Origin of the sequence: Listeria aquatica (assembly GCF_014223975.1) — a bacterium.
GTDB lineage: Bacteria > Bacillota > Bacilli > Lactobacillales > Listeriaceae > Listeria > Listeria aquatica.
In genome coordinates this window covers 1-230,686 of sequence record NZ_JAARRM010000002.1, presented here as the reverse complement: position 1 = coordinate 230,686, position 230,686 = coordinate 1, and the positions used below count along the sequence as shown (strand labels likewise).

General features: G+C 38.6%; 209 protein-coding genes, 1 tRNA gene, 1 riboswitch and 1 other annotated feature (1 of these 212 cut by a window edge). Of the genes, 159 read left to right on the top strand and 51 right to left on the bottom strand.

What is annotated here, in order from left to right; genetic code table 11:
- Both HB912_RS06925 and HB912_RS06920 read right to left on the bottom strand, forming a co-directional pair.
- Positions 1-161 carry the 5' portion of a hypothetical protein gene (locus tag HB912_RS06925; RefSeq protein WP_036071239.1) on the bottom strand. 106 nt of this gene lie to the left of the window's left edge, so 161 of the gene's 267 nt are visible here — the first part of the coding sequence; it begins with the start codon at positions 159-161; its stop codon lies off the left edge, out of view.
- Between the two features lie 98 nt (positions 162-259).
- Complete coding sequence (locus HB912_RS06920) at positions 260-1,552, bottom strand: NCS2 family permease (protein ID WP_036071236.1); 1,293 nt, start codon at positions 1,550-1,552, stop codon at positions 260-262.
- 175 nt (positions 1,553-1,727) lie between these two features.
- On the opposite strand from HB912_RS06920, the gene HB912_RS06915 reads away from it, so the two are divergent.
- From HB912_RS06915 to HB912_RS06885, 7 genes are all read left to right on the top strand, one after another.
- Positions 1,728-2,366: an HAD family hydrolase gene (locus HB912_RS06915; protein WP_185373252.1), complete on the top strand. Its 639-nt coding sequence runs from the start codon at positions 1,728-1,730 to the stop codon at positions 2,364-2,366.
- A gap of 246 nt (positions 2,367-2,612) precedes the next feature.
- A complete protein-coding gene (locus tag HB912_RS06910) occupies positions 2,613-3,026 on the top strand; it encodes a hypothetical protein (RefSeq protein WP_185373250.1) in 414 nt (137 codons plus the stop codon).
- Positions 3,027-3,202: 176 nt separating this feature from the next.
- Positions 3,203-3,904, top strand: coding sequence for a hypothetical protein (locus tag HB912_RS06905; protein WP_185373248.1), 702 nt, complete (start codon positions 3,203-3,205; stop codon positions 3,902-3,904).
- Positions 3,891-4,595 carry a hypothetical protein gene (locus HB912_RS06900; protein ID WP_185373246.1) on the top strand — a complete coding sequence of 235 codons (705 nt, stop codon included), beginning with the start codon at positions 3,891-3,893 and terminating at the stop codon, positions 4,593-4,595. The genes HB912_RS06905 and HB912_RS06900 overlap by 14 nt, the downstream gene beginning before the upstream one ends.
- The gene (locus HB912_RS06895; protein ID WP_185373244.1) at positions 4,592-5,314 is read left to right on the top strand and encodes a hypothetical protein; all 723 of its coding nucleotides are present in this window, start codon (positions 4,592-4,594) and stop codon (positions 5,312-5,314) included. Before HB912_RS06900 ends, HB912_RS06895 begins: the two co-directional genes overlap by 4 nt.
- Before the next feature lie 7 nt (positions 5,315-5,321).
- Complete coding sequence (locus HB912_RS06890; RefSeq protein ID WP_185373242.1) at positions 5,322-5,972, top strand: ABC transporter ATP-binding protein; 651 nt, start codon at positions 5,322-5,324, stop codon at positions 5,970-5,972.
- 2 nt (positions 5,973-5,974) lie between these two features.
- Entirely contained in the window at positions 5,975-6,475 is a 501-nt protein-coding gene (locus HB912_RS06885; RefSeq protein ID WP_185373240.1) for a hypothetical protein, read from the top strand.
- Positions 6,476-6,613: 138 nt separating this feature from the next.
- Here HB912_RS06885 and HB912_RS06880 read toward each other — a convergent pair whose 3' ends face one another.
- The 6 genes from HB912_RS06880 to HB912_RS06855 all read right to left on the bottom strand — a co-directional run bounded on the left by HB912_RS06880 (position 6,614) and on the right by HB912_RS06855 (position 12,398).
- Positions 6,614-7,765 (bottom strand): pyridoxal phosphate-dependent aminotransferase, encoded by a 1,152-nt coding sequence (locus HB912_RS06880; protein WP_185373238.1) that lies wholly within the window; start codon positions 7,763-7,765, stop codon positions 6,614-6,616.
- A gap of 68 nt (positions 7,766-7,833) precedes the next feature.
- On the bottom strand, positions 7,834-8,559 hold the full coding sequence (locus HB912_RS06875; RefSeq protein WP_185373236.1) for an ATP-binding cassette domain-containing protein: 726 nt from the start codon (positions 8,557-8,559) through the stop codon (positions 7,834-7,836).
- A complete protein-coding gene (locus HB912_RS06870; protein ID WP_185373234.1) occupies positions 8,552-10,018 on the bottom strand; it encodes an ABC transporter substrate-binding protein/permease in 1,467 nt (488 codons plus the stop codon). The genes HB912_RS06875 and HB912_RS06870 overlap by 8 nt, the downstream gene beginning before the upstream one ends.
- 136 nt (positions 10,019-10,154) lie before the next feature.
- Positions 10,155-10,658: a hypothetical protein gene (locus HB912_RS06865; RefSeq protein WP_185373232.1), complete on the bottom strand. Its 504-nt coding sequence runs from the start codon at positions 10,656-10,658 to the stop codon at positions 10,155-10,157.
- A 110-nt stretch (positions 10,659-10,768) separates the two neighbouring features.
- Positions 10,769-11,767 carry an inorganic phosphate transporter gene (locus tag HB912_RS06860; protein ID WP_185373230.1) on the bottom strand — a complete coding sequence of 333 codons (999 nt, stop codon included), beginning with the start codon at positions 11,765-11,767 and terminating at the stop codon, positions 10,769-10,771.
- 10 nt (positions 11,768-11,777) lie between these two features.
- Positions 11,778-12,398: a DUF47 domain-containing protein gene (locus HB912_RS06855; protein WP_036071203.1), complete on the bottom strand. Its 621-nt coding sequence runs from the start codon at positions 12,396-12,398 to the stop codon at positions 11,778-11,780.
- A gap of 341 nt (positions 12,399-12,739) precedes the next feature.
- Between HB912_RS06855 and HB912_RS06850 the strand changes: the two genes are divergently transcribed.
- Positions 12,740-13,627 (top strand): aldo/keto reductase, encoded by an 888-nt coding sequence (locus tag HB912_RS06850; protein ID WP_185373228.1) that lies wholly within the window; start codon positions 12,740-12,742, stop codon positions 13,625-13,627.
- Positions 13,628-13,671: 44 nt separating this feature from the next.
- On the opposite strand, the gene HB912_RS06845 is transcribed toward HB912_RS06850, so the two are convergent.
- From HB912_RS06845 to HB912_RS06830, 4 genes are all read right to left on the bottom strand, one after another.
- Positions 13,672-14,529, bottom strand: coding sequence for an RluA family pseudouridine synthase (locus tag HB912_RS06845; RefSeq protein ID WP_221635661.1), 858 nt, complete (start codon positions 14,527-14,529; stop codon positions 13,672-13,674).
- A 63-nt stretch (positions 14,530-14,592) separates the two neighbouring features.
- Positions 14,593-15,930 (bottom strand): hemolysin family protein, encoded by a 1,338-nt coding sequence (locus HB912_RS06840; protein ID WP_185373226.1) that lies wholly within the window; start codon positions 15,928-15,930, stop codon positions 14,593-14,595.
- Positions 15,931-16,171: 241 nt separating this feature from the next.
- Entirely contained in the window at positions 16,172-17,044 is an 873-nt protein-coding gene (locus tag HB912_RS06835; RefSeq protein ID WP_185373224.1) for a cation diffusion facilitator family transporter, read from the bottom strand.
- A 53-nt stretch (positions 17,045-17,097) separates the two neighbouring features.
- Positions 17,098-17,523, bottom strand: coding sequence for a low molecular weight phosphatase family protein (locus HB912_RS06830; RefSeq protein WP_185373222.1), 426 nt, complete (start codon positions 17,521-17,523; stop codon positions 17,098-17,100).
- 255 nt (positions 17,524-17,778) lie between these two features.
- Between HB912_RS06830 and HB912_RS06825 the strand changes: the two genes are divergently transcribed.
- The 8 genes from HB912_RS06825 to HB912_RS06790 all read left to right on the top strand — a co-directional run bounded on the left by HB912_RS06825 (position 17,779) and on the right by HB912_RS06790 (position 25,964).
- Positions 17,779-19,920, top strand: coding sequence for a transglycosylase domain-containing protein (locus HB912_RS06825; protein WP_185373220.1), 2,142 nt, complete (start codon positions 17,779-17,781; stop codon positions 19,918-19,920).
- Between the two features lie 107 nt (positions 19,921-20,027).
- The gene (locus HB912_RS06820; protein WP_036071187.1) at positions 20,028-20,225 is read left to right on the top strand and encodes a PLDc N-terminal domain-containing protein; all 198 of its coding nucleotides are present in this window, start codon (positions 20,028-20,030) and stop codon (positions 20,223-20,225) included.
- A complete protein-coding gene (locus HB912_RS06815) occupies positions 20,222-21,127 on the top strand; it encodes an ABC transporter ATP-binding protein (RefSeq protein ID WP_185373217.1) in 906 nt (301 codons plus the stop codon). Before HB912_RS06820 ends, HB912_RS06815 begins: the two co-directional genes overlap by 4 nt.
- Positions 21,124-21,912 carry an ABC transporter permease gene (locus HB912_RS06810; RefSeq protein ID WP_185373215.1) on the top strand — a complete coding sequence of 263 codons (789 nt, stop codon included), beginning with the start codon at positions 21,124-21,126 and terminating at the stop codon, positions 21,910-21,912. The genes HB912_RS06815 and HB912_RS06810 overlap by 4 nt, the downstream gene beginning before the upstream one ends.
- 37 nt (positions 21,913-21,949) lie before the next feature.
- Entirely contained in the window at positions 21,950-23,314 is a 1,365-nt protein-coding gene (gene fumC, locus HB912_RS06805; RefSeq protein ID WP_185373213.1) for a class II fumarate hydratase, read from the top strand.
- A gap of 119 nt (positions 23,315-23,433) precedes the next feature.
- Complete coding sequence (locus tag HB912_RS06800; protein ID WP_185373211.1) at positions 23,434-24,567, top strand: DUF445 domain-containing protein; 1,134 nt, start codon at positions 23,434-23,436, stop codon at positions 24,565-24,567.
- A 71-nt stretch (positions 24,568-24,638) separates the two neighbouring features.
- Entirely contained in the window at positions 24,639-24,989 is a 351-nt protein-coding gene (locus HB912_RS06795) for a YlbF/YmcA family competence regulator (RefSeq protein ID WP_036071178.1), read from the top strand.
- Between the two features lie 222 nt (positions 24,990-25,211).
- Entirely contained in the window at positions 25,212-25,964 is a 753-nt protein-coding gene (locus HB912_RS06790; RefSeq protein ID WP_185373209.1) for a hypothetical protein, read from the top strand.
- 156 nt (positions 25,965-26,120) lie between these two features.
- On the opposite strand, the gene HB912_RS06785 is transcribed toward HB912_RS06790, so the two are convergent.
- Both HB912_RS06785 and HB912_RS06780 read right to left on the bottom strand, forming a co-directional pair.
- A complete protein-coding gene (locus HB912_RS06785; protein ID WP_185373207.1) occupies positions 26,121-27,017 on the bottom strand; it encodes a GHKL domain-containing protein in 897 nt (298 codons plus the stop codon).
- 364 nt (positions 27,018-27,381) lie between these two features.
- On the bottom strand, positions 27,382-28,143 hold the full coding sequence (locus HB912_RS06780) for a LytR/AlgR family response regulator transcription factor (RefSeq protein WP_185373205.1): 762 nt from the start codon (positions 28,141-28,143) through the stop codon (positions 27,382-27,384).
- 191 nt (positions 28,144-28,334) lie between these two features.
- On the opposite strand from HB912_RS06780, the gene HB912_RS06775 reads away from it, so the two are divergent.
- The 17 genes from HB912_RS06775 (at position 28,335) to HB912_RS06695 (ending at position 48,740) form a co-directional block, all read left to right on the top strand.
- On the top strand, positions 28,335-29,000 hold the full coding sequence (locus HB912_RS06775) for a hypothetical protein (RefSeq protein WP_185373203.1): 666 nt from the start codon (positions 28,335-28,337) through the stop codon (positions 28,998-29,000).
- Positions 28,997-31,672 carry an immunoglobulin-like domain-containing protein gene (locus tag HB912_RS06770; protein ID WP_185373201.1) on the top strand — a complete coding sequence of 892 codons (2,676 nt, stop codon included), beginning with the start codon at positions 28,997-28,999 and terminating at the stop codon, positions 31,670-31,672. Before HB912_RS06775 ends, HB912_RS06770 begins: the two co-directional genes overlap by 4 nt.
- Positions 31,673-31,852: 180 nt before the next feature.
- Complete coding sequence (locus HB912_RS06765; RefSeq protein WP_185373199.1) at positions 31,853-32,326, top strand: DUF4354 domain-containing protein; 474 nt, start codon at positions 31,853-31,855, stop codon at positions 32,324-32,326.
- Positions 32,323-33,588, top strand: a complete 1,266-nt coding sequence (locus HB912_RS06760; protein ID WP_185373197.1) for a nucleotide sugar dehydrogenase — start codon at positions 32,323-32,325, stop codon at positions 33,586-33,588. The genes HB912_RS06765 and HB912_RS06760 overlap by 4 nt, the downstream gene beginning before the upstream one ends.
- A 27-nt stretch (positions 33,589-33,615) precedes the next feature.
- Positions 33,616-34,332, top strand: coding sequence for a YveK family protein (locus HB912_RS06755; RefSeq protein WP_185373195.1), 717 nt, complete (start codon positions 33,616-33,618; stop codon positions 34,330-34,332).
- A gap of 4 nt (positions 34,333-34,336) precedes the next feature.
- Positions 34,337-35,005: a CpsD/CapB family tyrosine-protein kinase gene (locus HB912_RS06750; protein WP_342354367.1), complete on the top strand. Its 669-nt coding sequence runs from the start codon at positions 34,337-34,339 to the stop codon at positions 35,003-35,005.
- Between the two features lie 18 nt (positions 35,006-35,023).
- A complete protein-coding gene (locus HB912_RS06745) occupies positions 35,024-35,653 on the top strand; it encodes a sugar transferase (protein WP_185373796.1) in 630 nt (209 codons plus the stop codon).
- A gap of 1 nt (position 35,654) precedes the next feature.
- Positions 35,655-36,404: a WecB/TagA/CpsF family glycosyltransferase gene (locus tag HB912_RS06740; protein WP_342354366.1), complete on the top strand. Its 750-nt coding sequence runs from the start codon at positions 35,655-35,657 to the stop codon at positions 36,402-36,404.
- Entirely contained in the window at positions 36,395-37,660 is a 1,266-nt protein-coding gene (locus HB912_RS06735; protein WP_185373192.1) for an O-antigen ligase family protein, read from the top strand. Before HB912_RS06740 ends, HB912_RS06735 begins: the two co-directional genes overlap by 10 nt.
- Positions 37,661-37,667: 7 nt before the next feature.
- Entirely contained in the window at positions 37,668-39,083 is a 1,416-nt protein-coding gene (locus HB912_RS06730; RefSeq protein WP_185373190.1) for a lipopolysaccharide biosynthesis protein, read from the top strand.
- Positions 39,080-40,117: a glycosyltransferase family 4 protein gene (locus HB912_RS06725; protein ID WP_185373188.1), complete on the top strand. Its 1,038-nt coding sequence runs from the start codon at positions 39,080-39,082 to the stop codon at positions 40,115-40,117. The genes HB912_RS06730 and HB912_RS06725 overlap by 4 nt, the downstream gene beginning before the upstream one ends.
- A 140-nt stretch (positions 40,118-40,257) precedes the next feature.
- Positions 40,258-41,487, top strand: coding sequence for a metallophosphoesterase family protein (locus HB912_RS06720; protein WP_185373186.1), 1,230 nt, complete (start codon positions 40,258-40,260; stop codon positions 41,485-41,487).
- Positions 41,484-44,186 (top strand): ATP-binding protein, encoded by a 2,703-nt coding sequence (locus tag HB912_RS06715; protein WP_185373184.1) that lies wholly within the window; start codon positions 41,484-41,486, stop codon positions 44,184-44,186. Before HB912_RS06720 ends, HB912_RS06715 begins: the two co-directional genes overlap by 4 nt.
- A 38-nt stretch (positions 44,187-44,224) precedes the next feature.
- Positions 44,225-45,172: a 3'-5' exoribonuclease YhaM gene (gene yhaM / locus HB912_RS06710; RefSeq protein ID WP_185373182.1), complete on the top strand. Its 948-nt coding sequence runs from the start codon at positions 44,225-44,227 to the stop codon at positions 45,170-45,172.
- A gap of 163 nt (positions 45,173-45,335) precedes the next feature.
- On the top strand, positions 45,336-46,649 hold the full coding sequence (gene xylA / locus HB912_RS06705) for a xylose isomerase (protein ID WP_185373180.1): 1,314 nt from the start codon (positions 45,336-45,338) through the stop codon (positions 46,647-46,649).
- 31 nt (positions 46,650-46,680) lie between these two features.
- Positions 46,681-48,177 carry a xylulokinase gene (gene xylB, locus HB912_RS06700; RefSeq protein WP_185373178.1) on the top strand — a complete coding sequence of 499 codons (1,497 nt, stop codon included), beginning with the start codon at positions 46,681-46,683 and terminating at the stop codon, positions 48,175-48,177.
- 113 nt (positions 48,178-48,290) lie between these two features.
- Positions 48,291-48,740, top strand: a complete 450-nt coding sequence (locus HB912_RS06695; RefSeq protein WP_185373176.1) for a VOC family protein — start codon at positions 48,291-48,293, stop codon at positions 48,738-48,740.
- Between the two features lie 508 nt (positions 48,741-49,248).
- Here the strand turns inward: HB912_RS06695 and HB912_RS06690 are convergent.
- From HB912_RS06690 to HB912_RS06675, 4 genes are all read right to left on the bottom strand, one after another.
- Positions 49,249-50,124 carry a peptidylprolyl isomerase gene (locus HB912_RS06690; RefSeq protein ID WP_185373794.1) on the bottom strand — a complete coding sequence of 292 codons (876 nt, stop codon included), beginning with the start codon at positions 50,122-50,124 and terminating at the stop codon, positions 49,249-49,251.
- 136 nt (positions 50,125-50,260) lie between these two features.
- Positions 50,261-50,800, bottom strand: a complete 540-nt coding sequence (locus HB912_RS06685; RefSeq protein WP_185373175.1) for a DUF3267 domain-containing protein — start codon at positions 50,798-50,800, stop codon at positions 50,261-50,263.
- A gap of 177 nt (positions 50,801-50,977) precedes the next feature.
- Positions 50,978-51,337 (bottom strand): YtxH domain-containing protein, encoded by a 360-nt coding sequence (locus HB912_RS06680; protein WP_185373793.1) that lies wholly within the window; start codon positions 51,335-51,337, stop codon positions 50,978-50,980.
- Between the two features lie 60 nt (positions 51,338-51,397).
- The gene (locus HB912_RS06675) at positions 51,398-51,826 is read right to left on the bottom strand and encodes an HIT domain-containing protein (protein WP_185373173.1); all 429 of its coding nucleotides are present in this window, start codon (positions 51,824-51,826) and stop codon (positions 51,398-51,400) included.
- Positions 51,827-51,988: 162 nt separating this feature from the next.
- Between HB912_RS06675 and HB912_RS06670 the strand changes: the two genes are divergently transcribed.
- Complete coding sequence (locus tag HB912_RS06670; protein ID WP_036071163.1) at positions 51,989-52,738, top strand: ABC transporter ATP-binding protein; 750 nt, start codon at positions 51,989-51,991, stop codon at positions 52,736-52,738.
- On the top strand, positions 52,725-53,945 hold the full coding sequence (locus HB912_RS06665; protein WP_185373171.1) for an ABC transporter permease: 1,221 nt from the start codon (positions 52,725-52,727) through the stop codon (positions 53,943-53,945). The genes HB912_RS06670 and HB912_RS06665 overlap by 14 nt, the downstream gene beginning before the upstream one ends.
- Before the next feature lie 88 nt (positions 53,946-54,033).
- Here HB912_RS06665 and HB912_RS06660 read toward each other — a convergent pair whose 3' ends face one another.
- Entirely contained in the window at positions 54,034-54,411 is a 378-nt protein-coding gene (locus tag HB912_RS06660; protein WP_185373169.1) for a hypothetical protein, read from the bottom strand.
- The gene (locus tag HB912_RS06655) at positions 54,408-55,862 is read right to left on the bottom strand and encodes a helix-turn-helix domain-containing protein (RefSeq protein ID WP_185373167.1); all 1,455 of its coding nucleotides are present in this window, start codon (positions 55,860-55,862) and stop codon (positions 54,408-54,410) included. The genes HB912_RS06660 and HB912_RS06655 overlap by 4 nt, the downstream gene beginning before the upstream one ends.
- A 201-nt stretch (positions 55,863-56,063) precedes the next feature.
- On the opposite strand from HB912_RS06655, the gene HB912_RS06650 reads away from it, so the two are divergent.
- From HB912_RS06650 to HB912_RS06575, 16 genes are all read left to right on the top strand, one after another.
- Positions 56,064-56,774: a Crp/Fnr family transcriptional regulator gene (locus tag HB912_RS06650; protein WP_185373165.1), complete on the top strand. Its 711-nt coding sequence runs from the start codon at positions 56,064-56,066 to the stop codon at positions 56,772-56,774.
- 152 nt (positions 56,775-56,926) lie between these two features.
- Positions 56,927-60,352 carry a SpaA isopeptide-forming pilin-related protein gene (locus HB912_RS06645; RefSeq protein ID WP_185373164.1) on the top strand — a complete coding sequence of 1,142 codons (3,426 nt, stop codon included), beginning with the start codon at positions 56,927-56,929 and terminating at the stop codon, positions 60,350-60,352.
- A 383-nt stretch (positions 60,353-60,735) separates the two neighbouring features.
- Positions 60,736-63,462 carry an immunoglobulin-like domain-containing protein gene (locus HB912_RS06640; RefSeq protein ID WP_185373162.1) on the top strand — a complete coding sequence of 909 codons (2,727 nt, stop codon included), beginning with the start codon at positions 60,736-60,738 and terminating at the stop codon, positions 63,460-63,462.
- A 71-nt stretch (positions 63,463-63,533) separates the two neighbouring features.
- Positions 63,534-64,025 carry a DUF4352 domain-containing protein gene (locus HB912_RS06635; protein ID WP_185373160.1) on the top strand — a complete coding sequence of 164 codons (492 nt, stop codon included), beginning with the start codon at positions 63,534-63,536 and terminating at the stop codon, positions 64,023-64,025.
- Positions 64,026-64,047: 22 nt separating this feature from the next.
- The gene (locus HB912_RS06630) at positions 64,048-65,328 is read left to right on the top strand and encodes a nucleotide sugar dehydrogenase (protein ID WP_185373159.1); all 1,281 of its coding nucleotides are present in this window, start codon (positions 64,048-64,050) and stop codon (positions 65,326-65,328) included.
- A 40-nt stretch (positions 65,329-65,368) separates the two neighbouring features.
- Complete coding sequence (locus HB912_RS06625; RefSeq protein WP_185373157.1) at positions 65,369-66,613, top strand: glycosyltransferase family 4 protein; 1,245 nt, start codon at positions 65,369-65,371, stop codon at positions 66,611-66,613.
- Positions 66,564-67,808, top strand: coding sequence for a glycosyltransferase (locus tag HB912_RS06620; RefSeq protein WP_185373155.1), 1,245 nt, complete (start codon positions 66,564-66,566; stop codon positions 67,806-67,808). Before HB912_RS06625 ends, HB912_RS06620 begins: the two co-directional genes overlap by 50 nt.
- A 5-nt stretch (positions 67,809-67,813) precedes the next feature.
- Positions 67,814-68,347: a hypothetical protein gene (locus HB912_RS06615; RefSeq protein ID WP_185373154.1), complete on the top strand. Its 534-nt coding sequence runs from the start codon at positions 67,814-67,816 to the stop codon at positions 68,345-68,347.
- On the top strand, positions 68,308-70,497 hold the full coding sequence (locus HB912_RS06610; protein ID WP_185373152.1) for a CgeB family protein: 2,190 nt from the start codon (positions 68,308-68,310) through the stop codon (positions 70,495-70,497). The genes HB912_RS06615 and HB912_RS06610 overlap by 40 nt, the downstream gene beginning before the upstream one ends.
- 16 nt (positions 70,498-70,513) lie before the next feature.
- Positions 70,514-72,664 (top strand): glycosyltransferase, encoded by a 2,151-nt coding sequence (locus tag HB912_RS06605; RefSeq protein WP_185373150.1) that lies wholly within the window; start codon positions 70,514-70,516, stop codon positions 72,662-72,664.
- Between the two features lie 12 nt (positions 72,665-72,676).
- On the top strand, positions 72,677-73,006 hold the full coding sequence (locus tag HB912_RS06600; protein WP_185373148.1) for a hypothetical protein: 330 nt from the start codon (positions 72,677-72,679) through the stop codon (positions 73,004-73,006).
- A gap of 13 nt (positions 73,007-73,019) precedes the next feature.
- On the top strand, positions 73,020-73,823 hold the full coding sequence (locus HB912_RS06595) for a hypothetical protein (RefSeq protein ID WP_185373146.1): 804 nt from the start codon (positions 73,020-73,022) through the stop codon (positions 73,821-73,823).
- Positions 73,824-73,839: 16 nt separating this feature from the next.
- Positions 73,840-74,904, top strand: a complete 1,065-nt coding sequence (locus tag HB912_RS06590; protein WP_185373144.1) for a hypothetical protein — start codon at positions 73,840-73,842, stop codon at positions 74,902-74,904.
- Positions 74,901-75,710 carry an ABC transporter permease gene (locus HB912_RS06585; RefSeq protein WP_185373142.1) on the top strand — a complete coding sequence of 270 codons (810 nt, stop codon included), beginning with the start codon at positions 74,901-74,903 and terminating at the stop codon, positions 75,708-75,710. The genes HB912_RS06590 and HB912_RS06585 overlap by 4 nt, the downstream gene beginning before the upstream one ends.
- 13 nt (positions 75,711-75,723) lie before the next feature.
- Positions 75,724-76,674 carry an ABC transporter ATP-binding protein gene (locus tag HB912_RS06580; RefSeq protein WP_185373140.1) on the top strand — a complete coding sequence of 317 codons (951 nt, stop codon included), beginning with the start codon at positions 75,724-75,726 and terminating at the stop codon, positions 76,672-76,674.
- 42 nt (positions 76,675-76,716) lie between these two features.
- On the top strand, positions 76,717-78,546 hold the full coding sequence (locus HB912_RS06575; RefSeq protein WP_185373138.1) for a MucBP domain-containing protein: 1,830 nt from the start codon (positions 76,717-76,719) through the stop codon (positions 78,544-78,546).
- Between the two features lie 36 nt (positions 78,547-78,582).
- Here the strand turns inward: HB912_RS06575 and HB912_RS06570 are convergent, their stop codons facing one another.
- Positions 78,583-79,089 (bottom strand): antibiotic biosynthesis monooxygenase, encoded by a 507-nt coding sequence (locus tag HB912_RS06570; RefSeq protein WP_185373136.1) that lies wholly within the window; start codon positions 79,087-79,089, stop codon positions 78,583-78,585.
- Positions 79,090-79,254: 165 nt separating this feature from the next.
- Between HB912_RS06570 and hemE the strand changes: the two genes are divergently transcribed.
- From hemE to gpmA, 7 genes are all read left to right on the top strand, one after another.
- Positions 79,255-80,310, top strand: a complete 1,056-nt coding sequence (gene hemE / locus HB912_RS06565; RefSeq protein WP_185373134.1) for a uroporphyrinogen decarboxylase — start codon at positions 79,255-79,257, stop codon at positions 80,308-80,310.
- A 1-nt stretch (position 80,311) separates the two neighbouring features.
- Positions 80,312-81,247 carry a ferrochelatase gene (hemH, locus tag HB912_RS06560; RefSeq protein ID WP_185373792.1) on the top strand — a complete coding sequence of 312 codons (936 nt, stop codon included), beginning with the start codon at positions 80,312-80,314 and terminating at the stop codon, positions 81,245-81,247.
- A 145-nt stretch (positions 81,248-81,392) separates the two neighbouring features.
- Positions 81,393-81,740 carry a hypothetical protein gene (locus HB912_RS06555; RefSeq protein WP_185373133.1) on the top strand — a complete coding sequence of 116 codons (348 nt, stop codon included), beginning with the start codon at positions 81,393-81,395 and terminating at the stop codon, positions 81,738-81,740.
- Between the two features lie 119 nt (positions 81,741-81,859).
- Positions 81,860-82,645, top strand: coding sequence for a GNAT family N-acetyltransferase (locus HB912_RS06550; RefSeq protein ID WP_185373131.1), 786 nt, complete (start codon positions 81,860-81,862; stop codon positions 82,643-82,645).
- Positions 82,646-82,777: 132 nt separating this feature from the next.
- Positions 82,778-83,449, top strand: a complete 672-nt coding sequence (locus HB912_RS06545; protein WP_185373129.1) for a Bax inhibitor-1/YccA family protein — start codon at positions 82,778-82,780, stop codon at positions 83,447-83,449.
- Between the two features lie 141 nt (positions 83,450-83,590).
- Positions 83,591-86,188 carry an ATP-dependent chaperone ClpB gene (gene clpB, locus HB912_RS06540; protein WP_185373127.1) on the top strand — a complete coding sequence of 866 codons (2,598 nt, stop codon included), beginning with the start codon at positions 83,591-83,593 and terminating at the stop codon, positions 86,186-86,188.
- 112 nt (positions 86,189-86,300) lie between these two features.
- Positions 86,301-86,990, top strand: coding sequence for a 2,3-diphosphoglycerate-dependent phosphoglycerate mutase (gene gpmA, locus HB912_RS06535; RefSeq protein WP_036071106.1), 690 nt, complete (start codon positions 86,301-86,303; stop codon positions 86,988-86,990).
- A 30-nt stretch (positions 86,991-87,020) separates the two neighbouring features.
- On the opposite strand, the gene HB912_RS06530 is transcribed toward gpmA, so the two are convergent.
- Complete coding sequence (locus HB912_RS06530) at positions 87,021-87,209, bottom strand: YjzD family protein (protein WP_036071105.1); 189 nt, start codon at positions 87,207-87,209, stop codon at positions 87,021-87,023.
- A gap of 259 nt (positions 87,210-87,468) precedes the next feature.
- Here HB912_RS06530 and HB912_RS06525 point away from each other — a divergent pair, with 259 nt between their 5' ends.
- The 3 genes from HB912_RS06525 to fabF all read left to right on the top strand — a co-directional run bounded on the left by HB912_RS06525 (position 87,469) and on the right by fabF (position 91,151).
- A complete protein-coding gene (locus HB912_RS06525) occupies positions 87,469-88,572 on the top strand; it encodes a glucosaminidase domain-containing protein (RefSeq protein WP_185373125.1) in 1,104 nt (367 codons plus the stop codon).
- 167 nt (positions 88,573-88,739) lie between these two features.
- On the top strand, positions 88,740-89,681 hold the full coding sequence (locus HB912_RS06520; RefSeq protein ID WP_036071339.1) for a beta-ketoacyl-ACP synthase III: 942 nt from the start codon (positions 88,740-88,742) through the stop codon (positions 89,679-89,681).
- Positions 89,682-89,909: 228 nt separating this feature from the next.
- The gene (gene fabF / locus HB912_RS06515) at positions 89,910-91,151 is read left to right on the top strand and encodes a beta-ketoacyl-ACP synthase II (protein WP_036071103.1); all 1,242 of its coding nucleotides are present in this window, start codon (positions 89,910-89,912) and stop codon (positions 91,149-91,151) included.
- A 63-nt stretch (positions 91,152-91,214) separates the two neighbouring features.
- Here the strand turns inward: fabF and trpS are convergent, their stop codons facing one another.
- Together trpS and HB912_RS06505 are read right to left on the bottom strand one after the other, a co-directional pair.
- Positions 91,215-92,207, bottom strand: coding sequence for a tryptophan--tRNA ligase (trpS, locus tag HB912_RS06510; protein ID WP_185373123.1), 993 nt, complete (start codon positions 92,205-92,207; stop codon positions 91,215-91,217).
- 74 nt (positions 92,208-92,281) lie between these two features.
- Positions 92,282-92,506, bottom strand: a binding site (T-box leader).
- 42 nt (positions 92,507-92,548) lie between these two features.
- Complete coding sequence (locus tag HB912_RS06505; RefSeq protein WP_036071099.1) at positions 92,549-92,896, bottom strand: DUF3899 domain-containing protein; 348 nt, start codon at positions 92,894-92,896, stop codon at positions 92,549-92,551.
- Between the two features lie 585 nt (positions 92,897-93,481).
- Here HB912_RS06505 and HB912_RS06500 point away from each other — a divergent pair.
- The 11 genes from HB912_RS06500 (at position 93,482) to HB912_RS06450 (ending at position 105,860) form a co-directional block, all read left to right on the top strand.
- Positions 93,482-95,158 (top strand): ABC transporter substrate-binding protein, encoded by a 1,677-nt coding sequence (locus tag HB912_RS06500; protein ID WP_185373121.1) that lies wholly within the window; start codon positions 93,482-93,484, stop codon positions 95,156-95,158.
- Between the two features lie 206 nt (positions 95,159-95,364).
- Positions 95,365-96,294, top strand: coding sequence for an oligopeptide ABC transporter permease (opp3b, locus tag HB912_RS06495; RefSeq protein WP_036071097.1), 930 nt, complete (start codon positions 95,365-95,367; stop codon positions 96,292-96,294).
- Complete coding sequence (gene opp3C, locus HB912_RS06490; protein WP_036071095.1) at positions 96,294-97,325, top strand: oligopeptide ABC transporter permease; 1,032 nt, start codon at positions 96,294-96,296, stop codon at positions 97,323-97,325. Before opp3b ends, opp3C begins: the two co-directional genes overlap by 1 nt.
- Positions 97,326-97,342: 17 nt before the next feature.
- A complete protein-coding gene (locus HB912_RS06485) occupies positions 97,343-98,419 on the top strand; it encodes an ABC transporter ATP-binding protein (RefSeq protein WP_185373119.1) in 1,077 nt (358 codons plus the stop codon).
- Positions 98,416-99,378, top strand: a complete 963-nt coding sequence (locus tag HB912_RS06480; RefSeq protein ID WP_185373117.1) for an ABC transporter ATP-binding protein — start codon at positions 98,416-98,418, stop codon at positions 99,376-99,378. Before HB912_RS06485 ends, HB912_RS06480 begins: the two co-directional genes overlap by 4 nt.
- Positions 99,379-99,704: 326 nt before the next feature.
- Positions 99,705-100,100 (top strand): transcriptional regulator SpxA, encoded by a 396-nt coding sequence (gene spxA / locus HB912_RS06475; protein WP_036071091.1) that lies wholly within the window; start codon positions 99,705-99,707, stop codon positions 100,098-100,100.
- Positions 100,101-100,297: 197 nt separating this feature from the next.
- A complete protein-coding gene (gene mecA, locus HB912_RS06470; RefSeq protein WP_185373115.1) occupies positions 100,298-100,960 on the top strand; it encodes an adaptor protein MecA in 663 nt (220 codons plus the stop codon).
- Between the two features lie 125 nt (positions 100,961-101,085).
- Positions 101,086-102,198: a competence protein CoiA family protein gene (locus HB912_RS06465; RefSeq protein WP_185373113.1), complete on the top strand. Its 1,113-nt coding sequence runs from the start codon at positions 101,086-101,088 to the stop codon at positions 102,196-102,198.
- Between the two features lie 71 nt (positions 102,199-102,269).
- On the top strand, positions 102,270-104,081 hold the full coding sequence (pepF, locus tag HB912_RS06460; RefSeq protein ID WP_185373111.1) for an oligoendopeptidase F: 1,812 nt from the start codon (positions 102,270-102,272) through the stop codon (positions 104,079-104,081).
- A 580-nt stretch (positions 104,082-104,661) separates the two neighbouring features.
- A complete protein-coding gene (locus tag HB912_RS06455; RefSeq protein ID WP_185373109.1) occupies positions 104,662-104,916 on the top strand; it encodes a GlsB/YeaQ/YmgE family stress response membrane protein in 255 nt (84 codons plus the stop codon).
- A 152-nt stretch (positions 104,917-105,068) separates the two neighbouring features.
- Positions 105,069-105,860: a Cof-type HAD-IIB family hydrolase gene (locus HB912_RS06450; protein WP_185373107.1), complete on the top strand. Its 792-nt coding sequence runs from the start codon at positions 105,069-105,071 to the stop codon at positions 105,858-105,860.
- A gap of 2 nt (positions 105,861-105,862) precedes the next feature.
- Here HB912_RS06450 and HB912_RS06445 read toward each other — a convergent pair whose 3' ends face one another.
- On the bottom strand, positions 105,863-106,162 hold the full coding sequence (locus HB912_RS06445; protein WP_185373105.1) for an MGMT family protein: 300 nt from the start codon (positions 106,160-106,162) through the stop codon (positions 105,863-105,865).
- 56 nt (positions 106,163-106,218) lie between these two features.
- Here HB912_RS06445 and HB912_RS06440 point away from each other — a divergent pair, with 56 nt between their 5' ends.
- Positions 106,219-107,265, top strand: coding sequence for a nucleoid-associated protein (locus HB912_RS06440; RefSeq protein ID WP_185373103.1), 1,047 nt, complete (start codon positions 106,219-106,221; stop codon positions 107,263-107,265).
- Positions 107,266-107,293: 28 nt separating this feature from the next.
- Here the strand turns inward: HB912_RS06440 and gloA are convergent, their stop codons facing one another.
- Entirely contained in the window at positions 107,294-107,680 is a 387-nt protein-coding gene (gloA, locus tag HB912_RS06435; protein ID WP_036071079.1) for a lactoylglutathione lyase, read from the bottom strand.
- A 144-nt stretch (positions 107,681-107,824) separates the two neighbouring features.
- Here gloA and HB912_RS06430 point away from each other — a divergent pair, with 144 nt between their 5' ends.
- The 14 genes from HB912_RS06430 (at position 107,825) to lepB (ending at position 123,285) form a co-directional block, all read left to right on the top strand.
- Complete coding sequence (locus tag HB912_RS06430; protein ID WP_185373102.1) at positions 107,825-108,451, top strand: MBL fold metallo-hydrolase; 627 nt, start codon at positions 107,825-107,827, stop codon at positions 108,449-108,451.
- 19 nt (positions 108,452-108,470) lie between these two features.
- The gene (locus HB912_RS06425) at positions 108,471-108,719 is read left to right on the top strand and encodes a (4Fe-4S)-binding protein (protein ID WP_185373100.1); all 249 of its coding nucleotides are present in this window, start codon (positions 108,471-108,473) and stop codon (positions 108,717-108,719) included.
- Complete coding sequence (locus HB912_RS06420; protein WP_036071337.1) at positions 108,719-108,997, top strand: GNAT family N-acetyltransferase; 279 nt, start codon at positions 108,719-108,721, stop codon at positions 108,995-108,997. Before HB912_RS06425 ends, HB912_RS06420 begins: the two co-directional genes overlap by 1 nt.
- Positions 108,997-110,136, top strand: coding sequence for a low temperature requirement protein A (locus tag HB912_RS06415; protein ID WP_185373098.1), 1,140 nt, complete (start codon positions 108,997-108,999; stop codon positions 110,134-110,136). Before HB912_RS06420 ends, HB912_RS06415 begins: the two co-directional genes overlap by 1 nt.
- Positions 110,137-110,264: 128 nt before the next feature.
- Entirely contained in the window at positions 110,265-111,632 is a 1,368-nt protein-coding gene (locus HB912_RS06410) for an Nramp family divalent metal transporter (protein ID WP_185373096.1), read from the top strand.
- A 329-nt stretch (positions 111,633-111,961) separates the two neighbouring features.
- Positions 111,962-112,693, top strand: coding sequence for an MIP/aquaporin family protein (locus HB912_RS06405; protein ID WP_036071070.1), 732 nt, complete (start codon positions 111,962-111,964; stop codon positions 112,691-112,693).
- A gap of 168 nt (positions 112,694-112,861) precedes the next feature.
- Entirely contained in the window at positions 112,862-113,611 is a 750-nt protein-coding gene (locus HB912_RS06400) for an SDR family NAD(P)-dependent oxidoreductase (protein WP_036071068.1), read from the top strand.
- A gap of 216 nt (positions 113,612-113,827) precedes the next feature.
- Positions 113,828-114,520: a cyclic nucleotide-binding domain-containing protein gene (locus HB912_RS06395; RefSeq protein WP_185373094.1), complete on the top strand. Its 693-nt coding sequence runs from the start codon at positions 113,828-113,830 to the stop codon at positions 114,518-114,520.
- 97 nt (positions 114,521-114,617) lie between these two features.
- Entirely contained in the window at positions 114,618-116,588 is a 1,971-nt protein-coding gene (locus HB912_RS06390; RefSeq protein ID WP_185373092.1) for a MucBP domain-containing protein, read from the top strand.
- A gap of 25 nt (positions 116,589-116,613) precedes the next feature.
- A complete protein-coding gene (locus tag HB912_RS06385; protein WP_185373090.1) occupies positions 116,614-119,031 on the top strand; it encodes an Ig-like domain-containing protein in 2,418 nt (805 codons plus the stop codon).
- Positions 119,032-119,103: 72 nt separating this feature from the next.
- Positions 119,104-120,972 (top strand): Ig-like domain-containing protein, encoded by a 1,869-nt coding sequence (locus tag HB912_RS06380; protein ID WP_185373088.1) that lies wholly within the window; start codon positions 119,104-119,106, stop codon positions 120,970-120,972.
- Positions 120,973-121,549: 577 nt separating this feature from the next.
- Positions 121,550-122,077, top strand: a complete 528-nt coding sequence (locus tag HB912_RS06375; RefSeq protein ID WP_185373086.1) for a hypothetical protein — start codon at positions 121,550-121,552, stop codon at positions 122,075-122,077.
- A gap of 16 nt (positions 122,078-122,093) precedes the next feature.
- Positions 122,094-122,798 (top strand): hypothetical protein, encoded by a 705-nt coding sequence (locus HB912_RS06370; protein WP_185373084.1) that lies wholly within the window; start codon positions 122,094-122,096, stop codon positions 122,796-122,798.
- Positions 122,767-123,285 carry a signal peptidase I gene (gene lepB / locus HB912_RS06365; protein ID WP_185373082.1) on the top strand — a complete coding sequence of 173 codons (519 nt, stop codon included), beginning with the start codon at positions 122,767-122,769 and terminating at the stop codon, positions 123,283-123,285. The genes HB912_RS06370 and lepB overlap by 32 nt, the downstream gene beginning before the upstream one ends.
- Before the next feature lie 406 nt (positions 123,286-123,691).
- Here lepB and HB912_RS06360 read toward each other — a convergent pair whose 3' ends face one another.
- Positions 123,692-124,366, bottom strand: coding sequence for a hypothetical protein (locus HB912_RS06360; RefSeq protein WP_185373080.1), 675 nt, complete (start codon positions 124,364-124,366; stop codon positions 123,692-123,694).
- 184 nt (positions 124,367-124,550) lie between these two features.
- Between HB912_RS06360 and HB912_RS06355 the strand changes: the two genes are divergently transcribed.
- The 10 genes from HB912_RS06355 to HB912_RS06310 all read left to right on the top strand — a co-directional run bounded on the left by HB912_RS06355 (position 124,551) and on the right by HB912_RS06310 (position 133,458).
- Positions 124,551-125,306: an SDR family NAD(P)-dependent oxidoreductase gene (locus HB912_RS06355; RefSeq protein WP_185373078.1), complete on the top strand. Its 756-nt coding sequence runs from the start codon at positions 124,551-124,553 to the stop codon at positions 125,304-125,306.
- A gap of 268 nt (positions 125,307-125,574) precedes the next feature.
- The gene (locus HB912_RS06350; protein WP_185373076.1) at positions 125,575-125,907 is read left to right on the top strand and encodes an LPXTG cell wall anchor domain-containing protein; all 333 of its coding nucleotides are present in this window, start codon (positions 125,575-125,577) and stop codon (positions 125,905-125,907) included.
- A 4-nt stretch (positions 125,908-125,911) separates the two neighbouring features.
- Complete coding sequence (locus HB912_RS06345; protein WP_185373074.1) at positions 125,912-126,667, top strand: WxL domain-containing protein; 756 nt, start codon at positions 125,912-125,914, stop codon at positions 126,665-126,667.
- A gap of 38 nt (positions 126,668-126,705) precedes the next feature.
- Complete coding sequence (locus tag HB912_RS06340; protein WP_185373072.1) at positions 126,706-127,449, top strand: WxL domain-containing protein; 744 nt, start codon at positions 126,706-126,708, stop codon at positions 127,447-127,449.
- A 21-nt stretch (positions 127,450-127,470) separates the two neighbouring features.
- Entirely contained in the window at positions 127,471-128,502 is a 1,032-nt protein-coding gene (locus HB912_RS06335; RefSeq protein WP_185373070.1) for a WxLIP family cell surface protein, read from the top strand.
- Positions 128,503-128,586: 84 nt separating this feature from the next.
- The gene (locus HB912_RS06330) at positions 128,587-129,189 is read left to right on the top strand and encodes a hypothetical protein (protein ID WP_185373068.1); all 603 of its coding nucleotides are present in this window, start codon (positions 128,587-128,589) and stop codon (positions 129,187-129,189) included.
- A 167-nt stretch (positions 129,190-129,356) separates the two neighbouring features.
- A complete protein-coding gene (locus HB912_RS06325) occupies positions 129,357-130,436 on the top strand; it encodes a PTS sugar transporter subunit IIC (protein ID WP_185373066.1) in 1,080 nt (359 codons plus the stop codon).
- Positions 130,437-130,590: 154 nt separating this feature from the next.
- Positions 130,591-130,998, top strand: coding sequence for a hypothetical protein (locus HB912_RS06320; protein ID WP_185373064.1), 408 nt, complete (start codon positions 130,591-130,593; stop codon positions 130,996-130,998).
- Between the two features lie 349 nt (positions 130,999-131,347).
- Positions 131,348-132,862 (top strand): ABC-F family ATP-binding cassette domain-containing protein, encoded by a 1,515-nt coding sequence (locus HB912_RS06315; RefSeq protein ID WP_185373062.1) that lies wholly within the window; start codon positions 131,348-131,350, stop codon positions 132,860-132,862.
- 14 nt (positions 132,863-132,876) lie between these two features.
- Positions 132,877-133,458, top strand: a complete 582-nt coding sequence (locus tag HB912_RS06310; RefSeq protein ID WP_185373060.1) for a class I SAM-dependent methyltransferase — start codon at positions 132,877-132,879, stop codon at positions 133,456-133,458.
- Positions 133,459-133,497: 39 nt separating this feature from the next.
- On the opposite strand, the gene HB912_RS06305 is transcribed toward HB912_RS06310, so the two are convergent.
- A tRNA-Ser gene (locus tag HB912_RS06305) sits at positions 133,498-133,588 on the bottom strand.
- A gap of 146 nt (positions 133,589-133,734) precedes the next feature.
- Here HB912_RS06305 and HB912_RS06300 point away from each other — a divergent pair.
- From HB912_RS06300 to HB912_RS06235, 14 genes are all read left to right on the top strand, one after another.
- Positions 133,735-134,649: an aldo/keto reductase gene (locus tag HB912_RS06300; RefSeq protein WP_342354365.1), complete on the top strand. Its 915-nt coding sequence runs from the start codon at positions 133,735-133,737 to the stop codon at positions 134,647-134,649.
- A 251-nt stretch (positions 134,650-134,900) separates the two neighbouring features.
- A complete protein-coding gene (locus tag HB912_RS06295; protein WP_185373058.1) occupies positions 134,901-136,853 on the top strand; it encodes a heavy metal translocating P-type ATPase in 1,953 nt (650 codons plus the stop codon).
- Between the two features lie 145 nt (positions 136,854-136,998).
- Positions 136,999-137,739 carry an FAD synthetase family protein gene (locus HB912_RS06290; RefSeq protein ID WP_185373056.1) on the top strand — a complete coding sequence of 247 codons (741 nt, stop codon included), beginning with the start codon at positions 136,999-137,001 and terminating at the stop codon, positions 137,737-137,739.
- Between the two features lie 91 nt (positions 137,740-137,830).
- Positions 137,831-138,271 carry a GNAT family N-acetyltransferase gene (locus HB912_RS06285; protein WP_185373054.1) on the top strand — a complete coding sequence of 147 codons (441 nt, stop codon included), beginning with the start codon at positions 137,831-137,833 and terminating at the stop codon, positions 138,269-138,271.
- 143 nt (positions 138,272-138,414) lie between these two features.
- Entirely contained in the window at positions 138,415-139,425 is a 1,011-nt protein-coding gene (gene gap / locus HB912_RS06280; RefSeq protein WP_185373052.1) for a type I glyceraldehyde-3-phosphate dehydrogenase, read from the top strand.
- Between the two features lie 56 nt (positions 139,426-139,481).
- Complete coding sequence (locus HB912_RS06275) at positions 139,482-139,847, top strand: iron-sulfur cluster biosynthesis family protein (RefSeq protein ID WP_185373050.1); 366 nt, start codon at positions 139,482-139,484, stop codon at positions 139,845-139,847.
- A gap of 140 nt (positions 139,848-139,987) precedes the next feature.
- Entirely contained in the window at positions 139,988-140,875 is an 888-nt protein-coding gene (locus tag HB912_RS06270; protein ID WP_185373048.1) for a VOC family protein, read from the top strand.
- Positions 140,876-141,835, top strand: coding sequence for a ring-cleaving dioxygenase (locus HB912_RS06265; protein ID WP_185373046.1), 960 nt, complete (start codon positions 140,876-140,878; stop codon positions 141,833-141,835).
- A gap of 8 nt (positions 141,836-141,843) precedes the next feature.
- A complete protein-coding gene (locus HB912_RS06260) occupies positions 141,844-142,464 on the top strand; it encodes an alpha/beta hydrolase (protein ID WP_185373044.1) in 621 nt (206 codons plus the stop codon).
- Positions 142,454-143,071, top strand: coding sequence for a flavin reductase family protein (locus HB912_RS06255; protein ID WP_185373042.1), 618 nt, complete (start codon positions 142,454-142,456; stop codon positions 143,069-143,071). The genes HB912_RS06260 and HB912_RS06255 overlap by 11 nt, the downstream gene beginning before the upstream one ends.
- A gap of 320 nt (positions 143,072-143,391) precedes the next feature.
- Positions 143,392-144,651, top strand: a complete 1,260-nt coding sequence (gene hflX, locus HB912_RS06250) for a GTPase HflX (RefSeq protein WP_185373040.1) — start codon at positions 143,392-143,394, stop codon at positions 144,649-144,651.
- A gap of 128 nt (positions 144,652-144,779) precedes the next feature.
- Positions 144,780-145,388 carry a PepSY domain-containing protein gene (locus tag HB912_RS06245; RefSeq protein WP_185373038.1) on the top strand — a complete coding sequence of 203 codons (609 nt, stop codon included), beginning with the start codon at positions 144,780-144,782 and terminating at the stop codon, positions 145,386-145,388.
- Between the two features lie 132 nt (positions 145,389-145,520).
- Entirely contained in the window at positions 145,521-146,279 is a 759-nt protein-coding gene (locus HB912_RS06240; protein WP_185373036.1) for an ABC transporter ATP-binding protein, read from the top strand.
- 38 nt (positions 146,280-146,317) lie between these two features.
- Entirely contained in the window at positions 146,318-146,968 is a 651-nt protein-coding gene (locus HB912_RS06235) for a GntR family transcriptional regulator (protein WP_185373034.1), read from the top strand.
- Between the two features lie 38 nt (positions 146,969-147,006).
- Here the strand turns inward: HB912_RS06235 and HB912_RS06230 are convergent, their stop codons facing one another.
- On the bottom strand, positions 147,007-148,002 hold the full coding sequence (locus HB912_RS06230; protein ID WP_185373032.1) for an acrylyl-CoA reductase family protein: 996 nt from the start codon (positions 148,000-148,002) through the stop codon (positions 147,007-147,009).
- 142 nt (positions 148,003-148,144) lie between these two features.
- Here HB912_RS06230 and HB912_RS06225 point away from each other — a divergent pair, with 142 nt between their 5' ends.
- The 4 genes from HB912_RS06225 to HB912_RS06210 all read left to right on the top strand — a co-directional run bounded on the left by HB912_RS06225 (position 148,145) and on the right by HB912_RS06210 (position 151,180).
- Positions 148,145-149,071 (top strand): diacylglycerol/lipid kinase family protein, encoded by a 927-nt coding sequence (locus HB912_RS06225; protein WP_185373030.1) that lies wholly within the window; start codon positions 148,145-148,147, stop codon positions 149,069-149,071.
- Positions 149,072-149,136: 65 nt separating this feature from the next.
- Positions 149,137-149,451 carry a hypothetical protein gene (locus HB912_RS06220; RefSeq protein ID WP_185373028.1) on the top strand — a complete coding sequence of 105 codons (315 nt, stop codon included), beginning with the start codon at positions 149,137-149,139 and terminating at the stop codon, positions 149,449-149,451.
- A gap of 108 nt (positions 149,452-149,559) precedes the next feature.
- Positions 149,560-150,732, top strand: a complete 1,173-nt coding sequence (locus HB912_RS06215; protein ID WP_185373026.1) for a serine hydrolase — start codon at positions 149,560-149,562, stop codon at positions 150,730-150,732.
- 61 nt (positions 150,733-150,793) lie between these two features.
- Positions 150,794-151,180, top strand: a complete 387-nt coding sequence (locus HB912_RS06210) for a hypothetical protein (RefSeq protein ID WP_036070890.1) — start codon at positions 150,794-150,796, stop codon at positions 151,178-151,180.
- Between the two features lie 44 nt (positions 151,181-151,224).
- Here HB912_RS06210 and HB912_RS06205 read toward each other — a convergent pair whose 3' ends face one another.
- The 3 genes from HB912_RS06205 to HB912_RS06195 all read right to left on the bottom strand — a co-directional run bounded on the left by HB912_RS06205 (position 151,225) and on the right by HB912_RS06195 (position 155,266).
- A complete protein-coding gene (locus tag HB912_RS06205) occupies positions 151,225-151,689 on the bottom strand; it encodes a DUF986 family protein (protein WP_185373024.1) in 465 nt (154 codons plus the stop codon).
- A 112-nt stretch (positions 151,690-151,801) separates the two neighbouring features.
- Entirely contained in the window at positions 151,802-152,281 is a 480-nt protein-coding gene (locus tag HB912_RS06200) for a mannose/fructose/sorbose PTS transporter subunit IIB (protein WP_036070886.1), read from the bottom strand.
- A gap of 168 nt (positions 152,282-152,449) precedes the next feature.
- Positions 152,450-155,266 (bottom strand): sigma-54-dependent transcriptional regulator, encoded by a 2,817-nt coding sequence (locus tag HB912_RS06195; protein WP_185373022.1) that lies wholly within the window; start codon positions 155,264-155,266, stop codon positions 152,450-152,452.
- A 300-nt stretch (positions 155,267-155,566) separates the two neighbouring features.
- On the opposite strand from HB912_RS06195, the gene HB912_RS06190 reads away from it, so the two are divergent.
- Positions 155,567-159,976, top strand: coding sequence for a 2-hydroxyacyl-CoA dehydratase (locus HB912_RS06190; RefSeq protein WP_185373020.1), 4,410 nt, complete (start codon positions 155,567-155,569; stop codon positions 159,974-159,976).
- 47 nt (positions 159,977-160,023) lie between these two features.
- Here HB912_RS06190 and HB912_RS06185 read toward each other — a convergent pair whose 3' ends face one another.
- The 6 genes from HB912_RS06185 to HB912_RS06160 are packed head-to-tail and all read right to left on the bottom strand — an operon-like array spanning position 160,024 to position 166,104.
- Positions 160,024-161,358 (bottom strand): GntT/GntP/DsdX family permease, encoded by a 1,335-nt coding sequence (locus HB912_RS06185; RefSeq protein ID WP_185373018.1) that lies wholly within the window; start codon positions 161,356-161,358, stop codon positions 160,024-160,026.
- A 16-nt stretch (positions 161,359-161,374) separates the two neighbouring features.
- Positions 161,375-162,382 carry a sugar kinase gene (locus HB912_RS06180; protein ID WP_036070883.1) on the bottom strand — a complete coding sequence of 336 codons (1,008 nt, stop codon included), beginning with the start codon at positions 162,380-162,382 and terminating at the stop codon, positions 161,375-161,377.
- 15 nt (positions 162,383-162,397) lie between these two features.
- Positions 162,398-163,138: a 2-dehydro-3-deoxy-phosphogluconate aldolase gene (gene dagF / locus HB912_RS06175; protein WP_185373016.1), complete on the bottom strand. Its 741-nt coding sequence runs from the start codon at positions 163,136-163,138 to the stop codon at positions 162,398-162,400.
- A gap of 2 nt (positions 163,139-163,140) precedes the next feature.
- Positions 163,141-164,244: a DgaE family pyridoxal phosphate-dependent ammonia lyase gene (locus HB912_RS06170; protein WP_185373014.1), complete on the bottom strand. Its 1,104-nt coding sequence runs from the start codon at positions 164,242-164,244 to the stop codon at positions 163,141-163,143.
- On the bottom strand, positions 164,225-165,340 hold the full coding sequence (locus HB912_RS06165; RefSeq protein ID WP_185373012.1) for an amidohydrolase/deacetylase family metallohydrolase: 1,116 nt from the start codon (positions 165,338-165,340) through the stop codon (positions 164,225-164,227). The genes HB912_RS06170 and HB912_RS06165 overlap by 20 nt, the downstream gene beginning before the upstream one ends.
- Positions 165,341-165,399: 59 nt before the next feature.
- Positions 165,400-166,104, bottom strand: a complete 705-nt coding sequence (locus HB912_RS06160; RefSeq protein ID WP_185373010.1) for a GntR family transcriptional regulator — start codon at positions 166,102-166,104, stop codon at positions 165,400-165,402.
- A gap of 127 nt (positions 166,105-166,231) precedes the next feature.
- Here HB912_RS06160 and HB912_RS06155 point away from each other — a divergent pair, with 127 nt between their 5' ends.
- The gene (locus tag HB912_RS06155; protein WP_185373009.1) at positions 166,232-167,014 is read left to right on the top strand and encodes a GNAT family N-acetyltransferase; all 783 of its coding nucleotides are present in this window, start codon (positions 166,232-166,234) and stop codon (positions 167,012-167,014) included.
- A gap of 37 nt (positions 167,015-167,051) precedes the next feature.
- Here the strand turns inward: HB912_RS06155 and ybaK are convergent, their stop codons facing one another.
- Complete coding sequence (gene ybaK / locus HB912_RS06150) at positions 167,052-167,528, bottom strand: Cys-tRNA(Pro) deacylase (protein WP_185373007.1); 477 nt, start codon at positions 167,526-167,528, stop codon at positions 167,052-167,054.
- A gap of 317 nt (positions 167,529-167,845) precedes the next feature.
- Positions 167,846-168,772 (bottom strand): EamA family transporter RarD, encoded by a 927-nt coding sequence (gene rarD / locus HB912_RS06145; protein ID WP_185373005.1) that lies wholly within the window; start codon positions 168,770-168,772, stop codon positions 167,846-167,848.
- A gap of 152 nt (positions 168,773-168,924) precedes the next feature.
- Between rarD and HB912_RS06140 the strand changes: the two genes are divergently transcribed.
- Complete coding sequence (locus HB912_RS06140; RefSeq protein ID WP_185373003.1) at positions 168,925-169,128, top strand: CsbD family protein; 204 nt, start codon at positions 168,925-168,927, stop codon at positions 169,126-169,128.
- Between the two features lie 82 nt (positions 169,129-169,210).
- On the opposite strand, the gene HB912_RS06135 is transcribed toward HB912_RS06140, so the two are convergent.
- Positions 169,211-169,741: a YceI family protein gene (locus tag HB912_RS06135; protein WP_185373001.1), complete on the bottom strand. Its 531-nt coding sequence runs from the start codon at positions 169,739-169,741 to the stop codon at positions 169,211-169,213.
- 471 nt (positions 169,742-170,212) lie between these two features.
- On the opposite strand from HB912_RS06135, the gene brnQ reads away from it, so the two are divergent.
- Positions 170,213-171,562 carry a branched-chain amino acid transport system II carrier protein gene (gene brnQ / locus HB912_RS06130; RefSeq protein ID WP_185372999.1) on the top strand — a complete coding sequence of 450 codons (1,350 nt, stop codon included), beginning with the start codon at positions 170,213-170,215 and terminating at the stop codon, positions 171,560-171,562.
- Positions 171,563-171,715: 153 nt separating this feature from the next.
- Here brnQ and HB912_RS06125 read toward each other — a convergent pair whose 3' ends face one another.
- Entirely contained in the window at positions 171,716-174,046 is a 2,331-nt protein-coding gene (locus HB912_RS06125) for an AraC family transcriptional regulator (RefSeq protein WP_185372997.1), read from the bottom strand.
- A 172-nt stretch (positions 174,047-174,218) separates the two neighbouring features.
- Between HB912_RS06125 and HB912_RS06120 the strand changes: the two genes are divergently transcribed.
- Positions 174,219-175,244, top strand: coding sequence for a glyceraldehyde-3-phosphate dehydrogenase (locus HB912_RS06120; protein WP_185372995.1), 1,026 nt, complete (start codon positions 174,219-174,221; stop codon positions 175,242-175,244).
- Between the two features lie 60 nt (positions 175,245-175,304).
- Here the strand turns inward: HB912_RS06120 and HB912_RS06115 are convergent, their stop codons facing one another.
- Together HB912_RS06115 and HB912_RS06110 are read right to left on the bottom strand one after the other, a co-directional pair.
- The gene (locus HB912_RS06115; protein ID WP_036070856.1) at positions 175,305-175,523 is read right to left on the bottom strand and encodes a helix-turn-helix domain-containing protein; all 219 of its coding nucleotides are present in this window, start codon (positions 175,521-175,523) and stop codon (positions 175,305-175,307) included.
- 8 nt (positions 175,524-175,531) lie between these two features.
- Positions 175,532-176,080 (bottom strand): DUF2975 domain-containing protein, encoded by a 549-nt coding sequence (locus tag HB912_RS06110; RefSeq protein ID WP_185372993.1) that lies wholly within the window; start codon positions 176,078-176,080, stop codon positions 175,532-175,534.
- Positions 176,081-176,311: 231 nt separating this feature from the next.
- Here HB912_RS06110 and HB912_RS06105 point away from each other — a divergent pair, with 231 nt between their 5' ends.
- Positions 176,312-177,142, top strand: a complete 831-nt coding sequence (locus HB912_RS06105) for an alpha/beta hydrolase-fold protein (RefSeq protein ID WP_185372991.1) — start codon at positions 176,312-176,314, stop codon at positions 177,140-177,142.
- Positions 177,143-177,370: 228 nt separating this feature from the next.
- Here HB912_RS06105 and HB912_RS06100 read toward each other — a convergent pair whose 3' ends face one another.
- Together HB912_RS06100 and HB912_RS06095 are read right to left on the bottom strand one after the other, a co-directional pair.
- On the bottom strand, positions 177,371-177,685 hold the full coding sequence (locus HB912_RS06100; protein WP_185372989.1) for an SdpI family protein: 315 nt from the start codon (positions 177,683-177,685) through the stop codon (positions 177,371-177,373).
- Entirely contained in the window at positions 177,685-178,440 is a 756-nt protein-coding gene (locus HB912_RS06095; protein ID WP_185372987.1) for an alpha/beta hydrolase, read from the bottom strand. The genes HB912_RS06100 and HB912_RS06095 overlap by 1 nt, the downstream gene beginning before the upstream one ends.
- A 102-nt stretch (positions 178,441-178,542) precedes the next feature.
- On the opposite strand from HB912_RS06095, the gene HB912_RS06090 reads away from it, so the two are divergent.
- From HB912_RS06090 to HB912_RS05970, 25 genes are all read left to right on the top strand, one after another.
- A complete protein-coding gene (locus HB912_RS06090) occupies positions 178,543-179,511 on the top strand; it encodes an ABC transporter substrate-binding protein (RefSeq protein WP_185372985.1) in 969 nt (322 codons plus the stop codon).
- Positions 179,508-180,512 carry a FecCD family ABC transporter permease gene (locus HB912_RS06085; protein WP_185372983.1) on the top strand — a complete coding sequence of 335 codons (1,005 nt, stop codon included), beginning with the start codon at positions 179,508-179,510 and terminating at the stop codon, positions 180,510-180,512. The genes HB912_RS06090 and HB912_RS06085 overlap by 4 nt, the downstream gene beginning before the upstream one ends.
- A complete protein-coding gene (locus HB912_RS06080) occupies positions 180,509-181,291 on the top strand; it encodes an ABC transporter ATP-binding protein (RefSeq protein ID WP_036070850.1) in 783 nt (260 codons plus the stop codon). Before HB912_RS06085 ends, HB912_RS06080 begins: the two co-directional genes overlap by 4 nt.
- 188 nt (positions 181,292-181,479) lie before the next feature.
- Entirely contained in the window at positions 181,480-182,652 is a 1,173-nt protein-coding gene (gene rodA, locus HB912_RS06075; protein ID WP_036070847.1) for a rod shape-determining protein RodA, read from the top strand.
- Positions 182,653-182,999: 347 nt separating this feature from the next.
- Positions 183,000-189,644, top strand: a complete 6,645-nt coding sequence (locus tag HB912_RS06070; RefSeq protein WP_185372981.1) for a DNRLRE domain-containing protein — start codon at positions 183,000-183,002, stop codon at positions 189,642-189,644.
- Positions 189,645-189,646: 2 nt separating this feature from the next.
- Entirely contained in the window at positions 189,647-190,132 is a 486-nt protein-coding gene (locus tag HB912_RS06065) for a DUF2716 domain-containing protein (protein ID WP_185372979.1), read from the top strand.
- Between the two features lie 152 nt (positions 190,133-190,284).
- Entirely contained in the window at positions 190,285-190,623 is a 339-nt protein-coding gene (locus HB912_RS06060) for a hypothetical protein (protein WP_185372977.1), read from the top strand.
- Between the two features lie 1,079 nt (positions 190,624-191,702).
- Positions 191,703-191,855, top strand: a complete 153-nt coding sequence (locus HB912_RS06055; protein WP_185372975.1) for a hypothetical protein — start codon at positions 191,703-191,705, stop codon at positions 191,853-191,855.
- A complete protein-coding gene (locus tag HB912_RS06050; RefSeq protein ID WP_185372973.1) occupies positions 191,848-192,204 on the top strand; it encodes a hypothetical protein in 357 nt (118 codons plus the stop codon). Before HB912_RS06055 ends, HB912_RS06050 begins: the two co-directional genes overlap by 8 nt.
- Before the next feature lie 104 nt (positions 192,205-192,308).
- Positions 192,309-192,902, top strand: a complete 594-nt coding sequence (locus tag HB912_RS06045) for a hypothetical protein (protein WP_185372971.1) — start codon at positions 192,309-192,311, stop codon at positions 192,900-192,902.
- Between the two features lie 129 nt (positions 192,903-193,031).
- A complete protein-coding gene (locus HB912_RS06040) occupies positions 193,032-193,577 on the top strand; it encodes a DUF3267 domain-containing protein (RefSeq protein ID WP_185372969.1) in 546 nt (181 codons plus the stop codon).
- Positions 193,578-193,664: 87 nt separating this feature from the next.
- A complete protein-coding gene (locus tag HB912_RS06035; protein WP_185373818.1) occupies positions 193,665-194,231 on the top strand; it encodes a hypothetical protein in 567 nt (188 codons plus the stop codon).
- Between the two features lie 215 nt (positions 194,232-194,446).
- Entirely contained in the window at positions 194,447-194,779 is a 333-nt protein-coding gene (locus HB912_RS06030; RefSeq protein ID WP_185372967.1) for a YxiG family protein, read from the top strand.
- 454 nt (positions 194,780-195,233) lie between these two features.
- Positions 195,234-195,428 (top strand): hypothetical protein, encoded by a 195-nt coding sequence (locus HB912_RS06025; RefSeq protein WP_185372965.1) that lies wholly within the window; start codon positions 195,234-195,236, stop codon positions 195,426-195,428.
- Between the two features lie 114 nt (positions 195,429-195,542).
- Positions 195,543-199,544 carry a type II CRISPR RNA-guided endonuclease Cas9 gene (gene cas9, locus HB912_RS06020; RefSeq protein WP_185372963.1) on the top strand — a complete coding sequence of 1,334 codons (4,002 nt, stop codon included), beginning with the start codon at positions 195,543-195,545 and terminating at the stop codon, positions 199,542-199,544.
- A gap of 626 nt (positions 199,545-200,170) precedes the next feature.
- Positions 200,171-200,542: an arsenate reductase family protein gene (locus tag HB912_RS06015; RefSeq protein ID WP_221635656.1), complete on the top strand. Its 372-nt coding sequence runs from the start codon at positions 200,171-200,173 to the stop codon at positions 200,540-200,542.
- 48 nt (positions 200,543-200,590) lie between these two features.
- Positions 200,591-200,974, top strand: a complete 384-nt coding sequence (gene gcvH, locus HB912_RS06010; RefSeq protein WP_036071028.1) for a glycine cleavage system protein GcvH — start codon at positions 200,591-200,593, stop codon at positions 200,972-200,974.
- A 67-nt stretch (positions 200,975-201,041) separates the two neighbouring features.
- Positions 201,042-201,350, top strand: coding sequence for a thioredoxin family protein (locus HB912_RS06005; protein ID WP_185372961.1), 309 nt, complete (start codon positions 201,042-201,044; stop codon positions 201,348-201,350).
- Positions 201,351-201,465: 115 nt separating this feature from the next.
- Complete coding sequence (locus tag HB912_RS06000; protein ID WP_185372959.1) at positions 201,466-202,353, top strand: cation diffusion facilitator family transporter; 888 nt, start codon at positions 201,466-201,468, stop codon at positions 202,351-202,353.
- A 100-nt stretch (positions 202,354-202,453) separates the two neighbouring features.
- A complete protein-coding gene (locus tag HB912_RS05995) occupies positions 202,454-203,146 on the top strand; it encodes a response regulator transcription factor (protein ID WP_185372957.1) in 693 nt (230 codons plus the stop codon).
- Positions 203,130-204,278, top strand: a complete 1,149-nt coding sequence (locus HB912_RS05990; protein ID WP_425324768.1) for a sensor histidine kinase — start codon at positions 203,130-203,132, stop codon at positions 204,276-204,278. Before HB912_RS05995 ends, HB912_RS05990 begins: the two co-directional genes overlap by 17 nt.
- 73 nt (positions 204,279-204,351) lie before the next feature.
- On the top strand, positions 204,352-204,546 hold the full coding sequence (locus tag HB912_RS05985) for a hypothetical protein (RefSeq protein ID WP_185372955.1): 195 nt from the start codon (positions 204,352-204,354) through the stop codon (positions 204,544-204,546).
- Positions 204,547-204,626: 80 nt separating this feature from the next.
- Positions 204,627-204,735, top strand: a riboswitch (SAM riboswitch).
- Between the two features lie 81 nt (positions 204,736-204,816).
- Positions 204,817-205,839: a methionine ABC transporter ATP-binding protein gene (locus HB912_RS05980; RefSeq protein WP_185372953.1), complete on the top strand. Its 1,023-nt coding sequence runs from the start codon at positions 204,817-204,819 to the stop codon at positions 205,837-205,839.
- Positions 205,836-206,501 carry a methionine ABC transporter permease gene (locus HB912_RS05975; RefSeq protein WP_185372951.1) on the top strand — a complete coding sequence of 222 codons (666 nt, stop codon included), beginning with the start codon at positions 205,836-205,838 and terminating at the stop codon, positions 206,499-206,501. Before HB912_RS05980 ends, HB912_RS05975 begins: the two co-directional genes overlap by 4 nt.
- A gap of 17 nt (positions 206,502-206,518) precedes the next feature.
- The gene (locus tag HB912_RS05970) at positions 206,519-207,346 is read left to right on the top strand and encodes a MetQ/NlpA family ABC transporter substrate-binding protein (protein WP_185372949.1); all 828 of its coding nucleotides are present in this window, start codon (positions 206,519-206,521) and stop codon (positions 207,344-207,346) included.
- 133 nt (positions 207,347-207,479) lie between these two features.
- On the opposite strand, the gene HB912_RS05965 is transcribed toward HB912_RS05970, so the two are convergent.
- On the bottom strand, positions 207,480-208,535 hold the full coding sequence (locus tag HB912_RS05965; protein WP_185372947.1) for an Lmo2079 family surface lipoprotein: 1,056 nt from the start codon (positions 208,533-208,535) through the stop codon (positions 207,480-207,482).
- A 207-nt stretch (positions 208,536-208,742) separates the two neighbouring features.
- Positions 208,743-209,705, bottom strand: a complete 963-nt coding sequence (locus HB912_RS05960; RefSeq protein ID WP_185372945.1) for a helix-turn-helix transcriptional regulator — start codon at positions 209,703-209,705, stop codon at positions 208,743-208,745.
- Between the two features lie 109 nt (positions 209,706-209,814).
- Here HB912_RS05960 and HB912_RS05955 point away from each other — a divergent pair, with 109 nt between their 5' ends.
- A complete protein-coding gene (locus HB912_RS05955) occupies positions 209,815-210,294 on the top strand; it encodes a GyrI-like domain-containing protein (RefSeq protein ID WP_185372943.1) in 480 nt (159 codons plus the stop codon).
- 80 nt (positions 210,295-210,374) lie between these two features.
- Here the strand turns inward: HB912_RS05955 and HB912_RS05950 are convergent, their stop codons facing one another.
- On the bottom strand, positions 210,375-213,158 hold the full coding sequence (locus tag HB912_RS05950; RefSeq protein WP_185372941.1) for a family 20 glycosylhydrolase: 2,784 nt from the start codon (positions 213,156-213,158) through the stop codon (positions 210,375-210,377).
- 350 nt (positions 213,159-213,508) lie between these two features.
- On the opposite strand from HB912_RS05950, the gene sufC reads away from it, so the two are divergent.
- The 6 genes from sufC to HB912_RS05920 all read left to right on the top strand — a co-directional run bounded on the left by sufC (position 213,509) and on the right by HB912_RS05920 (position 219,070).
- Positions 213,509-214,297 carry a Fe-S cluster assembly ATPase SufC gene (sufC, locus tag HB912_RS05945; protein ID WP_036070794.1) on the top strand — a complete coding sequence of 263 codons (789 nt, stop codon included), beginning with the start codon at positions 213,509-213,511 and terminating at the stop codon, positions 214,295-214,297.
- 19 nt (positions 214,298-214,316) lie between these two features.
- Positions 214,317-215,618, top strand: a complete 1,302-nt coding sequence (sufD, locus tag HB912_RS05940) for a Fe-S cluster assembly protein SufD (protein ID WP_185372939.1) — start codon at positions 214,317-214,319, stop codon at positions 215,616-215,618.
- A gap of 1 nt (position 215,619) precedes the next feature.
- Positions 215,620-216,846 carry a cysteine desulfurase gene (locus HB912_RS05935; RefSeq protein ID WP_185372937.1) on the top strand — a complete coding sequence of 409 codons (1,227 nt, stop codon included), beginning with the start codon at positions 215,620-215,622 and terminating at the stop codon, positions 216,844-216,846.
- A complete protein-coding gene (gene sufU, locus HB912_RS05930) occupies positions 216,843-217,283 on the top strand; it encodes a Fe-S cluster assembly sulfur transfer protein SufU (protein WP_185372935.1) in 441 nt (146 codons plus the stop codon). Before HB912_RS05935 ends, sufU begins: the two co-directional genes overlap by 4 nt.
- Positions 217,284-217,296: 13 nt before the next feature.
- Positions 217,297-218,691: a Fe-S cluster assembly protein SufB gene (gene sufB / locus HB912_RS05925; RefSeq protein WP_185372933.1), complete on the top strand. Its 1,395-nt coding sequence runs from the start codon at positions 217,297-217,299 to the stop codon at positions 218,689-218,691.
- Positions 218,692-218,854: 163 nt separating this feature from the next.
- On the top strand, positions 218,855-219,070 hold the full coding sequence (locus HB912_RS05920) for a hypothetical protein (protein WP_185372931.1): 216 nt from the start codon (positions 218,855-218,857) through the stop codon (positions 219,068-219,070).
- 306 nt (positions 219,071-219,376) lie between these two features.
- On the opposite strand, the gene HB912_RS05915 is transcribed toward HB912_RS05920, so the two are convergent.
- Both HB912_RS05915 and HB912_RS05910 read right to left on the bottom strand, forming a co-directional pair.
- Positions 219,377-221,023, bottom strand: coding sequence for an alpha-keto acid decarboxylase family protein (locus HB912_RS05915; protein ID WP_185372929.1), 1,647 nt, complete (start codon positions 221,021-221,023; stop codon positions 219,377-219,379).
- Positions 221,024-221,218: 195 nt separating this feature from the next.
- Entirely contained in the window at positions 221,219-221,998 is a 780-nt protein-coding gene (locus tag HB912_RS05910) for a MurR/RpiR family transcriptional regulator (RefSeq protein WP_244964448.1), read from the bottom strand.
- A gap of 121 nt (positions 221,999-222,119) precedes the next feature.
- Between HB912_RS05910 and pfkB the strand changes: the two genes are divergently transcribed.
- The 6 genes from pfkB (at position 222,120) to HB912_RS05880 (ending at position 230,670) form a co-directional block, all read left to right on the top strand.
- On the top strand, positions 222,120-223,049 hold the full coding sequence (gene pfkB, locus HB912_RS05905; protein ID WP_185372927.1) for a 1-phosphofructokinase: 930 nt from the start codon (positions 222,120-222,122) through the stop codon (positions 223,047-223,049).
- Between the two features lie 2 nt (positions 223,050-223,051).
- On the top strand, positions 223,052-224,965 hold the full coding sequence (locus HB912_RS05900; RefSeq protein WP_185372925.1) for a fructose-specific PTS transporter subunit EIIC: 1,914 nt from the start codon (positions 223,052-223,054) through the stop codon (positions 224,963-224,965).
- Entirely contained in the window at positions 224,958-225,899 is a 942-nt protein-coding gene (gene lacD, locus HB912_RS05895; RefSeq protein WP_185372923.1) for a tagatose-bisphosphate aldolase, read from the top strand. Before HB912_RS05900 ends, lacD begins: the two co-directional genes overlap by 8 nt.
- A gap of 237 nt (positions 225,900-226,136) precedes the next feature.
- A complete protein-coding gene (locus HB912_RS05890) occupies positions 226,137-227,705 on the top strand; it encodes a pectate lyase-like adhesive domain-containing protein (protein WP_185372921.1) in 1,569 nt (522 codons plus the stop codon).
- Positions 227,706-227,737: 32 nt separating this feature from the next.
- Positions 227,738-229,552, top strand: a complete 1,815-nt coding sequence (locus HB912_RS05885) for an Ig-like domain-containing protein (protein WP_185372919.1) — start codon at positions 227,738-227,740, stop codon at positions 229,550-229,552.
- Between the two features lie 14 nt (positions 229,553-229,566).
- Positions 229,567-230,670: an EF2685/EF0750 family sortase-dependent surface protein gene (locus HB912_RS05880; protein ID WP_185372917.1), complete on the top strand. Its 1,104-nt coding sequence runs from the start codon at positions 229,567-229,569 to the stop codon at positions 230,668-230,670.
- The last annotated feature ends 16 nt before the right edge of the window (positions 230,671-230,686 follow it).

The following is a 230,686-nucleotide window of genomic DNA, read 5'->3' as shown; positions in this document are numbered from 1 at the left end:
CCGCCAAGTGAGACGAAGGCAGAACAAGCAATTGAAATAAAGATTAGCAGCATAGCTACAAAGGAAAACATCGTAGCGAGCGTATAATTAGGAAGTAAGAAGCTTGCAAGGAAAGTAAGCACAGCTATACCGATTCCTGCAAGAAATGATTTTAAGTACAAAGCGATGACATCCTTTTCTAGAGATTACTTTCTTTATAGCAAATGTGCCTAGCTTTGTCCAGCTAAAAGCGCCTGCAACTTTTACAGGCGCTTCAGGGTTAATGGGGCAAGAAAGCCACAAGAATAAAGAATAAAATAGCGATCAAAATGAGGAACCAGTTCAGTTCACGCCATTTACCAGTGAAGACTTTAAGAACCGGGTACGAGATAAAGCCGAAAGCAAGGCCAATCGCGATACTTGACGTAAGTGGCATTGCAAGGATGACAAGGAAAGCTGGGAAAGCTTCATCTAATGTGTCCCAGTCAATTTCTTTTACAGCGCCAATCATCATGCTTCCAACAATGATAAGTGCTGGGGCAGTAATAGCGGAAATACCAGAAACAGCGCCAACAAGCGGTGCAAAAAAAGCGGAGACAACAAACAAAATGGAAACTGTAAGTGTCGTAAGTCCTGTACGCCCACCAGTAGCTACACCAGCTGAGGATTCAACGTATGCACTTGTTGGTGTTGTACCAAAAACTGAACCGACAGTTGTTGCGATTGCATCCCCTAACAATGCTTGTTTGGCATTAGGTAGCGATTCGCCTTTCATCAAGCCTGCTTTTTTAGCAACCCCGATCATTGTTCCTGTGGTATCAAAAATTGTGATTAACAGGAACGAGAGAATGACGGCGTACAAACTATGTGAGATGACATCTGAAAAAGCATGAATCGGATTAGTGAAAACAAATTCTGGCATTGGTGGTAATTTGACAAAGCCATCTGTAAATTTAAGTTCGCCTGTGAAGAAAGAAATAATTCCTGTAGCGATCATTCCGATAAATAAAGCGCCTTTGACATTCAACGCAAGAAATATCAGTGTGATTAAAAGTCCTACTATAGCTAGTAAAGCTTCAGGCGAATGGAGGTTGCCTAGTCCAACTAAGTTGGAATCGTTTTTGACGATGATTCCTGTCATACGAAAACCTAAAAATGCAATAAAAAGACCGATTCCGGCTGTAATACCAGCTTTTAAATTATGTGGAATCGCCGTAATAATTTTTTCACGGAAAGGTGTTAACGATAAGATAAGAAAAATGATACCAGCCACAAAAACTGCAGCAAAAGCAACAGAATAATCCATTTTTTGGGTGGTGACGACTGTCACGAAGTAAGCATTCATGCCAAGACCTGGTGCGATGGCAATTGGATAGTTGGCAAAAAGGGCCATCCATAGCGTACCTACAACGGCAGAGATAATAGTTGCCATGAAGACAGTATTAAATGGAACACCTGCGGCAGAAAGGATAGCAGGGTTTACAACAATAATGTAAACCATCGTTAAGAACGTAGTAAAGCCTGAAACAATTTCTGTTTTTACATCCGTTCCGTTTTCTTTTAATCGAAACATAAGACTTGGACACTCCCTTTAATATCATTTACGAACAATTAATGATTACTATATTATAATATTCGTTTTTTGAGGAAATTGCAACCCTGATTTTTGGGTTTTTATAATGAAAGAAAAGTAATTAGGTCTATGTTATAATAAAAATGATTTCACCTGAAAAAGGAGGAAGTGCGATTTGAAGGCAATTATTTTTGATTTTGACGGAACGATGATTGACACGGAGAATTTATGGCATGACGCGACAATGAAATATGTGAAAGAAACGTATGGAATTGAAGTTCCAGCTGCGATATATGAGCAGATCATCGGAACGACAGAAGAGCCACTGCATCATTATTTAACGGAAGCTACGAATGGTCAGTTTGATGTGGAAGCTTTTACGTCACATGTTTCGGAGGAGCTTTCAAATGGGATTCTGCAGTTAGAGCTTCGACCAGGTTTTGAGCGAGTTTTTGATTATGCGGTTTCAGATGGCTTTAAGATTGGCCTTGCCACGAGTTCTGGGCGAGAATGGGTAGAACCAATTTTGAAGAAATTTCATTTGTTTTCACATTTTACAACCATCCAAACAGCTGATGATGTGAAGCAAATAAAGCCAGACCCAGCGCTTTACCTTCAAGCAGCGGCAAAATTAGGCAGTAAACGTATTTATGCCGTAGAAGATTCGCTAAATGGCGTCATCGCAGCGCAAAAAGCCGGATTGAAAGTCTTGGCTGTTCCAAATGCCGCGACGGCGAACATTCAGTTTCCAGAAGGAGTACCAGTTTTTCCAGATTTTGATTCCATTCCTTTGGAAGAAGTTTTTGCCAATTAAATAAAAATTTTGCTCTAAAAATTAAACACTAATTTTTAGAGCTTTTTTTATGCCTTTGGATGAGAAATACGCAAAAAAAGATAAAAAAATCTAATTTTATGTGCTTTTAAATGGTGTTATAAAGCCATTTTTGGTCAAAGGAAGGTATTGCTTTATTGAATGAGGGCATGTATAATTCAAAACAATTGTGAGAGCTTAATCTAGATAATACATAACAATAATACCATCAGGAGGAGATGAAGCAACATGAAAAAAATTAGATTATTAGTTATGCTAGGTCTTTTATTATTAGTTATTAGTGGCTCGATAACTGCTTTTGCTAAAGGAAATACAGCAGATACAAGATGGCATAATGAGTACAGATTTTGGAGTCCTTATGACCATTCTCCAGCAAGAATGAAGTTTAACACCAGTGCCTATTACAATAAAGTCACAGGGAGTAGTTTGAATACCTATGCTAAATTTTGGGCTGCACTTGGCGATGGGAAAGACGTATCAGATGGACATGTTTATAAACAACGATTGGGAAATAAACCACTACATTTATACAATAAGGCGCTTGAATGGAATAACTATTATCCAATAAAAGTAAGATTTGAATCTGCGAGATTTGAATCTTTTGCTATGTGGGGGGTATGGAGTCCAGATTCAAGACGATGATAAGCTACTAAGCGCTCGTCATTTGATTTAATAATGTCCATTTAACACACCAAGAAACGAGGAAAACAATATCGATGACCCATTTTTTAAAGCTGAGATTACAGACAAATCAGCGACTGTTCGCCCTTTTGATAGGTTTAGCAATTGTTAGTGCTCACCTTTTAAAAGTTTACGGATTGTCTGTTAAAAAACATGTCACTTTTACTCCATATACTGCCTGGCTTTCAATGGACTTTTCAGGTACAAGCGCTTTAATGCTCCTTTTTTATCTACTTTTGCCGATTATCGCTTCGCTTTCTGCCTCGACTATTTTTTTAGAAGATAAAAGAAACCATTTAATTTGCTATGTATTACTGAATTCTTCGCGAAAAAAATACTTTTCGATGCTGTTCTTGAAAACTTTTTTAACGGGTGCAGTTGTTGTTGCACTCCCACTGATTATAGATTTGATTGGTTGTTTTTTATTACTTCCAAACTTAAAACCAGACCCGCTTATCAATGTGAACCTTGGAATTTATGAAGGAAGTGGTGATTTATTTCCCCATTTATTTTATGCACATCCTCTTGTATATGCTCTTTTCAATATTGCCATTAGCTTTGTATTTGCAGGACTATTTGTAACTTTTGCGCTTGCAGCTTCCTTTTATATAAAAAATAAAATGGTGATTTTACTGCTTCCTTTTTGCTTACAACTTTTAAGTATTGCGGTGAACTCATTTGTCATGAAAAATATGGCTCTATCTCCTTTTGGCTTTTTGCCAGAAGCGATCACAACGTATGATAAAAGTTTTTTAGCGATCGTTCTTTATGGGGGAATCCTTTTTTTGGTCACACTATTTCTATACGTTCGTGGAGTTAAAAATAATGAAGCATTTTGAGAGTTTGAAATTTGCAAGAATCCGCTTGTCTCACTTTTACGGAATTTATTTGCTTTTTGGTGGTCTCACCACTCTTTATTTCATTTTCACCTTTTTGCAGGCAAAGTCTAGTGCTGCTCTTCCGGATGTGCAAGTTTTAATAACCTTAAATCCTTTAGCCAGCATCCTATTTGTTTTTATCCCTTGTTTGCTCATCTTTCTAGCCATTTTGCCTGATGTGAGTGTTCTAGAAATGGCTATTTACAGGAAAAGGCAACTTTATTTAACTTTTCATTTTATCAAATTTGTCATAGCATTCGTAGTCATTTTACTACCGTGCATTTTGCAATATGTGCTTTATCTATATATACTTCTTCATTTGCAAGGGCTTGATTTACTGGTAGTGGGCGGTTTTTATGCTTTAATTTGGCTTGAAGCCTTTTTACTGTTAGCACTTCTTTATTTATTTTTCCTTATCCTAATTAAAAACAAGGGAATGGCCTTGATACTCACTTATTCAATACTCGTTTGTGATGCTCTTTTTATATCAGGGAAACTTGTTTTAAGCTTTTTTTGGAAAATAACATTTGCGAAAATCACGAATTTTGATCTCACCATTCAATTAACGGAACAACTTGAAATCATTGGGAAAGTGTGTCTGCTTCTTGCTTGTATTTTGGTGATTTTTTATAAGAAAGATGTGAGAAAATGATTTTCAAACTTTATAAGCAAGAAATAAGTGTTTATTTTTTACGGGAGAAATGGAAAATTGTATGCTCATCCATTTTGTTGCTTTTGCTTATGTTTCTGCAGGCTAGTGAAGCAGGTGAGAATGAAAATCTACTGGACAAATGGTTAAGCGGTCCTTCAAAAGTAGATTTAGAAAATAACTTTTATCAATTTCCCATCCTCTGGTTTGCTTTTTATTTTATCCAGTTTTTCCATCTTTATAATTATCTTGGTCGAGAAGAACAGCAAGATAAAGCCGTGTTTATTGCAAACGGGATGAATCGCCGAATAATCATCATCAGTAGGTTACTTACTGTTATGAGTTTTGCGGGGATATATTGGTTTGTATTTGCTAGTTTAAATGTCGTGTTTTCACTTTTTAAAACTAGGCAGTATAGCTTAAATCAATTGGAAGAACTTGCTTTCTTATTGCTTGCACTCTTACTATTTAACGTTTTAGGAGTTGTGGTCCAGCTTGTTTTTAACACAATTTCAGCGCTTTTACTCACATGTATCATTCTGATTTTGTCCACAAGATTTTATCTGTTTTACTCTATTGTTAATGCTACGTTCAGTAGTCGATGGATAGATTATACGGAACTAACACGTATTAAAATGCTGTTTATGGCACTCTTTGTATTTTTATTACTTACTTATCTTGCTATTTTTATCTATAGGCAAAAAGACATCTTGAGAAAGTAGGGAAAACATGGATTATATTAAGTTGTTCAATGTGACAAAAAAAATAAGAGGCCAAACGGTACTCGAAGGGATCACATTAACCTTGCAAAAAGGAGCGATATACGGATTAAGAGGGACAAATGGTTCGGGGAAAACAATGCTTTTACGGGCCATTCTTGGATTGATTCGATTAAGCGATGGGAAAGTAGAAGTTTGCGGTGAGCCAATTTTAGCTGAAAAACGGTTTCCTGTTTCTACAGGATTATTACTAGAAAACCCTTCACTTGTTTTTGAATTCAACGCCTATAAAAATCTTCAATTGATTGCGGCATTAAAAGAGGAACAGATAACGGATAAGGAGCTTATCGCACTGCTAATAAAAGTCGGGCTTGACCCGAAAGATAAAAGGCGTGTGAAGCGGTTTTCACTTGGGATGAAGCAAAAAGTGGGACTTGCTCAAGCTTTGATAGGAAATCCAGAATTACTTATTCTAGACGAGCCTTCAAATGGATTAGATGAAGAGAGTGTTGAAAATCTAAAACACTTACTACTGGAAGCAAGGGGAAGTGGGGCGACATTAATTTTAACAAGTCATGATCGGTTCTTTTTGGAGGGGATTTGTGATGAAGTGATTGAAATAAAAAATGGAAAACTGGCAAACAAACAAGACGAGGTATAAAAATGAGCAAAATCAAATTATTGGTAGCGATACCTGTAGTTCTAGTGCTAGGAGTTTTACTTATTTTGGGATATCAACATGCAAACCAACCATTTCGTGATTTTACGATGAGTGAGAAGAAGCTTGTGAAAGATAGGTGGGTAGAAACGGCTGATTACAAGCTAAAAGTGGTTGGTGTGAAAGAGGAGAAGCAAAAGAAAGCTGGAGAACTGGCTTGGTCGAATCTGATTGTTTCTGTTTTGATCGAAAACAAAAAGCATCAAAATGTAAGAAGTCAATTGCTGGGAGAAATTTTTCTTTCGTCAGAAAAAGCAAGTTCGGGGCAAGCGCTAGATATTTTGAATGAAGATGGGCATTTTGCGGTTTTTAAATTCGGAAAAGCGATCCCTTGCCAAATTATTTTTGAGACACCATCACGAGATGTTACGGATCTTACGAAGGTATGGATGACAGTGATGCAAAACAAGGGACATCAATATACAAAATATGTTTATCATTTTTAAAGAGGCTTAGACAAAATGAAAAAATGAGGCTAACTAGCTAAAAGGAAAAGAACAGAAATCGTTCAATGAAGCCATTTGTAAAATGGTATGTTTGACGATTCTGTTCTTTTTTGTTTTATGTCCCAAACACTTTTTTTGTTAATTGAATGTCAAGCGTTCCATGCGGTCAAACGCTTCTTTTAAGACGTTAAGATCCTGGGTGGCGGCGAGGCGAACATAATTGTCACCGCTATCTCCAAAAGCGCGTCCAGGGATTATGAGGACTTGTGTTTCTTGCAAAAGATATTCGCTAAAAGCAACTGAATCCATCCCAGTTCGGCTGATGTTTAAAAAAGCATAAATCGAACCTTTTACTGGATGAAGCGACAGATAAGGAATTTTTGCTACACGTTTTTGGACGTATTCGAGTCGCTCTTTAAAAGTATTAGCTACTTTCGGAATAAGCGTTTCTGCGTGATTAAGGGCGTAAATTGCGGCCCGCTGTGAAGGCGTTGGCGCAGAATAGGTGATGCCTTCATTAAGAAGCTTAGCGGCTTCATTGATATAGGACGGGGAAATCATGTATCCGAGTCGCCATCCGGTCATCGCGAAATTTTTAGACATGCTGCCGAAAGTAATCGTGTGTTCCGGCGCAAGGGAAGCCATCGGTATGAAATCTTCATAGAAACAAAAACCATCATAAACTTCATCGGAAAGAATGTAGAAATTATGCTTTTTCGCAAGTTCTGCAATCTTTTCAAGTGTTTCTTTTGAAAATACAGCTCCAGTTGGGTTGTTTGGTGAATTTAAAATGAGCGCCTTTGTCCGGTCTGTAATGGCAGCTTCTAAAATGCCCGTATTAATCATGAAATTATCTTTTTCATAGGTTGGGATAAATACGGGACTACCACCAGAATTTAAAACTTGGTCTTTATAAGGCGAAAAATAAGGCTCGTGAATAATGACCTCATCGCCTGGATCAAGAAGAACCTGGAGGGCTAAATACATGCCGTGAAGCGCGCCTACAGTTGCCCGGATTTGATTTTCAGCAAACTCAAGCTTGTATGTTCTTTTGAAAAACGCTTGGATGGCCTGGATCAATTCGATGTCACCGCCGGACTCTGTATACTTTGTCGCGCCGCGTGAAACGTCCGCAAAAGCTGCATTAATGATGGCTTCATCCGTGATTAAATCGGGATCGCCGATTGATAAATCTAGAATGTTAGATGTCTTTTTGGCCAGAGTACCGATATCCGCTAAAATGTTCACAGGCGTTTCTTGAAATTTCTTTGCCATGTTGTTTTTGTCCATCCGAGTTCCTCCTCATAAAGAAAAAAGAACGCAAGCTGCATTCCTTTTTCTTTTTATTTTAACTTAAATTAAGAGAGTACTTTCCCTAAAAAATCTTTCGTACGTTCGTTTTTCGGATTGCCAAACACTTCATCAGGCGTTCCTTGCTCTTGGATGATGCCTGCATCCATGAAAACAACACGATCTGCTACTTCACGAGCAAAGCCCATTTCATGTGTGACAACAACCATTGTCATGCCTTCTTTTGCAAGTTCTTTCATAACATTTAACACTTCACCAACCATTTCTGGGTCAAGTGCCGATGTGGGTTCATCAAACAGCATAACATCAGGGTTCATAGCGAGCGCACGTGCAATGGCGACACGCTGCTGTTGGCCGCCCGACAAATTGGCAGGGTAACTTGTGGCCTTTTCAGCAAGACCTACTTTTTTAAGCAACTCCATTGCTTTCTTGTTTGCATCTTTTTCGCTTTCGCCTTTTACTTTTGTTGGTGCAAGCGTCAAATTTTGGAGCACAGTTTTATGCGGGAAAAGGTTAAAAGCTTGAAAAACCATGCCCATACGTTGACGGAGTTGGTTGATATTTGTGCCTTTAGCAAGTAAATCATTGTCTTCAAAAACCACGTGTCCCTCTGAAGGCTTCTCGAGTAAATTGAGGCAACGAAGCAAGGTGCTTTTCCCGCTACCAGAAGGACCGATTACAACAACAACTTCTCCAGCATCGATCTCTAAATCAATTCCTTTTAAAACCTCGTTTTTTCCATAGTGTTTGTGTAGGTTCAGAACATTAATCACTAGTTTTGAATCTCCTTTCTGCAATGCCCAAAAGTCTGGAGAGACTGAATGTAAGGACAAAGTAAATGAGTGAAGTGATGATTAGTGGAACAAATGGTTTGAAACTTGCGCCTTGTACAACGCCAGTCATAAACATAAGTTCGCCAACACCGATAACTGAAACGATGGAAGATTCTTTGATGACTGTGACAAATTCGTTACCTAAAGCAGGCAAAATATTTTTAATCGCTTGCGGCAAAATGATGAAACGCATAGCTTGATTTTGCGTCATGCCGAGTGAACGTGCCGCTTCTGTTTGGCCTTTGTTAACAGCGGTGATTCCTGCACGGATAATTTCAGCAACATAAGCAGCACTGTTAAGCGAGAGGGCAATACAGCCTGAGATGAAGGCTGAAAGGTTTAACCCAAAAACTTGTGTTCCAAAAAAGACGATGAAAATTTGAACAAGAAGCGGCGTGCCGCGAACGAATTCGATATACCACGTCGCAGGCCAGCGGAGCCATCTGGTTTTGGCAAGTTTCATAAGCGCTAGAAGAGCTCCAAAAATGGCGCCGCAGAAAACGCCGATGGCTGCTAAAACGATCGTATATAGTGTCCCTTTTAAGAAATAGCTTCCATACTGACTGAAGAAATTACTTTTTTGGAACATCAATTCGTTAGCTTCTTTTTGGTAATCTTTCAGCAGTTTTTTATCTTTGATTTCTTTGATGGAATGGTTCACTTGATCTTTTAAAGTCGTTGCTCCTTTTTCCATAGCAACGGAAGTTTCTTTTCCACCATTGATGAACTTTGCATCAGAAATGGTGAGTGTGTCATCTTGGCTAGCATATGCTTCGGCAACGGGCCCTTCAAGAACGACAGCATCAATCTTATTGTTTTTTAAGTTTAAAATTAAGTCAGGTACTTTTTGAAGTGAAGTGACGGTTGACCCGGTCAATTCTTTTTGAGCTAGTTCTTCTTGCGTTGTTTGTTTTTGTGCGCCGACTTTTGTCCCGCTGAAGTCGTTGGTGGATTTTAGTTTATCTTTATCCGTTTTTCGGATGACTATTTCTTGTTCGACTGCCATATAGGGGTCAGAAAAGTCAACTTCTTTTAGTCGTTCGGGTGTGGGGGACATACCTGAGATGATTAAATCGATTTTACCGGTTTTTAAAGCACCAAGCAGGCTGTCGAAACCCATTTCTTTGATGCTCAGTTTGACACCCATATCATCTGCGATTTTTTGAGCGATACTGATATCAAAGCCGACAATTTCATCTTTTCCTTTTACGGTTTGATGAAATTCGTAAGGCGGATAATCCGCCGACAAACCAACCACCAATTGTTTTTTATCTTTAATTTGTTGCAGTGAGTCGTCGCTTGCCGCTTTGGCAGAAAGAAACGGCATACAAAGCGAAAAGATAAATATGACGATAAAACTGATGATGGCTAGTTTTTTTGGGTGTTTAACAGTAAGCATATCTGCAACTCCTTCTCTTTTTGGTAAGTTTAATATGTAATAATAATACATTAAATTGATTAAATATTCAATAGTAAATTTGGAAAAGTTTTATTTAAAGGAAGGAGTTGGTGCTTTTTGTGCATAAATGATGTATTTATAAACCGATTTTGCTTAAAATAACAATGAAATAACTCAGAAAGAAAAAGCTGTCAGGAACATTTGTATTTTCGTCAATAAGCTGTAAGAGAACTTGCTGATCTTGGAGAATGATAAAAGCACTTTCTTGTCCGTGGAAAAGTATAGTTATGCGATCGATTGTATTTTTTTGGATAATTTCAATGGGGAATTCTGATTCAGTTGTGAATAGATGGAGAAAGTTCCTAGAGGTTTCATCTTCATAGAAGGCAAGTTGTTTGTCGTTTTCTAGGTCATGAAAGACAACGGCTGCATCATCGCCTTCGCGCCAAGCAATTTCAAATGTTAAAGCCGCAAGCTCTTGTTTTTCACGAGGTTCAGTTGAAAAAAGACTAGCATCACGAAAAAAAGAAATTTTGGCTGGTGATTTCATGATTATACCGATAGTTTCCCCGTTTTCTTTGTTTACTTTAACGGGCTGTTTATTTACGAGTGCTGCTGGTTTTTTAAAATAATAGCGCATGTTTTTTACTCCTTTTTTGCTTTTATTCCCGCTTTTTAGTGGGTGAAACGGCGCAAATCGAATAAAAAAGTCACAACCGCATTGGTCATGACTTGAGAGTCTGATTTATTTTATAAGAACAGATTTAAGATGAAGAACATGAGAGCGGCAACTGCAGCTGAAATTGGCAGTGTAATGATCCATGTAATAATCATTCGTTGTGCTGTATCCCATTTGACCCCTTTGACACGGTGAGCCGTTCCAACTCCGAGAATAGAAGAACTAATCACGTGTGTCGTACTAACAGGTAGATGAATAAAAGTAGCACCGAAAATGACAATAACAGAACCAAGGTCTGCTGCAACCCCGTTAACCGGTTTGATTTTCATAATTTTGCCACCGACTGTCTTAATGATTTTCCAACCACCGATACTCGTTCCAATTGCCATTGCGAGCGCACAGGAAACTTGTACCCAAAGCTGAACATCATCACCAGACTGGAAGCCGTTTGCAATTAAAGCCATCGTAATGATCCCCATCGATTTTTGCGCATCATTTGTACCGTGTGTATAAGATTGAAGCGCGGCTGTTGCAACTTGAAGGAACCGGAAATTACGGTTTGTTGTCGATAAGTTCAAGTTCTTTAAGAAGACTTTAAACAGCGTATAGATGGTATAACCCGCAGCGAATGCAAGAAACGGAGAAGCGATTAAACCGATAATGATGGTTACAAATCCTCCGTATTCAATTGATGCAAACCCAGCAGAAGCAATGGCAGCTCCGGCGATTGAACCAATTAACGCATGCGAAGAACTACTTGGAATTCCGAAATACCAAGTAAGTAGGTTCCAAAATATAGCAGCAAGAAGTGCAGCTAAAATAACAATTTCACCATGTGGGATGCTGAACGGATCGACAATATCTTTTGTTATGGTTTTTGCTACACCAGTAAAAGAAATCGCACCAATAAAGTTCATAACTGCTGCTAGTAAAATAGCGTGCCTAGGCTTAAGGGCTTTTGTGGAAACACTTGTAGCGATCGCATTTGCTGTATCGTGAAATCCGTTGATCAAATCAAACGTGAGTGCAGCAAGTACAATGACTACTGTAATAAGAAATAATCCTTCCATGATCGGCTCCTTATGCGTTCTTCATGACAATTGACTCAAGTGTATTAGCAACACTTTGACAGTTGTCTGCAACTTCTTCTAGATCTTCATAAACTTGTTTTTTGCGAATAATTTTAATCGCATCTGTTTCTTCTTGGAATAATTTAATAAGTGATTCGCGGTAAACTTCATCGCATTGCGATTCATAATCTTTAATTTTTATGGCTAACTTACGCACATCTTTCAGTTTCTTATTGAAAACAAGATCAACTGCTTTTTCGATCTCAACAGTGCTTTCTTGGATCGCTTTAATAAATTTCAACATGTATTCGTCATAATGAGTAATCTGACAGATTTCAAGTGAAAAAGCAGTTTGTTCAAGACCGTCCATTACATCATCTAAACGGTTTGTAAGCTCAAGCATATCTTCACGCTCGATAGGTGTAATGAAGGCATCGTTTAACTCCATGATCATTTTGTGAACCATTGTATCACCGGTCGTTTCATATTCTTTCATTTTATCTGAAAAAGTATGTAAGTCCCCAAGTGAATCAATGTTGTAGGTAGCAAAAAAGTCAGCTCCCTCGTGAAGATTCACAGCAATGTCATGTAGTAAAGATGCAAAGCGGTCTTTCTTATTTTTAAAAGCCATTTTCTTAAATTCCCCCGATCCTTTAAGTAAGTAATTTTTGCAAATGAATTCCCTGTGTTTAAAAGGTTTTTCTTAACAATATGCTTACAAAAAATTAAAACGTATCAACTTGAAATTTACCACATGATAATACTAACATATCGAGCACTGAAATAGGAAACTTTTTTTGGGTTAAAATAAGGCGGAGAAAGACTGCAATCGTTTACAAATGGGATTGTTAGTACAACATGCGTTTTTTTTGTCATAAAAAATTAACTTATTATTAGGAAGGAAAGCGGAAATTCGGTATACTGAGAATAGAACTTTCTAAACAAGGAAGCGGGTTTGAAGGAGGCTTTCAGATGGTGAAAACCGTGCAAGATAAATACCAGCTACAAAATGGAAGTAAAATTCCTTACATTGGGCTTGGAATTTTTCAAATGAGTGAAGAAAAATATATCACACAAGCGGTTGTAGAGGCGATTAATGCAGGATATCGCTTATTTGATACGGCAGCTGTTTATAATAATGAACGTGAAGTTGGCGAAGCGATTCGCGCGGGAGGGGTTTTGCGAGAGGAACTTTTCATCAGTTCAAAAATTTGGAACGGTGACCAGGGCTACGATGAAACACTATTTGCCTTTGAGCGGACGCTTAAGAATTTAAACTTAAACGAACTCGATTTGTACTTAATTCACTGGCCACTCGCAGGAAAGTATCGAGACACTTGGCGTGCGATGGAGCGACTTTACGCTGAGGGAGCAGTGAAAGCAATTGGTGTCGCGAACTTTAAGGAACATCATCTAGAAGATTTGCTTGCCGTTGCGAATGAATTACCTGTACTTAACCAAGTAGAAACACATCCACTTCTCCCGCAAAATGAACTACGAACGTTCCTGAAAAAACATGGGATTGCTCATGCGGCTTGGTCGCCTCTTGCGAAGGGGACGCTTATGCAGAATCCAGTGATTCAAGATATTGCGAAAAAGCACGGGGCGCAAGTTGACCAAGTTATTTTGCAATGGCATTTATTACGAGACACAATTATTATTCCAAAATCGATTGCTTCTTCGCGGATCAAAGAAAATGCGAAATTATCCTATTTTGAGCTAGATAGGGAAGATTTTTATAAGATTAGCAAACTAGAAACCGGAAAATATGTGGGGCCTGATCCAGATGATTTAGCTTACTTTCTTGAAAGCATGAAGCGCGAAGAAGAGCAGCTTCAAAATGCACGCGACAATCGTTAAATAAACACCTCAAAACTTTGACTTACTTAGTTTTGAGGTGTTTTTTAATCAATGATAAAGTCCTTAGGTGGACGAGTTTTGACCGATAAGGTTTGATTTAAAAACGGATGGAAAAATTCAAGTTGTTCTGCGTGTAATAAGGTTCGTTTTGCAAGTTTTGCACCACCATACAGCTTGTCACCGATGATTGGGTGATGAATACTTGCCAGATGGACACGGATTTGGTGAGTACGCCCGGTTTCAAGCTTTAACCTGACAAGGCTTGTAGCATTCGGATAAGTTTCGAGCCGCTCCATATGCGTGATTGCATTTTTCCCGGTAGGGCTGATGCACATTTTGTTTGGATGATGCCGGTCAGTCCCAATTCGTTCTTTGATGGTAAGGGTTTCTGGTGTTTTGCCGCTAACTAGTGCTAGATAAATTCTATGGATGTTGCGATTTTCAAGTTGCCAAGAAAAAGCAGCGAGGCTCAAGGGATTCTTAGCGAATAGAACCAAACCCGAAGTTTCTTGGTCAAGTCTATGAACAGCAAACGGGGAAGAAATGGGATCGTGCTTTAAATACGCCGCGGCAAAGTTCGCGAGTGTCCCGGTTTCATCAGGGCTGTTTGGGTGTGTCTTAACGCCTGCAGGTTTATTTAAAACGAGAATAAAATCGTCTTCGTATGAAATATCGAGTGGGCCTGACTCAATTTTTGCGGCATTTTCTTTTTGAAGAGGAACTGTTAAAATTTGTCCGGCGGAAAGCTCGCTTTCCCAGTTGGGTTTATTCGATCCGTCCAGTGTGAATTCTTGCGACATCCGGAGTTCGTGCCGCGACCTTTTTCCTAAATGGAATGTATCCCGAAAGAGCTCCGTCAAAGTTTGGCTTTCCCATTCAGGGAGAATTTCAATTTTTAGCATAATTATAAGCCTCCTTGGCAGCAAAAAGCTGGAACTTTCTGCAAAGCTCCAGCTTTTTATTTTTTAATCGTCATCTTCATCATCATTTTGTTCGGGTTCAGGTTTTGCTATTTTGATGATTTCAAGGTATTCAATGTGATGCGGTTCTGCTTCTTTAACGCGGAAGATATAGCCGCCATATTCAATTTCATCGCCGACTTCGACTTCGTAGTTTTGAGTCAGGAACCAGCCGCCAATCGTATCAACTTCTTCTTCCTCAATATCTGTCCCAAGAATATTATTCACTTCATCAATTAAGAGTTTGGCATCTACAATATAATGCCCATCTTTGATTCGGCGAATTTCAGGAATCTCATCTGCATCAAATTCGTCTCGAATGTCCCCAACGATTTCCTCGATGATATCTTCGACTGTGACAAGTCCAGATGTGCCACCATATTCATCAAGCAAGATCGCGATGTGCGAACGCTCTTTTTGCATTCGGAATAAAAGTTCTTTGATCGGAATGGTTTCAATAACCCGGATAATGGGTTTGACATAAGGATCAATATTGAATTTTTTATCAGAACCATGTTCTACGTAGGCAGATAAAATTTCTTTTAAGTTTAATACCCCGATGATGTGGTCTTTATCGCCATCAATAACGGGATAACGTGTATAACGCTCGGTTTTCATAATATCGGATAGATCAGAAATATTCGACCCAGCATCGATTGTGACGATTTCCGTTCGTGGAATCATCACTTCTTTTGCCATTCGTTCGTCAAAATCAAAAATTTTATTAACATAGCGAAATTCAGATTGGTTAATCTCACCGCTTTTGTAGCTTTCTCCAACGATAATGCGCAATTCTTCTTCTGTGTGCGCCACTTCATGTTCATTCGCGGGTTCTAGTCCAAATGCCTTCGAAATAAGGACGGAAGACTCATTCAACAACCAAATGAATGGAAACATGATTTTATAGAAATAATGAAGCGGTCTTGCAACGGTTAGCGCGACAGCTTCTGTTTTATCAATTGCAAGTGTCTTTGGAACCAGTTCTCCAACGACCACATGCAAGAATGTGATGAGAATGAAAGCAATCACAAAAGAAAGCAAGGTTACAATCGAATTTGGTACATGTAAGAGTTCAAAAAGCGGATGTAGCGCGGCTTCAACGGTTGATTCCCCGAGCCAACCTAATCCTAGTGAACTGATCGTAATCCCAAGCTGACAAGCTGATAAGTAAGCATTCAGATGGTTATAGATATAACGAGCCAGTTTTGCTCGCTTACTTCCTTCTGATATCAACTGATCGAGTCGACTTGGTCGCATTTTGACAATCGCGAATTCGGTCGCAACAAAAAAGGCCGAAACACCGATCAAAAGTGCGATGATTAAAAATTTAATGGTAAGTATCAATCGTAGGTCATTTACAGAATAACTCTATAAATGACTGCCACCTCCTAGGTAATCTTGATTTTTAGAAAGGAGTAGGCTGTCTGGCTTAGAGGAGAAAATTCTCAAAGCGAAGCGCCTACTGGATGGATAATGAATTAAATTTGAAATTAGTTGCACTGCCCCATTCGAAAATCCCCTCCTTCTCCGAATTGGTAAAGTTATCTAAATTATAATGGAGAATGAAAAAGAACACAATAATATTCTACTTTTCAAAAAAAGGTTCAATGTGAACGAGTGTATAAGCGGTTGGGAATTTTGAACGAATTGCTTGTTCGATTTGTTCAGTGATTTCATGACTACGTATGACATTTAAATTTGGATCAACGGCTACTGTCAAGTCAATCCAGATCCGATTTCCGTTAAAGCGAGCTTTGATATCCTTTATTTCTTTCACTTCTGTCACGTCGTGAACAAGATTGTGGATGATTTCAAGTTTAGAGACATCAAACCCATCTGTTAAGCTATGTGCGGCATCAAAGAAAATTTTTACGGCGGTATAACCGATCAAAATACCAACAAGTAGCGCAGTTACAGCATCCACCCAAGGGAAACCAAGCACGGCAAAAATAATGCCGATAAATGCACCAAAGCTCACTAATGCATCGGAGCGATTATCGAGTGCGGCAGCTTTTACTGCTTGGCTATCGATTTTTTTCGCAAGACGGTTATTATAAAGATAAATCCCAAGCATGAAAATGCCGGAGAAGAAAGCGACAATGGCTGTTAAGGTATTTGGTGCGGCAAAGTTTCCTTTAAATAAGTTGGATATCGAGCTAAAGATAACTTCGAGACCAACGAGTAGCATGATAAAAGATGCAACGAGTGAACTGATCGTTTCAGTTCTACGGTGCCCATAAGCGTGATCGGCATCAGGTGGGATGCGTGATATCCGGAGCCCGATTAGTAAAGCGACAGAAGCGATGACATCGGTTGTGTTATTCAAACCGTCGGCAAACAGTGCGTCAGAATGTCCAAGTAAACCGACAATAACTTTGACGACAGCAAGAAAAAGATAAGCTAAAATACTCAGTAAGGCTGCTTTTTCTCCTTTTTTTATATCTTGATAGCCATCCAATTTAAACGCCCTCCATTACAAAAATCTCTCCGAAGTATTTCGGAGAGACAAAGTTAAACTTCAATAAACTGTTTCTTTAAACTCATGACAAGAACGGCGATTTGCTCGCAAATTTCCTGATATATGGCCCACTTTGATTGTGTGCTTTTGGCATGCTCTGGATCTTTGATATCCCAGTAGACGATTTTTTTCTGGAGTGTTTCTGGATAGTGCGGCGCGATTTCATAAGTCGAATCATAAATCGTGACAATTAAGTCGGCCTTATCTAGAAGTTTTTGACTAGGGACATAAGACAAACTACTCGGAGTATCGATTGCAAACTCTTGAAGCGCCTCAGACACGAAATGTGTTTTGCGAGCCTTAAGCCAAGAACCGCTGATGAAGGTCACATCAGAAAGTTTGAGTTTCTTCGCCCACGCTTCCGCGATCAAGCTGCGAATATGCGATTGTGACAAGAAATAAATCAATTTTTTTGGCATTTTTAATTCCTTTCCGTGTTGTCTTTCTGTAGATCTTTCTAAAAAGTCCTTCTGTCCATACTTGTTGTCTACCCAGTTTCGTTTTTTTGGAAACATCTTTTTTATTTTCAGCTATTTTGGCATAGGCAAATGGGAAGAGAAAAAAATAAGGCTTAGGGCGGTAGAAAAAATTCCCCATTTAGCGTAAAATAGTCGTAGTTCAGTGTGCAATTTATCAACGGTGAACTAAATTTAAAGGAAAGTTAGGAGATAAGTTTGGAAAATTTTAAACAGCTGATTTTAAAATCAATCAAACAATTTTTCAGCTTTATCTGGAAATGGCTTGGAATTTTTTGGAATAAATTGCGCCGTTTTATGAAGAATAAACATATTATTAAATGGATTATTTTATTTGTACTACTTGCGATACTTGGGTTTATTATTTATTTAACGGTTGTGGCCAAATCTGCAGATATTGATGCGCTCAAAAAAGGATTAGAAACGGCTACGATTGTCTATGACAAAGATGGCGATAAAGCAGGCGAGCTTTCGTCAACGGATGCGACTTTTGTTAAAATTGATAAGATATCTAAAAACGCGCAAAATGCGGTTGTCTCAGTCGAGGACCGAAAATTTTATCAGCATAATGGGTTTGACTTAAAGGGGATTTTCCGGTCAGCGTTTGGTTTGGTTAAAACCGGTGGGATTACTGGTGGTGGTAGTACGATCACGCAGCAACTTGCGAAAAATGCCCTGCTTAGTCAGGAGCAAACATTCACGCGGAAAGCTAAAGAATTGTTTATGGCGCGTGAAATTGAACGGACGTATTCAAAAGATGAAATTTTAGAGATGTACTTAAATCGTTCTTATTTTGGAAATGGTGAATGGGGCATTGAAAATGCTTCGAAAAAATATTTCGGAAAAAGTGCTTCTGAGCTTACTGTTCCTGAAGCGGCGATGATTGCGGGGTTGTTACAGGCGCCTAGTGCCTATGACCCGTATAAACATTTGGAACGAGCAACGGAGCGACGTAACGTCGTTTTAAAAACGATGCTCGAAAATAAAAAAATCAGCAAGAGCGAATATAATACCTATCGAAATACGAAGGTAGCGCTAAATAATAAAGCATCCGATCCACTAGCTAATAAGTATCCGTGGTATGTGGATGCGGTTATCAATGAAGCCGTAAATAAAGCAGACGTTTCACAAGACGAAATCATGCGTAAAGGATATAAGATTTATACACAGCTTGATCAAAATTATCAAACTTCATTAGAGAGCATTTATGATAATAACTATTATTTCCCCCAAGGTACCAGTGATGGAACGCTGGTTCAGTCTGGGGCGGTCTTAATGGATCCAGCAACCGGGGGGATTAGAGCCTTGATTGGCGGCCGGGGGGAGCATACTTTCCGTGGCTTTAACCGGGCAACGCAAATGCGTGCACAACCAGGTTCAACGATGAAACCTCTCGCAGCTTACGTGCCGGCGCTTGAAAAAGGCTGGGATGTCGACACCATGCTAAAAGATGAAAAGAAAACTTACAAAGGCAATTATACGCCAACAAACGTAAGTGGAACGTATCAAGGTGAGGTCCCAATGTACGAAGCGGTAGCGCAATCAATTAATGCGCCAGCTGTTTGGACCTTGAATGAAATTGGCATCAAGCGTGGCATGAAGTCTGTTGAGCGATTTGGAATTCCGCTTGAAGAAAGTGATGATACGCTTGGACTTGCACTTGGTGGGTTGAGTAAGGGAGCGACGCCAGTTGAAATGGCCGCAGCTTATGCAACCTTTGCAAATAAAGGCGTAAAACCAACTGAAGGCTACGTTATTAGCAAGATAGTTGATCCATCTGGGAACACAATTTATGAACACGAACCAGAGACGAAACGAATTATTTCGGAAGATGTTTCTGATGAAATGACTTCGATGTTGCTTGATGTTGTGAATACTGGAACGGGACAAAATGCAGCTGTAGCTGGTTATGAAATGGCCGGAAAAACTGGTTCAACGCAAGTTCCGTTTGATGATAAGAGCGGCACTAAAGATCAGTGGTTTGTGGGCTATACGCCAAACCTTGTTGGGGCTGTTTGGATGGGATATGATAAAACGGATGAAAGTCATTATCTAAAAACGAATAGCTCGAGCGGTGTAGCAAACTTGGCGCATTATGTCATGAAGAGTGGTCTCAGATACTTGAAACCTGAAGACTTCGCAACGAAGAGTGCCGCTCAAATTACGCAGAAGAAAAAAGCGGATGAAGCGAAAAAAGAAGAAGAAAATAATGATTTCTGGAACTCGGTGAAAGAAAAAGCGGGTGAAGCGGGCGACGCGATCAAAAAAGGTGCTGGCAAAGTCAAAGAATTTGGCGGTAAAGTAACAGACGAGATTGGCGGCTGGCTCGGTGGAAATTAAAGAAAAGCGTGCGACACTATGTCGCGCGCTTTTTTTAATCGGTAGTTGACCACTAGATGGCTTCTGTTATACAATATATATAACAGAGTGTTAAGGAGGAGACGTGGATGGAAATTGCAGGCATTGATTTAACGTTATTATTACCTATTTTTATTTTATATTTGATTTTGCTCGTTACGGCGCTTGTTGATCTTATTCGACACTGGCAGGTGAGGAAAAATCCAGTTGTTTGGCTTGTTGTGATTCTTGTAATAAGTTCATTTGGTGCGATTGCTTACTTTATTTTTGGAAGGAAAGAACAATGACGACACTTAAAATTAATCAATTATCAAAACAATTTGAAAGTAAAAAAGCTGTCAAGGAAGTGTCTTTTTCGGTTCAAGATGGGGAATGTCTGGCGTTAATTGGTCCGAATGGTGCTGGGAAAACAACGCTTATTAATATGCTAGTGCAAATTTTAAAGCCGGATCAAGGGACGATTTTACTGGATGGGGAGCAAATTAGCGGAGCTCGTGAAAAAATAGGATTTTTACCGCAATATCCTGCTTTTTATGGTTTTATGACGGCGGTCGAGACACTTCGATTTATGGGAAGATTATCTAAAATGAGCGGAAAGGCGCTTGAAGCGCGCATTGATGAGGTGCTCCGACAAGTTGGATTAGCCGAGGAAGGCAAGAAAAAGGTAAGTGGTTTTTCAGGGGGGATGCGGCAACGTCTAGGTATCGCCCAAGCAATTTTGCATAAGCCTAAACTGCTGGTTCTTGATGAGCCGGTTTCTGCACTTGATCCGATTGGCAGGCGGGAAGTGATTACGCTGATTGAAGCGCTGAAAAAGGAAACGACGATTTTGTTTTCAACGCATATTTTGCAAGATACCGAGGAAATTTGTGATCATATTGCGATGATGCGCCGAGGTGAAATTGTGCTCGATAAGCCGCTTTCTGAAATTAAAAGGGAGGCAAGCACGTCTGTTTTTGAAGTGGAGTTTGCTCACGATCCGGAGTGGTGGTTTGAAGCGATTAGAAAAAGTGATCGCTGGATTCGGGCGGAACGCATTGGAACAGTTTGTCGCTTTGAAGTGAAAAATCGGCACGAGGACGGAGAATGGCTGTTTATAGAGGCAGGAAAAGCAGGGCTCGATATTCAACGTTTTGAAAATATCCACGAAAGTCTAGAACAAATTTTCATGAAGAAGGTGAGCGAATGAAAGCCTTGTTGGCAAAAGAGTGGCTTGAGAAAAAGCGCAATTTGAAATGGATTTGGCTCCCAGTCGTCTTTGCGATTCTAGGTCTAACGCAACCTCTCATGGTGAAATTTTTACCAGAAATCTTAAAAGCTGTAGGTGGCATTGAAAATCCTGATGCACTGTTACAAATGATGGGGGAACAAACGTCTGGAACCATTCTAGGGCAGACTTTAGCTTCACAATTTGATCAAATCGGTGTTATTATTTTTGCTGTTGCTGCGATGGGATGTGTTTCATCGGACCGCACAAGCGGTATGCTTGCTTTCATGATGACAAAACCGCTACGAATTTCAAGCTATTTAAATGTGAAATGGATCAGTGAAGGAATAACGGCTTTTTGTGTGCTCCTAATTGGCTATCTTTTTTCCGTTTATTATACGGTTGCGCTGTTTGGGGAAATGGAATGGGAACGTGTTGTTGTAGCCTTTTTGATTTATATCATTTGGTTTGTGTTTTTAGTTGGTCTACTTATTTTATGTAGCGCAAGTTTTAACAGTGGGGCCGCTTCGGCAAGTATTACTGTAGTCGTTGCTATTTTGCTAATGAGCGTAACGGCTGTGGGTACAAAATGGCAAATGTTTAATCCGGCTTATCTAAGCCAAAATGCGGTCGCTTTTCTTGCAAATGGAAAAGGTCTTGAGCATTTTGTGGTTTGCTTGTTTTGGACATTTGGGCTGATTGTGTTGCTTTATTTTGCGACTTTTTGGGTGATGAAGAAAAAACCACTTCAAACTGAAAATCACTGAAAAAACATGCTATACTGGACAAAAAGGAGTGTGGCGTGTGGAAAGAATCGAAAAAGATACGTTTGGTGAGATTTCTGTTGACGCTTCTAAGTTTTGGGGCGCACAAACGGAGCGGAGTTTACGGAACTTTAAAATTGGCACGGATAAGATGCCGCTTGAAGTTATCGATGCTTTTGCGTTTTTAAAGAAGGCTTGTGCGACGGTGAATGTTTCGATGGGAAAACTTTCTGAAGCGAAAGGTGTAGCGATTAAACGGGCGTGTGATGAGATTTTAAGCGGCAAGTTAGATGAACATTTTCCGCTAGTTGTCTATCAAACAGGTAGTGGAACGCAAACGAATATGAATGTGAATGAAGTTGTGGCCCATGTTGCAAGCGAAAGAAGCGGTGAAGGGATTCATCCAAATGATGATGTGAATATGTCGCAAAGCTCGAATGATACGTTTCCGGCAGCGATGCATATTGCGGCTTACCAAAAGTTACAGCAAGAGCTTCTTCCTGAGCTGGACAAATTTGAACGGGTGTTGAAAGAGAAAAAGGAAGCGTTTATGGAGATTGTTAAAATTGGCCGAACGCACCTTCAAGATGCGACGCCGCTCACACTTGGACAGGAAATTAGTGGTTATGAGGCAATGGTGCACCGGGCGAAGCGCTTCATTGAGGAGAGCAGTAAGGAACTTCTTCCACTTGCAATTGGAGGAACAGCAGTTGGTACGGGCGTGAACGCACCAGATGGTTTTGGTGATGAAGTGGCACGCGAGCTTGTGAAGCTAACAGGATCGTCTTTTGTTTCGGATAAAAACAAATTTTTTGCGCTTTCTAGTCATAGTCCGCTTAATTTTGTTCACGGGGCACTGAGAAGTTTGGCAGCTGATTTGATGAAAATTGCTAATGATATTCGTTTTCTTGCGAGTGGGCCGCGAAGTGGAATTGGGGAGATTTCAATTCCGGCGAATGAGCCGGGGAGCTCAATTATGCCAGGGAAAGTTAATCCAACGCAATGTGAGGCGTTAACGATGGTTGCTGCGCAAGTAATGGGAAATGATACGACGATTGAAGTGGCAAGCAGTCAGGGGCATCTTGAGCTAAATGTATATAAACCAGTTATTATTTTCAATTTCTTGCAGTCGGTGAAGCTGCTTAGTGAGGGGATGCGTTCGTTCCGGATGCATACTTTGGATGGGCTTCAGGCGAATGAGCAAGCGATTCAAGAAAAACTTGAAAATTCGTTGATGCTTGTTACGGCACTTAATCCACACATTGGTTATGAGAAGGCGGCGCAAATTGCAAAGGCTGCCCACGAAAAGGGTACGACACTACGAGCGGAAGCTGTGAATTCTGGATTTTTAACTGCAGATGAATTTGATGAATGGGTCGATCCGCTTAAAATGACAAATTTGTGAACCAAGAATTTTTTCTTGGTTTTTTTTGTGTCATACTTTAGAATGAATTTTTGATGTAAAAGTTGTCGTATGCCTGCTTGTAGCTTATAATGGTAACACTTGAAAAAGGCGGTGCAGGAATGAACATTTGGATTTCGATACTAGTTATGATGATAATTGGTGGCTTTATTGGGATGATGACGAATTTTATTGCAATTCGGATGCTTTTTAGGCCCTATAAAGCTATTTTTATTGGGAAATGGCGGTTACCTTTTACGCCGGGATTAATTCCTAAACGACGTGATGAACTGGCTCAGAAAATTGGGCAGGTTGTAACGGAACATTTGCTTACAGGTGATATGATTCAAAAAAAGTTGCAAGATGAAGGACTGCAAGCAGGTCTCGTGCAGACGGCACAGGAATTTTTTAAGGAGAAGATGGCGCTAGAAATAACCCCTACTGAGCTTGCGGAACTTGCTGGGTTTCAAAATGGTAAGGAACGCTTGGTAGAATGGGTTTCAAATAAAGCGGTAAGCGAAACAGAACGATTTTTAAATGAAAAAGAAGCAACAAAACTTGAAAGTCTAATCCCTGATGCGGCAGATGCTTTTTTAACGAAGAATCTTGCTGGTTTTTCCGAGCTGGGAATAACGCGTGCATCAGATTATTTGCAAAGTGATGCGGGGAAAAAGCAACTTCATTTGATGCTTGAAACTTTTTTTGAAGAGCATGGGAAAATGGGAAGTTTTGCGAAAATGTTTTTAAATGTGGACTCCCTTACGGAAAAGGCACAGCGAGAGCTAGAAAAGTTATTAAAACGTCCTGAAATGAAAGAAGCGCTGGAAAATTTACTTATCACAGAGTGGCGTCAATTGCTTGAAAAAAATTTAGGCGAGCTTGTCTCTTCCGAGAAGAAAGAAGCATTTTTACAACAAGTTGGGCATGAAGCGCGGGGGTTTCTAGAAAATGAGAAATGGTTAAATCGGCCGCTTCAAGAGAATTTAGCGAAATATGAGCAGCAAATTGTGGAGTATTTTATTCCTTACGGGGTAGAAAGGTTGCTCGCGTTTGCCTCAGATCATAGTGGGGACTTGCTGAACCGGCTAGAAATTGCAGCGCTGATCGAGTCACAGATTGCAACTTTTTCGCTACACGAGATGGAACAGATTGTAATCAGTATTTCTGGGAAAGAACTTAAAATGATTACTTACCTTGGAGGGATTCTTGGGGGCGTGATCGGAATCGTGCAGGGAATTCTGGCGTTATGGATCTAAAGGTGGCATCTCTGCCTCAGTTTTGTTATAGTTAGGAAAGAATAAATTTTAACTTGTGGAGGATTTTATTAATGAGCGAAAATATTTATGATTTAGCACACGGCTTAGAACGTGGGATTCGTGAAACAGATGAATTCAAGAGCTTAGAAGAAGCTTATAAAAAAGTAACAGAAGATGCAGAAGCAAAGGAAAAATTCGATCGTTTTCGTGAAATTCAAATTACGATTCAAGAAAAACAAATGACAGGTCAAGATATTGATGATGAAACGGTTGATCGTGCGCAAAAAGTAGCAGAAGAAGTTCAACAAAATGAACTAATTCTTGGCTTGATGGAAAAAGAGCAAGCGATGAGCACAATTATTAATGATTTGAATCGCATCATCATGATGCCGCTTCAATCGTTGTATGAAGTGAAAGAATAAAGGAAAAAGATACTCGCTTACAAGCGGGTATCTTTTTTTGTGCCAAATTATATCTTGGAATTCGAGTGGGAAAGGTGGAGACCTAAAGGAATAAAATGTATAAAGTCACAAATTAGACACAGACAAATTTTTTTGTTTGTGCTATTGTATACATATTGTACATGTTAAGCGTGAGCCCGTGAGAACATGATTTAACCGCTTTGGGAGGATACTTGAAAATAAATGGGAAATGTTAATCGAATATTACGTATAGCACAGATTGTTTTGATGGTTTTCACAATTTTTATGGTATTTGGGGGGATTTATCTTTTATTAAAATTTATCCCAGTAACTTTGATGGGGATTTTATACTGGGGCGTTATAGCGTTGTTTTATTTGAGCTTAGTCATTGGGCGATTGACAGGAATGGGAAATGGAATTGGTGGCATTCTAGTTATTTGCGGAGCACTTTGGAATGCGATGGCAAGTTTAAATGGGTATGAATTCATGATGATGCCAGAGTGGTTTTTTAAAGTTCCATGGGTGCTTGTTTTGGGTGGTTTGATTATTCTTAGTATGGATATGTATTTGAAACGTGAAGTTGTAAATTCTAACAAGTTGTTGACCAAAAGAAATTTTGGGATGCTCCTTATGAATGTCCTCGTGATGATTGGCGTATATTTTCTCATCCATGCACCACGCGTTACTTTAGCAAATGTGGATCAAGGTATTTCTATTACCTACTTTACTGGAATTTATTTATATCTTTCGCTAGCTGCTATTTGGCTGACAGTTCTTGCTTTAGGGTTAGTAATTGTAAATATTAAGCGAACTTTTAAAATAGGAACTAGCGTTGTCAGTTTCCTGAGCATACTAATTTTGGATAGTATCTATTTTATGATTCCAGCGAGTTTTTGGTTTGGGCTTAACCCGATCTTGTTAAGTTTGTATATGGTGACTTTTATAGCCGTGCTACCAGTAGCAAAAAGAAGCTAGGATAAAATAAAAAAATGAGGATAACTTGTTAAAAGTAAAAGAACAGAAATCGCTCAATGAAGCCATTTTCAAAATGGGATGCTTGACGATTCTGTTCTTTTTTGTTTTATGTTCCAAACTTTTTTTATCTATTGAAAAAAGTTATTCCTCAGTGTTTTAGATACCCAATTGAATTCGAATAATAAATTTTTGCGAATGAGACTCAATTTGGAAATCGGCTCGGATATAACTACGAAGAATTTTTGAAAGAATGTATAGCCCTAGACCGGAATGACCATCTTTCGTAGAAACATTTTTTTTAGTAAAGTCCTGTATGGTTAGCGGTTGATTTTGAGGGGAAGTAGAATTCTCAATTTTAATAGTGTTTTCTGTTAAATGGATAGATATGAATGGCTTTTCTGCGTCTTTAGCCGCTTCACTGGCGTTATCAATAAGGATCGATAAAATTCGAATATAATCAATTTCGTCAATGTAAATATTATTAATAGGATTAGGGATATGAAGGTCGATGGTTATCCCATTTTCTTGAATAAAAACTAACTTTTGAAATAAAATACTCTGAATTGACGGGAGAAATATTCGGCTTATTTGCGATTCGAAATCGCTTTTTACAATTTTATTCGTATAAGCAGTCAGTGATTTTAAAAGATTTAGAGCTTCTTCATTTTTATTTTCTTTAATATATAGGACAAGAGAAAATAAGGTTGCTCGGTAGTCATGCATAAATTCACTTGTAACATGAGAAATCTCATTTTCTTCTCTTAGTTTTTGTATCAAACTTTTGAAATCTCGCTTTTGCATTTCTTCTTTTATGATGATGAACGCAATGATGACTATGCTAAAGCTAAAAAGAAAGTGCAAGATTCCCCAAAAATGATATACATGTGTTGCAGGTAATGTGAAATAAAAACGTAAAATATTGGATAGTAAGAATATAGATAAAAGAATTAAAGTGAAGAGGGTATGCTTTTTATTATAGCGTATAAGTAATTGATACCAATGGAATTTTTTAGCTAGTAATCGAACAGTTGAACAAATTGCAATGGTCAGCAAAAAATGTACGATCGCGAATATGTGTAAAAACGATTCTTTACTGAAAATCCAGTACCAATCTAGGGAAAGCATGAAGGAAGCAGTAGATAACGAGAAAAAAAGCAGAAAAACAATAGTTGAAATAAAAAAATTGTTTATTCGATTAATGAGAAAAATAAAAAGTAAAATATATACACTAAAGCTAAAGAATATTGTATAAACCCCAAAAATAAGATAAATAATAGTAATGGAAATTAAAACAGTCGTGATAAGGGATATTTCTTTTAAATTGATAAACATGGGGAAAAGTAATAAAAATGTAGTAACTATGAAATTAATAGCGAGTACTGTGATCCAAAACATATACATAAAAAGGCACCTACTCTTAATTTAAAGATTGGATATATTTTTTGACTTTATTTATAATTCTAATCCCTACTTCAATTTTTAACCCATTTGCAAATTGAATTAAATGCTCTATTTTGCTGATATAGGTAATTTCATTGATATTGAGAATGATCGAATTTAATCCAGTATATAGAAAAGGAGTATCAATTTGTTTTTTTAATTCGGAAATTTTTTGATTAAAGACAAATCTACCAGACTTCGTGATAAGATCAACAGTACCACGGCTGCTTTTAATTGTTTGGATAAGGATAATATCGCTATAAGGGATATTAACAACAGTCGAATCTATTTTTAAATGCAAAAAACCTTTTGAGGAGACTCTTATTTTAATAAAGTTGTTAATGGAATTAACTGTTTTTTCTAGTTCATGGAAGGTCTCAGCTAAGAGGTCTTCTTTTTTTAAAATATAACTAAAAGGTAGAATGTGTTCGGATAGAATATCTAGCGTGTATTGTGGATGACTCGTGAAGAAAAGAATAAAGCAGTTAGAGTTGAGTGTACGAATGGCTTTTGCAATATCTACCCCGTTGAATTGAATTTTTAAATCTATGTCTAATATAAAAACGTCATTATCGTGGATAGCAATTTTAGGAAGAGTTTGGAAAAAATCAAAGATGTTTGTAGGCGCTTGTATCTCACTAAAATTAAGAAAGTATGCATCTTTAATCAATCGAGTTACAGAAGTTCTTAGTTGCTCACGATAAAGAAAGTTATCTTCAATAATAAAAATCTTTGGCAAGCTATCACTCCTCGCGTCAATGTATCAAAATTTATACATGGATGTAAACTAAGAAGTTTATTTTTCATTTATTATATAAAAAAGAACAAAATGTGAACAAAAATTTAAAAAGTGCTAGTTTGTCTCACAAAATTTAAAAAAAAGATTGATTTCAAGTTGCTAAAATAAAATTAACAGAAAGGAGGGTAGTGATGGATTTTATCAGTTTACATGAGAAAGTGACAGAAGGTAACAATTTGTTTTACTTTCTGCTTGACATGTTTCCGTTTGAAAAAAAGCGGATGCGGCGCACCGAAGAATACCATGTGGAGACTACTAGTTTAATCTTAGTTACTAAAGGCATTGTTGCAAAAAAAACGAAGCACTTTAATACAGAAAACGGTATCTACAGTTTATTAGTGCAAGGTTCAATATTGTGGCTCATGAATCATGAAGAAGATATAGTCTTAGAAAATGAACATGACGCTGAAATAGCAATATTAAACAAATCAGTGGTTTTTGAAAAACTTGATCGCGATGGTCTATTATCACATTTATTGCTTGAACAATTAATTCAAAAACAAAAAGAATATCAATTTCAGTCTTATATTCTCCACGATGGCAAAGCTAGAATCGCAGCCATTCTTCTTTATTTAGCAGCATTGAATAAAGAAATGTATAGCTTTGATAATTTTATTATACCGTACAATACGAGATTTACAAAATTAGCTTCTTATGGTTACTGTAGTCGATCACTTGTGGCCAAAACCGTCAAGGAACTTGAATCTATGCATGTAATAAAAAAAGTTGATAAAAAAATCGAAATATTCGATCTTAGGAAAATGAACCAATGGATTCAATTAGGGGGTAAATTATGAGAGAAAAATTTAAAAAAGGTATAGCGGTTTTTGTTGTGAGTAATGTTTTAGTATCAAGTGTTCTTCTGGAGATCCCTAAAATTGGTAGCGCATCTGAAACAAGGCATTCAGAAACTAGAGCTGTTACTGTAACACCAGAAAATCAGTTAAAGGATCCACAAGTAACGAAAGGCATCAATAAATTTAATTCTTGGGATACTTACTATCATGGAGCCTTAAATCCAAATATGAGCACAGATGGAAAAGGAGCATTTATCGTTGGCGATGGGATCACAGTTTCTTCTCTTGCAGATGGCGTTCATTTTTGGATAAAAAACTCCAAGAAAGCATGGATCACACAAAAAGTACACGTGCTTAAAGGAGAAACCTATACTCTATCATTTGACAGTTTGAACAAAGACTCTGAATGGAATATTTTAGGAAGTGGTGTTCCAGCAGCAATCTATCAAGTAGGGACTAGTTTTGCACCGAGCGATTTCATTACAGAGTCAGGAACTGGAAAGAGGCACGTAATTAAATATAAGGCAATTAAAACGGAAGATGTTAATGTTTCAGTTGGATCAGAACGCGCTGCAGGTATTGGAGCATCAGGACTGGACATCAGAAATATTTCATTTATAAATGCAGACACAACGGCACCAGAAGTGCCAGCAGTAAACCCAGTTTATACAGATGAAAATATTGTATCTGGTACGGGTGAAGCGAATACAAAGATTATTGTTACGACAGAAAAAGGGGAAAATTTTGAAGGGAATACAGATGATTATGGGAAATTTTCGCTTATATTAACTTCAAAACAAATCGCGGGACGTAAGTTGACGGTTGTTAATAAAGATATTGCAGGTAACGTAAGTGATCCAGTTTCAGTAGAGGTTCGTCAAGGTGAACTTGTAGCACCGATCATTGGAAGAGTAACTAATAATACGACAAAAATAGTAGGGTTGGCAGATCTGGCTGTTTCTGTAAATATTAAAGTTATTAAAGCAAACTCAACGGAAATTCCGTATAGTGGAGCAACAGACGAGTCGGGAAACTTTTCTATTAACATTCCAAAACCCGATTATGGAGATAAGGTTCAAGTCTATACAACCGCAATCGGGAAAGTAAGTCCGATTACTGAACTTAAGGTGGAGGACGTATTGCTGCCAGAAACCCCTGTTGTAGATGAGGTTGATACAGAAACAACACAAATTACAGGTAAAGGAACACCTGGAAACAAAGTTAAAGTAACTCTTCCTAACTTGACAGAATTGACAACTGATGTAAAGAGTAATGGCGAATTTGCTATTGAAGTTCCTAAGCAACTAAAAGACGCTAATATTATTGTTCAACAAGTTAAACCATCAGGACTTCACAGCGAGAAAGTAAATATTAAAGTAACTCCAGCAGTTCCAGTTATTGGGACCATTACTGCGAACACATATACTTCTGGAGGAACGACGATTACGGGTACTTATACTGGAGATGTTACGAAAGCTAGACTAACTGTTAATGGCAAAGTTGTTTCTTGGGGAGGATCGTTTGCAAACAACAGATTCTCATATTTTGTCGGCGCAGGTAAAATTAAAGCAGGCGACGTAGTGAAAATTGCTGGTTTTTCGAATAAAGATAAGTTATTAGATGAAAAAACAGTAACAGTTATCACGAATATAAGAGGTACTATCACACCTAAAAGTTATACATTAGGTAATGTGCTAGTCGAAGGAGATTACACAGGAGAAGTTGCAAAAGCTCGACTTTCTGTGAACAATCAAGTCATTTCTTGGGGTGGAAGTTTTAATGCTAACAAATTTTCTTACTATGTTGGATCAGGGAAAATAAAAGCTGGTGACGTAGTAAAAATTGCTGCCTATAGTAAAGACGATGAATTGTTAGATGAAAAGCAAGTTGTAGTTGATAGCGGTTTGGAAGGGAGTATTACTCCAGATCCATATCAAATTGGAAGTTCATCTATTACTGGGAAATATACTGGGACACCTTATACAGCAAAACTTTCAATCAATGGAAGATTAGTTTCTAGTGGTGGAACTTTCGCTAATGGTTCTTTCAGTTATTATGTATCTCCTACAAAAATTAAAGCTGGGGATACAGTGAAATTGTCACTATATAATCAGGTAAATGGAGTCATTGACGAGCAGATTGTTGCTATTGCAGGTGATACGAATGGGACAATTACTCCCGCTGACTATACACTTGGTGAACTTTCTATTAAAGGAACTTATAGTGGGGACGTTGCATTAGCTCGAGTTTATATAAATGATGTAGCACAATCATTTGGCGGAGATTTCAGAAATGGAACTTTCACTTACTATGTTGGAAATAAAATCAAATATGGGGATCAAGTAAAAATTGTAGGTTACGATAAAAACGGAAAAGTACTAGATTCCGGTAAAGCTATTGTTGTTAATAACCCAGATATGGAAAGAAATGTAACATTAAATGCATATAAATTGGGACAAAAAACTATTACAGGAACGTATACAGGAGATATTGCAAAGGCTCGGGTCTATATCAATGGCGTTGCTCAGGCCTGGGGTGGAACTTTTAGTAGTGGAGCATTTTCTTATTATATTGGAAATAAAATTAAAGCAGGAGATGTAGTTAAATTATCCTTTTTCAATAAATTTGATTCACCAGTAGTTGAAAATCAATCATTGACTGTCACTCCATAAATTTTCAAATAGCTAACTCTAACTATACAAACTTAAAAGTTCGTATGAAACTAAAGGTATAGTAGCAAAATAGTGAAGCCAATTATGCTAAATTTAAGCTCTGTATAGAGTTGTTGAAATGGTTCACTAGTTATAACTTATAACTAGTGAACCATTTATTAAGAGAAATGGAGGGGGAATATGCGAAACGGATTACTAAGTGTAGGGTTAGGAATTATATTATTTCTTATTGCTTGTTCAAATGATACAGGTAAATCTAAACAAACAAGCGCAAATGGGGAAGATGTTCAACAAGTGGGAGCAAAAGCAAGAGATAAAGTTATAGATGGAATTAGAATTAAAGTGGAACAGCGACATATTGATGAGAAAGTAAAGAATCAAAAAACACAATTATTATATACGTTCGTTATTTCGGGCGAAAACGTAAGTTCTGTTAATAAGGGTCTAGGCTCAATTGATTTTATCTTAAAAACAAAAAGTGGAAAAGAAGTACGAGTAGATTCATCAATGGCAATGTTTGGTGATGAAATCGAACCTGGAAAGAGAATAAAAGGAAAAGTTTCTTTTGCACTAGATAAAAAACAAATCGGAACAAAGCTTGTTTATAAACCAGTTAATAAAGAACTTGCGGAATGGGATGTGTTGCCAAAATGAAAGTTGTAACTATTGGTCTTGGATATATTGGACTTCCAACTTCATTAATGTTTGCAAGGCACGGGGCAGAAGTCGTAGGAGTAGATATTTCTAAGCGGGTTGTTGGTTTTTTAAATGCAGGGCACGTATTGATTGAGGAGCCAGGTCTTGAGGCGTATTTGACAGAGGCGCTTTTACAACAAAAATTCAAAGCAAGCCTAATACCTGAGGAAGGGGATGTTTTTATTATTGCTGTCCCTACTCCAAACTTATCGGATAAATACGGAAGTTGTGATCTTACCTATGTCAAGAAAGCTATAGAATCAATTCTTCCTTATTTGAAAAAAGGCAATACGGTTATTATTGAGTCTACGATTGCACCTTGTACTACAGAAGATATTATTCAACCTCTAATTGAAAAGGTAGGCTTTCAAATAGGAGAGGACATTTTTTTAGTTCATTGCCCAGAACGGGTTTTACCTGGAAAAATTTTGCACGAACTAGTAAACAATAACCGTATTATTGGTGGTGTAACTGAAAAATGTACTCAAAAGGGAATAGAAATATATGGACTTTTTGTTAAGGGAAAATCACTTGGGGCTAGTGCAAGTGCTGCTGAGCTAGCTAAACTCATGGAAAATACGTATCGGGATGTTAATATCGCGCTTGCTAATGAACTAGTGCTAATTAGTGAGAAGCTAGGTATTGATGCATTAAGTGTTATTCAGTTGGCTAATGAGCATCCTCGTGTAGATATTCATCAACCTGGTCCTGGGGTAGGAGGTCATTGTCTTGCAGTTGATCCCTATTTTATTATTGCTAAAGCACCAGAGCGAGCACAGCTTATCCATCAAGCTAGAAAAATTAATAGTCAAATGCCTGGATTTATTGTGAATCAAGTACAAGAAATCATGGAAGAAAATAAAGGCACGAAAGTAACTGTCTTAGGTTTAACTTATAAAGGGAACGTGGATGACATTCGTGAAAGTCCTTCTCTTCAAATCATTAATGAATTGGAGCGATCCACTAGCTATCAAATAGTTATTTTCGATCCTTATGTAGCAGAGGTTGGGACGTCAAGTATTGAAGAAGCTTTAGTAAATAGTGATTTAGCACTTGTATTAACCGATCATGATGAATTTAAAGAAATATCAGAAAAACAAATCCGTAATATGAAGACTCCAATTTTGTTTGACACTAAAAACTGTGTAAAAACATTGAACCAATTTGAAAAGGAGTACTCATTGGGAAGGCTACCATCAGTTAAACAACTGGAAATGTAGGTAGTTATGAATAATTAGGAGAAAACCATGAATGAACGAATTGATATGAAAAAAATTATACTTACGATAAGGGAAAATACTTGGATCTTAATATCGATTGTTAGTTTAATGATTCTGAGTATGTTTATATATATGAATTGTTTTTCTATTCCTGTTTATCAAAAAAATACTCAAATATTGGTTAATCAATCAGAAAAGTCTCAAGCAAATGGTGTAGATTCGCAAACAGTACAGGCGGATTTACAACTTGTGAGCACTTATAGCACAATCATTTCAAGTCCCCGAATTTTAGAGAAGGTGCAATATAACTTAGAAAAAAAATACAGCATTCAAGAACTAGTAGAAATGATAAAAGTTAAAAATACAGCTAATTCGCAGATCATTGACATAAGTGTGGAAGATACTAGTCCTCAAATTGCATCGCAAATTGCCAATTTGACTGCGCGCATATTCATAGAAGAAGTTCCGAAAATTATGAAAATAGATAACGTGACAACACTTTCTAAAGCACAGTATCTTGGTAACGAGATACCTGTGAAGCCCAAAAAAGCACTCCTAATGCTGCTCGCTTTTTTTGTAGGAATTTTATTCGCTTTTAGTTTCATATTTATCAAATTATTGTTTGAGCGAACTTTCACTTCAATAAATGAGCTGGAAGAATATTTAGGAATTTATGTTCTTGGAGAAGTCAGTGTTTTTCAAAGGAAAGAATTATTTCGATCAGAAAAAAAGAGAAGGAGGTAGCTGCGTGGCACGAGCGAAAAAGCAAAACCAACGAAATCAAAAAGAAGAGTATTATTCTTCTGTTAGTGAACAATTTAAGTTGATTCGTACAAACATTGATTTTTCAAGCATTGATGAAGATATACAAGTTATTCTTATTACTTCGCCGGAAAGTGGCACAGGGAAATCAACAATAACTTCTCATTTGGCAGTGGCCTATGCACAGAAAGGAGCACGTACTCTTTTAATTGATGCAGATTTGCGTAAACCAACATTGCACAAATATTTCTCTAAAAATTTATATCTTGGACTTTCAAACGTAATAAAAAGCGATGTATGTCTTGAAGATTGTTTACAAAAGATTTCACTAGCTGACTGCTCACTTTCTATTTTAACTAGTGGTCCAATAATTCAAAATCCGAATGATTTACTTTCTTCAAAGCGAATGAATGAACTTATTGAAACTTTGCGAGGATCATTTGACAAAATTATTATTGATACACCACCAGTAACAGTTGTGTCTGATGCCTTAGTACTCGCTGATTCTGTTGATGGCACGGTTCTTGTTTGTAGATACCGTAAAACACTGAAGGAAAAAGCTAGACATGCTGTTAATCAACTTCGGCTGTCAAAATCAAAGTTACTGGGTGTTATTTTTAATGGAACAAAAAATGCTGAAAATTATTATTACTAAGGGGATATTACCGTGAATATGGTATTTCAAACAAAAGAAAAAGCAGAGTATGTAAAATGGAAAATGCGAGGAGACCGTGTTATGAGTCTAGTCGCGCTTCTCCTATTTTTTCCGTTGTTTTTACTTATTGGTTTTTGCATTAAAATCACAGATTGGAAATCACCAATTTTATTTAAGCAAAAAAGAGTGGGAAAAGAAGGACGAACATTTTATATGTATAAATTTAGAACGATGTGTCCAGATGCTGAAGCTCAATTTGAGCAGTATTTAAAACAAAATGAAATTGAAGGAGCAATGTTTAAGATAAGGGAGGATCCTCGTGTGACAAAAATGGGGCGTATTCTTCGGAAAACAAGTTTAGATGAGTTGCCACAAATTTGGAACGTGCTTAAAGGGGAAATGAGTCTTGTTGGCCCAAGACCTCCCTTGCCACGCGAAGTGGCAGAATATTCACTTTACGATAAGCAACGCCTATTAATTACACCCGGATGCACTGGGCTGTGGCAAGTTAGTGGACGAAATCAACTTAGTTTTAAAGAGATGGTAGAACTGGATCTTCATTATATTCATCATCTGTCATGGAAACAAGATTTTAAAATTATTTGTAAGACAATCCTTGTTGTGATTTTGCTGAAAGGAGCTTATTAAAGTGCGAGGAAAACGAATTCAATTACTAGGTAGCAACTTGGATGCTCTTACAATGCAAGAAAGCATAGCCAGAATTGAAAAGTTGATTTTAAGTAAAAAGCCAATTCAACATGTAGTAATTAACGCAAGTAAAGTTAATTTATTAGCACGTGATGAAAAATTAAGAGCTATTATCAATGAAAGTCCAATCGTGAATGCAGATGGGCAATCGATTATTTGGGCAGCTCGCTTTTTAGGCCATGACATTCCAGAGCGCGTGACGGGGATTGATCTATTCCAAGCACTTATTCAACACGCAGAAAAAAAGGGGTTGCGTCCTTACTATTTTGGTGCCACAGAGGAAGTGGTCCAACAAGTTGTTAAAAAGCACCGGGAAATGTATCCCATGTTGGATATTGCAGGCTACAGAAATGGTTATTTTAAAGATTGGGAATCGTTTCAAATTGCGGAAGAAATTAAAGCAAGTCAGGCAGATTTACTATTTGTAGCATTTTCTTCGCCTAAAAAGGAATTTTGGATAGATGCACATAAAGATATAATGCAAGTGCCATTTGTGATGGGAGTTGGAGGTAGTTTTGACATTGTTGCAGGAAAAACAAAACGTGCTCCTAAATGGATTCAAAAAATTGGAATGGAATGGTTCTATCGTTTTCTGCAAGAGCCAGTTAGAATGTTTGAACGCTATGTAGTTGGGAATTTTCACTTTGTCAAACTTGTATTACGAGAAAAGAGAAAACAAAAATGGAGCTAACTAGGATAGAAAAACAGCCACTTAACATTACAACTTTTATGATACTCATCATTATTTTTCCGTTGATTGATTTTTTAAATGGTTTTTTTCTTTCATCATATATTCCCATCCCCATTGGAGTTATATTTCGTTTTGTTTTTTTTACTTTTCTTTTCATCATGATTCTAGTTGAAACAATACCCAAAACAAACCTATCGTTATTTACATTTTTATTTCTTTCAGGAAATGTTTGTATTTTTCTTTTTCAAAGTCTTCTTTTGCAAAATTCATTTTCATGGATATTATCAGATCTGGCGATTTTTATTAAATATTTTTTATGGGTTCTAATTCCTTACTACATTTATCAAAGAAAAAAGTTTTTTCAAACACTTGATTATGAAAAGATGTTCATTGTGATTAGTGTTCTCTTTACCACACTATTAATCATCCCTTACCTGTTAGGAGTGGGTTATCAAACTTATGAAAATTCGGATGCTGGCTATAAAGGATTCTTTTTTGCAAATAATGATACAAGCTTTGCGTTCATTGTATCTATCACATTTACAGCAAAAGCACTAGTTCAACAAATTCAAAGAAAGTGGGGCGCTCATCTGTTCTTTTTATTGCTTCTTTATACGGGAAATGTTTTATGCTTTTTACTAGTGAGTACCAAGACAGGGATTATATATGGAGCATGTATAACTAGCATTATACTTTTTCAGCTTTTATTTATTGTAAAATATCGTTCTACTTGTCATAAAGTTTTTGTTTGGCTAACAAGTCTATCTTTTATGGGTTGGATTATTTTACGGGGCGTTTTTTATGTGAAACGAATGATTGCTGGTACTTATGAGCGGATTGTTTATTTTTATTATCTTTATGATGGAGACCTTGTGCGTTTGTTATCCAGTTCTAGGAGCGATTTTTTGGAAGGAGGATTTATCCGGTTTTTAGAGAGCCCCTATCCAACTTTTACGATGCTTTTCGGACAAGGATTTGAATATAGATTGCAGCATTTTGGAAGGCTCGGACTCATCGAAATGGATTTTTTTGATGCTTTTTTTGGATTAGGTTTATTAGGGATTTTACTACTTGTTCTCTTAGTTGGCTATTACGCCTCTTTAGCAATGAAAAAGAAAAGTCTCTCTATTTACAGCTATTTACTTATTGTTAGTCTTCTTTATAGTTTTTTTGCTGGTCATGTTTTATTCTCCGCGCTATCATCTACTCTTTTAGGATTAATTTGTGGTGGCATTATTTTATTAAAGAAAGAATGAGGTAGATTTGAAAAAGCTATTAGTACGATTCGGACAATTTTCAATTGGTTCGATTGGAGCAGCACTCTTAAATTTAATATTAATTCCAGTAACAACTTATTTTTTATCGCCAACAGAATATGGGAAAACTAGTATGTTTTTACTTGCGCAAACCCTTCTTATTTATGTGATCTATTTGGGGTTCGATCAGGCGTTTACGCGAGAGTTCTACAGTCACAAAAATAAAAAGCAACTTCTTACTCAGTCAATTTTCACGCCTCTTTTATCAACAGTTGTCTTAGGGATTGTCATGTGCATTTTTGCTTCTATGATCTCTAAATGGCTTTTTGCGAGCTCACAATATCAGGTAGTCGTTTATATACTTGCCATTTCTAACATCCTTCTTATTTTTGAACGTTTTATTTTATTGTTTGTGCGAATGGAAAATCGTGCAATAACTTTTTCACTCTATAGTATTGGAATCAAATTTGCCATCTTAATGAGCACAACTATGGCATTGTTTTCTTTTGAAGCTAATTTTATAACGGTTGTTTATGGGATGCTGATTGGACAAATGGTAGGCGACACCCTTCTTCTTTTACTAAATGTTCGGCTTTTTCGACATGCTGAAAAACACATTGACAAATGGCTTATTAAAAGCTTAGCTAAGTTTGGCTTACCAGTTGCAATCGGAACATTCCTCTACAGTCTTTTTATCGTTATGGATAAAGTCTTTTTACGCTATTTTGCTAATTTTGAGGAACTGGGAATTTACGCAGCTGCATTTAAAATAGCAAGTGCTCTTATGATAGTACAAGTTAGTTTTGCCAATTTTTGGATTCCTACTGCGTATCAGTGGTATGAACAACAAAAGCCAGTTAGATACTATAAAAATGTAAGTGATGCGGTAATGTTTACCATTGCTTTTTTTTATCTTGCCGTGCTTTTTTTCAAAGATTGGATTGTTATAATTCTTTCTCCGGCATACAGTGAGGCACAATATATCTTTCCTTTTCTTTGCTTTTACCCACTTATGATGACAGTCAGTGAAACAACAAATTTGGGAATTGTTTTTTTGAAAAAGAGCAGGTTGAATATTTATGTTTCTATTATAGCTCTTTTTGGCGCCTTGCTACTTAATTCGATACTGGTACCTACGTATGGAGCCGTCGGAGCAGCTATTGCAACAGGGACTGCGTATATTCTCTTTTTCCTTGCGAGAACGTACTTTTCAATGCGCATTTGGGAAGGCTTTTCCGTTAAGCGTCATATGATGCTTACGGGTCTTCTTTACTTGCTACCAATTTATAGTCTTACTGTTAAAAATATATGGCTAGAAAGGGGAATGATCCTGGTAGGATTTGTTTTGCTCTTTCATTTTTACCGGAATGAACTTAAACAAATTTTGGGAGTACTTAAAAAGAAAGGATTTAATGAAGTATGAATATTTTAATGATTGGTCCTGATTCCAAGGAAAAGGGGGGCATTGCAACCGTGGTTGCTAATTTTAAAACCTATTATTCAAGTGCTGACCATCAATTATTCTTTTTGAGTTCGTGGTCGAGAGAAGATAGATGGTTGACTGAATGGCGGGCACTGTTTTCTATCCGAAAAATTATTTTTGAAAAGAAAATTGATATTGTACATTTTCATGTTGCTCAAAAGGGGAGTTTCTTTCGTAAAATGCTTTTAAGAAAGCTTATTCCACATTACTGTAAAATTGTTTTTCATATGCATGCATCTCAATTTGATGTGTTTTATCAAAAGAGCAGTTCTTTGACAAGAAAATGGATAAGGCAAGCCCTTAATAAAATTGACCATATTGTAGTTTTAGGTGGGGAGTGGGAGAAATTTTACCGAAGATTAACTCGAACACCCATTTCAGTTATTCAAAATGCGGTTTGTATTCCAGAAACTGTTTTTTTTAATAAAAGGGCCCGTTCCGTAGTAACTTTTGGACAAATTGGTAAACGGAAAGGAAGCTATGACTTGCTAGAAGTGGCAAAGAATATCGAGCCGATATTTCCGGATATATGTTTTACGTTATATGGAGATGGTGAAGTTGAAAAGGTGCAGAAACAAATAGAAAAAATGAGACTAACAAATGTGAAACTTGGTGGTTGGGTGAGAAAATCAGAGCAAGAAAAGATATTGAAAAATACTTTATTACACTATCTTCCTTCTTATCACGAAGGACTTCCGATGGCCGTCCTAGAAACGATGGCTGCTGGAATCCCCAATATGTCGACTGATGTTGGCAGCATTTCTGATGCTGTAAAAAATGGAAAAAATGGAATTTTAACTAAGTCAGGAGATATTGCAGAAATGACAAAACAAATGCTCCAATTTCTTGAGCACCCCACTCTTCAGATGCAATATTCGAGAAATGCACGAGAAAAAATTGAGAAGGAATTTTCCATTAAACACTATAATAGTAGGTGGACACAATTTTATAATTCTATCTATCTAAAAGAATAAAGGAAATAACCAGTAAAATAGAAAATGTAATTTGGTGATAGCAAGAAATGCTTTTTATTGCTAGGAATAGACCAAGCTTGCGAATTTGAAGACTCCTCGTTATAATAAGAACGTATATTCGTTTTTTGGAGGGCTTCAAAATGACTAAGGTACGTTTTTTACATATCGCTGATTTACATTTGGATAGTCCCTTCACTGGGCTAAGCGCACTTTCAGATGTGGTTTACAAGGAACTGAAAGATGCCGCTTATAAGTCGCTAACACGAATCGTTACGCGAGCGATTGCAGAACAAGTGGACTTTGTTTTGATTGCTGGAGATATTTATGATAAAGAAGACCGCAGTATTAAAGCGCAAGTTCAATTTTATAAAGAAATGAAACGGCTGCAAGAAGCTGAAATTGACGTTTTTTTAATTCACGGGAATCACGATTTTCTTGAAAAAGATCGAGATGTTTTAGAGCTTCCAGAAAATGTCTTTACATTCGGAGAAACTGTCCAGTGTGTGACTTGGAAAGGAAAGTTTGGAGAAACAGTTCGCCTTTACGGGTTTAGTTATACGGAACGCCATGTGCGCGAAAAACGCCTAAATGAATTTCAAAAACAGGGAGAAGCAGACTTTCATATAGCGCTTTTGCACGGGTCTGAGGAAACGAAGTCAAGTGAGCATGATGTTTATGCACCATTTAATTTGAGTGAATTGAAACAAAAAGGATTTGATTACTGGGCACTTGGCCATATTCATAAGCGTGAAATTCTCTCGGAACAGCCTGGTGTTTATTATCCAGGGAATATTCAAGGACGAAATCGCAAAGAAGTTGGCGCAAAAGGGGGGACGATTGTTGAACTCTCTCCAAAAGGTGCTGCTTTTGAATTTTTTGAAACGGCTCCTGTCGTTTGGGATAAACTACGAATCGAGCTTGAGGGGAAAGTGGATCAAACGACGCTTTTCCGGAAATTAGAGAAGTCTTTACAAAGTTACCGTGAGAAGAGCCGGTCCTATATTTTAGATTTAGAAGTTTTGACGGAGAATCCAGATGGAGTTAGTTCAGCAGACTGGTTGCAAATGTTTGAAGATGAAGTTTCTGCTGCACCGTTTGTATGGGTGAATGCGCTTAAATTTACCTCTAAACAGTCGAAATCAAATGATAGCTGGCAACAAGATCTTTTGCTAGCTGATGAGCTGAAAGCCGCTATTCAGGAATTGCGGGAAGAAGAAACTTTTTTCGAGACGATCGAATCGCTTTACCTGCATCCCGGAGTGCGCCAGTATCTGACTGAGCTTGATGAAGAAAAACAAGAGCAGCTTCTTTCAGCGGCGCTTATGAAACTAAATGAAACTTATGCAGAAATCGAGGATGGTAAAAAATGAAGATCACCTCAATGGAAATCGTTGGTTTTGGAAAATGGGAGAATACGACATTTGATAATTTTGGAGATTTCCAGATGGTTTATGGTGAAAATGAAGCTGGAAAATCTACGATCATGGCGTTTATTCATAGCATCTTATTTGGCTTTCCTGGAAAGCAAAGTTCGCATTTGCGAATGGAACCGAAAAATAAAGGGGCTTATGGCGGTAAACTTACGCTTAGTGGAACTAAATTTGGTACGGTTGTAGTGGAGCGGTTGCGCGGGAAAGCGGCTGGTGATGTTACGGTCCATATGGAAGATGGTTCACAGCAAGGTGAAGCTATTTTGAACGAAATTTTAAATGGCATGGACCGGCACACGTATGAAGCTATTTTTTCTTTTAATATTCATGGTTTACAACAAATTGGACAAATGAAACAAGAAGAGTTTGAAAAGTACTTGCTTGCAACGGGAACGGCTGGCTCAGATCGCTTGCTTTTGATGAATGATTCGCTTAAAAAGCAGCTAAACGCGTTATTTAAACCAAGTGGCAAAAATCCAGAAATCAATCAGGCAGTGGAGTCGGCTCGAAAAAGTCGCGATGCTTATCTTGATTCGAAGGAACAAAATGAAAAATATGCTGGTCTTGTTGCAGAGCTCGAACGCTTAGAACAAAAGGAAGCCGCACGGATGGAAAATAAACGTGCGCTTCAAATTGAGTTAGCGGATTTGGAACGATTAAAAGAAAAGTGGCCGATTTATTCGGAAAAGGAAGTTTTGGCGGAGCAGATTTCGAGACAAATCGACTTTCCACCAGATGGATTGGCTCGGTTTGATCAACTGGAAACGCGTTTTAATGAGCAGAATCATGAAAAGATGCAACTCGAAGAACGGAAAAAAGCTCTTGCTGAGCGGAATTTAGCGGAAAATGAGCTGGATGCCCATACGGCGGGGGCGATTCAAGATCTCTTGGAAAGTTTTCGAGTGTACCAGGAGCGCTCGCAGCAGTTGAGTGAACAAGAAACAGAATGTGATTTGTTACTAAGGCAAATAGGAATGGATTTTTCTTTAAAGGAGTTAGATGCAGACTTCGATGAGGAAATAGGACAAATTAGTTTGGCTGAGCGAGCATTAGTTCCGAGTGAACAGGAAAATAAATTTATGCTTGAAGCAGAACGTAAGGAAGAAAATCGCATCCAGCAAGAAGTGGATGAGCTAGAAAGCCTTTTATGGTCGAGTGAAAAGTTTCAAGAGAAAGAAGTGCAATTAAAGCATGTGAAGAAACAATCGCCATACCTATTTGGCGGCGCTATTATTTTATTATTACTTGGCATTTCTTTGGCTCTTTTCGTTCCTGGTTTTCTCGGATATACATTGCTTGCGATGGCGCTAGTGCTATTTTTGTCTGGCTTTTTTAGAAAAGCAGGAAGTACGGATGAAGTGGCTCGGCTTGAACTTGAAGAACAACAGCGCTACCGGACAAAATGGAAAGAGTTGCTCGGGAAGCTGGATGATGTTTTGATGCGGATGGCTTCGCTTGAGGAAACGAAAGCGAAGCTCGCTCAGGAAAGAGAGCGGATTGAAGCGGAGAAAGCAAAGCTTTATGAGCAACTAAATTTGAAGCAAGGCGCTTCGTTTGAGGCGGATATGGCGTTTGTGAAGGAAAACTATATCAAATGGTTGCGCCTTAAGGATTTGGAGGAAAGAAGGGACGCAGGGCGAGCTTTCTTGAAAGAGTGGGAAATGAAGTTGCAACAATTTCCAGCTGAAGGAGATACGCCTGAGGAGAAGGTTGCGAGTTTGCGGCATAAATTGCGAATTTATCGTGAAAATATGGCGAGTACGGCGAAAAATGAAGAAAAAATGGAGCAACTAGACGGGCAACTGGATCTGGCGCAACGGGATTTGAGGAAGTTGCGTGAGGAAATGGATGCCTTATTAGTAGCGGCACAGGCGAAGTCGGAGCTAGAGTTTCGCGAACTTGGGCTGCGTGATAAGGAGCTAAGCGCGGCGCGAGAACGTTTCACTTTGTTAGCGGCTCAGTTGCCGGAAGCGCTCGATTTTTCGGCTTATCCCGACTTTGCAGCGCTCAAGGAAGCGGAACTAATGCGAAAGGAAGAGCTCGCGGAACTGGAAGCGGCACAAGCAGAATTTGAGCGGTTGCGTGCGGAAAAACGACACGAAATTGCTTTGCTTGAAGAAGGCGGTACTTTTTCGTACCTAACACAGGAATATTATTTGAAACGCGACCGAGTTCGAGAATTGGCAGATGAGTGGATGACCTTAAAGCTTGCACAGGAGCTCACAAACCGGACAGTCGCTCATTTGCAGGAAACAAAATTCCCGAAAGCACTTGAACTTGCAACATTTTACTTTGAAAAATTAACGGGTAGCCGCTATACGAAGGTTTCGTTTAATGAAGCGAAACGAATTGAAGTAAAACGATCTGACCTTGTTGTTTTTAAACCAGAGGAATTGAGTCAGGCGACAAAGGAACAATTATATCTTGCAATTCGACTAGCTTTGATTGAAATGATTGCAGAAGATTTTCCGCTCCCCATTTTGATTGATGATGGCTTTGTGAATTTTGATGCGGAACGGCTAGATCTATTGATGCAACTTTTGAAGTATCGCAAATACGAGAATCAAGTCATTTTTTTCTCGTGTCATAAGGAAACTAGCAAATATTTTTCCGATAATCGAGTACTCGTGCTATACTAGGGGTAAAGTATTTTCAAGCAGAGAAGGCAGGCGATAAAATGGATAAAAAATTGTTGCTCCACGATGTTGGTGAGAGTGTAGACTTATTCTTATTGATTAAATCAAGTACAAAAGGAATAGCTAGTAATGGAAAGCCATTCTTAACTCTCATGTTGCAAGATAAGTCTGGCGAAATTGAAGCAAAATTGTGGGATGTCTCTGAAGAAGACGAATCAGCCTATGCGGCTGAACAAATTGTGCATATTGCAGGCGACATTCAAAACTACCGCGGGAGAAAACAACTTAAAATTCGACAAATTCGACTTGCAACCCCACTTGATAATGTGAGTGCCGCTGATTTGATGGAGACGGCGCCGCTTGATAAGGAAAAAATCGCAGATGAAATTACGCAATACATTTTTGAAATGAAAAACGCGAACTTGCAACGGATTACGCGTTCGCTGATAAAAAAATATCAAGATGATTTTTATGAATATCCAGCGGCGATGCGCCATCATCACGAATTTGTGTCTGGATTAAGTTTCCATGTGGTTTCGATGCTAAGACTGGCCAAAGCTATTGCGGATCAGTATCCAAGTGTGAATCGAGATCTGCTTTATGCCGGTGTGATTTTGCATGATCTTGGTAAAGTGATTGAACTTTCAGGTCCAGTTTCGACTTCTTATACGCTTGAAGGTAATTTGATCGGACATATTTCGATTGTCGTAGAAGAAGTTAGCAAGATGGCTGAAGAGCTGAAAATTGAAGGAGAAGAAGTCGTGGTATTGAAGCATGTGCTTCTTGCCCATCATGGTAAAGGGGAATGGGGGAGTCCTAAACCACCACTTGTTCGCGAAGCTGAGATTTTACATCAAATCGATTTGATGGATGCGACGATGAATATGATGGATAAGGCATTACGCCATACTAAACCAGGCGAGTTTTCAGAGCGTATTTTCGGTCTTGAAAATAGATCGTTCTATCGTCCAAGTTTTGATACAGAATGAAGAAATTTAAATGCGTGGGTACTTTGGTATCCACGTATTTTTTTACGCCAAATTGGAAGCGCTTTACAAATTTATCGGGAACGTGTATGATAGAAAAGTAAATAAGTTAGTTTGTTAAACCAACCAACTAAAAAGAATTGATTTTAAAGGAGGAAGTGGGCACATGAGTTATTTTCCACAAGTAGAAAAAATCCAATTTGAAGGGAAAGAGACACGTAATCCATTTGCATTTCGTCATTATAATGCGGAGGAAGTCGTTTTAGGAAAAACCATGAAGGAACATCTACGGTTTGCGGTGGCATACTGGCATACGATGACACAAGACGGAAGTGATCCATTCGGAATGGCAATAAACGAACGTTCTTGGTTCGGTAAGTCAGAAATGGAAACAGCCAAAAATCGCGTTGAAGCTTTCTTTGAGATTCTTGAAAAATTAGGGGTTGAGTATTTCTGTTTTCATGATGTGGACATTGCACCAGCTGGGAATTCCATTGAAGAGTTCATGGCGAATCTAGATGAAATCACGGATTTAATAAAGGTGAAAATGGATGAAACGGGAATTAAATTGTTGTGGAACACGGCAAACATGTTTTCTCATCCTCGTTTTAATAACGGTGCTGGATCAACGAATGACCCAGAAGTCTATGCTTATGCGGCTGCACAAGTGAAAAAGGGCTTGGATATTTCTAAGAAGCTAGACGGACAGAACTATGTCTTTTGGGGCGGTCGTGAAGGCTATGAGACGCTTCTGAATACAGATATGAAATTTGAACAAGACAATATCGCACGGCTTTTCAAAATGGTGATTCGGTATGCTGAAAAAATCGGTCATAAACCACAGTTTTTGATTGAGCCAAAACCAAAAGAACCTTCGAAACATCAATATGACTTTGATGCGGCGACAACGATGGCGTTCATTAAGACTTACGGTCTTGAAGGTGATTTTAAACTGAATTTGGAAGCGAATCACGCGACACTTGCAGGGCATACGTTTGAACATGAATTACGCGTTGCTCGTGAATATGGGGCTCTTGGGTCGATTGATGCTAACCAGGGAGATATGCTTCTTGGATGGGACACGGATGAGTTTCCGACGAATGTGTTAGATGTGACGCTTGCGATGTATGAAATTTTAGAAAATGGCGGGATTGCTCCTGGCGGAATCAATTTTGACGCGAAGGTACGCCGTTCTTCGTTTGAAATGGAAGATTTGTTGCTAGCTCATATTGCGGGAATGGATACTTTTGCACGCGGGCTTCAGGCAGCAGCAAAATTAAAAGAGGATGGTTTCTTTGATGAATTGATTTCGGATCGGTACGCGAAATGGAACGGGACGGAGATTGGAAAATCTATTCTTTCAGACCAGGAAGACTTGGAGTCGCTTACGCGTTATGCTTATACTCACGGGGATGGGGTTAAGTTGAAGTCAAGCCACATTGAGCATGTGAAATCGCGCTTGAACGATTACTTGGTTTGATGGATACAGAGGTTTGAAAGGAGTTTGACAGATGGGATACGTACTGGGGATTGATCTTGGCACGAGTTCACTTAAAGGGATTGTTATGAATCAGCAAGGAGGCGTTGTTGCGGAAGCATCTAGCGCATATGAGATCGATTCGCGAGCGCCGGGTTTTTCGGAACAACATCCGGAATACTGGAAGGATGCTTGTGAGGAAGTGCTAACAAGGCTTAGTCGAGAAGTGCCGAGCTTTGGAGCAGAACTTGAAGCGATTAGTTTTTCTGGGCAGATGCATTCGCTTGTCGTGCTAGATGAGGCATTTCGCCCAGTTTATCCGGCTATTTTATGGAACGACGTACGAACAACTAGGCAGTGCCAAGAGATTACGGAGCGATTTGGTAAACAAATTCTTGAAATTACCAAAAATCGTGTTCTTGAAGGGTTTACACTTCCTAAAATCTTGTGGTTGCAGGAAAATGAGGCAGAGATTTGGAACAAAGTTCGCCATATTATGCTACCGAAAGATTATTTGGCTTTTGTTTTGACGGGCGAACGGCACACGGACTTTTCTGATGCTGCTGGAACGTTGTTATTTGATGTTAGGAAAGCGGACTGGTCTGATGAGATTTGCGATGAATTCGGAATTGATCGGACTTTACTACCACCTGCTTGTTCGTCACTTGAGCAGGTAGGTGTTTTGAAGGAAAGCTACCGGGAGCGTTTTGGGTTGAAGCAGGCTGTAAAGGTTTTTGCTGGTGGGGCGGATAACGCTTGCGCAGCATTTGGAGCAGGACTTGTCAATGATGAAGAGGCGCTTGTTTCTTTGGGGACAAGTGGTGTTTTTAGCTCTTTTGAGCAAGGGCTATCAAATTATCAAGGAAAACTCCACTTTTTCAACCATGTACTTCCTGGAGTAAACTACTCAATGGGTGTGACGCTTGCGGCGGGCAATTCGCTAAACTGGTTTAAAAAAGCATTTGGGAAAGGCGCGACGTTTGAGGAGCTGCTCCGTGATGTTGGGGAAGTAGCGCCAGGGAGCGATGGATTACTTTTCACGCCTTATATTGTGGGCGAACGAACGCCTTATTTTGATTCGGAAATTCGGGGGAGTTTTATTGGAATTGACACACACCACGAGTTAAAGCACTTTGCCCGAGCTGTTCTTGAAGGAATAACGTTTAGTTTGAAAGATTCTCAAGTTTTGATGGAACAAGCCAAAAATAAGCGATTTGAACGGATTATTAGTGTTGGCGGTGGGGCAAAAAATGCGGATTGGATGCAGATTCAAGCGGATGTCTTTAATGCAGAGATGGTACAGCTTGAAGTGGAACAGGGTCCGGGAGTCGGTGCATGTATGATTGCTGCTGTCGGCTGCGGCTGGTTCGATTCTGCAGAAGCTTGTCGTGAGATTTTTGTTCATTACAAAGAAGTAAAATTTACGCCTAGTCCTAAAAATGTAGAACGCTATGCACGTTTTTATAAACTTTATCGTGAGGTTTATCCGGCTACAAAAGAGCTGTCTAAGGATCTGCTTAGCTCTTTATAAGATTTTTTTGAAGCAATCAGTTGTGTCTCTACAATTGATTGCTTTTTTGATAAAAGGGTAAAATAACTTTATGCTAGGATAGGAATTCATTAATGAAGAAATGAGGGGCTAAGATGGCAAAACTTTATCCGTATTTGAGCTATGCGAACGCGAAGGAGGCTTTGGCTTATTATGAAGAGGTTTTTGGAGCAACGAAGATTATGCGCTTACCTGTCGGAGAAGAGCAGGCAGAGTCATTTGGGATAAAGAAAGAACACCTTGAGGATACAACGATCCATGCAAGCTTTACTATTCTTGGAGCAGACTTGTTTTGTTCCGATAATTTTAAAGGTGATCCGATTAGTGGGAACCAAATTTGGCTGATGCTCGATGTGAACAGTGAAGATGAACAAGCCGCTCGTGAAGCTGACGCGTTTTTTAAGCGGGTTCAAGAGTCTGGAACGGTAGATGTAAGAATGCCTTATGCAGAACAATTCTGGGGTGGTAAAATGGGGCAGTTTGTTGATAAGTATGGGATCGGTTGGATGCTTCATTCGCAACCTTATTCGAAATTAGAAGGTTGAAGATATCAAGCAGAAATAAGCAAACAGTGATGGTGAGAGTTAATCTCTTTTAGACTGTTGACAAAGTTAATACTACTTTGTTAACAGTCTTTTTTAGAGATACTTATGACAGAACATAGATATAACTTGGGGGAGATAAACACGTTATTAAATGAATTCAATAACGCGTTTGTTCTTGAAAAAATCATAACTTCTTTCAATAGGCAGGGTAATCAAATTTTAATCACTTTTATAGAAATATCAAATGGCAACATTGTTTCTTTATCCATGTCTATGAAAAAATTTTTTCGCGAAATGAAGGTTTATGTATAACGAATGGTTCTACGACTTTCGCCGTCCAAATAATCAGCTGTTCATCCTAATCATGAAGTATTAGCTGTATAGTTCGGACGTTATTTTGATATTTTTTTGTGGTCAAAAAGTTTAATCCTACTCCAGTGGTTAGGAATTGGCATTTTCGACAGTCTAAAGCCCCAGCTCACTTGAGCTGGGGCTTTTTAAACGTCTATTATTTGCTTGAAGATGAGCTATTACTTGAAGAATATTGACTGAAAGCGTCTTTCAAGTCTTTATCTTCTACTTTAATGCCTGCATCTTTATAAACTTTTTTCAATGCTTTTTGCATGTTTTCTTGTGTAACTTGCGATGCGATATAAGCTTTTTTCACAGCTTTTTTATCTTTTTCAAATGACGTTTTGTCGGCAGGTTTTACCATTTCAATCACATGGTAGCCATATTGTGATTTAACTGGGGCACTGATGTCACCTTTTTTCTTGAGTGCATAAGCAGCTTTTTCAAATGCAGCATCCATTTTTCCTGGACCGAAGGCAGGAAGTAGACCGCCATTATTTTTTGTGCTTGTGTCAGTTGAATATTCTTTAGCTAGATCTTCAAACTTCGCACCATCTTTAAGTTTTTTCTCAACTTCTTTAGCTGTGTCTTCTTTTTCAACTAAGATATGGCGAACGGTGATATCAGGTTTCCATGTTTTGTAATAAGCTTTAAGTTTTTTGTCTGTTACTTTAACATTGTCTTCTGTCGCTTTTTCAACTAGTAAATTATACTTGATGTTTTCTTTAAAGCTGTCTTCTGTTAATCCGCTTTGAGCAAGAACACTAGCGAATTGATCGCCGTATTGATCTTTATAGGTTTTAACCTTCGCATTTACAGCTTTATCAGTAACCTTGTATTTCTTTTCAAGGACTTTTTCAAAAGTAAGCTGTTGAACCGTTTGGCTACCGTACTTATCTTTCATTGCATCATATAATTCGTCTTTTGTAACATCGCCGTCATCCGTTTTAACGACAGCTCCGCCACCTCCACATGCTGTAAGTCCAACAACTGCAAGCGCAGAAACGATTCCAAGCGCTGCTTTCTTTTTAATATTCATTTTAAAACATACACACTCCTTAAGTTGATCGAATAAATTCTCTATATCCAAGTAATATCATACCACAAAATATTGGAAAAATAAGCAGAAAACAAAAATCTAATAGTTTTTTAATTTTATTCCCATCTACTTAATCAGAAATTAAAACGGAATAACCACGTTTCGCTTCTTCAATAAAACAGCTTTTAGGCAAGTTTCTAATATTGTTTGCAAGAACAAAGGCGGGATAGCTAATCCCAAAATGAACCGCCATTAAAATTAAAAAAACAGGAGAATTCCAAATTGGAACCATCATCATCCAAACAATCAGTAGAAATAAAATCGCAAAAAATGGAAAAAGTAATGAAAACAGGTAATCTCTTTTTGGCATCATATGCTTCACTTTGATTTGAATACAAGGTGAAATGTAAAATCGACGAACGAATTGAACGCTGATGTTAGACCTATATTTGAATGAAGCCAAGATATAAAGAGCTTTATGAAGCGGATAGATGAAGATAAGTGCTAAAAAAGCCACTCCATTATATTCCAGAGAAAAATTACCCGGAACGAGAAAATTGTGAACAAGAAATAAAAGGCAAAGAATAACAAACCAACTTAATACACCTTTTAGAATAGTGCGATGATAGTTATCACGGCGCACAGTGTTCACAGATTTTAAACAGCGCATTACTTCGTTCCTCCCATAACGTTCAAGATTGTATAAGTATTGTAGTCCCTATAGCTAGTGAATTCAACCCCTTTTTTAAAAATATTTTTCACGAGCTAAGAATAGTTTACAAATCATGAATGAAGGCAATAAAAAAACCTAGTTTCTATTGGAACAAGAAACTAGGTAATGAATTACTTACTTATCTTTTTTTAAAGTTTTTTCAAGATCAGCGATGGTTCGTTGCATATCCTTGATTTCATCCTTTAAGCGTTTTTTTTCGGGTTCCATTTCTTCGTTCCATTTAGAAACAGAGTCGATGATATCACTTGAGACATCCTTGATTAAAGTAGAACCTTCAGTCCCAAGAACTTGAACGGACTGTAGTAATTCATTAGCATTATAAGCTAATTCTTTCAAGACAACAGAAGCCTCACCAGATTTTTCAACAATATCAGATCGAAGTTCTCGACCAGATTTTGGTGCGAATAAGATAGAAGTTACAGCTCCAGCAGCCGCACCAATAACAGCACCTAAAAATAGCGATTTTTTATTCATCATGACCAGCTCCTTCAATTGATAACAAACTTTTATTTAAGTAAGGAAACAAACGACAGCTTATGCGTATTTAAGCTGCTCGCGTATTGCCTCTGCTCGCTTTTTAAATTCCTCTTCATCATAAGTGCCTGAATTATCTTTCCAAATCAATCCAAAATCATCTTTTTTTGAGTAGCGAGGGATAAGATGGATGTGGCAATGAAAAACCGTTTGAGAAGCGATTTCTTCATTGTTATTTAAGATATTCATTCCCTCAAGTGGAAAGGCAGTTTTTAACGCATTAGCAATTTTCGGAATGCGTCGGAACAGTTCTGCAGCGGTTTCAGGCGGCAAATCAAAAACATTACGCGTGTGTTTTTTTGGAATAACCAGTGTATGCCCTTTTGTAACTTGACTTAAATCAAGAAAAGCTAATACTTGGTCATCTTCATAAACTTTCTCAGAAGGAATTTCTCCTCGAACAATCTTACAGAAAATACAATCATCCACTAGGAACGCCACCTTTCATTAATTCAGAATCCTCTATTCTTAATTTACCATAAAAAAATGGGAAAAGCATGTAATAGCGATAAATAATTATGAGAAGTTTATGCGTAAATATGCTATTATTAAACTAATCTAATTATAAATAAAAAAGGAGGCTGTAACAGAATGCCTTTATTGGAAGTAGAACATTTGACAGGTGGCTACACCAAGCGACCAGTCTTAAAAGATATTTCTTTCGATATCGATGAAAAACAAATTATCGGTCTTATTGGCTTAAACGGTGCAGGAAAAAGTACAACGATTAAACATATTACGGGACTTATGCAGCCAAAGGAAGGACATATTCGAATTAATGGGCATGAACTAACTGATGACGTTGAAGAGTACCGGTCGCAGTTTTCTTACATTCCCGAAACACCCATCCTTTATGAAGAGTTGACACTATACGAGCATTTAGAACTCACTGCAATGGCTTATGGCCTTTCGAGTGACGAATTTGAAACAAGAATGCTGCCACTTTTAAAAGAATTTCGTCTTGAGAAAAAACTAAATTGGTTCCCAGCACACTTTTCAAAAGGAATGAAGCAAAAAGTGATGATCATGTCAGCCTTTTTGGTGGAGCCAAAGCTTTATATCATTGATGAACCTTTTGTAGGACTTGATCCGCTAGGAATTCAGTCGCTTCTTGGCTGGATTCGTGAAATGCGAGATAAAGGTTCAAGTATTTTAATGTCGACTCACATTTTAGCGACAGCAGAAAAATATTGCGATGCTTTCATCATTCTTCATCAAGGTGAAATCAGAGCGCGAGGAACACTCGAAGAACTTCAAGCTCAATTCGGGATGGACGGAGCATCTCTTGATGAGATTTATATCCAGTTGACGAAAGAAGAAGCTGAAGATGAAGAAATTTGATAGTGTTGAACTTTTTAAAAAGAGATTCAGTTCGTATACCGATGAACTAAATAAATATCTCCGTTATATGTTCAATGATCATTTACTTTTTGTATTGATTATCGGTATAGGAGCCGGCATATTTTACTATGCAGACTGGGTAAAACACATCAAGCCTAGTTTTCCAGCCATTCCACTGATGGTAGTCTTATTAACCGCGTCGCTTTGCTTTGCTTCAATGGTGTCGCTTTTGAAGCGTCCCGATACGGTCTATTTAACAGTGAAAGAAACTGAGATGTTGCGCTATTTTGAACGTGCAAAGCGTGTCACTACACTTTTGCAAAGCTATGTATTTGCCATTGTCTTGCTTGTCGCAATGCCGATGTATACAGCCGTTACTGGATACTCTTATGGTCGCTTTATCGGACTTATCATTATGCTTTTTCTCCTCAAAGCTTGGAATGTATATGTTGGCTTTGAGACTGCAAAATTAGATAACAATGATAGCACGTGGCTATTTTTCCGAGTTCTTGCAACAGCTGTAATGGTATATTTGTTGCTCGCATTTTCATTTTTGTGGACAATTCCAGTTGTTCTGCTTGCTTTATTCGCTTCATACTATTTACTTCACGAGCAAGCTAAAGGAAAAGTGCTACGATTTGAATATCTAGTTGATAAAGAAGAGGCAAGAATGAACCGGTTTTACCGGCTAGTAAATTTGTTTACAGACGTCCCCCATCTAAAAGGGACTGTTCGGAGAAGGAGCTATCTTGATTTTCTTTATAAACCGATTCCTTATGCAAAAAGAAAAACTTTTGCTTATTTGTTTAGTCGGACTTTTGTACGAACGAATGAATATATTGGGTTGTACGTAAGGCTCACTATCATTGCACTCATTTTGCTAATTTTTGTTCAAGGTTTTTATTTAAATATTATTTTTTCACTCTTGTTTATCTATTTAACAGGATTTCAATTTATCCCGATGTTACGGCATTTTGATGGACAAATGATGTTACAGCTTTATCCGATTCAAGATGCGATTAGAAACCGAAGCTTTATCCATTTTATTCGAATTCTACTCGTCTTTCAGGCGCTACTGTTTGGTATCGTTGGCATTGCACAAAACGGTTCAATCGGTGGGCTTGCGATTCTCGGAATAAACCTAGTTTTTGTTATTGCTTTTTCATTTTTATATATTCCATTTCGCGTAAAAAGAATTTATCAATAAAAATCTTGATTTTTTCTTACAACAAAAGATGCTGGCAGATTTGAAAAATCAATCTACCAGCGTCTTTTGTTTGGTTAAAAACCATATATTAAGCATCTCCGTAAGAAGCCCCAAATAAAATGGTCCCACTAATACTTTTAAGGAAAAGACCTAGTTCTGTAGCACCCTTTAGAGGTGCTGGCTCTATTCGAGCTTCTTTAATTGCATACAGCTCATATTCAAGCTGAGAAAGATTTTTCTTTTCCGAGCTTTCCGTTTTCTTTTTTTCAGGAACATAAACATTCTGCTTTTCCGAAAATTTGTCAGTATCCGATCCGTATTCAAGTGTTGCAGAATTGGAATTGATAACAATTGGATCCTCTCGATGGGTTATTTTTTTATACTGATCATGAACTTGATCAGCTAAAAGAAAGGAAGAACCACCGCCGATCAAAATAAACCCAAGCAATAAATAGGTCTTCTTCATTTAACTTCACTACTCCTTCGGATTTTAACAAGCAAGTCACCTAGAAGCTGCCAATCTGCATGAGATGGCGGCTCTTTCCATACAACTGTCTCACACTGTAAATTAGGCATTAAGAAGTCAGAAATAAATAATTGAGTATCTTCAGTAAGAGTGGTTTGAATGATGATATTCATTGATTTGAAACGTAGAACATTGTTCTTGATATACTCTGAATAGTTTGCTCCCCTAGAAAAGTCAACGCAGATATAAATTTTTGAGCTGATTTCCCCAATTGGAAAGGAGATGATAAATGCAAACAGATAATCATACATTAATGCAATTTTATTGATCAAGTCTATGGTTTTGATGTTTTTTTCAAAGTAATTGGTCAGGAATTGATAGTACTCAGGGTAAACCTCTGAAAAGTAGGAAAGTTGATTTTCAGAGATAAAAGAATTAACAGGAGTAGGGAAGATTTCCCATTTCAGGTTAATTCGGTAAATTTCTGTCTCTGTTTTTGCAAAGTAATGCTTTTCAAGTTGGACTTGATATTTATCGTTAAAAAAGGAATTAAAGTGCTTCATTAGTTGAGTAGTATTTTTTTTTACTTTTTTTAAGTTTGCATGTGGAAGTTCTGCTGGCAGCTGATCCGTCATTTTTTCAGCGTAAAAGAACAGGTTTGCATAATTAACTTCTTGAAAAGAACTTTCATCAGACAAATCAAACAGAGTGAAGAAATTATTAATGGTTTCTTCGGGAACCGTTTCAGAAACAAGAACTGTTTCCGATGAAATAAAGTCAACTAAGGGTTCTTCTGCTTGGATTCGGAAAAAATTCACAAATAGGAAGAAAAAAATTTTCAAGCGTTGTGTGACGGGTAAATTGGAAGATAATTCGGTTTTTAATTTTGAAAAATATTGCTTTGCCCTATCATCCATATGCTCAATAAGAGGCTCTTTTATACCGTGATAAAAATTATAGTAGATATTGTATAAAAGATTACGAATGATAATTTCATCACCAACTAATTTCCCACCTTTTATTGTCAAATTAAATGCAGCCAAAATTTGAATCAATTCTTGCTGTACATTGTAAGCCTTCGTTTTACTGATATAAAAGTTATCGGAAAAGCTATAAATGCTTGTTGGCTGAATCATAAGCTCCTGTAGTAAAAGGAAAAGATAGGATTTCTCTAAATAAGCAAGTTTGAGATAAGAAATATCTTTTTCAGTTAAATTAGGACAGTAAATGAAATGTTTATTTTCTATCTTTATTTGCAACTTTTTCGTCTCAGGATGTTCTTGAAAGTCTTCGTTGATTTCATCAATTAATCGCTGTAGTTTGAAGTTCGAAATGGATAAAAAATCCATAATCTTCTGTGAAGGAAGGTACTCCGCATGATGGCTTTCTAGAAACCTTAACAGATACGTCTTTTGTTGTTCTGAATGATCCAAGAATTGGTAGATATTCACAAAATATTCCTCCTGCATCACTAGTCAAAAATATTTCGACTGTTTATTGTTCACATGTCCATTTTTTTCGAGATTTTTTGAAAAAAAATGAACTGCTTTTTCCGATTCTGTCTTGTATGATTTGCATTAGAGATAATTAATTTTTTATGTTTTTAGTTTTTATCATCAAATGTAAAAAATTAAAATAAAGGATGGATAGGCATGGATTTTTTAGAGTTTCAAAGCTTTGTCGAAACAGATGATCTGCTAGTGTCGCACATAAGGAGGCATTTTTCGTCACCGATACAAAGAGAAAGGAAAGGAGGTAGGATCTGCAGTAATCAAGGAAAAGTACTTCTCATCAAAAAAGGTACCTTAGCACTTCGATATAATAATAGGCATCGAGATGTCATTTGTCAATTATACAGTAAAGATGCTTTTGTCTATTCGACTATTTTAAATGATGAACGATTTTATCTTGAAGCACTAGAAAATATCGAGTATGTGGAATTTTCCCTTGATGAGTTCTCGCTTCAACTTGAAGAAGACCAACTATTTTCTCACTTTCTTGCAACCATTTTATCCAGTGAAGAACAAGCGATGAAAAATAGGCTTATATTAGAAACGGAAAAACTTGAAAATCGACTATTTTATGCCATCGAAATGATATTCGAAAATTTATATGGACACAAAATGGAAGAAGCAGAAGAAACTATTTATGTTCTTCCTGCATGGTTAAAAATAAAGACATTGGCCAGTTTTGCTAATGCAAGTGTTGTCGCAGTATCACGAAATTTACAAGGATTTTCGAAAAAAGGGCTTATCGAAACAAAAACAACTATCTGGAAGGTTAACATAAAAAAGTGGATGGAGGAAAGTCCTTTTAGTAATTCGACACAAAATCGTCAAAAAGTGCAAAAAAACACAAACTAGTTATATTTTTTGGTTCTTTTATGTGGCATTTTATTTTGTCATACTTGAAATTGAGCGTTGATAAGTTAGTTTTTCATGATGATGTCAATGTGTTAAAAGCTTTCTTAGAGATTTCATAAAGGTGTTGGTTTTATTTGGAGAGGAGATTGGAAATGAAAGTTTTGAAGAAAGAAATAAGAAGAATTTCAACAGGGGGATTAGCTCTTTTAATAGTATTAGCAAACCTGTTTTCTAACTTAGGATTGGGTCCAGAAAAAGTTCAAGCAGCGGACCCTAGCGATGGTAATATTCATGTAACGGCGGACAACTTTTTAGATTATTTTGAACTGAATGGATCGGCAACTTATGAACAAAGCTCAGGAATTATAACTCTAACGGAAAATGTGAGAAATCAAAGTGGGAATTTTGCACTACAGAAAAAAATTGATACTACAAAAGATTTCACGTTAACAGGTAAAATTAACTTGGGAGATAAATCGAACATTCAAGGTGGGGCCGATGGTATTGGTTTTGCTTTTCATTCAGGTAATACATCGGATATTGGAACAAACGGAGGAGCGCTTGGTGTAGGAGGATTAACTGGTGGATTTGGTTGGAAAGCTGATTCGCATTATAATTTTGAAGGTGGATCAAATTACGTTAAAGATCCTGACAAATTTGCCACACCAATTCCACCTGATACAAGTACTCCTTCATTTGGTGGTTTTGTTTACAATGACAATAGTGGTATTGCACATACTTATGAAGGAGCAGATGCCCCTGCTTCTGTAATTGAACAACCGACAAGCAATCAATTCAAAGACATTCAGTTTTCTTATGATGGCGATACAAGAACAATGACTGTCACTTATGAAGGAAAGACTTGGTCGAAAAACATTACTGAATGGAACAGTGAAAATTCACTAGCCTTTATCGTTTCAGCCTCAACAGGGAATAAATACAACTTACAACAATTTCAAATCGTTTCCTTTGATTATGTGACAACAGGTTCGGTTGTGCTTACGAAAACTGATGCAAAGGATAGTTCACAAAAGCTTTCAGGTGCTGAGTTTAGCATTCAAGACAATTCTGGAACTGTTATAAAATCAGGACTGACAACGGATGCAAATGGACAAATTTCTGTAGATGGGTTGCCTTTTGGAGATTATCAATTTGTTGAAACGAAAGCACCAATTGGCTATGTATTAGATGCTACGCCTATTCCATTTACCATTACTTCAGATAACACAGCTGTACCACTTGAAGTAAGTGCAACTAATACGCAACAACCGGGAGATGTTACTTTAACAAAAGTAGATTCTGCTGACAATAGCAAAACGCTTTCAGGCGTGGAATTTAGCTTGCAAAATGCCGCGGGGGTTGACCTGCAAACTGGCCTTGTTACGAATGAAAGCGGACAAATCACAGTCCAAGACTTGGAACCAGGAAATTATCAATTTGTTGAAACTAAAACATTACCAGGTTATGTGTTAGATGCTACCCCGCACAAATTTACGATTACAAATACGCAAACAAGTGCCACTCAAATAATGATTGAGAATACGCAACAACCAGGAGATGTAGTTTTAACAAAAGTAGATAAAGATGATGCGACCAAAACATTGTCAGGTGCAGAATTTAGTTTGCAGGATAGTACAGGAGCAGTTGTTCAAACAGGTTTAACGACAGATGCAAATGGACAACTTACAGTAAAAGATCTGGCACCTGGAAATTATCAATTTGTAGAAACAAAAGCGCCAACAGGTTATGTATTAGATGCCACTCCTCATGAGTTTACGATTACAAATACTCAAACGGAAGCTGTCAAAGTAACAGCTAAAAACACACAGCAACCAGGAGATGTAGTTCTAACAAAAGTGGATAAAGCAGACACTTCGAAAACTTTAGCAGGTGCAGAGTTCAGTTTGAAAAATAGTATGGGAATCACTATTCAATCAGATCTGAAAACAAATGAAATAGGTCAGCTTACAGTAAAAGATTTAGCTCCAGGAGACTATCAATTTGTAGAAACAAAAGCACCGACAGGTTATGTGTTAGATACTACCCCAATTGATTTCACCATTACAAATACGCAAACGAGTGCAGTTCAAGTGACGGCTGAAAACACTGAACGTACTGGGGATGTTGTTTTGAAAAAAGTGGACTCAAAGGATTCGAGTAAGAGTTTAGAAAGTGCAGAATTTAGTTTGCAAGATGCTACTGGAAAAACTATTGAAAAAGGCCTTGTAACAAATGCTGCTGGTGAAATTTCGGTGAAAGATTTAAAAGCTGGTGATTATCAATTTGTGGAAACAAAAGCACCAACAGGTTATGTGCTGGATACTACCCCACACAAATTTACTATTGTTAATACGCAAACAGAGCCAGTGCAAGTGGTAGCGAAAAACACACAACAACCCGGCGATGTCGTTTTGACAAAAGTAGATAAAGATGATGTAACAAAAGCGTTAGCAGGTGCAGAATTCAGTCTGCAAGACCGTGCAGGAACAACCTTGCAAACTGGTTTGGTGACGAATGAAACGGGTCAAATTGCGGTAGAAGATTTAGAGCCAGGCGACTATCAATTTGTAGAAACGAAAGCGCCAGTTGGCTATGTCCTTGACAGTACACCGCATAAATTTACAATTACAAATACGCAAACTGAGGCTGTTAGTGTAGTGATCGAAAATACGCAACAACCTGGTGATGTGGAACTTACGAAAGTAGATTCTGCTGATAGTAGTAAAACGTTAGCAGATGCAGAGTTTGAATTACAAGATAATAGTGGGAAAACGATACAAGCAAAACTTAAAACAGATGATAATGGAAAACTTCTAGTAAAAGATTTAGCTCCAGGAGACTATCAATTTGTAGAAACAAAAGCACCTAAAGGTTATGTACTGGATAATACCCCACACAAATTTACGATTACGAATACACAAGCAGAACCAGTACAAATAGTAGCTAAGAATGAGGTCAAAGTAGCCCCATCGATTCATAAAGATGTTGAAGGTGAACAGCAATATACCTTGAAAAATAAAGATGAATCATTTGATTGGCACATTGCTACTTCGTTTGGAAATGATACGGCAAACTGGAAACGGGCCGCGATCAAAGACGATGTTAATCCAATTCTTGACATCGAAGCGATTAAAGTAGTGGATGAAAATGGCAAAGATGTAACAAATGAAGGTGTATTGACAAAAGACGGCAATCATATAGTCTTTAAAATAGCTAAAAAAGATGGCAGCTACGCTTTTCTTGCTGGTCATACCTACACGATGACGATTACTACAAAAATCAAGCCAGATGCGACAGATAAACAAATCATTGCTTTTATTAAACAAGGGGGAATTCCGAACCGAGGAAATTTCGATTTTGGAACAGATGACACCATTCAGACACATGAGATCCCAACTGTGATCCCACCTGATCCGAAAGATCCCAAAGACCCTAATGATCCCAAAGATACTAAAAGTAACAAAGGAGCGCTTCCGCATACAGGCGATACAAATGACCCGATGTTCTTATTTGCTGGGCTTCTACTAGTAGCAGGACTTTGCGTAAGTACTTTGAAAAGAAGACGTCAAAGCAAATAATAAGCGCTCTAAAAGAAAAAAATAGATTTAATTAAGTGAAAGATAGCTTGAAAACGAGTGGAAACGCTCAGTTGATCAAGCTATCTTTTTTATTTAAAAAATAGATGAACTTCGGAAATGACTTTTAAATAGCCAGTACTTGAGGTACTTGTTTTTAAAAATTTTAACAAAAAAAATGAACTGCTTTTAAGAGGTTACCGACTTATAATTAATCTTACCAAATAGTTTTTTGAAGGAGGTGATCCAAACTTCAGATCGTGTAGTAAAGATAGATGATGAAGACAAACCTATATATCATTTGCATAAAAATAGAGAATATATGGAACTATGGTGGAGGACCGATGTCTTTCCCAATATAAGAAGTTAAAGGAGTACTGATAGAAATGAAATTGTTGAAAAAGGGTATTATTTCTTTATTTATTGCTTTTCTGACGGTTGCGCCTGTCTTAAATGTTGCTGGACCGTGGGAGCAAAAAGCAAAAGCAGCAGATACATCAACCTCTGATGTACCAGCTCCACCAGAAGAAATTGAAGATTTAACAAAGACTTTTGAACCAGGTAATGGAAATGCATCAATTAGTAGCGATGGGAAAGCGGTTAGCCTCGCTACAGGGTATTATCAAGCAGGATCCATATTTGCAAACTATAAACTGAATTTATCTAAAGACTTTACACTTGGAGCTTACTTGTATTTTGGTAAAACGGATCCAAATTCGAAGTTTGCAGATGGAATTACCTTCACAATGCACAACGACAGCAGAGGGATAACTGCACTTGGAGATGATGGACAAGCGCTCGGAGCTTATTCTTGGGATGGTTCATATATTCAAAACGCTTTATCTTTTGAATATGATTCATTCTTTAATAATTCGAACCTTGATGCGTATGATCAGAATTTAATTGAAAACACATATGGTCATACCGCTTTTGTGACTCCGCAAAATCTTGGAAAACTTGAAGCTCAGCCACATAATGCAGTCAGTTATATGACAGAGCAAATCGCAGATGGCTCGTGGAAGAAACTTAGCATTCACTGGGATGCAACAAATCATAAGTTTACTTATACATTTAATGGTGTAAGTAATTCTTACGTAATTGACCCAAATAAAACTTTTGGATCGAATGAAGTTTACTGGGGATTCACAGGCTCAACTGGACATTACACGGGAGCACATGATTTTCTAATTGGAATCAATGAATTGCCTCAGCAACACAAGGTAACTGCTCATTATGTCGATAAAAAGACAGGTCAAAAATTAAAAGATGATTATTCTGTTAATGTGACTGAAGGAAGTACGTATTCTATTCCTAATGATGAAATTGCGGATTATACGTATGACTCTTCTTCAGATCCGTTGACTGGAACAATGGGTATGCAAGATCGTGAAGTAACGCTTTATTATAATAAAAAAGAAAATCATAAATTGACAGTTCATTATGTGGATAAAGACACTGGTGAAACAGTTCATACAGATTATGTAGCTAATGTTAAAGAAGGAGATGCTTATACTGCGCCTAAAGAAACTATTGCAGATTATACGTATGATTCTTCTTCAGATAGCTTAGCTGGAACAATGGGAAGCGTCGACAAAGAAATTACACTTTACTATACAAAAACTATTGCTGAGCATAAGTTAACCGCACACTATGTCGATAAAGAAACGGGCAAGCAAATTCATGCTGATTATACAGCTACTGTAAAAGAAGGAGATAGCTACAGCGTTCCTAAGGAAACCATTACAGATTATACGTATAACTCATCTTCAGAGAGTTTGACTGGAACGATGGGAACAGGCGATAAAGACATTACAGTTTATTACGATCGGGTTCTTAAAGGAACAGTTACAGCAGATGATTTCATCATTGGTGAAGACTGGACTGTGACAGGAACTTATACGGGAGATGTTTATAAACTTGTCATCATGATCGATGGTAAAATGTCTGGTCAAAAATTCCCAACTTCAAGCCCATACAGTCTTTATGTAGGGTCAACGAAGATTTTAGATACGAATCAAAATGTAGAAGTCGTTGCTTATGACATTAATGGAAAAGAGCTCGATCGCGCTAAAGTTAATTTGATTAAAAGCGGTGGCGTTCTGAGTCCAAATACTTTCAAAGTAGGAACGGATTCCTACATTACAGGAACTTATACAGGTACCATTACGAAAGTTCAGTTATATGTTGATGGTGTTTATACAGGAAAAACCATTCCTGTGAAAGATGGAAAAATTAATTATTATGCACGCGATGTGGTGACAAGTATCGATCAAAATGTTGAACTTGTCGGGTTAAGTAAAAATGGCGTGGAATTAGATCGTAAACCTGTCCAACTTGTTGCTGGTTCGGGAACCATTACAGCAGATGAATATAAAGTTGGAAGTAGCTATATCACGGGAACAAGTACGGGAGATGTAGCGAAGGTACGTATTTCCGTTGATGGAGTAGAAAAAACGTCGATTGTCATGGTAAATCCGGATGGAACTTTTAAATACTATGTGGGCGGTTTAAATTTAACTGCAGATAGTAAAGTAGAAGTGATTGGTTATAGTTCTAATTATGAAGAATTAGATCGCGATGCAGTTCCGATTACTAGTGCATCTGGTACAATTTCAGCTGACACGTTTAACGTAGGAGACTACTATGTGACGGGTACAGCCACTGGAGATGTAACCAAAGTGACCATATCAGTTGATGGTAAAGCTTATCCGAATGCACTAACTCTTGTTAAAAGTGATGGCACATACAGCTACTTTGTTAATGACAAAAATATTAAAGCAGGGAGTCAGGTAGAGGTTATTGGTCTAAGTGCAAGAGGCGAAGAGTTGAGTCGGGCAACGGTAAAAGTTGTCGATTTGACAGGAACCATTACGCCAGATAGCTATAAAGTGGGAACTAGCTATATTACAGGTAAAGTAACTGGCAACGTGAAACGTGTTGGACTTAAAGTGGATGGCACAACACTTGCTTCATTTACAGTAGTAAATGCGGATGGCACTTTCCGTTACTACGCAAAGGACAAAGGGATTACGGAAGCTAGTAAAGTAGAAGTTATCGGTATGGATGATTCTAACACGGTGTTTGCACAAGCAAATGTCGTTCTTACCAAATAAAAATTGATATAAAGGACTGTCAAGTCAAGCAGTCCTTTATATTACTATGAAGAATAAGGTGAATTTGAAAAATGAAAACAAGAAAAGTTTTTTTAAGTATGCTAGTTGCTGTTATTGTGATGATTGTAGCAACGGGATGTAGTTCTACTTCAAATAGTCAGCCAGATAGTAAAAGTGACAAAACAGAAACGGCAAAAACATCTAAAGAAGAAATGTATGTTACAAAAACGGTAAATAAGATTGATATGAAAATAGTAAATGTTAAGACGACCGAAAATGGTAAAGGTGATAAGAATCTTGTCACACTAGAAATGAAATTTACAAATAATGATGTTGCAGAAGTTGGGGTAGGGGCTTATGACTTTACTATGAAGGCAAAGGATAAAACTTATAAGGTATCGGCTAATGGAAGTACCTTCGGAGATGCTTTTCAACCAGGAAAAACATTAGAGGGGAAAGTTTCATTTGAAATACCTAAGAGTATAAAAAATGCTAAATTATCCTATACGCCAGAGAAAAAAGAATTGGCAGAATGGGATATTGTGATTCCAGAAGCTAAATAAATGCGGGAAAGAAGGATATACATTGAAAATTACAGTTGTCGGGTTAGGCTATATTGGCTTACCCACTGCACTTATGTTTGCGAATCATGGACAGCAAGTATGCGGCGTGGATGTCAATGATTCGGTTATAAATAAATTGACCAGTGGACAAATTCACATTGAAGAACCAGGGCTACAAGAAGAATTAGATAAGGCGCTTAGGAGTGGAAAGTTTCATGCTGGAAAAGAAATAGAACCCGCTGATGCATTTATTATCTCTGTTCCAACTCCTAATCATGAGGATGCTTATAAATCTTGCAATTTAGATTATGTGAAGAGTGCAGTGACATCGGTGCTTCCGGCTCTTGAAAAAGGAAACACGATCATTATTGAGTCAACCATTGCCCCGCGTTCCATGATGGATCATATCTGTCCGATGGTAGAAGCAAGTGGATTTACAGTAGGGAAAGATGTTTTTCTCGTACATTGCCCAGAACGGGTTTTGCCAGGACAAGTGATGCATGAATTGATTTATAATAATCGAATTATCGGGGGAATTACAGAAGCTTGTACAGAGGCAGGGAAAAAAGTATACAAAACATTTGTGCAAGGTGAACTCTTAGAAACGACAGCTTCTGTTGCAGAAATGTCGAAGTTGATGGAAAATACGTATCGCGATGTTAATATTGCGCTAGCTAATGAACTCGTTAAGGTTTGTGATGAACTTGATATTGATGCACTGGAAGTTATTGAATTAGCCAATAAGCATCCACGTGTAAATCTACATTCGCCAGGTCCAGGTGTTGGGGGGCATTGTTTAGCAGTGGATCCCTATTTCATTATTGAAAAAGCACCAGAAAAAACCCCTTTGATACAAGCGGCTCGTGCAATTAACTCGCAAATGCCAAGTTTTATCGTTCAAAAAGTGGAAGAAACTGTCCAAGACATCACTAATCCTAAAATTGCTGTTCTAGGGCTAACATACAAAGGAAATATTGATGATATACGAGAAAGTCCGGCAGTGGAGATTTTCGACCAACTTGCTTTTCATACAAATTATCAAGTTGTTGCCTTCGATCCTCATGTCCAGGTTGATTTTGCAAGTAAAGATTTCCAACAAACGATTGACCAAGCTAATTTTGTATTAATTTTAGCAGATCACAATGAATTTAAAAATTTAACAGTAGAAGACTTCGATACGGTAGCTTCTGAAGCAATAATTCTTGATACAAAAAATATTGCAACACAACTTGCCGAGAATCCTAATTATTACAACTTGGGAAACATATCGGAATTAAATAAAAAAGGGGCCCATGCTTTGTAGCATTTCTTGAGGCAAAATTGTGAAGGAGCAGAGAAACGAGATGAAAAAGAAAGTTTTGGTGATAACGCAGAATTTTGCTCCGGAAATTGGAAGTGCGGCCAATCGGATGGAACGGATTTGTGAAATTTTAAATGAAGCTGAAGCTGTAACTGTGTTTACGACAGAACCGCAATATCCGCAAAGGGCCATTTATTCCAAAGATAAATTTAGAACTTCTTCTTCATCGACTGGATTTATAATTAAGCGGGTAAAAACACGTAGATATGCAACGGAAAAGAATTTATTTTTTCGTTTTTTACTTTATTTAGAAGTATTTATTAAATTGTTACTTGCTATTCGAAGGGAAAAGCAAAATTTTGACATTGTTCTTGCTACAACACCACCTCTTTCGATCCCGTTAGTTGCGCTTTTTGCCAAAAGAAAATTTAAAGCGGAATTGGTCCTAGATGTTCGTGACTTATGGCCAGAGTCAATGCAAATATTTAATCACTTTATTGCTACAATTGCTCGACGATCAAGTTACTGGATAGAAAGAGTTATTTATCAAAAGGCAGATAGAATTATTGTCAATAGCGAAGGATTTATTCCCTTTATACGAGAAAAGGTGGGCGAGAGTAAAGAAATCCTTTTTTCACCTAATGCACTGATGCCAAAAGAATTTTATTCCAAAAGAATATTTAACACTAAGGAGTTTTTCAAAATCGTTTATGTAGGAAACATGGGAGCTGCACAGGATTTGGATAGTTTTATTTTACTTGCTAAGAGTTTGCAGGATCATCCCCATATTCGATTTCAAATGATTGGATACGGTGCAGATTATGCTCGAATCCGAAAACGAATTAATGATGAGAGACTTTGGAACATTGAAATACGTTCCCCTGAGCCGAGGCAAAAAATCATTGAACATTTGAAAAGTGCTGATATCGCATATGTGGGTTTAGAAAACATCCCCATTTTGCATACGGTAATCCCAGGTAAAATTATTGACTACATGGGCTCAGCGCTTCCTATTATTGGCATTGCTTCTGGATATTCTAAAAAAATCATTGAACAGGCTCGTGCTGGTATTGTGTTTGAAGAAAAACAAATTATGGCGATTAAAAAGGTGTTGCTTGAGTGGGCAAGTCATCCAGAAATACGTTTTTACCATGGAGAAAATGGCAGGGCGTATGCTGAAAAACATTTCAGTTGGGAATTGAATCAGTCATTATTGAATAAATTTGTAGTTGGAGACGATGATGAAGAAAAAAGTCACGATGTTTGTTTGGAACGAGTTTACAAATGATGCACGTGTTTTACGAGAATGTACAGCCCTCCATAATGCTGGATATCAGGTAGTTTTGATTGCTTTAAGAGGCAATCAAAACAAGTTAGAGAAGCCACTTGATTATTTTTATGTACGTCGAATCCGTTTTGACTGGCCAGCACCAAGAAATTTTTGGACGAAGTTACTCATTCTTTTTGGCTGGGGAATTGTAGCCCTTTTCTGGCCTATCATAGGAATAATTCTTGTCATGGCTTGGTTTCTTATCTATCAAACAAAATGTGGGAGTTTGTTGAAGAAGCTTATTCAGATTTTAGAAATGACTTATTGGGGAGCCATCACTCAGACGGATATTTATCATGCGAATGACTTAAATACGCTTTTTCAAGCAGTTATTTGTGCAAAATGGCTGAAAAGAAAGCCACTTATTTTTGACTCACATGAAGTGAATTTGAGGCGAACAGGTTATAACGCGGCTTATTATGGAATAGCTGAAAAATGGTTGTTACGATTCGTGGATGAGTGTATTCATGAAAATCATACAAGAGCTAAATTTATTCGACGGGTTTACGGATTTTATCCTTCTGTTATATATAACTATCCTTTTTTATCCGATGAATCCACAGTTCCTTATGATCTACATGAAAAATTAAATATTGATAAAAGTGAGCCGATTTTACTTTATCAAGGTGGTCTGCAGAGCGGACGGGGATTAGAAAAGTTAATTGATGCTGTTCCATTGATTAAACGCGGTGTCGTTGTTTTTCTTGGAGATGGTAGGCTTAAAAATGAGTTAAAGGAACAAACGAAGAAACTTGAATTGCAAAAGCGAATTAAATTTTTGCCCAAGGTACCTGTAACAGAGCTTCCACGTTATACGAAAAGTGCGTATCTTGGGATTCAATTGCTAAATAACACTTGTTTTAATCATTTTTCTGCCGCTTCAAATAAGCTATTTGAATACATGATGGCAGGGGTGCCTGTCGTGGCTTGTTCTTTTCCAGAGATTAGAAAAGTTGTTATGAAAGAAAAAATTGGAATCGTTGTCCAATCGGATAATGTTACTTCCATCGCGGAAGGAATTAACGAAATGCTGGATCACCCTGAACTTCGCGATGAAATGAGCCAAAATGCCTTAAGAGTCCGAAATCATTATTCTTGGGAGAAAGAGCAAGAGCGGTTTCTGCAAATTTACCAAGGATTAGTGAAGGAGTGAGAAAAATGAAGTTAGAGACAGTAACTACGGGAAAACAGTTTTTTGAGAGGCAACTTAAAGAGAAGGAGCTTCAGTTGGAACAATCCATTCATAAAGAAATTTCATTGAAAGCTGAAAATGAGCATTTAAAGCAAAAAATGAAGGAATTACAAGAGCAATTTGAAGAAAGTAATATAGAAAAACAAGCTTTTACTCAAAAAATGGAAGAACTAGAAATAACGAAAAGAACAGCAGAGAAAGCAACTAGGATGGAAGAAAAATTAATAAAAGAATTGAAAGAATCGAAGGCGGAATTAAGTGAGTATAAACAAAAGACCTTTAGTTTATTAGAAGAATTACGTCACGTTTTACAAGAACTAGTGAAAAAAAGCGAAGAGCTGGAAAGCACGAATTTTAAATTGGACAGACAATTTAAGCAAAAGGAACAGGCATATAAAACATTAAATGAGCGCTATCAAAAGATGCTAAATACAAAAATAATGAAATGGACTGGAACGTATTGGAAACTAAGAAGGAAAATTCTTTTAAAGAGCAAGTAAATCAAATTTATAAATCCATAAATTATTTTCAGACAAAAATTATTTCTGAGATCCAACCTAAGTTAGTTAAAGAAGAAATTCTCTTAGATAGTAAAAATTGGTGGCATATTGAAGAAGAAGGACTGCATATTTATTCTGTAGAAAACGACCTTTTCTTCGCTAACAGCATGGAAAGATCCAATTATGCTTCCTTTATGGAAAAAAATGTCGCATTTACAAGACTCCCTGAGTACATGATCCGCGTCTTACCAGAAGAAGAACTACGAATTCATTTTGAAGTTGAGCAGTCAGAAGGCATTCAAGCTAAATTAGCGATTGCTGAATATGATGGATACGAAAAGGAACAAACGACATTGATTTCTGTGGAAGAGGAGCAATTTATAACGTTGGGTAAAAATACGGAATTTCTCCGACTTGCTTTGAAAGTATCAGGAAAAGGTATAGTTCGGATTAAAAATATTATTTTAGAGCGAATCTTTCAACCTAGTGTTAAAGAATCGGCAAGTCTAACAACTCTTAAGAACCCGATCGAAGCCATTAAAGAGTTTCGAGATTTAAAAGTAGCTTGTATTTTCGATGAATTTACAATGACAAATTATTCATCAGAAGTGGACTTGATTACTTTTACGCCAGAAAATTGGCAAACTGTCTTGACTGAAAATAAACCGCATATTTTGTTCGTTGAGTCTGCTTGGCATGGAAATTTCGATTCTTGGCAATATAAAATTGGGAAATACGCCAATGTTCACCGCGATGAACTATTTGCGCTGTTAAAATGGTGTAAGGAACATGGAATTCCAACGCTTTTTTGGAATAAAGAAGACCCGATTCACTTTGAAAAATTTATTGATTCAGCGAAAAGATTTGATTACATTTTCACTTCGGATGCTAACAAAATAGAGGATTATAAAAAGCAGGCAAAGCATGAGCATGTATATGCACTCCCCTTCGCTGCTAATCCTACTTTGCATAATCCTATTCAATTGAGTGAGCCTAGAAAAGATGCTATTTGTTTTGCGGGTTCCTATTATGCGAATCGTCATCAAGAAAGACGGCAGATTATGGATGAAATGTTAGAAATTAGTAAAGAATTTGGACTTGTCATCTATGACCGCAATTTTGAGAGAACAGAACCAGAGTTTCGTTTTCCTAAACAGTTTTCGGAGAATGTTGCGGGGAGTCTCCCCTACAATGAAATCGATAAGGCTTATAAAGGCTATCGTTTTATGCTCAATGTCAATAGCGTCATCCATTCTCCGACAATGTTTTCACGACGAGTATTTGAAGGGATGGCATGCGGAACGCCGATCATTAGTAGCTATTCAGAAGGAATTGATCGGTTGTTTGGAAATTTAGTCATGATTTCACAAAAACCTGAGGAATTACGCAAACAATTACAAGGAATGAAAAAAAATGAAACTTTATATCGCCGTAAATCGTTAGAGGGAATTCGCGAAATTTATGAAAAACATACGTATAAGCATCGATTACAATTTATCTTGAGCAAATTAGGTGTACAAACTGAAATAAAAGTAAAACAGAATTCAGTAACGGTTATCTATTTTGCGGCATCAGAAAACGATATCAGACAGGCAATAAATGAATTCGAAAAACAAAGTTATCCAGAAAAGCAATTAGCGATTTTTATTCAGGATATCGAAAACTTTTCAGATATTAACCATATTTATAATGATTATCAAAATGCAAAAGTTGCAATTTATTTAGCTGATTATCTAGATCACTATTCAGATTTCTTCACATTATTTTCGACAGATTTTATGACGATGTGGAACGATAAACATTTTTACGGAAGGAATTATTTGAAAGACTTGATGCTTGCGTCCATTTATACGGATGCAGATTTTATTGGAAAATCTAGTTATTTCTTATTTGAACATGAGGAACTTGCTTCAGTAAATCAACTTAGTGAGTATATTTATACAAGCGAATTATTACCTTCAAGATCAATTGTTCGTACAGATTTTTCCTTTAAGAAAGGTTTAAATGTTGTGCTTGAAGAGTTTCGTCAAGACCATAATTTGGCTCCTTATATGAGTCAAGGCGCTAAATTTTTCAGTAGTGATAAGTTTAACTTCATTGAAAATGGAGGGAGAGCTACGAAAAGTCTAAGCGATCAAGTCGAAATTTAGAAAGGAAGTGAATAAAATGAGTAAACTACGAATCTTACTTTATGGAGACATCGACTTGAACTTTATGGATGGATCGGCAGTATGGCTGACTTCAATTGCTCCAGTATTAAGTTCAAACTCACGAATTCAAGTAGATTTACTACTGAAAGCTAAGGAGCAAAACAACCGTTTAACTAGTGCGCTAGAGGGCTATGACAATTTACATGTTATTCAACCTTTTCAGGAATTTTCAAAAATGCTTTCCACTAAAAATACACGTTTAACAGTAGAAGAAGCTGTTCAGATTATGGCCCATCTGCAAGCAGAAAAGCCCTATGATCTTGTGATTGTTCGTGGATTTAATCTTGTACGTGAAATCATGAATTATGACGTATTTCAAGCGATTACAGTTCCGTATCTAACAGATTTTAAACACGATAATCGGTCAACACGAGAGGAGAGAGAGGACTTAAAACGAGTATATAATCATTTTGATTATCTTTTTCTGCAGACAAAAGAAACAAAAGAAGCATTTAAAAAACTCGTTGAGGTTGATGGCGAAAAAATTCAACTCCTCTATCCAATGATTCCTGATTTTGAGAATGAGTTACCGCGATTTCAAAATCGGCATTCGCGCTTGATTTACAGTGGAAAATTCCATGAAGACTGGTATACAGAAGAGATTATTGAAGCTACAAAAAAACTTGCAGAGGAAAATTCTCAGATCCATACACAAATTGTAGGGGATAAATTTCAAGAGCGTTTGCGAGAACCAAAAAACCAACTGCGTATAAAAAAGGCCTTTCAAGAAACAACAGCTATTGATTGGATGGGGGCCGTATCGAGGGAAGAATGCCAAGCGCTGATTGCAGAAGCTGATGTTGGAATAAGCTGGAGAAGCGAGAGCCTTGATAATGATGAGAGTGTTGAACTTTCAAGTAAGTTACTTGAATATGGTAGATTAGGGAAACCTGCACTTGTGAGACGGACGAAGATGCACGAGGATTTACTAGGTAAAGATTATCCACTTTTTGTTGATGATGAAGCTGACTTTGTTGAGAAAACTTTGGCGGTTCTATCAGATGATGCTCTTTATTTCGAGACAGCTCAAAAAATTTATCAAGCGAGCAAAGCTTTTACCTTTTCTGCCGCATATGACCGATTGAAAAATTTTATTTGGTCTTTTAAAAAGAAAAAAATTAATTTACTATTTGCTGGGCATGATTTGAAATTTGCAACGATGTTAATCGAACATTTTGAACAACATCCTGATTTTGAGGTGCGAAAAGATCTATTCACATCACATGAAAAGCATGATGAAAAACATAGCCAAGAATGTCTAAAATGGGCGGATGTTATTTTTTGTGAATGGGGACTTGGAAATGCTGTATGGTATTCCAAGCATAAAAGAGAAGATCAAGTGTTAATCACTCGAATGCATTTTCAGGAAAAAGATTTAAATTATCCGAGGCAAATGGTACAAGAAAAAATAGATAAAATTATTGTGATCACACCTTACATGTTAGAAGAATTTCATCGTATTTTTGAAATTCCAAGACATAAGATGGTTTATTTAGATAATTTGATTGATAGCACAAAACTAGATTTACCTAAAACAGATGATCATCAGTTTCATTTAGGTATTTGCGGAATTTTACCAGCGCGAAAGCGATTTGATCTAGCACTCGATTTGCTTGAAAAGCTGTGGGAAAAAGATCCGCGCTATAAACTTTTTATTAAAAGTAAGCGACCGGAAGAGTTGCCTTGGCTAATGGCAAGAGAAAAGGAAAGAAAGTACTACACGGATCTATTCGAACGAATTGATCGGGCTCCGTGGAAAGAAAACGTCATCTTTGACCCCCACGGGAATGATGTAGATAAATGGTTACAAAAAATTGGGTATTTACTTTCCCCAAGTGATTTTGAAGGATCGCATGTATCTGTTTCAGAGGCAATGGCAGGTGGTGCCGTACCAATTATTCGTAATTGGAAAGGTGCTGATACGGTATATCCGAAACGCTATATTGTATCAACCTTGGAAGAGGCAGAAGGTCTCATTTATGATGCACAGTGGGAGAAAGAAGCCACTATAAGCCGAAAAAAATATGCAAGCAAAAAATTTTCACGTGACAAAATTGTGATTCAGATAGAACAGCTCATAAAAGACATGATTACAAAAGCACAATGAGGAGCAATTAAAATGAAGAAAAGATTGAGGAAAAAAATGAAGAAACAAGAAGAATTGATTCAAGGACTAGATGTTTTTATTTCAGATGATTATTTACAAGTAAAATGTCATATATCACGTAAAGTAACTCCTAGTGATTATGAATTTGCTTTTTACACTTATCAGACGGGGATTCCAGAAGCTGTGGATAAATCGAAATATACCAAATTTGATACCCATCAAGTTTTACTTAAAAGCGGTGGTGAATATCGGGTAAAGGTTTTTGTACGTCATTTGAAAAATAATGAAGTAGTAACTAAAATAAGCCAGCCAATTCGAAAAACTCGAATTGTTAAATTGTGAGGAGAGAATCTCAATGACAGCGCTACATGGGATGCACCTTCAAAATGGCAGTGATATCCTTGTCCTTGTCTTCCAGAATGCTGCAAAACCTTTAAATGATGCTATTCCTGGAGTGTTTTTGAATGAAATTAATCAGGAGCAAATAGCAGAAATGCATGAGCGATATACTTGGATGAAATTTTCCAAACGAGTTCAAACAGTGGATTATCTTTTTATAAAAGATCACTTTTCAAGTGTTTATGGTTGGTATTTTGTTGATCACGGTAAAATGATTCACGAAAAATTAAATCAAGAGCTGACTGAGTTTATTCAAAAACATGGTTATAAAAAAGTGATTGCTTTTGGTTCCAGTAAAGGGGGAACAGGGGCGTTACTTTACGGACTTTTAAATCCACACATTACAGATGTTTTTTCACTTGTCCCACAAATTTATGTAGCAGACTTTATTAACACGCTTTGTCCTAAAGAAAAAAATCTGTTTTTTGCAGAAGACGAGCAGTTTGAAAATCAGGTAAATCAAATTTTTTATTCCCCTTCGATTTATCAAGCTAACTTGAAGTGTAATTTGAATTTTTATACAGGATTAAATGACATTCAGTTCGATGCTTTAGTGCAGTATCGCTTTTTTTTGCAGGAACAAGGAATTAAGAGTCAACTATTTATGAATCGTAGTGAAGAAAGACATACAAGACTTGTCAATCAGTATACCCCTTTTATTTTTGCGGTCTTGGAAGATTTAATAAAAGGGGAAGATAGACGTACAGAAAAAACAAGTATTCAAGTAGGAACTGACGTGTATTTATTAAGGCAGATATGAAGAAAGAGGCAATATTATGAAAGTAAACATGAAAGAATTAAAATTTCAAAATAAAGCATTGGTATTTGAGTTTGATTTGTACCCATCGTTTCGTCAAAATTATGAATTTGCTTATTATCTTTATCAAAATGGTCGTATCATTCAGCGAGTCTGGTATCAAAAATGTCAAAAACATAATGAGCTATTCATTACACCAACTTATAGTGGGACTTATCAGATTCGACTTTTTATTCGAAATGAAGAAAAGGTTATGCAGTGGAATGAGCTTTCGAATTTAATTCATTTAAATTTGTCTAATCAGCAGTTGCTTGAAACAACGTTAGAGCAAGAAAAAATATTTTACAGTGATGTACCTGTGAAATATTTGTTTCAAAAAGCCAAAGGGGGATCCAAGCAACTAGTCATCTCCTTTTCAGGACTTTATTCTACTGAATTTAAGGGCGGCGCACCAGTCTATAATCATATTCGCACGCTTGATCCTGTTGATACTAACAAGCTATTCATTTTAGATTCCTATAAAAATCAATTTTGTTATTATGTAGGTTTTGGAGGAGCATATGATTATGAGAGAAGTGTGATCGCGCTTATTACAACAATTGCCAATAAAGAAGGAATCTCACCAGAAAATATTATTGCAACTGGATCAAGCAAAGGCGGAACGGCAGCTCTTTATTACAGTTTAAAATATTATTTTGGCAAGGCTATTATTGGTGCTCCGCAAATTTATATTGCAGATTATTTAAATAGGAGGGCAACTTCCCCTTCCATGCGAGAACGTTTTACCCAGCTAATGGGTCCAGATGAAAAGTATGGTTTTTCATTTTGGAATCAGCTGATTTTTAATCAAGTGGAACTGACAGAAAAATTTCCAGAGCTGTATTTCCATGTCGGAGAGGGCGACTTCCATTATCCAGAGCATTTGAAACCACTTTTGACACGTTTTTCAGAAAAAAGTGTCACTTATCAGTTGGATTTAGGAGATTATGATAATCACAGTGAAACGGGCACATACTTTACTCCATTTTTACTTAAACAAGTTGAAGAAATTATAGAAAGAAACACGGATGGAGGGATAAAGTGAAAACTTTAGTTGCATGGGGCAAAGTGCATTTGCTTAATTGGCATAAAGTATTTCGCTTAGCAGAATTTGATAAAAAGGCAATGCATCAAAATCATTTTTTTGGTCTGTTTTGGGAATTTTTGAGCCCTGCTCTCCAAATTATCATTTATTATTTGGTTTTTGGATTACGACTTGGCGGACATGCAGCACTTCCTTCAGGTGTTCCCTATTTATATTGGATGCTTATTGGTATTATTCCTTGGTTTTACATGAGCTCAAGTATTGTTTCAGGTGCCGCTTCCATCTATTCCAATTTAGGTTTACTTTCTAAGACAGCTTTCCCGGTTGAGATATTACCTACAATTGCTGTTATAAAAGGATTAAATAGCTTTTTTACAATGCTAGGTTTATTTCTTATTGTATATATTGGATCAGGCTTTTATCCAACACTAGAATGGTTACAACTTATTTATTACTTTTTTTTAACCGTTTTATTTTTGATGACGATTTCACTTTTCACCTCTGTTTTAACTGTTATTTTTCGAGATTTTCAGCTTATTATTAATTCAGCAATGCGGTTACTGTTTTTTGTTTCAGGAGCAGTTATTGATGTAACCGCAAATGAAAATTCCATTTTAACGAAATTATTTAAACTAAATCCTTTTGTTTATTTAGTTGAGGGATTCCGAGATGCCTTGCTTTCTAGAGAATGGTTTTTTGAAAAAACATGGTGGACGATTTATTTTTTTAGTGTCATGTTGCTTATCTTATTGTTAGGGATTTACTTAATGGGTCGTTATAAATCAGAATTTACGGAATATATGTGAGAAGGGATGAAAAATGAGATTAAAACTTCAAAAAAGCAAAGAACAGTCTACATCTATGCCAATGGAAGAAGCTGTTTCACTAAAAAATATTACTAAAACATTCCAACTGAAAAGAAAAAAATTTAGCGATTTTTTTCGGTTTCGTCATGAATCAGTAGCTTATTTTCAAGCGCTTGAAGACATTTCGTTTCAGGTCAAACAAGGTAGTTGCATTGGTTTTATTGGTCTGAATGGATCAGGGAAATCAACCCTATCAAGTCTAATTGCTGATCACCTTGTTCCAAGTAAGGGTGAAATTAAACGAAATGGCAAAGTTTCACTTCTCGCTATTAGTTCAGGACTGAAGCCAAACTTAACTGGAACAGAGAATATTGAATTGAAGTTGTTACTCATGGGCTTTAAATCATCAGAGATAGAATCAAGAATAGAAAACATTGTTCTTTTTACAGAACTTCATGATTTTATTCACCAACCAATTAAGCAATACTCAAGTGGAATGAAAGCTAAATTAGGTTTTGGGATAGCGATTCAAACAGATCCAGATATCCTTATTATTGATGAAGCTTTAGCCGTTGGAGATCTTACATTTTATGAGAAGTGTCTAAATGAAATTGAACGTTTTAAACAGGCTGGAAAAACAATTTTTTTTGTTAGTCATGCGATTAGCCAAATTAGAGAAATTTGTGATCAAGTGGCTTGGCTACATTATGGTGAGTTAAAACTTTTTGGTGAAAGTGAAGAAGTTTGCCTTGAGTATAGTAAATTTATACATCACTTTAATAAAAAAACGAAAGAGGAGCGAGAAGCCTACCAAAGTGAGATGATGGCTAAGCAATATGTCGCAAAAAAAACAAAGGAGAAACATAGGGCTTTAAATTTTTCCCAAGTTTTTTTTCCAGCTTTACTTGTCGTACTATTAATTTGCGCTATAGGATTTAGCGCTTTTAAAATGTTTTCAGGTTAAAAAAGCTTTTAATTATTAGAAAGATAGGGGGCGTTATAAATAATGAACAAAAAAATTTGGTTTCAAGCGGTTCTTGCTATTTTATTAGTTTCTTCTTTACTTTTCCAGTCAGGACAAGTAAAAGCAGCAGACGTACCATCAGATGAGACAGAACCTTCCTTTACGTTAACTGTTGAATATTTAGACAAAGATACGGGTGAAGCGTTACAGGAAGCAAAGCAATTAAATCTAAAAGAAGGGGATCCCTACCAAATTTCGGCGCCGGAATTTGAGCACTACACCTTTGTCGATGCATCGAAAAGTTTGACAGGAACTATGGATCAAGAAGACCAAACCATAGTCCTTTATTATCAGAAAAAAGAACATACGCTAACAGTTCAATATATTGATAAAGATACTATGACAAAGATTCATTCAGACTATTCCGCTTCATTAGAATACGGTGAAAAGTATAGTATACCTGAATATGCAATTGACAATTATGTTTTTCAATCAGCAACAGAAGCACCGAACGGAGTTATGCCAGATGAAGATCTGAATATAACTTTTTACTATATAAAAAACGGTTCAGGTACCCTTGATGTTAATTTGTTTACTATTAATAAAGATCGATTTGTGACGGGAAATTATAGTGGGGATGTTAGTCAAATTAGCTTAGTCATAAATAATAAATTTTATCCGTTTGTGAGTGTTTTGGGTTCTGATAATCATTTCCAATATGAGGCAAGTAAATTGATAACAAGCCTTGCGCAAGATGTGTGGTTGTACGCATATGATAAGCATGGTAAAGAATTAGACCGAAAAAAAGTTTCGCTAGATAGAATGCCTATTGGAACGATTACAACCAATCAATTTACGTTAGGACAATCGAGTTATGTAACAGGAAGTTATACAGGTGATACAACAAAAGTAGCGTTAGAAATCAACGGGGAGAAAAAACAAACAATCAATGTTCCAAAAGGTGGAACCTATCAATATTATGCTGCTAATTTCATTCACTCGGATACTGATACGGTTTATATGATTGCTTACGATGAAACAGGCGTTGAGCTTGATCGGAAAAAAGTAAATGTTTACAGCACAACAGGGGATCTTACAGTAAATCCATTTGTTTTGGAAAAAGACCATTATATCACTGGAAGCTACACAGGTGATGTTAAGAAAGTTGCTGTTTTGTTAGACAATGAGAAAGGACAGACAATTACAGTTCAAGAAGATGGAAGCTATAGCTATTACATCGGAAATAAGCTACAAAGTGGCCTCCATACTGCTTGGATGATTGCCTATGATGAAGTAGGAAAAGAACTGAATCGAAAACAAATAGAACTTGTCCATTACGTTACAACAGGTAGTATCAGTACAACTCCGTTTATTCTCGAAAAAGACAGCTATGTAACAGGAACCTATGAAGGGGATGTAGCAAAAATTGCCTTAGAAGTAGACGGTGAAATGAGACAAAGTATTGCCGTTCCAAAGGATAGTCCTAACTATCGTTATTATCTTGACAAGCGAAATGAACTTCAAACTGGAGAGCATGAAGTAAACATGGTTGCTTATGATACAGCAGGGAAAGAACTAGACAGAAAACCGGTTGAGTTAACACATTATATAACAAGCGGCAGTCTGAGTGTAAATCCATTTGTATTAGGAAAAGATAGTTACGTGATCGGAAGTTATACGGGAGACGTTAAAAAGGTTGCAATAGAAATTAACGGTGAGCGCGGACAAGTCATCACTGTTCCAGCGGATGGAAACTATAAGTATTATATTCGTGGGCTTCAGGCTACTGATGAAAAAATCTTTATGGTTGCTTATGACTTGTCAGGTAAAGAATTAGACCGAGTAGAGCTTCCACTTAGTGTTACGAAATAAACAAAAAAAGGAGAGGCGCCGCGCCTCTCCTTTTTCCTATTTCGCATCATGATCAAACTCAGGAAAGTGATAAGTATCGATATGTGAAAAGCCGATTTGCGTATTATTTTTTTCCATCATCTCAACGATTCGCGCATGATAAGGACTCGATTTAAAAGTTTGATAATACACTTCTGAATCCCAAAAAGTTAAAATTAAGAATTTGTTTTGTGTAAGCGACTGTCCTAGCTGAACACACTGTAGGCCGGTAGTCTCATGAAGCGGACGTATCATTTGTTCATAGTTTTGTAGGAAGATGGGAACTTCTTCATCACGTTGCATCATCACATATTCAAGCGTGACAAAACCGTATCCTTTCATCGTACCAGAAGATTGCAACTTACGGTATGTATTCTCTTCTTTAAAAACACTAGCTCCAGCAGTTTCGTGAAGTAAAATCGAATGCTCGTAATTTTGTAAAAGCATAATGCCTTCACCAGGGTGTTCCGCTAAAATTTGACGTAAATAATGTTCCGTTCCAGAAGTAATGTAAATATATTCCATGATTTTGACCTGCTTTCTGTGAAATTATTAACCTTTACAGCCCATCATTTTCCCAATAATACCAACTTTTAAACGTAATGAAAAGCATTCTGTTTGGTTTTAAGGTGTATTTTTAGTATCCTTAAAAGTGTGAAAAATTTAGCATTCAAGAAAGAGAGGCACCTGATGAGTAAAATAACAAACGACTTATTTCTAAAAGCCGCAAAAAGTGAGCCGGTTTCGCGAATTCCCGTCTGGTATATGCGTCAGGCAGGACGCTCCCAGCCCGAATACCGTAAACTAAAAGAAAAATATTCACTCTTTGAGATCACGCATAATCCAGAACTATGCGCCTATGTAACTCGTTTACCGGTAGAAAACTATGGCGTAGATGCTGCGATTTTATACAAAGATATCATGACCCCGCTTGTTGGACTTGGCGTTGAAGTTGAAATTAAAAGCAACATTGGACCAGTGATTCAAAACCCAATTGAAACCATCACAGACGTTGAAAACCTCTCAGAACTTCGCCCAAAACAAGATGTCCCCTATATTTTAGACACGATCAAGCTTTTAACAGAAGAACAACTTAAAGTTCCACTCATTGGTTTTGCAGGAGCGCCTTTTACCCTTGCAAGCTATATGCTAGAAGGCGGTCCCTCAAAAAACTACTATAAAACAAAAGCGATGATGTACCGGGACCCAGCAACTTGGTATCTCTTAATGGAGAAGCTTGGCAAAATGACGTCCGACTATTTAAATGCGCAAATTGAAGCAGGCGCTAGCGCCGTTCAGTTATTTGATTCATGGGTGGGCGCTCTTAGCCGCGAAGATTATGCCGAATACATCAAACCCATCATGAGAAAAATCATCAATAGCATCAAAGTCAATCATCCAGAAGTGCCCATCGTGATGCAAGCAGTGGCATCCAGTCACTTACTGGAAGAATTTGCAGACTTAAAAGTAGATGTTGTTGGAATTGACTGGCGCATCCAAATTGATAAAGCTAGAACTTTCCTTCCAGGCAAAGCTTTGCAAGGTAATCTCGATCCGAGTTTGCTTCTTGCACCTGAAAAGTGTCTTGAAAAAACGCAAACGATTTTACGAGAAGGAAGTAAGCAACCCGGCTTTATTTTTAACCTCGGACATGGGGTGTTCCCAGAAGTAAAACCGGAAATGTTAAAACAACTAACTGAATTTGTTCATGAAAGCAGTGAAAAATTTCTAAAAGAAGGAGAATAGAATAATGAAAACTGTAGGATTACTTGTCATGGCATACGGAACGCCATATAAAGATGAAGATATTGAACGTTACTATACAGATATTAGACACGGCAAAAAGCCGACAGAAGAAATGATAGCGGACTTACGCAGTCGTTATCATGCGATTGGTGGACTTTCCCCGCTTGCAAAAATTACAGAAGAACAAGCTTATGGACTTGAGCGCACATTAAATGAAGCTCAAAGCGATGTGAAATTTAAAGCTTACATAGGCCTAAAACACATTGAGCCGTTCATTGAAGATGCGGTGAAGGAAATGTATCAAGACGGAATTGAAGAAGCCGTATCCATCGTTCTTGCCCCTCATTATTCGAGCTTTAGCGTAGCTTCTTATAATAAGCGAGCACAAGAAGAGAGTGAAGCAATCGGCGGACCAAAAATCACTTCCATTAATGATTGGTATAAAAATCCACTCTTTATCAAAATGTGGGCAGATCGAATCAATCAAACAGCAGAAGAAATTCCAGAAAATGAACTAGATGATACAGTACTTGTTGTATCAGCGCACAGCTTGCCAGAGAAAATCAAACAATTCGGCGATCCGTATCCCGATCAACTAAAAGAAACAGCGGAACTGATTTTTAAAGAAGTGAAAGTTCCGCATTACGCGCTTGGATGGCAAAGTGAAGGGAAAACTGGAGAACCTTGGCTTGGGCCAGATGTTCAAGATTTAACTCGAGACCTTTATAACAAGCATCACTACAAGCATTTTATCTATGCACCAGTCGGTTTTGTCGCAGAACACCTAGAAGTGCTTTATGATAATGACTATGAATGTAAAGTAGTCACAGACGAAATTGGAGCAAGCTATCACCGGCCCAAAATGCCAAATGCCGATCCGGAATTTTTAAACGTCTTGAAATCAGTCGTTTTGGATGCATATTCTGAAAATCATTAAAAAAGAGCCATTTGGCTCTTTTTTAATGCAATTACGTGAAAACGATTTCTTATTTTTTAGTAGAATACTATTCTACTTTAATCAGATTCTCATTTTTGTCGGGCATAATGAACAAGTACAATAAATCAGCGAGGAGGATTAACAAATGGAAACGCTGAATGAAATAAAACAAATAATGGAAAACATGACAATTTACATGTCAATAAATGGATATACAAAGAGAAGCTTCGCGAAAGCAACGGGAATCTCTCAAAATACATTCACGGCAATGACAAGTGGAAAAATCAAAAATGAAAAAAAAGCAGAGCGCTACATAGAGCAAGCGACTGAGAAATTAAATCTTGAACGAGATTATTTTAAAAAATCACGTGAAGAAATTATGCAAGCTCCGATTAATTATTTAGATGAAGAAAAACTGCATACAGGTAATGAGAAATTTAATGCTCTTAGTTTACTTCTTAAAATTGGTGAAATTCATTACAAATGGGAATAAAGCAATGGACGTGAAACGAAACATTTCGCGTCCGTTTTTTTGTTGTTGACTAATTAGGTGATTTCAACTAAAATAGAACCAATTTTGAGGCTAGTTATTTTGGATTGGGAGTGAAGTACTTGATTAAAAAGCTGACGGCGTCAGATGACCAGAAACTGAAAGCACTGCTTAAACCGGAAGCTCTATTGAATATTTTTATTCTTGGAGATATCGAAAATTTTGGTTATGATCATGAGTTTATTGACATCTGGGGGGATTACGATGCAGAAGGAGAGCTTCGAGCTTGCTTGCTTCGGTTTGACCGGAATTTTCTACCTTACGCGAAAACAGACGATTTTGACTCAGCAGGATTTGCAGAACTTATTCAAGAATATGACAATACGATGATAAGTGGAATGCCACGTGCGACGGCTCCGCTTGAAAAGCTTATTCCAGAGTTAAGTGAAAAAAGTCACAAATCACACTTCTGCAAATGCGAGAACGCCAGTATGATGGATGCTAATGGAGAAGTTATTATTCGTTCAGCTATAAAAGAAGAAGTTAGTGAAATCATTGAACTGAGGAAACAAATCAAGGAATTTGGCGAGCGAAATGAAAATGAAGAATTAATCGCTGCACAACTAGAACAAGGCTCAAAACGAATTTATTACATTGAACAAGACGGGAAAATCGTATCCGTTGCTGAATCCACTGCAGAAAATTCTCTTTCGGCAATGATTGTTGGCGTAGCGACACTTGCGGAATATCGTGGACAAGGTTTTGCTAGCACCATTATGAAGCGACTTTGTTGTGATTTGCTAGCGGAAGGGAAGACTCCTTGCTTGTTTTACGATAACCCGGTAGCTGGAAAAATGTACCGCAAAATCGGCTTTACAGACGTAGGGGATTACACCCTATACCGTTAAAGCAAGAAACAAAAGACGTGGCCTTTTCATATCGAAGAGGCTATTTTTTATAAAACTGGACTGTAGTTGTATAGAAATTTGGGTGATATTTGCTATACTAGAATAAGAAATAGCGAACGAGGAGAGATGGAAATGAATGAAGTAAAAGCACATCAAGTTGAAGCAAGTAGAACGGCATCCAAACAAGTGATTATGCAAAAAATTTTAAACTGGTTTGTTATTTCACTATTAGTTGCGACAATAGGAGCGGCAGTCGGGAACTCACTCGATCCAAGTTGGTTTATTCCACTTGTGATTTTAGAATTTGTTTTTCTTATCGCAGCCATCTTAGTACGCCGGAGTAAAACAGCAAACCGAACATGGGGCTTTCCACTTTTGCTCGGCTTCGCATTTGTAACAGGTTTAATGACCGGTCCGACGCTTACCTACTTCTTTACAGCTGGAGCAGGAATGGCTGTTTTACTCGCATTCGTGACAGCTTCCGTAACCTTTACAGTTTTAGGCTTTGTAGGGGCAAAAATGAAAAAAGATTTACAATTTCTTAGTTCGGCTTTATTTGCCGCACTGATTATTTTAGTTTTGTTTTCTTTATTTGGTTTATTTGTTCCGATCGGTGGAATGACAACGATCATTGCTGGATTCGGTACCTTGCTGTTTTCTGTTTACATTTTATTTGATTTTAACCAAATTATGAAGCGAGATGTCTCACTTGATGATGTGCCGATGCTCTCATTAAGTTTGTATCTGGATTTTCTTAATCTGTTTTTATATCTACTTCAACTTTTCGCAGGTTCACGGGACTAATTAAAGTCACTAGGGGGTTTTCCTCTAGTGATTTTTTTACAAAATAAGTGGGTATACTATTAGACAAAGTAGATAATATCTTTTATAATTAACTTAAAGGTCAAAAAAGGTCAAACTTATTTTTCAAAAGGAGGACCAAGAATGGAAATGCAAAAATTTACCCAGCAAGTTCAAGAAACCATCGCAGAAGCGCAAAAACTTGCTGTAGAAAAAGAGCATCAAGCAATTGATGTTGCACATGTTTTTAAAATACTTTTACAAGAAAGCGACTTTGCCAAACGGGTATATGAAGTGGCAGAAGTTGATACTGAAAAATTAAATCAAAAAGTTGATGAAGAACTAGATAAAATCCCAGCGGTAATGGGAACTAGTGTTAAATACGGAGAATCGATGAGCAATGAATTATACCAACTGATTATCCGTGCTGAAGAAGAAGAAAAAGAATTGCAAGATGAATTTATATCGACTGAACACTTACTTCTTGCAGTAATGGAACAAAAAGAAAATCCTGTCACGAAAGAAATTTTAGCAGAAGGTAAAACAAAGAAAACAATTTTAGACGCTGTTCAAGCAATTAGAGGAGGAAAAAGAGTGACTAGCCAGAATGCAGAAGAAAACTATGAAGCACTATCTAAATATGGCCGCGATCTTGTAGCAGAAGTTCGGAGTGGCAAGCTTGATCCGGTAATTGGTCGTGATACTGAAATTCGAAATGTGATCCGAATTTTGTCACGTAAAACTAAAAATAATCCAGTACTAATCGGAGAACCAGGTGTTGGTAAAACAGCAATTGTAGAAGGACTTGCGCAACGTATTGTACGTAAAGACGTGCCAGAAGGATTGAAAGATAAAACGATTATTTCACTGGACTTAGGATCGCTCATCGCAGGAGCAAAATACCGTGGTGAATTTGAAGAACGACTGAAAGCAGTCTTGCAAGAAGTAAAAGAATCTGACGGTCAAATACTTCTATTCATTGACGAAATCCATACGATTGTTGGCGCAGGAAAGACTGAGGGAGCTATGGATGCCGGCAATATGCTTAAACCAATGCTTGCTCGTGGCGAACTTCACTGTATTGGAGCAACAACACTTGATGAATATCGCCAGTATATTGAAAAAGATGCCGCACTAGAACGCCGTTTCCAAAAAGTGCTAGTTCCAGAACCAACCGTAGAAGATACAGTATCCATTTTACGTGGTTTAAAAGAACGCTTTGAAATCCATCACGGCGTTAATATCCATGATAATGCACTTGTCGCAGCAGCAACACTTTCAAACCGTTATATCACCGATCGCTTCTTGCCAGATAAAGCCATTGACTTAATTGATGAAGCTTGTGCAACGATTCGTGTGGAAATTGATTCAATGCCGAGCGAGCTTGATGAAGTCACGCGTAAAGTGATGCAGCTAGAAATCGAAGAAGCAGCGTTAAAAGAAGAAAAAGATCCAGCAAGCGAACGTCGGCTTGAAATGCTTCAACGTGAACTAGCCGATTATAAAGAAGAAGCCAATAAAATGAAATCAAAATGGGAAAACGAGAAAGGCGAAATCGGTAAAATCCGTGAAATGCGTGAACAAATTGATGCGATGCGTCATGAACTAGAAGAAGCGGAAAATAACTATGACTTGACACGTGCCGCGGAATTACGACATGGTAAAATCCCGGCAGCAGAAAAAGAACTAGCAGAGCTTGAAAAACAAAATCGTGAAAAGACACAAAATGAAGACCGATTGTTGCAAGAGGCGGTGACAGAAAACGAAATCGCCGAGATTATTGGACGCTGGACTGGGATTCCCGTTACGAAATTAGTTGAAGGTGAACGCGAAAAACTGCTTAAATTGAGCGATGCCCTTCATGAAAAAGTAATCGGACAAGATCAAGCGGTTGATCTTGTAAGTGATGCGGTGCTCCGGGCACGCGCTGGAATCAAAGATCCAAAGCGCCCAATCGGTTCCTTTATTTTCCTTGGTCCAACAGGTGTTGGGAAAACAGAACTCGCCAAAGCACTCGCCTATAATATGTTCGATTCAGAAGACCATATGATTCGAATCGACATGTCTGAGTACATGGAAAAGCATTCCGTTTCTCGTCTTGTTGGAGCACCTCCAGGCTATGTTGGATATGAAGAAGGCGGTCAGCTAACAGAAGCCGTACGTCGTAACCCGTATTCCATCATTTTGCTGGATGAGATTGAAAAGGCTCATCCAGATGTGTTTAACATTCTTTTGCAAGTTTTGGATGACGGTCGAATTACGGATTCGCAAGGTCGGATGGTTGATTTTAAGAATACAGTCATTATCATGACGAGTAATATTGGCTCAACAATGCTTCTCGAACGAGCTGAAAACGGAGAGATTTCGGATGAGCTTGAGCAAGATGTTCTAGCTACTCTCGAAGCTTCTTTTAAACCTGAATTTTTAAATCGGGTAGATGATATTATCTTATTCAAACCGTTGACACTTGAAAATATTAAGGGAATCGTGGAAAAACTTGTAGATGAACTTCAAGATAGACTTGAAGCACAAGAAATCCACATTGCCATTTCCGATGAAGCGAAGAGCTTTATTGCAGAAGAAGCCTATGATCCCGTTTACGGGGCGCGTCCGCTTAAACGGTACTTGGTTCGTCACGTTGAGACACCACTTGCACGTGCGATTGTGTCGGGAGAGGTAATGCCGCATTCCGCCGTTGAAATTGGCTTAGACAATGGAGTGTTCACTTTTAATACAAAATAAATTGCTGAAAAAAGAGTCTCTTGTTTTTTGCAAGAGGCTTTTTTATGTTTGAAATCTGAAAACAAGGGAATTTTAAGGAGGAAAAGGTTAAGTTCGAAAGGATGAGGAAAAAATGAAACTGGTTTTAATTCGCCACGGACAAAGTGAATGGAATAAACTCAACTTGTTTACCGGCTGGCATGACGTTGATTTGTCGGAGCAAGGGGTAGAAGAAGCTAAAACAGCGGGAAAACGCATTAAAGCAGCAGGACTTGAATTTGATGTTGCTTTCACATCCGTTTTAACGCGTGCAATTAAAACACTTGATTATGCACTTGAAGAATCAGGCCAACTCTGGGTGCCGGTACATAAGTCTTGGCGACTTAATGAACGGCATTACGGTGCGCTTCAAGGCTTAAATAAAAAAGAAACGGCGGAGAAATATGGTGCCGATCAAGTCCAACTTTGGCGCCGTAGCTATGATACACTTCCTCCATTATTAGAAGAAAACGATGAGCGCCAAGCAAAAAATGATCGTCGTTATCAACTTTTAGATACGCATGCAATTCCCTCGGGTGAAAATCTAAAGGTAACACTTGAGCGTGTAATCCCATATTGGATGGATACGATTGCGCCAGAAATTAAATCAGGTAAACGTGTGATTATCGCTGCGCACGGAAATAGCCTGCGGGCACTTGTGAAGTTCTTAGAAGGAATCAGTGATGACGCGATTATGGAACTTGAAATCCCAACAGGTGTACCACTGGTTTATGAATTAGATGAAGATTTAAAACCAACAAATAAATATTATCTAGATAAATAAAAAAGCGCTCCGTTTTTACGGAGTGCTTTTTTATTTGATGTCGTAAATTTCACTGTCCTTAGGCATGAGGGCAGGAATAATTAGAACGAACACAGAAATTCCAACCGTTAGAATTAATCCGGTTGTGAAACTAAACGGTACAGAAAGCATTGATGAAAGAACGAATTCAGCCATCATTGATAGGAAAAATACCCAAACAACTGTAACGATATAGCGCATGAGAAACACCTCATTTCACATCATTCAATACAATCATTCTAGCACAAAATAAGCATGATTGACAACATATGAGAAAGCTAGTAATATCTTTTTGGATAAAGTCATGTCTAGCTATTTACCTTTTATTTGTATTCAATTTGACATGAAACTGTCATTAGATACTTACTAAACTAACATAAATGTTTGGTACAATGTATCAAGGCTTGTTAATCAAACAAGAAATTAAAACACTCGAAGAACAGGATGTGCTCGAAGTAGAATGAAAAAATGGAAATTAGCGCTTGCGGCTTTTATTACAGCAGCAGGAATAAGCGCACCACTTGCAGCAACACAAGCGGAGGCAGCAGATGAAGTAGCTATTCAGGCGTCTCTGCAGAAAATGACGTTAACACAAAGACAATTTATTCAAGATATCGCGCCAAAAGCGCAGGAATTGCAAAAGAAATATCAAGTATTGAGTAGTGTCTCGCTTGCTCAAGCGATTGTCGAATCAAATTGGGGAAACAGTGGGCTTTCAACAGAAGCCAATAATTTGTTTGGTATCAAAGGCTCTTACAATGGTTCATCTGTCACAATGTCGACAAAAGAATATAGCGGTGATAAGGTACAACAAATTGATGCCGCATTTCGCGCTTATCCAGACCGAGAAACGTCTCTCGAAGATCATACCTTACTGTTTGTAAATGGAACAAGCGGAAATCCATCTTTATATCATGCTGTCATAGGAGAAAATGACTATAAAAAAGCAGCGCTAGCGATCCAAGAAGCTGGTTATGCTACAGATCCAAACTATGCAGCAGTTTTGACGGAAACCGTTGAAATGTTTGGATTAACTGCGTATGATGACATTTATGATCATATGAAAAAAGAAGAGAATATGCTCGCGTATGGCACCGTTCAAGAACCAAAAGACTATGACGTTTGGAGTTTGCCAAGTGGGATGAAAGATGCAGAAAAAGTGGCTTCTACGGCTTCTCTAAAAGAAAAACAACTTCGTGTAGGGAAAAAAGCAGAAATGCAAAACGGTAGTCACTGGTTTGAAATTTACGACGAACAAGATAACAGGATCGGCTGGCTAGAAGAAAACGCGATGGATATTTTCTACACAACTAAAAGTGAAAAAGAGTTTGAATTAAAGAAGTATATCATCGATTCTGATCAAAAAATTTATCGCTATCCAGTAGAGGGTTCCAAACGCGTGGTTGGTGAAATGAAGACCTATCAAGGTGAGAAGTTAGAAATTGATCGCCGAGCAGATGTTAAAAATGAATACTGGTATCGTTTTAAAGACAAAGACGGCCAAGTTGTTGGCTGGTCAAAAGCGCCAGGATTCTCTGATAACAATCCAAATAAAAAGAAATAAACGCATTTGATGCCCTTTAGTTGTACGCTTTTATGCAAAGTGAAGCACTAGAGGGCTTTTATGATGTCAAAAGAAAGAATGGTTGCCAAAAAAACGGCGTTCTGTTAAAATTAGTACCAGGTCATAAAAACAGCTTTTTAAATTCGTTCAAATATGGGGGAATCGTAATGAATGCAGGAATTCTAGGAGTAGGGAAATACACACCCGAAAGAATCTTAACAAATTTTGATTTAGAAAAAATGATGGACACATCAGATGAATGGATTAAAACAAGAACTGGAATTGAAGAAAGACGCATTGCTCGCGATGATGAATATACACATGATATGGCATACGAAGCAGCTAAAGAGGCAATTGAAAATGCAGGTTTAACTCCAGAGGATATTGATTTAATTATTGTCGCAACAGTTACTCAGGAAGCTAACTTCCCTTCTGTTGGAAATATCATCCAAGATCGTTTAGGCGCAAAGCATGCGGCTGCAATGGATCTTGAAGCGGCTTGTTCTGGTTTTACTTACGGAATTGTAACAGGAGCACAGTTCATTCAAACAGGTGCTTATAAACATGTTGTCGTAGTGGGGGCGGATAAGCTTTCCAAAATTACTGATTGGGATGATCGAAGTACCGCTGTCTTGTTTGGAGACGGAGCAGGTGCTGTTGTGATGGGGCCAGTTTCAGAAGACAAGGGACTTCTTTCCTTTGTGCTTGGATCAGATGGTTCAGGTGGTAAGTACCTCAACTTGAAAGAAGAAAACGACAAACTTTATATGAATGGACGCGAAGTTTTCCGCTTTGCTGTTCGAAAAATGGGGGATGCTTCACTTGAAGTTCTTGAAAAAGCTGGACTTCAAAAAGAAGATTTAGATTTATTAATTCCTCACCAAGCAAATATTCGAATCATGGAAGCTTCAAGAGAGCGCCTAGGCCTTCCAGAAGAAAAAATGATTAAGACGGTTCAAAAATACGGAAACACTTCTGCCTCTTCTATTGCGCTTGCGCTTGTGGATGCGGTTCAAGAAGGCCGTGTGAAAGATGGCGATAATCTGCTACTTGTTGGTTTTGGTGGGGGGTTAACTTGGGGAGCGCTTGTGATTCGCTTTGGTAAATAAATTAAAATAGGGGTGCGCAAAACGATTATGAATTATGTCGAAGTAGGCGCATCCTTTCTTTTTTTATGATATAATAATAGCGGCTTTATGGTCGCTTCAATAGAAATTGAAATTTTATTTTGTTCTTTTATTTTGTTTTTTTCTATGATTGAGGCAACCGTTTCAAAAAATGACTCCTGATTAACAGAAGTTATTTTTTCATGAGCTCAAAAACAAGGAGATGAGAAAATGGAGAAAAGAAGAGTCGTTGTTACTGGAGTTGGAGCTGTTACGCCAATTGGGAATGACGCGGAAACAGCATGGGATAATGCCAAGAAAGGTGTAAACGGTGTGGCTCCACTTACTCGTTTAAACCCAGAAGATTTTCCAGTCAAAATCGCAGCTGAACTAAAAGACTTTGATGTCGAAAAATATATTGACAAAAAAGAAGCGCGCAAAATGGACCGTTTCACTCATTATGCGATTGCAGGTGCAGAGATGGCGCTCCAAGATGCAAACTTTACGGTAGATGACACAAATGCGGAACGTGTGGGTGTTTGGATTGGTTCTGGAATTGGCGGAATGGAAACCTTTGAGACCCAATATGAAACTTATAGAACACGCGGCCTTCGTCGTGTGAGTCCGTTTTTTGTGCCAATGATGATTCCGGATATGGCATCTGGACAAGTTTCAATTCGCTTTGGAACAAAAGGGATCAATACGGCAACCGTAACGGCCTGTGCAACAGGAACCAATTCAATTGGAGATGCGTTCAAGGTGATTGAGCGTGGTGATGCAGACGTGATGATTAGCGGTGGAACTGAAGCACCAATTACGAAGATGTCGCTTGCTGGATTCTGCGCGAACAAAGCTTTATCGCTTAACCCAGATCCTGAAACTGCATGTCGCCCGTTTGATAAAGATCGGGATGGATTTATTATTGGTGAGGGTGCAGGGATTGTTATCCTGGAAGAATACGAACATGCCAAAGCACGTGGAGCTAAAATTTACGCCGAAATTATTGGTTATGGTGCAACAAGTGATGCTTACCATATTACAGCCCCAGCACCAAATGGAGAAGGCGCTGCCCGTGCGATGAAACAGGCACTAGAAGATGCCGATGTGAAACCAGAAGAAGTGGATTATATCAATGCACACGGAACAAGTACAGGATACAATGATAAGTATGAAACGGCAGCAGTAAAAACTATTTTCAAAGACTATGCTAAAGACTTGCTTATCAGTTCTACAAAATCAATGACTGGCCATACGCTAGGAGCGTCTGGCGGAATTGAAGCAATCTTCTCGGTTCTTGCTATTCGTGACAGTGTTGTGCCACCAACGATTCATTTGAAAAACCCAGATCCTGAATGTGATCTAGATTATGTGGCAAATGAATCACGGGAAAAAGATGTGACAATAGCAATGTCGAATTCATTCGGCTTTGGTGGTCATAATGCAACGCTTGTCTTTAAAAAAGTAACAGATTAATAAGGTTGATAAAAGAAGTCGGCTAGATGTAAAACCATCTAGCCGACTTCTTTTTTTATTTTATTAGCGACGTTTGCGCCCAAGTCCCATAGCATTTTCCATTTTGCGTAACGTTTTATTCGCTTTTATTCTAGCTTTTTCTGCACCTTCGTCTAAGATGCGGTCAAGCTCCTCAGAATTGAGAAAGTATTCATAGCGCTCCTGGATAGGGGCTAATTCAGCGACAACCGCTTCTGCTAAATCATTCTTGAAATCGCCATATCCTTTATCTGCATATTGAGCCTCTAAGTCCTTGATCGCTTTCCCAGTGAGTGCAGAATAAATTGCTAATAAGTTCGAGACTCCCGGTTTGTTTTCTTTATCATAGGCAATTACGCCAGAGGAATCAGTTACAGCACTTTTAATTTTTTTCGTTATCACATTTGGTGGATCTAATAAATAAATCGCTCCTTTAGTATTTTCATCTGATTTGCTCATTTTTTTAGTGGGTTCCTGAAGCGACATGACACGGGCGCCTTGTTTAGGCACATACATTTCGGGAACTGTGAAGATATCGTTGTGCTTATTGTTAAAGCGAATAGCAAGATCGCGTGTAAGTTCGATATGCTGCTTTTGGTCTTCGCCAACTGGCACAAGGTTAGTTTGATAAAGTAAAATATCTGCTGCCATAAGCGGTGGATATGTAAGAAGACCAGCACTAACACCAGCTTTTCCAGCCGATTTGTCTTTAAATTGCGTCATGCGTTCTAATTCACCAATGTAGACATTACATTGTAAGATCCAAGCCGCTTGTGCGTGAGCAGGAACCTCAGATTGAACAAAAAGAGTAGATTTTTCTGGGTCTAGTCCAACAGCCAAATAAAGTGCAGCAAGGCTACGAATTTGCTTACGTAGCTTTAACCGATCTTGTGGAACAGTAATTGCGTGTTCATCGACGATACAATAATAACAATCAAATTCATCTTGAAACTGTCCAAATTGTTTTAACGCGCCGATGTAATTTCCAAGTGTTAAGTCACCACTTGGTTGAATGCCTGAAAAGATGATCTTTTTCATTGTTTTTCCTCCTTAACGATACCTAACATTTCATGAAATAAAAAAATCGCCTCTAGCTAGAATTTTTAGTTCTAGCTAGGGACGAATTTATTTTCCGCGGTGCCACCCTGTTACTTCTTGCCAATGCAAAAAGCGCTTAAAAAAAGATAACGGCTTTATGCCGCTGACGGCTACTTTTCGTGTTCACTGTCAGTCCTCAGGAAGCCCATTCGACTCAGCCCATTTATCTGTTTTCACCATCCACAGACTCTCTAGAAAAAGAAACTGAATGTACTTTTCTTCCATGTTAACGCATCATATATAATGATTTAAGTCTATCAATTTAATGAGCAACTGTCAAACTACAAATAGTATAAAACAAGGGATAACATACTACTTAAAAACACAATAATACTACTCAAAATCATGTCTGCATAGGGTAATCCCACAAGTTCAGAAAGCATCATGTCAGAGAATTCATTCTCTTCATCGCCACGGATTTTCCGCGCTACTTTTCGAAAACCATAATGTACACGGTCAAGAAAGCCGCTGCGCATAATGTAAACGAGTAGTCCTATAAGAAAAGCAATAAAACTGACATAAAAAGAGATATTGATGTAATGGAGAAGAGAAATCCCTGTGCCAAAAAGAAGAATGGCGAAAATAATTAATTCTTGAATTAGTAAATAAATAAATGTCCGCTTAAGCAATATCGTCACCTCGAAATTGGAATCGTACTAACTTTAGCATAAAATGAATGAAAACTCTAATTGTTCGTGAGCAATTAGAGTTTTTGAAAAAAGCTCAATCGACTTCGATTAGAAATACTCTTAGAAAAAAAATCAAAAAAATAACTGTACTCATTTTGGGTTGTACCAAGGGTTTTCTCGGTTTTGAACGAAACAATTGAAATTTTTATATAGACAAGTGTTAAAAAAAAGTATATAAATAAAGATAATCCTATTTTAATTCGGGATTAATCAAATTTTCACTTTGCTCTAAAAATGACGATTGTAAATTTAAATGTTGGTAAGGGAATAAAGTTGTTTGATTAAACTAATCTTATTTTCTGAAAACTTAATCAATGTAAAATTATTAACAAAAAGCAAGGCGTAGAGCGTTCTTTTGAATTGATTCAATTGTCTAACTTTTTCGTTATAATAATTTTTTAACAAATTGAAACTTTCATCCTGTTTCGTTTAATTGATTAAAAATAATTTACAAATCTTTAATTATTAGAGTATAATTATAAGTGAAACAATTTTTCAGAAAAATAAAAAAGGGAGGTATATTTAGTGAAGAAATCTAAATTATTTTTAGCACTTGGATTTACACTAACGCTGAGCTTAGGTCTTGCAGCTTGTGGAGGAGGAAGTTCTTCAAGTTCAGATAGTAAGAGCACTGACTCTGGCAAAGCTTCTGGAGAGCAAGTACTTAATTTAACAGAGAGCGCACTAATTCCATCGGCAGATAGTTCAAAAGCAGATGATCAGGTGGGTCTAAACGTACTTAACCAAACAAATGAAGGTCTGTATGCACTTGACAAGGACGGCAAACCAGCTATTGCCGGTGCTGCTGAAGAACCAAAAATTAGTGATGATAAGACAGTCTATACCTTCAAATTACGCAGTGATGCAAAATGGTCTAATGGGGATCCTGTAACAGCAAATGACTATGTGTTTGCTTGGAAACGAGCTGTTAACCCAGATACTGCTGCAACCTATTCCTATCTATTTGATGCTATTAAAAATGGTAGCGATATTGTAGCAGGCAAGAAGAAACCTGAAGAATTAGGAGTGAAAGCAGTTGATGATACAACGCTTGAAATCACACTTTCGAAACCAACAGCGTACATCAATTCACTTTTTGCATTCCCAACATTCTTCCCGCTTAATGAAAAATTCGTAACTGAAAAAGGCGAGAAATTCGCTCAAAACAGTGATAACATTCTATACAATGGTCCTTTCCAACTTAAAGATTGGACAGGAACGAACAAAAAATGGACATACGTGAAAAATGATAAGTACTGGGATAAGAAAAATGTGAAATTGAAACAAATCAATGTTCAAGTTGTTCAAGATGCTGGTACAGGCGTTAACCTTTATAATACTGGTAAAACAGATCGTACTGTATTAAGTGCTGAATATGCCGCTCAAAATAAGAGCAATAAAGATTATGTAGTTGTGAATGACTCATCCACTTTCTACATCAAATTTAACCAAGAACGTAAAGGTAAAAAAACACCACTTGCAAATAAAAACATCCGTAAGGCACTTGCCCTTTCGATTGACAAGAAATCTTATGTAGATACTGTACTTCAAAACGGATCTAAACCTGCTAATAACTTGGTGCCACCTGAATTCACTTTCGATCCGAAAAATGATGAGGATTATGTGAAAGAATCCGGTGCACACTTGAAATATGATAAAGCCGAAGCTAAAAAAGCTTGGAAACAAGGCTTGAAAGAACTTGGGACAGATAAAATTTCACTTGAGTTTACAAGTGATGACACAGAAAATGCGAAAAAATCTTCTGAGTTTATCCAAAACCAACTTGAAAAAAATCTTGATGGTTTAACAGTTAAACTTAAAAACGTTCCATTCAAAGTTCGTTTGCAAAATGACCAAAATCAAGACTATGATTTCTCAATGAGTGGATGGGGTCCTGACTATCAAGATCCATCGACATTCTTGGATCTATTCAAAACAGGTGGTTCGCAAAACAGAATGAGTTATTCGAACTCTGATTATGATAAGATTCTTCAAGATGCGGCTGTTACTTATGCAGCTGACACTCAAAAACGTTGGGATGAAATGGTTAAAGCTGAAAACATCTTGCTTACAGATGATGTAGCGATCCAACCGCTTTATCACCGCGCTAATGCATACTTGCAAAAAGATTACATCAAAAACTTACAAAAAAATCCATTTGGTCCAGACTATACGTACAAAAATACGTATTTGACTAAATAAAGTATATCTGTAAGAAATACTTGATTGAAACGAGAGAGTATATTTCGGTATACTCTCTCCTTTTTGATGATAATTGTAGTCGTGCGATAAGAAATCTTTACTTAGAAAAAACAGGCGAAGTGAATTGTGTCTTATCCTTTAAGGTGGGCTTGATTTAAACTAGCTTATCAAATATAAATAAAAAATTTGGGAGGTGTAGAGAAAGGATGGCAAAATATACACTAAAGCGCATTTTTTATATGTTAATTACGCTTTTCATCATTGCTTCGGTTACATTCTTCCTAATGAAGCTTTTACCTGGTACACCTTACCGGAATCAGGAAAAACTTTCTGATGAACAAATTCACATCATGAATGAAAAATATGGGTTGAATGATCCGGTTCCTGTTCAGTATTTTAATTACATGACAGGACTTGTAAAAGGGGATTTAGGAGTATCTTTCCAACTTGATAACCGTCCGGTGTCAGAAATTTTAGGTGCACTTATCGGACCATCAGTGACTCTAGCACTAGAAGCAATGGTTTTTGGACTATTATTTGGGGTTATACTCGGGGTAATTGCTGCGATGTATCAAAATAGGTGGCCGGATTATACCAGTACCTTCATCGCAATACTCGGGAAATCCATCCCTTCTTTCGTTTTTGCAACGGTATTACAATACTGGATTGGGGCAAAATTACAGTGGCTTCCGGTAGCTGGATGGGGGACTTTTGCTGACTCCATTTTGCCGGCATTTGCACTTGCTATGTTCCCACTTGCGACAGCAGCCAGGTTTATGAGAACAGAACTTATTGATGTGTTTGCTTCAGATTATATTTTACTGGCTAAGGCAAAAGGAAATAGCCGTACAGAAATTGCGGTTAAGCATGCGATTCGAAATGCTCTAATCCCACTTATTACGGTTTTAGGGCCGCTTTCAGTATCGCTTATGACAGGTTCGCTTGTTATTGAGAATATTTATGGAATTCCAGGAATTGGTAGTCAATTCGTTTCATCTATTCAAACTAACGACTATCCGGTTATTATGGGAACAACCATTTTATTTGCTGTGATGTTAATTTTTATCATTCTAGTCGTAGATATTCTATACGGCTTGATTGATCCTCGAATTCGTGTGTCGGGAGGTAAGAAATAATGGCAGAAAAAATTGCAAAAGAAATGTTTCAGCCAGCGCATGTTCAAGATGCAGAAGCAGAAAAAATTTCGCGCCCCAGTCTCACCTTCCTACAAGATTCTTGGCTTCGGGTAAGAAAGAATAAAGCTGCACTTGTTTCACTTATTGTGCTCGGTGTAATTATTATTATGGCTATTTTTGGGCAGTATTTTTCTCCCAACTTAGGACCAAATCGTAGTGTAAACTATCAAGATACACCTTATGCAAGTTTACCGCCAAAAGTTCCGGGATTTGATAATATGCCATTTTGGAATGGGCATCAGAACATCGGCGGACAAGATGTAGATGTGTATAAGCAGAAGAATGTTAAAGAAGGTACTTATTACTGGCTCGGAAGTGATACACTTGGACGAGACCAATTTGCACGTATCTGGGCAGGAACACGAGTTTCACTTATTATTGCTGTAGTAGCCGCACTGTGTGACCTTGTTATTGGTGTTGCTTATGGAATGATCTCTGGTTTTGTTGGAGGGCGTACAGATAATATTATGCAACGTATACTTGAAGTTATTTCTGCAATTCCAAACCTTGTAGTTGTAATTTTAATGCTTCTTATATTAGATCCGGGGATTATGTCTATTATCATTGCTATTGCGATGACGAGTTGGATAACCATGGCGCGGGTTGTCAGGGGACAAGTTTTAAAACTAAAAGATCAGGAATTTGTCCTAGCTTCTCTAACCCTTGGGGAGTCAATGCCCAAAATTCTTGTAAAACATTTACTTCCTAATGTATCAGGTGTCATTATCATCAATGTTATGTTCAGTATTCCGAGTGCGATTTTCTTTGAAGCTTTTCTAAGTTTTATCGGACTAGGTCTTCCAGCACCAACAGCCTCGCTTGGAACGCTAATAAACGACGGTTATAAGACCTTGCAGGTGCTTCCTTATATGGTTCTTTATCCATCGGTTGTACTTTGTGTTATCATGATAGCATTTAACTTAATCGCTGACGGGCTTCGCGATGCGTTTGATCCGAAAATGCGCGACTAAAGGAAAGGTGAGGAATAATGGAAAAACTGTTAGAAGTAAAAGATTTGCACATTTCCTTCCACACTTATGCCGGTGAAGTTCAAGCGATTCGTGGAGTGAGCTTCGATCTTCATAAAGGAGAAACACTTGCTATCGTGGGAGAATCTGGTTCAGGGAAGTCTGTTACAACGAAAGCTGTAATGCGACTTCTTCCTGAAAGCAACTCTAAAATAAAATCTGGTCAAATTCTTTTCGGTGGAAAGGATTTGGCCACTGCTAGTGAAAAACAAATGCAAAAGATTCGCGGGAAAGACATTGCGATGATTTTCCAAGATCCAATGACTTCTTTAAATCCGACTATGACAATTGGTAAACAAATTTCTGAGCCACTAATTAAGCACCAAAAAATTGGTAAATCAGAAGCGCATAAAACAGCGCTACGTTTGTTACAACTTGTTGGGATTCCAAATGCGGAAGAGCGAATTAAACAGTATCCGCACCAGTTTTCCGGTGGGATGCGACAACGTGTTGTTATTGCGATTTCACTTGCTTGTAACCCGCAAGTTTTGATCGCAGATGAACCAACTACAGCGCTCGATGTAACGATTCAGGCGCAGATTCTTGATTTAATGAAAGATTTGCAAAAGAAGATTGATACATCCATCATCTTCATCACGCATGACCTTGGGGTTGTAGCGAATGTTGCTGATCGTGTTGCCGTTATGTATGCTGGGAAAATTGTAGAAATTGGAACGGTTGATGAGATTTTTTATAACCCGCAACACCCATACACATGGGGATTAATTAGTTCTATGCCAACGCTTGATACAGATGATGAAGAACTTTATGTGATTCCTGGTACACCACCAGATCTTTTGAAACCGCCAAAAGGTGATGCTTTTGCGGCACGTAATCAATATGCGATGCAAATCGATCTGGAGGAAGAGCCGCCAATGTTTAAAGTGTCGGATACGCATTACGCAGCAACCTGGCTACTTCATCCAGATGCGCCAGAAGTGACGCCTCCAGATGCTGTTCTTAGACGTCAAGAGCAGTTTGCAAAAGAACACCCAGGTATGCAGGCTGTTCATGCGAAGGGAGTTGAAGAGGAATGAGTGAAAAAGAAAAGTTGCTCGAAATTCATAATCTGAAACAGTACTTTAACAAAGGTAAATCCAACGAAGTGCGTGCTGTTGATGATATTTCCTTCGATATTTATAAAGGTGAGACGCTTGGACTTGTTGGGGAATCTGGCTGTGGTAAATCAACAACAGGAAGAACGATTATTCGTTTGTACGATGCAACAGGTGGTGAAGTACTCTACAAAGGAAAAAATGTGCATGCCAAAAAAAGTCGTAAGGAAATGCATGAATTCCGTAGAAAAATGCAAATGATTTTCCAAGATCCGTATGCGTCACTTAATCCTCGTATGAAAGTACGCGATATCATTGCGGAAGGAATTAAGATTCATGGCCTTGCGAAGACACCTGAGGAAGCGACACAACAGGTTTATCACTTGCTGGAAACTGTAGGATTAAGTAAAGAGCATGCTGGACGCTATCCTCATGAATTTTCTGGCGGTCAACGTCAAAGAATCGGGATTGCAAGAGCGCTAGCTGTGCAACCTGAATTTATTATCGCGGATGAACCTATTTCTGCTTTGGATGTTTCAATTCAAGCGCAGGTAGTTAACCTTTTGCGTGATTTGCAAAAAGAAAAAGAACTTACGTATTTATTTATTGCGCATGACCTTTCAATGGTGAAATACATCAGCGACCGAATTGGCGTTATGTATTTTGGTAAGTTAGTAGAACTTGCGCCAGCTGACGATTTATATCGTGCGCCGCTCCATCCTTATACGGAGTCGCTACTTTCTGCAATTCCACTTCCTGATCCTAATTATGAACGTACGCGTGTTCGTAAACTATATGATCCGAGTTCGCATGGATATAAAGACGGAGAAGAAATAAAAATGCGTGAAATTGCACCTGGACATTATGTTTATTGTTCGGAAACAGAGGAAGGGATGTATAAAGAAAAGCATGCTAAGCTAACGAGCGTAGCAACAAAATGAAAATGAGGAGCCCTGAAAAGCAGGGCTCCTTTTTTGTTTGTGAAAAGAAATTAATAAAATTCTCATCAAATTTTAATTTTCTTATCTTTTTTTTCATGCTGATTTAGTTTAAAGATTGTATAGTAAGGGTAAGATACATTTGACGACATACTACATCCTTTTTCTAGTCAAATAAAAAAATTTAAAATAGCCCTATAGAATTTCACAATTTTAGTGTATAATGAGAATGTAGGTTCTTGATTGCTATTTTCAAAAAGAGAATGGATTAGCAATTCGTTTTTTGAATGAAACAAAAAAATTAACCGATTAAGGAGTGTGAATGTCTAATGGTAACGTTATACACTTCACCTAGTTGCACATCTTGTCGCAAAGCACGAGCTTGGTTGGAAAACCATGAAATTCCATACAAAGAAAGAAATATTTTTTCTGAACCGTTAAGTTTAGATGAAATAAAAGAAATCCTTCGTATGACGGAAGATGGGACCGATGAAATTATTTCAACTCGTTCAAAAACATTTCAGAAGCTAAATGTTGATTTAGACAGTTTGCCTCTGCAAGAGCTTTTTGAATTGATTCAGAAAAACCCTGGGCTTTTAAGACGTCCAATTATTATCGACGAAAAGCGTCTCCAAGTAGGATATAACGAAGACGAAATCCGTCGTTTCTTGCCAAGAAAAGTAAGAACTTATCAATTGCGTGAAGCTCAAAAAATGGTTAACTAATTGAAAGCTGTTGGAAATCTAAAAAGGTTTTCGGCAGCTTTTTTGTTCAGTTCGGAAACTTGCGCAAAATTTAATTTTGAGGTAAGATAAGAGCCCAAAAGAATAAAAGGTGGTATAATCATCTATTATAAGATAAAATATAAGTATGAAGTTTACCCTTCGTTGTCAATGACTAAATTGGAAGGGAGAGTGTGACGATGGAAATTGAACGAATTAATGAGGATACAATTAAATTTTACATTTCTTATCTGGATCTCGAAGAGCGCGGCTTCAATCAGGAAGATGTCTGGTATGATCGCGAAAAGAGTGAAGAGCTTTTTTGGGAAATGATGGATGAGCTGAAGTATGAAGAAGAGTTCACTCCTGAAGGTCCGCTCTGGATACAAGTCCAAGCTTTAAAACATGGTCTAGAAGTATTTGTAACGAAGGCGAATTTGTCGAAACAAGGCGAAGAAAACTTTGAACTTAGTTCAGCTAGTCAAGATGAACTGGCTACTGAGGAACGAATTGAGAAAATGTTAGAAGAAAACTTTAATCCAGTTAATAAGGATTCAGAAGATGATGAGGACACGTTAGAGTTTGTCTTGGCATTTAGCGACTTTGAAGATTTAGTTCAAATGAGTGGTGCTTCTGGACTCCAAGATGTGAATACGAAACTCTATGCTTATCAAGATAGATACTTCCTTTATGTGGAATTTCCTGAAACTCAATATAATGAATCAAACATTGACAATACGGTCAGTATATTGCTTGAATATGGCACGGAGTCGAATTTAACAGGCTATATGCTAGACGAATATGGTAAACTGATTTTTGATAATCCCGCACTAGAACAAGTAAAACAGTATTTTATGGATTAAGAAATAAAAAAAGACTCGTTTCTAAAATATAGAAACGGGTCTTTTTTTGCGATTTTAAAATAAATAAAGGAATTTGCATCTAGACTGTCGAAGTGAATAAATAAAACTAGTAAAGGATGTTGGAAATGTTTACAGCAAAGAATAGACAAGGCGATTATTTCACAGCTACACAAGCAAACATTTCACATTTAAAAGCGAAGACGGATCCGTTTTTTTGCCCGGCGTGTGGAGAAGAACTCATTCTTAAATGTGGAGATATTAAGTTGCCACACTTTGCGCATAAACGAGGAACGAGATGTCGCTTTTCTTCAGAAGGAGAGACAAAAAAGCATTTACTTGGAAAGAAGGAACTAAGTCGTTGGCTACTCTATCAAGGATTTGAGGTGCAATTAGAGAGTTTTCTTCAAACCATTAACCGTCAAGCGGATCTTCTCGTTAATGGGAAATATGCCGTTGAATTTCAGTGCTCAACTGTTCCTCCTTCTCAGTTATTGGAACGGACAAAGGACTATTTGTCAAAGAAGCTTATTCCGATTTGGTTACTAGGTCAGGATATCGTAAAAAACAAATTTAGTTATGCCTTTTCAAATTTTCAACTATGTTTTATAAGGAAAAGTGAGGAGCTTGGTTATTATTTGCTATTTTTTCAGCCAGAAAAACGCAGAATAGAATGTATTCATCACCTTGCACATGCGGGAAGTAAATATTTTTTTGGTGAGCGTTTAGTGCTTCCACTGGCAATTTCAATAAAGGAAATGCAACTAAAAATAAAGGCGGTTAAAGGGCATAGAAGAAAGAAGTATCAGCCACATCGAGAAATTGAACGAGAACGACTTTGCTACTATTATGCAAAATATAAATCACGCAGTTATTTTATGCAAGAACTCTATCATGCGGGATTTTCACTTTATCATTTACCACTTCAAGTTGGGGTGCAGCTCGATAAACAGTTTCTTGTTCATACAGCTCCTGTAGAGTGGCAGTTTTCACTTTGGATTCATTTTTTTGACCGACTTGAAGTAGGAGAGCATTTTGCGTATAGAGCGATTGCAGAACGATTTAGAGCTTGTGTGGTCCCATTAAAAGTGCTCACCTTCCAAGATTACGAGGCAGAAGAATTGCTAAAGGAATATCTTCTTTATCTAGAAGAAAAAGAAATACTCGTTGAAATTTCGAGTTGTAACTACCGTTTGAAAAGAAAAATGAAGTGGAGACAACATTCACAAATTTTTTCCTAATTTATGATTTTTGCATTTTTATGATTTTTAGATCATAATGAAAAGGAAGATTGATTTGGGGAGGTTTTAAGATGGCAGAGAGCAAAATAGGGGCATTGCCCGCAAGAAATGAAGTGCCAGAAGAACTGACTTGGGATCTCACAACTATTTTCCCGTCAGATGAAGCTTTTGAAAAAGAATTTAAGGATATTCAAGAATTAAGCAAGCAAAGCGAACAATTTAAAGGAACACTCGGAAATAGTGCAGATACGCTTTTAAATGCTTTGAGATTTCGCGATACACTTTTTGATCGGTTGGAAAAGCTGTATGTATATGCACATTTAAAACTGGATCAGGACACAGCGAATGCAACTTATCAAGGAATGAATAGCCGAGTAGGAAGTTTGATCACGCAAGTTATTACCGGGTTGAGCTATTTTGACCCTGAAATTCTATCTATCGAAGAAGCACGTCTTGAGACATTTTTAAATGAAAATACAGAGCTCGGATTATACAAGCATGTTCTTGAAGAGTTAAATTTAAGTCGACCCTACGTTTTATCCGAAAAAGAAGAAGCAATTTTAGCGAGTGCTGGAGAAGTACTTGGCAGTTCCTCGAATACATTTAGCACATTGAATAATGCTGATTTGAAGTTTCCGGTAATCCGTGATGAAGCTGGAAATGAAGTTGAAATTACGCATGGCCGTTATGGGAAGCTACTTGAAAGTAGCGACCGGCGTGTTCGTGAGGAAGCCTTTAAAGGACTTTATTCCGTTTATGAAAGTTTAAAAAATACTCTTGCTCAAACCTTGAATGGGCAGGTGAAAAAATCTAACTTTTATGCATCGGTAAGAGGCTATAAGTCGGCTCGAGAAGCGGCACTTTCCGGAAATCATATTCCTGAAACAGTATATGATTCTTTAGTACAAACGGTTAACGAGCATTTGCCATTGCTACATCGTTATGTTGAAATGCGCAAGAAAATTTTAGGCTTGAATGACTTGCATATGTATGATATGTACACGCCGCTTTCAAGTGAAGTGAAACTGGAGTTTACTTATGAAGAAGCGAAAGAAGTTGTTTTAGAAGCTTTAAAACCATTAGGTGAAGAATATCAAGCGATACTCAAAAAAGCATTTGCTAACAGGTGGATTGATGTCGTTGAAAATAAAGGAAAACGAAGCGGTGCTTATTCATCGGGTGCATATAGTACAAACCCGTATATTTTGTTAAACTGGCAAAATAATATTGATAATGTGTTCACACTAGCTCATGAACTCGGTCACAGTGTGCATAGCTATTACACGCGGACAAATCAACCATATGTTTATGGGGATTATTCGATATTCCTTGCAGAAGTTGCATCTACTACTAATGAAAATCTTTTGACGGACCATTTGCTTAAAAAATATGATGATCCAAAAGTTCGTGCCTATTTACTAAATCATTATTTAGATGGGTTTAAAGGAACTGTTTTCCGGCAAACTCAATTTGCTGAATTCGAGCACTTCATTCACCAAGCTGATCAAAATGGTGAAGCCTTAACCGCGGAGTTCTTGACTGAACAATATTTTAAGATTAATAAAAATTATTATGGTGATGCCGTTCAATATGATCCGGAAATTGGTTATGAGTGGTCACGGATTCCACATTTTTATATGAACTATTATGTATACCAATACGCAACTGGTTTTTCTGCTGCTTCTGCATTGAGTGCAAAAATTTTGAAGGAAGGAACTCCAGCTGTTGAAGCTTATTTGGATTATTTAAAAGCAGGAAGTTCAGATTTTCCGATTGAAGTTTTGAAACGTGCGGGTGTCGATATGACAAGCAGTCAAGTCGTTGAAGATGCACTGAAAGTTTTTGAAGAACGATTAATAGAACTTGAGAAACTGGAAAACTAACTTTGTGAAATTATAAATTTACAAAAAAAGTTTTGTGGGGAAGCTTAGCTAATTGAGAAAGCTTCCTCTTTTTTTGTACATTTGAGATACTGTATTATTTATTTATATGGAAAGAAATCGTTTAAACAAAGCGAGCTTAGCAAACTGTTTTTATCTTTGCTTGTGAATAGTGGGACAGAAATTAAAAACTAGATTTTCATTATTATAAATAAAAGGAAAAGATGAAAAAATTTGTTCAAAAAAAGTTTGTGAAGCATTGAATTATGTTTTTAGATATGGTATATTAATACCGTGAAATAAATCACAAACAAATACCCCCTTTATTTGATTGTGTGAATTTCTCCTTTTGATTGCGCTGAAAGAAGCTGTACCCCTTGTGGTACAGCTTTTTTCGTTGTTTTGATTTTTTTCTTCATCTTAAAAATCCATATAAGAAGCAGAATTATTCACTTCATTGAAGGGTACAGTAATAATTATTGCGTTTAACCTAGAAATTAACTTCTTATCCGAGACTAGACAAAACATTTAAAATGTTTGAATTCACTTTTTTAGAGGTAAAAAATACAGGGAGGTGAATGTGATGGTTCATTTAATTTGGGTGCTTATTATTGGTGCAGTTATTGGTATTATTGCAGGCGTTTTGACAAGTCGGAAAATGCCGCTAGGGTGGATTGGAAATATTTTAGCCGGTTTAATTGGTTCTTGGCTTGGAGAAAAGCTTTTAGGAAGTTGGGGGCCACATGTAGCTGGAATGGCAATTTTCCCTTCAATCATCGGTGCTATTATTTTGGTAGCTATCGTATCATTTTTTATCGGAACACAAAAAAGGGAATAGCACCTGTTCGATACAAATTATTTGAAGCTGTACCAAAATGGGTACAGCTTTTTCTATATTTAGAAGTCAAATCGAGTAGTATTTTATGCTAAAATAGAAGCAAATACTATTTTTGGAGGCACTACCTTCAAGAGGAAGCAGTGAGGTTACAGATGATTAAACTAGTAGCAGTGGATATGGATGGAACTTTTTTGGATGATCAGAAACATTATGATAAAGACAGATTTGCCAAGATATTTGGCGAAATGCAAAAAAAGCAAGCTGAGTTTGTTGTTGCAAGTGGAAATCAGTATGTTCAGCTTGTGCAATTTTTTGAACCTATCAAAGAAAAAATCACCTTTATTTCAGATAATGGCGCTATGGTCACAAAACATGGAGAAGAAATTTTTTCAAGCTCGTTTGAAAAAACAGATGTAAAGAAAATTTTAGAAGTGTTAAGTTTTAAAACGAATTTTCGAGTTGTTGTATGCGGCAAAAAAGGGGCTTATATTCTGGATACCGTGCCAGATGATTTTATCAAAACGATTGAGTTCTATTGTCCAGTAATGTTTAAGGTTGAAAATTATGACCAAATTGATGATGAAGTATTGAAAATCGCTCTTTCTTGTTCTGAAGAAGAGACCGAATATCTTTTGGAAGAGCTACATGGTGAAATTAGTCACATTGCAATCCCAGTGAGCAGTGGTCATGGTAGCATCGATTTAATTCAGCCAAACATGCATAAAGGAAATGCCATCCAGTTTGTGCTGGACTATTTTGACTTTACGCAGGAAGAAGCTGCTGCATTTGGAGACGGTGGGAATGATGTAGAGATGTTGAAACTTGTTGGAACGAGCTTTGCAATGAGTAACGCACCAGATGCTGTAAAGCAGGTAGCTAAACATGTTGCGCCAAGTAATAATGAAGCAGGTGTTCTTGCTCAAATGGAAAAAATCTTTTTTTAAGTTTAGCCTTGCCAAAAGCATATTTTTAAATTGACGCAGCCATTTTCTTTGAAGGGAACTTGTTCTTTTTTGAGCAGCCGAATTTGATCATCCCAACCGGGGACAGTCCGTCCTGATGAATTCACAACACGGTGACAAGGCATGTCAAGCGAGCGATCTGTATGCTTTAAAACGTTACCGACTAATCGAGCATTTTTAGGATGACCAGTCATATAAGCAATTTGCCCGTAAGTGGTTACTTTTCCTTCGGGAATTTGCAAAATGATATCGTAAACAGCTTGAATAAATTCTGGTTTTGCCAAATCAATCGACTCCTTTTGATTTTAAGTATAGCAAAACCTCGTTATTTTTGGAAAAAATGGAGGAGAAACTTTTGGATTTTACTTATGCTAAAATAAAAAAATTGGCGATTCATTTCGTTGGAAACCAGGCACAAGAAGAGGGCTATGAAGTTGCACAAAATATATTGACTGACTTTCCTGAAGACCTAAACGTGACATTGCTCAACATTTTTCTTGAAAATTTCAAAACAGATGATTATTTTCATTTTGCTCATGAAACCAGTTTAGATTTTAATGAAGTGTATACATATAGTCAAAATATATTCGCTGACCCGAGTCACTTTTTAGAAGACACACTCAATATTTTAAAGCACCTTTACAGTGTTTCTACACATCCCAATATTAAGAGTGGAGATTTATGGATTTTCGAAATTGAAGGCTTGGTGATTGATGGGGAGATGTGTAGCGGATTAGGTATTTTTAAAGTAGAAAATAAAGAAGTTTATTTAAAAAATAATTTTAACGGGAAAGAATTTGCCATTAGTTATGAGAAAGGGATTACAGGGGCTGATCTTGATAAAGGGTGCTTAATTTTAAATGCTGAAGCTGAAAAAGGCGGAAAAGTCCTCGTTTTGAGCAAGTTAACAAAAAATGATTCGATTTATTGGAAAGATCGATTTTTAAGTGTTGAGCGAACAGCAGATAATAAATTTCTAACGGAAAACTTTGTTGAACTTTGTACCGATTATATTAAACAAAAAGAAGAATCACTTCTTGAAAAATCGGAATTTGTAAAAGCAGCCAACGAGTATTTACAAGAAGAAGAGAATATTCAAATGGATTCTTTTACAGAAAAAGCTTTACAAGACCCGATTAAACAAGCGGAATTCAAAACGGTGGTCGAAAATTTTGAACAAGAAAATAATCTGCATTTTCCTGCAGAATTTGAAGTGGATGAGGAGCGGGCTGAAAAATTAAATAAGAAAGTCCGAAAAACGTTGAAACTTGGAAAAAATATCACACTAACCATAAAAGACTTAGAGAACCTCGATGAAGCCGATTTCGTTCAAGGCTACGATAATGATCGTGGCAGAAATTACATGATTATCTATTATGATGAATAAAAGCTGCGCCAAAATGGCGCAGCTTTTATTATAACGTATGATTTTGAATGACTTCCGTTTTATACCCATCAGGATCAGTAATAAAGTAATAGTTAGGTTCGCTACCTGGAAGTCCTTTAAGGTCAGTTACAGTGTAACCTTTTTCGAGATGAAGCGCGTGAGAAGCTTTTAAATCGTCAACGCCAACAGCTAGGTGGCCGTATCCATCTCCTAATTCGTAAGGCTCTTTTTTATCGTAATTATAAGTTAGCTCTAATTCAAAGCCACCTTCAGAAAAAGCAAGATAAACAAGTGTGAATTCATATTCTGGGAAATCTTTTCTGCGAACTTCTTTTAAACCAAAAGCCGTTTCATAAAATTCAAGGGATTTTTCAAGATCTTGAACACGAATACATGTATGTAACATTTTAGTCATTTTATTTCCTCCTTTAAAACAATAACCTTCCACATCATTTTAGTATACCGCTGACAGAAAAACAAATTTCGAGAATGATTATTTCCTTTTCTAGCCTAGGGTTGTTATAATTTGTATAGAAATCCGCAGAAGTGAGGTAATTTTATGTTGAATGTTGAACATATTGTAACAGGTATTGCAGAAGAAAATACCTATGTCGTCCATGATGGGAAGTCGCTTCTTGTCATTGATCCGGGCAGTGAACCAGGACGAATTGAAGCTATGATTGAGAAGACAGGTGCAACTCCAGTTGCTATTTTGCTCACTCACACGCATTATGACCATATTGGAGCTTTGGATACGATTCGAGAAAAATATCAGATTCCTGTTTATGTCAGCCCTAAAGAAGCGGAGTGGTTAGGCAATCCTGAACTTAATTTATCTATTTCATTACCAAGCCGCGGCTTGCAGGTCATTGAAGCGAAACCCGCTGATTTTACTTTTGAATTAAAAACATATGATTTTAATGGGATGCGCTTTAAAGTTGTGGAAACGCCAGGGCACTCAATCGGGAGCGTCAGCTTTATTTTTGACGATTTTGCTATTGTTGGTGATGCACTCTTTAACGGTAGCATAGGACGTACAGACCTTTATACAGGCGATCAGGAAATGTTACTTGAAAGTATTCAGCGCGAACTTTTCACCTTGTCAGATGAGACAGTGATTTACCCGGGACATCGCGGGAAAAGCACGATTGGGCATGAAAAAGAGACAAATCCATTTTTTAATTAAGAAACGGAGGAAGGCTTAAATGACTGAAGAAGAGTTGCTTGAAAAAGGATATCGTAAATACCACGGGGAAGAAGTAGATGTTTACTTTAACACCCATATTTGTGAGCATTCAGGAAATTGTGTGCGAGGAAATGGGGAAATCTTTAATTTGGACAGAAAACCGTGGATACTCCCAGATAACGCTTCAAAAGAAGAAGTCATGCGAGTCATTGATACATGTCCGAGTGGAGCACTTCAATATATTCAGAAAGAGGGCCTAGCAAAATGATTGAATATAAAAATGATGAAAATCGTATCTACGCAGTTAATGAATCGGGGAAAGAAGTGGGCGAAATCACCTTTTCAAATGCTGGCGAAACGATGTTTATCATCGACCATACAGGTGTAATCGATGAGGCGAGAGGACAAGGCATTGCACAGGAACTTGTAAAACGTGCCGTTCAAAAAGCCAAAAATGAAAATAAAAAAGTGATTCCGCTTTGTCCGTTCGCAAAATCTGAATTCCAGAAAAAAGTGGAGTACCAAGAAGTGGAAGCGAACCGCTAATGATAAAAAAACAAATTTTTGAAGAGCGAAAAGTCTCCTGGCTTGAGCTCTTTTTTGATTTAATTTTCGTCACTGCCGTCTCATCAACCACTCACCTGCTTGTTACGATAGATCATCACCCTGAACACACGCTGTTATACTTTGGCGAATATTTGCTAATGGTGACACCGATGTTTTGGGCATGGGTGGGACAAACGATGTTTTACAACCGTTTTGGCAAGAAAATAAGCCGCCCAGAAGTTTTCATGCTTAGCCAGATGTTCTTTCTCATTTTGATGACCGCAAGTTTTGATCTAGAATTTGCAGACACATTCTATACCTTTATCATCGGCTATGCGGGTATTCGTTTGTTCACCGTTATCCAGTATTTTGTAGCAACCAAAAAACTCCATGGTGAGCAAAAACAAGTGGCCAACCTGCTAGGCTCATTGTTCCTAGTAGGCATCCTAATCTCTCTTAGCTCGATTTTCTTTAACGGTAATATCCGATTTTTCATCATGTATGCCGGCATTTTCCTAGACATTTTGTTACCGCTCCTAAACGGGAAGAAATTACAAAAAGTTCCTGTCCATTTCCCGCATTTAGCAGAGCGCTTCGGACTTTTCGTTATCATTACTTTCGGAGAAACCATTGTCGCAATAACAAGCATCCTTGCTGAAAAAGTAACAGATCCTTATACGTTACTCTATGTCTTTCTAAGCTTCGTGATTATCGCTGTTTTATGGGCATCTTACTTCCATAGTTTTGAACATATTGTTGATCAAAACAGAGCGACAAACGGTCAGCTTTTCTTATATGGCCATTATTTTATTATTATTGCTGTTATGATGCTTGCAGCGAATATTCATTTACTCTTTTTAGGGCATTTGAATAAAAGTTTACTCTTTTTGTTTTTGTATGGATCAGTCGCGTTGTTTTTTGTAGCTAAACAAATTGTTTTCGGTTTTCATAAAAAAGAAGAAATTGAATTTTCGATTTGGAAAGAGGCAGCTCTTATTGGGCTTTTAATCTGCTTTTATTTACTTAGTCAATTAACGAGCTTGCCACTTATGACGAGTTTGCTCGCTATTTTAATTTGTGCTTTATTTGATTTAACAATTCGTTTCCAGTCCAGCAAGCCTGTTAGAAAAAGAAGCTGAAATCATCTGATTTCAGCTTCTTTTTTATAAGCCATCGAAAGATAGCCGAGGCTTTTTTACTTTCCTCTTGACAAAAAAGTTTCCCTGATGCAAAATAAGAGTAGTTAAAAGAGAAAGAAGGATTGGCTATGGAGCAAGAAGAACTTACACTCAACAAAAAAACAAAAAAAGAAGCATGGGTTTCAAAAACACATAATGTGAGCTTAGAAGAAGTAAATAGCTCCATTGCAATTCCCAAAAATGCCGGCTTCTTTAGAAAATTACTTGCTTTTATGGGACCTGGTTCCCTTGTAGCAGTTGGATACGTCGATCCTGGTAACTGGGCAACATCGATTGCTGGGGGAGCACGTTTTGGGTACACCCTTTTGAGTGTTATATTACTTTCAAATTTAATTGCGATGTTTTTGCAGTCGCTTTCTGCTAAACTTGGGATTGCAACGGGGAAAGACTTAGCTCAAGCTACTCGAGCTTCTGTTGGAAAAAAGGCGTCTTTTGTTTTATGGATATTAACTGAATTAGCAATTATTGCTACTGACATTGCAGAAGTCATTGGTTCAGCAATTGCACTGAATCTGTTGTTCGGGATACCGCTTCTCGGCGGGGTGGCGATTACGACATTAGACGTGCTACTTTTATTGATGCTACAAAGGAAGGGATTCCGAATCATTGAATCGATTGTTATCGTCTTAATGGCAACTATTTTTGTAATCTTTGCCTTTGAAATGGTCGCTTCACATCCACAAATGGGGCCTTTACTAGAAGGCTATCTGCCACATGCCGAAGTCGTTACAAACCCTGCTATGCTTTTTATTGCTCTTGGGATTTTAGGGGCAACAGTTATGCCTCATAATCTATATTTACACTCGTCACTCGTACAAACAAGAAAGTATGATCGGACTGCGGAAGGAAAACGTGAAGCTGTTCGATTTGCTAAGATCGATTCCACGTTTTCATTAACGATTGCTTTTATTATTAATTCCATGATTTTAATCCTTGGTGCAGCAGCTTTTCATGGTACTGGGCTTGCGGTGTCTGAAATTGAAGGAGCTTATAAGCTTTTGGGACCTACTCTTGGTGTTGGCCTCGCTAGTACACTTTTTGCCGTTGCTCTCCTTGCATCTGGACAAAATTCAACGATCACGGGAACGCTTAGCGGCCAAATTGTTATGGAAGGATTTATTCATCTACGGATTAAACCATGGCTCAGGCGGGTTATTACGAGACTCCTTGCGGTTATTCCTGTTTTCATTGTGACGCTGATTTCTGGTGCTAAAGGAACAGGATCGCTTCTCTTGTGGAGCCAAGTTATTCTTAGCTTGCAATTACCATTTGCTGTAGTCCCACTCGTTCTTTTCACGAGTAGCAAGAAAAAGATGGGAGAATTTGCCAATTCGATTCCCGTCCAAATTATTGCTTGGATTGTCACAGCGGTTATTGTGGCATTAAATATTTTCCTATTAGGTTATATCTTTATTACAGGTCAAGACTTAGGATAAAAGAAAAAGAGATAGAAAAACACATAAACTGATTGAAGGGGTCTTCATGAGGTTTGTGTGTTTTTTATTTGCGATTTTTTTGTTTAAAAAAAATTAATTTTTAAAAACAGCGCTTTCAAGTCGAGAAATATGCGAAGTAAATCGTTTTCAAATAAATAAATTATGACTTGATAAATTATTGGAGAGAGGTATAATGTATTTAATCGTGCGCTTTTTAACAGTTTGCAACTTGATTTGCTTTTAAATTTCACAGCATAGAAAGTTTTGCGTGGTTCAAAAGAAGCGTTTCGTATATTTTTGTGAAATTTGTAGCAAATGGAGGAGTTTGGATGGATTACACGCTTATGACGCGGCTACTCGCTGAATTTTTTGGTACAGCACTTTTAATTATTTTGGGGAACGGTGCAGTAGCTAACGTTGATCTTAAAGGAACGAAAGGATTTGGAAGTGACTGGATGCTAATCGCAGTTGGTTACGGCTGTGGGGTTATGATTCCAGCCATGATGTTTGGTGGAATTAGCGGGAACCACATTAATCCAGCATTTACAATTGGACTTGCTGTAGCAGGGCTTTTCCCTTGGGGAGAAGTTGTTCCTTATATCATTGCCCAGTTTGCAGGTGCAATGGTTGGCCAATTAATTGTAGTTGCTTGTTACAAACCTTATTATGACCGGACAACGACACCGGATCATATTCTTGGAACTTTTTCAACAATCAATGCTGTTCGAAGCAAAACAAATGGTTTCGTTAATGAATTTGTAGGTTCTTTTGTTTTATTCTTTGGTGCTCTAGGCATCACCAAGGCACCGTTTTTCGCAGATAATTTAGGAACGGCACATTTAGCTTTAGGTTTCTTAGTTTGGACGCTAGTGGCTTCACTAGGTGGACCGACTGGACCAGGACTTAACCCAGCACGTGACCTTGGACCGCGTATTTTACATGCCCTTCTTCCGCTAAAACATAAAGGAAGTTCGGAGTGGAACTACGCATGGATTCCTGTTGCTGCCCCAATCCTTGCAGCTATCTTAGCCATCTTACTTTATAAAGTCGTTTTCCTATAATCAAAAGTTAAAGCTGATGAAATGAATTTTTCATCAGCTTTTTTGTTGTTTGCAGATAAAGAGAATTTTTGGTTGTGAATGATTGTATAAGCATATATTTTGTAAACGTTTACATATATTTGTATACTCAAATTGTAGTATTTATAATAAAAAAAGGGGGAAGTTTAAATGGGGCGTTTAGATGGTAAGGTAGCATTAATTACAGGAGCAGCACGTGGACAAGGAGCAACCGAAGCAGAATTATTTGCAAAAGAAGGTGCCAAAGTCATTATTACAGATTTGCAAGAAGAAGGGATTAATGAGCTTGCAAATAAAATTAAGGGAAATGGTGGAACCGTATTAGCGCTGAAACAAGACGTTTCAAGTGAGGAAGATTGGCAAAAAACGGTGGACGAAGGAATTAAGGCATTTGGAAAAATTGATATTCTAGTAAACAACGCCGGAATCCTGAGTTTTAAAACTGTAACAGAAATTAGTAAAGCAGAATTTGAAAAGATTTTGTCTATTAATACTACAGGAACATTTCTGGGAATGAAATACGTTATTCCAAATATGCAAGAAAATGGTGGGGGATCTATTGTGAATATTTCCTCTTTAGCCGGCATTTATGGTGTTGGTGGAGCTGCTTATAACGCTAGTAAAGGAGCTGTACGTACGCTAACTAAGAACGCAGCACTTACGTACGGTAAAGAATCTATCCGAGTTAATTCTGTACATCCTGGAACGATTGATACACCAATGCTTAAAGATGTGCTACAAACAGAGGAAAGTAGAGAACACGCGGCATCAACAGGTGCGCTTCCGTATATTGGCCAGCCAATTGATGTCGCTTACTGCGTTTTGTTCTTAGCATCTGATGAGGCACGCTTCATCACTGGCGGAGAGTACTTAATAGACGGTGGAGCACTTACGATGTAAGATGATAGTTATGCTGAAAAACTTCTTGGAGGAAATCCAAGAAGTTTTTTTGTGTTTTAAATAGCAACAAAAGAAAGGATGAAAAACAAAGAAAAATGGAAACTTATACATAAAAAGCAATTTAGTAACAAATTTTTAACAAAAATCACAATAAATATGTTTATTTACAACTTAAAAAACATTTATAAGTGATATTTTAAAAAAAGAGGTGGAAATATGTACAGAAAAGAAATAAAAAAAGAGGTAACTATTGAAGATATCATTCAAGAGTTAGAGCAGAATTCACTGAATCGAGAACAGGTGCAACGTAAGGAGTATCACAAAAATGAACAAATCGCGGAAGACTATGGACGCGTTATTCTTTTGAAGCAAGGTTATATTGTGAAATTTATGCATGTGAAAAAGCAAGAAAGGGCTATTGGTTTTTATGCAGGAGAGGCTCTAGTTGATTTTGACAGAGTGTTTGTTTCAAAAGAAGAAAATCAATTTGTACTTAAAGCGCTCGATAAATGTGAACTTATTTCAGTTGAAAAACAATATTTTTTGGACTATCTATCAATTCGTCCCGTCTTTACAGAATTCATTTTAAAAAAATTGACCGGACAATTACATCAGTTTGTTGTGAAGATGGGGATAAACGGAAAATACCAAAGAGACCGTGTTTTAATTGGTTTAATTAATGCTGCTTATTCGCTGGGTGCTGAAAGAGAAGAAGACTTTTACCAATTTCCAACGGTGATCAATCATTATTTTCTTGCAGATTATTGTGATCTCGATGCTACAGCATTCTCAAAAATTTGTAAAAGGCTAGTAGACGAACGATTAATTTTCTTGAAGAAACGACAAATTGTCATTCATCTCAGGAAGCTAAGACAAGCTGTAAAGGAAAGTCAGGGGATTTACTTATAGTAGTTGATGCTTTGAGGGGGTGATAAAGGATTAGACATAAGCAAACTAGAAAGCGAATTGAGACAGGGTGGATTGCATATAAGAAAAGGAGGAAAAAATGAATTACATGAAAAAGTTTTTACACCAAATTTCCAAGCATACATTGATGACAACTATGCTTACGTTTGCTTTAGTAATGAGTCCTGCAGGAGTTACATTAGCGGCAGAAACCCCCAATTCAAAATCAGTTTCTAAGACTGTGAGTGAACAAGCAGGGAAAGAAAATAACACAATTGATCCAGCCTTTGATATTGCACATGGCTGGGATGTACTAGAGTATACGGATGATATGGATATTCCGGTTACAAGTACATTCTTAGAAGGGCGAAAAACGCAGATGCCGAATGGCGATCAGTATAATACGGCTTATATTAATTTCGCTAATATTGGGAACTCTCTTTTCAAAGCGCAAAGAGTCTTTAATTTAGAAAAGGGAAAAACGTATAATTTCACTTGGTACTATCAAGCCCATGTGCTTGGAGGTTCTCAAGCTTCAATCAGTTTTAATGGAGATGTGAAGACTGCCACTCCTATCGACACTAACAATATGGATGATTTATTGCCTAAACCGTATAAAAAAACGATTGTAGCTAAGGAAGATCAGGATTATACGGTGACGTTAGAATATAATGCGCCGAAATATAGCAATGTATTAATGTCTGTGGGCTATAAAATAGGGGATCCTAACCATGGTGTGGATATTGAAGAAGAAGCGCCGGTTCAAAAAGAGAAAGGAAAAGTAATTGTTCAGTATGTAGACCAGGCAGGTAAGTCCATTAAGGCTTCAACTGAAATTTCAGGAGATGTTGGTGATCGATATACAGTTAAAGTACCACGAATTCCGGGTTATCTCCTACAAGAAACAAGCGATAACGTTATGGGAACTTTCCAAAGCTCTAGTCAAACGGTTACATTGACATATGAAAAAATTCCAGCCGTGGAAAATGGTAAAGTAGTCGTGAATTTTGTGGACGAAAATGGGAAAGCATTAACAGATTCGCCAGAAATCTTAACGGGAGAAGTTGGGAGTTCTTATGCAGCAAAACCAAAAAGTTTTCCAGGTTATCAACTAAAGAAATTACCAGACAATCAAGCCGGAAAATTCTCTAATCAACCAGAAGAAGTCACTTTCACGTACGAAAAAATTCCAGCCGTGGAAAATGGTAAAGTAGTCGTGAATTTCGTGGATGAAAATGGGAAAGCATTAACAGATTCACCAGAAATCTTAACGGGAGAAGTTGGAAGTTCTTATGCAGCAAAACCAAAAAGTTTTCCAGGTTATCAACTAAAGAAATTACCAGACAATCAAGCCGGAAAATTCTCTAATCAACCAGAAGAAGTCACTTTCACGTACGAAAAAATGCCAGCAGTAGAAAATGGCAAAGTAGTTGTGAATTTCGTGGACGAAAATGGGAAAGCATTAACAGATTCACCAGAAATCTTAACGGGAGAAGTTGGAAGTTCTTATGCAGCAAAACCGAAAAGTTTTCCAGGCTATCAACTAAAGAAATTACCAGATAATCAAGCCGGAAAATTCTCTAATAAGACAGGAGAAGTCACTTTCATTTATCGTGAGATAAAAACAAGTGGACAAGGTTCCAGCCATTCATCTAACGAACCTCCTACAGGATCTAACAGTGGTAAGGAAGAAAATGCTAATAATGAAAATGGACAAGTTCCGAATTCAGAAAAGCCTGCTGTCCCATCAAATGGAGAAAATGGCAGTCATTCAAATCATGCTAATTCTGAACAAGTAGGTTCTTCTATAATCGATTCTGGCGCGGTGACAATACCTGTTAAAAAAGAATGGGTTCCACAAATGAAGGCCTCCAATCAGCCTGCCATTCCGCTAGCTTCTGATATTAGTAGTGCAAAAAAGACATTTAACGCCAAAAATTTAGGACAAAATCGGTCTAATCAGTTAGAAAAAAATACTGAACTACCAGTTACAGGAGATAATTCTCCAGTGGCTAGTGGCTTACTAGGATTGATGCTTATTCTTGGTAGTATATGTCGTTTGAAAAAGTAAGATAGAGAAGACGGAGGTTTAGTAGATGAAAAAAACAAAATTAGGCAAGGCTATGAAGTTTGTTGCTGCAGGAGTGTTAGCATCTACAGTGTTTACAAATATTCCAATTGCAGAAAAAATTAGTAAAGCACAAAACAATTCAAAGGCTACTCAGTTAAGTACAACAAAAGCAAATGTTGCAACAAATGCATTTGATATTTCAACTGGATGGAGTGTGCTAAAATATTCTAGTGACTTAAATGTTCCAGTTCAAAATACATTCTTACAAGGACGAAAAATACAGATGCCAGATGGCGATCAGTATAATACGGCTTATATTAATTTTGCTAATATTGGGAATTCTATCTTCAAAGCGCAAAGAGTCTTTAAGTTAGAAAAGGGAAAAACGTATAACTTCACTTGGTACTATCAAGTCCATGTGCTTGGAGGTTCTCAAGCTTCAATCAGTTTTAATGGAGATGTGAAGACCGCCACCCCTATCGACACTAACAATATGGACGATTTATTACCCAAACCGTATAAAAAAACGATTGTAGCTAAGGAAGATCAAAATTATACGGTGACATTAGAATATAATGCGCCGAAATATAGTAATGTATTAATGTCTGTGGGTTATAAAATAGGGGATCCTAACAATGGGGTAATCACAGAAGAAGTTCCAGCGCCTAAGCTAAGCACACTTGAAGCTGGTCAAAGACAAGTTCAAGGTACAGGTGTAGCGGGAAATCGTGTGGTTATAAAAGATGGTTCTGGTCAAGAAATAGGTTCTGGAATTGTTGGGCAAGATGGTCGATTTTTGATTGGCTTAAACCGATCTCTTATTTATGATGAAACTATTACAGCCGTTCAAATTGATTCAAGTGGGATGGCTAGTACGCCTGTTTCTGCAAAGGTTGAAGATCATGTAGCTCCTGAGAAACCAGTTGTTAAAAATATTGAAGTGAGTGAACAAATTGTAAAAGGCTCTGCTGAAATGGGTAGTAAGATTGAAGTTACAGATGAAAAAGGAGATTTAGTGGGTGAAGGTATTGCGAATGGAGTCGATGTAGGAAATGGACAAAGCCAATTTTCTATTCATCTGACCCAACCTGCTAATATTGGAGATAAACTTACGGTTAAAGCAGTAGATGAAGCAGGGAATGAAAGTCCTACTACGACTGTTTTGGTTGTTGATACAGTTAAGCCAGGTGTTCCAGTGGTAAATCCGCTCGATGATACAATGAAACAAATTTCAGGTAAAGGAAGTAAAGTAGGAAGTCAAATCATTGTATCTATTAATGACCAAGTTCTCTATGGAAAAGTAGGGCCAGATAAACAATTTACGATTAATCTGAACCATCCTATTCCTGGTGGAACAAAGGTCAAAGTAGTAGAAGTGGATACACAAAATAATCGAAGTGAGCCAGCGATTGTAACTGTTAAAGGAACTGTAAAGACAAAGATTCCTAAAATCAATGAGGTAGGAGATTCGAGCAAGACGGTCACAGGAACGGCTGAACCTAATTCACAAATTAAAGTGGTACTTGGTCAAGACTTGTATACAACTAAAGCAGATAGTAATGGGGACTTTGTTGTAAACTTAAATACTACTTATCCAAAAAATACAGAAGGAAATGTCAGGGCAACGGGTCAATCTGGAATTGAAAGTGATCCAGTTAAAATTGTAGTAGAAGATACAACAGCTCCTGGAGCACCAGCCCTCAATACAGTTTTAAAAACTAGCACAACGATTAGTGGATCAACGGAGCCGTTTGCTGTAGTTCGAGTTTCTTTAGGGTTGCCAAATGGAAACACTGCTTCATATGTTAAAAAAGCAGATCAAAATGGGAATTTTACGATTGATCTAGCAAGGAATTTCCCGATGGGGACAACAATTACGGCTACTGCTACAGACGAATCTAATAATGTGAGCCCAGTATTTCAATCGATGGTTATGGATTCACAGAAATTAACGATGTCGCTAAGTCCTGTCACTAGCCAAGATCAACAAGCAATAGGTAATGTTTCACGTCCAAATGTAGATGTTACAGTCAAAGTTGGGGATCGTCTTTTTAAGACAAAATCGGATGCAAACGGTAGTTTTGTTGTGGATATTGAAAGAAGATATCCAATTGGGACACCTGTTTCAGCATATGTAACTTCAATGGGTGAAAATGCTGAAATAGTTAATCAATTTGTTGAACCACGTCTTCCCACTTTTGAAACAGGTAAGATACCAGCAGTAGGAGATCAAATGATTGTGATTAATGCTGATCCAGATAGTTTAGTAACCATGACTATCCAGTCTCAACATGGAGGCTCAGACGTATTACAACAAATGGCGGATTCAAATGGTCAAGCAATATTCAGACTTAAAAAACCAATTGCTTCTTTTGATACTTTAGACTGCTATTCAGAAGTTGATGGGGTAAAGAGTCACGTAAGTTCAGTTATTATTTTTTAAGAATAGTGGGGCATCATGAAGTGCCCCATTATTTTATACAAACAAGAAGGTAAAATGAAGGGTTGTAAAAAGATGAAAAAAAAGAGAAAATTACTCAAATGGCTTCTAGCAATTTTGATTTTTTTAAGTGTTTTTTGGGGGGGACAAGGTACTCAGTCAGTTTCTGCACAAAGTAGTGATAATGCTAGTCCAGATTTTTTATTTCCACCTTGGAAGCCATCCTATAAACCCTTGCGAATTAATCCACCGTCAGATCAACAAAGTGTGATAACTGGGGTAGCAACACCAGGCTGGACGGCTACAGCTGTTGTTAATGGAAATATTTTTTCTTCAAAAGTAGATAAATGGGGAAATGTCTATATTAACTTGGGAAAGACTTTCCCTGGAGGCTCAGAAGTCATCGTTTATCAACTTAACCCTGAAGGTTATATAGTGGATACAATAAAAACGACAATGTCAGGAGTAGCACCGCCTAGTTTAAATGCTCCAATGGTCAATCCGGTGTATACAAATGAAACGACTGTTCGTGGATTTTCGAATGCTCCTAATGTTCGGGTCACCATCAATGGTCAAAATTTTTATGGGTCAACTACACCAGGAACTGGCGCTTTTACCTTGCAACTGGGTCGGACTTATCCAGTTGGAACTAGAATAGATGTTTATGGTGAAAGAGATGGACAGGTTAGTCCTGTTTCCACAATATTTGTTCAGCAAAAGAATATTTACATTGAGGCACCTCAATTAAATCCTATTAATACTACGGATAATGTTTTATCAGGGACATCTAACGCTCCAATTGTAGAGGTTGAAGTGCAAAATACTATTTTTAGGGTTGAACCAGATGCTAGTACAGGAAAGTTCAGTGTGAAGCTCTGGCCTCTACCAGTTGGTACAAAGGTCACGGCACGAGCTATAAAGGATGGACAGACTAGCTCTGATACGGTCGTCTATGTGAAACAAGGGATTGTCGTATCTCCGCCTCAATTAAATTCACTTACTTCAACAGAAAAAGTGCTCACAGGAGAGTCAGATGCAGATAAAGTGATTGTTACTCTTGGTGGAAATCAAACTTATACGGCAAAACCAGATCCAGATACACATAAATTTTCTATTCAGCTTGATAAAACCTATCCTGAAGGAACCCTTGTTTCTGCGTATGGTATTAAAAGTGGAGTAGAAAGCTCAACTACAACTATGTATGTCACAAAAGGAAATATTCAACTTAAAGCGCCGCTGATAAATGCAGTAACTACTCAAGATACTACGGTTTCCGGTACAGCGGATCCAAATACTACTATTAAACTAAATATTTCTACAGATAGTTATGAAGCCAAGGTAGATGCAGAAGGGAACTTTAAGGTCTTGTTAGACCATACGTATCCAGTAAACTCATTGATTTCGGTGTATTCAACAGATGGACAACAAAAAAGTCTTGTAACAAATGCCAAAGTTGTACAAGGAAGTTTCAAACTAGGCGTTAATATGATCACTGATACAGATCGGATTTTAACGGGGATGGCCCTTCCAAATAGTAAAATTAAAGTTCAAGTCGGTAATCGTATTTATGAAGGTCAAGCATCAACTCTTGGTACGTTTATGATTCAAATGAGTCAATCTTATAAAGCAGGACAAAATATAGAAATTACAGCTACTGATCCAGCCTCTGGACGTACTGAAAGTAAAGTCATTATTGTTTATCCAGAGAGCCCAAGCATTAATACCATTCTTCCGGGAACATCGGCAGTATCTGGACAGGCTAGTCCAAATGCATTTGTAGTTGTACAAATTGGTGGACAAAACTATTCAGGTCTAGCAAATGCTGCAGGATACTTTTTCATTGCTATTAATCCAAATGATGCAGTAGTTGGTGCAGAAATAGCTGTTACACAAATTAGCAACAATATCGAAAGTCTTCCAACTCGAGTGCTGATCGGAAGCTGATTATTTAAAAGCTGTCGGAATATTACTTTCTGACAGCTTCTTATTTATTTACAAGTTGAGTCCTGCATTGGCTTGTTGATTTTACTAGATGCTGTCTATCTTATCTACTACATATTTTCCTCGATTGGTTAAAGTATATTTTTCTAATCCAGATTTACCATAGATTTTATACAATAAATGATAGTGGAATAGAGTGTCTAACATCTCATTAATTTGTTTCTGAGAGTAAATGTTGAGTTCATTTGGTAGTGATAAACTACAAATAAATGAACCATGTTTTTTTAAATAGTACATCAAACTCAGTGCACATATTTTCCCGCTTTCCCTCAATGTCTATCATGCTCCTTTAGCCGAATGCAGGACCCAATCTTAGAAATAAGCATTTACAGTTTTGAAAATTTTGAAATATTAATTTTTTCTATAATATTTATTTTATCACAAATAATTTTTTCTTTTACATAGAAAAGTCAAAAAGTGAGATGACAATCGAAACAAAGTAACGGGATAGCAAGAATAAAGCTTTATATAATAAGGCATAATGATGGAACGGATAATAGAATAGAGAGGAGCTCAAAAAATGAATAAACCGCGCCAAAATTTGCCGGATGAGGAATTGTTAGAACTAGAAAAAGAAGTGAAATCCTTATTAACTGATTTTGAAGAGGAAAAGGCTAAAAGTAAGGAATTAAAGAATGAAAATTATAAATTAAGAGATCGACTTAATTTGATGGAAAAGACTGAGCAAGATTATCAAGAAATGAAAGAAAAATATCAGTTGGCGATAAACGAAAAAGTAGAGCAATCAAAACCCCAACTTAGGGCTGTAAAAAGTGATGAGCCCGCTTCTCTGAGTGAATCTTCAAGTTTGACGAAAGAAGCCCTAGCGGATGTTTTAATTGAAGCCCAAACTACAGCTGATCGGATTGTTCGCAAAGCAGAGAAAAAGGCAGAGGATATTTTGGTTAATAAACAGGAAGAGTTTCAAGCAATTAGCCAGCAAGCTGAACAGTATCGAGAAAAAATGATTCAAATGAAACAAGTTACCGATCATTTATTAGGAAGTTGGATCGATCAATTGGATGATATTATTGAAGAATTGAAGTAAGAAGAGGGTTGTCAATATGAACATTTTAATTGAGACAGAAAAAGATGGATTTCAAGGGCATGTGCTTTACGAAGCATCACATCAAGAGCTAGAGCTTTATCAGCAAAAATTAAATTTATCACAAGAAAAATTTAATAGACTTCTTTGCGGTCAAAAATATATCATACGGATTCATTTTTCTGAAGCAAAAGCCATTAACGTGAAGGAATGCATGGAGGAACTAAAGACAGAGTTTCCTCAGTTTATTTGGCTCCGAATAGTGATTGCAAACGGTTTTGAAGGCGATTATAAAATCGAGTTTTTTTCTTCGAATCCTTCAAGCAACCTTCAGGAGATTGATGATTTTTCGGGAGTTTTTCGTTCTAAGATACGAGATATTATTTTAAATGCTTTAATCATCCCTACTTTTGGGCTGGAAAAATCTGATGAAGATGAATGTGAAAGAGATTTTGATGAAAAAATCACAAGATTAACTTCTATTTTAGATCGACTTGATGAAAGACGAATACAGCATATCGAAGTAAGAGATGATTCAAAAGCTACGCATGAAGAACAAGAAATGACAACTCAAGAAATAGTATTGCCAGAAAGGAAGCGTAAAGAGAGAGAGCTTGCTAGCAGCTTAGATGAAAATAATAAAGACATTATACAGACGCTAGAACGAGCAAAAAAAAAATCTACATCAAAAAGTGGCGAGTCAACAGAGAAAAAGAAATTTTAAAAAACTAATTCTGCATGCTATTGTAGCCATTAGCATTATAGCTGTTATCTGTGTAATTTTTTTCTTCAATTTTTCATTGGTTAAAATTGAAGGGGTATCGATGAAACCCACACTTAAAAGCAATGAGTATGGCTTGATTTATAAGCGAGATGCCACCTATAAACGTGGTGATATTATCTCGTTTTCTTCTCCAGACGTACCTAATACGGAGTATATTAAGCGTATTATCGGGCTCCCTGGAGATAAAATAGAAATTATCGATGGCAATTTATACTTAAACGGGAGAGAACAAAAAGAGAAATATATTCGGAGGAGCGAAGCTTTATCAAAATTAAATTATTCGCTGGAAGATTCTTCTGGTGTTAAAACTGTTCCCCAAGGGAAGGTTTTTGTTCTCGGTGATAATCGTCTACATTCCAGAGATAGTAGGGGATTTGGCTTTATTGATCTTTCGAAAATTACGGGGAAATGGATTTTTCATTTTTGATAAACTCAGATAAGTATTTACCAAAAAGGGGGAAAAAAGTTGGCATTATTTTACCGAACCTGGAAAAAAGTTTTTTTCTTCTTTTTTTGTATAGAAATCATTGTAGGTTTGTACATCATCGCATATTTACTGCTATTTTCATATGAACCAAGTAATGGTATTTCTCTTAGCACGCAACTTTTTAGCTGGGTTAGCCATTATTTTCTTCCAGGAATTATAGGTATACTTCTTTTATTTGTGTCCGATTTATTGTGCAAACTAGCTATTCGGAATTTAAAATTGCGAAATCCCATAGTTTATTTTTGTAACATCGTATTTAATTTAGGATTGGGTTATTTTCTCGGCGTATATTCTGTTCTGAAATTTTTCGTTAAATAAAAGCGTGAGACCAATTTGATCTCACGCTTTATTCATATTGACGAGCACGACATACCTGTTTAACTTTTTGTAAATCAACGACAAGTGGTTTACGTGAAATAACAACTTCTTGATTTTCAAGTTTGATGATTTCTTCTAAGATACGGTTTCGACTAGAACGAAGATATCCAGCTAAAAAGGTAATGGTGATGTATTTTGGGAAAGTTACAATATTTTCATTGGTTGGTAGATTAAGATCAGTCATGAGGCGAGAGATTTCAAATAGAAGTTTGTAAGCTAACGAAGATTGGCTGTAGCGATGAATATAGGTGATATCAACAAGGGCATTTGCAGTTTTATCTAAAATGAATTGCAAGATTTCTGGCTGAGTAGACATGTGAATGAGCAAATATTCACGATTGAATAATAACAAATTTCCACCATCTAATCCGGTGATTCGATAATCGGCTAACCGATTTTTTCTAATGTCGGTTGCAAAGTTTTCGATACCAAAGATATCTTCAGATTTAATGATTTTATTCGGAACCCAAACACCCTTGGAATTTCGAATTTCCATAACGGCATCTCCTGAGAGAAGAATGCCAATATCCTCATTTTTTTTCAGAGATGAATATTCAAATAGTACATCTTTGTATGTAAAATGATTGTGTCTGACATCTGAAGTACATAGAGCCTCATCCTTGAAAAAAGTTATAAAGTCCACTGTTTCAACTCCTTTGCATAGAAATGTATTTTAGCATAGATTTTCTCAAAAAAAAAATAGAAATATGAAACTTCATAGAAATAATGAAAAAAACATTCATTTTCGATACTAAGTATCACATTAATGAAGGGGGAAAGTGTTAAAATTAAATAGGACTCTATTAAAAGTTTAAGGGGGATTCAAAATGAGTAAAACTGCCGTAATAACAGGGGCTTCAACAGGAATAGGCCGTGGAAGCGCGTTACAACTTGCAAAAGATGGTTTTGATTTGGTTCTCGCTGATTGGGATGCAGAAGAAGGTGAAAAAACAGCAGAGATGTGTCGCAATGAAGGCATTGATGCAACGTTCATGTACGCAGATATGGGGGTTGAAGAAGAAGCGGAAAAAGTCATGCAACTTGCAAAGGATAAATTTTCAAAAGTTGATTTTTATTTGAATAATCAAGGTGTCACACATGACCCGAAGCTCTTGCATGAAATTACCGAAGATGAAGCTCGTTACACGATTCACAGCAATATTATGGGGACGTTTTTTGGTTTGAAATATATGTTACGAATCATGCTTGAACAAGAATCGGGACATATTGTTCTGGTTAGTTCTTCATCGGGAATTCGTTCTGAAACAGGATTTGGAATGTATTCAGCTACAAAACATGCAGTTGTGGGTTTAGCACAGGATGCTGCGATGGAATATGCAAGTAAAAATATTCGAGTGAATACCATTTGTCCAGGAGGAATTATGACAGGAATGACCCAGAAAATTGGGAAATACATGATGGAACACCAATTTGTACAGCCGAAATCAGCTGCCGGACTTTTGCGTGATGGGAGACTTGGACAGGTGGACGAAGTAACAGGGCTTGTTTCATTTCTTGCTTCAGAAAAATCTGCTTTTATGACGGGAGCGATTTTAAGTGTAGATGGAGGAAATACGCTGTAAAGATAAATTAACAAAACGCAGGCTGCTTTTGCAGCTTGCTTTTTTTTGAAGAGCATAGGGGCCTGTTCATAAATTTGTAAACAAAATATTTTTTCAGCGATACAAAGTAACGAAGGGCAGGGATTAAATCCTTTTATAATGGAGGAGTAACAACGATGGTGAGTAAAGAAAAAATTTTATGAGGAGGGGAAGTGGAGAAAAAGCGGACACTTTACTTGTTTCATTAACAAACATGTCCGAGAAATTACCTGCATAAGGGGGCTGGAAATTGAAACATATTTATAGAGTTGTCTGCGTTGTATTATTGATTATATTCTTAAGTGTTCCTATTGGTGCAACTGCAACTAGTGTGGATAGTGAAGCGAGTATACAGTTTGATAAAACATACATCCCAGAAATAAAGAATCTTTCTCCAAATGGATTCGAATCAGAACCTCATTTCGCTATTCCAAATGCAGAGCATCCAACATTTGAACCAAAAGTGGCTAAGCTTCCAACAACAGGAGATATGTCAATGACTAGGAACTATTTGTATGGCGGAATTCTTTTCATATGTGGAATTTTGTTGTTGAATGTTTCCAAGCAAAGGAGGAGGGGGTGATGCGATGAATTTAAAGAAAATAAGGTTAGCTTGTCTTGTGACTGCGATTGCGTTTGGTTTTAGTAATTCATCCGTTTTAGCAGTTGACCCGAACACAGCAAATACAATGGGAAAAGTTACGTTTTCTGAAGATGCTTCGCCTACAGCTCCTCTTGATCCTCTTGATCCGAATGTTGATAAGCCCATTAAGTCAACGGATCCAGATATCGGATCTGGAACTGCAGGGCCGCTGAGCATTGATTACGTTTCAAATTTCCATTTTGGTAATCAGTTAATTTCTGCAGAGGACAGAACATATAATGTGAAATTAGATGTTATTAAAACAGCAGATGGAAAAAATGTTGAGCGAGCTCCTTTTGTACAAGTAACTGATAAAAGAGGGAGTAACAATGGATGGACGCTACAAGTTCAGCAGAAGACTCCTTTTTTAACAAGTGGGGCAAAAGAATTGAAAGGGGCTTACTTAAGTTTAATGAATCCAGTTGTCAAAACAACAAAAGATAATCAAGCAGCGCCACCAGAAGCAGAAGCTAAAAAAATTATTTTAACGCCTGGGAAATCTGGAAGTGCTGGGGGCGCTCAAACAGTTCTTACTGCCAAGCGCAATACTGGAATGGCAACTTGGATTGAAAGTTTTGGTAATAATCAATCTGGACCAAGTAGTGTACAGCTTTTTGTTCCAGGAATATCTGAAAAGATCAAAGATGCAACGTACTCAGCAATACTGACTTGGATACTCGTTGATTCACCAGTTAATTAAGAAAAACTATTTTATGTGAAATTTAGGGAGGAAGAAAAATGAAAACAACTAAGATTATTACAGTAGCAGGACTAACTAGTCTATTAACATTAACAGGAACACCATTTTTAACTGCACATGCAGCTGACGGCGGTCAAATGAATTCCATCGGAACTATTGAATTTACGATCAATAAAAACACTGAGCCTCCACAAAACCCTCTTAATCCAGATCCTAATAATCCAGTGGCACCAAAAGATGAAAATGATCATGAGCCTGGAACTGCGGGACCATTGAGCATTGATTATGTATCGAATTTTAGGTTCTTATCTCAAGAATCTTCTGGTGCAACGGAAACCTATTATGCAGATTTGGATCATTTAACAGATAAAAATTCTGGGAATGATATTGATACACCAAACTTTGTTCAAGTTACTGATAAACGTGGTAGTAATACAGGATGGCGTTTAACCGTTACACAAAATGAACAATTTAAAAACGAAAATGGAAAAGATTATCTTGATGGTGCAATACTTACTTTAAAGAACGGAACGCCAAACTCGAAAGATGATGGGAAAGCACCATCTGTGGATCAAGGTATTAAATTAACACCAGGTGCAGCAAGCGGCTCACAAGTAATGAATGCAGCAGATGGTCAAGGTACTGGTACTTGGTTTGCTTATTTTGGTAAAGATGATGAAGCTAAGAAAAGTATTGAACTAGTTGTACCAGGAAATGCGAAAAAAGTAAAAGGCATGTATACAACCAAATTAACTTGGACGTTAACAGATTCACCAGCCTGATAAATGTAAACGAGGGATAGTATGAAATTAAAGATAAAAAAAATAATGGCTTTAATTGCAGTTGGTTTAGTAAGTGGCCTCTTGGCTGCTAGGCCAGCTGTTGCGGCTGAAATGAATTTTGCAGTACAGGCCATTATTCCAGGGAATCAAATTGATAAGTCGCAAACTTATTTTGACTTGAGAATGAAGCCTGGGCAAAAGCAAGATATTGAGGTAGAGCTTCGAAATGATACAAAAAAAGATGTTACTGTAGAAATTCAAGCTAATACCGCTATCACAAATGATAATGGTGTTGTGGAGTACAATAGTCCTGATAAAAAGAAAGATCCAAGTTTAAAAGTGAATTTTAAAGACATTGCTAATGTTCAAAAAGAAGCTAAGCTTAAAGCTGGGACCAGTCAAAAGGTAAAAGTACACTTGAAAATGCCTGATCAGCTATTTAATGGGGTTGTTTTAGGTGGACTATACTTCACAGAAAAAGAAGATGAAAGTAACAAACCGAAGGAAAAGAAAAATGAAAATCAAATTATTAATCGGTATGCTTACACAATTGGTGTGCAGTTAACTGAAACGGATAAACAAGTTAAACCTAATTTGGTCTTGAATTCAGTAAAACCGGCTCAAATTAATTTTAGAAATGCCATCAATGCAAATATCCAGAATGATCAGGCTGCGATTGTTAAAGATATGACGATTGAAGCTAAGGTCTATAAGAAAGGTGGATCAGATGTTCTTTATGAAAGTACACAGAAAAATTTGCGCATGGCACCAAATTCGAACTTTAATTTTGGGGTTGGCCTAGATAATAAGCCTTTTAAACCAGGAAAATATGAGTTTAAAGGGGTTGCCAAGATAGGTGACAAAAAATGGATTTTGAATAAGGAATTTACAATTCAAGATAAAGACGCAAAGGACTTTAATAACAAAGCTGTTCAATTAGAGAAAGATCATACATGGATTTACATTTTAGTGGGTGCTGTTGTAATAGTTCTCTTGTTAGCCATTATTTCTTACTTGATTTATCGGTTGAAGCATAAATCGAAAGACAAATAAATTTGGATCCCATAGTCTCTCAGATGAGTGAACTATGGGATTTCTACTAGCTAATTTTAGATGGAATTTTTAGGGGGATGCATTTTGAAAACGAAAATATTTAACTTTGCTGACCTTCCTTCTTTTCAATCACATGTGAGTATTTGCTACTTAGCACCGGGTGAATCAATTTCTGTAAATAAGAATTTTTTCTTAGTTGATGATGGGGCACTTTATACTTTTTCTGAACGTTATGGTCATGTTTTTTACATGGAAGATGATATTCTGTGTCAAGAAAAAGCTTGTTATACGGCTATGACAAATGTAACGGTATGGGAAGTCGCGCAAGAGTTTTTACAAGAGTTAGGTTCTGAAGGACAAACGATTCGTGCCCTACTTTTGGAGGGCCTTTGCAAAGAAGCGAGATGGGCGGAGCATTTGCTTGAACCGCGAAATTCATCTTGGAAGCTGAAAGCAGTAATTATTCAATTTTTGGCAGGAATAAAACTTCCATGGCCATATATGATTAATGTGAAACTTATGGAATTGAATGTCGATGAAACGGATCAAGCAATATTAGACGAATGCCAAATGCTAAGTCGAAAAAAAATATTGCGATTTAATGGTCATCAAACAAACTTGAGGATAAACCCAATCCATTTTGTTCATTTTGTAAGAACAGAAATTGAATATTTTTCTTATGTATAATAATAAACGCAAAGCAGGGATGGGATAAGATGAGTCCGGCATTCCCTGCTTCTATTTATGGGGAAATCCAGACGTAAAACACTTTATTTTCTATTTGTAAAAATTATTTAGACAATTCTAACGATATATGGTATGATAATTTTCATATACATAAAGAGGTGATACATATGGAACAATTACAAGAAGAAAAATTAACGATCAAAGAGTATGTTTATCGTGTTGCAGCAGGCGTTTCTAACGCAGTACTTGTTATGCTTGGAATTGGCTTACTATTCGAAACAATTGGTAATTTTATTCATTGGCCTGCATTTCATAGCATTGGAACGGTAGCTAAGTTGCTATTAGCGCCGGCATTTGGCGCAGGAATTGCTTATCAGTTAAAAGGGAATACATTGGTAATTTTTAGTTCGATGGTGGCTTCGACAATTGGAGCAAATGCCGTTTACTTTACAAGCGATGCTATGCAAGCAATGACAGCAACAGGGCATACGTTACTACAACCGGCAAGTAGTGGGATTTTTGTAACTGGTCAACCAATTAGTGCTGTTTTAGCTGGACTCATTGCAGCGCTCGTCGGAAAGTGGATTACTGGGAAGACGTTTCTCGATATGGTGTTTATTCCTTTTTCATCAATTTTGGTAGGGGGGATTGCTGGACTTGGACTTGCAGCAGTGACAACGCCATTACTCCTCCAAGTTAGTGCGTTTATGGCAAAATCAGTCACTGTGAGCCCTATTCTTGGTTCAGTGGTGGTTTCGCTTGTATGGAGTGTTCTCTTGATGACACCTGCTTCATCAGCAGCGCTTGCCATTGCTTTGCAATTAGATCCTGTCTCCTCGGCAGCGGCACTTATCGGTTGCACTGCTCAGTTTGTTGGTTTTACTATTATGTCCTGGCGAGAAAATAACCTAGGTGCCAATATTTCACAAGGGTTAATTACTCCAAAAGTGCAATTTCCTAATTTAACACTTCACCCACAACTTGTGATTCCGCCTTTCATTGCAGCAGCAATTTGTGCACCGATTGCTACTGTTGGTTTCGGATTTCGTTCCACTTATGAACTTGCGGGTTTAGGGCTTAATTCATTGATTGCTCCTCTTAATATTCTTTCTACTAGTACTTCGGAATTCTTAGTTTATATGGGCGTTGGAGTTGTGCTTTCTGGTGTTATTACTTTTGTTATCCATGTGGTATTTAGACGAATGAGATGGACGATGAAAGATGATCTGCGGATAGAGGTTCAATAATAGAAAAGAGATAACGTCATTTGACGCTATCTCTTTTCATGAAGTTGTCATTTTTAAAAGTAGTTACTGGAACTAAGTTTCAGACAAAAAAACGAATTTAAAGTTAAGATGAAATAGTAAATTTACAATCTCATTAAACGTAAGGGGGCGAAGGATGAAAAAATATTGGAAAAACGTTGGTATGTTGTTCCTTTTTTTTATCTATGGCTTTGCTCTTGCACTGATAATGGGCGGTAAGATGATTACTTGGAAACAATTACTTAGCCAAATTGTTACAGTTTTGCTGACGATTATTGGAGCCATCCTTCTTTTCTTATTAAAAAAAGAAGAAGTTCGTCTGGAAGGGAATCATTTTAATCATCAATATCGAGAAGAAAGAAATGCTTTTTCGTATCGCTTTTTCACCACGACCTTTTTTATCTTTATTCCATTGTTGTTACTAGTTTTAAATCTTGGGGGAACTTTTGTCATTCAAACAAAAACGATTGCTAGAGTTCTCTTTCTTGCTTTTTTGCTCTTCCTATTTTTCATTTACTGCTTAAAAAAACAAAAAGGAGGTTGACAGTGGAAGACTTCCTCGTTTATATTAATAGACGAATAGGAAGTGTAAAAAATGCAAAAGCTATATCCATTTATTGAAAGAATTACCTCTGCACAGATGAAAGCGATGAGGCATTGTGTAGAGGCTAATCAGTTATAAATTTTCCTCGTCGGTGAAGTGGAAACTCGTTCAAGTAATGAGTCTTATTTAGATTGTCCACTTTTACCGGCTGTGTTTGAAAATAGTAAAGGCCTTAGACATGCTTTGTCTAAGGCCTTTTGTTTTGGAAAGCAGAAGGCGAACAATTTGTTGGCGCCTTCTGCTTTTTTTGTGTTTTTGCTTCTAAGTTCAAAAGAAAAGAGGAGAAATGATGAGTGTTGTAACAGTAACAAATTTAAATTATCGTGTTCCAGAGAAGACGTTATATAAAGATGCTTCTTTTGATATTTTTCAAGGAGAGCATGTTGGTGTTGTGGGACAAAATGGTGCTGGAAAAAGTACGTTAATCAAAATTTTACTTGGCGAATTGCTACCGGATTCTGGTGAAATCAAATGGCAAAAAAGTGCTGATGTGGCTCATCTAGACCAGTACGCGGAAATTGATCCTAATTTAACGATTCAAGCTTATTTAGAGCAAGCCTACACAACGTACTTTGAAATGGAAGCTCGAATGAATGAATATTATATGGCAGGTGATGAGGCGTCTTTGCTTAAGGCAGCGGGGATGCAGGAGCGTTTAATTCAATCAGATTTTTATGCGGCAGACCGTTTAATTGAACAAGCCACGCGTGGTCTGGGGATTGATGCGCTTGGAATGGATCGGAAGATTTCAGATGTGAGTGGTGGACAGCGAGCTAAGATTATTTTGGCAAAACTGTTACTTGAAAAGCCGCAAATTCTGCTTTTAGATGAGCCGACGAACTTTTTGGATAAGGAACATGTGGAATGGTTGAGTGAACAATTGATTCAATTCCCGGGCACATTTATTGTTGTTTCTCATGATATCGGGTTTCTTGAAAAGATTGCTAAGCAGATTCTTGATGTGGAATTTGGTACAATTAGGAAGTACAACGGATCTTACTCGCACTTTGTGAAGCAAAAGGAACACTTGAATGAAGAATATCGGCGCCAGTACGTTAAACAGCAACGGATGATTGAAGAAACGGAAAGCTATATTCGGAAAAATAAGGCGGGCGTAAATTCAAAAATGGCGCGTGGACGGGAGAAGCAGTTGAATCGTTTAGAACGCTTAGATGCGCCTGAATCAGCGGTTCGGCCATCGTTTGCTTTTCCGGAAGCTAGTCAAAAAATTATTGGGAAAAGTCTAGTTGTGGATAATCTTGAAGTGGGGTATGAATATCCGCTGTTTTCCCCCATTAGTTTTTCGATTCGTGCGGATGAAAAGGTGGTTATTACAGGGTTTAACGGCATTGGGAAGTCCACGCTACTCAAGACGATTCTCGGTGAACGAGAAAAAATTTCTGGGAAAATTCATCTTGCAAATCGTGCTGCTATTAGTTATTTTGAGCAAGATTTGCGCTTTGAAAAGGAGAACCACACGGCACTAGATTTGATTCAAGCAGAATTTCCATTTTTATCGTCAAAACAAATCCGACAAGTCCTTGCGAGAAGTGGGATGAAAGCAGAGCATATTACGCGTTCTGTGAAGACTTTAAGCGGGGGTGAGCAGTCGAAAATCAAATTGGCGCGGCTACTTTTGACGAAAAGTAATATCCTGATTCTAGATGAACCGACCAATCACTTGGATGCGGCGAGTAAGGAAGCTTTGAAGGAAGCGCTAAGAAGCTACGAGGGATGTGTCATCTTGGTCTCACACGAAGAAAAATTTTATGAAGGTCTTACGGACCGAGAAATCAAATTGTAGAAAGGTGTGACGAAATGAGCGGTCACGAAGGGCATTTTCACAAGAAGGCTGCATTTTTAGATGACAAAGAACGCATGAAGGGGTTTCGGATAAATGAGTTGATCCAAGCTCTACCGAGTTTTTCAGCAAATGATTCTTTTTTAGATTTGGGCGCTGGAACGGGATTTTTCACGATTCCTCTAGCTATGAAAACGAAAGGAACGGTTTTTGCTATTGATGCGGATTTGAAAATGCTTGAGCTAATTGAGAAGAAAATGGGGGAAGCAAAGGTATCGAATGTGGAGCGAATCCAAGCTGATGTATCGAAAATTCCGCTTGAAGATGGTTCTGTTCGACATGTATTAGCATCACTAATTTTGCATGAAGTGCTCGATTTGCAGTCGGTGCTTGCAGAAGTGTTTCGCGTGATAGAACATGGTGGGGATATTGCTGTGATTGAATATGAGGAAGAAAAAATGCCTGATGGAGGACCGCCTCTCCATATTCGACTTTCTGCGGAAAAACTGAGTAAATCCCTAGAGGAAGCAGGTTTTAGCGATTGTCATGTGCGGATGGTTGATGAGAGGATATACTTTCTCACGGCTAGAAAATTGTAAAAGAAAAAGGTTTTCGCAATTTGCGAAAACCTTTTTTGACGGAGAAACGGGGATTCGAACCCCGGCGCGCCACAGGGACGCCTAACAGATTTCGAGTCTGTCCCCTTCAGCCGGACTTGGGTATTTCTCCATATTTTAGTCAACAGAGACTATTTTATAATAAATTGGGGGAAATTGCTAGCTTTTTTTGAAAGTTTTTCATGTAAGTGGATCTGGATTGGTTGAGGCATGTAAAAGTGGTAAAATAAAGGTATCTTAAATGAAGAGGTGAAGCACGTGGAAACATTGAAACTTGGCGGCGAGCTCGCTGCACCTAGTATTGCAATAGGTTGTATGCGTATGGCGGATCTTTCGAAAGAACAAGCAGATCGGGTTGTACACACGGCACTTGAAAATGGTCTTAATTTTTTTGATCATGCAGACATTTATGGTGGTGGGAAATCAGAGGAAGTTTTTGCGGATGCGATTGGTATGAATGCGAGCATTCGCGATAAAATGATTTTACAATCGAAATGTGGCATTCGACAAGGGTATTTTGACTTTTCCAAGGAGCACATTATTGCTTCGGTTGATGGGGTTTTGAAAAGACTAAAGACGGATTATTTGGATTCACTTTTGCTTCACCGTCCGGATACGCTTGTTGAACCGGATGAGGTGGCGGCTGCTTTTGACGAGCTTGAGCGCGCTGGGAAGGTTCGGCATTTTGGCGTGAGTAATGAAAGCCCGCTTCAAATTGAACTTTTGAAGAAAAGTGTGAAACAAAAATTGATTGTGAATCAGTTGCAATTTAGCGTGATGCACACGGGGATGATTGATGCTGGTTTGAATGTAAATATGAAAGTGGATGCTGGGATTGATCGCGACAATGGCATTTTAGAGTACAGCCGAATTCATGATATGACGATTCAAGCATGGTCGCCGTTTCAATATGGCTATTTTGAAGGGGTATTTTTGGATAATCCGAAGTTTCCTGAGTTAAATACAAAAATGGATGAAATTGCTGAACGGTACCAAGTGACGAGTTCGGCGCTAGCTATTGCTTGGATTTTACGCCATCCTGCCAAAATTCAAGCTGTGCTTGGGACGATGAACCCTGAACGGATTGAAGCTATTCGTAAGGGAGCGGATATCTCACTTACACGTGAGGAATGGTATGAGATTTATCGCGCTGCTGGGAATGTACTTCCTTAAATAGTAAAACCGGAAAAGCATTTTCTTTTCCGGTTTTTTTATGCTTTGTCGGGAATGAAATTCATTCTCAATTAAAAGTGTGTTTTATCAATTAACTTGTTTGATCAATATAATCATGCTATAATAATGGTGGAATAAGAAAACTGTAAATTATAATAAATATAATCTGTTTTTGCGCATGCAAAAGCAGATTTTCGTGTTTTTAGGGGCTTTGATAACAATTATCAGTTAGAAGAAAGGAGTGGTTCAGGATGCGTTTTAAATGGTGGAAGGAGAACTGGCAGTTTCTTGCAGCTGGTGTTAGTGGGTTGCTTATTTTACTAGGTTGGCAAACGGAAAACTTGGTGCCTGCGGGTGTGACGGCTGGGATTTTTATTGCGGCGTTTGTGATTGGAGGATTTGATCAGGCGAAAGAGGGAATTCTCGACACGATTAAGACGCGGAAGCTAAATGTGGAGCTCTTGATGGTGCTTGCGGCGACGGGAGCGTCCATTATTGGTTACTGGCTTGAGGGCGCGGTGCTAATTTTTATTTTCTCGTTGAGCGGTGCACTCGAAACGTACACGACGAACAAAAGCAAGCGAGAAATTACGAAACTGATGTCGTTTCAACCGGCAACTGCTTTTTTACTGCTAGAAACGGGGGAAACGGAAGAGGTCGATGTAGCTGCACTTAAGCTGCAAGATTTGATTTTGGTACGCCCAGGGGAGCGGATTCCGATTGATGGGGTGATTGTTTCAGGAGAAACTTCGGTGGATCAATCGGCGATAAATGGGGAATCCCTTCCTGCTCTTAAGAGCGTTCAGGATGAAGTCTTTGGCGGGACGGTGAATCTTTCAGGTGTTATTCGGATGGAAGTGCAGAAAACGGTGGATCAAACGCTTTTTAGCCAGATTATTCGAATGGTGAAAGAAGCACAAAGTGAGCCTTCGCATACGGCACAGTTTATCGCAAAGTTTGAAGATAAGTATGTGAAAGCCGTCTTGTTACTTGTTTTTGTGATGCTCTTTTTACCGCACTTTTTACTGGATTGGAGCTGGAACGAAACTTTTTACCGGGCAATGGTGCTTTTGACGGTTGCTTCGCCTTGTGCACTTGTTGCTTCTGTGACACCTGCAACACTTGCAGCCATTTCAAATGGAGCGCGAAATGGGATTTTATTTAAAGGTGGTGTCCATTTGGAAAACTTGCGAAGTGTAAAAGCGGTTGCGTTTGATAAAACAGGGACGCTTACGCAAGGAAAGCCAGTGGTTACGGATTTTTTCGTAGCGCCTGAATGGGATCGTGCACAGGTGATCGACCGGATTTATGCACTCGAACAAAATTCTCTGCATCCGCTTGCCGAAGCCATTGTACGAGATTTTTCTGAGAAACGGACGGAAAACATCACGGATTTAGTGATGAGGGATGTACCTGGTTTTGGTGTTTTGGCTGAGATTGACGGAGAAGTGTGGCGCGTTGGGAAGGCTCGCTTTGTGGGAAGTGAGCAGGCTGAGGAGTTTGCGGGTTCGTTAGGTGATACACTTCCCTGGGAAGGGAAGACGCTCGTATATGCTTCGTGTGGGGATCAAGTAGTTGCGATGCTTGCGCTTAAGGACGTTAAACGGGAAGAAGCTGTACGTGCAGTTTCTAGCCTAAAGAAACGTGGCATCAAAACGATAATGGTGACGGGAGATAACGAGGCGACAGGGCTTGCGATTGGCGAAGAAATTGGGATCGATTATGTGATTGCAGGTTGTCTTCCAGAGCAAAAGGTCGATGTGCTACGCGATCTGAAGACGGTTTACGGACCAGTTGCGATGGTCGGAGATGGGATTAATGATGCGCCGGCGCTTGCACATGCAACGGTTGGAGTTGCGATGGGTGAAGGAACGGATATTGCGATGGAAGCGGCTGATGTTGTGCTCATGAAAAATGACTTGGAGAAATTGAGTTATGCGAGTGCGCTATCTGTTCGACTTGGGCGGATAGTGAAGCAAAATATCACTTTTTCGATTCTGGTCATTATCAGTTTAGTGCTTGCCAATTTATTTCAATCTATCAACTTGCCGTTTGGTGTGATCGGACATGAAGGAAGTACGATTCTTGTCATTTTAAATGGGTTACGGTTACTTTTACCGAACCGGAAGCTGGCAAAAGAAAAAGGCAAGTCCGAAAAAATGCAAAAACCGGAGATTTATCATTTGAAAACACCTGCCGTTTAAATGCGGCAGGTGTTTTTTATGGAGAATCGTTTGCTGATATGTGAGTGACCGAGAAACGATAATGTTCGATTTTAGCGATTCATCAAAACAGATGAGTTGTAGATTTTAAAAGGCTGCTATAAAGTAGAATTTAGGAGTGAAGCGTATGGAAATTTATCATGTTGATTTGGCGCCGGTTCCAGATTCGCGGCAAGCAGTTCTATCGATTGGCAAATTTGACGGAGTACACCGTGGACATCAGCGAATTTTACAAATGGCGCTTGAAATAAAAAAACCGGATGAACTTTATTCGGTGATTAGCTTTAGCCCGCATCCGCTTTGGGCGCTAAAGGGTCTCCCGGAATTTCGTGAAGCACTTACGCCAGGAGCTGAAAAGGAACGTTGGCTTGCCTATTATGGGGTGGATGTCTTATATGAAACGAATTTTACAAAAGAGTATGCGGAAACGACACCGGAACAATTTGTATATGAGCATTTGAGCCAGCTTAATTTGTCTCACATTATTGTTGGTGAGGAATTCAATTTTGGAAAAGGTGCGGTTTCGGATGTGGAACTTTTAAGAGGACTTGTCAGCCCACTCGGCATTCAAGTGACTGCGATTCCTGTGGAGACGGAAGAAGGAATTCTAGATAAAATCAGCTCGACTGAAATCCGGGCGCTCATTCGGGATGGGAATTTTGCAAAGGCTGAGAAATTGCTCGGGCACCCTTTTTATGTGACAGGAGAGGTTCGGGATGGTGTCATGCACGGAATTGAGGATTATTGTCTTCCTGCGCCAGGGCGCTATGAAACGGAGTCTGGGATTGTATTCGTTACGGAGGAGCACAAAATTACAAGTGGGTTACCGGACGGAAGAGGCTCGATTCGGTTTGTGAAGGAGATCTAAAGCTGGTCGCGGAAGCGAGCAGCTTTTTTCTTGTTAGTAAAGGGCTTTTTTAGGGTATGGCTTAGGAGAATTGTTTTTTGGAGGGAATGGTATGAAACGGGTGACGAAAGCTGATGTGACGGCTATTTTGCCGCTTTTTCAAAGTGAAGCTGATAATTATTTGGCGACGGGAAAGCGAAGGATTGAGCGAGAAGAAATTTTGGCTTGGATTGAGGCGGAAGAGAAGGCTGCTTTCGTGTTGTATGAGCGCGGGAAAACGGCTGCGTATGGAGAAATTTGGCTAGATGAGACGGAAGGGACGCTTGAATTTGCGCATTTGCTTGTTGCGGTTGAATTTCGTTCTATGGGTTTCGGGCAAATGCTTCTGGAAGGTTTGTTTGTTGAGGCGAAGAAATATCCGTATGATGAGATTTTTTTGCGAGTTTTGCCGGAGAATCAAACGGCACTTGATTTCTTTCGTCAATTTGGTTTTGCTAAACTGACGTCTGCTTTTGAGGGTGAGATCTGGATGAAACGGAAAAATTTAAAATGATAACGTTTGTCACTTAAAAAAATTGAAAAAAATGTATTTAGAATAAAAAAAAGGGGTATAAATAAAAATGTAGGTTTTTTTACAACACTTTGTGCATTCAGCAAGAATGTTAATGAATAGATTTTGATAGGAGGAAGAGTCTTATGACAGTAAAAGTTGGGATTAACGGATTTGGACGGATTGGTCGTTTAGCTTTTCGCAGAATTAAGGAAGTTTCAGATGATATTGAGGTTGTAGCAATCAATGACTTAACTAACCCTGAAATGCTCGCGCAACTCTTGCAATTTGATTCAACACATGGTACTTATCCAGGTACGGTGAAAGCTACGGAAAATTCGATTGTTGTGGACGGGACGGAAACACGTGTTTATGCGGAACCGGATGCGAGTAAAATTCCTTGGGTGAAAGAACAAGGTGTTGATATTGTACTTGAATGTACTGGCTTTTATACATCAGAAGAAAAAGCGCAAGCGCATTTAGATGCTGGTGTGAAACGAGTCGTTATCTCGGCTCCAGCGGGTCAAATGAAGACAATTGTCTATAATGTTAATGGTGATACGCTTACGAAAGATGATAAGATTATTTCTGCGGGTTCTTGTACAACGAACTGCTTGGCTCCTATGGCTTATTTCTTAAATGAAGAGTTTGGTATTCAAGTGGGAACGATGACAACGGTCCATGCTTATACTTCTACACAAATGTTGCTTGATGGTCCAGTTCGTGGTGGGAACTTACGTGCTGCTCGTTCAGCTGCGGATAATACGATTCCACATTCAACGGGTGCCGCAAAAGCGATTGGTCTTGTCATTCCAGAACTTAATGGTCGGCTTCAAGGGCACGCACAACGTGTTCCTGTTGTAGATGGATCGCTTACTGAACTTGTAGCAGTGCTTGATAAAAAAGTAACGGCAGATGAAGTGAATGCGGCGATGAAGAAACACACGGAAAACAATCCATCGTTTGGTTATGATGATCGTCAAATTGTTTCTGGAGATGTGATTGGTACCACGTTTGGTTCGATTTATGATCCAACGCAAACGGAAGTCACAACATATGGAGAGACTCAACTTGTTAAAACGGTTGCTTGGTATGATAATGAATATGGTTTCACTTGCCAAATGATTCGTTTACTTGAAAAATTTGCCAACTTGTAAGCTAGAAATTTTGAGGCGGCTTAAAAAGCCGCCTTTTTTAATAGGTGGTGGGAAATTTGCGGATTGAAGTATCAAAAGAAGCGGCTGAAAAGATTTCGAATAAGAAACCTGATGGGGCAAAGCTCATTTTGAATTTAAATGATGGTGCGGGAAAGTTTTCTGATCTTGCAGGTAGCTGTAGTTTGGATTTAGCGTTTGATCTCGTGTTTGTTGATTCGGATGAGGATTTACATGAGTACACGGCGGAAGTTGATTCGGATATCGGAACTTTTTATGTGAAACCTTACTCGCTTGATTATTTGGATCAAGAGAATCACCTTCGGGTAAGCAGTATGGGGATGCTAGTTCTTAGTGGAACTTATAGTGGTATTATTTCGGGAAATGTTCCTGTGAAGGATAAAACGACGATGACGAAACATTGAAAAGAAGCAATCTGCTCGCTTGAAAAGAGCAGGTTGCTTCTTTATTTAGATGGGCACTTATTTTTTGTAAGCAAATTACTTTACTTTTTTAAAGTTTAGCTATAAACTATAAACATCAAGTATAGAAGGAGGGGGGGAACATGATACAAGGTATCCACCATATTTCTGCATTTATCAAGGATTTTGAGACGACACATCATTTTTATCAAGACATTCTCGGTTATCGTTTGGTGAAAAATACGGTTAACCAAACAAATTTAAAGATGCGCCATTTGTTTTATGGGGATTATGCGGGTACACCTGGAACGGTTTTAACGTTTTTTGAAATTCCGCGGATTGGACACACGTATGAAGGTGCTCATTATTTTGGCAGAGTTTCTTTAGGCGTTCCTGCCGGTAGTCTTGCTTTTTGGGAAAGACGACTTGATCGTTATGGTTATTTGTTCGAGCGTGATGAAACTGGGATTTTGTTAGATGATCCGGATGGAATGAAACTGCGTCTCATGGAGATTTCTGAAGTGATTAGCGCGAAGCTAGCGACTCGTCATAGTGATATTCGTCAAGAGGAACAAATTATTCGGATTGTCCAAGTGGAGATTTGTACGAATGTTCCCTTGGAGACGGAAAAGTGGTTGAGGGAGATTGGTTTTCAAGGTGAAGCAGGGCACCTGTCGGATGACAAGGCGGGTAGTTTTACCCAAATAATACCGAATGTTCTTGCTGAAAAAACGCGGTTTGGTCGTGGGGCAATCGATCATATTGCTTACGCGCTTCGGTCGAAAGAGGAAGTTGATAGGCTACATGCCTCGGCAATGCGCAAGGGTTTTGTTGTGGAAGAGCTAGCAGATCGTGGCTATTTTAAGAGTCTTTATTTGCGGGATCCGGGTTTCGGGCGCATTGAATTTGCTAGCCTTGAACCGGGTTTTACGCTCGATGAAAAGTTGGATGAGTTAGGATCAACGCTCAGTTTACCACCGGTTTTGGAAGCAAAACGAGCGGAGATTGAATCTTATTTTGGAGGGATTTAAATGTTGAAGGATTTACGAGGGATTCACCATGTAACTGCGATGACGAGCAGTGCAGAAAAAAATTATGATTTCTTTACGAATATTTTGGGGATGCGTCTTGTGAAAAAGACAGTTAACCAAGATGATATTGCCACTTATCACTTGTTTTTTGCGGATGACGCAGGAAATGCTGGAACGGATATGACGTTTTTTGATTTTCCTGATTTGCCGAAAGGTCGAGCTGGAACGGATAGCATTTCGCTAACTTCATTCCGTGTTCCAAGTGACGCGGCGCTTGAATATTGGAAGGAACGTTTTCGTAAACTAGATGTCACTCATGGCGAAATTGAAACGGTGTTTGGGAAAAAAGTCTTAACTTTTGAAGATTTTGATGAACAAAAATTGCAATTGATTTCGGATCAAACAGATCATGGTGTGGCGGCTGGTGTGCCGTGGCAAAATGGGCCTGTTCCGCTTGAATATGCCATTTATGGATTAGGACCTGTGAAGCTTACGGTGACTTCGCTTGAGAACATGGATGCGGTCTTAAAGGCTGTGCTTGGGTTCACTCATGTGAAAGAAGAAAATGGATTGCATCTTTATGAAGTGGGAGAAGGCGGAAACGGGGCTTCTGTATTTGTGGAAGAAAGAACAGATTTACCACTTGCTATGCAAGGTTATGGTGGTGTTCACCATGTGGCTTTCCGAGTAGAAGACCATGAAGAATTGCTGAAATGGATCGATCGAATTAATACATTCCAAGCGCCAAACAGTGGTTTTGTGGATCGCTACTATTTTGAATCGCTTTATATGCCTGCAAGTCGTCAAATTTTGTTTGAATTTGCAACGGATGGTCCTGGTTTCATGGGTGATGAACCCTATGAAACTTTAGGCGAAAAACTAAGTTTACCACCATTTTTGGAAGCAAAACGTTATGAAATCGAGGCATACGTGCGTCCGCTTGATACTAAAAGGAGCTGATTTTCGAAATGGAACATCTTTTTATTGCTGGGAAAGCAAGCCTCCCTCCTATATTATTGTTGCACGGAACAGGAGGCGATGAACACTCACTGGTTGATGTCGCACAATTTGTTGCACCGGATGCCCCTATTCTTTCGCTTCGAGGAGACGTTTCAGAAAATGGCGCGAACCGGTTTTTTAAACGGTTTGCGGATGGTTCTTTCGATTTAGTGGATTTAGCAGGAAAAACGAAGGAATTGCTTAGTGAAACGAACCGGCTTGCTGAAAAATATGATTTGGTCTTTAACGATTTTGTGGCCCTTGGATATTCGAATGGCGCTAATATTGCGGCTAATGCGCTCTTGCAGGAAGAAGAGGGTTTTCATTACGGGATTTTGTTTCATGCGATGCCTGCTGGAAATGACCCGGATACGTTTAATATTTCGCACCGCCGTGTGTTTCTCACAGCGGGAATGAATGATCCAATTGTTACGCAAGCTGCATCTACGACACTTGGACGCGAACTAGAGAGCCGGGGAGCGTCCGTTGAAACGATGTGGACGGTTTCGGGACATCAGTTAACGATGCCGGAACTGGAAGGTGCTCGGGATTGGTATCAAAAACTTAGTGGTGATAAGTATGCAATTTGATGCTGATAAGATTTCACCTAAGCAAAATTACAAGTTCTTGAGTGGTTCGATCATTCCGCGACCGATTGCTTTTGTCACAACGCTTTCTGTGGACGGAAATACAGTAAATGCAGCTCCGTTTAGTTTTTTTAACGTGGTTTCGAGTGATCCGCCGCTTGTCTCGATTGCGGTGCAGCGGGCGGACGGTGTGAGAAAAGATACGTCACGAAATGCAGAACAAAATGGTGAATTGATTATTCATATCGTTAGTGAGTCTTTTGTTTCAGATATGAATGAAACGGCAGCTCGATTAAATTCGGATGAAAGTGAACTCGACCGAACTTCGCTTCATCTTGAACGAGTAAATGGGTTTGCTACTCCGCAAATTGAGGAGGCAAAGATCAAACTACTTGCCTCGCTTGAAAAAAGCATCGAGATTCATAATGACGCTGGTGTTGTAACGGCGGATATGCTAATTGCCCGGGTGGTTCGCTATGATTTTTCAAGTGATGTGTTTGATGAAGAAAAAGAGTATATTTTACCAGAATTTTTGGATGTAGTTTCGCGACTTAGTGGGAACGATTATGCTAGGCTTGGTGAGCGCTATACGATTAGGCGCCCAGATTAATTTCTGAGTGCCTTGTTTTTTTAGTTTCCTCATGTTAGAATGGGGCTATCTAAAATGTTAGGAGGGTTTGCAAATTATGTGGCTGTATAGACTTCGTTCCAAAGTGAATGTTAACCGCTAATTGAATAGTGCGGAGTACCAAGTTTTTTTGGTATGGAACGGGACCTGTCTATCACATTTTGTGACCCTATTTGGAACTAAACTGAACTATAATTCTAGGGAGAGACGATTTCGACTCTTCTTTTTTTGTGTCTTCTTTTAAGAAGAAATAGGGAATGTCCTGACCGCACTGAAAAAATTTTTCAGGAGGTCATTTTTTTATGAATAAAAAAGTTATTTTAGTTGGTGTTAGTGGATCAGAGAAGGATTTCGAGTACACAATGCTTGAACTGCGCAATTTGGCAGAAGCGAATCACTATCAAGTAGTCGATGAAGTGAGGCAGAACTTAGATAGTGCTCATAAGGCAACGTATGTTGGAAAGGGAAAGCTTGAAGAGTTAAAACAACTAGGTGAGATGCAAGAAGCAGAGGCTTTTGTTTTAAATGATGAATTAACAGGTTCGCAAATTCGGAACTTAGAAGATGCAACGGGGTTTCAGATTATTGACCGGACGGCGCTCATTCTTTCCATTTTTGCAGAACGCGCGAAAACTCGTGAAGCTCAATTGCAGGTAGAAATTGCAAGGTTAAAATATGAACTGCCACGAATGATCGGGGAGGGCGAGTCGCTCGATCAACAAGGCGGTGGTTCAGGTTTACGAAATCGTGGTTCTGGTGAAAAGAAACTCGAGCAAGATCGGCGGATTATTAAAGACCGGATCAGCAAGTTAACGAAGGAATTAGATGCGATTGTTGCTGAACGAGAAACAAGACGCAGGAAAAGAAAGAAAAACGAAATCCCGGTGGTTTCCCTTGTTGGTTATACGAATGCTGGGAAATCAACTACAATGAATGGACTTGTTGCGGGTTTTAGTACCAGTGAACACAAGCAAGTATTTGAAAAGGATATGCTGTTTGCAACACTTGAAACGAGTGTTCGTGAAATTGTTCTTCCGGATCATAAACGTTTCTTACTGACGGATACTGTTGGATTTGTCAGTAAGCTACCCACGCATTTAGTGAAAGCTTTTCGATCGACACTAGAAGAAGCTAGGGATGCAGATTTGTTGATTCATGTTGTTGATTATTCGGATCCAAATTATCAAACGATGATTGAAACTACGGAACGTACGCTAAAAGAGGTCGGCGTTGAGGGGATTCCGGTGTTGTTTGCATACAACAAGGCGGATAAAATTGCGGAGGAAAACTACCCGGTTCTTGCGGGAGATACACTGGTTTATTCAGCACGTGATGAGGCGAGTCTTTTTGAGCTTGCAGAAACGGTGAAAAGGCGAATTTTTACGGGATATAAAAAGGTGACGCTTTTAATTCCTTTTGAAGAGGGGCAAGTGGTAGCTTATTTGAACGATAAAGCGAATGTTCTTTCGGAGGAATATTTGAATGAGGGAACGAAAGTCGAGGTAGAGCTGAGCCCGGTTGATCAGGAGCGTTTGAAAAAATTTAGATGGCGAGTTTCTTAATGAAGTGTAAGCTTTCTCCTGCTTTTAGGACTGAAGACCTAGACTCAAACGGGACTCAAAACGGATGGAAATTAGCAGGAGATTTTGTATACTAGTAAAGTACGATACTTGAGATACGGAGGGATATGATGAAAAAGTGGGGGCTTTTAGCGGTTCCAGTAGTGGCACTTGCATTACTAGGAGCTTGCGGAAATGACGATGACCATGATGATCATGGAGGAAATTCGAACGGGACGAACACGACGAAATCTGAACAAAAGAGTACAACAGGGAATCAATCTTCGAATGATTTAAATGGGAAAAAGCTAAGTTTATCGTTTCAAGATGTTATTAAGCAATTTGAAGATAAGTATGCAAATGCAGTGATTACTTCTGTGGAACTTGAAGAAGATAGCGGTCGGATCATTTATTCGGTAGAAGGTATGGATGATCAAAATGAGTATAAGTTAAAGCTTGATGCTGAATCGAAAGAAGTGCTAGAAGATCAGAAAGAAGCTGTTGATAACGAAGACAAGCAGGAACTAGATCAAGAAAAACTTGATTTGAAGGGCTTGATTTCGGAAAGCGATGCAATGAAAAAAGCGGTTGCTGAGGTGGATGGCCCTGTTTCTTCTATAGAGCTGGATCGTTCTTATCAGGATACGGTTTATGATGTGTCGGTGGAAACAGGTTCAGATGATAGCGAAGTTCGAATTAATGCGAAAACTGGAAAGGTTCTTTCTGTAGACCCGCATTGATGAGTCAAAGAAACACTTCATATGTTGTAGGGGGAATGTACAACATATGGCGTGTTTTTTTGTTTACTTCTTTTCTCACTTGCTGTTCCATGTTAAACTGAAGATAGTTGAAATTAGAAAAGAGTGTAAGCGGTGGGACTGACAAAGTTATTCGCATTTTATCATAAAAAACTTGGAAATTGGAATTTAATATTTAGTTTTATGAAGGGCTTTTGGGTAGGCTACTTTGTTCTTTTAATGTTGCTCTTTTTAGGAACAGTCGCCGTTTTTTATTTATTGAGCTCAGGAGTCGTTTGGTTTGTGCTTTTGCTTGATGCCATTCTTGCAATCCTCTTTTTTTATTTGTTGATTCACTTGCGGGCAAAACGATTGATTCGTGTTAAATTTCAACTGAGAAGCTTTAAGGAATTGCAAAAAATGAAGGATTATCTTTTTTACGGGTATCTAGCAAAAAATGGATTTGAAACGCGTGCTGAGCTTTCTGAACTGATTTCGTTTATTCGCTCGGAAGCGAAAACGGGGGTTACGGATAAGAAAAAAAGTGTAATGGGTCTTATTTTTAAGATTTTTATTGCGACATTTTTGGCGATATATGGCGGTAGCTTTTTGTTTGACCTAGACGAGAGCTGGAACCGGTTGTTAGCTGTGCTTGTTATTTTGTTAGCGGCGACTCTATTCTTCTATTTGGTTCTTTTGCTTGAAAGAGCGTTGCGGTATCTTTTTGGAAGGGATACACGGCAAGCAGAGCAAATGATTCAAACGGTGATTTACATTCAAACTGTACTTCGTGCCAGGGAGAACACGGATTATGATCCTTTTCGGATAGTCGAAAAGAAAGTACAGGAAAACCCGTTTTTGCAGGAAATTATTGATTCAAAATCCTTTTTATGAAGTTATTTCAGTCAGGTAAAGAGAGAAGGAGCTTGGAGATGGAAAACAAACGAAGAGAAACGATGGAGACGATATGTTACAGGGAGTTAAAAGAAAGAATTCAAAATGGCTTCTATCAGCCGGGTGAACGGTTGATTGAAACAAAGATTTCGAAGGAAATGAATATTAGTCGGACACCGGTTCGAAAAGCGATTTCGATGCTTACGGTGGATGGCTTTGTTGAAAATACGGAATATCGAGGAGCTGTTGTTGCAGATAGTCGGCTGACGAAAGACGATTATATTGAAATGCTCGACGTGCTGGGCTTATTTTTAAAGCACGCCATTCGTCGCATTGAAGTGAAAAAGTTACCAATTAATTATAAGCGGTTTGAAGAAAAACGGCTGGAGCTGGATTGGGCGCTTGAAAGTAAGAGGGAAAGAGCTTACTTTTATTATGGCAAATCGGTCTTGCTTGAATTTATTTTTTATTTGAAAAATGATTGCTACTTAGAAATTGTGGAAGACTTTTCTGTGAAAGTGCAACAATTTGGGACGGCGGAAGTTTTTTCGATTATTGAAAACTCTGGAAAAGACTTTGTGAAAGGTATTGAACAGATTCTTTTTTCAATTAGGAAGGAAAACTATTTTAAGGCGCTTGAAGTTGTTGATCAAATTACGGAGCGGCAAATTTTATCTGCTTATCGCTAAAAAACCGAGATCCAAAAAGGATCTCGGTTTTTTAGCTTTTAAATGAGTCTGACAAGATAGCGCCCTAAAATGCCACCTTGGATATTTTTTTCAAGCGCTTCTGGAAGATCTTGAAGTGTAATTTCAGTTGTTACCCAATCCAGTAGTGAATCTAGTTTGAAGTCTGTCGCGATATGATGCCAAACTTCTTTTCGACGCGGATACGGGCAATAAACGGAATCAATACCAAGTAGATGGATGCCACGCAATATGAACGGATAAACGGTTGTGTTTAATTGGTATCCGGCCGACATACCACAAGTAGTTACACTTCCGCCGTATTTAGTTGTGCTTAGCAAGTAGCTAAGCGGTTTTCCGCCGACGCAATCAATCGCATGGGCAAACTGCTCTTTATCAAGGGGACGTAATTTTTCTGGCTGAAAGGCTTCTCGAGATACGACTTCATCTGCTCCGAGCTTTGCGAGGTAGTCTTCACGCCCTTGTTTCCCGCTAGAAGCGACAACTGAAAATCCTAACTCTGAGAGAATTGCGGTTGCAAAGCTTCCTACGCCTCCTGTTGCACCGCTTACGGCAACTTTCCCGTCTTGTGGTTCTGCTCCGTGGTCTTGAAGGGCTAAGACGCTCATGGCTGCTGTAAATCCAGCCGTTCCATAAATCATAGCTTCGCGTAGTGTGAGTCCGTCTGGGAGAGGCACGACCCATTTACTTGGTACGCGAATATATTCACTGTATCCGCCAAAGTGGCTTACGCCGAGTCCATAACTTGTGACGATAACGGGATCGCCTTCTTTAAATTCGGGGTCGCTTGAAGCAATGACAACGCCTGCAGCATCGATTCCAGGAATGAAGGGATAGTTTTTGACAATGTTGCCATTTGCAAGTGTGGCTAGTCCGTCTTTGTAATTAATGCCCGAATAGTGAACACGAATCGTGACATCGCCTTCGGGTAGGTCATCAAGTTGGATAGACTTGATTTCAAGGCACGTTTCTTCAGGTTTTTTTTGATCAACAAATAAAGCGCGAAATGCAGTCATGGTATTCCTCCTTCAATTTTCTCTAACTTTAATGTAGCGCTCGTTCTAAAAATATTCAAGTTAGAGCTTTTACCAAGAGTTGTTTTTCTGCGCTATTAGCATGTATAATAAAGACGAATTGCGACTAAAGGAAGTGAAAGTGATGACAACAAAAGTGATGCTTGTTGTGAACCCATCCTCCGGGAAAGAAAAAGCGGAAGGCTATGCGGACAAAGCAGAAAAAACTTTGCTAAAGCGATTTAGTGAAGTGGTTGTAAAGCGAACAGAAAAAGGTGGAGATGCAACGGATTTTGCTTCGCTTGCGGCTGAACAAAATTTCGATGCGGTTATTGCGATGGGAGGAGACGGAACGTTAAATGAAGTGATTAACGGTCTTTCGATTCATGAAAAGCGACCAGCGTTTGGCTTTATTCCACTTGGAACGGTGAATGACTTAGCGAGGTCAACGGGGATCCCGCTTAAGCCGAAAAAAGCGATTAAGATGCTTGAAACGGCTATTTTGAAGCCGATGGATGTTGGTAAAATTGAAGACCACTTCTTTATGAATGTACTTGCTGTCGGGATGATTGCGCAAGCGGTTGACCAAGTGAGTGTGGAACAAAAAACTAAATTTGGTTCGATTGCTTATTTTGTGGAGGGGCTTAAAGCTTTTAGCCGTCATGAATTGCTACAGTTTAAGCTTGACTATGATGGAGGACATTTCGACGGAGATGCGGCTCTTGTTGTCGCGGGATTAACAAATTCTGTTGGCGGAATGGAAAACTGGGCGCCTGATGCTAAACTTGATGATGGTTTATTACATGTTTTCGTGCTTACAAAATTAGGTTTGTTTGATGCAGCGGGTATGCTTCCTCAACTTGTTAAAGGAAGCTTGCAAAATAATGAGGGTGTGGAATATTATCAAACGAAACATCTTACAATTGATGCTTCTGGTGAGGATTTGTCGGTAAATGTGGACGGGGATTCTGGTCCTGCTTTGCCAGTTGAAATTAAAGTTTTTCCAAGTCATTTGAATCTTTTTGTTCCAGAAGGGGGCAAGAAGAAAAAAAGTTTTTTTAAGGCATTTTAATAGTGAATCTTTTGCTTCAATCTGGTAAAATAAAATCACGACGAGTGAAAGAAGGTGGATGAGTCGTGACAGAGCGTGAGGTTCTTTACAAAGGTCTTGCTAATGTCAAAACGAAATCAAAGGCAGCGCCGGGAAAGCTGTACTTGACTTCGGAGAGTATTGTTCATCAGCCTAACGAAGCATTCGACGACAAAATAGAGATAAAATTGGAAGAGATAGCCCGATTTTCTGGAAAAAAGACAAAGTTTTTTGGTCTGGCAGTTTTGGCTAATCTCATTGAAATCGAACTGAATGACGGTACGGTTTATCAGTTTGTGGTTAATCGACAAAAGAAGTGGTTGGGTACCATTTCGAAACAGCTTGGAGAGCGTTCCAAGTAATGAGATAAACTTAAATTAGGGGGGCAAGCTACGATAGTGTAGTTTTGCCTCTTTTTTAGATTTATTTAAGTGGGGGATTTGATTTATTTACAGGAGGAGAGAAATTTCGTGACACAATCTCGCTTAAAGAAAACGCAAGGAAAGAAACAAAAACAACGATTTTATTGGAGCCTTGTCCTTATTTTATTAATAGGTATTGGCATTGGATCGTTTGTTTCGCTGTTTATTACTTCCCATGAAGCCAAAAATGCAGAAACAGCAAAAACAAAGGCTGCTTCAAAAGACGCTAAGAAAAACAACAAGACACCACTTAAACCGGATAATCCGGTTAAAGCGAAGGAGGTACCTGAAAAAGCCATAGATGAATATTTGAAAAATAGCGGGTTTGTTGGTTCAGTTTATATTGAGGATAAAGGGAAATTTGTTTTAGAAAAGGGATATGGCTATTCTGATTTAGCGAATGGACATAAAAATATGACTTCGAGTGTTTATTATATCGGATCCATGCAAAAAGCGATGGTCGCAACTGCGTTCTTGCAACTGGTGGAACAAGGATTGGTTCGTCTAGATGACCCAATTGCAAAATACATTCCGAGCTTTCCAAACGGTCAAAAAATTAAGATTGTGAATTTTCTTGGGCACACAACCGGAATGAAACCGCGGCATGAAGGGAATAATCCGATTACTCCATATCGAATTATTCGTGAAATTGAAAAAGCAGGGATTAAAACGCAGCCAGGCAAGTGGCAATATGCGGATGATAATTATTCAGTGATTGCTTATTTGATTCAAACGATTTCTGGGGTAGACTTTGAAAATTATATGGAACAGCATATTTTTATTCCGGCGGGGATGAGTGGCGCAGGATTTTATATGACGTACAATACGAATTTTATGCACACGGAAAGTTACTTGCGCGATAAGGGGAAAATGATAAATGCGCCAGTTCGTCAAGATTTATCACAACTTTTTGGTGCTGGGGATATTTACATGGCAGTTCAAGATGTGAAAAAATTCGACGATGCGCTTTTGGGTGGAAAGTTGATTGGAAAAGAAAGTCTAGCTCGAATGCTTAAGAAGGGGCCAGGAAAATATGGGTTTGGTTTCTATGATTTAGGCAATCATTATATAGCTCGAGGAGTTTTAGCGGGTTATGAGGCAGGAAATGCTTTCACGAAAGATCGGAAAAAATTTGTTATTTTACTTTCAAATGCTCGAACAAAAGCTAAGTCTGACTATCAGTATACGCAAGATATTTTAGCGATCATGAATAAAAATTAGCTTGATTTATAGGAACCGTGTTATAATAGTTTCGAACTTGAGATACAGGAGGAAACGATAATTGGAGATAAAGGTTCAAGACAAGATTCAGGATTCTCGAATTGTTTTTACGAGTGATTTTGGGGAATGTATTGCAACTTGGGATGACGACGAAGATCCGGATCCCGGGCGAAAGTACACGGTAGAAGTCAATATTCCTAAATTGATTACGTTTGATGATGTGGATGAAAGTGAAGAAAAACATTGTCTTTTAGAAAGCGATCAAGATGACCAGATTCATATCGTAGGCATACTTGAAGACTATGAAGAAGATGGGTTTGCCGTTTTGCGGTTAGAAGAAAGCATCATCTGCTTCGATTCCAAATTTGATGAGCATATTGATCAGCTACACGGAAAATTCATTGATTTATTTGTTCCTGAAATTAAAATAACAAGTGTTGGTATATAAAAATGACGACAAAGTTTGCCCTGCTAGGCACCTTTGTCGTCATTTTATTTATATTCCGCAATAACTTTCATCATTTTATCTAAATCGGCTTCTGAGCGCGGATGAAGCATCAAGCGAGACCGTCCTGTTTCAATCACAAGAATACCGTCTTCCGACAAATTAATCCGTTCAATTTGTGCGTAAGGAAAGAAGATGAAAGTATAGAAAAATCCATTTGTTTTAAAAATTGCATGTGGCTTGCGGAAAAGCGCAATATAGAAAAACAAAACGCTTAGAATTCCCAGTAACACAGTCGTTGAAAAGGAACCATTACGTGAAATGTTCAATGCGAAAAGTAGAACTAATAAACCAAAAAATATGTACCCATCAAATCGTCCTCTTGAGCGAAGCTTCACTTTTAGCTTTGTAGCTCCCTTCCAAAAAGTCAATACGACGAGATCATAAAGAATAAAGAGAACCGTTCCAATTGCAAAAATTAAAAGAAAGATATTGGTTGCAGACCATTCCATTATTTTTTCACTCACATTCTATCACAATTTACTGAATCAATCAGTTGTAATTTATTGTAGCATACTAGGTGAAGCTCTTGAAAGAAAAGTTCACCATTTAAAGCGCTCTCTGTCATTTATCGAGTAGTGGCATCAGCTTCACTTTGCTATCGGAAGCAACTTTGCGAATTTCGAGTTCGATTCCGCGCTTATCTAGTTCGCGAAAAGCGAGTTTATCTGTTTCGTCGACAGAAACCGCATTGGTAATTTGATTTTTTCCAGCTCGAAAAGCCATCCCGCCAATGTTGACCGACATGATGGCAACACCTGCTTTTACAAGTGTAAGTACATCCATAGGATTGGTAAACAAAAGTAAGACAGGGGTTGTGGCATATTGTGGATTTTGGTAAACACGAATGGCTTTAGCAACATCTATCACATTTACTTTTACAGCGGGCGGAGCTGCTTGAATAAGCAATGTTTTTCTAAATTCATCTCTTGAAACCGCATCATTTATGACGATAATTCGCTCCGCTTTTGTTTCTTTTGTCCAAACGGTGGCTACTTGACCATGAATCAAGCGGTCGTCAATTCTAGCTAGACGGATATCCATTGGTAGATCGTCCTCCTCATTATTTGTTACAACGCATCATTTTTAAAGCGGATGGCTAGAAATATCAGTATCTCTTGAATTATATGAATTTCTGCAGGATAAATCAACTCTCTTAGGAGACTTTATCATTTTAGCGCGCGAAAAATAGCCCCCAGGGGGGAGGGCTATTTAGATAGAATGTGCAGGCATCGTTTGGATGATATCGTGAATGTAATAAAGTTCATCCTCTGTTAGACTTAAATTTAATCGCTTGGATACCGCTTCGTTGGCTTTATTAAGGGCATCTAGTACAGCAGGATCGAAATTGGAATGATCTTCGCGGTAAATGAGGCCGTCGTTTACAACCATGCGTTCAAGTGCGCAGCCAATGTGGATGAGTAAATTGATTTTAAAAGCATTATTTAAGATCGGTTCGGTGTTTTCTTCTAAGACTTTCAAGAAGGTATTTAAAATATCAATGGTCTTTTTGGGATTTAAATAGGTCAAGAATTCACTCAGGCTATCTTCAACGACTTCCTTGGCAATTCTTCCTGTCTCACTTTTCTTGACAAAAACATTCCGTCCTTTAATCAGGTTCACGAGTTGTTCTTCTCCGTCGCTTGCGAACAGCTTTTCAAGCGGGATGAATGGAACGGGTACATTTGGTTTCTCAATTCCTACGGCCATCAATACGTCATACTCTTCCATCAAAATTTTCATCTTATTTTCGCTTTCGTGAACGCCGATTGGAACGACACGAATGGGGTCAGTTGTAATGGTTTCTAAAATGTTTTCAATGAAGCTTTGCAATTTTTCGGCCGTGCCTTCCCCGGTTGCACAAATGGTCGCAATCGCGTGCGGCTTCGCATCTGTATCGAGCAAGTCGCTATCAGAAGAAGCATAACCGCCGTATCCACGAAAGTCTTTTAACGCGTCGTAAATATCGGCAAGGTCGGTATCTAGGATATTGGATTTACGTACAGCTTCAATTACGGTTGCTGTTGACACCATATCAATGGAACGCACATCAATCCCAGTTCGCTCTGTAATCACTTGTGCAAAGCCGGTTAGCGAGCCCATATCGACAAGTAGTAGTACACCACAGCCCATGTCCATTTCTTTTGCTCGCTCAGTCAATTTATCAAGTGTAATTTTAGGACTTTCATCAAGCGGCATGTCAATTCCTTCGACAAGCCCATCCCCAAGCAGTTTCTTGGCAACGTTGACCATGCTTGTTGCGGTGTTGTTTCCGTGGGTAGCCACTAATACTGCAACACGTGAATTTTCCTGATCCTTGAGTAGGGAGCTGATTAAAAGCGTCAAATAAAGGACTTCCATATTAGGAACACGGATATGGAAAACAGCTTCAATCTCGTCTTTAATTTCCCGTGAAATGTTGTAAGCTTCCGGTTTATCTTCAACAACGTTTTCAATGTTTGTATATTTCAGCGGTTTATTGCTTTCAACACGCTTAATGAAAGAAGTGAGATGCAGTGAAAATGCAAGGGCAAAACGGTCATTTAATTTTTTTCCGAGATGCCGTTCCACGCGGTCTCTTACATCTTCTGCAAAATTTAAAATATCTTCATTCACAATTTTTAAGATGTTTTCTCGTGTTTGAATGGTATTTTTAAATTTGTTGTAAAAACTATTCAAGTGGACATCAATATCCATAGTAATAAACTTCTTGATATCTTCACTCTCAACGCCCTGATCCATCAAAATAGAGGCTTTGTCTTCAATGATTTTGTAAAGGTTGAAATTCGGTTCATATTCATCACTTGTAATAAAAGTGCGGCTTTGCTCTGGAAAAATAGTTGTATAAGGTTCGAGGTGCTCAGAAATTTCCTGAAGCTCCTTGCGTCGCCCGCTAAAGTGGAAGAAACCATCTTTGATATTGATCGGCAAGGTTTTAAAATCAATCACAATTTCATCATTTTGGTTAAAGCTATTTAAAAAGCCTTGCGCGCATACGAGCTGGACATTGGATTTTAATTGACCGATATTTCCATATGCGGTATTTCCAATTAAAGCTTTCGCAGCTTCATCTTCAATTCGAATCGGTTTATTCACACGGTGAGCTTCGTTAGACAACAAATGTGTAAGTAGTTCAACACGTTCACGAGCAGTTCGCTCTTCAAAAGAAGGAAGTGAAATTGTGATGGGGATTCGGCGTACAAATGTTTTGAGTAACGAAGATTCAGGGTCTTCAGTTGTAGCACCAACGATTAAAACATCCGATTTACGTTTGCGCTCTGTTTCGCCTAATTTATTGAAGGTTCCTGTATCCATTAAATAAAAGATCATTTCTTGGCCTTCAGGAGGGAGGCGATGAATTTCATCGAGAAATAAAATGCCGCCATTGGCTTTTTCAACAAGTCCTTCTTTTTCTATCTCTGCTCCAGTGAATGCCCCTTTAATATGTCCGAATATATGAGACATGAGTAGCTGGGGATTATTGTAGTAATCGGCACAGTTAAAAACAATAAATGGCGCTTCTTCGCTTAACCGATTGGTTTGACAAGAAAAACGATACATTAAATTGGCGAAAAGAGTCTTCCCAACACCAGTTTGACCGAGTATCAGCGCATGTAGTCCATTTGGTGGATAGAGCATCGCAGCTTTTGCTTGTTCCACCGGAGTTTTGAGACTTGCGTCAGCTCCAATCAAATCTTCAAAGGGACTTTTTTTACTTTCTTCAGAAGAAAAAAGCACAAGCAACTCATCGGCTGAATGAAAAACGAGTTCAGAATCTGTTAACTCACGTCCGAGAGCCTGTTCAAGGGATTCCCTATCATAGTAGAGAACAGGCCGGCTATTAATTTTGACAAGTGCACCTCTGCGGCACAGTTCATTTAGCTCCATGCTGACATTATTGCGTAAAATTTGAAGTTCATCTGAGAGGCGAGAAGCCGTGAAACCTTCTCCATTTTCTACGAGTTCAAGGATATTGCTGTCTGATCCCTGTTCTTTCAAGTAGTGAAAGATTTTATCAATACGCTTCATCCATGGTTCACCTCATCAATCCTCATTATTAAAGTAGTGTATTGCATTTGTCTGATACACTATTTTTTCTGTATCTATTTTAGCATTCATGGCAGAAAAGTCAATGTTAATACGCTTTGTTTTCACTTTACAAATCGACTAATTAGTGTGAAAATGAGGGTGTCTATAGTATTTGTGTTTTCGGGTCGCCTTTTGAGTGAGTAATCACTCATTATTTGGAACTTTATTTGTGAAAAACAGCACGATTATAAGTTCAAAATTGCACATGCAAGTAAAAGCGGAATAGAAAGGATGAAAAAGATGACGATTCACGTGGGGCTAGATGTAGGATCGACAACAGCAAAAGCCGTCGCTTTAAATGAAAAAGGGGAGATTTTGTTTCAAACTTATAGGCGTCACTATTCAGATATAAAAAAAGTGACACTTGAAATTATGGAAGATTTACGAAAAAAAGTAGATGTCGAGCAAATGACGTTTCAAATTACTGGATCTTCTGGACTTGCGATTTCAAAATTCTTGGATGTGCCTTTTGTTCAGGAAGTTATTGCTTGTACAGAAGCTGTTGAACAAGTGATTCCTGAAACGGATGTTGTCATTGAACTTGGTGGAGAAGATGCTAAAATTATTTATTTTAGTGGTGGTATTGAGCAACGAATGAATAACGCTTGTGCAGGAGGAACGGGAGCTTTTATTGATCAAATTGCTACTCTTTTACAAACAGATCCGACAGGGCTTAATGAATTAGCGAAGTCTGCTCAAACGATTTACCCAATTGCTTCGCGTTGTGGCGTGTTCGCGAAAACGGATGTGCAACCACTTCTAAATGAAGGAGCAAGAAAAGAAGATATTGCTGCATCAATTCTTCAAAGTGTTGTCACGCAAACGATTAGCGGACTGGCGTGTGGGAGGCCTATTCGGGGGAAAGTGGCTTTTCTTGGAGGTCCATTAACCTTTTTAGATCAATTGCGTTTTCGTTTTACTGAGACACTTAAAATGAAAGAAGACGAGATTATCGCGCCCCTCCATGCGGAATATTTTATCGCTCTTGGAACTGCTTTTTCCAGTATGAAAGAAAAAACAATCACGCTTGCTAATCTTGTCGAAAAATTATCCAATATGGATCTATCTTCTGTTAAAAAAGATACCGTGACGTTACCTCCGCTATTTCGCTCTGAACAAGAATTAGCTGATTTTCGGGCAAAACATAATCAAATGAAAGCCCCGAGAGCAGATTTAGCAGATTATGAAGGGGATGCCTATTTAGGGATTGATGCGGGGTCAACGACAACCAAGCTCATTTTAATGGGGCAAAAAAATGAGATTTTGTATTCCTATTATGGAAGTAATAACGGTAGTCCGCTTCAATCTGTTATTGATGAGACGAGCAAATTATATGAAGTTTTGCCTGAGCAAGTTCGGATTGTGCAATCAGGAATCACAGGATACGGGGAATCATTGATTAAAGCGGCACTTAAAATAGATGTTGGTGAAATCGAAACCGTGGCGCATTACCGAGCTGCTCGCGAGTTTCTTCCGGACGTTGATTTCATTTTAGATATCGGCGGGCAAGATATGAAATGTATGAAAATTAAAAATGGAGCACTCGATAGTTTGATGTTAAATGAAGCTTGCTCGGCAGGTTGTGGCTCTTTTCTAGAAACTTTTGCGAAGACGCTCCATGTGCCGATTGAAGAGTTTGCCAAGCGCGCACTTTCTGCAACGGCTCCAGTTGACTTAGGTTCTCGTTGTACGGTTTTCATGAATTCAAAAGTGAAACAAGTTCAAAAAGAAGGAGTGAGTCTTGAAGACCTTTCAGCTGGACTTGCTTATTCCGTGGTTAAAAACGCGCTTCAAAAAGTGATTAAATTGCGTAGTCCTAAAGATATTGGCGAAAAAGTCATCGTGCAAGGCGGGACTTTTTATAATGAAGCGGTCTTACGTGCGTTTGAACTTTTAACTGGAAGAGAAGTTGTACGACCAGATATTGCAGGAATGATGGGGGCTTATGGAGCTGCACTAATTGCCAAGGAACACTATGAAACTGGAACTGTCACAGAGATGTTAGTTCTTGAAAAATTGCGAGATTTTAGTGCAGAAACTTCACAGTCGCGTTGTAACCTTTGTAGCAACACGTGCCAGTTGACGGTTACGCGCTTCGGGGATGACCGGACGTTTGTGAGTGGTAATCGTTGCGAACGAGGCGAACGGGTGGAAACGGTGAAGAATCTTTTGCCAAATTTATACGCCTACAAGTTAAAACGGACCTTTGACTATAAAGCGTGCAAAAAAAGTGAAGCTACTCGAGGCACGATTGGGATTCCGCGGGCGCTCAACATCTATGAGAACTATCCGCTTTGGTTTACCATTTTTGATGCGCTTGGTTATCGTGTGATGCTTTCCTCGAAATCCTCGAAGAATTTATATGAAAAAGGAATCGAAACGATTGCATCAGAAGCCGTTTGCTACCCAGCCAAATTGACACACGGGCACGTGATGGATCTTGTGCGCAAAAAAGTGGATGCGATTTTTTATCCGTCGGTGGTTTACGAAAAACCTGAATTTGGCGAAGCCACTAATAATTTCAACTGTCCGGTTGTTGCAGGATATCCAGAAGTGATTCGTGTCAATGTGGATGCGATTGAAGAAAAGGGAATCCCAATGTACAGTCCCTTTATTGCGCTTGATAATGAAAAAGCATTTATCGAGACGATGAAGCAAACTTTCCCTGAAATTCCTGCAGAAGAAATGGAACAAGCTGTCCAAAAAGGGCTTGCGGAAGCGGAAAAATGTCGCCGTGATATTCAAAACGAAGGCGAAGCAGCTCTTCATTATATGGCTAAAAATAATGTGAAAGGGATTGTGCTCGCTGGGCATCCTTATCACGTTGACCCAGAAGTCAATCATGGTATTCCTGAGCTTATCACGATGAACGGCATGGCGGTGTTAACGGAGGATTCGATTTCGCATCTTGGAGCAATCGATCATAAGCTTCGTGTCGAAAACCAGTGGAAATATCATGCGCGGCTATACCGAGCTGCAAGTTTTGCGGCGAAACAGGAAAACTTAGAATTTGTGCAATTGACTTCCTTTGGCTGTGGGCTAGATGCAATCACAACGGATATGTGTCAGGAAATTATTGAAGGTCATAACAAGGTTTATACGCTATTAAAAATTGATGAAATTAACAATCTTGGTGCGGCTCGGATTCGGGTGCGCTCTTTGAAAGCGGCGATTGAAGAACGAGATCGTCATCATATTAAACCTGCTGAAATGGCTCCACCAAAGGAAAGACCTCTATTTACTAAGGAAATGCGGAAAGAAGGCTATACGATACTTGCACCACAGCTTGCACCTACTCATTTTGCGATGCTTGAAGCTGCTGGGCGAGCAACTGGATATAACTTGGAGGTTTTACCGGCAGTTACGCCGCGCGGGGTTGATGAAGGCTTGCGCTATGTCAATAATGATGCTTGTTATCCGGCTATTTTGACTATCGGTCAGATGATGGATGCTCTGAAACATGGAGATTATGATTTAGAGCGAATAGCTGTTTTGATGACGCAAACTGGCGGAGGTTGCAGGGCGACCAATTATATCGCCATGCTTAAAAAAGCGCTCCGAGAAGCAGGGATGGAACAAATTCCTGTTATTTCCCTGAATGCAAGTGGGCTTGAGAAGCAGCCGGGCTTTAAACTGACACCTGCTGTTGTGATGCGATTTATGGCGGGGCTTGCACTTGGCGATGCACTGGACCGAATGCTGTACCGTGTTCGTCCGTATGAAATGGAGCAGGGAAGTGCTAACAAGTTATATGCGCGTTACTTGGAAAAGGGACGCGAGCTGATGAAAAAGTATTCGTTCCGAGGCTATAAGCAATTCGCAAAGGAAATGGTTAAGGCTTTTGATGAACTGCCAATTCGAGATGAGAAAAAACCGCGTGTTGGGGTGGTTGGAGAAATTCTCGTCAAATTCCATCCAGGTGCTAATAATCATATTGTGGATGTGATTGAGGCGGAAGGCGGGGAAGCCGTTGTACCAGATTTGACGGACTTCTTGCTTTATTGTTGCTACGATGCTCATTTTGCTGCTAACACATTTGGACGTTCCAAAGTGAAATCTTTTGCTAAGCAAAGTGTCGCGATTCCGTTTATCAATCAGTATCGCAAACCGGTTGTGGATGCGCTTCGTGCGAGTGCGCGATTTGATGCGCCGGAAAGCATTGAAGTGATCGCGGAAAAGGCAAGTCAATTACTTTCGCTTGGAAATAAAATGGGGGAAGGCTGGTTCTTAACAGGTGAGATGTTTGAACTTTTGGATAGTGATGTGCCGAATATTGCCTGCTTGCAGCCGTTTGCTTGTCTACCCAATCATATTACAGGGCGTGGCATGATTAAGGGGCTTAAGAAACGCTATCCACACGCGAATATTATGTCGATTGATTATGATGCGGGTTCAAGTGCAGTTAATCAGCTCAATCGAATGAAACTGATGCTTTCGATTGCGAAGAAGCAACTTGAAGTGGACAAGTCAAATTCAGGGTTCTTGCCAGAAGAAAAAGTGAGTTTAGGGGCAAAAGAACTGATTCGGGATAAAGCACGTCGTGTCAAAGACAGTGTGCCAGAAGCGGTGCGGGCAGCGACTTTTGTAGCTAAGGAAGCCCAAGCCGAAACGTGTTGCCGCGGCGGAGATGATTGCCATTGCGGGAAATAAAAGACTCCCTTCGTGTTCGAAATATAGAACGCGAAGGGAGTTTTTGGTTAAACGAAAATATCGACAATAAGCACCATGAAAAACACGCTGAAAGATAGCAAGGTTTCTAACACGGTCCAAGTTTTGAAAGTTTCTTTGACTGTGAGCCCCATGTATTCTTTAACGAGCCAAAAGCCGGCATCGTTTACGTGGGAAAGCATGAGGGAACCTGCTCCAGTTGCGATGACAAGTAAAGCAGTATTGACGCCTGTCATTTGCTCAACAATTGGTGCGACGATTCCGGCAGCTGTTGTTAACGCAACGGTTGCGGAACCTGTTGCCACTCGAATGAGTCCTGCTACAAGGAAACTCATTACAATCGGGGAAAGGTTCATTTGTCCTGATAAATTCGCGATGGCTGTTGCAACGCCTGTATCAATCAAGATTTGCTTGAAGGCGCCGCCTGCTCCGATGATCAAAATGATGGAAGCAAGGGGCTTCATGCTGTCGTCCGTTAAGTCGCGGATGATTTCTGCATTTAAACCGAGGCGGAAACCAAGCAAGATGTAAGCTACAAATACAGAAATCAGTAAAGCGATAAGTGGGCTACCGATGAAGTCGATAATGCTTGTTAGGCCGCTTGGTAGCTTAAATAGGGCAGCAATCATAGTTAGTAGCATCAAGATAATTGGTAAAAAGACAATGAAGAAAGAGACGCCAGCAGATGGCAATTTCTCGTTGTCTTTAATTACATCAGGACGCATGAGGTCGGGTTCGTTTTTGGGTGTAATACGTTTGCTGATGAATTTTGCGAATAAAGGACCTGCAACGATACCTGCTGGTAGGGCGAAGCAAAGCGAATAAAGCAAAACTTCACTGACGTTGGCGTTATAAATACCAATTGCTGTCATGGCGCCTGGGTGTGGCGGAATAATTCCATGTGCAATCGAAAGTCCAGCAAGAACTGGCAGGCCAAGCAAAAGAATGTTTTTCTTGACTGTTTTTTGGATGGAAAGTACGATCGGTAGCAAGATGACAAGACCAACTTCAAAGAAAACTGGAATGCCGATAATAAGTCCGGAGAAGAACATTGCCCAAGGCAAGCGCTTGGCTCCAAAGCGTTCTACAAAGAAATTAGCAATTTGCATGCCCGCCCCAGAGGTGGACATCATTTTTCCAAGGATGGTTCCAAGCGCTAAGATGCCTACTAGATGGCCAAGAACGCCGCCGACGCCCGTTTCGAAGGCGGTGGTGATCTTGCCAAATGGCATACCAGCAAATATGGCTAAAAAGAGGGTAGCAACGGATAAGCTAAGATAGGCATGCCATTTCCACCAGGAAACACCTAAAATGACAATGGCAATAGCAACGATGGTGATTGAAAACAAATAGATGTCGTGCATATTTTTCTCTCCTTTTTTAACGAATTAGACTTTGTTGTCTGCCTTCCATAAGTGCCTCTACTTCTTCCAGAGTAGTGTGTGGCACATCTCCCGTGATGGTATGAGCAAGGACAGCATTACTAACTGCAAATTCCAAAATCCTCTCTTCTGGCCAGTTATTAGTAAGACCAAAAATGATTCCCGCTGCATAAGCGTCGCCTGCTCCAATGCGGTCAAGTAAATCGACTGGCATAGTGCTGCTAACTTTAAAACTTTCTCCGTCCATAAAGCCGGCTAATGAATGTTCATGGTTTTCGAAACCTCGATTAGTTCCTACATAATTTGTGACATTGTATTTCTGTTTGAAAATGGAAATGCCCATTTGTAGTTGCTCTAAGTACGGTAGTTCTTCATTTACTTCAATGTCAAGTAGTTCTGTAAGGTCGCGAATTCCGCCGAAAACGGTATGCGCAAGCGATAAGATTTTTTCATACTGTTCTTTAATAAATGCTTTGCTATGTTCTGTATTTAAACTTGGTCGGTAATTGAAGTCAAAGTAAAGGGGTTTCCCAAATTCATTTGCACATGCTGCTAATTTTAAAGCGGTTTCACGAGTGCGTTCATTTAATAATAATGAAATACCGCAAATGTGGATGATGTCATTTTCCTTAACGGCTTCTTCAATCGGATAACTTGCAGGGTCCGCTTGGCAAAAAGCGCTTGCTAAGCGATTCTGATAAGTGACAACTGTTGGGCGAACGCCATAACCTAATTCAACGAAATAACTACCCATGTGATTGCCATTAAATTGGATATGATGATCTTTGATACCATATTTGCGAATGTTGGCGGCGGCCATTTTACCAACGCTGTTATCTGGAAGTGTTGTCAGTAAAGTTGTTTCCATCCCAAAGTTACTTAGATTTGTTAGTAGATTTACGCCAGTTCCTGTAACTTGGTAAGTAAGCTGATTGGTTTGTGCTAATAGTTGATAATCTGGAGGAGTGAATCGTAAATTCACTTCTCCATAAGATAAAACTTTCATCTTGTCATCGCTCCTTTAGTCAGTCAATTTTTTCATGATGTGGTAGAGAGTTTTAACATCTTCTGGTTTTGTGTCACCACTTGCTTTATCAATAATTGAGCTGTATACGTGAGGAATGACTTTTTTAACGCCTGCATCAAGCGCGATTTTAACAATTTCTTCGAAGTTATCAAGCGTGATTCCGCCAGTTGGTTCTAGATAGAAGTCATTTTCGGCACAAGCTTTGGCAACAGCGCGATATTCTTCTTCGTGTGCTAGACCTTTCATCGGGAAGTACTTGATAGAGCTTCCTCCCATATCTTTTAAAAGGGCAATGGCAGTTTCGATTGGAACTTCTCCTGCTGGAGCTTCGCTACTAAGAGGACCTGTTGCGATATTTACATAACCAACTTTTCCTGTTGGAGAAACGAGTCCGTTAATGATGGTTTCCTTTTGTCCTAAAAGTGCACGGCTAGCACCAACTCCTGTGAAAACTTGGTTGATATGTTGGGGCTGAAGCTCTGCTGAGATGCGTGTTACCATTTCACTTTGTTTAGGATTTCCGGCGCCAAGCCCTACAGATAGTGCGTTATCTGTTGCTTCGATATATTTTTTCATGTCTATAATTGCCGCTTCATCTGATGAATAATTGATTGAAAGAACGCCAAGCACGACGTGACCTTCTGCAGCTTGGTAGCATTCTTTGGCGTTTTCAACAGAATTAGCTAGCACATTTAAACAAATGCGATCGTTCAAGTATTTTGGTGTTTTTTGCATGATTATTTCCCACTTTCCATAATTTCTTTTAGGCGATTTTCAATTAATTTCATTTCATCAGCATTTACGGCACGAATATCAAATTCAATGATGCCGTTATTAGCTTGGTATTCACGTGTATAAATTGCTGGACTTTTAGTTTTTAAGCTGGCGATGACTTCTTTTGCTGATGGTTTGCTTACTTTGACGGAAGCTCGGTAGATGTCACGTCCGGCAGCATCTTGGACGATTTTTGCTTCCAGACCATCAATTTGGTTTAAGGCTTCAATAAATGGGTGAAGTCTTTCCTGCATGTTCTCGCCTGTTTCACCTGGAGTATTTAAGTAGCGCTCAATCGCGCCTGTAAGCCCAATAATGTTTTCTTTTCCAATTTTCATAGCTCGGCCAATACCTTTCGATTGCATTCGTACCCAGCTAATGGCATCTTTCTTGCCGACAACAAGTCCAGATGTTGGTCCGTCAATTGCTTTTGCGCCACTATAAATAACAAGATCTGCTCCTTGTTTTGCATAGGTGAATAAATCTTCTTCCGCAGCAGCGTCCACAATGAGAGGAATTCCATGTTTTTTGCTGACTTCGACCATATCGGCAACGGTCAACATGCTTTTTTGGACTGCGTGGTGACTTTTGATATAAAGAAGTGCGGCTGTTTCATCCGTAAGCATCATTTCTACGTGTTCTTTTGAGCACATGTTCGCATATCCGGCTTCGCGAAGTTTTCCGCCACCAAGCTCGATCATCACTTCAACGGCAGTTCCGTAATCAACATTATGACCTTTTGGAATCACGATTTCTCGTTTTTTAATTTTGTCTGTGAACGGGTGATACAGGTGGTAGTCACTTCCTTGTCCGATTAAACCGGCAACGGATTGAGCAATGCCAGCAGAGGCGCTTGAGACGATGACGGCATCTTCTGTATGTAGCAAATCAGCAATGTAGTGTCCCGTTTTTTCAACAAGATCTGCCATTTCAAAAAAATGTTGGCCGCCGAATTTTTGGAGAGCTACAATTTCATCTGGTGTTTTTGATACGCCGAGGATAGTCATTTTTCCAGAAGCATTGACGACTTGTTTTAAATCATATTTTTTATAAAGATCCGTTGTCATAAACTTTTCCTCCTACAATTGTATAAATCGGCTCGATCACGGTGTGAGTAATCATTTTATTGCCATTTGAATCCGTTAGTTCTTTATGCCCGTCTTTCAAATCAAAAATTGTAAGGTCGGCATCAAAACCTTCTTTTAAGCTTCCTTTGTGGTGAAGTTTGAAATTATCAGCTGGATGTGTGGTCACCATTGGGATAATTTCAGTGAGGGAATAGCCGATTGAAAGTAGTTTTTCCATTGTTGTGGCTAAATCATAGACAGGCCCTTTTTCGCGGTTTTTGTGATAAATATCTGTGCTAAGTGAGTATGGGGTAAGTCCTTCTGCTTTAGCTAGACGTGCTGTGCGGAAGTTAAAACTATCTGTGCCATGTCCGATGTCAAAGCGAACTCCACGGTCATAAGCTTCTTTTGCAACCGCTTTAATTTTACTGCTTGTTTGATCCAAAATTCCGTTCGGCTTCCCGTTAAAGCAGTGGGTAAGGACATCTCGGGCATCTAGACGTGTTAAAATTTCTTTTAAATCTGGTGGGTTTGAACCAATGTGAACCATAAGGGGTAAATCATTTAGTTCATCTTGCAATTCTTTGGCTAAAAGGAGCGGTTCGTAATTATTTTCACCGACAACTGTTTTACTCATTCTCGCTTTAAGTCCCACAATAAAATCTGGTAGTTCAGCTATTTTTTGTTTGACAGCTTCTTTTTGAATGTTTTTCAAATTAGAAAGTTCGTCTTGTGCAATGATTCCCGTTTTAGAGATGTTAATAAGCGCATAGACATTGGTTTTGGCTTGTTTAATGTGCTTATAAAAAGATGCAATGGTATCAGCACCAGTAGAACCGGCATCTATAATCGTTGTGACCCCTTTTGTGATACCAATTTCGTCCGGCTGGTCATAATAAATTGGCATTTCCGTGTCACAGTGAACATGATCATCAATCCATCCAGCAGAAATATAATGTTTTCCGGCTAGATCAATTATTCTCTCAGCTTCGTCGTTAATTTGTGGTGCCACAGCTGAAATTTTCCCGTTTGTTATGGCAACAGAAAGCGGTTCTTCTTGGCTAGTTTTTCCATTTTTTATTAGAAGATCGATCATGTTGTCACCTCCTTCAGAAACATTATAACATTATAATGTTTGAAAACGCAATCACTTTTTTAAACTTCATATTCAATTTTATAAGGGAAAATTTGAGTGTTATAAAGACCAATTGAAAGTTCGATTAAATGACCACTATTGTCAGATGATTTACGCATGCGCTTCAAGCCGTTTTCTTGCTCAGTTTGCAGTTGCTTTTTTTCATATGTTGAAAAAGTAGCCGTTTCAAAAGTGTCTTCAAACGAGGCAACCGTATAGCCGTTTTCTTTTAGTAGCTGGTAAAGCGAGATATGATCTAGGTTTAAGTTAGCCTCATGAATTTGCGTGACCTCTTGAATGTAATGTTGATAATAGATATATGGTTTGTTATCAAGATAATAAAGTCGCTTGATATGTGTGATAGGCTCATCAAAATAAGTCGCTAAAACGGGGTGGTTTTCAGGTGTTATAGTTTCAATCGAAAGAATTTCCTTTTTAATCGAAAAACCAGATTCTTCGATGATTTTTGAAAAAGATTTTGCTTTTGAAAGCTTATTAAATAGCTGATTACTGATCACTTGTGTTCCTCTGCCACGCTGCTTGTCCACGTAGCCTTCAGCAGCGAGAAGGGCCACTGCTTGCCTGATTGTCATTTTGCTCACACCAAAAAGCTTCTCGAGTTCTGGTTCACTCGGAATATTTTCGCCGAGCGGATAACTACCATCCAGAATTTTTTTCTTGATCTTTGTTGCGATTTCTTGATACAAAACAACATTTCTTTTCATCATTTTTCTCCTTAAACTAGATTATTCTTTCCTTATGATAAACTAAAAAGAGGGCGGTTACAATACTGAATCATGCTTCAACCAGGCATTTATGCTATGCTAAAAAAGGAAAAAGGAGGGGTGCTAGATGATTGAACTGAAAAAATTCACAGAAGTAAGCCGAGAACAGGTGATGCAGGCGTGGAATGTGAGTTTTGCTGATTATGTCGTAGAAATGATGCTAACAGAAGAAGCTTTTTTTGCAAGAATGGATGAGTTTTTATTAGACCCTAATTTATCTTGCCTTGCGCTTTTCGAAGGGCAACCGGTTGGCTTTAGTTTGTTTGCACGCGAAGGAAATTATTCGTGGTGCGGGGGTATAGGAGTTGCGCCTGAATTTCGCGGAAAAAAAGTGGCAGATCTATTAATGAATGACATGCTACAAAAAGCAGCCGGAACACAATTTAAACTGGAAGTTATTACTGCAAATGGACGAGCGATTCATTTTTATCAAAAACATCAATTCGATATCATAAATGAACTTTATTTTTTGGATGGGCCACTTGGTAAGGCATCAGAGATCGTTATAGAGCAGCCAGAAACGGAAGCCGAAAATGACCTTTTGACGCCATGGCAAAATCAGCCGCGATTTAAAAAAGAAGAAACGGTAAGTCGGTTCATTTTGGAAGAAGGAAAGGGCAGTTTTCACCTTCGTTATGCATTATCAGATCGAGGCATTGAAGTGAGCAAGTTTGAACTTCGAGAGGGGACGATACTACAAGATGCTTTAGCCGGGTTAGGCTTTGCCTTTGGTGCTGAAAAGAAGCTGTTTCTCAATAACTGTGCACTTGATAAGCCCCTTGCCGATGCTTTTCTTGAGGCAGGCTTTTTGAAATGGATTTCTCAGTGGCAGATGGTTCGGAATGTTTAGTAACGCTAAAGGACTTGCGCTTTTTAGCGCAAGTCCTTTATTCGGTTCTTAGGTTAGCCGACTTTGCTTGGCATAGCGGAAGCAATTCATTTGGATCAAGTTCAATTTGTAGCCCGCGTTTCCCAGCCGAAATGTAAATCGTTGAGAAATTGTGGGCTTTTTCATCAATGAAAGTTGGAAATAGTTTCTTCATTCCAATGGGAGAACAACCACCACGAATGTAGCCTGTGATTTTTTCAAGATCTTTCACATGAATCATCTCCACTTTTTTATTTCCACTTTGTTTAGCAAGCTTTTTTAAGTCAAGCGTATCTTCAGCGGAAAGTAGGGCAACTAAATGCCCCGTTTTATCACCGATTGCAACAAGTGTTTTGAAGATTTGAGCTGGGTTTTTCCCCGTTTCCTTTGCAACATGAGCGGCATCTAAGTGCTGTTCATCAAAATGATATTCGTGAAGTTCGTAGGGAATCTTCTTTTGATCAAGCATCCGGCAGGCGTTGGTTTTATGTGCCACATTTATCACCTCATTTCCCATTATAGCGCATTTTGCTGAACTGTCATAAATTATATTTTTTGTGACGGTTTTTATACTTTTGATTGTAACTATACTTTTTTTACAAAAGGGGTTGCGATGCCAAAAAGGAGGGCTATTTTTAGAAAGAAAGTTTTTTTGGAGATTGATGCATTTGGAGAAGGCAGCTATGAAATTAGAAGGAAAAAATATTATTGTAACAGGTGGGGCAAGCGGAGTTAAAAAAGAGGAACTCCAGTGAGTTCCTCTTTTTTGATGCGATAAAATAAGAGTAGCTTAAACTTTCGTTTCTAGCAAAATTATTTCGCTTGTTCAGCTTCTGCTGATTTTTGAAGTTGTTTAAGTTTAGCACTAATATAAATGTGCGAAACTGTGAAGACGATGATTCCAGCCCAAATGAAGGCGAACGCCGTAAATTGCATGGAATCAAAGCTTTCCTTGAATAGTAAAACGCCTAAAATAAGCATTAACGTCGGTCCAATATATTGCAAGAAACCTACCATCGTATAACTGATTCGCTTCGCTGCTGTAGCAAAGAGAAGCAGTGGAATCGCGGTTACAATTCCTGCACCAATCATCACGAGATCTGTTTGGAATGGGAAACTCATGAAGAAGTGTTTGGCGAAAAATAATAAATAAATAAGCGCAAACGGTGTAATAATCAGCGTTTCGAGCGTAAGGCCCGTCCAAGTAGAAACGGGAACAAATTTTTTAATCAAGCCATATAAACTAAAGGTAACGGCCATCGCGAGAGCTGCCCAAGGAACTCCACCTTCGTGATAAGTCAAAATTAAAACGCCTATAAAGGCGAAGATAACGGCAATAATTTCAGCTACGTTCAGTCGCTCTTTTAAGAAAACGGTGGCAATTAAAACATTAACAAGTGGGTTAATATAGTAGCCAAGACTAGCTTCTGTCACATGCCCGCTATTCACTGTGAAGATAAAAATGAACCAGTTAGCCGTAACTAAAATGGCAGCTAATGTGATAAGTAGTGTTGTCTTTGGCTGTTTGAAAATCGCCTTCATTTCGGTCAAGACTTCCTTTGATTTTCTGATCGCCACGATAAGAAAAATCATGAAGACAAAAGACCAAATGATCCGGTAAGCTAAAATTTCAATGGCAGGTACTTCTTTTCCAAGTTTCCAATAAATGGGTAAAATCCCCCATAAAACATAGGCGAAGGCTCCAGCTAAAATTCCCATTGTTTGTTCGTTCTTTCTCATGATTTCCCTCTTTTCTGTTAATGAATAGTAACTAAACTATTCTAACGCATTTCATAACCGAAAGCTAGCCGCTTGTTTGAAAAAGAATGTTTGACATTAAGTAAAGTGTGGAAAGTAAAAAATGATACTAAAATAGAGGAGGATGATGTAAAATGGCTGAAGATAAAGGCAAACTGGATCAAGCGAAAGGCGAAGTGAAGGAAAAAGCTGGGAAAGTGACGGGAGACGACAAGAAAAAAGCTGAAGGATTCTTGGATAAAGCCAAAGGGAAGGCCAAAGAAGCAAGTGCTGACCTAAAAGGAAAAGCTGAGGATTTAAAAGAGCAGGCAGAAGATAAATTCAAGAAAGACAAATAAATCCATCATTTAAGCAAGAAAAAAGCGAATGACTCCGCAAAATTTGGAAGTCATTCGCTTTTTGTTTTCGTTAGCCGCTTCTTTATTTGGAAGCTTCGATTTGGACGTTGATTTTCACTTCATCCCCGATGAGCACGCCACCAGTTTCTAGTGCAGCGTTGTAGTTCAAACCGAAATCTTTCCGGTTAAATTTGCCGCGTCCTTCAAAACCAGCTACCATATTTCCAGTGTTTGGATCTTTTCCTGTTCCTTCATAGGTTACATGGAAAGTGATGGGTTTTGTCACTTCACGAATTGTAAGATCACCTGTGATTTCGTATTCATCATCGCCATCTGGCGTAATATCTGTCGAGACAAAAGTAATGCTAGGGTATTTTTCAGTGTTGAAAAAGTCTTCGCTTTTAAGGTGACCATCACGTTGTGCTTGGCGCGTATCGACACTTGCTGCATCTACTGTAAATTTAATTTTTGCATCTTGTAAGTTTTCAGGATCCATTTCAACATCTGCTTCAAAAGTATTAAATGCACCTTTCACTTTAGAAACCATCATGTGTTTTACTTGAAATTCAACTGAGCTATGTGCGGGATCAATGTTCCATTTTTCTACTGCCATTTTTTCATTCCTCCAATTTCATTTTACTTTTCATGTATTTTTTAGCTGATGATCACCCGAATTGAATGGGTTCATCATTGTTTATAAATAAACTATAACACACTTACAAAACATAAGCAACTAATAAAATATAATTTATAAATTTTTTTTAAAAGTGATGCTGACTGAAGATAATTTTAGAAAATTTAGTTTTTATCATTGAATTTCTAGCTATTTACCCTAAAAGTATGATATGATTTACAAACAATAAAAGAAAGGAGCAATATGGAGAGGGGCAGGCTGTCTTTTTTGCGCAAACAAATGGGTAGCAAACGGGGACTGGTTTTCATTACTTAGCTATTTTAGAAAAGAATATTCTGATAATAGAGAATCAAAATTTGATTTTTCAGGCTGAATGGCGTGGAAGAGCTGTTTCGTTATATTGATTTTTTGTCAGAAAGTTTCAAATGTAAAAGAAAGGGGAGAATTTAAATGGAAAAGAAAGTTTCTTTTTCAGCGTATTTTTTTATTGGACTCATGCTATTTGCACTTTTTTTTGGAGCAGGGAATTTAATTTTTCCGGCATATCTTGGTCAACTTTCCGGAACTAGTGTCTGGATTGCAATACTCGGCTTTTTAGTAACTGGAGCTGGACTACCACTAATGGGTGTTCTTGCGATTGGGATTTCTGGAAGTAGTGACCTACAGACGCTTGCAAGCCGCGTACATCCTGTTTACGGTATTATTTTCACAGTTGCTCTATACTTAACGATTGGCCCTTTCTTTGCACTTCCACGTACGGGAACTGTCTCTTTTGAAATCGGCATTGCACCATTTCTTGGGGAAGGAAATCATCAGATTGCCCTCGTTGTTTTTTCAATCATTTTCTTCGGGTTAACGCTCTGGCTTTCGCTATCGCCTTCGAAAATTGTCGATCGAGTAGGGAAATATTTAACACCAGCTTTGCTTTTATTTCTTCTCATTTTGATTGTAACAGCTCTTGTGAAACCACTTGGTGAACAAACTGCCCCGGCAGGAAACTACATCACAAGTCCATTTACAACCGGATTCCTTGAGGGATATAATACAATGGATGCACTTGCTTCACTAGTGTTTGGGATTATCGTAATTAATGCCGTTAAAGCAAGCGGCGCCAAGACAAAGCGTTCTATTGCTATGACTTGCTTGAAAGCTGGACTTATCGCAGTGGGCTGTTTGGCACTTGTTTACATATTTATTGCTTACATTGGCTCTATGAGCGTAGGGAAACTCGGTCTATTTGATAATGGAGGACCTGTTCTTTCAGGAGCAGCGGATTATTATTTCGGTAGTTTTGGACGGATTTTACTCGCGCTAATTATTGGTCTTGCCTGCCTGACAACGAGTATCGGGCTTACAACTGCTTGCGCAAGTTATTTCCAAAAGCTATTTCCAAAAATTCGTTACGGAACTTTCGTGGTCATCTTTTCAGTATTCGCTTGCCTCGTGGCTAACGTTGGTCTTGCAAACTTGATTTCGTTTTCCGTACCGGTATTGATGATGATTTATCCACTTACAATCGTGCTTATTTTGCTTACGTTCCTAAATCCACTGTTTAAAGGACGACGTGTCGTTTATGTAACAACAATTCTTTTTACAGCCGTGATTTCCATCATGGAAGGAGCGAAAGCATTCAAGATTCCACTTGGTGGTCTAGAGAATTTCTTTTCAAGTTATGTACCATTTTACAATCAGTCGCTTGGCTGGATTACATTCGGACTTTGCGGCTTAGTAGTGGGCATCATCATTGCGCTTTGCACGAAACCAACATCTGAAAGCGCCAAAAATGAAGTAAACATTTAGAGGGTGAATCAAACATGACACTCATGAATATCGTTTCATTGATCATTTTTATTGGTATCCCAGTATTCCTCATTTGGCTGGGGTTGCACTCTTATTCCAAAAAACAATCCAAATAAGGAAACAAAAAGGAAGTGCCCACGGGCACTTCCTTTTTTAAATGGTGCGCTTAAGTTCATAAAAATGAATAGCATTGAGTTCCAGATAAGCATAAAAGGACCAATCGTCTGAAATGAGTTCATCCGTTACCGTTAAAGTAGGCTTTGAAGCTGTCACGATATAATCAAGAATTTCCTCATCTAGACCGTGTCGACTATTAAGCTGCCAGTACTTGGAATAAAGCGCGCCATTGTCACGATCGAAAATCCATTTACGCAATTGGTATTCGCCTTCCTTCAAACCAAGAATCCGTAAATGCACTTCCTTACGCTGTTCATTTCGAACGAGCTCGCTTACAGACAGTTTCGGGTTCAAATTGACAGAGTTCATCAAAATGAGCTGATAGCCATCCGTGTTTTCCATCAAAATATAATCCTTCCCACGTGCAATAACCGTGCCGTAAAGCCGTTCTTTGAAGTTAAGCGCATAATATGCAGGACGTTTTCCGTTAAAGAAATGAAAAAGTTCCAAGCCATCCATCCGAATATTACGCTTATTATTTTCTTCTTCGTGAAGTTCTGTATTAATCCAAAAACCAAGTCCTGCAACTTCTGGACTCACATCAAATAAAGCTTCCAAAATTAAAGCTCCACGGAAAAAAGTGCCATTCGTATAACGAGTATTCCCAGTTAGCGTATTCCAATTGATAAGCATTAATTTTTTCTGAATGCCATGCTTTTTCAAGTATTGTTTTAGTTTCTTGGTTTTCGTGAGCGTGAAGCGTTCCGCATTTTGAAAAGTAATGGACGTTTCCTTTGAAAAATCAATGATTTCATTTGGATTGGCATTATAAGTTAGAAAATCAACTTGATCACTCGTTTCTAGAACCCACTGATGCGATTTTGGCACCGTCGCACGTTCTGAAAATGGGATGAACGTTCCAAGTTGGATTGCAGGTTCAAATTTCACTAGAAGCCGCTTTAATCGCAAGAAAACGCGCCTTAATTCATCAGCTCTCACAAGCGTTTGCTCTGGCTCATAATACATAAAAGCCCAAGAAGCAACAAAAGAATGCCCGAAAACTTGAATCGAATGACGTAAAAAGTGAGCAAGCTGTTCAAAATAAAAATTTTCATCCCGCGAAAGCTCTTGATATTCAATTCGAATGAACGGCCGCAAACCTTGATTTTTTAAGTAACTGAGCGCTAGGTCTGCATTTGCAAATGTGGAAGAAGTCGGTACCGTTTCATCCGTCTCCACCTCTGGCAAGAAAGTCCGGCCTCGCAGTAAATGCCGAATACCGATAAACTCCAGCCGAATTTCACGCTGCACCATTTCAATTTGTTTTTTAACATTATCCTTCAAAAGCTCCTTTAGTCCTCCAATTGTCAGCAAATAAGCGGGTTGCGCCAAAGATTCATTAGCGATAGGATTAACCGTAATGGTCTTTTGCTCAATCGGAATCGGGTTTAAGCTAGTTTCTCGAGCCGTTTCCAGATGATACTTGGCAAGCAAATTGAGAATTTCTGGCGTGAGTTCCAAAATTTGTGTGGTCGCGGCTTTCTTCTCAGAAGGAGAAGAAAGCCGCTGATTATGTTCCTTTTCACGATACCTAGTCGGGGTTTCGTTATAATAAGCCTTGAAAGCATCCGTAAAATGTTTCGGACTTGAAAAGCCATTCCGAATGGAAATCGTTGTAATGGATTCATCCGTCAGCATCAAGTCATCCGCACTGTGTTTCAAGCGGATGAGGGTCAAATACTGCAAAAAGCCCATCCCTGTTTTTTGCTTAAAATAACGTGAGAGATAAGAAGTTGATAAATATTCTTGTTCAGCTACTTTACTAAGGCTGATGGGGTCATCATAGTGATTTTCCAGATAGGTAATAATTCGCGCCAAGCGTTCATCCTCAGTTTTCTGCGTGAGTGGTCTGGTTTGTTCTTTTTTGAAAAATTTGGTTAAAAGGAGCATGATTTGAAAAATGGTATTGTGCGAAATCAACTGGCTATTTTCAGTGGAATTAAAGGCATTCATGACGAGTAATGCTAAGTTATGCCGAAGGGAGGAAACAATTTTTTCACGCCCACTATCAATCTCTCTTGAAAAACTTTCGAATGAATACTGATAATAGCCTGGGAAAAAGTGAGCAAAAAAAGCACTTTTAATTTGCAAACGAATCAACGTGTTATGCGTGAGATCCGTGAGAGTGTAGGGCTCATTTTGGTTCAGAATATAAAGATCGTCCGCTTCTAAGGTTACCGCTTTTTTACCGGTAGAAAGTTCGACTTCGCCGTCAATTACAAATAATAGAGTTGTGGCAATATCACGGCGTGTGAGAGGCTGTTCGATTTTTTCTAACTGAATTTGGAATTCTTCTTGTTCTAGCATAGCTCTCTACCTCCTCGTAGCTTTATTATACCTGAAATGGACAGGTATAAGCTAAATTTTTCGAAAAAATTTACAATTTGCTCTCTATAGGTAAACGCTTACATTTTTAAATAAGCCATGTTATACTGAATCTGCAAGTCGTTTTGCAATTATTTCTAAGGGGGAAATAAGCTTGGCGAAAAATGTAGCAATTACAGGATTTGGACGAATTGGCAGAATGTGTTTTAGGAAACTCATGATGGATGGTTTGGTGAACGTAGTCGCAATCAATGCCAGCTATCCAGCAGAAACGATTCAGCACCTCATTAAGTATGATAGTGTGCACGGGAAATTTCAGGGTGAAATAAAGATTCTTTCTGAAAACAAGCTCGAAGTTTGCGGGCAAGAAGTCTTGCTTGTGAATGAACGTGACCCGAGAAACCTTCCGTGGCGCGAACTAGAAGTCGACATTGTCATTGAGGCGACGGGGAAATTCCGTTCCAAAGAAAAAGCAGGGTACCACATTGAAGCAGGTGCGAAGAAAGTAATTATCACGGCACCAGGTGAAAATGAAGATGTCACAATTGTTATGGGTGTGAACGAAGCAGATTATGATCATGAAAAGCACCATGTGATTTCGAACGCATCTTGCACAACGAATTGTTTAGCACCTGTTGCAAGAATTTTGGATGAAAACTTCGGCATTGAAAATGGACTTGTGACGACTGTTCATGCTTATACGAATGATCAGCATAGTCTGGATAATCCACATAAAGACTTGCGGCGCTCAAGAAGTTGTACAACTTCGATTATCCCAACGACAACCGGGGCAGCCAAAGCAATTTCGCTTGTTCTGCCGCAACTCAAAGGTAAGCTAAATGGGACTTCACTGCGCGTACCAACACCGGATGTGTCGCTTGTGGATTTAGTGGTGACTTTAAAAAATGATGTAACAGAATCTGAAATTAATGAGGCCTTTAAATTAGCTGCCCAAACAGAGTACAAAGGCATTCTCGATTATACGGAGGAACCGCTTGTGTCTGTGGACTTTACAACAGATCCACATTCGGCGATTGTTGACGGGCTCAGTACAATGGTGATCGAGAAGCGGCAAGTCAAAGTGCTAGCTTGGTACGACAATGAATGGGGCTATGCTTGCCGAGTGATCGATTTGGCTTATTTAGTTGCAGCTAAGATGGAAGAAGCAGTTCTACAATAGGATAACAGTTTTGTATCCTGAAAAAAGCGGAGGACTTTTATGTCCTCCGCTTTTTAGTATTTAGTTTTCCGGATCGTCATTGACGTATTCAAGAATGTCACCGGGTTGGCACTCTAAGACTTTGCAAATTTGGTTGAGTGTTGAAAAACGAATGGCACTAATTTTGCCCGTTTTCATTTTGGATAAATTGACATTCGCAACTCCGACTTTTTCAGAGAGTTCTTTTAACGATATTTTTCGATCGGCCATGACGCGATCTAATCTTAAAATGATAGCCATTTTTCACCTCATAACGTTTCATCAGATTCGGTTTGTAACTTCACACCGTAGCGAAAGACTTCGGTTAGTAAATAGAAAATGGCAGCAAACAGTATTGTTGAATCAAGACCTAAATTAAATAGGTAACCGGGTAGTAATAGCGTGCTGAGGAGCGAGTAAAGCAGTTGTGGCACAAACGCATATAGAAATAGCAAAATGGAAATTTGCCGTAACTTTCGAACATACTTTTCTTGAAATGGCGAAAATTGAACGGCCAGTTCGTGGAAGATCTGGCTCGCTAGCCAAAGAATAGAGATGATCAGAATGGCTGAACATAGCAAAACGAGGGTAAGAATCCACATTTGAGCAGTTGTGTGGCTAAAGCCATCATCGATTTGATTTTGCAAGGTGATTTGGAAAGAAGTGCCAGTGAATTGTTTTTCTTGAACGGTAGTAGTAAGGGTTTTCGGTTGAAAAATAATAATAAGGAACGTTAGCGTACCGCAAATGATGGCACTGATTTTTAATAAAAGGCTTAAGATCGTTGCAAGTTTTTGATTCTTTTGCTGTTGGCGCATAAGTATTCTCCTTCCTTTTCTATTATTTTAGCAGGAAGTTAATAATAGTCAATATATTTTTAATGTTTATCGTTAATTTTTAAGCGAAAATAAAATTAGCTGGTCTAAGTTTATGAAAAGAAGGGGTATTGCCTAAAAGTTGTCACAAATGAAAAAGAAATTTATGCTACTGTGAATTTATAAAACAATTAAATGAAGTTTTTGTAAATTTTTGGAAGAAAGGGCAAGCCAATGACTGTTCAGTTACAAGGGAAATATATTACCAATAATTCGGATACTTTAGTAGTCATTTTTCAGGGCGTTTTTACAAAAACGAATGAAGCTTATGCAGATAAAGTAGTTCGAGGTGAAATTTCAGAGCAAACTGTTAAAAATTTACATGGATACTACCATTTCATGAAAGTATCCGAGCGAAATCCAACAAGAGATTATTTTTATCTTGAGGATTATTATTCTAGTTTATATGGTTGGTATTTATTCGATCATGGGCGCTTTATTTACGAAGAACTCAGTTCACAACTTTCGCAGTTTATCCAAAAACATCACTATAAACATGTCTATTTAGTAGGAAGTTCAAAAGGCGGTGTGGGAGCAATCATTCTTGCACTTCATTGTCCAGAAGTAGAAAAGGTGTTTGCGATGGTTCCTGATTTGAAGATTTCGACGGATACGTTTGGGGCAAGTGGGCGCAGTCTTTTTTTCAATAATGATCCAGTATTTGAGAAGCAAGTAAAAACGATTTTTGAAAACAAGGCTCTTTTTAATGAACTGGACAAAAGAGATGAAACGCCAGCTTTTTTCTTTTTTACAGGTGTGCGTGATTACGGTTTTAGGGCAATCACAAGTTTTCATCGCAAGCTTCAAGAAGAATATCAGATTGAAAGTCACTTGCTTGTGATGCCGACTCCAGAACCGCATAGTCCACTCATTAAAAATCATCCGAATTTGATGAATCATTTGATTCAAAACTTAGATAAAGAACTGCCATGGGAAGAAGATGAATTTACTTCGGTTTCATCGTTTTCGCATATTGCAACTTATAAAGCAATTGGTATGAAATAAGTTAAGGTACATTAAATTTGGAGAAAAAGGACGGATGCTCTGAAACAGCAAAAACGAGTTTCAAAATGGAAAGAAGTGAGTTAGCCCGATCGGTGAGGCTCACAGTTTTGATGTGAGCACTCATTAAACAGAAATCTTAGGGAAATCCATTTGATATTAAGTGGCTTTTCCCTTTTTATTTCTGTTTTGGGCGAATCAATGGCGTTCAGTAGTTTTATTCTCAAGCTTTTACAGTTTTGCTAGATACTTTTCTGTTTGTCTAATGGAAAGAAAAACTAGCAGAATGACTATCAAAATAAATAAACTGCTACGCACGAAGAAATTCAGCGGAATGAAAAGCAAAAGCAGATAAAGAAAAATCGCAAAAGCACCAAATGAGATCCAGAGTAAGCCTAAATAGCGATGGGCGGCTTCAAAGTGATGATCGCTTTTTAAACTTGCTTTGGTTCGGTAAGCTAAGGCGCTTGCTTTGTTTTGAGGTGTGAAAAAGCGAAAATAAATGCCAAAACCGATTAAAAGAAATGGTAAGAGAAAATCAAACATTAGAGCCACTCCAGTACGTTCTCGATGCTTTTATCCCAAAACTTGAAGTTGTGTTCACCAGGAGCTTCCACGTATTTCGCGTGGATGTTTTCTTTTTTTAAGAAGTCACGGAAAGCAAGGTTGTCTTCATAAAGGAAATCTTCGGTGCCACAAGTTTGATAGAGTTCTGGAAGCAACACACCATTTTTTTTGTTTTCGCGAATGAGATGATACAGGTCGCTTGGCGTTCCGTGTAAGGTAGTCTTGCCGCCGGTAACAGCTTCTACAGAGAAGTTGTCGAATGGGTGATGCAAAATATAATCAATATCCATTACACCTGACATGCTTGCTGCTTTGGCAAAGTGACTAGGACAGGAAAGTGCCATTTTAAATGCGCCGTATCCTCCCATGGAATGACCGGCAACAAAGTTTTTTTCTCGTTCTTGCGCAAGTGGGAAAAGGGTTGGAAGTAAAGGGAGCAATTCTTTAGTGAAATAATCAAAGTAACGATGTCCATAAGCCATGTTGCTGTAAAAGCTATGGTCGAAAGAAGGCATGACAACAGCGATTCCTTTTTCGGATGCATAGCGTTCGATATTGGTGTTTCGAACGTAAGTTGAGTGATTATTCGACAAGCCGTGAAGCAAGTAAAGTGTGGGGTAGGGTGTTTGGTTGCCATGAGCCTGAAACCAGTCGTCACGTTCAGGGAGTATGATGGAAATGGAAGTCGTGGTTGCAAGTGTTTTTGAAAGAAACTGAAAATCAATGATAGCCATAAAAAAACTCCTCCTTAATGAAATTTGTTCTCATTTATCTTTTTGAATAAATGGAAAGTTTCTAGTAAAATAAATATAACAGAAAACCTGAAGGAGGACACTATGAAAAAGGCTTATTTAGGAGTGATTTTCATCGCAGTTCTGTTTCTTACGGCTTGCGGAGCGAATGGGGATGCGACAAAAGAATCGACGGATAAAAAGCAGTCGGATAAGAAAGCAGTTTTGACGATTAAAGATATGGCAGGAAGAACGGTTGAGTTTGAAGAAAAACCGAAGCGAATTGTTGCGCTCACAAATTCGGATATGAATATTTTATATGCGCTTGGAACGACAGTCGTTGGAAGGCAAACTCAGGATGCGAGTGGTGTGGAGGCGGATGCGCTCAAAAAAGCCGCTGAAGTGGGGAACACGCATGATCTTAATTTAGAAAAAATTGCCGCTACAAATCCAGATGCGATTGTGGCGAGTTCAGAGCAAAACCTGAAGGATGTACCGGCGCTTGAGTCGCTTGGCGCGAAGGTGATTTTAACGGGCGCTAATTCGATTTCGGATATCAAGAAGCAAACGAAAATCCTTGGCGAATTAGTCTGGCAACCGAAGAAGGCGGAGAAATTGAACGCCGAAATTACGCAGAATGAAAAAAATGCAGAACAAAAAGCCCCGCAAAATAAGGTACGCTCACTCCTTGTTCTTGGAGCACCGGGTAGTAACTATGCGGCGCTACCGACTTCACTGAGCGGAGATGTGCTTGAAAAAGCGGGCGGAATCAATGTCGCAAAAGACTTTAAGGGAGTTGAAAACTTCCCGCAATACGCGGCGTTAAATGTTGAAAAAATTGTGGCGGCTGATCCAGAAATTATCTTTCTCATGATTCATGGAGGGGACGAAAAGGAGACAGAAGCGGCTTTTAAAAAGGAAATGAAGCAAAATCAAGCGTGGAATTCCACATCAGCAGTGAAAAACGACCATATTGTTGTGCTCCCAGCTGATCTTTTTGGCACGAATCCCGGTCTTCGTATTGATGAGGCGCTTGCGTTAATGACGGATAAACTGAATCAGGTGAGAAAATGAGTAGCAGGAGAGACCCGAGAGCAAGGCGACGACTCTTGTCTTTCATCATCGTTTTAGTTCTCCTTGTCGCCGTATTTTTCTACAGCCTGACGACTGGTTCCGTGAAACTCAGTTACATCGAAGTCTGGCAAAGTTTAACAGGAAACGGGAGTGCGCTTTCGGACCAACTTGTGTTTAACTTGCGGCTACCGCGTATTTTGATTGCTTTTCTCGTCGGAGCTGCACTTGCGATCGCTGGTTGTTTGCTTCAAGGTGTGATGCGAAATCCGCTAGCCGACCCTGGCGTTATTGGTGTTTCGGCAGGTGGCGGTCTAGTTGCCATCATCATGACGATCGTTTTTCCAGCTCTTTCAGGATTTGTTCCCCTTGGGGCTTTTATTGGAGCCTTTGGGACAGCGCTTCTTATTTATCTCGTTGCATGGGATAAAGGCGTTTCACCACTTCGTGTGATTCTATCAGGTGTTGCGATCAATGCGTTTATTTCCGCGATGACTTCTGGTGTGATGGTGCTCTATTCCAATCGGGTTCAAAGCGTTATTTCTTGGATGACAGGGACGTTATCTGGGAAAAGCTGGTACCATTTGGAACTCATTTGGCCATATATGCTTGTCGGCTTTGTACTAAGCGTGTTTGCCATTCGCTCTTCTAATGTGTTGATGCTTGGTGACGATGCTGCGAAATTGCTCGGCTATGGCGTTGAAAAACATCGCTTTTTCATCATTATGTTAGCAGCTTTCTTAAGTGGTGTTGCGGTGAGTGTGGCGGGCTTGATCGGATTTGTTGGCCTTGTTGTGCCGCATATTTTCCGTTTGATCATCGGAAACGATTATCGCTATCTCTTGCCACTATCAGCAATTGGCGGAGCTTTACTCGTCGCGTTTGCAGACACAGCGGCGCGAAGCTGGTTTGGCTCGATTGAGCTTCCAGTAGGGATTTTACTTGCAATGATCGGTGCACCGTTCTTCTTAATTCTTTTACAACGCAGGAGGGTAGCTTCATGAAAATAGAAATGGATCAGTTATCATTCGCAAGAAAAAAAGAGTTTGCGATTCATGAGCTTTCTTTGCAAATCGAAACAGGAAAAATCACCACTTTGATTGGACCGAACGGATCGGGAAAATCGACATTGCTCCGACTGATGATGCGGTTACTTTCGCCGAGTGATGGGCGCGTTTTGCTTGACGGAACGAACCTTCCAGATTTTAGTTCGAAAAAATTAGCACGAGAAATGACGATGCTTTCGCAGGCGCCAGATGGCTTGCTTGATGTCGTCGTGCATGACTTGATCGCTTACGGGCGCTTGCCACATAAAGCATGGCTCGAGCGGTTAACGGCAGAAGATGAATCGGTGATTAACTGGGCGATTGAGGTGTGCAATTTAAAAGCACTTGCTTATAGACCGCTCCATACACTTTCTGGCGGAGAGAAGCAGCGCGCTTGGCTCGCGATGGCACTTGCCCAAAAGACCCCCGTTTTATTATTAGATGAGCCGACCACTTATTTAGACATCTCGCATCAGCTCGAACTGCTGGATTTGCTTGAAAACTTGAACCGCGAATATGGCCTTACGATTGTTCTAGTTCTGCATGATTTAAACCAAGCGGCACAATATAGCGACCGAATCATTGCCTGCTCAGACGGAAAAATCGTTTCAGCAGGAACACCGCGAGAAGTTTTGACAGAACCTTTTTTGGAAAAGGTTTTCCAAATTCGCGCCGCGGTGACCGAACTTGAAGGGAAAGTTTCGATTCGACCAATTTCATCAACGCGTTTCTTATAAAAAACTTTAAATTAGAATTTGATGAAAATACTTCCTATCTCGTGCGAACTTGATTATAATGTAGAAAGATGTTTTTACTCATGATAAGGATTTATGATAAGATAGAAGTTGAGTTTTGAATTTGCTGTTTTTGGAAGCAAGGGGAATTTTGTTTTAGCTTGCAGCCTAACCAGTTAGGAGCGTAAGGAATGAACCAACAAAATAAGATGGCGGGGCGGATTGACTACGGGATTGTACTCACGCTAATGCTACTCTGTATTATCAGCTTAATTTCAATTTACAGTGCACAACTAACCAATGAGCAATATAATGCAAACTTTGTTGTGAAACAAGGAATCTGGTATGTTGTCAGCACGTTTGCAATTATTGTGATGATGCAGCTCGATTATGAAAAATTAACAAAATGGGCTTACTATTTTTACGGCTTTGGCTTGCTTACTTTGATTTTCGTTTTGATGTTTGGTAGGGAAGTGAAAGGCGCGAAAAGTTGGATTATTATTCCGTTTCTTGGAAGCATCCAACCGTCAGAAATCGTAAAAGTGATCATGATTATTGTACTTGCGCGAGTGATTATGAGCCATAACAAGAAACACCAGATTCATACAGTCAAATATGATTTTCTTTTGCTGATCAAGATGGGACTTATCATGTTGCCGCCAATGGCTTTAATCATGCTTCAGCCTGACCTTGGAACGGCACTTGTTTTTATCGCGATTGCTTCAGGGATGATACTCGTATCAGGGATATCCTGGAAAATCATCGTACCGATTTTTGGCTCGATTTTTACGGTTGGAGGTGCCGCCATTTGGATGGTTATTAACCATCAAAGCTGGCTCATCAAATTAGGCTTTAAGCCGTATCAATTTGAGCGGATTACAACGTGGATCAATCCGGAAACAGACCCACAAGGCGGTGGGTATCAAGTCTTACGAGCGATGACGGCGATTGGGTCTGGACAAATATCAGGAAATGGTGCTGGCTATAATGCGATTTCAATTCCAGAGAATCACAATGACTTCATTTTTACGGTCATTGGTGGGGATTATGGCTTTATCGGGGCAAGTATTTTGTTAGCTCTTTATTTCCTTTTGATTTATCAAATTATTCGTGTAGCGCTCGATATTAATGTGCCATTTTATTCGTATATATGTACGGGTGTTGTGATGATGATCATGTTCCACGTTTTGGAGAATGTTGGAATGAATATCGGTTTACTTCCGATTACGGGGATTCCGCTTCCATTTGTAAGTTACGGAGGAAGCGCCTTACTTGGAAATATGATGGCCATTGGATTGATACTTTCGATTCGATTCAATTACCAGAAATCCATGTTCACTACCCGTGAACGAAAGGCAGAATAAAACAAAAACCTCTTCTAAAAGAAGAGGTTTTTGTTTGCGTAAAAAGCCTATGATAGAAACAACAGTTTGTTAGGAGGAGGGGAATATAAAAGTAGAGTATTTTATCAGCAAAGCTGAATTTTATCTACTAGTTTTCTAGAAAAAGTTGAAAACTTTACCAGTTAAAATTCACAAAGTTTTCACATTTTTTTAATTTGGACCATGTTATAATGGATTTTCACAGGGATCAAAAGTAAGTAGTATAGTTTGGGAGCTATACTACTTTTTTTAGGGAAACTTTTTGAACATTTAAGTGGGCAAAGCGAGTTTGATAAGCCTTAAAAAAATGACTCAAAAAGGAGACAAGAATGAAGAAAAATTTTAAAAAAGGGTTGCTCAGTTTGATGGCGGCAAGTTTGGTTTTTTCGTTGATTCCACCTTGCGAAGGGAAAGCTGAATCAGATTCTGCCTCACAAAAAGAGAAAGCAGAGTCGAAAAAACAAACTGAAAAGCCAACGGAAATGGTTAGTGAAAGAACAGAGAATGAAAAGGTTTTTGATAATCACGATGGGAGTTTTACTAAGCAGATTTTTTCGGAACCCATTCATATGGAGGAAGATGGTAAGCTCAAAGAAATAGATCCGGTGTTAGAACAAGAAGAAAAATCGGATGTGATTCAGCCTAAGCAAACGAAATTAGAGATAGAATTTTTAGAAAAAATGGATAATGGGGCTTATCAGAAATTGACAAAGCCTGGTGCGGAAGTTGTTTTTGCTTTAAAGGGAGCTAAACAAGGGGACAAAGAAATTGATGCACAAGATCAGACAGCGAAATTTAAAGAAAATGAAGTGACTTATCAAGAAGTTTTGCCGAAAACGGATTTGCGTCATCTTACTTTTAATCGTTCGGTGAAAGAGGATTTAGTTCTGCAAGAACAAACGGAAGCCGATACGTTTGTTTATCAAATTGAAACGAAGCTTGCGGTTACGAAAGAAGAAAACGGTGATATTGTTTTCCGTGATGCGGCAGGGAAAGTAAAATATACACTACCAAAACCCATTTTGGCAGATTCCAATGTCGATGAAAAAACTGGGGAAGCGGCGACTACGGATCAGTCCTATTTCGAATTGAAAAAATTGACCAAAACCGTTTATCAACTCGAATTAAAAGTGGATATGGACTGGCTTCGTGATGAGAAGCGTGTTTATCCGGTTTATGTGGATCCATCGATTCGTTTGGATGAAATTTATAATGCTAATGTCAATTCGGCGAGACCAAACGAAAACAATATTGGAAGCAAGTTATGGGATTCCGGCCAGAATGCATACACGTTAAAACTGGGGAAATGGGATAATAGCACGGGGAATAATGGGGCGTTCCTTAAAATGGATACGTCCACTTTGCAAAAGGCGACCATTTCGAAAGCTACGCTCAAGATGTATAATATTTGGCACATGTCGCCGACGCTTAAGAATGATATCTGGGTATATGAAACGTCCGCCAACTGGTCCCCGTGGCAAGTAAACTGGAATAATCAACCAAAAGCACTACGGATTGGACAAGTTAGTGTTGGCCGTGGGCAATGGGCGGCTGCAGATGTGACAGGAACGGTTCAAGCTTGGGCAAGTGGAACGCGTCCAAACTATGGCTTTAGACTTGGAACAAATATTGATCAGAATTACTGGAAAAAAATTGTGGCTTCGGAGAATAATACGAATTATCCGTATCTCGAAGTGACTTATTCCTACAATAAACCTGCAAAGCCAACTGTACAGGGCTTTTCGAATGGCGTTGGAACTGGAACAGGGTATTTCGATGTTTCTTGGCCAGCCGTTTCTGGAGCGACAGGTTATGAAGTGATTTTCAACAACGGAAAAGAGGACTTTTTCTTTTCAGCTGGAAAGAACACAAGCTGGACTTCAAAGGGAAAGAAAATTTTCCCTACGCAAGCAGAAATTAATGCAGGCGCTTTTGAATTCCATCAAGATGGTAAAGGGCAAGATTTTATGACGGATCCACGCGCTTTTTATGAAAATGGATTCGAGTATTATGGGTCTTCTTGGTTCCGCAATCAAACGCGTTATACGATCCGCGTGCGGGCACTTTATCCGGGCGGTGAAAGTCCTTATTCGGATGTGACGAGTAATTACTTGCCACTTGAAAAGCAAAAGATTCCAAATGCCAAAGCTTACTCGAATTTAGCGAATAAGAATTCGGGTTATGTGGAACTTAATTGGGATAAAGATCCGCTCGCGGATGGTTATCAAGTTTTGATGTTTAATGGGAAAGTCAATCAAACTTTTGATGTCGGTAATGTCACGAAATGGACAACGCAAGGAAAAGGGATTTGGCCAACAAAAACGGAAATTGAAGCAGGTGAATGGACACTTCATACAGATGGGAAGGGAACTGAGCTTGCAAGAGACCCGTCCCCTGTTTATAAAAACTCTGGTGGCGTGTACCAAGATCGGAAAAATTACTGGTTCCGGATTGTTTCTTATCAAAACGCGGGAAATCACAAGGAAAGTATCAAATCAGAACCCGCTACTCCGCAAATTCCTGAAGTTTTAAATAAACAACTTGGGATGTCAGACTACTGGATGAGTATTCCAGTGCGTGGCGGGGAAGTTAATGCGACGAATGGGAATTTTTTATTCCATGAAACAGATTTTAATATTGAAGGTCGTGGTCCAAGTATTAATATCGACCGAACATTCAACAGTCAAGATGAGCAAATTGGCTTGTTTGGGTATGGTTGGACAAGTACGCTTGAGGAAAAACTGATTGAGGAACCAAATGGTGATGTTCTTTGGGTGGAATCCGACAAGAAGTCGCACCGCTTTAAGAAGAAAGATGGCAAGTATGTGGCGCCGGCTGGGATTTATTCGGAGCTTTCAAAGACGGCGGAAGGCTATCTTAAGGTTGAAGAGGATAAATCAGAAACACGGTTCTTGGCTGATGGAAGGTTATCTTCTGAAAAGGATACGAGCGGGAACGTGCTTAGCTATCTATATTCGAGCGGTTTGCTTACGGGCGTGAAGGATGCTTCTGGGCGGGCGGTGAATTTTACGTATCAGGACGGTCTCATTTCGAAAATGACTGGGCCAGAGGGGCGGACGATCACTTACAGCTATAATGACAAGCAGGAGCTCATGAGTTCTTCGACAGCACGTGGGAAGTTGTATCGTTATGGCTATACGGATGGCAATTTGACGACAATTTATGATCCAAAACATACGGAAGAAAAACCGTATCAGACGACGTTTGATTATGAAGATAAAAAGCTTGTTGGGATTACTGATCCGGTTGGCAAGAAAACGGGGATTGTGTATGATGAGGCAGCACAAACGGCAACTTTAACGAATGAGAAGAAGAAAAAGACGGTTTATGAATACAATGATGCTGGAAACCCGAGGAAGGAAATTGTCGATGCGGATGGCTTGAAGCTTACGACAAGTTATACGTATGAGTCGAACAATTTGATTAAGGAAGTGAGTCCGAAAGGGCAAACGGAAACGTATAAGTATGATGCAGATGGAAACATTATTGAAACAACGGATCCTTATGGAACGGAGAAGTTCACTTACAATAAGAACAATGATGTGACTTCTGAAACGGATACGGAAGGACGGAAAACAACGGTTGCTTATGACGGAGCCGATGCGGTTTCGGAAACACTACAAACGGAAGCAAACCGTTCATCTGTGACACAATATGATGCTTATGGAAATGCAGTTCGGGGGAGTGGCGAACTTGCCGCGGCTCATAATCTTGTGAAAAATAGTGGCTTTGAAGAGGGCATTACGAACTGGGCGAAAACGGAATTTAATGGCAAGGGCACGATCAGTCACGACGCGTCGCAAAGTGCCCCTGGTGCGCTCGGCGGAAGTGGGGCACTCAAGATTGTCAGTGAGGTATCAAATACGGATCGTGGTTATACGTCTGCAATTCAGTGGGTGGATGTAGAGCCGGAAACAACATATACGTTTAGTGCTTGGACGAAGGCGGAGAATATGACGAAATCAGATGGTATGCTGATTGCTCGCAAAAAAGATGCGAGTGGAAAAGATATCACTGATGCTAGCGTTTGGGTGTCCAATAGGCCAACTTCAATCAAAAGTAACAGTGGTTGGGTGAAACGTCAATTTACATTCAAAACTTCGAAGGCGACACGACAAGTAGTGCTTTATCTTCAAAATGAACAAGCTGCTACTGGAAAAGGTCGAGGAACGGTTTGGTATGACAAAGTTCAATTTGAAAAGGGTAGCTCATCTTCAAGTTTTAACCCAGCTTTAAACGGAAGCTTTGAAGAGCATACGAATCAAACAGCGGCTGGTTGGACGCGAACTGGAAATGCTTCGCAAGTTGCGCTAAGCATTGTTGATATAGAATCTTCAAGTGGTGATAGTGCGGTTCAAATGGAGCGAAAAGCGACAACGGATGCGCCAGCTTACTTAGGACAATTTGTGAAACTAAATCAAAAAGTAGCGAAACCGATCACGATTACGGGGATGTCCAAATCAGAAAATGTGAAAGCAAATGGCTCAACAAGCAACATGGTGAAAGATTATTCGGTCTGGGGCGACGTGATGTACCAAGATGGTACGAAAGAATACGTGCAGGCGCCTCTTCCACTTGGAACGAATGATTGGAACCGTAGTGCGGTAGTTGTGAGGCCGGCGAAGCCAATTAAGGAAATTAAGCTTAATGTGATGTTTCGTGGGGCTTTAACAGGAAAAGCTTGGTTTGATGATTTCCGAATCGCTGAAGGTGAGGTTCTAACGCGTGATGAGTATGACGCGGATGGGAATTATGTGACGGCGAGCTTCGATGAGGAAGGTCGGAAAATCAGTTTTTCGTATGACGCTTATGGAAATAAACAATCAGAAGTGGATGAAAAAGGCCACACAAAACGGTTCGAGTATGATGCGGACAATGCGCTAACGAAAACAACGCTGGCGAATGGCACCGCAGTTTCCTATAAATATGACGACAACGGAAACACGACGGAGAAGTTTGTTACGGCAGATGGTGTGACACAGGAAAACAAGTTTGTGTACGATGTCGATAATAAGAACACGGAATTTGTTGACGCGCTTGGCCGAAAGATTGTTTATGACTATGATGCGGCTGGAAATGAAACAAAAGCCACGATGCCAAATGGCCGTGTGACGGAAAGTACGTATGATTCGGCGGACCGTGTGAATGGTGTGAAATGGAACGGAGAAAATGCGTTCCGCTTCCAGTATGATCCGAATGGCAATCAAACGAAGGTAACGGATGATGTCAATGGACTCGTGACGGACAAGGTATATGATGATGCGGACCGGATCATGGATGTGAAGGAGCACGGTGGTTCTGTCAGCTATGCGTATAAGGATAAACCAACAGCAAGCAACAAAGGCAAGACAGACAAAGTGGAATCCGTTTCGATCAGTCATGGTGCTTTCACGGCAAAAACAATGTATGCGTATAATGATTTAGACCAAAATACGCGAGTGAATGATGGGAGCAAGAATGCTTATTTCGAGTTTGACGAATTTGGGAACATCGGCGTGTATACAGCTGGGAATGAAACGGCTGCGAATTATAGTTATGATAGCACGCAGAAAGTGACCAATGTTTCGATCGGGACTAAGGAAGGCGAAGCAATTCTCGATGAAAGTTATACGTATGACGCGGCGAGTAATCGCAGGAGTATTGATAACAAGAAGTCTGGAAAGACGCTTTATGAATATGATGCGGTGAATCAACTCACAAAGGAAACTTTGCCTGATGGGACGGTGAAAAGCTATGCGTATGATGGTTTTGGGAACCGTACGCAAGTTTCGATCAGCGGAAGCGAGACAAAGACGATTGCAGCATCGTATAATAAAGGTAACCAGCTCGTTTCTTGGAATGGAGAAACACTGACGTACGACGAAAATGGCAACCGTGTGAGCGACGGCAAATTTGTCTATGCGTGGGATACGGGTGATCGCTTGGCGTCTGTGACGAAAAAGGGCGAGAGTAAGCCTTTTGCGACGTATACGTATGATGATGACAACAGACGACTATCGAAAACGGTGGACGGCGTTGTCACGAACTATCACTATGATGGCGATAGTATTGATGTCTTGTATGAGACGGATGCAAGCGGGAAAGTGACACGGCAATATGTGTATTCGGATAATAACGTTCGTCTCGCGATGAAGATGAATGGGAAGACGCTGACGTATCACTATAATGCGCATGGGGACGTTGTGGCGCTTACGGATGAAGCTGGGAAAGTGGTAGCTAAGTATGCGTATGATGCTTGGGGAAATGTGCTTTCGAATAAAGCCGAAACGACGGAAGCAAAAGCGAATCCTTATGGCTATGCCGGATATACGTATGATGCGGAGCTAGGTCAGTATTATTTGATGGCTCGTTATTATGAGCCGAAACAAGGTGTGTTTACGGCGTACGACCCGGATCCAGGCGACGAAGATGACCCGCAGACGATGAATGGGTATAATTATGCGAACAATAATCCAGTGATGTTTGTGGATCCGGATGGACATTGGATTTGGTTAGCAATTAATGCAGGATTTGCTGCATATGATGGATATAAGGCATATAAAAAAAGCAAAAGCTGGAAAAAAGCTGGTTGGGCAGCTATTAAAGGTGCTATCGGTGGTGGAAAGTTAAAAGCAGCCAAAAAAGCTTTGAGAACAGTAAAAGTTATTGGTAAAAGAAAATTTCGGCGGAAATTTAAGCAGACTAAAATTCCATTACGCGCGAGAAGGTTTATTCGATATTATGAAGGAAAAGGGCGTAAACCTAAAGGCTATTCTAGTGGGAAATTTAGCAACAAAGAAAAGAAGCTGCCAACTAAAAGAAATTACACTGAATTTGATATATATAGGAAAAATGGCAGAAAGAATAAGGCAAGAGGAAATAGAGGACGGCAAAGGCTTGTAAGATCAAATAATGGTAAATGGTATTATACCAATAATCATTACGGAACTTTTAGAAAAGTAAGGAGATGGTAAAAGTGGAAATTTTGGGAGAAGAGGCTGAAGAGACTTTATGGAGGAAGATAAGCGAAATTTATGGCTTTAAAAACTACAACTACAAAAAGATTAAACCTAAGAATTTAATCTATATTACAAAACCAATAAATGGCAACTTAATGCTGTTTTCATATAATAAGGATGATGAAGTATCAAAATTATATATAGAGTCGGGGGAAAAATTGAAAAAAGCTTTTGAAAGATGCTTTACTAATGGTATCTATATACTGAATTGGCAACATGAGTGCTATGAAGTAGATTCTTATAAGAGCTTTCCTATTAAAGATGAAGACGGGGCATGGAATCCTAATTTTCTACCTGAAGGAGATACTGTATTCTTTTTGTCAAAAGATTTATTATCTGGATGGATAGCGGATTTTAATAATAGTTCTATTATTTTAGTTGGGGAAAAATTTATTGAAACGATTAAGGATTTAGACTTTAAGTTCCTTAGTTTTGACAGATAGCTATACCTCTTATAACTATAAATTGGGCTAAAGAAATATTTTAATTGGGATGTTTCGGGATATTTGGAATAATAGAGGAAAGAAAGTCGAAAAAAGGCTGGTTGGGTTACCGCAGTTGAGAAAGCTAGATAGAAAAGAAAGGAAAAATAATTTTGAAATTAACTATTGAGATTAAAAGTGTACTCATGCGATATGAAACCTATTATCGAATTTTTATTAATGGAGAGTTAATGGATACATCTAATACCAAAAAAGCACTAGAAGAAGCAGGTACTTCATATTTGCGTAGAAAATGTGTATTACCTCTTAAATTTATTGAAGACGATGAATTTTTTTTCCAATTTGAAGATGCAGCGGAAGTTGAAGATCAAGATGACTTTGATATTATGTCGGAGCCTTTCTATTCTTTAAAAAAAGATGTGCTTATCAGAGCGATCAATAAAGGGCAGATCAAAATATTGGAATTAGACGATTCGAAAGATATTGTATAACCATCGACCTAGAATGATTTTAGTTGTAAAGAATATTAAATAAAAGAGTTGCTTAGCAACTCTTTTATTTAAAGATAGTAGATAAGGCGTTACTTGGTGATACATTAGTATAACTTAACTTGGTTTCGAACATGAAGCTATCGCCGTATAAGTCAATTCTCAATAAAACGAATTTAAGTTTTATTTATGAATTGTACAATCTTTCTTTTGGTGTTGTGTATTTACATTGGAATATTTGTCATTTCAGCTTTTTACTAAGTCAACGTAAACTTGTTGTCATTTAAACTTAAAGTAAGTCTAGAAATAGTAAGTAGCTGTTTATATTCAGAGTTATGGAGGAGTCTTTTATAAATCAAGTTTTGTAAACGAATTACTAGTAAATATATTATTCTGAATGAAACAAGTAAAAGATGTTAGCGAGGAATAAAAATGAGTAAGAAGCTTGATTCTAAATTGAGTATTTCTTTAATATGTATAACCATCCTCTTGATAATTATTGTGCATTTGATTTTAAAAACTACAATGACAACCATTTTTTTATCAATTGTATTAGGGCTGCAAACTTTATTCATCATTGCTCAATGTGAAAGTCTATTGGAACAGAGTGGACAAAAAAAGACTAGAGTAGGTAAAGTTTTACAGTATGTACTGATCTTTTTATTTATTTGTACATTATTAGCTTCATATTTATTGTATTGAGAAAGAGGTGTTTAATATATTATTAGTTGTTTCCGTTACAATTAATTTGCTCATAATTATCTGTTTAAGAGAAATAAAAAAAAGGAAAATCACTGGCTTTTTATTGATGGTAGGTCTTTTATTGTGTGGTATATCATTTCTAATGTATATTTTTATTGCAATTTATCTAGGGCTTTTAGGTTTAGGAAACAACTAAGTGATAAATATAAATTTCGAGAAATAGTGTATAAAAAAGTAATCGTGTTTAAATCCTACTATAAGAAAAATAATGAGAGCATTTCGAAATGGTTTTCTTATAAGTAAAAAATCCAACGGCTGAATATAGGAGGACTAGAAATAAAAAATATAAAACTAAGTTCAGACTAAGGAGATGGTAATGAATGTCTTGGAAACATGAAGAAAAAATATTTGATATGGATAAGAACTTCTCCAATTTAATCTTGTTTACTAGTAATGTATTTGTGGATAAATGCCAAGATAGTGAGCAGTTAGCTACTTTATATCTAGGCGATGGTTTCGATAATCATGATTGAATTTGGTGTGGACTTATTAATCAATTTTATTACTTTTGGAGTTTGTTTTTTGCCACTATATTTTGCAGAGAAGAGTCGTCCTCTTTTTGAAAATATTGCCGTTACTATGGCTTTTATAGGATTGTTGGGAGTTGGAACAGGCATTTTTATTAGTTCAAGCGAGGAAATAAGCACATATGCTTATATAATTTTAATTGTCCAGATTTGCGCTTTGAGTATTGATGGGATATTAATTTTATGGAAAAAGAGATTTGGGAATAACACATCTTTATTCATAGTATCTATCTTGATATCTATAATTTCGATGATTTTATATATTTATTATATTGTAGCTGGTTTTATTTATTAATGAAAATAAAGCTGTAAGCATATGGTTTACAAGCAATAAATAAGAATACCTAATTCTGAACTTGTAATATAATCCTTTATAGAGAGAATATTGGAGGAAAGAGAATGATAAAGGAGATTACACCGAATGATTTAAAAACGATTTATTTGAATATAGATTCTGTCTTTTTATCTGAAAGAAGAATGCCAAAGCAAGTTTTCAAAGATGTATTGTTCACATTAGTATTTGATTTGGAAGACTTTATGAAATATGGTCTAGAAGACATCATAGGCTTGTCTAAACTTGACCAGGCAAAAAAGCTCATACGGCTACCTTGTATTGGAGTTCCAGCAAATATACAAATGATGGAACTAAATCTAAATGAAAAAGTAACAGATTTCAGTAGAAATTTAAAAGAATTATGGGAAGATGGTACTTTATTTCTTTTACTTGATTACGGATGCTTGTTCAATGACCAAAAAAAGTGGATCATTCATTTTTCTATTGAATTGGAGATCGTTGTTCTAGGAGTTTTTGAAGAAAATAAAAATGTGAATTCTATAATTAAGGCTACACCTTATACAAAAGAAACATTCCTAAAAGAATATGAGAATTTTCCGGAAGAATATTTAAATTTATCTCATAAAGCGGCGGAAAAAGAAGCTCGGATAATGAACGAAGCTGTTGTTTATCCAATGATTAAAAACTATTTTGATTAGTTTAGTGCGGAAGGCTTGCTTGTTGGAAATGAATCTTAGATGAGTGTTAATACAAAAACTTGACTCTAGGGATAGATACACTAGAGTCAAGTTCTTCTAAAGATTCAGAAAGTAGGAAGCAGTATGAAATTGAAAAAAGAAATCAATTTGATAAACGACAAAAAATTTATTAAAAAACTAAATTGGATGGCTTTGGGGATTACGATCGCCTTTATTATGATATTTCAGTTTCTTTCAATGATAGTTTCTCCAAATTTATCACGATTTTGGGATTTTCACTTTAGTGTTATTTTTTTGATCACTGTGCTCTTCTTATTTTTATCGCTACTCATTCATGAAGGGATACATGGTTTGTTTTGCAAGTTGTTTAGTGAAACAGGCAGCAAGGTGATATTCGGATATAAAAATGGATTGCTTTATGCTAGCAGCCCAAATTCTTTTTATTCAAGAAATCAATTTATCTGGATTTCTATCGCACCATTTTTCTTTATTACAAGTATTCTAACTATACTGTTCTTTTTAGGTTGGTTTCCTCAAGAAGTTTACGTTATTTTGGCCACCGTTCACGGAAGCGGCTGCGTGGGTGACTTTTATTGGTGCTATTTGTTAGTAAAAGAACCAAAAACAGTTAAGGTGGAAGACACCGAAGCGAGTTTTCGAATATATGAAAGCTAACTAGCCATTTTTCTGTGAGCTTGAAATATACGAAATAGCAACTAAATATCTATAGAAAAAATAATAATTATGAAAAGGGGAATAAAATTGAGTACAAAATTTATTTGCAAAGCTTTAATGGAATGTCAAAACGAAAAACACTTAACAGCTCTATATTTAGGAGATGATTTTGAAAGTTATAATGCCGGCTATATTGAAGCAGTAACGGAAAATGATGTTCTTTTCCGTGAGCGACGGCAAAATGGGATTTTAGAAGGATGGATTGCTGTCCCAATTGAAGCGATTAATAAAATTGAAATGGGTACGAGTGATTTAAAGGCAGTTGAAGTTTATAGTCAGTCGTTGAATGAGATTTATGAGGAAACTTTTTTTAAGGGCGATACGCCGAAACGCAAACATTCGATTATGGAGATTGTTTCTGATTATTTGCTTCATTCTGGAGAAGTCACTACGATTGAGTTGCTTTGCGGGGAAGAATACTTAAATGGAATCGTTGTGGAAGATGATCTTTTTGGACTTAAATTAGAAGTTTATACGGATGAAGGTTCGCCTGATGGCGTAGCATGGATTAAAAAAGAGGATATCACAGGAATTCGCTTTGGTGGGAAATCTGAAAAGATCATTAAAAACTTCATGACTTCGGAAGGAAAATAATAAATGTTTTATTTAAATCGTGTGAATAAGGAAAACCGTTTTGTTGGATCATAGAAATGACTTTTAAGGTAATGACGCAACAAGTCGCTTTTGAATTGCTTGAAAAATATTGGTACAACTGGGAGAAAAAGGAGAATAAAATTGAGCTTTTTTAAGAAAAAAATAGCAACTAACGTCTTGGTTAATAAAAAAAATTTGAATACCCAGAATTTCCATTGTATTCGCTGAGGCATGATGTTTGGAACGGTGAAATTGAAATTATTTTTGCTGAGGAAGAAAACCCTCAAAATAAACTCCAATTACGATTTGAAAAAGTTTCTGCATGTTATTTTCAAAATGGCTATGGTTCTGATCGATTTATGTTTGATAAACAAGATCATAGTTTTCAAATGATGGAATTAGATGTCATGGATTCACCGCAAAAAATGGGGGCAGGCGGAGATTTTTCTTCAAAAGCAAATATTTCAATCGAATTAGGTGATTTATCATTAAGTATCGAGTGCCAAACAATTGTGATAGATGGGGAAGTTTTTGAATTATTGGAGTGAATAAGAACTCATAGGAGGAAAGAAAGATAGAACGCACAGATTCTGTGCGTTCTATCAGAATAGCATACCTCTAAAACTAATGCCCTCATCTTCTTTAAATACAAGTAGTTTTGAACCATTCAGAATAACATACCTCTAAAACTTTATGGATTACTTTTGGAAAAAGAACATCGTTTTGGAACCATTCAGAATAACATACCTCTAAAACCTCGGAAGTTTTCCAACGTTTCGTAATCGTAGTACTCGTACCTAGCAGAACTTCTATTCTGATGGTTCTTTTTCATCTTTTTTTGTCAAGGATTGTTTCATTAAAATATGTAAATAAAGTTATGATTCTAAAGGCTATATTTCTCTTCTATTATACCAAATTCTCATTGCTAAAAATAAATTTTTCTAAAATAGTACAAAGCTTTGAAAAATTAAATGGAAAGGAAATATCTAGGCGGAGCTTGCTATGAAAGATAAGCTTGCCATAGTTTTCCGTAAGTTTGGGCATGAAAAAAGCGCCGAGAGCAGCGCTACTTTAAAAGTTGGTTACGGACAAAGCCTTATTTTAACTTGCTATGTTATTCTGAATAATTCCAACAACCTCATTTTAACAAATTTAATTTTTTTTGGCAATAGAAATGTTGAACAAATATCTAGATAGTATATAATTAAATCAGAATTGATGAACAACTTTTGGTGAATAGGAGGCGTAGCTAGCTACGTGGTTGCGCGCTGCCGAAACAGAAATTTATTTTAAAAGAAAAGAGGCATCGAGATGAAAGACTATTCAATTAGTATGGATATTGGGACAAACAGTGTTGGCTGGGCGGTTTTAACGGAAGACTACAACCTTATAAGACGTAGAATGAAAGTTTCTGGTATGGCAAGTAAAGCGAGTGTGAAGAAAAATTTTTGGGGTGTTCGTTTGTTTGACGCTGGGCAAGTAGCGATGGATACGCGGCTAAAACGAACAACTCGTCGTAGATTGCGTCGTCGAAAGAATCGTTTGAATTATTTGCAAGAAATTTTTGGTCCAGAAATGAACAAAGTAGATGAAAACTTTTTCGTACGACTTGATGAGAGTTATTTAGTTGTGGATGATAAAAAGAATGAAAGACACCCCATTTTTGGGACAATTGAAGAAGAATTGAGTTACCACCATGATTTTCCGACGATTTATCATCTTCGAAGGTCACTTGCTGATTCGGTAGATAAAGCAGATTTACGGTTGATTTATTTGGCTCTGGCGCACATTGTCAAATTTCGAGGGCATTTTTTGATTGAAGGGGATTTGAATTTGGAAAATACGTCAATCAAAAAAGCGTTTCATGATTTTATGAAATGTTATTATGATGATTTATCTGATTCTAGTGATGAAATGTCTGATGATGCCCAAGTAGAAGCTATTTTGAAGGATAAATTATCAAGATCGCGAAAAGCCGACGAATTGCTGAAACTATTTCCTGGTGAAAAATCAAATGGGCTATTGAATCAGTTTTTTAAATTGATGGTTGGCAATCAAGGGAATTTCAAATCGATTTTTAAATTAGATGAAGATGCTAAAATTCAATTTTCAAAGGAAACCTATGATGAAGACTTGGAAGAGTTGCTTGGACGTATTGGGGATGACTATGTCGAACTTTTTGCTGCGGCTAAGAATGTTTATGATGCGATGGAACTCGCGAACATTTTGACGGTCAATGACCGTGCAACAAGAGCTAAGTTGTCAAGTGCGATGGTGAAACGCTTTGATGAGCACAAAGCAGATTTAGCGACATTGAAAAAGTTTGTAAAAACGCATTTGCCTGATGAATATGAAACATTTTTTGTAGATGCAAAACAAGATGGTTATGCAGGATACATTGATGGCGGGACGACTCAGGCGGAATTTTACACCTTTTTAAAGAAAAAACTAAGTGGACTTGCGGGAGCTCAGTTGTTTCTTGAAAAGATCGAACAAGAAGATTTTTTGAGGAAACAGCGGACATTCGATAATGGGGTCATTCCACACCAGATTCACTTGAAAGAGTTGCAGGCGATTATCAAGCAACAAGCGGCTTATTATCCTTTCTTGGCGGAGAATCAGGAGAAAATTGAATCACTTGTTACGTTTAGGATTCCTTATTATGTCGGTCCTTTGGCGAAAGATAACAGTCGATTCGCTTGGTTAGAGCGTACGACAGATGCGGCAATTCGTCCGTGGAATTTACAAGAAAACATTGATGTGACGAATTCGGCAGTGAAATTCATCGAAAAAATGACGAATTTTGATACATATTTGCCGGAAGAAAAGGTACTGCCAAAACATAGCATGATCTATGAAAAATATATGGTTTATAATGAATTAACGAAGGTTTCCTATACGGATGATCGAGGGATTGCACAAAATTTTAATGGACAAGAAAAGCTGGCTATTTTTAATCGATTGTTTAAGGTTGAGCGTAAGGTAACTCGGAAAATGCTAGAAAATTATTTGAGCAATGTCTTTGGCTTAGAGAGCCCTGAAGTGAACGGGATTGAAAACTCCTTCAATGCTTCGCTCAAGTCCTATCATGATTTTATCAAATTGGGGATTTCTGAAGAGCTTTTAAATGATCCGAAAAATGAAGAAATGTTCGAAGAGATTGTTAAAATTTTGACTGTTTTCGAAGATCGCAAGATGATTCAAGCGCAATTAAGTAAGTATTCGGATCTTCTTTCAAAAGAAATTCTGAAAAAATTGGAGCGACGTCATTATACGGGATGGGGACGCTTTTCTAAAAAACTACTGGTCGGCATTCGCGATAAACAGTCGCAAAAAACGATTTTGGATTTTTTGATGAGTGATGATGGAGTTAAGAAAAATAGAAATCGAAACTTGATGCAACTCATTTCGGATAAGGATTTAAGCTTTAAGGAAATCATTGAAAAAGCAAGCGTTGACATATCTGCGGGGATTGATGAAATTGTTCAAGGATTACCAGGGAGTCCTGCTATTAAAAAAGGAATCTTGCAAAGCTTGAAAATCGTGCAAGAGTTAGTAGGGATTATGGGGTACGCGCCAAAAAATATTGTGATCGAAATGGCCCGCGAAACTCAAACGACAACACGAGGAAGGAATAGTTCCAAACCTCGGTTGAAAAAATTAGAAGAAGCGATTCGCGAACTTAAAAGTGATATTTTAAAAGAAGATCCGGTGACAAATGCAGATTTGCAAGATGATCGTTTGTATTTGTACTACTTACAAAACGGAAGAGATATGTATACAGGTAAACCACTAGATATACATAAGCTCTCACAATACGACATCGATCATATTGTTCCACAGAGCTTTATAACAGATAATTCGCTTGATAATCGAGTGCTAGTAACTTCTGCTGGAAACCGCGGGAAATCAGATGATGTTCCTAGTATAGATGTAGTTAGGAATAGAAAGATTTTCTGGAGCTCACTTCATCGTGCGAAATTAATTAGTGATAAAAAATTAAATAATTTAACCAAAGCAGAACATGGGGGATTGACAGAACGTGATAAGCTGGGCTTCATCAAACGTCAGCTTGTTGAAACGAGACAAATTACTAAAAATGTTGCGGGTATTCTTCATCAACAGTTTAATGCAGAAAAAGATTCAGAGGGGAAGACCATTTTTAAAACTCAAATTATCACGTTGAAATCAGCATTAACTAGTCGTTTTCGACAAATGACTAAGCTATATAAGGTCAGAGAAATCAATGATTATCATCACGCACATGATGCTTATCTAAACGGTGTTGTAGCAAATGCTTTATTAAAGGTCTATCCAAAGCTTGCCCCAGAGTTTGTTTATGGAGATTACCATAAATTTGACCTTTTCAAAGATAATAAAGCAACAGAGAAAACTCAATTTTACTCGAATATTATGCGCTTTTTTGATACAGATAGAAGAGCCGATGAAAATGGTGAAATTGTTTGGCATAAAGAACGAGATATCAAGACGATCAAAAAAGTTTTAGGCTACCACCAAATGAATATTGTCAAAAAAGTTGAAGTGCAAACGGGTGGTTTTTCTAAAGAATCGATTTTGCCAAAAGGACCTTCAAAAAAACTAATTCCGCGTAAAAATGGATGGGATACAACGAAATATGGTGGTTTTGACAGTCCGATTGTGGCTTATTCGATCTTGCTTTCTCATGAAAAAGGAAAAAGCCGAAAAGTTACGCAAGAAATTTTAGGAATTACGATTATGGAACGAACAGCATTTGAAAAAGACGCCGTGCAGTTTTTGGAAAGTAAAGGATACGTTAGTCCAACTGTGCAACTGAAATTGCCTAAATATGCGCTTTATGAATTTGAAGATGGTCGGCGTCGTTTACTGGCTAGTGCCGGAGAGGCACAAAAAGGAAATCAAATGATTCTGCCTAATCATTTAGTTGAATTGTTATATCACGCGAAAATTAGTACGGGCAATTCGACTGAAAAAGATAACAGTTTAAAATATGTGGAAGAGCATAAAGGGAGCTTTTCTGAGGTTTTGATAGCAGTCAGTGAATTTGCCAAGAAATACACATTAGCTCATAAGCGATTAGAGCAGGTTGAAGAGTTGTACGAAAAAAATAAAGATGCTTCCACCCAAGAAATAGCGGCTTCATTTGTTAACTTGATGCAACTCAATAAAATGGGTGCTCCAGCCAGTTTTGAGTTTTTTGGTAAAAAAATTGATCGTCACCGTTACACAAGCACAGCTGAGTTACTAAAAGCAACAATTGTTTATCAGTCGATAACAGGATTGTATGAAACAAGAAAGCGAGTGGATGAATAAATGGGTTGGCGCACGATCACTATGAATCAGCATTCGAAATCAGCCTATAAAATAACCATTTTCGAATTATTTAAGTCACTTGGAATCAAGATTGAAACACAAATTAAGCACTGAGGATTTAGTCAAGTGAATAGACAACTTGAATAGCAGTCGATGTTTCTAAGAAGTCAAGAAAGAGTATGTTCTTTGAAAGCGGAAATATGAAAAAGGAACCATTAGAATTGAAGTCCTTGCTAGGGACGAGTAGCGCGATTACGAAATATCGGAAAAAAACTTTCCGAGGTTTTAGAGCTGTGTTATTCTGAATGGTTCCAAAACAAACGGTATACTATTCATTTTTGCGTAGCTGTTTTAGAGCTGTGTTATTCCAAACAAATTCAAGCCGCTTGCTGCATTTGCCTATTTGCACCTGAAGCAAGCGGTTTTCCAATAAAATAAGAATTTTGTTCCGCAAATGTGTCGTTTTTTTAAACAAAGAGTCAGAAAAAATATTTTTTGTATGCGCTTACTTCGTTGGTGTTGCTTTCGTATAGGAGTCGTGGTAAGATGATTACTGTAGCGCAGAGATACTGTTTTTTTAGTTGTGCTTTCCTTCAAAATATTCTATGATAGAAAGTGAATAGAGTATGAAGGGAGCAACTGATGTGATTGATTTTTACTGGTATCCAAAATGTTCAACTTGCCGGAAAGCGAAAGCTTGGCTTGATGAAAATCAAGTGAAGTATAATCAAATTGATTTGGTTGAAACGCCGCCAACTGCGGAAAAACTAAAAGCACTTTGGCAAAAAAGTGGTTTGCCACTGCGTCGTTTCTTTAACACAAGCGGAATTAAATATCGCGAGCTCGGTCTTAAAGACAAACTTGAGGATATGCCGGAGGATGAAGCGTTCAAGCTGCTTGCTTCTGATGGGAAACTCATTAAGCGCCCGCTTACAACGGACGGAACTAAGGTAACACTCGGCTTTAAAGAACAAGAATTTGAAGCTGATTGGAAATAATTTAGCGTATCAGGAAAGAGAGAAAAAGGAGGAATTTTTAAAATGGCTGTGAATATACCAGAAACTTTAAAGTACTCAAGTGACGATGAATGGGTGAAAAAAGACGGCGATACATATCTGATCGGAATCACGGATTTTGCGCAAGATCAGTTAGGGGACATTGTATTCGTTGAGCTTCCTGAAGTTGGCGATGAATTTGACAAAGATGGTGGATACGGAAGTGTTGAATCGGTTAAAACGGTTTCTGATCTTCTTGCACCAATCGCTTGTAAAGTCGTTGAAGTGAATCCGGCTCTTGAAGATGCACCGGAAACACTAAATAGCGATCCATACGGCGAAGGCTGGATTTTGAAAGTAGAAGCAACAAATGAAGCAGATTTAGATGAACTACTTTCAAGTGGAGATTACCAAAAACGCGTTGATGAAGCGTAAGTAATAGACAGCAAAAACCGGTTCCTTTCGTGGAGCCGGTTTTTCTTAAGTGGAAAGGGGAACGAAAATGCTTGCTTTTGGAAAACAGGAACTTGAAGCCGTCCTTGAAGAAAAACGGGATCAGCTTCTCTTTTTTTATACACCGATGTGCGGCGGGTGTCAGGTTGCTCGTGAAATGATTGAACTCGTGTTAAAAGGGGAGGCGGGGCTTCAAATCGCCGAAATGGACCTTAACTATATCCCAGATTATGCGAGTCAATTTGAAATTGAATCGGTTCCTGCGCTTGTCGCGATTCGAAATGGCGAGCTTATCGCTAAGCGCTATGAAATCAATAATGTGATGGATGTCTTTGAATTCACTTCCAAATTTGCCTAAAGGAAAAACTTTTTCCTTCTCGATATAGAGCTGAACACTACTAAAAAGATTGCTGTAGACCCAAAGCGGCAGGCTGTGATAAGATAACTACGGCAAAAAGTTCTGGGGGTTTGAAATGGAAGCAAGTCATGTAGAAAAACATAAAAATTTAACGATTCTTTCGGTGATAAGTAACTTTGTGATTGTTGTTTTGAAATTGATTATTGGTTTCTTGACGGGATCAGTCGCTGTTATTTCAGAGGGGATCCATTCATCAATGGATTTATTTGCCTCCATCATCACTTTTTTTTCGCTCCGGATTTCTGGGCGCCCGGCCGATGAGGATCATCCTTACGGGCATGGTAAAGCGGAAAATATCGCGGGAACGATTGAAACGTTGCTGATTTTTGTAGCGGGGATTTGGATCATCACAGAGTCCATCGACAAGTTTTTTAATCCGCATGAAATTAGACTGCCGATGCTTGGAATCGGGGTTATGGTGCTTGGCGCACTCATCAATTTTGTCGTTTCTCGCATCATTAAACGGGCTGCAGATAAGGCGAACTCGGTTGCGATGAAATCGAATGCGCTTCATTTATATACGGATGTGTTCACTTCGCTTGGGATTGCGTTCAGTTTGCTCTTAGTTCATTTGACGGGTTGGCTATTTCTGGATCCGATTATTGCCATTTTAACGGCGATCTATATTATGTATGAAGCCTTTAAATTGCTGAAGGAGTCTTTCCCGCCGCTTATGGATCAAAGGTTATCACGCAAAGAAGAAGCGGAAATCAAACGGATTATTTTAGCGCATCAAGATGAGTTTATTGAATTTCACGATTTTCGCTCGCGGCGTGCTGGGGCAGAAGAATATATTGATTTTCATCTGGTCGTGCCATCTGAGATGACGATCGAGACGGCGCATACGCTTTGCAATGAAATTGAAAAAGAAATTTATGACTTTTACTCAAAAGCACAGGTTTTGATTCATCTTGAGCCGGAGGAAGAGCGCATTTATAGTTAAAGGAAAAGTTTAATTTTTACTAAAGAAATCTGATTCGGATTTCTTTTTTTCTTGGAGTGGTGATACAATGAGACTAACAAATTAGAGGAGCGATCTTAATATGACAGCCATCTTAATTGCGGATGATGATAAAGAAATTGTAGATTTGGTGCAACTCTATCTTCAAAATGAAGGCTATGAGATTTATCAGGCTTATGACGGGGAAAGAGTTTTAGAACTTGTGAATGAGCGGGAATTCTCGCTTGTGATTTTAGATATTATGATGCCGAAACTAGACGGGCTTGAGGTTTGTCGTAGAATGAGAAGCGATGGGATTTTAACGCCGATTTTGATGCTGAGCGCGAAAGCAGAGGATAATGACAAGATCATGGGCTTACTTACAGGAGCGGATGATTACATGATAAAACCTTTTAATCCGCTAGAACTTTCGGTGCGGGTGAAGGCGATTTTGCGACGCATTAAGCAAATGCAACAAGGCGCCAAGCCGGAAAGTCAGCATCTCGTGATTGGCCCGATTGAAATTAACCGCGATCAACATATTGTGACGGTTTCTGGAAATGAACTGCATTTAACGACTTCAGAGTTTGATATTCTCTACTTGCTTGCAAGTGAACCTGGGCGGGTCTTTAGCTCGGAATATATTTTCGAAAAGATTTGGCAGGAGCAAGCTTTTGGAGCAAGCAAGACGGTCATGGTTCACATTAGTAACTTGCGTGATAAGATGCGGGTTGCGATGGGTGGCGAGAATGTCATCAAAACGATTTGGGGAGTAGGATATAAAATTGAAATTTAAACGTTGGTTGAAACATGTGATGCACGTGATGCGACCGTGGCAAATTATTTTATTTGCGATTTTATCTTGGTTTATTGCTTCATTTGCCCTTCAAACCATTTATTTATGGTTGCTTTCGATTCGTGATGATTCGGTGGTTTTGCGTGGCTTAAATGATTCGTTCATTGACTTGTTTGGGCGCGGAAAATATAACAATATTGTAGAATCTCCCGCTTTGATTCTTGTGAAATATGTGTTGCTAATTTTTATGGCGTGGTTTGTTTTTTATCTTTTCTACCGTTTTATGCGCGGGCGGGCGCTGAAAAATCAGCTTCGGACGATTAATTTTGCGCTTGGTACTGACAGGGCGGTGGATACGTCGAGCCTTGTTCCAGAAATCCGTGAACTGGAGACGAATATCGAGAAGATGCGTGCTCGGCAGAAAAATTTGATGGAGCAGGAGCAGGAAGCGCAACAAGCGAAAAATGATTTGATTACGAATGTCTCACATGATTTGCGCACGCCGCTTACGTCGATTCTTGGCTATTTGAGTTATATTCACGATGATCGTTACCGCGATGAAGTGGAGCTCAAATATTATACGGACCTAGTCTACGATAAGGCGCGCCATTTGCATAAGTTGATTGATGACTTATTTTCGTATACGCGACTTGAAAGCCCGGATTATTTGCTTGCGAAAGACCGGCTTGATATGGTTGAACTTTTGCGGCAGCTCGTTTTGGAGTTTGACGGATTGGCGCGGGAAAAAGGAACGGAAATTGTAGAGCTTTATCAGGCGGAAAATTTGCTTGTAAATGGGGATGGCAATCAAATTATGCGGCTGTTTGAAAACTTGTTTTCAAACGCGCTTCGCTATGGCAGTGATAGCGGGAAAATTGAAGTTGCGGCTCGCGAGGAAGGGGACTGGGCGGTGATTGATGTGACAAATTTCGGGGAAGAAATTCCGGCGCTTGATTTGCCTCATTTGTTTGAGCGGTTTTACAAAGTGGATAAAAATCGGACGACAACGGGGACGGGGCTTGGGCTTGCGATTTCGAAGTCGATTGTGGAACGTCACGGCGGTCTTGTGACAGCGACAAGCAAAAACCGGAAGACGACTTTTACGGTAAAATTACCGCTACTCAATCTTTAAACTTTCTTATCTTTTTCTTTCTTTGCGATTTAGTTTGGAAAGGTAAACTAGAATGCATGAGGGGGAGAAAGTGATGACCAAGAAAAACCTGACGATTCTTGCGGTTGCGATTTTAACGGTCTTGGCAGTTTTTTATTTTGTAAGTCAAACGGTTGTTCAGCATATGTACGGTGAAATGGCTGAACAAACGCTATCCGCCGAAAGCTTTGACGGAGGAAGCGATGCGATAAACGTTACAAATTTTACTTTCGTAGATAAAAACGTGTAATTTACTGTTGACAAACGGTTCTTCAAAATGTAAGATAAAAAAATAGAGGATAACTACAATCCAAACAAAATAGTTCCAAATTCTTATCCAGAGTGGTGGAGGGAAATGCCCTGTGAAACCCAGCAACCTAAGTGTTTTTTTACTTAAGGTGCTAATTCATGCAGAACGAATGGTTCTGAAAGATGAGAAGAAAGCGAAGTTGAATTTATTCATGCCTTTCTGCTCATGCAGGAAGGCATTTTTAGTTTATGAGGGAAAAGGTGAGGCAAAATGATAACGCTCCAGAACGTAGTAAAAGATTATCTAGCACGTAAAAATCGCGTGCGTGCAGTTGATGATGTGAGCCTTGAAATTGCTGATGGCGAAATTTTCGGCGTCGTGGGCTATTCCGGGGCAGGAAAAAGTAGTTTGATCCGAATGTTTAACGGACTCGAACTACCAACTGCAGGCGATGTAATAGTGGACAACAAAAAAATCAGTCAAATTAGAGGGCGAGAACTTAGAAAAGCACGGCAAAAAATCGGGATGATTTTCCAGCACTTCAACTTGCTCTGGTCGCGAACAGTATTTGAAAACATTGCTTTTCCGCTTGAAATTGCCGGAGTGAAACGAGCAGAACGAAAAGAACGTGTGCAAGAATTGATTCAACTTGTAGGGCTTTCTGGGAAAGAAAATGCTTATCCATCCGAATTAAGTGGCGGTCAAAAGCAACGTGTCGGGATTGCACGGGCGCTTGCCAATGATCCAGATGTGCTACTTTGTGACGAAGCAACGAGTGCGCTTGATCCACAAACGACAGATGAAGTTTTGGATCTCTTGCTTGATATTAACAAGCGCCTTAATTTAACCATTATCGTGATTACGCATGAAATGCATGTTATTCGTAAAATCTGTAATCGAGTTGCGGTTATGGAAGCGGGGAAAGTGGTGGAGCTTGGGGATGTGCTAGAGGTCTTTAAACATCCTAAACAAAATGTTACGAAGCGTTTTATCGAACAAGTGACAGAGTCGGATGAAACAGAAGAACTCATCCACCTTTTGCTAACTAATTATTCAGAAGGTCGACTTGTGAAGTTGCTCTTTATGAGCGAGAATGCAACCCAGCCGGTTATCTCACAAGTAGCTCAAGCACATGATGTGGCTTTAAATGTCTTGCATGGAAGCTTAACGCAAACACAAAACGGTGCTTACGGAACGCTTTATGTGCAGATTCAAGGCGCAGACGAAGAAATTGAAAAGACGATTGAGTCGCTACGTGCGGCGAAAGTAGAAACGGAAGTGATTGAAGGATGAACGCATTTTTTAGCGATATTGACTGGACAGCCATGTGGGGTTACACGAAAGACACCTTGTACATGACGATTATTTCGCTGATTGCCGTTTTTGTCCTCGGCATTTTGCTTGGTCTCTTGCTGTTTTTAACGAACCGCAAACAAAATATTTTTGCAAGAATGTTATATTGGGTGACGGCGGTCCTTGTGAATGTATTCCGCTCAATTCCCTTTATCATTTTAATCGTCTTACTTCTTCCGGTTACAAGCACCGTGATTGGGACGATCATTGGCCCGAAAGCCGCATTGCCAGCTTTGATTATTTCAGCAGCTCCCTTCTATGCGCGTATGGTTGAAATTGCTTTCCGTGAAGTGGATAAAGGCGTGCTCGAAGCGGCAAAGGCTATGGGTGGCGGCTTATCGACCACTATTTTCAAGGTGCTTATCCCAGAAGCCTTACCAGCACTCATTTCTGGTATTACCGTTACGGCGATTTCACTTGTTGGTTTTACTGCGATGGCGGGGATCATTGGTGCCGGCGGATTAGGAAATGCCGCTTATCTGGAAGGCTTTCAACGGAACCAGCCAGAAATTACGATTGTAGCAACGATCATCATTTTAATTATTGTTTTCATTTTTCAATTCATCGGCGATTTACTTACGAAAATCGTGGATAAACGATAAAAAAGGAGCGTGTCAAAATGAAAAAAGTTTTAAGTGCATTATTTGTTTTTAGTTTAGTTTTAGTCCTTGCAGCTTGTGGCGGGAACGCCGACAAGAAAGGTTCGGGAGATAGTAAGGAATTAGTTGTTGGAGCTTCGAACACTCCGCATGCGGAAATTTTAGAGCAAGCCAAACCGATTTTGAAAAAAGAAGGGATCAACCTTAAAATTGTAACGTATCAAGATTATGTACTTCCAAACAAAGCTTTAGAAGAAGGCGAAATTGATGCAAACTATTTCCAACATAAACCGTACTTAGAATTAGAAGAAAAAGAAAAAGGCTATAAATTTGCGGATGTAGGCGCGATTCATATTGAACCAATGGGGATTTATTCGAAGAAAGTGAAAAGCTTGAAGGATTTAAAAGATGGCGCACAAATCTTGCTATCGAATAGTAAATCTGACTGGCCTCGTGTGATTGGCATTTTCGTTGATGAAGGGCTATTAACACTAAAAGATGGTGTGAAACCTGAGGATGCAACGTTTGACGATATCAAAGACAATCCGAAGCATTTGAAATTTAAATATGATTTAGATCCAGCTTACTTGATGACGGCATACAATCATGAAGAAGGCGATGCTGTAGCAATCAACTCAAACTTTGTTGTGGATCAAAACTTGAACCCAACGAAGGATTCGATTGCGATTGAAAGTAAAGATTCACCATATGCGAACATTGTGGTAACGAAAGAATCGAATAAAAACAATAAAAACATCAAGAAACTTGTAGAAGTCCTTCATTCGAAAGAAATTCAAAACTGGATCACAGATAAATGGAAAGGCGCAGTAGTTCCAGTTGATAAATAAACGAAAATAAAAAGCGAAAAGCAGAGGAAATCCATTTTCAAATGGGGCCTTTGCTTTTCGCTTTTTTAGGTCGATGCTAGTCTTTAAATCGAAGCAAAAACCGCCTTTTTAGGCGGTTTAGTAAAGTTGAGTCCTAGCGGGTTGCTTCTAAATACTTTTTCAATCCATCAGAGATAGCTTTATCCAGTTCTTTTTTGTTTACGATTTTATTTTCCTCAGGCATCTTCTGTACTACTTCAAAAGGAAGTGCTTCAATGTCAGTTGAAAAGTCGAACAGCGTTTTATTTCCAGCAGATGTACGCAAGGTTCGGATTTTTAAATCCTTGAATTTGCTATCTGCGTCCTGCATCAATGTTAATTGTACGGATAAGTCTTCATCTTTTGCTGCCACCAGTTTTTTCATTTCAGCTTTGCTCGTTTCCTTTAAGTCACTCCAAATGCGTTTGGCTTCGGTTTTAGAAATTTCTTTTCCTGTAGATAGCAGTCGAACGGCAGCGTCATCTTTATCCCATACTTGCATCACTTCGCTCGCAAGTTCGCTCAAGTCCTGCTTGTCTAATTGAAGCGATATTTTGCGTCCTTTTTCTTGCTTAAAGTTGCTTTCATCCATCTGATTGAGGAAATCATATAAGACTTGTAGCGTTTCTTTTTCGAGTCGACGGATTTCGTTTGCTTGTTTTTCAGCGGCTACTTGGTTGATTGTGAATCCAAGTAAATTTTGCGCTGTTTCATAGAAATCAAGATATTTAGCTTTGAGTGCGGTGTTATGCGCTAAAACAAAATCGAGAATTTTTTGTCCGTCTTTACCAAAAACTGGTTTGCTATCTTCATTTAGTTTATAAAGTGTATTAACCGGTATATAGACACGACCTGTTTTATTGTTTTGCAAGGCTTCAAAATGGAATGGAACCCTGCTTTTATAGACATTCACATCGGCAAAGGTTGTTTTTTGTTTTTCATCAATTGAAACTTTAGCAGATAGCGAATCGCCTTTTTCTAGGTTTTTAAAAAGAGCACTTTGCTCGTGATTAACAAATTCATTCATTGTAGTTTGAACATTTAAGGTATATTGTTCGTTTAAACTAAATTGTCGTAATGTGGATGTAAAGTTCGATTTAGGGGAACTGCATCCAGATAACGTTGTGAAAAGCAATAACAGAGCAAGCCCCAGACTTATTGCTTTCTTCATATAAATCTCCTCCAAAGCGGATTTGTTTCGTAATTTGTTCGATTGTTACAATACAATTAGATTGTTTCAATTGTGTTACGCCACAATAAACAATAGCATAGCAAGCAAGAGATTACAATGCTTTTTGCAAAAAAGGTTCATTTAAGGGCAGGAAATGAACCTTTTGAAAAAACTGATATAAAAAACAGCCCGTTGCAGGGCTGCTTTTTAGAAAGAAGCAATTTCGCGGGCACGCTTTCGATACGCGTTTAGAAGTTCGGCTGGCATTTTTCGGATAGTTAATTCCTCCCCAAGAAAAAATAGCCAATGAACAAGTTCGCGAAGCTCTGCCTCATCATGCGTATCAATTTCTGTTTTTAAAACAGCACTCGTTTGATAAGGATCCATATAGGAAAGAGAAAATTTAAGTGGATGATATTTTTTGAATTGACTGATAGCCTTAGCGCCGAGTTCAAGATGCAAGTTTTCTTGTCGTGCTTTTTTTGCTAGTTGGGCAAGTATTTTCTTTTTTGAAGGCCATTTTTTATTCTTATAACTTTGAACGGGATTGACGGATTCAATTTCATCAACGCTTTGCATTTTTTTAGTTTCATGATGGAAATCATAATATTCTAACCACCAAACGGATTTTTCGTTGTAGAGCCGCAATGGACAAATAAGATGATTTACTCCATTTAACCAGATTTCTAAATGTTCTTCGTAGAGCGAGAGTTGGATCAACTCTTCAAGTATTGGCTGAGGCAAGTCACTTAGATCTAGCAAATCCGGATTATTAGGGTTTGTGCCCTCAAAAAATAACAATTGATTTAAGACGACGAGATCATCTTGCTGATTTTTAGAAATCAAACCCAGGAGTTTCTCGGCTAAAGATTGACGACTTCGCAAAAATGGTAGTTGCTGGTTTCGCGTCGCCATGAAAGCAACGACTAAAGCTTTAATTTCATTATCCGTAAAGCGAATGGGCGGGAGAATCGAATTGTTCATTACTGAATAACCGCCACTTCTCCCGACTTCAGCTACAAGTGGTAAGCCGATTTGCTCAATTTCTCGTAGATCACGGATCGCAGTGGAGCGAGAAATTTGAAATTCTTCCATGATTTCAGCGATAGTAAAATGGGCGCGATTGTTGATATAACGCATGATGGTATTGATTCGTTCAACTTTTTGCATCAGAACCTCCTAAACAGTGTCATCTTTTGAAACCTTTTATTTGTATTATAAGACTATCAAATAGAAAAGCCAACTGTTTGATGAATAGATGAGAAGGAAGGGATAAAGGATGGCAGATTACAAGCTAGAAACAAAAGATGAATTTATAGTGTTAGGGATTGGCACGGAGTTGGTTAGTGATTACCGTGATTTTGAAGGGATTAATCGTGAGAAACAAGCATTTTGGGCGAGTATCAAACAAGATGGGCGGCTTGAGAAACTAAAACAAGTGGCATCAAATGCATACTTATTTGCTGTAAATGAAGCGGTTAACAATAAAATGATGTATTATGCGGGAGTTTTAACAGAAGAAAATTTACCAGATGCTACTCGAATGATTCAGTTTCCAAAAGGGGAATATGTTGTTGTAAGTGGGGAAGCAGCTACAACTGAAGAACTGAGTAACACGCTTGCTGGAATCGCTTTTGGGCAAGTCTTACCAGAAGTAGAAGGTGTTGCTTATGTAGGCGGGCCAAATGCAGTCGTTGAGATGGGCGAACGAGACGGGCGTGTTTATGGAGAAATCTGGATTCCTGTTGTGCAAAAATAACGACAAAGCATGTGGTTAATTTTTAATTCATAAAAAGAAGTCGCTTCAGCACTATTTGGTCTGAAGCGACTTCTTTTTTATTAGTGTTTGTTTTTGTGATACTGGTAGATAAATCGAACGGTTTGTTCTTTTTTAGTGAAGCTTCCTTTGACGTTCTTTGGATAACTTACTAATTTATAGCCTTTAATGCTTTTGGCTTTTGCGTGGTAACGCTCACCCACTTTACCTGTCAAAATTTTGGATGGAGCGAGTGTTTTGCCATTCTTATCTTGATAAGTGACTGTGACGTTTCCAGCACGTTCTGGTTTTTTCTCGTAAACATAAGTGATTGTTTGCGAGTGCTGTTTAAATTTACCAGAAGCTTGTCCGATGACCTTTTTAAAGCTATAGCCATCAATTTTTTTTCGCTCTGTTTGATAGCGGTCCCCAATGTTTCCTTTTAACTGGACATCATCAAGAAGTTTGTTGCCCCGTTTATCTTGGTAACGAACCGTTACAGTGGCTTGCTTCTGACCTGAATCTTTACCTAAATTTTCAAATAGACGGATAGCAGTGAAAATCTTGTCATTATTGGCTGCTCGGTTCTGCTCGATTTTTGCTAAATATGCTTTTAGTCCAGCTCTTGCTTTTGTTGTCCCTTGTTGCGGGTTACTATTTAGCGCTTCATTGATCGTGTTTTTAATGAAACGAACATCGTCATTTGTGTATTCAATACTTGCTGCATCTTGGTTTGCAAACGAAGTGATGACTCTTTCAAGTTCACCGAAAGATGGTTTATTACGTGTGTCGCGCCATTCTGTTGATCCCCACATGGAATTTGCAAACAAGTTGATTCTTGGATAGAGTGTTTTCGTCAAAATATATTCTGGTGCAAATCCGTTTGCATCGTCCCAAATCGGGAAGAATTGTCCTTTGCTTTGTAGTAGTTCTTGGTCAGTTAAGTTTTCAGCAGGATTAAATCCGCGAGAATAGGTGCTTGAGAACCACTCATTATAAAGCTTTTCAGGTAGCGGGCGATCGAGTTTGTCATTTTCTGGCCATAAATCGTGATACAAGTCAGAGGCTGAACCAACCACTTTATACCCTTGGCTAATTTTTTCTTTGGCAGTAGTTGAGCCGTAAATAGTTCCAGCCCAAACGTCAACTGTGATGCGTTTATCAAGTGGAATAACTGCGTTACTATCACCAATTAAATTGTCATTCCAAACGAAGACCGTTTTGCCTTCATCTAGAAACGGTTTCGCCATTTCATTTAGGAAGAGCCTTAAAGCATCGTACTGGTCTGCATTTTGATTGCCTGATTCTTCTTGTGCCCATTTTGCAAGCTTTCCTTCAGGGTCTTCAAAATTTTTCGTTTGGAAGTATTCGTCTCCACCGATGTGAACGATATTTGAATCGAATAAATCGAATGCTTCCTTATAGAGACTAGCCATGTATTCTCTTACTTCAGGATTTGAAAAGTCAAGAGCACGTGAATCTTCACCTGGATTGAGTAGCCAATCGGCGTCAAAGTAGATCCCATCTTGTTCAGAGTGCCCAGGAAGGTCAACTTCTGGAATAACTTCGATGTTACGAGCACGTGCATAGCGAACGAGGTCTTGGATTTCTGCTTTCGTCCAGTATCCGCCGTAAGTATCTACAAATTGGGGAGCCACTTTCGACTCGTAGCGGATTCCTTCATTATCTTTTAAACGAAGCTGCAGTTTGTTCATTTTGAGTTCCGCCATTTGATCGACCGTCTTTTTAAGCCAATCCATCGAATAATAGCGCCGTCCAGAATCGACTTGTAAGCCACGAATTTCTTGGTCGGTGTAATCTTCAACAGTTCCCGCAGGAAGCCAGTCCCGTTGCCGTAAAGCTTGAAGGAGGGTCATCGTACCATTTTGTACGCCCGTTAAGTTACTCGAATGAAGTTCTACTTTTTCCTTTGAGATATTGATTTCGTAAGCTTCTTTTCTAGAAACGGGGGTGCTTGTTTTGAGAGCATAACTAATAGGCGCTTCAGTTATGTAAATACCCGAACGCTTTTTGTGTTTGCTATTAGTAATCTTAACCGAGTAAGATTTAATTATTCCCTCTTGTTTTAACTTCTGCGCGAGTGTTTTCGCTTTGATGAAAGTATTTTTAGATGCATAGAAGTCCGTATGTTTTTTGTTCAGTTGAAAGGCTGGATCATCATTTTTCGTAAAGTTTTTAATAAGTGGCATCGTTATAGGAAATTCATTAGCTGTAGCTGGTTTATAGTCGATTGTTTGAGTGACAGTGGAAGGCCCTTTAGCAACTTCTTCAACTGAAAAATCGTCCACGTAAAAGACACTCGCAAAATTAAAGTCTGGACTCCAGTTTGTTAGGGCAAAAAGATAAAGTTCCGTCGTGCGTGGTCCTGTTGTAATCGTGAAAGTATCTTGTTCCCATGCGTTCGATTTCGTTTTGTAATTGTGATATACGGAATTCAGTTGACCGCTTTTCCAGTTCTTACTTCCTTCTGTATCAAGCACGCCAAGTCGTATATCCGCACCGCTCTCATTGAAATAATACATCGAAATTTTATACTGCGTATTTGGTTTCACGTTTTTTACGACTTGGTTAACAGACCCTTTGCTACCATTAAATTGCCATAGCGGATATTTTGGATCTGCTTTGTCAGGTGCTTCATTCCCGATTTTTAAAGCGAAATTGCCTGAATGTACTTTCCCATTTAATGAAGTAACTCGTTCAGCTTTATACGTTTGAGTTGCATTTTTTTCAAGCGGTCTTTCGAATCCACCGTTGCTGATAGCTGCTTTTTCTTCTGCATGCGCGTGATTAGCTCCTAAAAATAAACAAGCGGCAAATAGTGTGACAATCAAAGTTCTCTTTTTCATGTTCTCCCTTTCCCTCCTCTTATTTAAAATCCGTTTGCTAATTTCTTCGTTGTCAGTAAAACGCTTACATAAAAAATATAGCAAAAGTTTAACTTTTATGCAATAAGTTTATACTTTTTATTTTTATTTGAGAAAAAGTTCACAGTGGTTTTAAAAATATGAGTTGAAAGATTCTCAAATGCAGTTTAGCGATGATAATCATTTATAAGCTAGCAATTTCGACTTTTTAATAGTAAAATGAAGGAGGTAAAACGTGCAGCGCATTTTTATTGGTTGCGATTAGATTAGAATTATACTAAACTGAGATTATGCGAAAAAGCATGAACAAACGATAGGGAGGGTATTTTTTAATGTCGACACTAAAGATCCAAGATTTACATGTTGAAATAGAAGGAAAAGAAATCTTGAAAGGTGTGAACCTTGAAATTTCCACAGGAGAAATCCATGCGATCATGGGGCCGAACGGGACAGGGAAATCCACGTTGTCTGCGGCGATCATGGGGCATCCGAAATATGAAGTTACTCAAGGAACGATTACACTGGACGGCGAAGATGTACTGGAAATGGAAGTAGATGAACGCGCTCGTGCAGGGCTTTTCCTTGCAATGCAATACCCAAGTGAAATCAGCGGTGTAACAAATGCTGAGTTTATTCGTGCTGCTATTAATAGCCGTCGTGAAGAAGGAAAAGAAATTCCGCTTATGCAATTTATCCGCAAGCTTGATGACAAGATGGAATTGCTTGATATGGATGAAGAAATGGCTGAGCGCTATTTAAATGAAGGCTTTTCTGGTGGGGAGAAAAAACGTAACGAAATTTTGCAACTTCTCATGATTGAACCAGAAATTGCTATTCTTGATGAAATTGATTCAGGGCTTGATATTGATGCGCTTAAAGTGGTATCAAAAGGTGTGAATGCGATGCGCGGTGAAGGCTTTGGCTGCTTGATTATCACGCACTATCAACGTCTTTTAAATTATATTGAACCTGATTTTGTACATGTAATGATGCAAGGGAAAGTCGTGAAAGAAGGCGGCCCAGAACTTGCGAAACGCCTAGAAGCAGAAGGTTACGATTGGATCAAGCAAGAGCTTGGTATTGAGTTTGAAGAGGAAGAAGAAACACTCGAACAAAACTAAGGAAAGTGAGGCTAAAATCATGACGGAAAATACAGTTTTAAAGGATGATTTTATCCGCACTTTTTCTGAAGGCGCTGGCGAACCAAAAGCTTTTACAGATCTTCGCATAGCGAACTGGAAATCGGCAGGGGAGCTTAGCTTACCTTTTGTGGATAAAACAAAAATTGATCGCTGGAATTTTACGAAGTTTGACACCTACCAAGCCTTTGAAAATGGCATAACGGATGAAGGGCTTGCGGATAAAGTAGCGAGTCTTGTGGATCTAGATAATAAAGAGGCTAATTTTTATGTACAAGTGGATACGCATCCGGCGAAACTTCAGCTGAGTGCTGAATTAAAAGCGCAAGGTGTGATTTTTTCAGACATTTTTACTGCCCTAAAAGAACATGAAGAGCTTGTCATGAAGTATTTCATGACGCAAGCCGTTCAAAGTGATGAACACAAACTCACAGCTTTCCACGCGGCATTAGTCAATGGCGGAGCATTTCTTTATGTGCCGAAAAATGTGGAGATTAAAGAGCCGATTCAAGCGGTATTCGTACAAAAAGATGCTTCCCTTCCGCTTGTAAACCATGTGTTGCTCATTGCAGACGATAACAGTTCTGTCACTTACGTGGAAAACTATGTGACACTCGATGAAGATTCAAAGGGTGTTGTGAATGTGATTGAAGAAGTAATCGCAAATCGCGGTGCAAAAATCACTTTCGGTGCTGTTGATAATTTGTCGAGCCACGTGACGACTTATATGAATCGTCGTGGTCATATTGGTGCAGATAGTCGGATTGAGTGGGCACTTGGCTTAATGAATGACGGCGATACGATTAATGAAAATGTAACGAACTTAATGGGAGACGGTTCTTCGGGCGATGTGAAGACGGTAACGGTTGGACGCGGGAAGCAAACGCAAAATGTGACAACGCGTGTGACGCATTACGGAGAAGCTTCAACGGGAACGATTCTCTCTCATGGGGTTATGAAAGATAAAGCGACAACGATCTTTAATGGGATTGGACACATCAAACACGGGGCGTCGAAATCGGATGCGCAACAAGAATCTCGTGTGTTAATGCTCAGTCCGTCAGCTCGTGGCGATGCGAATCCAATTCTTTTGATTGATGAAAATGATGTTGTAGCAGGACATGCGGCTTCTGTTGGACGTGTAGATCCGGTTCAATTATTTTACTTGATGAGTCGCGGGATTTCACGCAGTGAAGCAGAACGCCTTGTGATTCACGGATTCCTTGATCCGGTTGTGAAACAATTGCCGATTGAAGGCGTGAAAGTGATGCTTAAAGAGGTTATCGAAGGGAAAGTGCGCTAAGATGAAAAATTTCGCTCAAATTCGTTCGGATTTTACAATTTTAAATCAAGAAGTGAATGAAAAGCCACTTGTTTATTTGGATAATGCGGCGACTTCACAAAAGCCTAAACAGGTGATTGATGCGCTTAGTCGTTACTACACGGAAGATAATGCTAATGTTCACCGCGGCGTTCATACGCTTGCTGGGCGGGCAACGGATGCTTTTGAAGCGGCTCGTGCGAAAGTAGCGAAATTCATTTCTGCTAAAAGTAGTTCAGAAATTATTTTTACACGTGGAACGACTACGGCACTGAATCTGGTTGCGGATAGTTACGGGGAAGCAAATGTCGGACAAGGTGATGAAATTGTGATTTCTTATCTAGAACATCATTCAAATTTGATTCCTTGGCAACAGCTCGCTAAACGTAAAGGGGCGACGCTTCGCTATGTGGAACTTGAAGCAGATGGCTCGATTACTCTTGAAGCGGTGCGAAGCGTTCTTTCTGAGAAAACGAAGATTGTCGCTTTGGCACATGTTTCGAATGTGATGGGAGTGATTGCGCCGCTTAAGGAAATTGCGGAGCTTGTGCACGAATTTGGCGCGGTGCTTGTTGCGGATGGTGCTCAGGCGGTACCACATATGCCGGTTAGTGTGACAGATTTGGATGTTGATTTTTATGCGTTTTCAGGTCATAAAATGCTTGCGCCAACGGGGACTGGTATTTTATATGGTAAACGTGAACTGCTAGAGCGAATGGAACCGACGGAATTTGGCGGCGAAATGATCGACTTTGTGGAACTTTTTGATTCGACTTGGAAAGAAACACCGTGGAAGTTTGAGGCAGGAACACCGACAATTGGCGGTGAAATTGCCCTTGGTGCGGCGATTGATTATTTGTCGGAAATCGGGATGGAAAACATTCATACGTATGAAGAAGAGCTTACGGCTTATGCGCTTTCTGAGATGCAGAAAATAGAGGGACTAACGATTTACGGACCTCTTGATGCAAGAAAACGTTGTGGTCTCGTTACTTTTAATTTGGATGGCATTCACCCGCATGATGTGGCGACGGTGCTTGATGAAGAAGGAGTGGCTGTTCGGGCCGGGCATCACTGCGCGCAACCGCTCATGAAGTGGCTTGGCGTTCAGTCGACAGCGCGGGCAAGCTTTTATCTGTATAATACGAAGGAAGAAATTGATGTGTTCATCCGCGGACTTCAACTGACAAAGGAGTATTTTGGCTTATGAGTTCAAGAAAATTAGATCAGTTATATAGACAAGTCATTATGGATCATTATAAGAATCCGAGAAATAAAGGCGAACTTCCGGATTCGAATGTGACGATTGATATGAATAATCCAACTTGCGGGGATGAAATTCATCTGCATCTCAAAATTGAAGGAGACAAAATTGTCGAAGCAAAATTTACCGGAAGCGGTTGTTCGATTTCGATGGCCAGTGCTTCGATGATGACTGAAAGTGTGGTTGGTTATACGGAAAAGGAAGCACTTTTGATGTCGAAACGCTTTTCTGAGATGGTGCAAGGACACGAACACGAACCTGTGGATGAAAACGGGGATGTTGAGGCGCTTTCTGGAGTTGCAAAATTCCCAGCACGGATTAAATGCGCAACGCTTTCTTGGAAGGCGATGGAAAAAGCGATTTACGAAAAAGAAAGTCGTTAAAGGAGGAAAAGGCATGACTGAAATTCCAGAAATTGGCGAATACCAATATGGTTTCCATGATAAAGATACTTCGGTTTTCCGTACGGAACGCGGGCTAACGGAGAAAGTAGTAAGAGAAATTTCGAGTATTAAAGAAGAGCCGGAATGGATGCTTAATTTTCGTTTGAAGTCGCTTGAGCAATTTTATAAGATGCCAATGCCGACTTGGGGCGGAGATTTATCTGAACTTGAGTTTGATGACATTACCTATTACGTCAAACCGTCTGAACAGACAGTTCGCTCTTGGGATGAAGTTCCAGAAGAGATTAAGCGTACTTTTGATAAACTTGGAATCCCAGAAGCCGAACAGAAGTATCTTGCAGGAGCATCAGCTCAATATGAATCCGAAGTGGTTTATCACAACATGAAGCAAGATCTTGAAGATTTAGGTATTGTGTTTAAAGACACGGATACGGCGCTCAAGGAAAATGAAGACATCTTTAAGGAACACTTCTCGAAAGTAATCCCGCCGTCTGACAACAAATTTGCAGCACTAAACTCGGCGGTTTGGTCGGGTGGCTCGTTCATTTATGTACCAAAAGGGGTTAAAGTAGATACGCCACTTCAAGCTTATTTCCGAATTAACTCAGAAAACATGGGACAATTTGAGCGGACGCTGATTATTGTCGATGAAGACGCCAGTGTCAACTATGTGGAAGGTTGTACGGCGCCGGTTTATACGACGAACTCGCTTCACTCGGCGGTTGTTGAAATTGTCGTGAAACCCAATGCATATTGCCGTTATACGACGATTCAAAACTGGGCAAATAACGTGTATAATCTTGTTACGAAACGTACTTTTGTCGAAGAAAACGGAACAATGGAATGGATTGATGGCAACATCGGTTCAAAACTGACGATGAAATATCCGTCTTGTTACCTTCGCGGTGAAGGAGCTCGCGGGACGACACTTTCGATTGCGATTGCTGGGAAAGGCCAACGTCAAGATGCTGGTGCGAAAATGATGCACATGGCGCCGAACACGTCGAGCACCATTGTTTCGAAATCGATTTCGAAACAAGGCGGAAATGTAACATATCGTGGGATTGTTCATTTTGGACGGAATGCAGACGGGGCGCGCTCGAATATTGAGTGTGACACGCTGATTATGGACCAATCTTCAACATCAGATACGATTCCATACAACGAAATCTTAAACAACAATATTTCACTGGAACACGAAGCGAAAGTTTCGAAGGTTTCAGAAGAACAGCTTTTCTATTTGATGAGCCGTGGTGTGACGGAAGAAGAAGCAACGGAAATGATCGTTATGGGCTTTATCGAGCCGTTTACAAAGGAACTACCAATGGAATATGCAGTAGAAATGAACCGATTGATCAAGTTCGAAATGGAAGGCTCGATTGGTTGATTGGAAGCTTGAAGGACATCTCACTTAGTGAGTTGTCCTTTTTAGGTTGTAGATATAATGGAGGGAGCAAAGAGATATAAACAACAGAAAAGTTCATAAAATAGACACATGAATTTACTGAAAAATATGCTAAAATTTTAGAGAAATAAAAAAGAAGGGTTGGATGATCATGAAAATAGGGATAAAAAGGGATACAGGGGCTGTTGGAAGGGTGGCAAAAATTTCTGTAAAAATAGATCAGGAAAAAGTAGCTAGTCTGAAAAATAATGAAGAAAGAGAATTTGAAGTAAGTGGACCAACACAAATAAGCGTCAATCAATGGTATATGGGATCAAAAGCAGTGGAGGCAAAACCGGTGATAAACTGGAAATCAAAATAAATCCATTAATGATTCCCTGTTTGATTTTGTTTGTTCTCTTTCTCATTTCGTTTTCACTTCGAATCGGAATAGTAACGATTATTGCTTTTCTCGGAATTCTAGCTATCTTTGTATTTTGCATCAAAAACTATCTTATTGTAAAAAATATATCAACTAAGGAATAGAAAGAAAAATCTACATATTTTAAAAATGAGGGATACACTTATTCGGAGGCCTCTCTCATTTTTAGGAAAATCAAATTCGTAAAAAATTTAAAATATGAAAAAGAGATTTACTGAAAAAAATCAGTAAATCTCTTTTTTCAACTTAAGAATTCTGCTTAGTCAAAAGTTCGGCTAGTTTTTGCAAATATTCTGGTGAATCCATTTTCGTAAGCACAACTTCTATCCAGTACAACCGGTCTGGGTCTAAACGAGCTTCTTTCATAGCCACAACAAGTTCCTTTTCAGTTTGGACTTTGTAGGCTTTAAACACATCCGAGTCCCCGCCAAAAGCATTAGGCAGCTGTTCGTAGCGCCACATCGGAATATCATTATAAGCTTGCTCCTCACCGTGAATTTGGCGTTCAACTGTATAGCCATCATTATTTAGTACAAAAATAATAGGTTTTAGTTTTTGTCGTAGTGCGACTCCTAGTTCTTGAATCGTTAGTTGCAAAGAACCGTCACCAATAGCTAAGATATGCCGACTATCTGGATTGGCAATTTGACTGCCGAGTGTAGCTGGAAAAGTGAAGCCAATCGATCCCCACAAAGGTTGCCCAATAAAGGAAGTATTTGTTTTAAGGAATAGTGGGGCGATTCCAAAGAAAGAAGTTCCTTGTTCTGCAATAATCATATCGCCTGGTTCAAAGAAAGCATCCATCGCTTGCCAGTATCTCTTTTGCGTCAAGGGAGCAGCTGACGGAATGAATGAAGCTAAATCATCGTTTTTTGCCGGATAATCGCCACTATATGGAGCGAATTCTAGAGTCTCAAGCGACTTGATCAGCGGTTCAAAATGATGATTTTGACTTATTTTCCCGTAAAGACTGACTTCATCCACATTGACTGCAATCACGTTTTCTTCACTAAAGCCTTGGCTGAATGTTCCAGTTGCAGAATCGGATAATTTAACGCCTAAAAGCAGTAGAAAATCAGCTTGGTCTACAAAAGTTTGAACGCTCGGTTCTGAAAGCGCTCCGCTATATGTTCCGATAAAAGACTCCGTTGTTTCATCTATCACGCCTTTACCAAGACTAAGTGTTGTAACAGGAAGCTTTGTCTTTTCAATAAACCTCTGCATAGATTTTTCAAGTCCAAAACTTGCAAGTTCATGTCCTGTCATTACGACAGGGTGTTTTGCTTTCGAAAATGCACTTTCAATTTCTTGAAGCAAATTTTGATCTTCGCTCGTTAATTCCGTCGAACCAGATAATTTTCCGCTTGGTTTTGAGGTGGGGCTTTCCGCAACATCAATTGGCAAGTTAAGGTAAACCGGCTTTCTCGTTTCTAGCAATGCGTTTAGTACGCGATCAATCTCTGCGGGCGCGTTTTCTTTGGTTAAGTGAGCCATCGCCGCGGTCAAAGATTGATGCATTTTTTCAAAGTGCGAGAATTCTCCGTCACCTAAAGTATGATGAACGAGTTTTCGCGCGTCTTGAACGGATGATTGCGGAGAACCCACAATTTCAACAACGGGAACATTTTCTGCAAAACTTCCAGCAATACCATTCATAGCACTCAGTTCTCCAACACCAAACGTTGTCACAAGAGCCGCAGCTTTTCGTGTGCGCGCATAACCATCTGCCATATAGGCGGCATTTAATTCATTCGCATTACCAACCCAGTTTAAGTTTTTATTTGCCATAATTTTATCAAGGAATTGTAAATTATAATCACCTGGGACCCCGAAAATCTCCGTGATTCCTATCTCACTCAGTCTATCAAGTAAATAGTCTCCAATTGTATACATATTTATTCCTCCTTATTTGAAAAATTACAAGATGTGTGCGATTTTACTTACTGTGGTTCCCAAACATTCAGTGTAACACTTTGAATATTAACGTCAAAGATTTCCTTTTACGAGGAAATAGAAAAAGAAGCAAAAACAAAGGAGCATTCTCTTTTTAAAAAGAGTTCATTCCCTGTTATTGCTTCTTTACCCCTATTAGGATTCAAAAAAACGAATTGCATAGGCATCAAGCACGATTCGCGCCATGACTTGGATAGGTAGTCTTGAACGTACTTCGTAATCTGGAAAGTATGATACCGCCGATTTATGACAAACGAAATCAATTTCTGTGAGGCGAGCAAGTGAACTTGAACGACTCGCGGTAAAACTGATCATGCCTACATTTTTGTCGCGACAAACTCGGGCAGCATCTACAAGTTCTGCCGTTTCTCCGCTTAGCGAAATGAAAATGACAACGTCTTTTGAGGTATAGCGCTTGCTGATAGTTGGAATAATATTCGGGTCGTTGTGCATTTCAGCATATTTACCAAGAAGTTGAAGTTTGACCATCATTTCTTGGGCGATCAGTTCCGAGAAGCCACGTGCGAAAATGACGATTCGTCTGGCAAAATGAATTTTTTGAATGGCATCTTCGATCGTACCGCTATCAAGTTGATGAATGGTATTCGTTACTTCTTGCTCGTTTTTTAAGATCGCTTTTTTGATTTCGTTATCCACTTTTTCAATGACATCGAAATCCGGATCGGAGATTTCATCTTTTATGTGAATCTTAAACGCAGTAAATCCTGTATAGCCAATTTTTTGCATCGTACGCGTGATCGTTGCCGTAGATACACTCGCTTCTTCACTTAAAGCGACAATTGATTTTTCAGGGATTTCACTTAGATGACGTTCGAGATAATCAATGAGAAAACGTTCGGCTTCACTTAGCTGATGGTAATGCTGCTTTTTCCGCATAAAAAAAGAACTTTCCAAGCTTTTCACATCCATTCGTAAATTTTTACAAGCCGTTTGACGCTTTCTGAAAACATTTACAAAGAAAAATGCGTCATACTTATCATATAGCAAAAACATAAGTTAAGGAAGAGATGAAAACATGATTTACACCTGCACGATGAATCCGGCAATTGATTTATTCACCGAGTTTAAAAATTTTGAACCATTCATTGTTAATCGAAGTATTTTTGAAGATTACCAGGCGAATGGAAAAGCCATTAATATTTCTTTTATTTTAAAGCAAATGGGAATTGATTCTGTAGCACTTGGCTTTTTGGCAGGCTTTACCGGGGACTTTATCGAACAAGAACTGACGAAAAAAGGAATTCAAACAGATTTTGTTCATGTACCAGGGATTACGCGAATTAATACTTTTATCCGTGCGGGGAAGCTCGAATATAAAGCCGTGAATCAAGGTCCTGAAATTGCTAAAAAATACCAAACTGAACTACTCAAACAAATGGATCAATTGAAAAAAGACGATATTTTATTCGTATCCGGCAGTTTACCACAAGGTATGGATGACCAGATTTTCGTAGAAATTTCAAAGCGGGCAAAGAAAAACGAATTCCGTGTGATTTTTGACATTAGTTCTGAGGTTCTTGTCGAATGTTTATCCGATAAACCTTATTTAATTAAGCCAAATGAAGAGGAACTTGCAGCGTTTGTCGGTGTAGAAAAACTTATGGAAATAAGCGAAATTGAAACGGCTGCCAAAACGCTCTTGAAAAAAGGAGCTGAAGGTGTGCTCGTCTCAATCGGGGCACAGGGCGCACTTTTCTTAAATGAACACGAAAGTTATTTTGCTAATGCACCAAAAGGAAAAGTCGTCAACACAGCTTGCGCAGGCGATACGTTACTTGCAGCGTTTGTCGGGAAAAGACTACAACAAGCCTCTTTACAAGAAGCACTGAAATATGCCGTAGCAGCTGGATCAGCGACGGCTTTCACAGCGGGACTTGGCGATCTCACAGACCTTGACGCACTACTTGACCAAATTGAAGTTATTTCGTTAAGAAGGGAGTATTAAAAATGAAAACCTATCAAATTATTGCAGCGACTGGTTGTCCAACAGGTATTGCTCATACTTTCATGGCACAAGAAGCCCTTGAAAAAGCTGCAGCAGATCGGGGCGTTACCATCAAAGTAGAGACACACGGCCAAGAAGGTATCCAAAATGAATTAACACAAGCTGAGATTGATGCCGCTGATGTCGTGATTATCGCAGCGGATAAAGATGTTCGTAAAGAACGCTTTTCCGGCAAGAAAGTAATTGATGTTTCCGTTGGACGCGGCATCAAAGAAGCCCCTGAACTCATCCAAAAAGCACTATCCGATACAATTCCTGTTTATCATGCAACGGGCGGAGCCTCTATAAGCTCAGCGAACCAGTCGGCCGAAGAAAAACCCTCTTTCTGGCATCAAATTTATGTTTACTTAATGAATGGGGTTTCCCATATGCTACCCGTTGTTGTTGCAGGTGGTGTCATGGTAGCCATCAGTTTCATGTTTGGTATCAATTCTGCCGATCCAAAAAGCGCCGAATATAACGAATTTGCATTCTATCTAAAATCCATTGGTGGCATTGCAATGAACTTAATGGTTCCCATTCTATCAGCTTATATCGCAGAAGCCATCGCCAAACGACCAGGACTCATTATTGGATTTATTACCGGGATGATTGCTTTCACAAATGGAACCGGTTTCTTGGGAGGTATCGTCGGCGGTTTCCTAGCAGGTTACGTCATGCTTGGACTTTCCCATCTCTTAAAAGGATTGCCTAAGCAACTTGATGGTCTTAAATCTATTTTCCTTTTCCCAGTTCTTGGGATTTTCATCGCAGGTCTTTCAATGTGGCTACTTTCAACACCGATGGAAACCATTAACAAAGGGATGATGGACTTTCTGGCTGGCTTCCAAGATTCCAATCCAATTTTACTGGGACTCATTGTTGGTGCCATGTGTGCATTCGATATGGGTGGCCCTGTTAATAAAGCGGCTTACGTTACTGGGACAGCCCTTCTTGCCCAAGGAAACTACTTTTTCATGGCAGGAGTATCCGCAGCATGTATCGCGCCTCCACTCGCGACAGGATTTGCCGTGTTGTTTGCAAGAAAAGCCTACTCAGCAGATGAGAGAAGTGCTGGCTATGTAAACTTCTTGCTTGGCTCGACGCATATTACAGAAGGTGCGATTCCATTTGCAGCGAAAAAGCCGCTTGTTGTTATCCCGTTCTTGATGATTGGATCAGCTATTGCTGCGATTTTAACGTATTTATTCCAAGTTCAAGTACCAGCACCGCATGGAGGTTTTATCGTACTGCCGATTGTGACTCATTCACTTCTTTGGGTATTTGCCATTTTACTAGGTTCTATTGTTGCTGGGGCACTGATGGCTTGGAATCAGAATCGTAGTGCCCAAAAACAAGAACGAAAAAAACAAGTCAGCCCACAAACGGTTGTCACTGAAAAAGCGGAACCTGTTTCACTTTCAGATGTGATTCGAAACGATCTTATTTTCACAGATGTACAAGTGAGCTCGCAAGAGGAGTGCTTTGAACAGTTAGCAGATATTGCTGTTCGTAGTGGACTTGCAACGAATAAAAAAGCAGTCGTCTCCGGCTTTGAAGCACGCGAAAAAGAAAGCACGACGGGGATGGAACATGGGATAGCCATTCCACATACGGAACTTGCAGAAATTGCTAAACCGGCACTTATTATCATGAAACTAGCAGATGGTGTGGAATGGAATTCACTTGATGATTCTGAAACAAGGCTTGTGTTAGCCATGCTTATTCCAAAAGGTGGAGCTCATGGACATCTAGCTATCCTTTCTGAGATTTCCAAACTGCTCGTTCATGAGTCATTTATTAACGAATTAATGCAAGCAAAAACAAAAAATGAAATCGAACAATTATTTAAAGAAAAGGTGGAAAATCATGACTAAACAAGAAGCAATGACGAAATTAGCCAATAAAAACCATATTATTAGTGCACTTGCGATTGATCAGCGTGGAGCGCTTAAAAGAATGATGGGGGAAAAAGGGACGGATGAAAATATCCGCCAATTTAAACAGCTTGTCTCGGAAGAATTAACCCCTTACGCCTCTTCCATTTTGCTTGACCCAGAATATGGGCTTCCGGCAGCAGAAAAGCGTGCGGATTCAGCTGGGCTTTTAATTGCTTATGAAAAGACAGGATATGACGCAAGCGTGCCAGGGCGGCTTCCTGATTTATTGCCAAACTGGTCTGCCAAACGAATTAAAGAACTGGGCGCCGACGCTGTGAAATTTCTTCTTTATTATGATGTAGACGAAGCAGAAGATATTAACGAACAAAAACATGCTTTTGTCGAACGCATCGGTTCCGAATGTGAGGCAGAAGAAATTCCTTTCTATTTAGAACTGTTATCTTATGACGCAAAAGTAAGTGATGAAAAGGAATTCGCCAAATTAAAACCACGAAAGGTAATTGAAATGATGCGTGAGTTCTCCAAACCACGTTACGGGGCAGATGTATTAAAAGTAGAAGTGCCTGTTAATATGAAATATGTGGAAGGATTCGGTTCAGAAGCAGTTTATACAAAAGAAGAAGCGGCTCATTATTTTAAACTTCAAAGTGAAATTTCTACACATCCATTTATCTTTTTAAGTGCTGGAGTTAGTGCAGAACTATTTCAAGAAACACTTCGATTTGCTAAACAAGCTGGGTCCCATTTTAATGGTGTTCTTTGTGGGCGGGCAACATGGAAAGATGCAGTTGCTATTTTCATTCAAGATGGGGAAGCTAAAACGCGCGAATGGCTACAAACAATAGGAAGAGAAAACATTGAAACATTAAGTCAGGTTCTATCCGAAACAGCTTCAGGGTACAGGGAATAGGGTCTATATGATTAAAAGAACATTCTCGAAACGAGGATGTTCTTTTTTTGTCAAGAACTATTTCTGTGAACTTTTTGACATAATTTAGTCCGGTTTTTTGGGTAAAGTGTATTCGCCACTTCTATTTTAGTGAAACTTCATGTGATAAATTATAGAAGCTTACTTATTAATAAGAATGATTTTCTGCAATCAACATCAATTTGTAAGCATGATTCCACAGTGAAGCGAGGTGAGATTTTGGGAAAAAGGAAAGGATATCGCTATTTTGTAATTGGATGTTTAATCTTGATTTTTGGTCTGGCACTTCCAATTGGAATTAGTGGCTTACTGAATCAAGTAAATGCTTCGAAGCAATTTACTTTGACTACTTCTAAAGCGTATAGTTATTCGAATAAAGCCTTTTCGGTTACGGCAAGTAGCGATTTTTTGAAGGATTCAGATTTAGCTGTTATTGATGTGCCAAAGGGGCTACAATTTTTGCTGAAGGAAACACAAAAGGAAAATGAAAGTTCAGCTGTCGAATTTGATGAAAAGAAAAATCAAGTGGTTCTTCCTGCTAAGGCTTTTAATTCTCAAAGAGTAAAGCTCTTGTTTCTAGCAGAAAAATCAGGGGACTACTCGCTGACAGCTAAAAAATATTCAGATGAAAAAACGGAATATTCTAACACGTTGAAAGTTGCTGTTGTGGACAGAAAAAAAACAATCGAAAAAGTAGATTCTGGAGATGTTAATGTACCTATAAAGGCACAAGAAGTTCCACAAGTAAAAGGAAAAATGGCTCGGGCTGGTATTACTGCTTATGTTACGAATGCGACTGAAATGGATGCAGCAATGGCTAATGCTAGTATAAGTGAAATCATTGTGATGAATGATTTTGCATTTACACAATACTCAGCTACAGGAGCAGGCGAAGCAAACACTACTGTACCCGCACGTAATTTGGTTGTGCATGGTGCACGTCCAGGAATTAAAGTGGATTTTCGACGACGTAGTTATTGGTTGAATTTCAACACAACAAAGATTGATGTTAACGTATATGATCTAGATATGTATGGACAAGACTTTTGGGGACCATTTCGTCTTCAAGGGAATACCTCTGCAGCGTCATCTTACTCGATTCAAGATGTAAACTACACAGGAGCACAGTTCACAGCATCTTATCAAGCCGATTTTTCGGTTGCTGGAAATGTTGTCAATAAATCTGTTAATTCCTATGTAAGTCCGTTTGATGGTATTCGCTATAGCGCACAAACGAATCAAACGAACCTTGAGGTAACCAATATTACATTTAAGGAGAATTCACATTATATAGGAACAACGGAGAACGCAACGGTGTTGATGCTTGGAACAGGAGGAACAGTTGGTACAGCTTCAATTGAAAAAGGTGCCATATTGGACTTAACTGGTGGCGGCGATGGTTTTTCGGGTGAAGGTTCGTGGACAACGATCCAATTAAACGGTAATATCCATATCGCAAATGATGCCAAAGTTAATATCAAAACGCCAATAGGATCAAGTCGTGGTGGTATTTTGCTTGGAAATGGATCTGAAGTTCTTGTAAGTGATGGGGCTACACTCAATATGGAAATGAATGGACCATTTACAGATGCATATAACAAAAATCCAATTAACATAGGTGGCGGAGCGAAATTTGATGTCGAAAGTGGCGCACATCTTGCGATTACAGCAAATAATCAAGGTACTGGAAAAGCGAGTCTTGTAAAGACGGGAAGCAATAGTACTTTTAAGATTGGAAAAAAGGAACGTTCAAAGTTTCTTCAGATGGAACTGCGGCAAAAGATCTGATTTCAATTGGTGGAGCTTCAACATTTAGTTTCATGGATGCTGGTGGCGTAGATCTTGATGCAAGGCGAAATACGAATGCTGGTACAAGATTAATCTCAATGGCGAGTGGAACATTCAACGCATCAATTCAACGAGTTAAAGCTTGGAGTTTTGCAGATGCAGCTAAAACAAGCCCTACTTATGATTGGTATCCAATGTACGGAATGGCGGTTTCCTACAGCGGGAGCAACGTTACATCAGCCTCTGGTAAAAGTATTTCTAGCCCAATCGCTGCGAGCTTTGTTCAAAACTACCGGACACAAAACTTTAAACGAGTTCTCTTTGAGTATATTCCAGATGTAAAGGTGATGATTGATTCACTTTCGGATAATCATGATGCTTTAAATAGTCATGTGATTCACGGTGTTTCAAATCCAGGCGCTTGGATCACATTTACTGGAGACAGTGCTATTCCACCAGGCACCATTAAAGGTCAAGCAGAAGGGGATACGAAAAAATATCATATCCGCGCAGATGAAAAAACGGGCGAATTTACTTTTGTTCTTCCAGAAGGAAATTATCTAACTGCTGGCAATAAAATTTGGATTTATGCCTTTTTGAATGGAAAAGAAACGCTCACAAGTACCATTGTTGAGGATAAAACACCTCCAGATAAACCTATTTTAAATGCGATTACGGATAAAGATGCAAGTTTCGTTGGATCAGCTGAGGCAAATAGTTCAGTCACGATTTACCGGGTTTCTGACCATTCCGTTTTAGGCACAACAAAAGCGGATGCAAAGGGCAACTTTACACTTGTGCTTGCTGCGAGTCAAAAACCTCTTGTACCTTATTTAGAGTATGTTGCGGTTGCGAAAGATATGGCAGGAAATGAAAGCGTTCAGTCAGATGCTAAAACAGTTCAAGATACAACACCACCAAGTGCAGATGCTATTACTCAATTTATACAAGTAGGATCAAGTTTTGATCTTAAGGCAAAGATGCTTGTCACAAATGTGCGAGATAACGCAGGGAATGACGATGATAATTTGAGTTATACATTACTGAAAAAGCCTGATATAGAGGTTGTAGGGAAATCAGAAGCTGTTGTTGAGATTGCGGATAAAGCAGGGAACAAAGTTTCTGTTTCAGTTCCGGTTTTTGTAAAGGATCAGAATAGCTCCGTTTCAAAGGAAGCGATGCTCCAGGCAGAAGATTTTATGGTAAAAGCGAGAGAGTTACCAAAAGATGAAACTGAATGGGATGCGTTTATCTTGAAGCAAGCTAAAGCTAGAGCGTGGGGAGTCCCAGCAGGAAATGATATCTCAGATAACATTATTGTTACAAATCGAGGAGTATTTTCGGAGAAAGCAGGAACCTATACGATAACTTTACGTGTCAAAGATGTTGAAAAAACTATTCAAGCAGTTGTTATACCTGGAACGTTGAGTATAAAAAAAATTCCATCAGATATTCAATTTGGCATGCAGAAAATACGATCTTTTGAACAACGTATTAAGCCACAAGAAGAAACGAAAGTGACAGTTGAGGATGGCCGGTCTGAAAAAACTAGATGGCAATTAACGGCTATGCTTGAAGCACCATTTAAAATAAATGAAGAAGAAAAGCTTCCTGATAGTTTGGTCCTTGCATCTAAAAATATGGACGGAAACATCCGTTATACGCCGATAAATACTCAAGGGACAACCCCAGTTTTTCAAAAAGAAACAGCCAGTGAGGGCTTAACCGAAATTGATTTGAATCCAGCTGGTAACACTGGTCTAATGCTTGATCTCATGCCAGGAAACATACGAAGCGGAAAAGTATACCAAACAAAAATTGTTTGGACACTTGAAAATACACCATAAAGAGGAGTTTGACGATGAAAAAAGTTTGGTTGTGTCTACTCTTGGGATTTACAGTTTCCTTGCTTATTCCGTCACATCTCGTTTCAGCAACTGGGTATGAGTCAACGGTCGGCCTTACGCTAACAGGAGAACAACCTAAAGAAACTCCAAAGGGCAAACCAAGTATTCCAGAAGAGAAAGCGAAGCCAGAAAATCAGCAAAAAAAGCCTTTTGCTAACAACAAACAACAACGCGAAACAGGTAAAGGTGGGAAGCCGGGTTATAAAGCTGGATCTGGCACGGAGAAACTCCCCCTTTCTCAATTACCACATACTGGTGATACGCAGGACTGGCAGATTATATGGGCAGGCTTGCTACTTATCGTAGGCATTTTTTTCCTGTTAAGAAAGAAAAACAGGAAGTTTGGAAAGGTCACGCTTATTTTACTAGGAAGTGGATTTTTACTATTCCCTATCTTCAATCAAGTTTCTGCTAGCGGAATAGATTCTATCTCTAGCTCACGAGCAGATGCTTATTATAAGCCTAATTATGATCATACAAAGCCTTTAAATCCAGTGCAACCGAATGAAAAGATACAGCCAAAAAGTGCGAATCCAGGGACACCTGGTCCACTCAGTATTGACTTTGCTTCAAACATTCAGTTTGGGTCTCACGAAATCACTGGTCAGACGGAAACTTATTTTGCTGCGCTTACACCGGTGACAGTTATTTCAACTGGTCAATCTGAGGAGGTTCCGAATTACGTTCAGGTGACAGATAATCGAGGAACGCTTGGTGGCTATCGTTTGACGGTAAAGCAAAATGGGCAATTGAAGAGCGGAAAAGCGGTATTACAAGGTGCTGAAATCATCTTTTTAAACAGTACACTTAGGAGTATGACAAATAAGAAAACACCACGAAATTTCCAAAAAATTGTGCTGGATGCAACAGGTGAAAGTGCAAGCGACGTGATTGTCGCAAAAGCTGGAACTGGTGCAGGCACATGGCTTAATATTTTTGGAGGAAGCAGAGAACAAGCAAGGAAAAGTATACAAGTAGTTCTACCCAAGGAAACGAGAAAACAAGCAGGTCATTACCGAACGACGTTAACTTGGGAAATGATAGATTCACCCTATTAAACCAAAAAAAGGAGAA

Excerpts from the sequence above, each read along its gene's own strand:
- HB912_RS06920 (WP_036071236.1), bottom strand. The coding sequence starts at position 1,552 with ATGTTTCGATTAAAAGAAAACGGAACGGATGTAAAAACAGAAATTGTT.
- HB912_RS06910 (WP_185373250.1), top strand. The coding sequence starts at position 2,613 with ATGAAAAAAATTAGATTATTAGTTATGCTAGGTCTTTTATTATTAGTT.
- HB912_RS06900 (WP_185373246.1), top strand. The coding sequence starts at position 3,891 with ATGAAGCATTTTGAGAGTTTGAAATTTGCAAGAATCCGCTTGTCTCAC.
- HB912_RS06895 (WP_185373244.1), top strand. The coding sequence starts at position 4,592 with ATGATTTTCAAACTTTATAAGCAAGAAATAAGTGTTTATTTTTTACGG.
- HB912_RS06890 (WP_185373242.1), top strand. The coding sequence starts at position 5,322 with ATGGATTATATTAAGTTGTTCAATGTGACAAAAAAAATAAGAGGCCAA.
- HB912_RS06885 (WP_185373240.1), top strand. The coding sequence starts at position 5,975 with ATGAGCAAAATCAAATTATTGGTAGCGATACCTGTAGTTCTAGTGCTA.
- HB912_RS06880 (WP_185373238.1), bottom strand. The coding sequence starts at position 7,765 with ATGGACAAAAACAACATGGCAAAGAAATTTCAAGAAACGCCTGTGAAC.
- HB912_RS06870 (WP_185373234.1), bottom strand. The coding sequence starts at position 10,018 with ATGCTTACTGTTAAACACCCAAAAAAACTAGCCATCATCAGTTTTATC.
- HB912_RS06865 (WP_185373232.1), bottom strand. The coding sequence starts at position 10,658 with ATGCGCTATTATTTTAAAAAACCAGCAGCACTCGTAAATAAACAGCCC.
- HB912_RS06860 (WP_185373230.1), bottom strand. The coding sequence starts at position 11,767 with ATGGAAGGATTATTTCTTATTACAGTAGTCATTGTACTTGCTGCACTC.
- HB912_RS06855 (WP_036071203.1), bottom strand. The coding sequence starts at position 12,398 with ATGGCTTTTAAAAATAAGAAAGACCGCTTTGCATCTTTACTACATGAC.
- HB912_RS06850 (WP_185373228.1), top strand. The coding sequence starts at position 12,740 with ATGGTGAAAACCGTGCAAGATAAATACCAGCTACAAAATGGAAGTAAA.
- HB912_RS06845 (WP_221635661.1), bottom strand. The coding sequence starts at position 14,529 with ATGCTAAAAATTGAAATTCTCCCTGAATGGGAAAGCCAAACTTTGACG.
- HB912_RS06830 (WP_185373222.1), bottom strand. The coding sequence starts at position 17,523 with ATGCCAAAAAAATTGATTTATTTCTTGTCACAATCGCATATTCGCAGC.
- HB912_RS06820 (WP_036071187.1), top strand. The coding sequence starts at position 20,028 with ATGGAAATTGCAGGCATTGATTTAACGTTATTATTACCTATTTTTATT.
- HB912_RS06815 (WP_185373217.1), top strand. The coding sequence starts at position 20,222 with ATGACGACACTTAAAATTAATCAATTATCAAAACAATTTGAAAGTAAA.
- HB912_RS06810 (WP_185373215.1), top strand. The coding sequence starts at position 21,124 with ATGAAAGCCTTGTTGGCAAAAGAGTGGCTTGAGAAAAAGCGCAATTTG.
- HB912_RS06800 (WP_185373211.1), top strand. The coding sequence starts at position 23,434 with ATGAACATTTGGATTTCGATACTAGTTATGATGATAATTGGTGGCTTT.
- HB912_RS06795 (WP_036071178.1), top strand. The coding sequence starts at position 24,639 with ATGAGCGAAAATATTTATGATTTAGCACACGGCTTAGAACGTGGGATT.
- HB912_RS06790 (WP_185373209.1), top strand. The coding sequence starts at position 25,212 with ATGGGAAATGTTAATCGAATATTACGTATAGCACAGATTGTTTTGATG.
- HB912_RS06775 (WP_185373203.1), top strand. The coding sequence starts at position 28,335 with ATGGATTTTATCAGTTTACATGAGAAAGTGACAGAAGGTAACAATTTG.
- HB912_RS06770 (WP_185373201.1), top strand. The coding sequence starts at position 28,997 with ATGAGAGAAAAATTTAAAAAAGGTATAGCGGTTTTTGTTGTGAGTAAT.
- HB912_RS06765 (WP_185373199.1), top strand. The coding sequence starts at position 31,853 with ATGCGAAACGGATTACTAAGTGTAGGGTTAGGAATTATATTATTTCTT.
- HB912_RS06760 (WP_185373197.1), top strand. The coding sequence starts at position 32,323 with ATGAAAGTTGTAACTATTGGTCTTGGATATATTGGACTTCCAACTTCA.
- HB912_RS06755 (WP_185373195.1), top strand. The coding sequence starts at position 33,616 with ATGAATGAACGAATTGATATGAAAAAAATTATACTTACGATAAGGGAA.
- HB912_RS06745 (WP_185373796.1), top strand. The coding sequence starts at position 35,024 with ATGGTATTTCAAACAAAAGAAAAAGCAGAGTATGTAAAATGGAAAATG.
- HB912_RS06735 (WP_185373192.1), top strand. The coding sequence starts at position 36,395 with ATGGAGCTAACTAGGATAGAAAAACAGCCACTTAACATTACAACTTTT.
- HB912_RS06725 (WP_185373188.1), top strand. The coding sequence starts at position 39,080 with ATGAATATTTTAATGATTGGTCCTGATTCCAAGGAAAAGGGGGGCATT.
- HB912_RS06720 (WP_185373186.1), top strand. The coding sequence starts at position 40,258 with ATGACTAAGGTACGTTTTTTACATATCGCTGATTTACATTTGGATAGT.
- HB912_RS06715 (WP_185373184.1), top strand. The coding sequence starts at position 41,484 with ATGAAGATCACCTCAATGGAAATCGTTGGTTTTGGAAAATGGGAGAAT.
- yhaM (WP_185373182.1), top strand. The coding sequence starts at position 44,225 with ATGGATAAAAAATTGTTGCTCCACGATGTTGGTGAGAGTGTAGACTTA.
- xylA (WP_185373180.1), top strand. The coding sequence starts at position 45,336 with ATGAGTTATTTTCCACAAGTAGAAAAAATCCAATTTGAAGGGAAAGAG.
- xylB (WP_185373178.1), top strand. The coding sequence starts at position 46,681 with ATGGGATACGTACTGGGGATTGATCTTGGCACGAGTTCACTTAAAGGG.
- HB912_RS06695 (WP_185373176.1), top strand. The coding sequence starts at position 48,291 with ATGGCAAAACTTTATCCGTATTTGAGCTATGCGAACGCGAAGGAGGCT.
- HB912_RS06685 (WP_185373175.1), bottom strand. The coding sequence starts at position 50,800 with ATGCGCTGTTTAAAATCTGTGAACACTGTGCGCCGTGATAACTATCAT.
- HB912_RS06680 (WP_185373793.1), bottom strand. The coding sequence starts at position 51,337 with ATGAATAAAAAATCGCTATTTTTAGGTGCTGTTATTGGTGCGGCTGCT.
- HB912_RS06670 (WP_036071163.1), top strand. The coding sequence starts at position 51,989 with ATGCCTTTATTGGAAGTAGAACATTTGACAGGTGGCTACACCAAGCGA.
- HB912_RS06665 (WP_185373171.1), top strand. The coding sequence starts at position 52,725 with ATGAAGAAATTTGATAGTGTTGAACTTTTTAAAAAGAGATTCAGTTCG.
- HB912_RS06660 (WP_185373169.1), bottom strand. The coding sequence starts at position 54,411 with ATGAAGAAGACCTATTTATTGCTTGGGTTTATTTTGATCGGCGGTGGT.
- HB912_RS06650 (WP_185373165.1), top strand. The coding sequence starts at position 56,064 with ATGGATTTTTTAGAGTTTCAAAGCTTTGTCGAAACAGATGATCTGCTA.
- HB912_RS06645 (WP_185373164.1), top strand. The coding sequence starts at position 56,927 with ATGAAAGTTTTGAAGAAAGAAATAAGAAGAATTTCAACAGGGGGATTA.
- HB912_RS06640 (WP_185373162.1), top strand. The coding sequence starts at position 60,736 with ATGAAATTGTTGAAAAAGGGTATTATTTCTTTATTTATTGCTTTTCTG.
- HB912_RS06635 (WP_185373160.1), top strand. The coding sequence starts at position 63,534 with ATGAAAACAAGAAAAGTTTTTTTAAGTATGCTAGTTGCTGTTATTGTG.
- HB912_RS06625 (WP_185373157.1), top strand. The coding sequence starts at position 65,369 with ATGAAAAAGAAAGTTTTGGTGATAACGCAGAATTTTGCTCCGGAAATT.
- HB912_RS06620 (WP_185373155.1), top strand. The coding sequence starts at position 66,564 with ATGATGAAGAAAAAAGTCACGATGTTTGTTTGGAACGAGTTTACAAAT.
- HB912_RS06615 (WP_185373154.1), top strand. The coding sequence starts at position 67,814 with ATGAAGTTAGAGACAGTAACTACGGGAAAACAGTTTTTTGAGAGGCAA.
- HB912_RS06605 (WP_185373150.1), top strand. The coding sequence starts at position 70,514 with ATGAGTAAACTACGAATCTTACTTTATGGAGACATCGACTTGAACTTT.
- HB912_RS06600 (WP_185373148.1), top strand. The coding sequence starts at position 72,677 with ATGAAGAAAAGATTGAGGAAAAAAATGAAGAAACAAGAAGAATTGATT.
- HB912_RS06595 (WP_185373146.1), top strand. The coding sequence starts at position 73,020 with ATGACAGCGCTACATGGGATGCACCTTCAAAATGGCAGTGATATCCTT.
- HB912_RS06590 (WP_185373144.1), top strand. The coding sequence starts at position 73,840 with ATGAAAGTAAACATGAAAGAATTAAAATTTCAAAATAAAGCATTGGTA.
- HB912_RS06580 (WP_185373140.1), top strand. The coding sequence starts at position 75,724 with ATGAGATTAAAACTTCAAAAAAGCAAAGAACAGTCTACATCTATGCCA.
- HB912_RS06575 (WP_185373138.1), top strand. The coding sequence starts at position 76,717 with ATGAACAAAAAAATTTGGTTTCAAGCGGTTCTTGCTATTTTATTAGTT.
- HB912_RS06570 (WP_185373136.1), bottom strand. The coding sequence starts at position 79,089 with ATGGAATATATTTACATTACTTCTGGAACGGAACATTATTTACGTCAA.
- hemE (WP_185373134.1), top strand. The coding sequence starts at position 79,255 with ATGAGTAAAATAACAAACGACTTATTTCTAAAAGCCGCAAAAAGTGAG.
- HB912_RS06555 (WP_185373133.1), top strand. The coding sequence starts at position 81,393 with ATGGAAACGCTGAATGAAATAAAACAAATAATGGAAAACATGACAATT.
- HB912_RS06545 (WP_185373129.1), top strand. The coding sequence starts at position 82,778 with ATGAATGAAGTAAAAGCACATCAAGTTGAAGCAAGTAGAACGGCATCC.
- clpB (WP_185373127.1), top strand. The coding sequence starts at position 83,591 with ATGGAAATGCAAAAATTTACCCAGCAAGTTCAAGAAACCATCGCAGAA.
- gpmA (WP_036071106.1), top strand. The coding sequence starts at position 86,301 with ATGAAACTGGTTTTAATTCGCCACGGACAAAGTGAATGGAATAAACTC.
- HB912_RS06530 (WP_036071105.1), bottom strand. The coding sequence starts at position 87,209 with ATGCGCTATATCGTTACAGTTGTTTGGGTATTTTTCCTATCAATGATG.
- HB912_RS06525 (WP_185373125.1), top strand. The coding sequence starts at position 87,469 with ATGAAAAAATGGAAATTAGCGCTTGCGGCTTTTATTACAGCAGCAGGA.
- HB912_RS06520 (WP_036071339.1), top strand. The coding sequence starts at position 88,740 with ATGAATGCAGGAATTCTAGGAGTAGGGAAATACACACCCGAAAGAATC.
- fabF (WP_036071103.1), top strand. The coding sequence starts at position 89,910 with ATGGAGAAAAGAAGAGTCGTTGTTACTGGAGTTGGAGCTGTTACGCCA.
- trpS (WP_185373123.1), bottom strand. The coding sequence starts at position 92,207 with ATGAAAAAGATCATCTTTTCAGGCATTCAACCAAGTGGTGACTTAACA.
- opp3b (WP_036071097.1), top strand. The coding sequence starts at position 95,365 with ATGGCAAAATATACACTAAAGCGCATTTTTTATATGTTAATTACGCTT.
- opp3C (WP_036071095.1), top strand. The coding sequence starts at position 96,294 with ATGGCAGAAAAAATTGCAAAAGAAATGTTTCAGCCAGCGCATGTTCAA.
- HB912_RS06485 (WP_185373119.1), top strand. The coding sequence starts at position 97,343 with ATGGAAAAACTGTTAGAAGTAAAAGATTTGCACATTTCCTTCCACACT.
- HB912_RS06480 (WP_185373117.1), top strand. The coding sequence starts at position 98,416 with ATGAGTGAAAAAGAAAAGTTGCTCGAAATTCATAATCTGAAACAGTAC.
- spxA (WP_036071091.1), top strand. The coding sequence starts at position 99,705 with ATGGTAACGTTATACACTTCACCTAGTTGCACATCTTGTCGCAAAGCA.
- mecA (WP_185373115.1), top strand. The coding sequence starts at position 100,298 with ATGGAAATTGAACGAATTAATGAGGATACAATTAAATTTTACATTTCT.
- HB912_RS06465 (WP_185373113.1), top strand. The coding sequence starts at position 101,086 with ATGTTTACAGCAAAGAATAGACAAGGCGATTATTTCACAGCTACACAA.
- pepF (WP_185373111.1), top strand. The coding sequence starts at position 102,270 with ATGGCAGAGAGCAAAATAGGGGCATTGCCCGCAAGAAATGAAGTGCCA.
- HB912_RS06455 (WP_185373109.1), top strand. The coding sequence starts at position 104,662 with ATGGTTCATTTAATTTGGGTGCTTATTATTGGTGCAGTTATTGGTATT.
- HB912_RS06450 (WP_185373107.1), top strand. The coding sequence starts at position 105,069 with ATGATTAAACTAGTAGCAGTGGATATGGATGGAACTTTTTTGGATGAT.
- HB912_RS06440 (WP_185373103.1), top strand. The coding sequence starts at position 106,219 with ATGGAGGAGAAACTTTTGGATTTTACTTATGCTAAAATAAAAAAATTG.
- gloA (WP_036071079.1), bottom strand. The coding sequence starts at position 107,680 with ATGACTAAAATGTTACATACATGTATTCGTGTTCAAGATCTTGAAAAA.
- HB912_RS06430 (WP_185373102.1), top strand. The coding sequence starts at position 107,825 with ATGTTGAATGTTGAACATATTGTAACAGGTATTGCAGAAGAAAATACC.
- HB912_RS06425 (WP_185373100.1), top strand. The coding sequence starts at position 108,471 with ATGACTGAAGAAGAGTTGCTTGAAAAAGGATATCGTAAATACCACGGG.
- HB912_RS06415 (WP_185373098.1), top strand. The coding sequence starts at position 108,997 with ATGATAAAAAAACAAATTTTTGAAGAGCGAAAAGTCTCCTGGCTTGAG.
- HB912_RS06410 (WP_185373096.1), top strand. The coding sequence starts at position 110,265 with ATGGAGCAAGAAGAACTTACACTCAACAAAAAAACAAAAAAAGAAGCA.
- HB912_RS06405 (WP_036071070.1), top strand. The coding sequence starts at position 111,962 with ATGGATTACACGCTTATGACGCGGCTACTCGCTGAATTTTTTGGTACA.
- HB912_RS06400 (WP_036071068.1), top strand. The coding sequence starts at position 112,862 with ATGGGGCGTTTAGATGGTAAGGTAGCATTAATTACAGGAGCAGCACGT.
- HB912_RS06395 (WP_185373094.1), top strand. The coding sequence starts at position 113,828 with ATGTACAGAAAAGAAATAAAAAAAGAGGTAACTATTGAAGATATCATT.
- HB912_RS06390 (WP_185373092.1), top strand. The coding sequence starts at position 114,618 with ATGAATTACATGAAAAAGTTTTTACACCAAATTTCCAAGCATACATTG.
- HB912_RS06385 (WP_185373090.1), top strand. The coding sequence starts at position 116,614 with ATGAAAAAAACAAAATTAGGCAAGGCTATGAAGTTTGTTGCTGCAGGA.
- HB912_RS06380 (WP_185373088.1), top strand. The coding sequence starts at position 119,104 with ATGAAAAAAAAGAGAAAATTACTCAAATGGCTTCTAGCAATTTTGATT.
- HB912_RS06375 (WP_185373086.1), top strand. The coding sequence starts at position 121,550 with ATGAATAAACCGCGCCAAAATTTGCCGGATGAGGAATTGTTAGAACTA.
- HB912_RS06370 (WP_185373084.1), top strand. The coding sequence starts at position 122,094 with ATGAACATTTTAATTGAGACAGAAAAAGATGGATTTCAAGGGCATGTG.
- HB912_RS06355 (WP_185373078.1), top strand. The coding sequence starts at position 124,551 with ATGAGTAAAACTGCCGTAATAACAGGGGCTTCAACAGGAATAGGCCGT.
- HB912_RS06345 (WP_185373074.1), top strand. The coding sequence starts at position 125,912 with ATGAATTTAAAGAAAATAAGGTTAGCTTGTCTTGTGACTGCGATTGCG.
- HB912_RS06340 (WP_185373072.1), top strand. The coding sequence starts at position 126,706 with ATGAAAACAACTAAGATTATTACAGTAGCAGGACTAACTAGTCTATTA.
- HB912_RS06335 (WP_185373070.1), top strand. The coding sequence starts at position 127,471 with ATGAAATTAAAGATAAAAAAAATAATGGCTTTAATTGCAGTTGGTTTA.
- HB912_RS06325 (WP_185373066.1), top strand. The coding sequence starts at position 129,357 with ATGGAACAATTACAAGAAGAAAAATTAACGATCAAAGAGTATGTTTAT.
- HB912_RS06320 (WP_185373064.1), top strand. The coding sequence starts at position 130,591 with ATGAAAAAATATTGGAAAAACGTTGGTATGTTGTTCCTTTTTTTTATC.
- HB912_RS06315 (WP_185373062.1), top strand. The coding sequence starts at position 131,348 with ATGAGTGTTGTAACAGTAACAAATTTAAATTATCGTGTTCCAGAGAAG.
- HB912_RS06310 (WP_185373060.1), top strand. The coding sequence starts at position 132,877 with ATGAGCGGTCACGAAGGGCATTTTCACAAGAAGGCTGCATTTTTAGAT.
- HB912_RS06295 (WP_185373058.1), top strand. The coding sequence starts at position 134,901 with ATGCGTTTTAAATGGTGGAAGGAGAACTGGCAGTTTCTTGCAGCTGGT.
- HB912_RS06290 (WP_185373056.1), top strand. The coding sequence starts at position 136,999 with ATGGAAATTTATCATGTTGATTTGGCGCCGGTTCCAGATTCGCGGCAA.
- HB912_RS06285 (WP_185373054.1), top strand. The coding sequence starts at position 137,831 with ATGAAACGGGTGACGAAAGCTGATGTGACGGCTATTTTGCCGCTTTTT.
- gap (WP_185373052.1), top strand. The coding sequence starts at position 138,415 with ATGACAGTAAAAGTTGGGATTAACGGATTTGGACGGATTGGTCGTTTA.
- HB912_RS06270 (WP_185373048.1), top strand. The coding sequence starts at position 139,988 with ATGATACAAGGTATCCACCATATTTCTGCATTTATCAAGGATTTTGAG.
- HB912_RS06265 (WP_185373046.1), top strand. The coding sequence starts at position 140,876 with ATGTTGAAGGATTTACGAGGGATTCACCATGTAACTGCGATGACGAGC.
- HB912_RS06260 (WP_185373044.1), top strand. The coding sequence starts at position 141,844 with ATGGAACATCTTTTTATTGCTGGGAAAGCAAGCCTCCCTCCTATATTA.
- HB912_RS06255 (WP_185373042.1), top strand. The coding sequence starts at position 142,454 with ATGCAATTTGATGCTGATAAGATTTCACCTAAGCAAAATTACAAGTTC.
- hflX (WP_185373040.1), top strand. The coding sequence starts at position 143,392 with ATGAATAAAAAAGTTATTTTAGTTGGTGTTAGTGGATCAGAGAAGGAT.
- HB912_RS06245 (WP_185373038.1), top strand. The coding sequence starts at position 144,780 with ATGAAAAAGTGGGGGCTTTTAGCGGTTCCAGTAGTGGCACTTGCATTA.
- HB912_RS06235 (WP_185373034.1), top strand. The coding sequence starts at position 146,318 with ATGGAAAACAAACGAAGAGAAACGATGGAGACGATATGTTACAGGGAG.
- HB912_RS06230 (WP_185373032.1), bottom strand. The coding sequence starts at position 148,002 with ATGACTGCATTTCGCGCTTTATTTGTTGATCAAAAAAAACCTGAAGAA.
- HB912_RS06225 (WP_185373030.1), top strand. The coding sequence starts at position 148,145 with ATGACAACAAAAGTGATGCTTGTTGTGAACCCATCCTCCGGGAAAGAA.
- HB912_RS06205 (WP_185373024.1), bottom strand. The coding sequence starts at position 151,689 with ATGGAATGGTCTGCAACCAATATCTTTCTTTTAATTTTTGCAATTGGA.
- HB912_RS06200 (WP_036070886.1), bottom strand. The coding sequence starts at position 152,281 with ATGGATATCCGTCTAGCTAGAATTGACGACCGCTTGATTCATGGTCAA.
- HB912_RS06195 (WP_185373022.1), bottom strand. The coding sequence starts at position 155,266 with ATGAAGCGTATTGATAAAATCTTTCACTACTTGAAAGAACAGGGATCA.
- HB912_RS06190 (WP_185373020.1), top strand. The coding sequence starts at position 155,567 with ATGACGATTCACGTGGGGCTAGATGTAGGATCGACAACAGCAAAAGCC.
- HB912_RS06185 (WP_185373018.1), bottom strand. The coding sequence starts at position 161,358 with ATGCACGACATCTATTTGTTTTCAATCACCATCGTTGCTATTGCCATT.
- HB912_RS06180 (WP_036070883.1), bottom strand. The coding sequence starts at position 162,382 with ATGAAAGTTTTATCTTATGGAGAAGTGAATTTACGATTCACTCCTCCA.
- dagF (WP_185373016.1), bottom strand. The coding sequence starts at position 163,138 with ATGCAAAAAACACCAAAATACTTGAACGATCGCATTTGTTTAAATGTG.
- HB912_RS06170 (WP_185373014.1), bottom strand. The coding sequence starts at position 164,244 with ATGACAACGGATCTTTATAAAAAATATGATTTAAAACAAGTCGTCAAT.
- HB912_RS06165 (WP_185373012.1), bottom strand. The coding sequence starts at position 165,340 with ATGATCGATCTTCTAATAAAAAATGGAAAAACTAGCCAAGAAGAACCG.
- HB912_RS06160 (WP_185373010.1), bottom strand. The coding sequence starts at position 166,104 with ATGAAAAGAAATGTTGTTTTGTATCAAGAAATCGCAACAAAGATCAAG.
- HB912_RS06155 (WP_185373009.1), top strand. The coding sequence starts at position 166,232 with ATGATTGAACTGAAAAAATTCACAGAAGTAAGCCGAGAACAGGTGATG.
- rarD (WP_185373005.1), bottom strand. The coding sequence starts at position 168,772 with ATGAGAAAGAACGAACAAACAATGGGAATTTTAGCTGGAGCCTTCGCC.
- HB912_RS06140 (WP_185373003.1), top strand. The coding sequence starts at position 168,925 with ATGGCTGAAGATAAAGGCAAACTGGATCAAGCGAAAGGCGAAGTGAAG.
- HB912_RS06135 (WP_185373001.1), bottom strand. The coding sequence starts at position 169,741 with ATGGCAGTAGAAAAATGGAACATTGATCCCGCACATAGCTCAGTTGAA.
- brnQ (WP_185372999.1), top strand. The coding sequence starts at position 170,213 with ATGGAAAAGAAAGTTTCTTTTTCAGCGTATTTTTTTATTGGACTCATG.
- HB912_RS06125 (WP_185372997.1), bottom strand. The coding sequence starts at position 174,046 with ATGCTAGAACAAGAAGAATTCCAAATTCAGTTAGAAAAAATCGAACAG.
- HB912_RS06115 (WP_036070856.1), bottom strand. The coding sequence starts at position 175,523 with ATGGCTATCATTTTAAGATTAGATCGCGTCATGGCCGATCGAAAAATA.
- HB912_RS06110 (WP_185372993.1), bottom strand. The coding sequence starts at position 176,080 with ATGCGCCAACAGCAAAAGAATCAAAAACTTGCAACGATCTTAAGCCTT.
- HB912_RS06105 (WP_185372991.1), top strand. The coding sequence starts at position 176,312 with ATGACTGTTCAGTTACAAGGGAAATATATTACCAATAATTCGGATACT.
- HB912_RS06100 (WP_185372989.1), bottom strand. The coding sequence starts at position 177,685 with ATGTTTGATTTTCTCTTACCATTTCTTTTAATCGGTTTTGGCATTTAT.
- HB912_RS06095 (WP_185372987.1), bottom strand. The coding sequence starts at position 178,440 with ATGGCTATCATTGATTTTCAGTTTCTTTCAAAAACACTTGCAACCACG.
- HB912_RS06090 (WP_185372985.1), top strand. The coding sequence starts at position 178,543 with ATGAAAAAGGCTTATTTAGGAGTGATTTTCATCGCAGTTCTGTTTCTT.
- HB912_RS06085 (WP_185372983.1), top strand. The coding sequence starts at position 179,508 with ATGAGTAGCAGGAGAGACCCGAGAGCAAGGCGACGACTCTTGTCTTTC.
- HB912_RS06080 (WP_036070850.1), top strand. The coding sequence starts at position 180,509 with ATGAAAATAGAAATGGATCAGTTATCATTCGCAAGAAAAAAAGAGTTT.
- rodA (WP_036070847.1), top strand. The coding sequence starts at position 181,480 with ATGAACCAACAAAATAAGATGGCGGGGCGGATTGACTACGGGATTGTA.
- HB912_RS06070 (WP_185372981.1), top strand. The coding sequence starts at position 183,000 with ATGAAGAAAAATTTTAAAAAAGGGTTGCTCAGTTTGATGGCGGCAAGT.
- HB912_RS06055 (WP_185372975.1), top strand. The coding sequence starts at position 191,703 with ATGTCTTGGAAACATGAAGAAAAAATATTTGATATGGATAAGAACTTC.
- HB912_RS06050 (WP_185372973.1), top strand. The coding sequence starts at position 191,848 with ATGATTGAATTTGGTGTGGACTTATTAATCAATTTTATTACTTTTGGA.
- HB912_RS06045 (WP_185372971.1), top strand. The coding sequence starts at position 192,309 with ATGATAAAGGAGATTACACCGAATGATTTAAAAACGATTTATTTGAAT.
- HB912_RS06025 (WP_185372965.1), top strand. The coding sequence starts at position 195,234 with ATGAAAGATAAGCTTGCCATAGTTTTCCGTAAGTTTGGGCATGAAAAA.
- cas9 (WP_185372963.1), top strand. The coding sequence starts at position 195,543 with ATGAAAGACTATTCAATTAGTATGGATATTGGGACAAACAGTGTTGGC.
- HB912_RS06015 (WP_221635656.1), top strand. The coding sequence starts at position 200,171 with ATGAAGGGAGCAACTGATGTGATTGATTTTTACTGGTATCCAAAATGT.
- HB912_RS06005 (WP_185372961.1), top strand. The coding sequence starts at position 201,042 with ATGCTTGCTTTTGGAAAACAGGAACTTGAAGCCGTCCTTGAAGAAAAA.
- HB912_RS06000 (WP_185372959.1), top strand. The coding sequence starts at position 201,466 with ATGGAAGCAAGTCATGTAGAAAAACATAAAAATTTAACGATTCTTTCG.
- HB912_RS05995 (WP_185372957.1), top strand. The coding sequence starts at position 202,454 with ATGACAGCCATCTTAATTGCGGATGATGATAAAGAAATTGTAGATTTG.
- HB912_RS05985 (WP_185372955.1), top strand. The coding sequence starts at position 204,352 with ATGACCAAGAAAAACCTGACGATTCTTGCGGTTGCGATTTTAACGGTC.
- HB912_RS05980 (WP_185372953.1), top strand. The coding sequence starts at position 204,817 with ATGATAACGCTCCAGAACGTAGTAAAAGATTATCTAGCACGTAAAAAT.
- HB912_RS05975 (WP_185372951.1), top strand. The coding sequence starts at position 205,836 with ATGAACGCATTTTTTAGCGATATTGACTGGACAGCCATGTGGGGTTAC.
- HB912_RS05970 (WP_185372949.1), top strand. The coding sequence starts at position 206,519 with ATGAAAAAAGTTTTAAGTGCATTATTTGTTTTTAGTTTAGTTTTAGTC.
- HB912_RS05965 (WP_185372947.1), bottom strand. The coding sequence starts at position 208,535 with ATGAAGAAAGCAATAAGTCTGGGGCTTGCTCTGTTATTGCTTTTCACA.
- HB912_RS05960 (WP_185372945.1), bottom strand. The coding sequence starts at position 209,705 with ATGCAAAAAGTTGAACGAATCAATACCATCATGCGTTATATCAACAAT.
- HB912_RS05955 (WP_185372943.1), top strand. The coding sequence starts at position 209,815 with ATGGCAGATTACAAGCTAGAAACAAAAGATGAATTTATAGTGTTAGGG.
- HB912_RS05950 (WP_185372941.1), bottom strand. The coding sequence starts at position 213,158 with ATGAAAAAGAGAACTTTGATTGTCACACTATTTGCCGCTTGTTTATTT.
- sufC (WP_036070794.1), top strand. The coding sequence starts at position 213,509 with ATGTCGACACTAAAGATCCAAGATTTACATGTTGAAATAGAAGGAAAA.
- sufD (WP_185372939.1), top strand. The coding sequence starts at position 214,317 with ATGACGGAAAATACAGTTTTAAAGGATGATTTTATCCGCACTTTTTCT.
- HB912_RS05935 (WP_185372937.1), top strand. The coding sequence starts at position 215,620 with ATGAAAAATTTCGCTCAAATTCGTTCGGATTTTACAATTTTAAATCAA.
- sufU (WP_185372935.1), top strand. The coding sequence starts at position 216,843 with ATGAGTTCAAGAAAATTAGATCAGTTATATAGACAAGTCATTATGGAT.
- sufB (WP_185372933.1), top strand. The coding sequence starts at position 217,297 with ATGACTGAAATTCCAGAAATTGGCGAATACCAATATGGTTTCCATGAT.
- HB912_RS05920 (WP_185372931.1), top strand. The coding sequence starts at position 218,855 with ATGATCATGAAAATAGGGATAAAAAGGGATACAGGGGCTGTTGGAAGG.
- HB912_RS05915 (WP_185372929.1), bottom strand. The coding sequence starts at position 221,023 with ATGTATACAATTGGAGACTATTTACTTGATAGACTGAGTGAGATAGGA.
- pfkB (WP_185372927.1), top strand. The coding sequence starts at position 222,120 with ATGATTTACACCTGCACGATGAATCCGGCAATTGATTTATTCACCGAG.
- HB912_RS05900 (WP_185372925.1), top strand. The coding sequence starts at position 223,052 with ATGAAAACCTATCAAATTATTGCAGCGACTGGTTGTCCAACAGGTATT.
- lacD (WP_185372923.1), top strand. The coding sequence starts at position 224,958 with ATGACTAAACAAGAAGCAATGACGAAATTAGCCAATAAAAACCATATT.
- HB912_RS05885 (WP_185372919.1), top strand. The coding sequence starts at position 227,738 with ATGGATGCTGGTGGCGTAGATCTTGATGCAAGGCGAAATACGAATGCT.
- HB912_RS05880 (WP_185372917.1), top strand. The coding sequence starts at position 229,567 with ATGAAAAAAGTTTGGTTGTGTCTACTCTTGGGATTTACAGTTTCCTTG.